The 230,686-nt window shown below is 72.6% G+C and carries 171 protein-coding genes and 2 pseudogenes (1 of these 173 running past the window's edge); 93 read left to right on the top strand and 80 right to left on the bottom strand.

The window, feature by feature from the left end:
• Positions 1-488: 488 nt before the first annotated feature.
• Positions 489-3,788 (top strand): UvrD-helicase domain-containing protein, encoded by a 3,300-nt coding sequence (locus WMF24_RS18490; protein WP_437737748.1) that lies wholly within the window; start codon positions 489-491, stop codon positions 3,786-3,788.
• A gap of 157 nt (positions 3,789-3,945) precedes the next feature.
• On the opposite strand, the gene WMF24_RS18485 is transcribed toward WMF24_RS18490, so the two are convergent.
• Positions 3,946-5,568 (bottom strand): SEL1-like repeat protein, encoded by a 1,623-nt coding sequence (locus tag WMF24_RS18485; RefSeq protein WP_437737747.1) that lies wholly within the window; start codon positions 5,566-5,568, stop codon positions 3,946-3,948.
• A gap of 73 nt (positions 5,569-5,641) precedes the next feature.
• Here WMF24_RS18485 and WMF24_RS18480 point away from each other — a divergent pair, with 73 nt between their 5' ends.
• The 4 genes and pseudogenes from WMF24_RS18480 (at position 5,642) to WMF24_RS18465 (ending at position 6,618) form a co-directional block, all read left to right on the top strand.
• Positions 5,642-5,767, top strand: a complete 126-nt coding sequence (locus tag WMF24_RS18480) for a hypothetical protein (RefSeq protein WP_437737746.1) — start codon at positions 5,642-5,644, stop codon at positions 5,765-5,767.
• A 3-nt stretch (positions 5,768-5,770) separates the two neighbouring features.
• Positions 5,771-5,944 (top strand): hypothetical protein, encoded by a 174-nt coding sequence (locus WMF24_RS18475; protein WP_437737745.1) that lies wholly within the window; start codon positions 5,771-5,773, stop codon positions 5,942-5,944.
• Positions 5,945-6,077: 133 nt separating this feature from the next.
• Positions 6,078-6,275, top strand: a pseudogene (locus WMF24_RS18470) (magnesium transporter); the annotation flags it as partial.
• A 52-nt stretch (positions 6,276-6,327) separates the two neighbouring features.
• Positions 6,328-6,618, top strand: a complete 291-nt coding sequence (locus WMF24_RS18465; RefSeq protein WP_437737744.1) for a SelT/SelW/SelH family protein — start codon at positions 6,328-6,330, stop codon at positions 6,616-6,618.
• Positions 6,619-6,635: 17 nt separating this feature from the next.
• On the opposite strand, the gene WMF24_RS18460 is transcribed toward WMF24_RS18465, so the two are convergent.
• Both WMF24_RS18460 and cysK read right to left on the bottom strand, forming a co-directional pair.
• The gene (locus tag WMF24_RS18460) at positions 6,636-7,628 is read right to left on the bottom strand and encodes a serine O-acetyltransferase (RefSeq protein ID WP_437737743.1); all 993 of its coding nucleotides are present in this window, start codon (positions 7,626-7,628) and stop codon (positions 6,636-6,638) included.
• A 7-nt stretch (positions 7,629-7,635) separates the two neighbouring features.
• On the bottom strand, positions 7,636-8,628 hold the full coding sequence (gene cysK, locus WMF24_RS18455) for a cysteine synthase A (RefSeq protein WP_437737742.1): 993 nt from the start codon (positions 8,626-8,628) through the stop codon (positions 7,636-7,638).
• 934 nt (positions 8,629-9,562) lie between these two features.
• Between cysK and WMF24_RS18450 the strand changes: the two genes are divergently transcribed.
• The 6 genes from WMF24_RS18450 to WMF24_RS18425 all read left to right on the top strand — a co-directional run bounded on the left by WMF24_RS18450 (position 9,563) and on the right by WMF24_RS18425 (position 16,221).
• Positions 9,563-10,801, top strand: a complete 1,239-nt coding sequence (locus WMF24_RS18450) for a hypothetical protein (protein WP_437737741.1) — start codon at positions 9,563-9,565, stop codon at positions 10,799-10,801.
• Positions 10,802-11,346: 545 nt separating this feature from the next.
• On the top strand, positions 11,347-11,478 hold the full coding sequence (locus WMF24_RS18445) for a hypothetical protein (RefSeq protein WP_437737740.1): 132 nt from the start codon (positions 11,347-11,349) through the stop codon (positions 11,476-11,478).
• A 288-nt stretch (positions 11,479-11,766) separates the two neighbouring features.
• Positions 11,767-14,031, top strand: coding sequence for a DNA ligase D (gene ligD, locus WMF24_RS18440; protein WP_437737739.1), 2,265 nt, complete (start codon positions 11,767-11,769; stop codon positions 14,029-14,031).
• Positions 14,032-14,211: 180 nt separating this feature from the next.
• Positions 14,212-14,844 (top strand): hypothetical protein, encoded by a 633-nt coding sequence (locus WMF24_RS18435; RefSeq protein ID WP_437737738.1) that lies wholly within the window; start codon positions 14,212-14,214, stop codon positions 14,842-14,844.
• A 152-nt stretch (positions 14,845-14,996) separates the two neighbouring features.
• A complete protein-coding gene (locus tag WMF24_RS18430; RefSeq protein WP_437737737.1) occupies positions 14,997-15,596 on the top strand; it encodes an RES family NAD+ phosphorylase in 600 nt (199 codons plus the stop codon).
• 199 nt (positions 15,597-15,795) lie between these two features.
• A complete protein-coding gene (locus WMF24_RS18425) occupies positions 15,796-16,221 on the top strand; it encodes a hypothetical protein (RefSeq protein ID WP_437737736.1) in 426 nt (141 codons plus the stop codon).
• A 58-nt stretch (positions 16,222-16,279) separates the two neighbouring features.
• Here WMF24_RS18425 and WMF24_RS18420 read toward each other — a convergent pair whose 3' ends face one another.
• The 4 genes from WMF24_RS18420 to WMF24_RS18405 all read right to left on the bottom strand — a co-directional run bounded on the left by WMF24_RS18420 (position 16,280) and on the right by WMF24_RS18405 (position 22,306).
• Complete coding sequence (locus WMF24_RS18420; RefSeq protein WP_437737735.1) at positions 16,280-17,374, bottom strand: hypothetical protein; 1,095 nt, start codon at positions 17,372-17,374, stop codon at positions 16,280-16,282.
• A gap of 201 nt (positions 17,375-17,575) precedes the next feature.
• Complete coding sequence (locus WMF24_RS18415; RefSeq protein ID WP_437737734.1) at positions 17,576-18,178, bottom strand: DUF4360 domain-containing protein; 603 nt, start codon at positions 18,176-18,178, stop codon at positions 17,576-17,578.
• Positions 18,179-18,510: 332 nt separating this feature from the next.
• Positions 18,511-20,325 carry a hypothetical protein gene (locus WMF24_RS18410; protein WP_437737733.1) on the bottom strand — a complete coding sequence of 605 codons (1,815 nt, stop codon included), beginning with the start codon at positions 20,323-20,325 and terminating at the stop codon, positions 18,511-18,513.
• A gap of 112 nt (positions 20,326-20,437) precedes the next feature.
• The gene (locus tag WMF24_RS18405) at positions 20,438-22,306 is read right to left on the bottom strand and encodes a M14 family zinc carboxypeptidase (RefSeq protein WP_437737732.1); all 1,869 of its coding nucleotides are present in this window, start codon (positions 22,304-22,306) and stop codon (positions 20,438-20,440) included.
• Between the two features lie 76 nt (positions 22,307-22,382).
• Here WMF24_RS18405 and WMF24_RS18400 point away from each other — a divergent pair, with 76 nt between their 5' ends.
• From WMF24_RS18400 to WMF24_RS18370, 7 genes are all read left to right on the top strand, one after another.
• Positions 22,383-23,447, top strand: a complete 1,065-nt coding sequence (locus WMF24_RS18400) for an extensin family protein (protein ID WP_437737731.1) — start codon at positions 22,383-22,385, stop codon at positions 23,445-23,447.
• A 291-nt stretch (positions 23,448-23,738) separates the two neighbouring features.
• A complete protein-coding gene (locus tag WMF24_RS18395; protein ID WP_437737730.1) occupies positions 23,739-24,710 on the top strand; it encodes an alpha/beta fold hydrolase in 972 nt (323 codons plus the stop codon).
• Between the two features lie 85 nt (positions 24,711-24,795).
• A complete protein-coding gene (locus tag WMF24_RS18390) occupies positions 24,796-25,869 on the top strand; it encodes a hypothetical protein (RefSeq protein ID WP_437737729.1) in 1,074 nt (357 codons plus the stop codon).
• Positions 25,866-26,870 carry a zinc ribbon domain-containing protein gene (locus WMF24_RS18385; protein WP_437737728.1) on the top strand — a complete coding sequence of 335 codons (1,005 nt, stop codon included), beginning with the start codon at positions 25,866-25,868 and terminating at the stop codon, positions 26,868-26,870. The genes WMF24_RS18390 and WMF24_RS18385 overlap by 4 nt, the downstream gene beginning before the upstream one ends.
• Before the next feature lie 317 nt (positions 26,871-27,187).
• Entirely contained in the window at positions 27,188-27,709 is a 522-nt protein-coding gene (locus WMF24_RS18380; protein ID WP_437737727.1) for a pyridoxamine 5'-phosphate oxidase family protein, read from the top strand.
• 416 nt (positions 27,710-28,125) lie between these two features.
• Positions 28,126-29,223: an AI-2E family transporter gene (locus WMF24_RS18375; protein WP_437737726.1), complete on the top strand. Its 1,098-nt coding sequence runs from the start codon at positions 28,126-28,128 to the stop codon at positions 29,221-29,223.
• Positions 29,224-30,020: 797 nt separating this feature from the next.
• Complete coding sequence (locus WMF24_RS18370) at positions 30,021-31,241, top strand: lipase family protein (protein WP_437737725.1); 1,221 nt, start codon at positions 30,021-30,023, stop codon at positions 31,239-31,241.
• 204 nt (positions 31,242-31,445) lie between these two features.
• Here the strand turns inward: WMF24_RS18370 and WMF24_RS18365 are convergent, their stop codons facing one another.
• Both WMF24_RS18365 and WMF24_RS18360 read right to left on the bottom strand, forming a co-directional pair.
• Complete coding sequence (locus WMF24_RS18365; protein WP_437737724.1) at positions 31,446-31,910, bottom strand: hypothetical protein; 465 nt, start codon at positions 31,908-31,910, stop codon at positions 31,446-31,448.
• 427 nt (positions 31,911-32,337) lie between these two features.
• Complete coding sequence (locus WMF24_RS18360; protein WP_437737723.1) at positions 32,338-33,216, bottom strand: Fpg/Nei family DNA glycosylase; 879 nt, start codon at positions 33,214-33,216, stop codon at positions 32,338-32,340.
• A gap of 271 nt (positions 33,217-33,487) precedes the next feature.
• On the opposite strand from WMF24_RS18360, the gene WMF24_RS18355 reads away from it, so the two are divergent.
• A complete protein-coding gene (locus WMF24_RS18355) occupies positions 33,488-35,416 on the top strand; it encodes an SIR2 family protein (protein WP_437737722.1) in 1,929 nt (642 codons plus the stop codon).
• 158 nt (positions 35,417-35,574) lie between these two features.
• On the opposite strand, the gene WMF24_RS18350 is transcribed toward WMF24_RS18355, so the two are convergent.
• Complete coding sequence (locus tag WMF24_RS18350; protein ID WP_437737721.1) at positions 35,575-37,029, bottom strand: glucuronyl esterase domain-containing protein; 1,455 nt, start codon at positions 37,027-37,029, stop codon at positions 35,575-35,577.
• Positions 37,030-37,738: 709 nt separating this feature from the next.
• On the opposite strand from WMF24_RS18350, the gene WMF24_RS18345 reads away from it, so the two are divergent.
• The 6 genes from WMF24_RS18345 (at position 37,739) to WMF24_RS18320 (ending at position 44,530) form a co-directional block, all read left to right on the top strand.
• Positions 37,739-38,788 carry an NAD(P)-dependent alcohol dehydrogenase gene (locus WMF24_RS18345; RefSeq protein ID WP_437737720.1) on the top strand — a complete coding sequence of 350 codons (1,050 nt, stop codon included), beginning with the start codon at positions 37,739-37,741 and terminating at the stop codon, positions 38,786-38,788.
• A gap of 253 nt (positions 38,789-39,041) precedes the next feature.
• Positions 39,042-39,470 carry a DUF6184 family natural product biosynthesis lipoprotein gene (locus WMF24_RS18340; RefSeq protein WP_437737719.1) on the top strand — a complete coding sequence of 143 codons (429 nt, stop codon included), beginning with the start codon at positions 39,042-39,044 and terminating at the stop codon, positions 39,468-39,470.
• A 539-nt stretch (positions 39,471-40,009) separates the two neighbouring features.
• Positions 40,010-41,053 carry a c-type cytochrome gene (locus WMF24_RS18335; RefSeq protein WP_437737718.1) on the top strand — a complete coding sequence of 348 codons (1,044 nt, stop codon included), beginning with the start codon at positions 40,010-40,012 and terminating at the stop codon, positions 41,051-41,053.
• A gap of 200 nt (positions 41,054-41,253) precedes the next feature.
• Positions 41,254-42,099, top strand: a complete 846-nt coding sequence (locus WMF24_RS18330; RefSeq protein ID WP_437737717.1) for a hypothetical protein — start codon at positions 41,254-41,256, stop codon at positions 42,097-42,099.
• 227 nt (positions 42,100-42,326) lie between these two features.
• Positions 42,327-44,042, top strand: coding sequence for an amidohydrolase (locus tag WMF24_RS18325; RefSeq protein WP_437737716.1), 1,716 nt, complete (start codon positions 42,327-42,329; stop codon positions 44,040-44,042).
• A 104-nt stretch (positions 44,043-44,146) separates the two neighbouring features.
• The gene (locus WMF24_RS18320) at positions 44,147-44,530 is read left to right on the top strand and encodes a hypothetical protein (RefSeq protein WP_437737715.1); all 384 of its coding nucleotides are present in this window, start codon (positions 44,147-44,149) and stop codon (positions 44,528-44,530) included.
• Between the two features lie 127 nt (positions 44,531-44,657).
• Here WMF24_RS18320 and WMF24_RS18315 read toward each other — a convergent pair whose 3' ends face one another.
• Positions 44,658-45,527, bottom strand: coding sequence for a DUF899 domain-containing protein (locus tag WMF24_RS18315; RefSeq protein ID WP_437737714.1), 870 nt, complete (start codon positions 45,525-45,527; stop codon positions 44,658-44,660).
• 484 nt (positions 45,528-46,011) lie between these two features.
• Between WMF24_RS18315 and WMF24_RS18310 the strand changes: the two genes are divergently transcribed.
• Positions 46,012-46,533 (top strand): OmpA family protein, encoded by a 522-nt coding sequence (locus WMF24_RS18310; protein ID WP_437737713.1) that lies wholly within the window; start codon positions 46,012-46,014, stop codon positions 46,531-46,533.
• Positions 46,534-46,584: 51 nt separating this feature from the next.
• Positions 46,585-46,971 (top strand): AgmX/PglI C-terminal domain-containing protein, encoded by a 387-nt coding sequence (locus tag WMF24_RS18305; RefSeq protein WP_437737712.1) that lies wholly within the window; start codon positions 46,585-46,587, stop codon positions 46,969-46,971.
• 254 nt (positions 46,972-47,225) lie between these two features.
• On the opposite strand, the gene WMF24_RS18300 is transcribed toward WMF24_RS18305, so the two are convergent.
• The 3 genes from WMF24_RS18300 to WMF24_RS18290 form a co-directional block, all read right to left on the bottom strand.
• A complete protein-coding gene (locus tag WMF24_RS18300; protein WP_437737711.1) occupies positions 47,226-47,789 on the bottom strand; it encodes a hypothetical protein in 564 nt (187 codons plus the stop codon).
• Between the two features lie 208 nt (positions 47,790-47,997).
• Positions 47,998-49,506, bottom strand: a complete 1,509-nt coding sequence (locus WMF24_RS18295) for a serine/threonine-protein kinase (RefSeq protein ID WP_437737710.1) — start codon at positions 49,504-49,506, stop codon at positions 47,998-48,000.
• A 224-nt stretch (positions 49,507-49,730) separates the two neighbouring features.
• Positions 49,731-50,075, bottom strand: coding sequence for a molybdopterin oxidoreductase (locus tag WMF24_RS18290; protein ID WP_437737709.1), 345 nt, complete (start codon positions 50,073-50,075; stop codon positions 49,731-49,733).
• Positions 50,076-50,219: 144 nt separating this feature from the next.
• Here WMF24_RS18290 and WMF24_RS18285 point away from each other — a divergent pair, with 144 nt between their 5' ends.
• A complete protein-coding gene (locus tag WMF24_RS18285) occupies positions 50,220-51,788 on the top strand; it encodes a GMC family oxidoreductase (RefSeq protein ID WP_437737708.1) in 1,569 nt (522 codons plus the stop codon).
• A 53-nt stretch (positions 51,789-51,841) separates the two neighbouring features.
• Here the strand turns inward: WMF24_RS18285 and WMF24_RS18280 are convergent, their stop codons facing one another.
• From WMF24_RS18280 to WMF24_RS18270, 3 genes are all read right to left on the bottom strand, one after another.
• Positions 51,842-52,351, bottom strand: a complete 510-nt coding sequence (locus WMF24_RS18280) for an SPW repeat domain-containing protein (protein WP_437737707.1) — start codon at positions 52,349-52,351, stop codon at positions 51,842-51,844.
• A 107-nt stretch (positions 52,352-52,458) separates the two neighbouring features.
• Positions 52,459-54,024: a DUF1552 domain-containing protein gene (locus WMF24_RS18275; protein ID WP_437737706.1), complete on the bottom strand. Its 1,566-nt coding sequence runs from the start codon at positions 54,022-54,024 to the stop codon at positions 52,459-52,461.
• A 61-nt stretch (positions 54,025-54,085) separates the two neighbouring features.
• Positions 54,086-55,678 carry a DUF1592 domain-containing protein gene (locus WMF24_RS18270; RefSeq protein WP_437737705.1) on the bottom strand — a complete coding sequence of 531 codons (1,593 nt, stop codon included), beginning with the start codon at positions 55,676-55,678 and terminating at the stop codon, positions 54,086-54,088.
• 223 nt (positions 55,679-55,901) lie between these two features.
• Between WMF24_RS18270 and WMF24_RS18265 the strand changes: the two genes are divergently transcribed.
• The gene (locus WMF24_RS18265) at positions 55,902-56,555 is read left to right on the top strand and encodes a hypothetical protein (protein ID WP_437737704.1); all 654 of its coding nucleotides are present in this window, start codon (positions 55,902-55,904) and stop codon (positions 56,553-56,555) included.
• Between the two features lie 106 nt (positions 56,556-56,661).
• Here WMF24_RS18265 and WMF24_RS18260 read toward each other — a convergent pair whose 3' ends face one another.
• From WMF24_RS18260 to WMF24_RS18245, 4 genes are all read right to left on the bottom strand, one after another.
• Positions 56,662-57,705 (bottom strand): lipase secretion chaperone, encoded by a 1,044-nt coding sequence (locus WMF24_RS18260; protein ID WP_437737703.1) that lies wholly within the window; start codon positions 57,703-57,705, stop codon positions 56,662-56,664.
• 15 nt (positions 57,706-57,720) lie between these two features.
• The gene (locus WMF24_RS18255; protein WP_437737702.1) at positions 57,721-58,632 is read right to left on the bottom strand and encodes an esterase/lipase family protein; all 912 of its coding nucleotides are present in this window, start codon (positions 58,630-58,632) and stop codon (positions 57,721-57,723) included.
• Between the two features lie 518 nt (positions 58,633-59,150).
• Positions 59,151-63,500, bottom strand: a complete 4,350-nt coding sequence (locus tag WMF24_RS18250; RefSeq protein ID WP_437737701.1) for a serine/threonine-protein kinase — start codon at positions 63,498-63,500, stop codon at positions 59,151-59,153.
• A gap of 1 nt (position 63,501) precedes the next feature.
• Positions 63,502-64,338 carry a hypothetical protein gene (locus tag WMF24_RS18245; protein ID WP_437737700.1) on the bottom strand — a complete coding sequence of 279 codons (837 nt, stop codon included), beginning with the start codon at positions 64,336-64,338 and terminating at the stop codon, positions 63,502-63,504.
• 731 nt (positions 64,339-65,069) lie between these two features.
• Between WMF24_RS18245 and WMF24_RS18240 the strand changes: the two genes are divergently transcribed.
• Both WMF24_RS18240 and WMF24_RS18235 read left to right on the top strand, forming a co-directional pair.
• On the top strand, positions 65,070-65,474 hold the full coding sequence (locus tag WMF24_RS18240; protein ID WP_437737699.1) for a CBS domain-containing protein: 405 nt from the start codon (positions 65,070-65,072) through the stop codon (positions 65,472-65,474).
• A 457-nt stretch (positions 65,475-65,931) separates the two neighbouring features.
• The gene (locus WMF24_RS18235) at positions 65,932-67,011 is read left to right on the top strand and encodes an Rpn family recombination-promoting nuclease/putative transposase (RefSeq protein WP_437737698.1); all 1,080 of its coding nucleotides are present in this window, start codon (positions 65,932-65,934) and stop codon (positions 67,009-67,011) included.
• Positions 67,012-67,387: 376 nt separating this feature from the next.
• Here WMF24_RS18235 and WMF24_RS18230 read toward each other — a convergent pair whose 3' ends face one another.
• Both WMF24_RS18230 and WMF24_RS18225 read right to left on the bottom strand, forming a co-directional pair.
• On the bottom strand, positions 67,388-68,221 hold the full coding sequence (locus WMF24_RS18230; protein ID WP_437737697.1) for a metallophosphoesterase family protein: 834 nt from the start codon (positions 68,219-68,221) through the stop codon (positions 67,388-67,390).
• On the bottom strand, positions 68,221-68,565 hold the full coding sequence (locus WMF24_RS18225) for a BolA family protein (RefSeq protein ID WP_437737696.1): 345 nt from the start codon (positions 68,563-68,565) through the stop codon (positions 68,221-68,223). Before WMF24_RS18225 ends, WMF24_RS18230 begins: the two co-directional genes overlap by 1 nt.
• A gap of 173 nt (positions 68,566-68,738) precedes the next feature.
• On the opposite strand from WMF24_RS18225, the gene WMF24_RS18220 reads away from it, so the two are divergent.
• Positions 68,739-69,440: a hypothetical protein gene (locus WMF24_RS18220; RefSeq protein WP_437737695.1), complete on the top strand. Its 702-nt coding sequence runs from the start codon at positions 68,739-68,741 to the stop codon at positions 69,438-69,440.
• 365 nt (positions 69,441-69,805) lie between these two features.
• Here WMF24_RS18220 and WMF24_RS18215 read toward each other — a convergent pair whose 3' ends face one another.
• From WMF24_RS18215 to WMF24_RS18185, 7 genes and pseudogenes are all read right to left on the bottom strand, one after another.
• On the bottom strand, positions 69,806-71,104 hold the full coding sequence (locus tag WMF24_RS18215) for a hypothetical protein (RefSeq protein WP_437737694.1): 1,299 nt from the start codon (positions 71,102-71,104) through the stop codon (positions 69,806-69,808).
• A 257-nt stretch (positions 71,105-71,361) separates the two neighbouring features.
• A pseudogene (locus WMF24_RS18210) lies at positions 71,362-72,391 on the bottom strand (ABC transporter ATP-binding protein).
• Positions 72,388-73,401, bottom strand: a complete 1,014-nt coding sequence (locus WMF24_RS18205) for an ABC transporter ATP-binding protein (protein WP_437737693.1) — start codon at positions 73,399-73,401, stop codon at positions 72,388-72,390. The pseudogene WMF24_RS18210 and the gene WMF24_RS18205 overlap by 4 nt, the downstream one beginning before the upstream one ends.
• Positions 73,402-73,439: 38 nt before the next feature.
• Positions 73,440-74,525, bottom strand: coding sequence for an ABC transporter permease (locus WMF24_RS18200; protein ID WP_437737692.1), 1,086 nt, complete (start codon positions 74,523-74,525; stop codon positions 73,440-73,442).
• 2 nt (positions 74,526-74,527) lie between these two features.
• Positions 74,528-75,448, bottom strand: a complete 921-nt coding sequence (locus WMF24_RS18195; RefSeq protein WP_437737691.1) for an ABC transporter permease — start codon at positions 75,446-75,448, stop codon at positions 74,528-74,530.
• Positions 75,449-75,671: 223 nt separating this feature from the next.
• Entirely contained in the window at positions 75,672-76,037 is a 366-nt protein-coding gene (locus tag WMF24_RS18190; protein ID WP_437737690.1) for a glutaredoxin domain-containing protein, read from the bottom strand.
• Positions 76,038-76,135: 98 nt separating this feature from the next.
• A complete protein-coding gene (locus WMF24_RS18185) occupies positions 76,136-77,104 on the bottom strand; it encodes a quinone oxidoreductase family protein (RefSeq protein WP_437737689.1) in 969 nt (322 codons plus the stop codon).
• Between the two features lie 115 nt (positions 77,105-77,219).
• On the opposite strand from WMF24_RS18185, the gene WMF24_RS18180 reads away from it, so the two are divergent.
• The 4 genes from WMF24_RS18180 to WMF24_RS18165 all read left to right on the top strand — a co-directional run bounded on the left by WMF24_RS18180 (position 77,220) and on the right by WMF24_RS18165 (position 82,777).
• Positions 77,220-78,752: a GH1 family beta-glucosidase gene (locus tag WMF24_RS18180; RefSeq protein WP_437737688.1), complete on the top strand. Its 1,533-nt coding sequence runs from the start codon at positions 77,220-77,222 to the stop codon at positions 78,750-78,752.
• A 148-nt stretch (positions 78,753-78,900) separates the two neighbouring features.
• On the top strand, positions 78,901-80,334 hold the full coding sequence (locus WMF24_RS18175; RefSeq protein ID WP_437737687.1) for a hypothetical protein: 1,434 nt from the start codon (positions 78,901-78,903) through the stop codon (positions 80,332-80,334).
• Between the two features lie 35 nt (positions 80,335-80,369).
• Positions 80,370-81,221: a ketopantoate reductase family protein gene (locus WMF24_RS18170; RefSeq protein ID WP_437737686.1), complete on the top strand. Its 852-nt coding sequence runs from the start codon at positions 80,370-80,372 to the stop codon at positions 81,219-81,221.
• 383 nt (positions 81,222-81,604) lie between these two features.
• Positions 81,605-82,777, top strand: a complete 1,173-nt coding sequence (locus WMF24_RS18165) for a hypothetical protein (protein ID WP_437737685.1) — start codon at positions 81,605-81,607, stop codon at positions 82,775-82,777.
• A 25-nt stretch (positions 82,778-82,802) separates the two neighbouring features.
• Here the strand turns inward: WMF24_RS18165 and WMF24_RS18160 are convergent, their stop codons facing one another.
• Positions 82,803-83,741, bottom strand: a complete 939-nt coding sequence (locus WMF24_RS18160; RefSeq protein WP_437737684.1) for a fibro-slime domain-containing protein — start codon at positions 83,739-83,741, stop codon at positions 82,803-82,805.
• Positions 83,742-83,942: 201 nt separating this feature from the next.
• Positions 83,943-84,659 (bottom strand): SDR family oxidoreductase, encoded by a 717-nt coding sequence (locus tag WMF24_RS18155; RefSeq protein ID WP_437737683.1) that lies wholly within the window; start codon positions 84,657-84,659, stop codon positions 83,943-83,945.
• Positions 84,660-84,720: 61 nt separating this feature from the next.
• Between WMF24_RS18155 and WMF24_RS18150 the strand changes: the two genes are divergently transcribed.
• Positions 84,721-85,608, top strand: coding sequence for a LysR family transcriptional regulator (locus WMF24_RS18150; RefSeq protein ID WP_437737682.1), 888 nt, complete (start codon positions 84,721-84,723; stop codon positions 85,606-85,608).
• Between the two features lie 27 nt (positions 85,609-85,635).
• Here WMF24_RS18150 and WMF24_RS18145 read toward each other — a convergent pair whose 3' ends face one another.
• The 4 genes from WMF24_RS18145 to WMF24_RS18130 all read right to left on the bottom strand — a co-directional run bounded on the left by WMF24_RS18145 (position 85,636) and on the right by WMF24_RS18130 (position 94,373).
• Complete coding sequence (locus WMF24_RS18145; protein ID WP_437737681.1) at positions 85,636-88,029, bottom strand: glycoside hydrolase family 31 protein; 2,394 nt, start codon at positions 88,027-88,029, stop codon at positions 85,636-85,638.
• A 98-nt stretch (positions 88,030-88,127) separates the two neighbouring features.
• Positions 88,128-90,461, bottom strand: coding sequence for a peptide ABC transporter substrate-binding protein (locus WMF24_RS18140; protein ID WP_437737680.1), 2,334 nt, complete (start codon positions 90,459-90,461; stop codon positions 88,128-88,130).
• Positions 90,462-90,642: 181 nt separating this feature from the next.
• The gene (gene galE, locus WMF24_RS18135; protein ID WP_437737679.1) at positions 90,643-91,659 is read right to left on the bottom strand and encodes a UDP-glucose 4-epimerase GalE; all 1,017 of its coding nucleotides are present in this window, start codon (positions 91,657-91,659) and stop codon (positions 90,643-90,645) included.
• Positions 91,660-91,952: 293 nt separating this feature from the next.
• Complete coding sequence (locus WMF24_RS18130) at positions 91,953-94,373, bottom strand: peptide ABC transporter substrate-binding protein (protein ID WP_437737678.1); 2,421 nt, start codon at positions 94,371-94,373, stop codon at positions 91,953-91,955.
• Between the two features lie 424 nt (positions 94,374-94,797).
• Between WMF24_RS18130 and WMF24_RS18125 the strand changes: the two genes are divergently transcribed.
• Positions 94,798-99,219, top strand: a complete 4,422-nt coding sequence (locus tag WMF24_RS18125) for a hypothetical protein (protein WP_437737677.1) — start codon at positions 94,798-94,800, stop codon at positions 99,217-99,219.
• On the opposite strand, the gene WMF24_RS18120 is transcribed toward WMF24_RS18125, so the two are convergent.
• Together WMF24_RS18120 and WMF24_RS18115 are read right to left on the bottom strand one after the other, a co-directional pair.
• Entirely contained in the window at positions 99,220-100,227 is a 1,008-nt protein-coding gene (locus WMF24_RS18120; RefSeq protein WP_437737676.1) for an OmpA family protein, read from the bottom strand.
• A gap of 198 nt (positions 100,228-100,425) precedes the next feature.
• Entirely contained in the window at positions 100,426-101,580 is a 1,155-nt protein-coding gene (locus WMF24_RS18115) for an RNA polymerase sigma factor (RefSeq protein ID WP_437737675.1), read from the bottom strand.
• 107 nt (positions 101,581-101,687) lie between these two features.
• Here WMF24_RS18115 and WMF24_RS18110 point away from each other — a divergent pair, with 107 nt between their 5' ends.
• The 3 genes from WMF24_RS18110 (at position 101,688) to WMF24_RS18100 (ending at position 103,672) form a co-directional block, all read left to right on the top strand.
• A complete protein-coding gene (locus tag WMF24_RS18110; protein WP_437737674.1) occupies positions 101,688-102,326 on the top strand; it encodes a L,D-transpeptidase family protein in 639 nt (212 codons plus the stop codon).
• 114 nt (positions 102,327-102,440) lie between these two features.
• Complete coding sequence (locus WMF24_RS18105) at positions 102,441-102,866, top strand: EVE domain-containing protein (RefSeq protein ID WP_437737673.1); 426 nt, start codon at positions 102,441-102,443, stop codon at positions 102,864-102,866.
• A gap of 32 nt (positions 102,867-102,898) precedes the next feature.
• Positions 102,899-103,672 (top strand): hypothetical protein, encoded by a 774-nt coding sequence (locus WMF24_RS18100; RefSeq protein WP_437737672.1) that lies wholly within the window; start codon positions 102,899-102,901, stop codon positions 103,670-103,672.
• 146 nt (positions 103,673-103,818) lie between these two features.
• Here WMF24_RS18100 and WMF24_RS18095 read toward each other — a convergent pair whose 3' ends face one another.
• Both WMF24_RS18095 and WMF24_RS18090 read right to left on the bottom strand, forming a co-directional pair.
• Complete coding sequence (locus WMF24_RS18095) at positions 103,819-105,078, bottom strand: glycosyltransferase (protein WP_437737671.1); 1,260 nt, start codon at positions 105,076-105,078, stop codon at positions 103,819-103,821.
• A 172-nt stretch (positions 105,079-105,250) separates the two neighbouring features.
• On the bottom strand, positions 105,251-106,072 hold the full coding sequence (locus WMF24_RS18090) for a fatty acid desaturase (protein ID WP_437737670.1): 822 nt from the start codon (positions 106,070-106,072) through the stop codon (positions 105,251-105,253).
• A 396-nt stretch (positions 106,073-106,468) separates the two neighbouring features.
• On the opposite strand from WMF24_RS18090, the gene WMF24_RS18085 reads away from it, so the two are divergent.
• The 4 genes from WMF24_RS18085 to WMF24_RS18070 all read left to right on the top strand — a co-directional run bounded on the left by WMF24_RS18085 (position 106,469) and on the right by WMF24_RS18070 (position 114,389).
• Positions 106,469-107,431, top strand: coding sequence for a fatty acid desaturase family protein (locus WMF24_RS18085; RefSeq protein WP_437737669.1), 963 nt, complete (start codon positions 106,469-106,471; stop codon positions 107,429-107,431).
• Positions 107,432-107,455: 24 nt separating this feature from the next.
• Entirely contained in the window at positions 107,456-108,304 is an 849-nt protein-coding gene (locus WMF24_RS18080; RefSeq protein ID WP_437737668.1) for a hypothetical protein, read from the top strand.
• A 35-nt stretch (positions 108,305-108,339) separates the two neighbouring features.
• Complete coding sequence (locus WMF24_RS18075) at positions 108,340-109,242, top strand: SIR2 family NAD-dependent protein deacylase (RefSeq protein ID WP_437737667.1); 903 nt, start codon at positions 108,340-108,342, stop codon at positions 109,240-109,242.
• 62 nt (positions 109,243-109,304) lie between these two features.
• Entirely contained in the window at positions 109,305-114,389 is a 5,085-nt protein-coding gene (locus WMF24_RS18070; protein ID WP_437737666.1) for a wHTH domain-containing protein, read from the top strand.
• Here the strand turns inward: WMF24_RS18070 and WMF24_RS18065 are convergent.
• Entirely contained in the window at positions 114,386-115,042 is a 657-nt protein-coding gene (locus WMF24_RS18065) for an HAD family hydrolase (RefSeq protein ID WP_437737665.1), read from the bottom strand. The two genes, WMF24_RS18070 and WMF24_RS18065, sit on opposite strands and share 4 nt — an antisense overlap.
• 290 nt (positions 115,043-115,332) lie before the next feature.
• On the opposite strand from WMF24_RS18065, the gene WMF24_RS18060 reads away from it, so the two are divergent.
• From WMF24_RS18060 to WMF24_RS18050, 3 genes are all read left to right on the top strand, one after another.
• A complete protein-coding gene (locus tag WMF24_RS18060) occupies positions 115,333-117,951 on the top strand; it encodes an efflux RND transporter permease subunit (protein WP_437737664.1) in 2,619 nt (872 codons plus the stop codon).
• Between the two features lie 835 nt (positions 117,952-118,786).
• Positions 118,787-120,064 (top strand): AAA family ATPase, encoded by a 1,278-nt coding sequence (locus WMF24_RS18055; RefSeq protein ID WP_437737663.1) that lies wholly within the window; start codon positions 118,787-118,789, stop codon positions 120,062-120,064.
• Between the two features lie 109 nt (positions 120,065-120,173).
• Positions 120,174-120,638, top strand: a complete 465-nt coding sequence (locus WMF24_RS18050; RefSeq protein WP_437737662.1) for a hypothetical protein — start codon at positions 120,174-120,176, stop codon at positions 120,636-120,638.
• Between the two features lie 46 nt (positions 120,639-120,684).
• Here WMF24_RS18050 and WMF24_RS18045 read toward each other — a convergent pair whose 3' ends face one another.
• Together WMF24_RS18045 and WMF24_RS18040 are read right to left on the bottom strand one after the other, a co-directional pair.
• Positions 120,685-121,668, bottom strand: coding sequence for a hypothetical protein (locus WMF24_RS18045; protein ID WP_437737661.1), 984 nt, complete (start codon positions 121,666-121,668; stop codon positions 120,685-120,687).
• Complete coding sequence (locus WMF24_RS18040) at positions 121,649-122,689, bottom strand: hypothetical protein (protein ID WP_437737660.1); 1,041 nt, start codon at positions 122,687-122,689, stop codon at positions 121,649-121,651. The genes WMF24_RS18045 and WMF24_RS18040 overlap by 20 nt, the downstream gene beginning before the upstream one ends.
• Before the next feature lie 149 nt (positions 122,690-122,838).
• Between WMF24_RS18040 and WMF24_RS18035 the strand changes: the two genes are divergently transcribed.
• The 5 genes from WMF24_RS18035 to WMF24_RS18015 all read left to right on the top strand — a co-directional run bounded on the left by WMF24_RS18035 (position 122,839) and on the right by WMF24_RS18015 (position 126,220).
• Positions 122,839-123,117: a hypothetical protein gene (locus WMF24_RS18035; protein WP_437737659.1), complete on the top strand. Its 279-nt coding sequence runs from the start codon at positions 122,839-122,841 to the stop codon at positions 123,115-123,117.
• Positions 123,118-123,189: 72 nt separating this feature from the next.
• Positions 123,190-124,047 carry an MNIO family bufferin maturase gene (gene bufB / locus WMF24_RS18030; protein ID WP_437737658.1) on the top strand — a complete coding sequence of 286 codons (858 nt, stop codon included), beginning with the start codon at positions 123,190-123,192 and terminating at the stop codon, positions 124,045-124,047.
• Positions 124,031-124,891: an HvfC/BufC family peptide modification chaperone gene (locus WMF24_RS18025; protein WP_437737657.1), complete on the top strand. Its 861-nt coding sequence runs from the start codon at positions 124,031-124,033 to the stop codon at positions 124,889-124,891. Before bufB ends, WMF24_RS18025 begins: the two co-directional genes overlap by 17 nt.
• A gap of 9 nt (positions 124,892-124,900) precedes the next feature.
• On the top strand, positions 124,901-125,332 hold the full coding sequence (locus WMF24_RS18020; RefSeq protein WP_437737656.1) for a secondary thiamine-phosphate synthase enzyme YjbQ: 432 nt from the start codon (positions 124,901-124,903) through the stop codon (positions 125,330-125,332).
• A gap of 135 nt (positions 125,333-125,467) precedes the next feature.
• Positions 125,468-126,220, top strand: a complete 753-nt coding sequence (locus tag WMF24_RS18015) for a lysophospholipid acyltransferase family protein (RefSeq protein WP_437737655.1) — start codon at positions 125,468-125,470, stop codon at positions 126,218-126,220.
• On the opposite strand, the gene WMF24_RS18010 is transcribed toward WMF24_RS18015, so the two are convergent.
• Positions 126,198-127,091 carry an SGNH/GDSL hydrolase family protein gene (locus WMF24_RS18010; RefSeq protein ID WP_437737654.1) on the bottom strand — a complete coding sequence of 298 codons (894 nt, stop codon included), beginning with the start codon at positions 127,089-127,091 and terminating at the stop codon, positions 126,198-126,200. The two genes, WMF24_RS18015 and WMF24_RS18010, sit on opposite strands and share 23 nt — an antisense overlap.
• Positions 127,092-127,238: 147 nt before the next feature.
• Here WMF24_RS18010 and WMF24_RS18005 point away from each other — a divergent pair, with 147 nt between their 5' ends.
• Both WMF24_RS18005 and dut read left to right on the top strand, forming a co-directional pair.
• On the top strand, positions 127,239-128,618 hold the full coding sequence (locus tag WMF24_RS18005; RefSeq protein WP_437737653.1) for a site-2 protease family protein: 1,380 nt from the start codon (positions 127,239-127,241) through the stop codon (positions 128,616-128,618).
• 17 nt (positions 128,619-128,635) lie between these two features.
• Positions 128,636-129,091: a dUTP diphosphatase gene (gene dut / locus WMF24_RS18000; protein ID WP_437737652.1), complete on the top strand. Its 456-nt coding sequence runs from the start codon at positions 128,636-128,638 to the stop codon at positions 129,089-129,091.
• A 280-nt stretch (positions 129,092-129,371) separates the two neighbouring features.
• Here the strand turns inward: dut and WMF24_RS17995 are convergent, their stop codons facing one another.
• Complete coding sequence (locus tag WMF24_RS17995) at positions 129,372-130,916, bottom strand: protein kinase domain-containing protein (protein WP_437737651.1); 1,545 nt, start codon at positions 130,914-130,916, stop codon at positions 129,372-129,374.
• Positions 130,917-131,225: 309 nt separating this feature from the next.
• Between WMF24_RS17995 and WMF24_RS17990 the strand changes: the two genes are divergently transcribed.
• Together WMF24_RS17990 and WMF24_RS17985 are read left to right on the top strand one after the other, a co-directional pair.
• Positions 131,226-133,967, top strand: coding sequence for a phosphoenolpyruvate carboxylase (locus tag WMF24_RS17990; protein ID WP_437737650.1), 2,742 nt, complete (start codon positions 131,226-131,228; stop codon positions 133,965-133,967).
• A gap of 257 nt (positions 133,968-134,224) precedes the next feature.
• The gene (locus WMF24_RS17985) at positions 134,225-135,424 is read left to right on the top strand and encodes a 6-phosphofructokinase (RefSeq protein ID WP_437737649.1); all 1,200 of its coding nucleotides are present in this window, start codon (positions 134,225-134,227) and stop codon (positions 135,422-135,424) included.
• 20 nt (positions 135,425-135,444) lie between these two features.
• Here WMF24_RS17985 and WMF24_RS17980 read toward each other — a convergent pair whose 3' ends face one another.
• From WMF24_RS17980 to WMF24_RS17970, 3 genes are all read right to left on the bottom strand, one after another.
• Positions 135,445-136,314: an NmrA family NAD(P)-binding protein gene (locus tag WMF24_RS17980; RefSeq protein WP_437737648.1), complete on the bottom strand. Its 870-nt coding sequence runs from the start codon at positions 136,312-136,314 to the stop codon at positions 135,445-135,447.
• 166 nt (positions 136,315-136,480) lie between these two features.
• Positions 136,481-137,488: an anion permease gene (locus WMF24_RS17975; protein WP_437737647.1), complete on the bottom strand. Its 1,008-nt coding sequence runs from the start codon at positions 137,486-137,488 to the stop codon at positions 136,481-136,483.
• Complete coding sequence (locus WMF24_RS17970) at positions 137,485-138,102, bottom strand: DUF47 domain-containing protein (protein WP_437737646.1); 618 nt, start codon at positions 138,100-138,102, stop codon at positions 137,485-137,487. Before WMF24_RS17970 ends, WMF24_RS17975 begins: the two co-directional genes overlap by 4 nt.
• A 142-nt stretch (positions 138,103-138,244) precedes the next feature.
• Between WMF24_RS17970 and WMF24_RS17965 the strand changes: the two genes are divergently transcribed.
• Positions 138,245-140,044 (top strand): ATP-binding protein, encoded by a 1,800-nt coding sequence (locus WMF24_RS17965; RefSeq protein WP_437737645.1) that lies wholly within the window; start codon positions 138,245-138,247, stop codon positions 140,042-140,044.
• Between the two features lie 69 nt (positions 140,045-140,113).
• Here WMF24_RS17965 and WMF24_RS17960 read toward each other — a convergent pair whose 3' ends face one another.
• Both WMF24_RS17960 and WMF24_RS17955 read right to left on the bottom strand, forming a co-directional pair.
• Positions 140,114-140,608: a hypothetical protein gene (locus tag WMF24_RS17960; protein WP_437737644.1), complete on the bottom strand. Its 495-nt coding sequence runs from the start codon at positions 140,606-140,608 to the stop codon at positions 140,114-140,116.
• Positions 140,609-140,907: 299 nt separating this feature from the next.
• Entirely contained in the window at positions 140,908-141,429 is a 522-nt protein-coding gene (locus tag WMF24_RS17955) for a peptidylprolyl isomerase (protein WP_437737643.1), read from the bottom strand.
• A gap of 274 nt (positions 141,430-141,703) precedes the next feature.
• Between WMF24_RS17955 and WMF24_RS17950 the strand changes: the two genes are divergently transcribed.
• Positions 141,704-142,360: a hypothetical protein gene (locus WMF24_RS17950; RefSeq protein WP_437737642.1), complete on the top strand. Its 657-nt coding sequence runs from the start codon at positions 141,704-141,706 to the stop codon at positions 142,358-142,360.
• Positions 142,361-142,771: 411 nt separating this feature from the next.
• On the opposite strand, the gene WMF24_RS17945 is transcribed toward WMF24_RS17950, so the two are convergent.
• Both WMF24_RS17945 and traA read right to left on the bottom strand, forming a co-directional pair.
• Positions 142,772-144,655 (bottom strand): OmpA family protein, encoded by a 1,884-nt coding sequence (locus WMF24_RS17945; RefSeq protein WP_437737641.1) that lies wholly within the window; start codon positions 144,653-144,655, stop codon positions 142,772-142,774.
• Positions 144,652-146,781 (bottom strand): outer membrane exchange protein TraA family protein, encoded by a 2,130-nt coding sequence (gene traA / locus WMF24_RS17940; RefSeq protein ID WP_437738819.1) that lies wholly within the window; start codon positions 146,779-146,781, stop codon positions 144,652-144,654. Before traA ends, WMF24_RS17945 begins: the two co-directional genes overlap by 4 nt.
• 450 nt (positions 146,782-147,231) lie before the next feature.
• Between traA and WMF24_RS17935 the strand changes: the two genes are divergently transcribed.
• The 3 genes from WMF24_RS17935 to WMF24_RS17925 all read left to right on the top strand — a co-directional run bounded on the left by WMF24_RS17935 (position 147,232) and on the right by WMF24_RS17925 (position 150,194).
• Positions 147,232-148,050: an SDR family NAD(P)-dependent oxidoreductase gene (locus tag WMF24_RS17935; RefSeq protein ID WP_437737640.1), complete on the top strand. Its 819-nt coding sequence runs from the start codon at positions 147,232-147,234 to the stop codon at positions 148,048-148,050.
• Between the two features lie 134 nt (positions 148,051-148,184).
• Complete coding sequence (locus WMF24_RS17930) at positions 148,185-149,852, top strand: SBBP repeat-containing protein (protein WP_437737639.1); 1,668 nt, start codon at positions 148,185-148,187, stop codon at positions 149,850-149,852.
• A 213-nt stretch (positions 149,853-150,065) separates the two neighbouring features.
• A complete protein-coding gene (locus tag WMF24_RS17925) occupies positions 150,066-150,194 on the top strand; it encodes a hypothetical protein (protein ID WP_020736078.1) in 129 nt (42 codons plus the stop codon).
• 20 nt (positions 150,195-150,214) lie between these two features.
• On the opposite strand, the gene WMF24_RS17920 is transcribed toward WMF24_RS17925, so the two are convergent.
• Positions 150,215-154,462, bottom strand: coding sequence for a DNA topoisomerase 3 (locus WMF24_RS17920; protein ID WP_437737638.1), 4,248 nt, complete (start codon positions 154,460-154,462; stop codon positions 150,215-150,217).
• A gap of 717 nt (positions 154,463-155,179) precedes the next feature.
• Between WMF24_RS17920 and WMF24_RS17915 the strand changes: the two genes are divergently transcribed.
• The 11 genes from WMF24_RS17915 (at position 155,180) to WMF24_RS17865 (ending at position 169,654) form a co-directional block, all read left to right on the top strand.
• Complete coding sequence (locus WMF24_RS17915; protein WP_437737637.1) at positions 155,180-155,617, top strand: chemotaxis protein CheW; 438 nt, start codon at positions 155,180-155,182, stop codon at positions 155,615-155,617.
• A complete protein-coding gene (locus tag WMF24_RS17910; RefSeq protein WP_437737636.1) occupies positions 155,614-157,164 on the top strand; it encodes a CheR family methyltransferase in 1,551 nt (516 codons plus the stop codon). Before WMF24_RS17915 ends, WMF24_RS17910 begins: the two co-directional genes overlap by 4 nt.
• Positions 157,161-157,763, top strand: a complete 603-nt coding sequence (locus WMF24_RS17905) for a chemotaxis protein CheW (RefSeq protein ID WP_437737635.1) — start codon at positions 157,161-157,163, stop codon at positions 157,761-157,763. Before WMF24_RS17910 ends, WMF24_RS17905 begins: the two co-directional genes overlap by 4 nt.
• The gene (locus WMF24_RS17900; protein WP_437737634.1) at positions 157,760-159,238 is read left to right on the top strand and encodes a methyl-accepting chemotaxis protein; all 1,479 of its coding nucleotides are present in this window, start codon (positions 157,760-157,762) and stop codon (positions 159,236-159,238) included. The genes WMF24_RS17905 and WMF24_RS17900 overlap by 4 nt, the downstream gene beginning before the upstream one ends.
• 12 nt (positions 159,239-159,250) lie before the next feature.
• Entirely contained in the window at positions 159,251-161,326 is a 2,076-nt protein-coding gene (locus WMF24_RS17895; protein ID WP_437737633.1) for a hybrid sensor histidine kinase/response regulator, read from the top strand.
• Positions 161,323-162,429, top strand: a complete 1,107-nt coding sequence (gene cheB / locus WMF24_RS17890) for a chemotaxis-specific protein-glutamate methyltransferase CheB (protein ID WP_437737632.1) — start codon at positions 161,323-161,325, stop codon at positions 162,427-162,429. Before WMF24_RS17895 ends, cheB begins: the two co-directional genes overlap by 4 nt.
• A complete protein-coding gene (locus WMF24_RS17885; protein ID WP_437737631.1) occupies positions 162,426-163,565 on the top strand; it encodes a response regulator in 1,140 nt (379 codons plus the stop codon). Before cheB ends, WMF24_RS17885 begins: the two co-directional genes overlap by 4 nt.
• 145 nt (positions 163,566-163,710) lie before the next feature.
• Positions 163,711-164,478, top strand: coding sequence for a hypothetical protein (locus WMF24_RS17880; protein WP_437737630.1), 768 nt, complete (start codon positions 163,711-163,713; stop codon positions 164,476-164,478).
• A 594-nt stretch (positions 164,479-165,072) separates the two neighbouring features.
• Positions 165,073-166,569: a pectate lyase family protein gene (locus tag WMF24_RS17875; protein ID WP_437737629.1), complete on the top strand. Its 1,497-nt coding sequence runs from the start codon at positions 165,073-165,075 to the stop codon at positions 166,567-166,569.
• A gap of 609 nt (positions 166,570-167,178) precedes the next feature.
• Positions 167,179-168,270, top strand: coding sequence for a vWA domain-containing protein (locus WMF24_RS17870; protein ID WP_437737628.1), 1,092 nt, complete (start codon positions 167,179-167,181; stop codon positions 168,268-168,270).
• A gap of 310 nt (positions 168,271-168,580) precedes the next feature.
• Positions 168,581-169,654 (top strand): pectate lyase, encoded by a 1,074-nt coding sequence (locus tag WMF24_RS17865; protein WP_437737627.1) that lies wholly within the window; start codon positions 168,581-168,583, stop codon positions 169,652-169,654.
• A 94-nt stretch (positions 169,655-169,748) separates the two neighbouring features.
• On the opposite strand, the gene WMF24_RS17860 is transcribed toward WMF24_RS17865, so the two are convergent.
• On the bottom strand, positions 169,749-170,396 hold the full coding sequence (locus tag WMF24_RS17860; RefSeq protein ID WP_437737626.1) for an HD domain-containing protein: 648 nt from the start codon (positions 170,394-170,396) through the stop codon (positions 169,749-169,751).
• A 141-nt stretch (positions 170,397-170,537) separates the two neighbouring features.
• On the opposite strand from WMF24_RS17860, the gene WMF24_RS17855 reads away from it, so the two are divergent.
• On the top strand, positions 170,538-171,863 hold the full coding sequence (locus tag WMF24_RS17855) for a sigma 54-interacting transcriptional regulator (RefSeq protein WP_437737625.1): 1,326 nt from the start codon (positions 170,538-170,540) through the stop codon (positions 171,861-171,863).
• 210 nt (positions 171,864-172,073) lie between these two features.
• Here the strand turns inward: WMF24_RS17855 and WMF24_RS17850 are convergent, their stop codons facing one another.
• The 16 genes from WMF24_RS17850 to WMF24_RS17775 form a co-directional block, all read right to left on the bottom strand.
• Entirely contained in the window at positions 172,074-172,910 is an 837-nt protein-coding gene (locus tag WMF24_RS17850) for a hypothetical protein (protein WP_437737624.1), read from the bottom strand.
• A gap of 28 nt (positions 172,911-172,938) precedes the next feature.
• Positions 172,939-174,798, bottom strand: a complete 1,860-nt coding sequence (locus WMF24_RS17845) for a serine/threonine-protein kinase (protein ID WP_437737623.1) — start codon at positions 174,796-174,798, stop codon at positions 172,939-172,941.
• Positions 174,799-175,062: 264 nt separating this feature from the next.
• Positions 175,063-175,956, bottom strand: coding sequence for a vWA domain-containing protein (locus WMF24_RS17840; RefSeq protein WP_437737622.1), 894 nt, complete (start codon positions 175,954-175,956; stop codon positions 175,063-175,065).
• Positions 175,957-176,398: 442 nt separating this feature from the next.
• Complete coding sequence (locus WMF24_RS17835; RefSeq protein WP_437737621.1) at positions 176,399-177,631, bottom strand: pectate lyase family protein; 1,233 nt, start codon at positions 177,629-177,631, stop codon at positions 176,399-176,401.
• Positions 177,632-177,697: 66 nt separating this feature from the next.
• On the bottom strand, positions 177,698-179,182 hold the full coding sequence (locus WMF24_RS17830) for a right-handed parallel beta-helix repeat-containing protein (RefSeq protein WP_437737620.1): 1,485 nt from the start codon (positions 179,180-179,182) through the stop codon (positions 177,698-177,700).
• A gap of 251 nt (positions 179,183-179,433) precedes the next feature.
• Complete coding sequence (locus tag WMF24_RS17825) at positions 179,434-181,146, bottom strand: pectate lyase (RefSeq protein WP_437737619.1); 1,713 nt, start codon at positions 181,144-181,146, stop codon at positions 179,434-179,436.
• 99 nt (positions 181,147-181,245) lie between these two features.
• The gene (locus WMF24_RS17820) at positions 181,246-181,605 is read right to left on the bottom strand and encodes a cupin domain-containing protein (RefSeq protein WP_437737618.1); all 360 of its coding nucleotides are present in this window, start codon (positions 181,603-181,605) and stop codon (positions 181,246-181,248) included.
• A 24-nt stretch (positions 181,606-181,629) separates the two neighbouring features.
• Entirely contained in the window at positions 181,630-182,301 is a 672-nt protein-coding gene (locus WMF24_RS17815; protein WP_437738818.1) for a bifunctional 4-hydroxy-2-oxoglutarate aldolase/2-dehydro-3-deoxy-phosphogluconate aldolase, read from the bottom strand.
• An 8-nt stretch (positions 182,302-182,309) separates the two neighbouring features.
• Positions 182,310-183,398 (bottom strand): PfkB family carbohydrate kinase, encoded by a 1,089-nt coding sequence (locus tag WMF24_RS17810; protein WP_437737617.1) that lies wholly within the window; start codon positions 183,396-183,398, stop codon positions 182,310-182,312.
• A 10-nt stretch (positions 183,399-183,408) separates the two neighbouring features.
• Complete coding sequence (gene kduD, locus WMF24_RS17805) at positions 183,409-184,170, bottom strand: 2-dehydro-3-deoxy-D-gluconate 5-dehydrogenase KduD (RefSeq protein ID WP_437737616.1); 762 nt, start codon at positions 184,168-184,170, stop codon at positions 183,409-183,411.
• 4 nt (positions 184,171-184,174) lie between these two features.
• Entirely contained in the window at positions 184,175-185,515 is a 1,341-nt protein-coding gene (locus WMF24_RS17800; RefSeq protein WP_437738817.1) for an MFS transporter, read from the bottom strand.
• 56 nt (positions 185,516-185,571) lie between these two features.
• Entirely contained in the window at positions 185,572-186,390 is an 819-nt protein-coding gene (locus WMF24_RS17795; RefSeq protein ID WP_437737615.1) for a 5-deoxy-glucuronate isomerase, read from the bottom strand.
• A 76-nt stretch (positions 186,391-186,466) separates the two neighbouring features.
• Complete coding sequence (locus WMF24_RS17790) at positions 186,467-188,200, bottom strand: carbohydrate porin (RefSeq protein WP_437737614.1); 1,734 nt, start codon at positions 188,198-188,200, stop codon at positions 186,467-186,469.
• A gap of 584 nt (positions 188,201-188,784) precedes the next feature.
• Positions 188,785-190,077: a TRAP transporter large permease gene (locus WMF24_RS17785; protein WP_437737613.1), complete on the bottom strand. Its 1,293-nt coding sequence runs from the start codon at positions 190,075-190,077 to the stop codon at positions 188,785-188,787.
• Positions 190,078-190,098: 21 nt separating this feature from the next.
• Positions 190,099-190,764, bottom strand: a complete 666-nt coding sequence (locus WMF24_RS17780) for a TRAP transporter small permease (RefSeq protein WP_437737612.1) — start codon at positions 190,762-190,764, stop codon at positions 190,099-190,101.
• Complete coding sequence (locus WMF24_RS17775; RefSeq protein WP_437737611.1) at positions 190,764-191,816, bottom strand: TRAP transporter substrate-binding protein; 1,053 nt, start codon at positions 191,814-191,816, stop codon at positions 190,764-190,766. Before WMF24_RS17775 ends, WMF24_RS17780 begins: the two co-directional genes overlap by 1 nt.
• 447 nt (positions 191,817-192,263) lie before the next feature.
• Here WMF24_RS17775 and pheS point away from each other — a divergent pair, with 447 nt between their 5' ends.
• From pheS to WMF24_RS17760, 3 genes are all read left to right on the top strand, one after another.
• Positions 192,264-193,313 (top strand): phenylalanine--tRNA ligase subunit alpha, encoded by a 1,050-nt coding sequence (pheS, locus tag WMF24_RS17770; protein WP_437737610.1) that lies wholly within the window; start codon positions 192,264-192,266, stop codon positions 193,311-193,313.
• A gap of 41 nt (positions 193,314-193,354) precedes the next feature.
• Entirely contained in the window at positions 193,355-195,823 is a 2,469-nt protein-coding gene (gene pheT, locus WMF24_RS17765) for a phenylalanine--tRNA ligase subunit beta (RefSeq protein WP_437737609.1), read from the top strand.
• Positions 195,824-195,894: 71 nt separating this feature from the next.
• Positions 195,895-198,294: a glucosyltransferase-I gene (locus WMF24_RS17760; RefSeq protein WP_437737608.1), complete on the top strand. Its 2,400-nt coding sequence runs from the start codon at positions 195,895-195,897 to the stop codon at positions 198,292-198,294.
• A 45-nt stretch (positions 198,295-198,339) separates the two neighbouring features.
• Here the strand turns inward: WMF24_RS17760 and WMF24_RS17755 are convergent, their stop codons facing one another.
• Positions 198,340-201,195, bottom strand: a complete 2,856-nt coding sequence (locus tag WMF24_RS17755; protein ID WP_437737607.1) for an nSTAND1 domain-containing NTPase — start codon at positions 201,193-201,195, stop codon at positions 198,340-198,342.
• 344 nt (positions 201,196-201,539) lie between these two features.
• Complete coding sequence (locus WMF24_RS17750) at positions 201,540-201,866, bottom strand: hypothetical protein (protein ID WP_437737606.1); 327 nt, start codon at positions 201,864-201,866, stop codon at positions 201,540-201,542.
• 112 nt (positions 201,867-201,978) lie between these two features.
• On the opposite strand from WMF24_RS17750, the gene WMF24_RS17745 reads away from it, so the two are divergent.
• Positions 201,979-202,791, top strand: a complete 813-nt coding sequence (locus WMF24_RS17745; protein WP_437737605.1) for a hypothetical protein — start codon at positions 201,979-201,981, stop codon at positions 202,789-202,791.
• Positions 202,792-202,864: 73 nt separating this feature from the next.
• Here the strand turns inward: WMF24_RS17745 and WMF24_RS17740 are convergent, their stop codons facing one another.
• Positions 202,865-203,494: a hypothetical protein gene (locus WMF24_RS17740; protein ID WP_437737604.1), complete on the bottom strand. Its 630-nt coding sequence runs from the start codon at positions 203,492-203,494 to the stop codon at positions 202,865-202,867.
• Between the two features lie 573 nt (positions 203,495-204,067).
• On the opposite strand from WMF24_RS17740, the gene WMF24_RS17735 reads away from it, so the two are divergent.
• A complete protein-coding gene (locus WMF24_RS17735; protein WP_437738816.1) occupies positions 204,068-206,578 on the top strand; it encodes a glucosyltransferase-I in 2,511 nt (836 codons plus the stop codon).
• 164 nt (positions 206,579-206,742) lie between these two features.
• On the opposite strand, the gene WMF24_RS17730 is transcribed toward WMF24_RS17735, so the two are convergent.
• The gene (locus tag WMF24_RS17730) at positions 206,743-209,541 is read right to left on the bottom strand and encodes an nSTAND1 domain-containing NTPase (protein ID WP_437737603.1); all 2,799 of its coding nucleotides are present in this window, start codon (positions 209,539-209,541) and stop codon (positions 206,743-206,745) included.
• Positions 209,542-209,923: 382 nt separating this feature from the next.
• Between WMF24_RS17730 and WMF24_RS17725 the strand changes: the two genes are divergently transcribed.
• Positions 209,924-210,901: a hypothetical protein gene (locus WMF24_RS17725; RefSeq protein ID WP_437737602.1), complete on the top strand. Its 978-nt coding sequence runs from the start codon at positions 209,924-209,926 to the stop codon at positions 210,899-210,901.
• A 217-nt stretch (positions 210,902-211,118) separates the two neighbouring features.
• On the opposite strand, the gene WMF24_RS17720 is transcribed toward WMF24_RS17725, so the two are convergent.
• Positions 211,119-212,891 carry a sigma 54-interacting transcriptional regulator gene (locus tag WMF24_RS17720; RefSeq protein WP_437737601.1) on the bottom strand — a complete coding sequence of 591 codons (1,773 nt, stop codon included), beginning with the start codon at positions 212,889-212,891 and terminating at the stop codon, positions 211,119-211,121.
• A gap of 210 nt (positions 212,892-213,101) precedes the next feature.
• On the opposite strand from WMF24_RS17720, the gene WMF24_RS17715 reads away from it, so the two are divergent.
• From WMF24_RS17715 to WMF24_RS17705, 3 genes are all read left to right on the top strand, one after another.
• Positions 213,102-213,455 carry a hypothetical protein gene (locus WMF24_RS17715; RefSeq protein ID WP_437737600.1) on the top strand — a complete coding sequence of 118 codons (354 nt, stop codon included), beginning with the start codon at positions 213,102-213,104 and terminating at the stop codon, positions 213,453-213,455.
• Between the two features lie 76 nt (positions 213,456-213,531).
• Positions 213,532-214,662, top strand: coding sequence for a pirin family protein (locus WMF24_RS17710; RefSeq protein WP_437737599.1), 1,131 nt, complete (start codon positions 213,532-213,534; stop codon positions 214,660-214,662).
• Positions 214,663-214,778: 116 nt separating this feature from the next.
• Positions 214,779-215,855, top strand: coding sequence for an endonuclease/exonuclease/phosphatase family protein (locus tag WMF24_RS17705; protein ID WP_437737598.1), 1,077 nt, complete (start codon positions 214,779-214,781; stop codon positions 215,853-215,855).
• Here the strand turns inward: WMF24_RS17705 and WMF24_RS17700 are convergent.
• From WMF24_RS17700 to WMF24_RS17690, 3 genes are all read right to left on the bottom strand, one after another.
• Positions 215,810-216,496 carry a DNA-binding protein gene (locus tag WMF24_RS17700; protein ID WP_437737597.1) on the bottom strand — a complete coding sequence of 229 codons (687 nt, stop codon included), beginning with the start codon at positions 216,494-216,496 and terminating at the stop codon, positions 215,810-215,812. The genes WMF24_RS17705 and WMF24_RS17700 overlap by 46 nt on opposite strands.
• Before the next feature lie 113 nt (positions 216,497-216,609).
• A complete protein-coding gene (locus WMF24_RS17695; protein ID WP_437737596.1) occupies positions 216,610-218,187 on the bottom strand; it encodes a hypothetical protein in 1,578 nt (525 codons plus the stop codon).
• A 661-nt stretch (positions 218,188-218,848) separates the two neighbouring features.
• On the bottom strand, positions 218,849-219,616 hold the full coding sequence (locus WMF24_RS17690; RefSeq protein WP_437737595.1) for a hypothetical protein: 768 nt from the start codon (positions 219,614-219,616) through the stop codon (positions 218,849-218,851).
• A 736-nt stretch (positions 219,617-220,352) separates the two neighbouring features.
• Here WMF24_RS17690 and WMF24_RS17685 point away from each other — a divergent pair.
• Genes WMF24_RS17685 through WMF24_RS17665 form a run of 5 tightly spaced genes read left to right on the top strand, consistent with a single transcriptional unit; the run spans position 220,353 to position 223,730 of the window.
• Positions 220,353-221,084 (top strand): TRP-like protein, encoded by a 732-nt coding sequence (locus WMF24_RS17685; protein ID WP_437737594.1) that lies wholly within the window; start codon positions 220,353-220,355, stop codon positions 221,082-221,084.
• A 4-nt stretch (positions 221,085-221,088) separates the two neighbouring features.
• Positions 221,089-221,967: a DUF4388 domain-containing protein gene (locus tag WMF24_RS17680; RefSeq protein WP_437737593.1), complete on the top strand. Its 879-nt coding sequence runs from the start codon at positions 221,089-221,091 to the stop codon at positions 221,965-221,967.
• A complete protein-coding gene (locus WMF24_RS17675) occupies positions 221,964-222,767 on the top strand; it encodes a ParA family protein (protein ID WP_437737592.1) in 804 nt (267 codons plus the stop codon). Before WMF24_RS17680 ends, WMF24_RS17675 begins: the two co-directional genes overlap by 4 nt.
• Positions 222,739-223,302, top strand: coding sequence for a hypothetical protein (locus tag WMF24_RS17670; protein WP_437737591.1), 564 nt, complete (start codon positions 222,739-222,741; stop codon positions 223,300-223,302). The genes WMF24_RS17675 and WMF24_RS17670 overlap by 29 nt, the downstream gene beginning before the upstream one ends.
• 53 nt (positions 223,303-223,355) lie before the next feature.
• Positions 223,356-223,730: a hypothetical protein gene (locus WMF24_RS17665; protein WP_437737590.1), complete on the top strand. Its 375-nt coding sequence runs from the start codon at positions 223,356-223,358 to the stop codon at positions 223,728-223,730.
• A gap of 60 nt (positions 223,731-223,790) precedes the next feature.
• Here the strand turns inward: WMF24_RS17665 and WMF24_RS17660 are convergent, their stop codons facing one another.
• Both WMF24_RS17660 and WMF24_RS17655 read right to left on the bottom strand, forming a co-directional pair.
• Positions 223,791-224,801, bottom strand: coding sequence for a helix-turn-helix domain-containing protein (locus WMF24_RS17660; RefSeq protein ID WP_437737589.1), 1,011 nt, complete (start codon positions 224,799-224,801; stop codon positions 223,791-223,793).
• A gap of 151 nt (positions 224,802-224,952) precedes the next feature.
• Positions 224,953-225,930: an SMP-30/gluconolactonase/LRE family protein gene (locus tag WMF24_RS17655; RefSeq protein ID WP_437737588.1), complete on the bottom strand. Its 978-nt coding sequence runs from the start codon at positions 225,928-225,930 to the stop codon at positions 224,953-224,955.
• Positions 225,931-226,445: 515 nt separating this feature from the next.
• Between WMF24_RS17655 and WMF24_RS17650 the strand changes: the two genes are divergently transcribed.
• The 5 genes from WMF24_RS17650 to WMF24_RS17630 form a co-directional block, all read left to right on the top strand.
• Entirely contained in the window at positions 226,446-227,441 is a 996-nt protein-coding gene (locus WMF24_RS17650) for a PAS domain-containing protein (RefSeq protein ID WP_437737587.1), read from the top strand.
• Between the two features lie 217 nt (positions 227,442-227,658).
• Positions 227,659-228,531: an ABC transporter permease gene (locus tag WMF24_RS17645; RefSeq protein ID WP_437737586.1), complete on the top strand. Its 873-nt coding sequence runs from the start codon at positions 227,659-227,661 to the stop codon at positions 228,529-228,531.
• A complete protein-coding gene (locus WMF24_RS17640; RefSeq protein ID WP_437737585.1) occupies positions 228,528-229,370 on the top strand; it encodes an ABC transporter ATP-binding protein in 843 nt (280 codons plus the stop codon). The genes WMF24_RS17645 and WMF24_RS17640 overlap by 4 nt, the downstream gene beginning before the upstream one ends.
• Entirely contained in the window at positions 229,367-230,416 is a 1,050-nt protein-coding gene (locus WMF24_RS17635) for an ABC transporter substrate-binding protein (protein WP_437737584.1), read from the top strand. The genes WMF24_RS17640 and WMF24_RS17635 overlap by 4 nt, the downstream gene beginning before the upstream one ends.
• On the top strand, positions 230,413-230,686 hold the 5' portion of the coding sequence (locus tag WMF24_RS17630) for a nucleoside deaminase (RefSeq protein WP_437737583.1). Its footprint extends 182 nt past the window's final position; only the first 274 of its 456 coding nucleotides appear in the window; it begins with the start codon at positions 230,413-230,415; the stop codon falls past the right edge of the window. Before WMF24_RS17635 ends, WMF24_RS17630 begins: the two co-directional genes overlap by 4 nt.

Raw genomic sequence — 230,686 nt, 5'->3', positions numbered from 1 at the left:
CGCAGGTGCGCCTGGATGGTTCGCCGGCGCGCGCCGGAGCAGCGGGCCACCGCGCTGTCTCCCGATCTCCCGATCTCGAGGCGGGATATCTCGTGTCTACAACTCTCGAAGGCGCGAGACGGGATATCTCGTATCTACAAGACGAGTTGCGCGGAGCGTGTCCCCCGGCGCGCGCGCCGTCGAGCGACATCGATCCACGGCGGGCGGCGGCCGCGGTCATCGAGCTGCGATGCCCCGCCCCGTGCCCGATCCGCTCGCGCGCGCACGCTCGGCTGAACCCGGGTCCCTCAGGCAGGCGATCCCTTCAGCGCTCATTACGTCGAGGGGCGATGGATTGCCAATCAATCGACGCGATCGCTGACGAATCGAAGCTCTTTACGTCCATGCAATCGAATTTTCCTGCGTGTTTTGGGCCGGATCGTCGAAACCTTCGATTGACAGCGCGAGCAAGCTCTCGAATAGGAACGACACCTCACGACGGCCCCACCATGCGTTTCTATGCCGACCTTCACGTGCACTCGAAATACTCCCGGGCGACGAGCGGCGATTGCGATCTTGCGCACCTGAGCTACTGGGCTCAGCGCAAGGGCATCGCGGTGATCGGCACGGGGGACTTCACCCATCCGGCGTGGATGGCCGAGCTCCGCGAGAGCCTCGTGCCCGCCGAGCCGGGGCTCTATCGCCTGCGCGACGACCTCGAGCGCGTCGTCTCGGAGCGGCTCCCGGGCGCGTGCCGCGGGGCGACCCGCTTCGTCCTCTCGGTGGAGATATCCACGATCTACAAGAAGGAAGATCGGACCCGGAAGATCCATCACCTCCTCTACGCGCCCGACTTCGAGGCGGCGGACCGGATCGTCCGCGCGCTGTCGAAGGTCGGCAACCTGACCGCCGACGGGCGGCCCATCCTCGGGCTCGACTCGCGCCACCTGCTCGAGATCGTGCTGGCGTCGGGCGAGGGCTCCTACCTCGTGCCGGCGCACATCTGGACTCCCTGGTTCTCGGTGCTGGGCTCGAAGGCCGGCTTCGACGCGGTGGAGGCGTGCTACGGAGACCTCGCGCCGCACATCTTCGCGCTCGAGACGGGGCTCTCGTCCGATCCCGCGATGAACTGGCGCATCTCCGGGCTCGACAGGTACCGGCTCGTCTCCAGCTCGGACGCGCACTCGCCCGCGAAGCTCGGCCGCGAGGCGACGGCGTTCGACACGGCGCTCGACTACTTCGCGATCCGGCGCGCCCTGGAGACAGGCCAGGGCTTCGGCGGCACCGTGGAGTTCTTCCCGGAAGAGGGGAAATACCACCTCGACGGCCACCGCAAGTGCAATGTCGTCCTGTCGCCGGCGGAGACGCGGGCGCTCTCGCTGGCGTGTCCCGTGTGCGGGCACCCGGTCACGGTGGGCGTGCTCCACCGGGTCGAGGAGCTCGCCGACCGCGACGAGGGGGCGCGGCCCGAGGGCGCGAGCGAGTTCCGCAACCTGGTTCCCCTGCCCGAGGTGCTGGCCGAGCTCCACGGCGTCGGCGCCTCCAGCAGGGCGGTGCAGCGGAGCTACGACGCCGTGCTGTCGCGGATCGGCCCCGAGCTGTTCCTCCTCGGCGAGGCCCCGCTCGAGGACATCGAGCGCGCGGGGACGCCCCTCCTCTCGGAGGCGATCGCGCGGATGCGGGAAGGTCGCGTGATCCGCGACGCGGGGTACGACGGCGAGTACGGCGCGATCCGGGTCTTCGCGCCGGACGAGCTGAAGCAGCGCCGCGGCGGCGGGCTCCTGTTCCAGCCGGAGCCCGCGGCGCCGGAGCCGCCGTCGAGCCGTGGGCGCCCGGCGTCCGGGTCGCGCCCTCCCGCGGCAGAGCGCCCGCCCGCCCGCCGCGGCCGGGCAGCCGCCGGCGCCGCGCCGCGCCCGACGCCGTCCGGAGAAGCGGCCCGCCCCGAGGCCATCGCAACGGCCTCGGCGGGCGGCCCGGCGCTGCTCGACGCGCTCGATCCGGAGCAGCGGGCCGCGGCGGAGATCGCCGAGGGCGCGGTGCTCCTGCTCGCGGGGCCAGGCACCGGCAAGACGCGGACGCTCACGCACCGGATCGCGCACCTCGTCGTCGACCTGGGCGTGCCGCCGGAGCAGTGCCTCGCGATCACGTTCACCCGCCGCGCCGCCGACGAGATGCGGGAGCGGCTCGTCGCGCTGCTCGGCGAGGCCGGCGGCCGCGTCCCCGCCATGACCTTCCACGCGCTCGGCCTCTCGCTGCTCCGCCAGCGCGCGGAAGGCGGCGCTCCCCCGAAGATCGCCGGCGACAGCGAGCGGACGGCGCTGCTCGCCGCGGCGCTCGGGGTCCCCGAGCGGCGGGCGGCCAGGCTGCTCGCCGACATCGCGGCCCTGAAGCGGACCTACCCGCGCCACGCCGACGCGCACCGGCTGCGGGAGGGCGCCGCGCCGGCCGGCGGCGAGCTCGATCGCCACGTCGATCGCGCATGGAAGGTGTACGAGGACGAGCTCGCGGCGCGCGGGATCGTCGACCTCGACGACCTCATCGGGCACGCGATCCTCCTGCTCGAGGAGCGGAGCGACGCGCTCGCCGCCGCGCGCGCGCAGGCCCGGTACCTCTCGATCGATGAGTACCAGGACATCGACGAGCGCCAGTACCGGCTCGTGCGCGCGCTGGTGCCCCCCGGCGGGAACCTCTGCGCCATCGGGGATCCGGACCAGGCGATCTACGGCTTCCGCGGCGCCGACGTGGGCTTCTTCTTCCGCTTTCAGCAGGATTTTCCGTCCGCGCGCGTCATCCGGCTGAAGCGGAACTACCGCTCCTCGCCGCCGATCGTCGAGGCGGCGCTCCAGGTGATCGCGCCGTCGCCGACGCTGGGGGTGCGGGAGCTCGTGCCGAGCGCCGGGGGCGCGGAGCGGGTCGCGATCCACGAGGCGCCCACGGAGGCCGCGGAGGCGGAGCACGTCGTGCACACGATCGAGCGGATGCTCGGCGGGTCCACGTTCTTCTCGATGGACAGCGGGCGGGTGGCGTCGCCCGAGCGGGGCGGGGAGCACGCCTTCTCGGATTTCGCGGTGCTCTACCGGACCGAGGCGCAGTCCGAAGCGCTCCGGGAGGCGTTCGCCCGCTCGGGCATGCCGTTCCAGCGGCGGTCCGAGCGCCGCGTGGTCGAGCGCGCGGCCGCCGGGGCGCTCGCGCGGGCGCTCGCCGGCACCCCGCCGGGGCCGCTCGCGGCGCGGCTCAAGGGGGCCGCGGCGCGGCTCCGGGAGGAGGTCGCGCAGCCGGGCCCGGCCGAGCCGGCGGAGGGCGCGGCGGACCTCGGGGCGGCCGACGCCGCGCGCCTCGGCGAGGCCGACGTGGACGCGGCGCTGGAGCTCCTGCTGCCGCTCGCGGAGCGCTGCGGCGGGGACCTCGACCGATTCCTCATCGAGCTCGCGGTGAGCTCCGAGGTCGACGCCTGGGACCCCCGGGCCGAGCGCATCTCGCTCCTCACGCTCCACGCGGCCAAGGGGCTCGAGTTCCGGGTGGTCTTCCTCGTCGGGTGCGAGGACGGCCTGCTGCCGCTCCGGTTCCCCGGCAGGGATGACCCGGACATCGCCGAGGAGCGCCGGCTCTTCTATGTCGGCATGACGCGGGCGCGAGAGAGGTTGTTCCTCACGCGCGCCAGGCGGCGCGCGCGGCACGGCAAGGTGGAGGAGACCGAGGTCTCGCCGTTCGTCCGCGAGGTCGAGGAGCGGCTGCTCCAGCGGATCGATCCAGACGAAGCGCAGAAGAGGCCGCGCGCAGGCGGCGACCGGCAGTTGAAGCTGTTCTAACGCAAAAAACGGGTTCAACCCGCCTGAAACGAGCAGAATTTGGAACCGCCAAGACGCCAAGACATTGTCTTCTTCTTGGCGTCCTCGGCGTCTTGGCGGTTCATTGTTCTCGCGCGCTGCTCGGCGGTGACCCTCTCTCCCGCCCGGACGACGGCGACTACTTCGTTGCGCCGCCGAGCCGCTTCTGGCTCGCGCACGCCGCCTTGTCCTGCGTCCGCGCGCACTCTTCGGCGTAGAAGGCGCGCGCCCGCTCCTTGTCCTTGCGCTCGAGCAGCGGACCGAACGCGTCGCACGCCTTCTTCTCCCTCCACTGCACGCAGGCCTGCTCGTACAGCGAGAACGCCCGCTCCGGGTCGGCCTTCACCCCGTCGCCCCGCTGGTAGATCTCCGCGGCGCGCAGGCAGCCGCCCGAGCCGCACACCTTCTCGTAGAGCGCTGCGGCGCGCGCCGTGTCCTTCGGGATGCCGGTCCCCTTCTCGTACATCGCCGCGAGGCTCATGCACGCCTCGGCGCCGAAGCCCTTCTCCGGACACCCCTTCTCGAACAACGCATACGCCTTCGCCACGTCCTTCGGGACGCCGTCGCCCTCGGCGTACACCGAGCCCGCGGCGTTGCAGGCGCGCATGTCCCCCAGGGTGCAGCCGCGCGTGTAGGCCACGATCGCCTTCACCCCGTCCTTCGGGGCGCCCTGCCCCTTGCGCAGGATGTCCCCGAGCTCGAGGCAGTCCTCGGGCTGGCCCGCGTCGCACGCGCGCTGGAGCACGCCAACGGCCACGGCGACGTCCTTCGCCGCGAGCTTCCCCTCGACAAGCATGTTGCCGAGCGCGCTGCAGCTCGGTCCGTACCCGAGGTCGCAGCCGCGGCGGAGGAGCGCGACCGCGCGCGTCGCGTCCCGGGGGAGGACCGCCTGCGGGCCCTCCCGGAGGAACCAGTCGGCCACGCTGAAGCACGCCCAGCCGTCGCCCAGCCCGCACGCCTTGTCGGCGAACTCTCGCACCTTGGCCCGCGCCGCGGCGTCCGGGGGCACCTTGGCGCTCAGGACGTCGCGCATCTGCTGCTTCCCGCGCGCGTAGCAGGCCCGCGCGACGCCGGCGCCGCAGGCCTTCTCGAACAGCTCCGCCGCCCTCGCGTCGTCGCGCGGGAGATCCTTGCCGGTCAGGTAGTGAATCCCGAGGTGATAGCAGCTCCCGGCGTCACCCTTCCCGCACTGATCCGCGCACCCCCTCGTGTCCGACGCATCGCACAGGTGCACGGGCGCGAACGACGGCGGCGAGCACTTCGCCCCGCTCAGCACCGTCCCGGCCGGGCACGGGCTCGACAGCGCCGGGAGCTCCTCCTCGGCCGGCTTCGCCGCCGGCTGCTCGGGCGGCGCCGCCTTCTTCGCGTCGAGCGGGACGAGATCCAGGCGCAGCGGCGCCTGGCAGCGCTCCGTGGGCGCCTGCGCGTCGGGCTTCGCGCTCCGGCACGCCTCGAGCTCCCCATCCTTCGTCGTGGTGCCGCCCTGGTTCGACGCCGCGTCGGCCGCCACCGCCGCGAAGACCTGATCGACGGTCCGCGCCGTGCCGCGGCTGCCCGGCGTCATCGCGAACGCCCCGAGGAGCGCGGCCCGCACGACGTGCGTCGCGCCCTCACAGCTCCCCGAGAGATCCTGCGGCGAGACGGACGCGACCGTGGTCGCCATCTTCCCGGTGGAGACGAGCGCCACGTCGATCGCGTTCGGCCCGCCGCCCTCGATCGCGGTGCTCAACGCCGGCGCGCCGAAGGGCACGTTCGCCCGCATCTCCGCAGGATTTGTTAGCTGTATTACATTCTCCGCGCGCGTCACGCTGGCGTAGGAGTAGGACCCCGCGAGCTTGCACTGCGGGAGGAGCTTCAGCGTCGTGCAGTCGTACGAGACGACGGCGACGCCTTCTTTCATCGCGAGCCCGAGATCGGAGCGGCGGGTCGTCAGCCAGTCGACGATGAGCGGCTCGGTGTGACCGATGGCCGGACACCCGCCGCTGCTCGGGCTGGAGCTGGCCTGCGACGAGCCGATGGGCCGGGGCGAGTGCACGACCACCTCGGGATCCAGGCCGGGTCCGCAGGACGTCGCTGCGAGCGAGAACCCGACCACGCACATGTTGAAGGCGCGCTTCATCGAGGCGACAGAACCATGAGCCGTGGGTCCCGGTCAATAAGGCGAGCGCGGCCGCGCGCGCGCCGCGCTCGTCACGCCGGGCTGTGCGCGCGCGCCCCCTGCCCCGAGCCGCCATGAGCACGTCGAGGTCCCAGGCGTGACTACAAGAGAGCCTGAGCCTGGCAACTCAGCTCCTCGAAAAGCAACGCGTCGTCGAGACCCTGACCCACAAGCAGGAGAGCAAGCACAAGGAGATCGTCGAGTCGCTGGTCCACCGGCAAAATCTCGCCGTGCTGCAGAGGAAGCTCAGAGACCTGCGCCCGGCGGATCTCGCCCACATCATCGAGGCGCTCCCGCAGGCAGATCGCCTGAGGCCGCGCCGCGCGCGCGGCGGCGTCGACGACGCCGCGCTACGATCCGGCCATGGACACCGCCCCCGCGCCGCAGCGGCCGCTCGTCGCCATCCGGTATTGCCCCAAGTGCCGCTGGCTCACGCGCGCCGCCTGGCTCGCCCAGGAGCTGCTCATCACCTTCCCCGACGCGATCGACGTGCTCCTGTCGCCGGGCGAGAGCGGCGTCTTCGACGTCACGCTCGACGGCGCCCTGCTCTTCTCGCGCGCCGCCGCCGAGCGCTTCCCCGAGCCCAAGGAGCTCAAGCAGGCGATCCGCGACCGCATCGATCCGGATCGCTCCCTCGGCCACTCCGATCGCTGACCCACCCGCGGGGCGGTTCAGATATCGAAATCGAGGACGGCGACGTCGAGCTCGGCGCCGCCGACCGCCTGCGGCATCTGCGACGGCGACGCGACGCGCAGGCGCGGCGCCTCGATGGCCACGCGCTGGCCGCCGGCGACGCTCTTCGTCAGGAACACCGAGCCGCCCACGACGCTCCCCTGCCCCAGCACCGTCTTGCCGCCGAGCACCGTGGCGTTCGCGTAGATGGTGACGTCGTCCTCGACCGTCGGGTGGCGCTTCAGCCCGCGCGCGCCGCGCGAGTGCTGGGGCAACGACAGCGCGCCGAGCGTCACGCCCTGGTAGAGCTTGACGTGCGCGCCGATGTCGGTGGTCTCGCCGATGACGACGCCCGTCGCGTGATCGATGAAGAAGCTGTCGCCGATGTTGGCGCCCGGGTGGATGTCGGCGCCCGTCCGCGTGTGCGCCCACTCGCTCATGATCCGGGGCATGAGCGGCACGCCGAGCAGGTAGAGCTCGTGCGCGACCCGGTGGACCGTCACCGCGAGCAGGCCCGGATAGGCCAGGATGATCTCGTCCATCGAGGCCGCCGCGGGGTCGCCATCGTAGGCCGCCTGCACGTCGAGCAGGAGCCGCCGCCGGACCTCCGGGAGCCTGCCGACGAACGCCCGCGCCACGTCGCGCCCCCGCTGCCGGCACCTCGGGATGTCGATGCGGTTCGCGTCGACGGTCTCGTCCTGGAAGCACAGGCAGCGCTCGATCTGCCGCTCGAGCTTGGCCTGCAGCGTCGAGACCAGCGTGCCCACGTGGTAGAGCAGGTCGTCGTCCGACAGGTCCTGCCGGCCGTGGTAGCCGGGGTAGAAGATCTGGAGGAGGAGATCGATGATCTCCGTGATCTCCTGGCGCGACGGGGTGAAGCGCTTGTTGATGTGATGACCGCGCGGGTCCTCCCGGTAGCCCGCGATCAGCGCCTCGACGACGCCGTGCAGGTCGACCGCTGGGACAGGGGCATCACCGCACTTGTTGCTCACATCGACCTCACGAGGCCTTCATGCTCTCGACCTCGGCGAACATGCCTTCGAACAGAGGCCCCGAGAGGTAGCGCTCGCCGGCGTCCGGCAGGACGACCACGATGGTCTTTCCGGCCCACTTCGGATCGCGCGCGAGCCGGCTCGCCGCGACCATCGCCGCGCCGCAGGAGACGCCGCAGAGGATGCCCTCCTCGCGCGCCAGGCGCCGCGACATGGCGATCGACTCGTCGTTGGAGACCGTCTCGACCTGGTCCACGAAGGAGAGGTCGAGGTTCTTCGGGACGAAGCCCGCGCCGAGGCCCTGGATCTTGTGCGGCGCCGGGGTGAGCGGCTGGCCGGCGAGCGTCTGCGAGATGACCGGCGAGTGGACCGGCTCGACGGCGACGGTGTGGAGCTGCCGGCCGCGGACGCGCTCGAAGTAGCGGCTGACGCCGGTGAGCGTGCCGCCGGTGCCCACGCCCGAGACGAAGACGTCGACGTTGCCGCCGGTGTCGTCCCAGATCTCGGGGCCGGTGGTCGTCTCGTGGATGGAGGGGTTCGCCGGGTTCTCGAACTGCCGCATCAGCACGTACCGGCCCGGGTCGGAGGAGGCGAGCGCCTCGGCCTTGGCGATGGCGCCGTTCATCCCCTGGGGGCCCGGCGTCAGGACGAGCTTGGCGCCGAGCGCCACGAGCACCTTGCGCCGCTCCATGCTCATCGTCTCCGGCATGATGAGCACGCACTCGATCCCGCGCGAGGCGGCGGCGAAGGCCAGCGCGATGCCGGTGTTGCCGCTCGTCGCCTCGACGATCGCCTTGCCGGGGCCGAGCAGCCCGCGCTGCTCGGCGTCCCAGACCATGGCCGCGCCGATGCGGCACTTGACGGAATACGCCGGATTCCGCCCCTCGATCTTCGCCAGCACGGTGGCCGGCGCGCCGTCGGTCGCGCGGCGGACGCGGACGAGCGGCGTGCGGCCGATGCTCTGGGTGTTGTCGTCGTAGACGCGGGGGAAGTTGGTCATGGGGGCCGTCGTGGTGAGGGGGAGGAATGAGGAGATCCAGAGGCGCCCCTCGCTGTCAAGGCCGACGTGCGCTGCGCCTCGGTCGCGCCGTATTTCCAGAGCGCGGCGCGGTTCCACGCTGGCCCACGCCGGCCCGGCGCGCGGCGAGCGGCCGGGGACGGCGCCGGCCCGCGCCTCCGCGCCTGCTCGCCCGGCGAGGGCGCGTCGCGCGAAGCGCGCCTGCTCAGCCGCAGCGAGGCCGCGGCGGCGTGAACGTCGGGTTGCGCGCTCGATGTCCTCGACCCTCCGCGCTCGCGCACATCGCGCTCGCCGCGCGCACCAGCGCGACCTTCGATCCCGTTGGAGGCCCGTTGGAGGCCCGTTGGAGGCCCGTTGGAGGCCCGTTGGAGGCCCGTTGGAGGTGCAACGGCCGGAGGCAGGGTGTCGGGGTGCTGGCAGGTGGCGGTCGCTCTGCCGAGGGGCGGAGGCGCTCCGCGGAAGACGCGAAGTCGACTACGCGCGAAGGACACGAATCATCGAGGCCTGTCCCGAGGAGGGCTGGCCTCGAACGATGCATCGATGTCGCGCGCTGCCGCCTCCCCTTCCGAGGCTCTCGCGCCGCGCGATGAGCGCGTCGCGCGCGATGACGCAGTGCGACCAAGATCGCGCCCGCAACCCGGGAAAGCTCTGCCGGTGTGCGTCAAATCCGGCGTGCCGGCGTTCGTTGGAACCCCAAGGACCCGGGCACGCCGCGACGGATCCGCGGGCGTGCGAATGCCTCGTGGGCGCCTGAGCGAGTAAGGTGATTGCCTGAGGAATCCGTGGACCATCACCATGGGACCACGTCAGACCATGTCCACCCTCTTGACGTGTGTGCATGTGAGCTTATCTTGCTGGATCTTGCTTGAATTTGGCACTTGCCCTGCGTGGCATACGCCTCGCATCATGGCCGAGCATGTTCCCCGCTGAGCCCCCCCGCGCGGAGGTCCAACTGCTCGATGACGATGACCAACCCACTTTAATTTTCCGCCGTCCTCCCGCGTCGCTCGCGGGGCTCGCGATGCCGGTCGCCGCGTCGGCCCCTGCCATGGCAGCTCCGACGCGGCGCTCCACATCGCGTCTGATCGCCGTGAGCGCGGCGGCGGGCATGAGCGTCGCCGCGGTGCTGGGTGCGATCGTGTCGACGCAGCTCGGCGCGACCGGCTTCGATCTCCGCGCGGGCTCGGTGCTCCAGCCGGCCGCGGCGGCCGCGGCCGTCCTGCGCAGGACGGGGAACGTCCCGCCGGCGCCGGTGAAGGAAGAAGCCGCGGCGCCCGTCAAGGCCAGGGCGGGAGCGACCGCGCCGGCGATCGCCCCCGAGGACCGCGCCGACGCGACGCTCGATCGCTCGGCCGTGATCCCGATCCCCGACGGCATCGTCACGATCCCCGCTTCCTTCTCGTCGGCCGACGGGGCTTACGATCTCGTTGTCCATTTCCACGGCGTCAACGATGTCGTCCAGGCGGGGTTCGAGCGCGCCGGGCTCAACGCGGTCGTGATGATCATCAACATGGGTATCAGCTCGGCGGCGTACGAGACTCGGTTCGGGATCCGCTCGTATCTGCCGGCGCTCCTCGCCAAGGCGCAGACCGCGCTGGAGGCGCGCGGGCTGCGCGGCGCGCGGCTCCGGCGCGTCGCGCTCTCGGCCTTCAGCGCCGGGTACGGCGCGGTCCGCGGGCTGCTGAACCAGCCTGGGTTCGCCGACAAGGTGGACGCCGTGCTCCTCCTCGACGGCATCCATACGGGCTACATGCCGCTCGACCACAGCCTGGACATGGAGCGCCTCAAGCCGTTCGGTCGATTCGCCGAGATGGCGGCAACCGGCAAGAAGCTCATGTCGATCACGCATTCGGAGATCATCCCGGTGGGCGATTACGCCGGCACGCACGAGAGCACGGACGCGCTGCTCCTGCTGACGGGCGCGCAGCGCACGCCGGGCGCGGGCGCTGACGCGCAGCCGGTGTACGAGCTGACGGGGACGGCGGGCGAGGCGAAGCCGCGGTTCGTTCCGCTCTCCGAGGCGCACAAGGGCGCGTTCCACGTCCGCGGCTACGCGGGCACCCAGAAGCCTGATCACGTGCGGCACCTCACCCGCATGGCGGAGACGGCGTTGCCGGATCTGGTCCGCCGCTGGAGCGAGAACCCCGCGCGGTGAGCGGCGGCGTAGCGTGAGCGCGCGCGCGTCGTCGAGCGGACAGCCCATTGCGGAGACGGCGTCGACTTCGTTCAGAGATCGACGTCGTCTGTTGTTTTGAGGGGTAGATCCCGAGCGCTGCTGTGGGAGGACGGTCAGCGGGCCTCGCGGAAGCATCCTTGATGCTGGCTTCCGCGATCGTCGTCTGCTACCGCGCAGCGCGATGGGTCAACCGGACCTGTTCGCCAAGCGGACCTTCGCCGAAGAGATGGAGCGCCTCACCGGAGGCGCGATCACCTGGCAAGATCCGCCGGAGATCCGGCTCGAGAAGGTGCAGAGCGACGGCTTGCTCGTGATCCACCGCCCGGAGCGCCTGGCGCACCTGACCGCGCCGTGGCCGTGCGCGCGGAGCGCCGAGGAGGTGATGGTCGAGCTGAAGCTCGCCGGCGACCACGTGGACCGGGGCGCGATCGAGAGGGCTCTCTTGCGGCGGCAAGCGAGGCAGTTGCAGCGGGTCGAGGAGGAGCAGCCGACGCCCTCCTGGCTGGGGCACGAGCCGCTCTGGCTTGTCGCGCCGACAGATCGCGTTGCGCCCGGAGGACGACGCCCACATCGAGGCCTGCGCCGAGCTGGCGACGCTGGAGCGATGGCTCGACCAGTCCGTCACCGCGGCGAGCGCCTCCGAGGCGCTGAAGTAGCTCGGTCCAGCGCCTGAACGCCCTCGACGGTTCTCGCGAACCCGTCCTTGGTTCGCGCTGAACCGCCCGCGCAGTGCTGCGCAGAGGTTCATTCCACATCCGTGACAAGCCTGGGAAGCAGGGCACATGCGAGAGCCTGTGCACTCCAGGCCGGAAGGTCCCTGTGGAGAGGCCGCCAGCGTGGCAGCTCGCCCCATCTGGGGCGCCCCTGCCGGACTCAACAGGATTCGCAACCAAGGAGAAAGCGTAGAACGCCGGCCAGGCGAAGAACCCATTCCGGTATCGAACTTGCTCTTCCATCAAAAAAAGGTGGTAAGCGCGACGATGGCCGGACAAGTACAAGCGCGAAGCGCGGCGCGACGCACCCGGGAGCAGCGGCCCGCAGTCCTGACCGCTCGCCGCAGGCGCGGCACGAGCGCGGCGGAGGCGGACAGCCCGCGCTCGTCCGCCGCGAAGGAACAGGCAGACGGCGCCGCGATGCCGCGACGGACGCTGACCTACGCGGATGCGCTCGAGGGGGCCCAGAGAGCCTCGTTCCTGGACGAGGTCGAACCGCAGCTCGCGACGCTCGTCACCGGGCCGCCCCAGGGCGAGGGGTGGCTGTACGAGGTGAAGTTCGACGGCTACCGCATGATCGCCAAGCTCCGCGGCGGCCGCGTGACGCTCCTGACCCGCCGCGGCCAGGACTGGACCGAGCGGTTCCCTGCCGTGCGAGACGACCTCGCCCGGTTGCCAGCGCGCGAGGCCGTGCTGGACGGCGAGATCGTCGTCGTCGGACGGGATGGCGTGACCGATTTCCAGGCGCTGCAGAACGCGCTGAGCGAGGACAGCGACGGGCGCGAGGGGCGCCTGATGTACTTCGCCTTCGACCTGCTCTACCTGGACGGCCGCGATCTCCGCGGGTGCGCGCAGGTCACCCGCAAGCGGGCGCTCCAGGCGCTGCTCGCGGACGCCCCGGAGGACGGGACCCTGCGCTACACGGAGCACCTCGAGGAGGACGGCGCCGCCGTCTACCAGCACGCCTGCAAGCTGGGGATCGAGGGCGTCATCGCGAAGCGACCGGAGGCCCCCTACCGGAGCGGGCGCGGGACGAGCTGGCTCAAGGTGAAGTGCGGCCGGCGCCAGGAGTTCGTCATCGTCGGCTTCACCGAGCCGACCGGGGCCCGCAAGGGGCTCGGGGCGATCCTCGTGGGCGTGAACACGTCGGGCAAGCTCGTCTATGCGGGCAAGGTCGGCACGGGCTTCACGAGCAAGACGCTGACCACCCTGCGGGGCCAGCTCGAGGCGATCGAGCGCGCGAAGCCGGCTTTTCAGGGGGCGCCGCGCATGCGGGGCGTGCACTGGGTCGAGCCAAGGCTCATCGCGGAGGTCCACTTCGCGGCGTGGACCCGCGACGGACGGCTGCGACACCCCTCGTTCGAAGGGCTCCGCGAGGATCGTACCCCGGAGTCGGTCACCGTCGAGCGCGAGCAGCCCCCGCCGCAGCTCGCGCCGAAGAAGACGGCAGGCGCCTCCGGCAATTCAGCGGCCACGGCGCCGGGCAAGTCGACAGGCGCGTCGAGCAAGTCGACAGGCGCGCCGGGCAAGTCGACAGGCGCGTCGAGCAAGTCCGCAGGCGCGGCGCGGGGAAAGACCCCACGCGGGGGCCGGAGCCGCGGCGCGGAGAAGATCGAGATCGCCGGGGCGCGGCTGACGAACCCCGACAAGGTGCTCTATCCGGCGCAGGGGATCACGAAGATCGCCCTCGCCCGCTATTACGCCCAGGTCGCCGATCACATGTTGCCTCATGTAGCAAACCGGCTGCTCACGCTGGTCCGCTGCCCCGAGGGCCAGGGCAAACCGTGCTTCTTTCAACGGCACGAGGCCGAGGGGCTCTCGGAGGCCATCCGTCGCACGACGGTCGAGGAGGACGACGGGAGACGTACCTACCTCTACGTCGAGACGACGGAAGGGCTCGTGTCCCTCGTCCAGATGGGCGCGCTCGAGATGCACATCTGGGGGAGCCACGTCGACCGGATCGAGCAGCCGGACATGATGGTCTTCGACCTCGATCCGGCGCCAGAGCTGCCGTGGGAGCGCGTGGCGGACGCCGCGAGGACGGTGCGGCACCTCCTGGAGACGCTCGGGCTGCGGAGCTTCGTCAAGACGACCGGCGGCAAGGGCCTGCACGTCGTCGTCCCGATCGAGGCGCGCAGAGGCTGGGACGAGGTGAAGCCGTTCACGAAGGCCGTGGCCGACGCGCTCGTGCGCTTCGATCCGGCGCGGTACATCGCGACGCTGTCCAAGGCCAAGCGCACCGGCAAGGTCTTCGTCGACTACCTGCGGAACGGGCGCGGCGCGACCGCCGTCGCGCCCTACTCGACGCGCGCCCGGCCCGGCGCCGCCGTCGCGACCCCGCTCTCGTGGGACGAGCTCGACGCGCCGCTCGATCCCGCCGCGTTCACCATCGAGACCGTGCCGCAGCGCCTCGCGACGATCCCCGACCCCTGGGCGGAGCTCCCCCGCGTGCGCCAGTCCATCAGGAGCGCGATGATGAAGAAGGTCGGGCTCTGACCGCCTCCGAGACCCTCCGGCAAACCCAGGAGCCGGTGACCACACCGAAGAAGAACGACACGAACGAACCAGCGAATGCTCTCACTGACGTTCCGTTCAGCGTGGCCGGAATGTTTCGACAGCGTGGCGAGCGCTTGGTTGACGGGTCTGCGCGCGCGCTGCATCGTCCCCGGTGCGGCCATGGCAAAGGACCGGAACTCCAGCGCACTGGCGGAAATCGCCGAGCGACTCCACCAGTTCGACGGGGAGCCGCTGCGGGTCGCGTTCCTGGCGCGCGGCATCGACGCGCTCACCCAGGTCGCCGAACGGCTCGATCAGAGCGAGCTGGGCGAGGTCGTCGCCTCGCCCAGCAACGCGGACGCCCTGGTCACGGCCCTGACGCAGCCGAGCGCCGTCGGCCTGTTCTCGGCCGCGGATCCGCTCACGCCGGCCCGCCTCCGCGGCCTCCAGGCGAGGGACGCGCTCCTCGCCGCCGAGGGGGGGACGCTCACCGCGGAGGACGTCGGCGAGGTGCTCCACCTCCCGCCCGACGCCGTCGAGACGCGGCGCGCCGCCGGCAAGCTGCTGGCCGTGGCCGTCGGCCGCCGCGGCCACCTCTACCCTGCATGGCAGTTCGCGGACGAGGGCGTGCTGCCGGGGATCGAGGAGATCCTCGCCCTCCTGGCGGAGCACCCTCCGCTGGCGAAGATCCGGTTCTTTCTCTCCGGCAACCTCCGTCTGGGCGGCGACCGGCCGCTCGACCGCGTTCGCCGTGGCGATCTCGACCCCGTGCGGCGCGCCGCCCGCACGTTCGGCGAGCACGGCGCCGCCTGAGAGCGCCGCGCGATGACGATGTCGCCGCGCTCGCCAGGGGTCCCGGCGGACGCGCTGCGCGCAGGGCGGGACGGCGGCAAAGGGTCGGCGCGCAGGCCGGACGTGGAGCGTGCCTGTCCTCCCGTCGAGCGCCTGCGCGGGGCAGGATCGACGTGAAGACGACGCTCGGGCCGCACCCGGATCCGCCGCTCGATCTGGCAGCAAGGCCGCTCCCGGTCACGATCTTCCGGCGCTCCTGGTTCCGGGTTCATCGGCTCGCGCAGGCGCCGCTCTTCTTCGGCCGCTCGGGCGACAACCGCTTCGACGCGCCGGCCGGCGAGTTCGGGGTGCTGTACGCGGGGAAAGACGCGCGCTGCGCCTTCATCGAGGTGTTCGGCCACGCGACCGGCGTGCGGCTCGTGGAGCAGAGCGAGCTCGCCGCGCGCGGGCTCGCGCGCATCGCGCCGAGGCGGCCGCTCCGGCTCGTGAACCTCGCGGGCGAGGGGCTGGCGCGGCTCGGGGCCGACGCCCGCCTGACCTCGGGGGAATCGTACGCGGCCGCCCACCGGTGGGCGCTCGCGATCCACGACCACCCGAGGAGACCCGACGGCATCGTCTACGCCGCGCGCCACGACCCGAGCCGCGTCTGCGCCGCCCTCTTCGAGCGCGCCAGCGCGGCGCTGGAGGTCACGCCGCTCGGCCCCCTCGCGGATCCGGCGCACGCGGCGCTCCTCGCCAGGCTCCTGGATACGTACAAGTTCGGGCTGGTCTGAGGGCTCGACGAGCGCGCGTCCGCGCGGCCCCCGGGCGCGCTGCGATGCGCGATGCGGCGCCGGGCGCGCGGCGGGCGCGGGAGCCCCGGGCGCGGAGAGCGCCGGCACAGCCGGTGCTTCCCCCGAGGGGAGGCGCGCGGCGGCGGCGGCGTCACGGGCCGTGGTCGCGGCGCGCACGGGCCGAGCGGCGGGGGGAGCGATGAAAATCAAGAATCTGCGGCTGGAAACAGGCTATCTCGTGGAGCCCATTCCGCTCCAGAGGGGGATCGGGACGCACCAGATCCAGATCGCGTCGATCGACGCAGAGGAGACGTCCCGCGTCGAGATCTCCCTGGATCCCAACCGCTGCACGGTCGACAGCTTTGGCGAGGCCAAGGCGTGCACGAAGGTGGCGCCGATCCACCTGCAGGCGGACGTGGAGCTTCTCGAGGAGTGCGACGGCAAGCAGCTCCTGGCCCTGAAATTCGAGGGAGGCAACGGACCGGCGGTCCGGATCGCGCTCCTGCCCCTCTGCGGCAAGGGCAACGAGGCCATCGTCGCGCGGCTCCTGATCTTCGGAGAAAGCGGGGAGCTCAAGGCGATCGTGCCGATGCAGGGGACATCGGCGGGCTGCGTGGTGGCGTGAGCGCGGCAGCGCGGCACCGCCGCGCGCCGAGGGCCTGGAGCCCGGCGCCGGACGCCGCTCAGGCGCCCGGAGGGCCGTTGCCGCCTGGGCCGAAAGGACCACCGGCCAACCCTCCTCCGGGGCCGCCGCTCGGGCCAGCGCCATGGGCGCCGGGCGGGGATCCAGCGGGCGCGCCGTGGGCGCCGGGAGCGCCGGGCGGCGCGCCGTGGGCGCCGGCGGGTGCATAGGCGCCGGCAGGGGCGCCGTAGGCCGCGCCAGGCGGGGGCGCACCGGGGGCGCCGGGCGGGGCCCCAGCGGGCATGCCGTAGGCACCGGCGGGCGCACCGTACGCACCGGGGGCGCCGGGCATGCCGTAGGCACCGGCGGGCGCACCGTACGCACCAGGGGCGCCGGGCGGGGCCCCAGCGGGCATGCCGTAAGCACCGGCGGGCGCGCCGTACGCACCGGGGGCGCCCGGCGGGGCCCCAGCGGGCATGCCGTACGCACCGGGGGCACCGGCGGGCGCATAGGCGCCGGCGGCGCCGTAGGCCGCGCCGGGCGGGGCTCCAGCGGGCGCGCCGTAGGCCGCGCCGGGCGGGGCTCCAGCGGGCGCGCCGTAGGCGCCGGGGGGCACGCCGTAGGCGCCAGCGGGGGCGCCGGGCGAGGCCCCCGGGAACGCGCCGTAGGCGCCGGCCTGGGCCCCGGCAGGCGCGCCGTATCCACCAGGAGCGCCCGGGGGCGGGTAGCCTCCGAGCGACCCCGCGCCGGCCGGACCTTGCCCGGGCGGATAGGCCGACTCCATGGCGACGCGCCGCGGATTCGCCGGATCGTAGCGCACCGTGACGATGCACCCCGGCTGGATACGAGGGGCCGCGAGCACCGACACGAGCGCGACCGTCTCCACCTGATACGGCGGCATGCCCGGCGGCATCACCTCGAGGAGCAACTTGAGGCTGTAGGAGTCCTGCGCGCCCATGGACACCTTCATGCCCGTCTCCTGGTACTGCAGCACGCGAGCCGCGCACGGGACGCCGATACGAAGGAGCTGCTGCTGCTCCTGCTGCTGCGCCCTGAGCGGGCCGAGGACCTTCTTCCAGACCCCCCAGAGGACGGCCGCCGTGATGCCGAGCGGCACGACGACGCTGAGCAGAATGACAAGCAGGGTGGATGACATCCCGCCAGCGTACCAGGACGGCCGTCGGGAGCACCAGCGCCTGGACGCTCCGACAACGAGATCACCGCGCGTCGCTCCGGCGCGCGACGCGCGGTGATCTCGGTCCCCGCCTTCCTCAACCCTCCTCGTGAGGCCCGTCCCGCCGCTCAGGACCCCATCTCCGGCGCCGCGCGGACGGGCTCGCGAGGCGCCCAGCGTGCCTCAAGGACAGCGGCGGTACGCGAGGCCGTACTCGATCCGGACCTGGACGTCCGTCGTGTCGTTCGTCAAGACCCCGGAATGCAGCGGCGCCGTGCGGTTCGTCACGAACAGGCTCGTCTTGATGTTGAGCGGCCGCACCGTGCCGCACTCCGACCAGACCGTTGTCGCGAAGTTGTCCGTGCGCGAGAAGTTGTTCGTGAAAGGCCCGATCATGTTCCACGTGACCGGCCCGGAGGTGAGCGGCGACCCCGAGAAATAATACGATGTCTCGTGGAGCGCCTGGACGCTCGGCTCCAGGTCGGCGAAGCCACGGTACGTGGCGTCGAAGAGGGCCACCTGCCACCCTGGATCGAACCGCAGATCCACGGCGAGCTGGCAAAACGAGCGGTTCGCGGTGCGGGCGGTGCCCGGGCCGGCCTGCGCCTCGAACTGGTCGAAGATGACGGTGATCGCCTTCTGATCGGGGGAGATCACCCCCGCGGCGGTGCCGACAGGACATCCGCTGCCGGCATACGTGAACGACTCGATCCGCGCGTTCTGCGCCAGCGCCGGAAACGCGAAGAAGAAAACCGAAGAAAAGACGAACGCCCATCGCAGCAACATGCTCGCCCCCTTTCCCAGACTGACGACCATCGCGTCGCCTTGCGTCGCCGCCCGCGCGCGTGTCGCCACGGTCGCAGGTCAGCCGACATGTCCTGTCGAGGATGCGATAGCTGCGCGCTCCGCGCAACCTGCGCGCGGCGCTCTCACCTCATCGTGGCGTCGCGCGCAGATCGGGATACGACGGCCGACGCGGCGCCCGCGGGACTCACGGACATTCGAACGATCCCGGAGCGCGACGAAACCGGAAGAGACGGCGCGTGGGCTGTCGACACGGTCGCCGCGAACAGCCGCCCTCACGACGGCCTCCCTCACGCGGGCTCAGGTCGGCGAGATCAGCGTGATCTCTCCGGGAGATCGGGCTCGTGCTGCTCCTGCCGCTGCAACGCGGCCTTCAGCGCGGCGCGCAGCGCGGTGATCTCGGCGCGCGCCGCCTCCAGCTCGGCCGGCGAGCCCTGCTCGAGGAGCTCCGGATGGGCGCGCGCGAGGCGCCGCGCCGCCTCCGTGGCCCCCCAGCGCGCATAGCACCGGTGCGCCTCGGTCATGTAGGCGCGCGCGATCGTGATCTTCCCGCGGCCGAGGTGATACCGCGCGCAGAGCTCGTTGCCGAGCGCCTCGTCGTGGAGGAACCGCCCCTCGCTCGCCGCCGCGATGCCGTCGTCGTAGAGGTCCGCCGCGCCCGCGTCGCCCGCGGTCCGCAGGACCTCCGCCGACAGGAGGAGGCGCCGGTGCCGGAGGTTGCCCGGGAACACCTCGGACCACGCGACGAGCGGATCCAGCAGCTCTCGCGCCCTCTCCACATAGCGCCTCGCCGCCGCGGCGGAGGCGGCGCTCGACGCCTGCGTCAGGCAGACGCCCGCATAGAAATGATAGGCGGGCGTGCCCTGCCAGCTCGCGATCCCGAGCGAGCCCGGGACGGCGCGCAGCGCCAGCTCCGCCGCGCGGTCGTACCCGCCCGCGAAGGCGCCAAGGACGATCGCATAGAGCTCGGCGAAGAAGAGCGTCGCGCGGGACTCGGTGCGCAGCGCCCCCGCGATCACGGAGTCCAGATCGAGCCAGTCCCCCCGGAGGCGCGACGGGTCTTCGGTCGGGGTCGTCAGGTTGTGGCCAATCTGGCCGACGGCGCGGATCTGCCAGGCGACGGTGTCGAACCGGTCGAGCTCGCACAGGGGCATGAACGAGCGCGCCTCGGCCAGGATCTCGCCGAGGGGCAGGCCGCGGAGCAGGCTGTTCGTGCAGGCGTTCATCGCGTTGAGGGTGGCCGGCAGGTGCTGCCCCGTGTCCATCCCCCCGCGCACGCCGCGCAGCAGGCTCTCCTTGCACGCGGCATAGCCCTCCTTCCAGTGCTGGATGAGCGCGCCCCAGCGACTATAGAGCAGCGGCGCGGCCCTGCGGTCCGAGAGCCGCTCGCCGAGCTCCACCGCCGCCAGGCCGAAGCGATAGCCGCGCTCGATGTCGCTCGCGGCGCAGAAGAGCATCCCCGCGTACAGGAACGCCGATATCGAGCTCGTCGAGATCCCGTGCTTCAGCGTGTTCTGCACGAGCTTCATCGCGAAGATGCCGCAGTTGTTCGTGACGAGGGCATAGCTCGGCATCAGGAGCTCCTCGAGAAGGCATTGCAGCGCCGCGATCTCCGGGTCGTCGAGCGGCGGGAGGTCGACGAGCGACGCGATAGGCCTGTCGCCGAGGAGCTCCGCCGTCGCGGCGATCTCGCGATCCAGCGCCTCGCGCTCGGGGAAGCGCGGGAGCCGGATGCCGAAGGGCTCCAGGGCGAGCAGCCCCTCGTCGAGCGCGGCGAGCGGGTCGTTCCGCAGGAGCTCCGCGCTCACCTTCCGGCGCCGGAGCGCCGCCCGGTCCGCGCGGGAGCGGGCGTGCACAAGGCCGCGGGAGAGCCGCTCGCCCGCGGCCTCGGGCTCGCCGCAGAGCGACTCGATGGTCGCCGTCTTCAGCGTGAAGGCGAGCGTGAGCTCGTAAGCGGCCTCCCACGGGCGCTCCGGCAGCATCGTGAGCCCGAGCTCGAGGTGCCTCCGCGCCTCGCCGAACGCCGCCGCCTCCTCGGCCTGCTCGGCCGCGCGCAGGTGCTCCCGCGCGAGCGCGAGGCGCTCCTCGGGATCGGCGCTCGTGTCGCCCGTGCGGTTCAGGTGGTCCACGACGGTCCTTTATAAATGGCCGGCACGAGCCGCGCTAACGCTTCGGCTTCGTACGGTGGATGTGGTCAGGCGGGGGGGCTCGTCCTCGGCGCGCGGCGAAGGGAGCGCGCGTTCACGGGAGCGGCGACGCGGCGACCCGGTAGACAGGGACCAGGTTCACGCGCTCGTCCCAGGACGGGTGGCGCCGATAGAAGAAGTCGAGCCGCGCCGCCGGATCCTTCGCGAACGCAGGGTCGCGCAGCCGCGCCTCGAACGCGGCGCGCAGCGCAGGATCCGCGGCCAGCATCCTGCGGGCCTCCTCCTCGGCGACATAGGGCTCCATGTACTCCTTGCGCTCGAAGGCGGCGTTGAAGAAGCCCCAGGCAGCGAGGGAGTCCGGCGCGAGCGGCTCGAGCAGGTGAAGCACGAGCGGCGCACGCGGCTGCGCGATGGGGATGAAGAGCGAGCCGCGCGGCAGATCGAGCCGCTCGGACCGGAAGGCGCCCTGGAGCTTCGCGGGGGTCCGGCCCTCGAAGGACGGCTCGAACGTCACGGCGTCGGCCCGGAACGCCTCGACGGAGAAGCCGGGGCGCGCCTCGGGCAGGCGCTCGTGGCGCACGCCGTGCAGGCGCAGCTTGTCGGCCACCCAGGCCGCGTGCGCCGCGGGGACGACGTAGCCCGCGGCGGGCGCGGTGACGGTCAGGTCCGGCTCGATCCGGTCGAACAGCGGGACGCGCCAGATCTCCGGGCGCGACTCGTCGTAGCGGATCCACGTGCCGCCCGAGATCTCCGAGGCGCTCCGCTCGTAGGCGTACCCGCGGAACGGGAAGACGCGCGGGACCGGCGCCGCGCGGTAGCGGAGGACGAACGGCGCGCCGGCGAGGCGCGCGGCGGCCGCGTCCGCGCGATCGGCCGCCGCGCGCAGGGCGCCCGCGCCGGCGGCGGCGCGCTCGAAGAGCGCCGCGAGCAGGTCGTGGACCGCGCGGACGCGCCGGGGGTGCGTGGCCCAGCTGTGCGTCTCGACGAGCACGCCGATGCGGTTGCGGGCGGCGCCGTAGGACTGCGAGAAGCGCGGCGCCGCCGGCCTGGCGGTGATCCCCGAGGAGGGGTCGTCCTCGGCGCGGAACGACGGGTAGAACGGGAGCGGCAGGTGGCCGAGCGCCGAGAGGCGCGCCTGGAGCGCCTGGGAGAGCTCGCGCGCGGCGGCGTCGAGGCCGCCGGGGTGCGGCGCCGACGGCTCGACGATGACCGCGACGTCGTGCTGGAACTTCGCGCCGTCGGTCGTGTGCAGATCGACGAGGACCACCGGGTCCCAGGCGTCGAGGAGCGCCAGCATCGCTTGCATCTCGGGCGCCTCGGCCTTCATGTAGTCGCGGTTCAGGTTGAGGTTCTGCGCGGTGGTGCGGAAGCCCATCGCCTCGGGGCCGCGCTGGTTGGGGCGCTGGTTCGGGCCGAAGCGCTCGTGGCCGTCGACGTTGAAGACCGGCACGAACACCGCCGTGACCGCGGCGAGGGCGCCGGGCGCCATCGCGCCGTCGAGCAGCTCGCGGAGCGCAAGGAAGCCGCCGTCCTTGCCGTCGATCTCGCCGGCGTGGATGCCGCCCTGGAACAGGATCACCGGGCGCCGCTTCGCCCGCGCCGCGGCGGGGTCGAGCGCGCCGTCGGCGGAGGCGGCGATCGCGAGCATGGGCCTGCCCTCGGGCGTCGTGCCGAAGCGAAAGCAGCGGGCGCGGCCCGGATAGGCCTGCTCGAAGGCGGGGCAGAGGCGCTCGACCTCGGCGTAGCGGCCCGTGCGCCGGAAGCCGGTCCGCTCGGCCTCGGTGACGAGCGAGGGCGGGACGGACGGTGCAGGCGGGACGGGCGCCGGCGCGGGCGCGGATCGAGCGGCGGCCGGATCGGCCGGCGAGCCGGGCGCCGGGGTCTGGCAGGCCGCGATCAGCGAGATCAGCGCGATTCCACCGGAAATGACGCGTCCAGAGAGCGCGGCGCGGGGGCGAGACATCGCGGGAGTCGACCAAATTCCGCGCTCAGCGGCAAGGCGTGCTCCCAGGGTCGGGCGCGGGGTAAGCTCGCCAGGGATGAGCGCGCTCCCTTCCCGCCGTGCGCTGGCCCTCGGAGCGGCCCTTGTCGGCGGCGCGGCGCTCCTCACCCCGCTCGGCGTCGCGTCGCTGCGGCGCGCGGAGGCGGAGCGGACCGAAGCGCAGGCGCCGGCGGCGGGCCCGGCAGCGGCGGGGTCCGCCGGCGCGGCGACGGCGATCGAGGACGGCGGGGCCGGCCTCCTTGACGGCGGCGGGGATGCGGGGAGCGCGCCGGCGGGCGGCGCCGCCGGCCTCCTGGACGGCGGCGGGGACGCGGGCGCCGCGCCGTTCGAGAAGCCCGTGTGGTCCGAGGCGTCGCGCGCGGCCACGTACGGCGGGCTCTCGAGCGACGCGTGCGACCGGGAGATGAAGCGCCGCCGGATCCCGCACGCCGCGGCGGCGCGCGGCGCCCCGCTCGTCGACCGGCCGGTCCGGATCACCGGCCCGCTGCACGGGGTCACGTTCCGCGGCGACGGCGTGGCGAAGCCGCGGTCGACGTCCGTCTTCGACATCGCGGATTGCCGGCTGGTCCTCGCGCTCGACGACCTCGCCGCGTTCCTCGCGACGCGCGGGGTCGCCGAGGTGGTGCACGTGAGCATGCACCGGCCCGCGCCCGCCGGCACGGCCGCGCCGAAGCCGAAGCCGAGGCCGAAGAAGGCGCAGAAGGCGCCCGCGAAGACGCCGGCCGGCAAGAAGACGCCGAAGGGCGCTGCCAGGGCGGCGAAGCCGGGCGCGCGCGCCCCGCAGAAGCCGACGGCGGCGCCGGCGCGGCCCAGCCAGCACGCGCTCGGGCTCGCCATCGACGTGGCCGCCTTCGTGAAGGCCGACGGCGCGCGGCTCGACGTGAAAGCCGACTGGCACGGCGCCATCGGCGCGCCGCCGTGCGGACCCGGATCGGAGCCGAAGGAGCCCACGCCCCAGGCCCTCGAGCTGCGGGAGATCATCTGCGCCGTTCACACGAGCGGGCTGTTCAACGTCGTGCTGACGCCCAACGCGAACGAGGCGCACGCAGACCACTTCCACTTCGATATCAAGCGAGACGCCCGCTACTTCCTGCTGGAGTGAGCCGCTCGCACAAATACCATGACACCGTTATCGGGCTCGCGTCCCAGCATGGCGCACGCTGGCGTCGCTCGACCCACATCGAACGCGAAACGGCCTTCGCGGGGTGGCCTGAGGCCGCCCACAACGAAGAAAGGACGGGTGTGCAATCTGGACAGATGCGGCGCTTCGTGCGAATTCTTGTTGTAGAACATGTCGATCAGGTGTCGCAGCCATGTTCGCAACATCTCCGCAGGCGAGGTCCACTGGGAGGAGTGGATCCCTCCTCGGAATGGCAACGCGGACAGGCGCCCCGTGGTCCTTGTACACGGCCTGTCCGACAGCTGCAGGACCTGGAACCGGCTCGCGCCCGCCCTCGCGGCCGGAGGGCGGCGGGTCGTCGCGCTCGACCTGCCCGGCCACGGACACTCGGCCCGCCCTGACGCTCCGTACACGGTCGCGTGGTATGCGCGCGTGGTCGCGGAATGGATCCGCTCCCTCGGTCTCAGCGATTTCGATCTGGTCGGGCACTCGTTCGGCGGCAGCATTGCGATGTGCGTGGCGATAGAGCGGCCGGGGCGCGTGCACCGCCTCGGGCTCGTCGCCGCGGGCGGCATCGGGAGCGAGGTCGCGCTGCCGCTGCGCTTCGCCGCGGTGACAGGGCTGCTCGAGCTGACGGCCCCGGTGCTCATGGGCGTCGGCACCCACGCGGGGATGCTGGTGCTCGGCGGCAACTTCAATGCAGAAGAGCGCAGGCACCTCGCCCGCGTGAACGCGCGGCCGGGCACGGCGCGGGCCCTTTCGCGCACCCTCCGCCACGCGATCGATCTGCGCGGCCAGCGCGAGCACCTCATGGACATCGCGCATCGGCTCCCGGAGATACCGCCGCTCGCCGTCTACTGGGGCGAGCGCGACCCCGTGATCCCGGTGCGCCACGCGGCGGACATCGACCGCTACCTGGAGGGCGTGACGGTGCGGCGCTTCGCGAAGGCGGGGCACTACCCGCACCGGGAGGCGGTGGCCGACCTCGCCCCGGACCTCGTGCGCTTCCTCGACGCGCCGCAGCCCGCGCCGCGCCTCCGCGCCGGGGCGCGCGCGCCGCGCGCGTCGGCCGCCGCGGCGGCGCGGCAGCCGAGCCCCCGGTGGCAGCCCTGGGCGGAGGCCCCGGTGCGGCAGTGGGCGCAGCGCTCGCTCGCGCCGCTGCTCCGGCAGTCGCCGCAGCAGGAAAGCGACGGCGCCGCATCGCCCGCGGATCTCGGCAGCCGCCCGCCGCCGGTCCCCTGCTGACGCCGCGGCCCGGTGGCCGCTGACGCCGCCAGGCCCTCGCTGACGCGGCGCAGCCCCCTCCCCCCGCGCCGCCGCCCGTTCCCTGTTGACGCGGCGCCCCCCGGTGCGGTTCCCTCGGGCGCCGGTGCAACTCGAGTGCGAGACCTGCGGCGCGTCGCTGCGCGTCGAAGCGGACCAGCGGACCGCTGTGTGCCCCTACTGCGCGTCGCCGTCCGTCGTGGAGCGGCCGCCCTCGCACGACCGGCCGCTGCCGCACTTCGTCCTCGGCTTCACAACGAGCCGGGAGAGCGCCCAGGGCGCTGTCAAGGCGTGGCTGGGCAAGCGGAGCTTCTTCGTTCAGTCGGGCGTCAAGACGGCGACGATCGACGCGATCCGCGGCGTCTACACGCCCGCCTACCTCTACTCGGCGATGGCGCAGACGCGCTACGCCGCGCAGATCGGCGAGAACTACCAGGAAACCGAGACGTACACGACGACCGACGAGAAGGGGAACACCGTCACCCGCACGCGCGTCGTCACGAGGACCGAGCACCGGCACCTCGAGGGCCAGCACGCCACCTACGTCATGGATGTGCTCGTCGTGGCGTCCCGCGCCGTCCCGAACGCCGAGCTCGAGGCGGTCGAGCCGTTCGACCTCCGCACGATGCGGCGCTACACGCCCGCGGTGCTCAGCGGCTGGATCGCCGAGGAGCCGACGATGACCCAGGACGAGTGCTACGCCCTCGCGCGGCGGGAGGCGCTGGAGAAGATCGGCCGCGACCTCGCGGCGTTCATGCCCGGCGACAGCCACCACGGCCTCGCGTACGAGACGCGCCTCGACCGCGAGACGCTCGAGCTACTCTACGTGCCGCTGTGGGTGCTCGCGATCCGGCACGACCCGCAGAAGCCGCCGTTCCGGGTCCTCATCAACGGGCAGACGGGCGCGATCCACGGCAAGGCGCCGCTCTCGTGGGTCAAGATCGCGCTCGCCGTGCTGCTCGTGCTCCTGCTGATCGCGGCGCCGTTCGTCCTGGCCGCGGCGCGCGACCGCGGTCAGGCCGAGCGCGGGGGCGCCGCGCGGCCCCAGGGCGCCGCCGCCGCGCCCGCGCCGGCCGAGCGCCCCCGCCCCGGCGGCAGCCCAGGCGGGAGCAGGCCCGCGCCGACAGGAGGGGCGCGATGAGCCTCAGCATGGGGACCTCCGGGGCGATGGCGCGGTGCTGCGCCCGGTGCCAGGGGCCGCTGGAGCCGGGCGATCTTCGCTGCGCCGTGTGCGGGCTCTCCGCGCCGATGGAGCGCGCGCCGGCCCCGCAGGTCGTCCAGGTGCTGCGGTGCACGGAGTGCGGGGCCGCGGTGTCGTACTCGGCCGAGGCGCAGGCGCCGAAGTGCCGCTTCTGCAGCGCTGTCACGCGGCTGGAGCAGCCGGTGGATCCGGTGGATCAGGCCGACTGGCTGCTGCCGTTCGGGGTGACGCCGGAGCAGGCCGACCAGGCGCTGCGGCAGTGGATGTCGACGCTCGGCTTCTTCCGCCCGTCGGACCTCGGCCGCGCGGCCACGGTGGAGGGGCTGCACCCGCTCTGGTGGGCGGGGTGGGTCGTCAACGTGGACGCCCTCGTGAGCTGGACGGCGGACTCCAACGCGGGCGCCCACCGGAGCCCGTGGGCGCCGCACGCCGGACAGACGGAGCTGCCGTTCCGGGGGCTGCTCGTGTCCGCGTCGCGCGGGCTCTCGCTCGACGAGGCCCGGGAGCTCGCGCCGCACTTCCGGCTCGACCGGATGGCGCCGGCGGCGCACCGGGCGGAACAGCAGCTCGGCCCGCCGGGCGCGGTGCTCGAGCAGTTCGACGCCCAGCGCTCCGCGGCGCGGAAGGTCCTCAGCGAGCGGATCGCGGCCACCGCGGAGGAGGCGCTGAAGCGGGGGGTGATCCCGGGGTCCACGTTCCGCAACGTGCACGTGGCGGTGCTGCTGCGGGCGCTGGAGACGCGCCGGGTGGCCCTGCCGTCGTACGTGCTCGCCTACCGGTACAAGGGGCGGAGCTACCGGGCGGTCGTGCACGGGCAGGACGCGGGGTGCGTCACGGGGGCGGCGCCGATCGCGTGGGGCAAGGTGGCGCTCGTCGTCGCGGGGGGGATCGCGCTCGTCGTCCTCGTGGTGGCGGCGCTGGTGCTCTCGGGCGGCGGCTAGCGGGGCGGCTGCCGGGCTTCCCGGCCCGAGGCGACGGGGTTCGTCGCGCGGCGCGTGGGCCCCGCCGGACTCGCCCGAGACAGAGCTCCTCCGGCGACGATCGGCGCGGGAGCGGTGGCGAGCCCGGGTGACGAGATGGCCAGAACGGGGCGCATCGATGGGGCGATCCGCGCGATCGGCGAGCCCAGATCGTGTGGCGGAATGCCTCGAAAGCACGCCCGGTGCGGCAGAGAAGAGCCATGGATCTCGCCGTGTTGCGCGTGAGCTGGGCGTGGTCCGGATCTCGCAACCACGGGCGGAGCTCGAAGGAGGAGAACATGGAAACCGGGTCACGCGAAAAGCTGATGGAGATCCTCAAGAAGTTCCGCAACGCCATGCTCGTGACGCAGGCCAACCACGGGGTGCTGCGCGCGCGGCCCATGGCGCTCATGAAGGTCGATGATGCGACCGGTGACATCTGGTTCATGACGAGCATCGACTCCGGCAAGATCGACGAGATCGAGTCGAACCCCGAGGTGAACGTGACCCTCCAGGAGGCGCGCCGCTTCCTGTCGCTCTCCGGCCGGGCCTCGATCGTGCGGAGCCGCGCGAAGATCGAGGAGCTGTGGTCCGAGGAGGCGAAGGTCTACTTCCCGAAGGGCAAGGACGACCCCCACCTCGCGCTCATCCATGTGAGCCCGCGCGAGGGCGAGTACTGGGACAACGAAGGAGCCGCCGGGCTCAAGTTCCTCGTCGAGGCGGTCAAGGCCTACGTCACCGGGACGACCCCGAAGACCGACGCCTCCCAGCACGCCACCGTGCCGCTGAACGGCGGGACGTCGGGCGTGTCCGCGCGGTAACGCCACGCCGCTGGCGCGCTGCGCCGCACGCCCTGTGCGGCGCTCCTCGGTCCGTTCCCTTCACCCCAGCAAGGAGCCTGCGCGCGTAGCAGATCGCACCGCACGCGCAGGCTGGCCTCACGTCCCCGCTCACCGATCCGGCGCGCGCAGGTCGAGGAGCCCTCGAGTCCAGCAGGGCGCGTACCCGCGCTCACCGGAGGGTCCACACGAACCGCGGGGAAGTCAGCGGGCGTCCCCGCGGGGACGATCCCATCGGGTCTCCCACGGCCGAACCGGCAGTGTTGCCGCACCGCAGGACCAGCGGGACGGAGCGTGGCGCATCCTTTGCTTTATTCCGGATTGACCCGTGCTCTCTCCTCGAAGGTGGGCGACGCGGGAACCCGGCAGGAGCGAGGTCTGGCATGGGGAGCTTCACGATGTCTCGTCGAGCGCAGATGGTGATGATCGCGGCGGCGACGGTCGTCGTCATCGTTGGACTGCGCTACGCGCAACCGTTCCTGGTGCCCGTGCTGTTCGGCATCGCGCTCGCGGCGCTCTCCTCGCCTGTCGCGAGCTGGGTGACCCGCCGGGGGCTCCCGCCGGCGATCGGGGCGCTGGCCGCGCTCGTCGTCGACCTGGCGATCCTCGCCTTCGTGGGGGCGGTCGTGACCATCGCCGGGGTGGAGCTGGAGGAGAAGGTGCCGGTCTACCTGGCGCGCGCCTCGGACATGACCGTGGCGATCGCCGCGACGCTCACGGAGCGCGGGCTGCCGGTGAACCCGGAGTTCTTGTCGAAGACGCTCCACACGGCCTCCCTGGTGCCGCTGCTCGGCGGGGCCGCGGTGACGGTCGCGAGCGCGGCGTCGAACCTGGGGGTGGTGCTCCTCGTCGTCTTCTTCGCGCTCTGCGAGTTCGCGGGCGCAGGCGCGAAGCTCAGGGCGGTCCTCTCGGACCCGCGGCGCGGGTTCGAGCACGTCGAGCGCATCGTGCGCGAGGTCAAGAAGTACCTGGTCGTCAAGACGCTGACGAGCCTGCTGGTGGCCGTCCTCGCCTACGTGATGCTGCTCCTGCTGGACGTGGACCTGGCGCTCCTGCTGGCCTCGAGCCTGTTCGTCCTGCACTTCATCCCCAACATCGGCGCGGCGGTGGCGACGATCCCGGCCGTGCTCGTGGCGCTCGCCAGCCAGGGGCCGGGCACCGCGGCGGTCGTGGCGATCGGCTACCTGCTGATCAACCTTCTTGTGGGCAACGTCCTCGAGCCGCGCGTGCTCGGGCAGACGCTGGGGCTGTCGCCGCTCGCCGTCCTGCTCGGGATGCTCTTCTGGGGGTGGCTCTGGGGGCCGTCGGGGGCGCTCCTGTCGGTCCCGATCATGATGGTGGCGAAGATCACGCTGGAGAACGTCGAGGGGATGTCGTGGATCGCGCGCCTCCTGGAGCCCGCGCCCGAGGAGCGCGAGGAGGCGGCGCCGGTCAGCGAGGACGCGCCGAGATCGCTCCTGAGGCCGAGCGTCGCGGGGGCGCGGAGATCCGGGTAGCTCAGCTGTCGGCGGAGAGGTTGTGCCGGGGAGCCCGGCCGCAATCGAGGGTGTTCGTCGCGCGGCGTACGCGAGCAGATCGACACGACGGGGCCGGATTACGTAGGTCTCGCGGGGTCAAGGCCAACGCCAAACTGCCGATCGTGGGCGCTGCCCCCGCGATCGCGGGTCGGCCGTGAGCTTCCGGCGGTGCCGTCGACGGCGGTGGAGCAAGTGCAGTTGGCGAGCAGGTCAGCGAGCGTCCCGGCACCTCGGGGTGCCCATCGGGACCACGTTCTCGCGGCTCCGCCGGCGGCGGAACCTCCTTGCGACCATGCTCAAGTAGCGGCGACGGGCTCATTGGACTTCCGTCCGGTGTCTTCTCCCAGCGCGTTACGGCGCGCTGCCGTGCAATTCAAGACGGTGTGTCGCCAGTGCAACGGGAACTCGCCGGCATGAGCATCGATCTGGCGTGCTGCTCGGCGACGATGTGGCGATGAACGGCCAAAGGTTCGACCCGAGCTCAATCGGGGGGCTACGGAGAAGCAGAGCGTTCCATCTCCCAGGGACGGTCGTTTGCGTCCTGACAGACGCTACCATCCGTGCGCAGAGACGCCGGCGTTCCTCATACACCCCGACTCCTGCTCGCCTCGCTCTCGCGGTGTATACTGCGCGAGACGCGCATTTTACACCATCACGCTCGAATGTCGTAGTTAATCCGAGACGTGTGTCAGCGCGCCGGCGCGACAGATCTGTGGGGAGAACGACCTCTGTCTACAACGCCGAGCGCACGCAAGCTCAGACATGACAGGAAACCAATGATTCTGGAAAGCATCAGCAGTGCAGGCTTTGAGCCGAGCAATATCGCATACCGGATGCCTGACGGCAGCATCAGCATCGTGCAGGGCGGGAGGGCGCTGGTCCCAGATGATGTCGCTGAATATTTGACGAGCGTCAGGAGAGGTTTATACGATCACAAGGCCACGGAAATACTTGCATTTGCTTCGTCATGGGCATATTCGGACGTCAGCACATTTGCGTTGGCCATGGCACAGCGCGGGCTGTACGGGAACGATTGCGTTGCCATCACATTTTCGAACGATGCTCTGCTGGTCGACACGTCCGCTTTGCTTCTCCAAAGCGAGTCCAGGCGCCTGGCGATTCTTTGCTTCCGGGGCACAGAGCCGAGGAATGTCATCGACTGGGTCTCTGACACGAGCGGGAAGATGGAGTCCTTTCTCTCTGCCGGGAAGGTGCATGGGGGATTTCATCGCGCAGCTCGGTCGATCTGGCCGGTATTGAGGCCGCTTCTGCGAGCTGCGGCCGAAGAGCGCTCCATCTGTGACGAATTGCAGTCGATGAAGAAAAAATGGATGAAGTCCTGTTCGGCCAGTGGTTACTACGTGGAAGATTGGCTGTTTCCTGGCCGCGCGCCCGGCGAGACAGAGACGCCAGAGGTAAGGGCGACAGGACGTGGGGGCGGCGCGCCGGGCGAACCAGGGACGGTGAAACGAGAGCCTCCTGCGCTCTACATTACGGGCCATAGCCTGGGCGGCGCGTTGGCGGTCTTGACCGCGGCGCTCATCGATTGGGACGATGACTTCAATGACGAATTCCCAGGACTGATTCGCGGAATATATACATACGGGCAGCCAATGGTGGGCGACGCCACGTTTGCCCGCGAATGTCGCGGAAACATCGGAAATTATCTATATCGTCATGTGTACGACAAAGATATCGTGCCGCGTTTGCCGTCGCTGACAATGGGAAATTTTGAGCATTTTGGCCGGGAGTACCGTTCGACGAACGAGGGGTGGACATTGCGAACCAGGCCTGCGCAGAGGGTGCTCACCCTGGGTCTGAGTAACGTCATAGGAGCATTGGCATGGCTCACTCATGATGTGTTGCCTCTGAAGGGACTGAGGCTGCCGCTCTCGTGGGGACACCATTCGCCACTCAATTACATGCGCACGTCGATGATTGCTCGCCCAGGTGCCGAGTTCGATCCATCGGTGCCCGTTCCTCGTCGGGGTCGATAGAGCGATCTGCGAATGGTGGCCGCGCGCATTGTTAGGTGCACAGACAGCACTTGCAGGTAGCGCAGCGGGCGCTTGCCGGCCTGCCCAGCGCGCCGCGCAACAAGGCCGCGGCGGATGGTGCCACCACCTCTCCGCGGCCGTGTCTGCAACTGGAAAGCGGGCCACGGCGCAGGAGTGCTGCTTGGCGATCGGCCCCCGGGCCTGTCATGGCCCCGTCGCTGGTGCGATCCCGATACCGAAGACGCGCTCGTGCCGCGCGCTCTCGTGGCAACCCATGCACGACGCGACGCGCCCGGCGGAGGTCACCTCCCCTTCCGGCGTGACCGTGCCGTAAACCCAGCCCGCGTCGGTGCCGGGCGTCTCCGGCGTCACCTTGAGCACCACGTAGGCGCCGGCGAGGCGCGACGCGCGGTAGACGCGGTCGCCGTCGCGCAGGTAGGGGTCGAAGTGGTCCTCGGGGCCGTGCGGGGCTTCCGGCCGGGAGGCGCCCGGGAACTCCGGCGCCGCGCCCTTCTCCACGAGCTCGGGGTGGTAGCTCTCCTTCACAAGGACCTGCCCGACCGGCTGGGACACAGGCTCCGGGCCCTGCGCGAACGGATAACGATCGCGGTGCCGGGCGAACACCGAGTAGAGCTTGCGGGCGTGGCCGCCGTCCTCGGCGGCGCTCATGCGGGCACGGCCCGGCATCGGCAGACGGCAGAGCCAGGGAGCCCAGCGGAGCTCGTCGTCGACACGCCCCCAGGCCCTGTAATCGCGGTACGCGGCGGCGATCAGCGGGGCGAAACGCGCATCGACCTCGGCAGCATCGCCGGCCGGCGCAGAGGGCGCGGCAGCCGGCGTCGCCGAGGAAGTACCGGAAGGAGGGCGCTGCGCGACCTCCGCGTCCGGGAGAGCTGGCTCATCCAGGGGCTGGCTACATCCAGGCGCGAGCACAAGGAGCAAGAGCAGGGGGACACGCATGAGGCCGATCGTACGATCGGACCGACCGGAAGATCTGCCCGGCGAGCCGCGCGCCGCGCGAGCGTCGGGCACGCTGGCGCCCCGCACACCGCGGCCGAGGCGCCGGCGGCAGAGCTCACCGCGCCGGCCGCCGAGCTCACCGCGCCGGCGGCGCGGGCTCCGGCGACGGCGGGGCGGCGCGGGTCGGCTGGCAGCGGGGGCAGAAGTACGTCGACCGCATCATCGTCCCCTGCCGGCGCATCTGGACCGCGGCGCCGCAGTCGTAGCAGGCGCGCCCCTCGCGACCGTACACGCTGACAGGCCTCCTGACGCGGTCGAAGCCGGTGCGCGTCGTGCGCGTGTGGAGGTAGTGCGCGGTGGGACCGCGGTACGCGCCCGACGCGTCCCGCGGCTCGACGTTGGCCTGCAGCAGGCGGCGGCCGAGGTCGATCATCGCGGAGAGCTCCTCGTCCGAGTACGCGCGGACCGGCGCGAACGGATCGAGCTTCCTCCGGAAGAGGAGCTCGCTCTTGTAGACGTTGCCGATGCCGGCGACGACGCGCTGATCCATGATCGCGACGCCGAGCGGCACGTCGTCGAGCGCGCGGAGCCGGCGGAGCGCCTCCGCGGCGTCGAAGCCGTCGGCGAGCAGGTCCGGGCCGAGGCTGCCGAGGAGCCGATCGCCGCGCACGGCGCTCGCGCGGAGCAGGCGCACGATCGGCGCGCGGAAGCAGACGGCGACGTAACCCGGGACCGCGAGGATCGCCGACGCCGTCGCCTCGGATCGCTTCCAGCGCTCGCCCTCGCGGTACAGGTGCCAGGCGCCGCTCATGCGCAGGTGCGTGTGGAGGACGGTGCCTTCGTCGAAGTAGATCAGGAGGTTCTTGCCGCGCGCCTCCACGCGCTCGACACGGCGCCCCACGAGGTGATCGCACCGCCGGTCGCTCCGGGGCAGCTCCAGCGCGATGACGCGCGCGCCCTCCAGGACAGGGCCGAGGGCAGCAGCGATCCGGAAGAGGGTGTCGCCTTCAGGCATGAGCGGCTCCCGGAGGCTCTGGGTGCGGACCGGCCGGACCGCAAGGGGGCTGGCGCGCTGGCCGGACGGCAAAGGGGGCTCGCGCGCCGGCCGGACCGCAACGAGCTCGCACGCCGGCCGGACCGCAAGCGGCCCGCGCGCCGACAACGGCCGGCGGCGCGCCGCACCGGCGGGGCGCGCCCAGGCCCCGCCGCTTGACCTCCGAGCCGCACCTCGTGAATCCTCGAACGATGCCCGGGCTGCTGCGCGCGCCGTTCGAGGAGCGGGTGTGATGGATCTCGGATTCGACGACGTCCTGCCGTACCTGGCCAGCGCGTACCGGCGGGGCACGCTCGCGCCGTTCATCGGCTCGGGGATGAGCAGGCCGGCCTGCACGGGCTGGCTCGACCTGCTCCGCGGGCTCGCGGACGCGGCCGGCGTGGAGGTGCCCGCGCACCTCAGGAAAGCCAGCCCCGGGGACCGACTCGACACCTCGGAGCTGTACCGGCTCGCCGACAAGGCGGTGCTCGGGCTGGCCGCCATGGACGCGGAGGCGCGCGCGGACGCGTACCGCGGCGCGCTCAACGAGGGCGGCAAGGCCGCGGGCGACTGCGCGGTGCCGCCGCAGACCGAGGCGCTCGCGCGCTGCCCCTGGCCGCTCGTGCTCACCACCAACTACGACGACGTCTACGTCGTCAGCCGGATACGGCAGTCGCGCGCCGCCGAGATCTCCGGCGTGCGCCGCGCCGGCAAGCCGTCCAGCGACGCAAGGCGCGACGAGACCGACGTCCCCGAGGTGCTCGGGCGCAGCGTCGAGGACTGCCACAAGGTCCTTCGCTCCCTGGCGTCGCCGACGCGTCCCATCCTGTGGGCGCTGCAGGGCTTCCTCGGAGGGCAGGCCGCGCGGCTCGACGCGCTCGAGGAGGAGCTCGTCCTCGACCCGCGGCGCCGCGCCGAGCTCGCGAGCCAGGTGGTGGCGGGCCACCAGCAGTACCAGGTCGCCGTGAACGCGCACCCGCACTTCCGGCGGGCGTTCGCGGAGGTCCTCTCCCGGCGCTCGCTGCTCTTCCTCGGCTCCGGCATCCTCGAGGACTACCTCGTCAATCTCTTCGGGGAGATCGCCCACCACCACGGGCCCGGGCCCCACCCTCACTTCGCGCTGTTCCCCGGCGACAGGAAAGACACCCTCGACGTCCGCTTCCTGCAAACGCGGCTCGGCATCGCCCCCGTGTTCTACGGGCATTACTCCGAGCTGGCGGGGCTGCTCGATCGGCTGGCCGATGCGGTCGGGGAGCGCCGGGCCCCTGCCCCGTCCGGCGCCCCGAGGCCGCCGGCGGCGTGGATGCCGGACGAGCTGGGATTCAGCCTGTCCGAGGGGTCGAGATGCCCCGCCGGCGCGGCGAGGAAGGTCCGGCTGCGGTACGCGCCGCTGCCGGTGCCCGCCGCGGGAGACGGCCGCGCCTGCGCCGTCGTCAGCGTGGGCCGGATGCCCTCGGACAACCGCGCCATCCCGGGCACCCAGGCGGCTCGCCTCCTCGCCGAGGCGCAGGAGGCCGGGGTCGTCGCGGACACCGACCCCGGGCGCTGGCGCCCCCTCGACGAGGCGCCGTCCTACGCCTACCGGTTCGACGACGCGCCCCTCTTCGGCGTCGCCGCCCGCGACCGGACGACGGATCTGCCGCCGGGCAGCGGCGACGACGGTCCGGAGGACAGCCGGGATCTCGGCGTCATCGCGGACGCGGTGTGCGCGGCCCTGCGCGCGGCGGGCGCGGCGGGGTTCCGCCGCGTTCACATCGGCCCGGTGGCCTCGGGCAAGCACCGGCTCTGGCACCCGCTCCACCCGTTCGTGCAGACGCTCGCCGGCGTCCGCGCGTTCTTCCGCGAGGCCCCTGCGGAAGGCGTCGAGATCGTCGAGCTCCACGTGCTCTCCCCGGCGATCTGGTCCCCCGTCATCGCCGGCAAGGTCCCTGTAGCGGAGATGCTGTCATCCGGGATGATGAAGGTCTGGGTCGATCTCCGGGACGCGAGCGGCAGCTCGGAGATCTTCGCGGTGACCGTCTGCGGCCCGACGCGCGTCGGCGACATCAAGGAGCTCTGCGGGCTCCCCCCGGCGCGGTGGAGCACGGAGATCCTCCCCCGACCGAGCAAGGTCGAGCCGTCGAGCGCGGACGACCTGCTGGTGACGCCCGCCTCGATCGTCGTCTTCTCGCCGCGGCGGTAGAGCTCCGCGCCAACCTCGAGGCGTCCAGGGATCACCTCCTCGACGCCGCGGGCATCCAGCGCGTGCTCTTCTGAAGCGGCGGCGGCCGCGCTGAAGACCCCTGCGCCGGATGATGGAGGGCAAGGCCAGAGCGGCTTTCATGCCCCCCAGGGGCATCCCTACTGCAGCACCGTATCCATGTTCCAGTCAACCCACATGTCTTTCCATTCGCTGACCGGCTGCTGAACGCCGTTGTCCAGGATGTTCAGCACGTCCGTGTTTGCGCTGGTATTGCCCTCGAACACGCGCTTGAACATCTCGCCTGCGAGGGCGGTTTGTGAGCCCGATGCGCCGCAGTGGTTCGCGCTGTACATCTGGAAGCCCATGCGCTCGGGGATGCCGAGCGCCTTCCATACCGGCTTTGCTGCCCACGCGGAGAGCGCTTCACAGGTTCCACCCAGGTGACACCATGAGTTCCTGCCGTTGGCGTTCGTGAAGTGCACCAGGTGCCGTGGCGCGATGGTCGCCAGGATCAGATGCGTGTCAAACGGGAGGTTGTACACCTTCGAGGGGTCGCTCCGGAGCCAGCGGGCCGCACCGGTCACCCAGGGGCCGCAGATGCCGCTGTCCTCGAGGTTGTCGATGCTCTGAGGCTTGGCATCCGAGCACTGCCAGACAGAACCGCCTTCACCGTGCCTGAACCACTCTGCCTGACGCAGGTTGGCCACGCCGCCACCGCCCGATTCAACGATGACGACCAGCGGTACACGGCTGAAGACACCCGCCAGGTAAGCGCCTTTTCCACACCCGGAGCACCCCGACACCATCATCTTCGTGGGGTCGTGTCCGCTGCCCGGGTTCTGCTCCAGCACGTCCATCACCCGGTCGATCATCCATCCGTTGGCGACGTTGGTGTTGAGCTCGGACAGGCCGAAGAGATTTCTTATCTTGCCCTCGAAGCCGCTTCCAAACGACAGCGATTTGTGGGCCGACGGGAAGATCCCGCCCGACAGCTTGAGGGCGATCACGTTGCCGGATCCGCTGATGTTCGCCGTGAAGCTCTCCGTTTTGTTGCCCACCTTGGCGGTGATCGAAACGGTGCCTCCGGACACGGTTCCGGTCACCTCATCCGGTTCGGAGGGAACGGGACCGTAGAGGTACTTGGCCGCCATCGCCAGGATTTCCTTGCGGCGGCACTCCCACTGTTCCTTGGTGGTGACCTTCGTTCCGTTGAAGAACGTGAACGGATCCGGGAGCTTCTCGTTCACCTCGGTCAGGCCGCTCGGCTCGGGCAAATCGGGCAGGACACACGTGAAGTCGCCGCTGCCACTCCCGCCAGTCCCGCCACCCCCGCCCGTCCCGCCAGCCGGGGAGCCGCCCGTGCCGGAGCCGCCCGTCGGAGCACCGCTGCCCGTGGTGCCGGGCCCGCCGGTCGCGGAAGTACTGCCGGTCGCGAAGCCTCCACCCGTGGTGACTCCCGTGCTCCCGTCCGGCGTCCCGCCGCCTGTGCCAAAAGCACCTCCCTCGGTATCGCCGGATCCCGTCCCTGAAGAGCAGCCAGGGAAGTTCAAGAGGGCGAGGATGGGAATCGCGAGAGCGGTGAATTTGCGCGAGGTACGAGAACGGACAGACATGGAGACCTCCAGTGAGGGACATCGGGCGCGACAGGCCGCATCCGGGCGATCGCGGGCAGGCTGCAGCTGGCGCGCCGCCATGCGTCGAAATCCCCGCTGCGCAGCGCATGCGCCGTGTGCTGATCTCCCCGAGAGGGTACCACAGGAGGGGTCGAGTGATACACGTTTCGCCGCGCGCAGCGCGCGCGGAGGGCCTCGTTCGGCGGCGCCGCGCTACGATCGGTAACGCCCGGACGACGCCGCGCTACGATCGGTAACAGGAGCGGCGCTGGCCTCACCAGGTGGCGGCGCTCAGGCCCTGCGCGGCGTCGATTCAGAGAAGATTGATTCACCCTCGAAGGAACTGGCGCTCGTCACCCATGCTCTCTTCAACTGTACGACAATTCTACGACGAGCACCCGAGTCTTTCAGGGCTCACGGCCCACGCCGCCATCGTGGAGAAGCGGAGGTGCTGCGCAGACGCGCCGCGAGCTCTTGCGGGAAGGGAGCCGGGCTCGTGCGCCGGGGCACCTCCCGGCGCGCCGCATTGTCGAGCACGGCACGAGAGCCCTTTCGCCTCGAGGCGCCTGGTCCGCCGCGGGACCGGAACGGAGGTTGCCTCGTGCATGGCGCGGGGCGGCGCGGCCCGGTCTCGCCTGGCTGGCCGCCCACAGGAGCGGTTTGTCGTTCAACGCCGCGAGCAACGTGTACCAGAGAGGAGCATCAACCCATGTACGAGACGAAGGCTTACGCCGCCGCCAGCGCGACATCGCCGCTGGCCTCCACCCGGATCCCGCGGCGCGATCCGACCGAGCACGACGTGCAGATCGAGATCCTCTTCTGCGGCATCTGCCACTCCGACCTCCACGCGGTCCGCAGCGAGTGGGGCCCGGCGGTCTACCCGATCGTGCCGGGGCACGAGATCGTCGGCCGCGTCACGAGGGTCGGCCCGGCGGTCACCCGGCACAAGACCGGCGACCTCGTCGCGGTCGGCTGCCTCGTGGACTCGGACGGGACCTGCCCGAGCTGCATGGAGGGGCTGGAGCAGTTCTGCCCGAACCAGACCCTCACCTACGGCGCCCCCGACAGGCACCTCGGGGGCGTCACGTACGGCGGCTACGCCGACAGCATCGTCGTCGATGAGCGGTTCGTGCTGCGCGTCCCAAAGAACCTCGACCCCGCCGCCGCCGCGCCGCTCCTCTGCGCCGGGATCACCACGTACTCGCCCCTGCGCCGGTCGGGCATCACGAGGGGCAAGAAGGTCGGCATCGTCGGCCTCGGCGGGCTCGGCCATATGGGCGTGAAGTTCGCTCATGCGTTCGGAGCGCACGTCGTCGTCTTCACCACCTCGCCCGGCAAGGCGGAGGACGCCCTTCGCCTGGGCGCGGATGAGGTCGTCATGTCCCGCAACCCCGACGAGATGCAGAAGCACGCCGGCAGCTTCGACTACATCCTCGACACGGTGTCCGCGGACCACGACGTCAATGCCCTCATCAACCTGCTCCGCCGCGACGGCAACATGACCCTCGTCGGGGCGCCGGCGAAGCCCCTCGCCGTCGCCGCCTTCGGCCTCATCCTGGGGCGCCGCAGCCTCTCCGGCTCGTCGATCGGCGGCATCCCCGAGACCCAGGAGATGCTCGACTTTTGCGGCGCGAACAACGTCACCTCGGACGTCGAGGTCATCCCCATCCAGAAGGTCAACGAGGCGTACGAGAGGCTGCTCAGGTCGGATGTGAAGTACCGCTTCTCGATCGACATGGCCTCTCTCAAGGCGGGGTGAACGGCGACGCCTGTCGCAATCTGCCACGAGCGTGCGCCCGGGCATGGCCGCCTGCCCGCGTGAATGCCCGCGTTCCTCGGCGCAGGGCGTCCGCGAGCGTGCGCGGACGCGGCCCAGAGCGACTGGCATGGACGGTGCCTGAGTACGTGAGCGTGCCGTATTGAGGTGCGAGCCCGCGGCGCACGGCTGCGAAGCGGGCTACGCGTGAAGCCGCCACAAGACATTCTGGCGAGCTGTGAAAGAGGAAACGACGATGCAAAAGTGTCTCTGGGCTTCTTTGGCGACGACGATCTTCCTGGTCGGGGCTGCTGGCTGCGACGACGCTGCGGACACGGTGAACGACGTGCTGCCCGACGAGGCGTCGCGCGAGGCGCGCATAGAGCAGATCGCGGAGGCGGCGTGCGACCGGTACGCGGACACCGAGGCGGGCTGCCCCGGTTATGGCACCGGCGACGACCAGGACTACGAGACGGAAGAGGACTGCCAGCGCGACTTCGAGGCCCGCGCGGGCGACCTCTGGCCCGCGAGCGAGTGCGGCTCCGGGCAGATCAACGACAGCCGCTACGATGTTTGCGAGGAGCGCGCGAAGGCGGCCGCCTGCTCAGGGGGCATCTTCGACGCGATCGCCGCGCTGGACGAGTGCAGCGCCGAGAGCGTGTGCACGGATCCCGCCGAGAATTGATCGCCGCGGCGCCGGGCCGCGGCCGCCGCGACGCGGGGATGCGATCGTCCGAGAACGCCGGGTCGGCTGAGCCCTCCTCGAGACCGTCGCCGGTCCCGGAGGAAAGCTCAGCTACCCGGGCGAGACCGCTCCCGGTCAGCAGGAGGCAGCTCAGCTACCCGGACCAGACCGTGTCCGGTCCCGGGGGAAAGCTCAGCTACCCGGACCAGACCGCTCCCGGTCAGCAGGAGGTAGCTCAGCTACCCGGACCAGCCCGTGTCCGGTCCCGGGGGAAAGCTCAGCTTACCCTGGGGACCGTTTCCGGTCTCCGGGGAAAGCTCAACTACCCCGACAATCGTACACTGGCTTTCAGCGGGAGCATGACTGGGTTGTGGCACACTGCGGTCCAAGCACGAGCCAGACCAACGACCTGCCGGTGAGCCGGGGCGACGCCGCAGGCCGGCGGCGGGAAATCTGTGGCCAGCCTCTCGTTCGCACCTGGATCGACGGCGCTCCGGTCGCCGTTGCGGAGCCGCGCCGGAGATGACTAGAGTGCCCGCGTGAACCCCCCTCCCCAGGAGACTGCCTTGCTCGACCGTGTCCGCTCCCGCGCGCTCGCTGTGGGTCGCGCCACCCTCTCGGCCTCGCTCCCGGCGCTCCTCGCCGGCGCAGCGGCCTGCGGCCCCTCCACGCCGGCACAGGAGCCGCCCCAGCCGCCCGCCGAGGCCGCAAACACGGCGCCCGCCGCTGCCGCCACGCAGCCCGCGCCGGCGGCGCCCGCCGTCGACACGGCGCTCGGCGGACGGCTCTTCGACAGGTTCTACGGGAAGGAGCCCCCATACTCGACCTTCGTCCCGGATAGCTCGAAGACCAAGGGAACCCTGGACGGCCAGGGCGGCCCCTCGGGCAATGGCACCCTGAAGCTCGGATCCGGAGAGGTGATGAGCAACGACGCCGGCCACGATTATCGGCTCAAGAACCTCTTCGGCTGGGATCTCAAGGGCCGCGAGGGCATCTACGGACCGAGCGCGATGGCGAAGGGGTACGCCGTCTCGCGGAACCTCCTCGCGGGGCGCGAGACGCAAGAGGAGCTCGTCGCCCTGTTCACGAAGGGAGATCGCGAGATCCCCGCGTACGGCGACGTGCTCGCGCCCCCGCAGATCGAGGCCATGGCCGCGTTCGTGATCGGCGTCCGCGACGGTGCGCTCCCGCACCCCGACCAGATCTTCACGAACAAGCCGCCCGCCCAGGGGCATTACGCGCTCCTGCCGGGCGGCGACCCTGCCCGCGGGAAGGCGATCATCAAGGAGCGCTGCGCCTCGTGCCACGGCGAGGACGGGACGAAGATGCTCTTCGACGACGGCGCCTACTCGCTCGGCTCGCACGCGCGGCAAAAGGCGTACGAGGACTGGCACAAGATCCTGAATGGACAGCCGGGCTCGCCCATGGATCGTCAGGTCCGCGGGAGCACGGGCAAGGAGATGGCGCAGGAGCTCCTCGATATCCTGGCCGCCCTCTGCGATCGCGGGGCGTTCCCCCCAGGAAAGGCGACGGCGAAGGACGTCGAGAACGGCGACGGGCGCTGCGGCGCTTACCTGAAATAGCCGGCGTGGCCCCCTGATCGGCGCGCGGCGCAGGCCGCCGCGAGGGCGCCACGAGCGCGCCGCCCCAGGCCCGGCGAAGGAACGGCGCGGGCAACAATCGACAGCGTTCGCCGTCGATGCTGGGCACATGTCACCGGATAGTTCCCAGGAGCTACGCCTTCGACGTGGGATTCCTTCCCTGACTCGTGCGACGGCAATCCTTGCTGCTCCTTGCCCGGACCCGGGGCGGCAAACGTTGCCACGACGGCAACGTTTGCCGCGCGCCGGCCCCGCAGGCGAGCTCGTTTGCGCGGACACCGCTCCGTGCGGCGCGATCGGCGCGCCGCGCCACCCGTTCTCCTCGATGGGCCACGCGCTGGGAAGGGATGGACGTCAGTTGCCGTAATCTCTGCCAGCCGGGCTCGCCGGTGATGACAGCGAGAGAACACGCCATGAACAAGATCCAGAACGTCCTCCTCCATGCCTCCTTCCTCGGCCTCGTCGTGATCGCCGTGCCGGGGTGTCCGGGCGAAAGCGAATCCCCGGTGGAGCAAACGCCGGCGGAGCAAGCGCAGGCCATCTGCGCCAAGTTCGATGAGTGCGGGGAGCTGGGCGAGGGCCGGACAGCGCAGCAGTGCGCGACCGATCTCGAGAAAGTCTACGACGCGACGCAGACCGATGACCTCTGCGGTCCTCTGGTCCAGAAGTACCAGACGGCCATGGCCTGCCTTTCGCAGGAGATGTCATGCGAGGATCTCGACGATGGCGCCGGCGAAGAAGGCGGCCCCTCGAAGGGTGAGCCGTGCTTCGAGGAGGTGGAGAGCGCCGAGAAGGCCCTGGATGAGGCGAAGAAGCGGGATCCCGAGCGGGCGGAGAGCTGCGCCTTGGTTTACGCGTTGTCCGTGATGGCCGCCCAGGGGGACTCGTTCTTCGAGACCCCGGAGGGACACGGCGCACAGTGCACGACGGCAGAGGAATGTCCTGCCATCGAGTGCCCGGATCCGGAGCACAGCAGCCAGGTTTGCCTGAACGGTGCGTGTGCCACGGAGGAAGACCTCTGCGAGTGAGCGCGCCCCACCAGCGCGCCGGGGCGGGACGCCTTCCTGCGCGGTAAGCCGCCGGAACGCGTCCGGGGGAGCGCAGCCCGCTGGGGAGCGCAGCCCGCCCGCCAGGGGCTCCCCATTCCTGGCCCGTCAGGAGCTCCCATCCTTTCCTGCAGCGCTGGTTCGGCCGCGGTGAGGGCCGGCGCCCCGGCCGCCGTTGCGCGCCCCGCGCGGGTGCTAGGGTGGCGCTCATGTCGAACGTGCTCCGAGCGACGCTCCTGAGCCTCTTCGGCAGCCTCGCCATCGGCTGTGCCTCACCCGGCCCGCCCGGCGCGGCGCAGGCGCCCTCGACGCCCGCAGAGCCCCCGGCGCCCGCAGATCTCGTGATCACCGCCGGCGTCGTCCGGACGATGGATCCCGGAAGGCCGCGCGCGGAGGCGGTCGCCGTGCGCGGCGAGCGGATCGCCTTCGTGGGCAGCGCGGCCGACGCGAAGGCCCTCGTCGGGCCGGGGACGCGCGTCGTGGAGCTGCCGGGGGGCGCCGTCGTGCCCGGGCTCGTCGACGGGCATTGCCACCTCTACGGGCTCGGGATCGCGCTGGAGACGCTGAGCGTGCGCGGCGCGAGGAGCGCCGAGGCGGCGGCGGCGGTCGTGGCCGAGGCGGCGAAGGACCGGCCGAAGGGCGAGTGGATCACCGGGCGCGGCTGGGACCAGAACCTCTGGCCGGGCGCCGCGTTCCCCACGCACGCGCCGCTCGACGCGGCGGCGCCGGAGCACCCGGTGGCGCTGCGCCGCGTCGACGGGCACACGCTCTGGGCGAACGCGGCGGCGATGCGCGCGGCAGGGGTCGGCAGGGGCACGCAGGATCCGCCGGGCGGGCGCATCCTGCGCGGCGCGGGGGGCGAGCCGACGGGCGTCTTCATCGACAGCGCGATGGGCCTCGTCGAGGCGACGATCCCGGCCGACCCGCCCGACGTGCGCGAGCGGCGCATCCTGCGCGCGGCCGAGGAGGCGCTCTCGGTCGGGCTCACGGGCGTGCACGAGATGGGCATCGACGACGAGACCGCGGCCGTCTACCGCGCCCTCGCCGCCGCCGGGCGGCTGCCGATCCGCGTCCACGCGTACCTCGCCGGCGACGGGAGGCTCGACGGGCTGAAGGGGCGCGCGCCCGACGCGGACGCGGCGGGCACGGCAATGTTCGTGCTGCGCGGGGTCAAGCTCTTCGCCGACGGCGCGCTCGGCTCGCGCGGCGCGGCGCTCCTCGAGCCGTACGCGGACGAGCCCTCGACGAGCGGGCTGCTGCTGATGGATCGCGAGGCGCTCGCCCGGGCGGCGCGGCTCGTCGCGGACGCGGGATTCCAGCTCGCCGTGCACGCGATCGGCGACCGCGCCAACCGCGCCGTGCTCGACGCGTTCGAGGCGCTCGGCCCGGGGCGGGCGGCGGCGCTGCGGTTCCGGGTGGAGCACGCGCAGATCCTCTCGCCCGTCGATCTGCCGCGCTTCGCGGCGCTCGGCGCGATCGCCTCGATGCAGCCGTCGCACGCGACGAGCGACATGGCGTGGGCGCCCGCGCGGCTCGGCGCCCACCGGCTGAAGGGCGCGTACGCCTGGCGGTCGCTGCGCGCGTCGGGCGCGCGCCTGGTGTTCGGCTCGGATTTCCCGGTGGAGGAGGCCTCGCCGCTGCTCGGGCTGCACGCGGCCGTGACCCGGCAGGATCTGTCGGGCCAGCCCCCGGGCGGGTGGATGCCCGAAGAGCGGCTCGACCTCGACGAGGCGCTCCTTGCCTTCACCGCGGCGCCCGCGTACGCGGCCTGGGCCGAGGGCCAGCGGGGCCGGATCGCGCCCGGCTACGTGGCCGATCTGACGGTCCTCGGCCGCGATCTCTCGCCCGATCGCGCGATCGTCGACACGCCCATCGAGATGGTCGTCGTCGGCGGCCGCGTGGCGCGCGCGCCGGCGTCGCGGTGAGCGGCGCGCTTCGCCCGGACCGCCATGAGGTATAACGGCCGATGCGAGCGGACGCGAGCCGACGCAAGCCGCGCCAGCCCCGCAAGCCAAGGAGGAATGAGCGAATGCTCGCACGCTACCAGATCATTCGCGGGCGCCGTCCAGATGGCGATCCGCTGCCGGAAGGCAGACGGTACGACACGCGCAAGCACACGCAACACGTGCTGAGGCCCACCCCGGAGATCGTCGAGGCGTTCCTGTCCGACCCCTCGCAAGCAGGCTTCAAGCGGTTTCGCGCCGCCTACATCGCGGTGCTCGATGAGCGGTTTGCCGAGCAAGCGGCGCGCTTCGACGCGCTGGCGCAGGAGGCCCGGCAAGGTGACGTCTTCCTCGGCTGCAACTGCCCAACGGCTCGCCAGCCCGACGTCCGGCACTGTCACACGTGGCTGGCTCTGGAGTACCTCGCGCGCAAGTACCCGGACCTGGACGTGAGGTTCGGCGCCCGGTGAGAGGTGTTCACGCGTGCCCACGGCGATCGAGGCGGCTCGGCGCCGCGCCGGCGCCGGGCGCGGCGCGAGCCCCGCGGTTCAGCGCCGCATCAGCGCCGCAGCCGTGAGCAACCGGTTCAGCGCCGCATCAGCGCCGCAGCCGTGAGCAACAGTCGTCCGCCTCGGGAGCGGTGCGCGCCGGCCGCGCGCCGCTGGAATCGGACAGGTCCTCCTGCTCGTCGGGGTAGCGGATGCGCACGTCGCCGGCCTTGGCGCCCCGCCCGGTGCTGCGCCCCTTGGGCTCTTCCCAGTCCTCCTGGCGCCCGAGCGCGGTGAGATCGAGGAAGTAGTACGAGCCGCCCGTCGACTCCGTGCCGCGCCCGTAGGTCGAGTAGGTGTGGTACACGCGCTCGCCGTCGCGCAGGAAGCAGCTCAGCCCGTGCAGGTCGAAGGGCTGCTTGCCGCCCAGGTAGTAAGCGGTGCCGGCCTGCTCGTGCTCGGCGGGCGTGCGGTAGTTGTACTCCACGGGCGCGACCGACTCGTCCAGCGTGACGTGGTAGTCGTGGTTGAAGCGGCTGCCCTCCGACGAGTACCAGGGCACGGGCCAGCCCATGCGCGCCTTGAACGGCGCGATCTTCTCCCATGGAGCGCGCGAGATGAACGCGAACGTGGTGTCGACGTCGTGCAAGTGGCGCAGGTGGCCCTTCGATATCTGGTCGGCGAAGCCCGAGCAGCTCGGGCAGCCGCGATCCCTGGGTGTGCCGTCGTCCTCGAACAGCCACATGAAATGATAGACCATGAGCTGCTGCCGGCCCTCGAACAGATCGAGCAGGCGCAGCTTGCCGTGGGCGCCCGAGAACTCGTAGGGTTCGGTCACCTCGACCATCGGCAGGCGCCGGCGATCGGCGTTGAGCTGGTCGCGCGCTCGCGTCAGCTCCTTCTCCCGGGTGAGCAGCGCCTTGCGTGCCTCCAGCCACTCGGCGCGCGAGACGACGCGCGGTAGTTCGATGCGGGTCATGGGTACGTCTCCATTGGCGTCAGGATGGGCATCGCCCGGTGCAGGCGCTGCCGCGGGATGGGTCCGGACGATGGACCGCCGGAGCGCGCGGGACTCATCGGTGTACCCGTCGAAAAAAAGCGCCGCCGGCCGCCGGAGGCCACGGCGAAGGTGACCAGGGGTCAGCGATCGTGGCGCTGGCGCCACGAAGCGGGGCCAGCGTGGCCAAAATCCAGGCTAGCTCATGGCGACCGTTCTGGGCTAGGGTGCGCGGCATGGAGCTCGCCTGCGAGCCGACCCTACCCGGTTCCGGGGTATTCGTCGTGCTCGCACTGCGCGCGGCACCCAGCCACCTGGGTCCGTGACAGCGGCCCATGGAGTCTCGACCATGAAGGATATCTCCGACAACCGAAGCGCGAGGCGCCGTCAGGGCCCTCGCTCCTGGCCCGGCGCCCATCGCGTGTCGCGGCGCCCCGCGGGCCTCGGGCCTCGAATCGCCCTTGTCTTGCTCGCGGGCGTGAGCCTCGGCGCGGCGGCCTGCGGCGGCGTCACCGCGTTCGAAGGGGGACGAGCGTTCACCATCGTGGGCACGCCGCCGCCGCCCCCTCCCCCGCCCCCGCCCGAGAAGAAGCGCGTCGAGGTGACGGAGAAGCAGATCGTCATCAACGAGAAGATCCTCTTCGAGCACGACAAGGCGGTGATCCGGACCGAGTCGCACAGCCTGCTCAACGAGGTCGTCGACACGATCAAGAAGCACCCGCACATCAAGAAGATCGCCATCGAGGGGCACGCGAGCTCCGACGGGGCGGACGAGCACAACCTGAAGCTCTCGGATCGCCGCGCGAAGGCCGTGATGGAGTACCTCGTCCAGCACGGGATCGCTCAGGGCATGCTCACCGCCAAGGGGTTCGGCGAGACGAAGCCCCTCGCGGACAACGACTCGGAGGAGGGGCGCGAGAAGAACCGCCGGGTCGAGTTCAACATCGTCGAGCAGGACACCGCGAAGGCCGCGGCGGGAGGGGAGTAGATGCTGGTCCGGGATCGATCCACGAACGCTGCTCCCGGCAAGGAGGCGCGCATGAAGCAATGGGTCTTCGGTATGGTCCTTCTGGCCTCGTCGGGCGCGACCGCGGGGTGCTCCTTCGCCGTGCGGAGCCCGGCGATGTACCGAGACGACACGGCCGCGCTGCTCGCGACGAGGGAAGAGCAGATCCGGGCGTGCTACGACGCGGAGCTCGCCCGGAACCCCGGCGCCGAGGGCACGGTCACCGTCAGCTTCCTCGTGCTCGAGGACACCGGCCGCCTCGCGGACATCCACGTCGAGGAGGAGGGCACCACCGCCTCGAAGGAGGTGGCGAGCTGCGTCGCGGAGTCGATCGACGGGCTCGTCCTGACGCCGGCGGATCAGAACAAGGGCAAGGGGAAGTTCACCTGGGAGTTCACGCCCCGGGCCCCGAAGGCGTAGCCGAGGGAGCCCAGGGGGGTCCCCCAGCCTGTCGCGATGATGGGGCGGCCGGGGGGCCACCAGAGCGACAAACGGGTTGAACCCGCCTGAAACGAGCAGAGCTTCGAACCGCCAAGGCGCCAAGGACGCCAAGACTTTGTCTTCTTCTTGGCGTCCTGGCGGTTCATCTCTCGCTCGATCAACGTGATTGATCGTTGTTCCAGACACCAGGATCTCTCCTGTCTTCCTGGCGTCTTCGCGGGCGAGAGACCCCGCTACGGGAGCTCCCAGTCCTGCGCGTCCTGCCGGCACCCGGGCCCGCACGCTTCGCCGTTCGGATACGAGCGCTGGTACGCGGGGGTGAAGCCCTGCTCTCCGACGACGGCGCCGTCCCGGCGCACCACGACGACGACGCGCGCTGGCGTGCCGTGAACCGTGATCCGCTGCGTGAACTGCCCGGGGATCGGGTTACAGAACTGCGAGACGGCGCCGCCGTTCGACGTCTCCCTGCACCGTGTCACCGGCTCGATCGAGACAGCGACCGTCGGGCTGCACTGGACGAACACCCCGCCTCCGCCCGCCTGCGGCGTGTTGGTCCAGGTGTAGGCGCACGACACCTGGTTGCCGTCCACCGAGAGATCCAGCGCGTACTCTCCCGCTGCCCAGCGCTTGTCCGCCGTCGCCGCGGTGATGGTGAAGCTGTCGTTGCAGCCCAGCTCCGTGCACTGTTGCTTGATGCAGCCGCTCGCGGCGGCGAGCGTGGCCAGCCCGGCGGCGAGCGAGACGGCTCTGCGCGCGCGGGGGCCGCGTAGAACGAGGCGAGAAAGCGATCGAATCATGGGGCCATCCTCTCTCCGGCGGAAGCGCCGTGGACCGGCGCGCAGAATTGCAATGGGCACGCCACCTGTGTGGACCACGCAAGAGACCACCTCTCCAGGCGTCTTTCGTCACGCGCGCCCGAGCGACACCTGACACGCCTGTCAGGCCGACCTCCGCCGCGCCCCTTCCAGCGCTCCACCGCTCGGGCGAGCCGCCCCCGCGCCGGGCTCATCGCCGCAGCAGCGCCTCGGAGCCCGCCTGCGCGCTGCCCAGCGGGGCCCAGCGCCCCGCGAGCTGCCGGCCCGGGTTCCGCGACGACGTGATGTCGTACGTGCCGGCCAGGTCGGGGGCGGCGCTCGCCGCAGCGCTCGACGGCCCGACCGGCGGCGATGGCGCGCTGCCGGTGGTCGCGCCGGCGCTGCCGTACGACGGCAGCAGCGGCGCTGTCGGGGCGCGCTCGGTCGCACCCTGGCGCTGCAAGAGCACAAGACCGCCGATCACGAGCGCGGCGACGACGAGCAGCCCGCCGACGACGATCGCGAGCAGGAGGCCCACGGGCGCCCTGCGCCGCGCCGGGACCGGGACCGGGACCAGCGCGGCGGTGGCGCCGGCCACGCCGCCGACCTCGGTGCGCGCGAGCGGCGGGTAGGTGGGGCTTCCGTAGGCCGGCGGAGCCGGCGTGGGCTGCGCCGGCAGCGGGGCCGCGGGCCCGTGCGACGCCGCGGGCGCGTGAGACGCCGCGGACCCGTGGGACGCCGCGGGCCCGTGGGACGCCGCGGGCGCGTGAGACGCCGCGGGCCCGTGCGACGCCGCGGGCCCGTGCGACGCCGCGGCGAGCACGGGATCGAGCGCCGCCATGGCCTGCGCGGCGTCGGGAAAGCGGGCGCGGGCGTCGCGGGCGACGCACCGGGCGAACCAGGCGTCGAAGCCGGCCGGGATCAGCTGAGGACACCCGAGCTGCGCGGCCCGGGCGGACGGGGGCTCCAGCGGGTTGAACAGCACCTCGCGCATCAGCGACATGACCGACGCGCTCGGGCCGCGGACCGGCTCGACCCAGTAAAGGCGCCCGGTGAGCAGGTAGAAGGCGAGCAGCCCGATCGCCCACACGTCCGACGCGGGGGTGACCTGCGCGGCCAGCTCTGTCTGCTCGGGCGCCATCCAGAGCGGCGTCCCGACCGACGCGGTCATCGCCGTGCTCGCCCGCGTCTCGGCCACGACCTTCGCGACGCCGAAGTCGAGCACCTTCACCTTGAAGCGGACGTTCTGCTGCCGCGGCCGCGCGATGAAGACGTTCTCGGGCTTGAGATCGCGGTGCACGACGCCCGCGCGGTGCGCCGCCGCGAGCGCGTGGCAGAGCTGCCCCATCAGCTCGCGGATCTCGTCCGGCGGCAGCGGGCCGCGCTGCGCCACGACGGCCGCGAGGTCGGATCCGTCGAGCAGCTCCATGGCGAGCCAGGGCATCTGCGTCGCCGGATCCACGCCCGCGGCGACCACCTCCACGACGTGGTCGCTCTCGATGCGCGCCCCGACCCTCGCCTCCTGCTCGAAGCGCTCGCGGAACCGCGGGTCCTGCGCGATCTGCGCGTGCATCAGCTTCACCGCGCGCGGCTTGCCCGTGGAGATCTGCTCTGCGACGAGCACGGCGCCCATGCCCCCCTGGCTCAGGGGCCGGACGATGCGGAAGTCGCCCCCGAGGACCGTGCCGGGAGCGAGCGGTGCGGCGGTTGTGTGGAGCATGGCGAGAGGGGACCCTCCGGGCGATGCCGCGCATCGCGCCCCGCTAGCCTACCCTCGGACGCGCGCGCGCGGGGCGCCGCGAAGCGCCCCGCGCGGCGGGCCGCAGCGCCGCCGCCGCGCCCCGCGCGGCAGGCCGCACCGCCGTCGCCGAGCCACCCCCCGACGGCGCGGGCGCCGGCCCTCCCGTCGCCGAGCACAGCGCGCCGGCGCCCCTTCCGCAGCGCTCAGATCTCCGCCAGGCCGATGTCGATGGTCGCGAGCCCGCGCACGCCTTCGGGGGCGCCCACGGACAGCTCCAGGACGCTCTCCGGGGGGATGTCCTCGATGATGACGAGCGGCACGTGGATCGCCGCCCTGGCGCCGATGGGGAAATAGCGCATCGGCTGGCCGTCGCGCCGGAGGAGCAGGTAGACGAGCTCGCCGGTGGAGTTGCCCGCGCGCAGGTAGATGAGCTGAGCGCGCCTGTCCCGCGGGACGGTGTACCCGATGGCGGGACGGAGGGGGACCGGCTGCTCCAGGCCCTGCCCCTCGAACGCATAGACCCCCTGTATGAACCTCGGTATCTCCAACGGGACCTCCCGGGCCATCGCCGGACGGGCGCGCAGCGGGCGCACGCGCGCGGCGCTCTGGAAGTGCACGGGAGTCATACGGCGCGGACCGTTTCGACGGCACGTTGCCGGACCGCGCGATCCCGTGTAAGTCGTGTTTCCAAGGTGTTGCGCTCGTCGCCGTCCTCGTCTTCCCGCCCGGGGAGCGCTGCCGATCTCATCGTCGTCGGGGCAGGCTCTTCCGGGGCGGTGATCGCCGCGCGCGTCACGGAGCGCGCGGATCGCGATGTGCTGCTGCTCGAGGCCGGGCCCGACTACCCGGACCCGGCGCGCCTGCCGGCCGACCTGCGCGACGGCACCCGCAACTCGTGGCGCTTGCACGACTGGGGCTATCGCCACCGGCCGACGCCGGGGCAGATCATGTTCCTCTTCCCGCGCGGCAAGGTGGTCGGCGGCTCGTCGGCCGTGAACACGTGCATCGCGATCCGCGGGCAACGTTACGATTACGACGAGTGGGCCGCGCTCGGCCTGCCCGAGTGGGGCTTCGACGCCTGCCTGCCCTACTTCAAGCGCATGGAGGACGACCGCGACTTCGGCGATCCCTGGCACGGCAAGGGCGGCCCGGTGCCGATCCGGCGCGCCCGGCGCGAGGAGCTCGTGCCGTGGCAGGCGGCGTTCGTCGACGGGTGCAGGGCGCTCGGCTACCCCGCGTGCGCTGACACGAACGATCCGGACGCGCCCGCGGGCGTCGGCCCGCACGCGATGAACAAGATCGACGGCCAGCGCATGAGCGCGGCGCACTGCTACCTGACCGCCGACGTGCGCCGGCGGGAGAACCTGCGGCTCCGGCCGCGCACGACCGTGCGGCGGGTGCTCGTGCGCAACCGCCGGGTCGAGGGGGTGGAGATCGAGACGGACGGGCGCGTCGAGGTGGTCGCGACGCGCAAGGTGGTGCTGAGCGCCGGCGCCATCGCGACACCAGGGATCCTCCTGCGCAGCGGGATCGGGCCGCGGGCAGAGCTCGCGCGGCTCGGGGTGGAGCTCGTGGCCGACGTGCCCGCCGTCGGGGCGCGGCTGCTCGATCACCCGGGGGCGGCCATCGGCCTGTGGCCGCGCCGCCGGGGGCTGATCGACGTCCTGCGCCAGCCGCTCGTGCAGACGGTGCTCCGCTACACGTCGCGCGGCAGCCCGTACCCGAACGACATGATGCTCCAGCCGGGCTCGTTCTTCCCGGTGCACCCGCGCGTCACGATACCGGCCTTCGCCATCGCGTGCTGCATCGGCAAGCCGCGCGGGACCGGCCGCATCGAGTACCCGAGCGCGGACCCGCACGCGCGGCCGCGCATCGTCTCGAACCTGCTCGTCGACCGCGACGACCTCGCGCGCGCGGTGGACGCGCTGGAGCTCGCGTACGACGTCGCGCGCACCGCGCCGATGCGCGAGCTCGGCTGGTTCCTCTGGCCCACCGAGCGCACGCTGATGCGCCGCGAGGCGCTGGAGCGGTGGATCTACCGGAGCTGCGGGTCCGGCTATCACCCGTGCGGGACGGTCCCGATGGGGCCCGAGGGCGACCTGGCGGCGGCTGTCGACGGGCGCGGGCACGTCCGCGGCGTCGAGGGGCTGATCGTCGCGGACGCGAGCATCATGCCGACCATCCCGAGCGTGAACACGAACCTGACGGCGCTGATGATCGGCGAGCGGTTCGGCGAGTGGCTCCGCGAGGGGGCGGCGTAGCCGCCGCGCGCCGCGAGGCAGCTCCACCTGGCAGAGGGCGCGACCCGGCGGACCTACGTGGCCGACTGCATGCGTCCGCGGGCAGCGCGGTAGTCGGTGAACATCGACCCAAGGATGGTGGCGGCCCCTGTGGCGATATGGATCATCGCGGCGAGCGGTGCGCGCTTCTTGTACCCGAGCGCGAACGGAGCCGCGATCACGGACGCGCTCCACGCATAATCCAGCACCTCGTGCGCCTCGATCGGGATCAGCTTCGCCAGGCTGAGCCGGTAGTCGGTGAGCAACGACACGGAGATGACCGACGCGCCGAGGAGCACGCCGGCGACCTTTGCCTCGGGCCGTTTCGAGGCGAGCCCGGCCATGGCGACCATGAGGCCGTTCGAGTAGTCGAGCACCGAGTGGACGTCCTGGGGGATGAATCGCCGGACGGGCAGGACGCCGAAGAGCAGCTTCGAGGGGATCGCTGCGTTCTCGTGGACGGCCGGCGCCGCGGCGGCGCCGGCCCGGGTGACCTCGGGGGTCAGCAACTCTTCGGTGCTCGGGTAGATGGCGGATTGCGTCATGAGAAACCTCCCGCCTGGCGCCCTAGCAAGCGGTGGACCGCCGATAGCCGGCGACCGGCGTCAACGCGCCCGGGGCGATCGGAGACAACCGATCACGGCCGAGCCCGTTACCGGAGGATCTCCTCGAGCAGCGCGTTCGGCTCCCCGCGGCGATCGTCGCCGAACGACGCGATTCCGAGGCCGTGGTACTGGTTCATGATCGTGAACCAGAGATCGCGGAGCTGGCGATCGCTCCCGACAGGATCGTAGGCGACGTGCGCGTCGTTCAGGAAGACGCCGTCCCCGCCCAGGAGGACGATGGGCAGGTCGTACGCGTCATGATCGTGGGTGCGCATCTCGCTCATGTACACCATGACGGAATGGTCGAGCACCGTCCCGTCGCCCTCGCGGATCGCGTCGAGCCGCTGCGCGAGCTGCGCCGTCTTCTGGCCGAGCCAGCAGTTGATCGCCGCGAAGTCGAGGTTGCTCTCCTCGATGATCCGGTATCTGCCGTCCTCGGTCGCGCGGTCGATGTTGCCCGGGCCGTGCTGCGACGCGTGGAAGTGCAGGCTGCTCTCTGCCCTGTAGTCGAGTCCCACCTTCGCGCGGACGTCCTCGGGGATGCACCGGTACTCGAACTCGGATCGCGAGTCGTCGAGCATGTGGGTGACGACGCGCGTCACGTCGCACTGGAGCGCCATGACGAGGAGATCGATCATGACGTTCGCGTGGTCGTCGTGCCTGTACTCGCCGGCTTCCGTGCTGTCGTTCTCGTTGAGCCCCACGAGCGGGCCCGGCGGCTCGGGGACGGCGCCGGGCTCGCGGACAGGGCTGCAGCCGGTCATCGTCGCCTGGACGCGGGTCACGTTCTTCTCGGTCTCCCGCAGCGCGTCGAGGTACTGCTGGACGATCCTGCGATCGTCCGCGCCGACCCGGGTCATCAGCGAATTCGCGTCCGCGAGCACGGCGTCGATCACGCTCTTCTCGGCCGCCGCGCGGCGCTCGGCCTCGATCCTCGCCTGCGCGGCGGTCTGGCCGGGCACGGGCGCCGCGTACGCCGCGCCCGCGTTGACGAGCGCGTCGAAGACCGCCTTCGGGTTGACCGAGCGCTTCAGCGGCTCGCGCGGGCTCTTCCAGGAGATCGCCTGGTTGTACGCGTAGCTGCGCTCGTCGAAGAAGCCGGGCTTGACCCCGAGCCCCGTTTGCAGCGACGCGATGCGGGTCGCCTGGAGCGGGCCCGACTCCTGCGCGATGAGCTGATCGACCGAGACGCCGTTGCCCACCCACTCGCCGAGATCCTGGCCTTGCGCCCGCCCCAGCTCGTCGGCGTCGACGCAGGTCGACAGCGCCGCCGTGAGGCGCGAGTGCGACGGCTCGATGTACGGGCTCTGCTCCTTGCTCCACGTGTAGTTGCCGAGGCGGCTTATCATGAGCATCTTCGACTTCACCGGCGCGAAGTGCTCGAGCACCCTCGGCAGCTTGAAGTCGGCGCCCTTCAGCGTCTTGCCGAACGCGGGCGCCGTCTCCCACCAGTGGTGGGGCGCCCCGTTCGGGAACGTGCAGAGGATGAAGCGCTTCGGGGTGCCCGCCTCCCCCGCGCGCGCCCCGCGCGGCTCGAAGCTCTCGAGCCACGGCAGCGCCAGGCAGACGCCCGCGCCGCGCAGCAGGGCCCTGCGTGACAGTCGCCGCTTCATGTGCGCATCGCCCCTTCGCGCCCGGCGCCTCGCGGCGGCGACGCGGCCAGACCGCGCCGCGTCACCGGGCCCTCCCCTCCGCGCGGCGGAGGCGGAACGCGTCGCTCGTCACCACCTGCTTCACCAGCGCGGCGATCGTCCCGGCATCCCAGCGCGCGGCGATGTCCGCGATCTCGGGCCTGTCCCCGCGCGTCGGGCTCCGGCGCAGGGCGTAGGCGAAGAGCTGCTCGGTGGGGCACGTCCCCGTCAAGGCGGCCTCCTGGAGCGTCGGCACGAGGCCGGTGACGTCCTGGAACGCCGTGCCGTCGTAGACGCCGGCCGCGTCGATCGGGTCGCCGTTCGGGTACTCGGTCCGGTAGGCGCCTATCGGGTCGAAGTTCTCCAGGCTCAGCCCGATCGGGTCGAGCAGATCATGGCAGCTCGCGCAGTCGGGCGACTCGCGGTGCTTCTCGAGCTTCTTGCGGACGTTGTCGGCAGGGACCGAGTCGCCGCCCGCGGCGCCGAGCTCCGGAATGACCATGTTGGCGGGCGGCTCCATGGGCACGCAGAAGAGCTGGGCGAGGATCGTCTTCGCGCGGGACGTCGGAGACGTCCTGTCGGCGTGCGACGACAGCGTGAGGAACGCGGGGAGCGTGAGGAACCCGCGGCGCACGCCCTCGGGATCGTTCGTGTACAGCGGCGCGACGAGCGGGCTCTCCGGGTGGGGCGCCGTCAGGAACTCGGCCCATGTCCGCTCGCCGGTCGTGAACGCGGCGAAGTACGCGTTGGCCTGGTCGATCATCGCGGCCTTGAGCTCCTGATTCCACAGGGGGAACAGCGTGGGCTCGACGGTGTGGCTGGGGAGCGTGCGGGTGCCGAGCCACTGCCCGAAGAAGCTCTCGAAGAAGGCGGCGCTCTTCGGGTCGGCCAGCATGCGGTCGACCTGCCGGAGGATCTCGTCCTCGGTGGCGAGCTCGTCGCGCCCCGCCGCCTCGAAGAGCGCCTCGTCCGGGAGCGAGCTCCAGAGCAGGTACGAGAGCCGCGACGCGATCTCGAACCCGTTGAGGGCGCCGGGCGCGCGGGCCGAGTCGGGGCCGAGCTCGATCCTGAGGAGGAAGTGCGGCGACGTCAGCAGCGTCCGGACGACGAGCTGCACCGCCTCGACCGGGGGCATCTCGAGGGCGGTCACGGCGTGGGTGTACTGCGCCACGTAGCGCTCGACCTCCGCGGCCTCGAGCGGCCGCCGGAAGGCGCGCAGCCCGAAGCGCTCGATGATGTCGCGCGCGCACCCGGCATCCGCGGCCTCTGCCGGGTCGCACACGAGGATCTTCGCGCGCTGGGCCTCGCTCGAGAACGCGTCTTCGGCGAGGGCCCTCGCGGCGTCGTAGTACCCCTGGAAGAGGACCTGCGGCAGGGTCGCGAGGGCGCTCGCGTTCGCGTCGAACCCCCTGGCGCCGGAGGCAGGGAAGCCGTCCGCGGGCCGCAGGCTCGTCCCGAGCAGGTGGGCGACGGTGCTATTGTACTCCGCCGCGGTCATGTGGTGCAGCGGCATCCCGCCCGGAGCGGCGACCGGCGCCGGCTCCCGCGCATCATCACAGCCGAGGAGGCCAGCGCTCGAGAGGCTCAGCAGGCCCCCCGCGACGGCGAGCCGGAGATCGGCGGCAACTCGGTTCAAGGTGACCGTCATCGTCGGCTCCCGCGCGGAGCATCCGGGAGAGAAACTCCACAGGTCCCCCCGGAAGTCAAGCTCGTCGCGGCGTCCAGCGCGGCTCGGGTTTCCTCTCGTGGAGCCGCTTTTCACGGCGCTCACTCCGGTCGTTGCGCCGGGCCTCTCCAGAGGGGCCCGGAGCTTGCTCTCTCCAGCGCAGGTGCGCGCGTTGTGGCACCGGGAGGGGCTCATGCGGACTTCGAAGACGGGGAGAAACGGCCGTAGGTCAACAAGGGGGAGAGGCGTCGTCCAGGGGCTCGCCGGGGTCCTCGGGATCGGCCTGTGCCTCGGCACCTCCAGCGCCTCCGCGGGCGACGCGAGACAGGCGATCTCGCGTCAGGCGGCGCCGCAAGGCAGCTTCGCCCCGCAGCAGGCCACGACGACGCAGGCGCCCGCGGCCCCCGCCTACGCCGCGAACCCCCAGAAGCGCCGCTGGATCATCGCGGGCGCGTCGACCCTGGGCGGCTTCTGGACCGCGTCCGCCATCGCCGCCGCCGGCCTCTCCCTGGAGAAGCCGACGTCCCGGCTGGGGACGCAATGCACCCAGTACGCCTGCTCCGTCGCCCCGCGCCGCGACCAGAGCGCGCCGAGCCCCGCCTCGCTGATGATCCCCCTCGCCGGCCCCTGGATCCACCTCGGCACCGCGCAGCCGTCGGCGGCCCGCGCTGTCGGCCTCTCCGTCCTCGGCGTCGGGCAGGCCGTCGGCCTCGGAATGCTGCTCGGCGGCATCGCCATGCCGACGCAGGTGCGCGTGCCGATGCAGCACGGCGGCGTGCTCCAGGTGGGCGCAGCCCCGCTCGTCGGCCCCGACGGACTCGGGCTCTCGATCCACGGCTCGATGTAGCCACGGCGCGATATCGCCGCGCCGCTCCCTCCCGCGCGGCGCGGCGCCGCCGGCCCGCACCGCGGTCGACGCGCTCGCCCGACGCGGGCGCCCGCGCCGCCGCTCGTCACAGCGCGAGGCCCAGGATCGCGCGCACGCGGAGCCGCTCCTCGGGCGTGAACGCGCCGGCGAGCAGCGCCTCCTCGGCCTCGCGCCGCGCCGCCGGATCGGCCACGGTCGCCTCGAGCGCAGCGCGCGCGCCGGCGAAGGCGTCGATCCGCTGCTGCCACGCCGCCCGCTGCCGGTCGAGCTCCGCGAGCCGGTCCGCGGCCTCGGCGCCCACGGTCGCGACCCGGTACGCGTGGAGATCCTCGTCCGACGCGCCCGCATCCCGGAGCGCCTGCTCCTCGGCCTGCTGCGCGAGCGGGCGCACCGCCGCCTCCCGCGCCTCGCGGATGTCGTCGGGGAGCGCCGCCTCGACCTCCGCGATCCGCGCGTCGCGCTCGTCGGGCGAGAGCGTCGCGTCCGCGAGGACGCGGGACTGCTCGATCGCCGCCTCCCCCTCGCGCTCCTCGTCGCCGAAGAGCTGCGTGGCGTCCGGCTCGCCGAAATGCGCGCGGCGGACCTCGCGCAGCGCCGCGAGCCGCGCCGCCGGATCGGCCTCAGGCCCGACGAGCGCCGCGCTGGCTGCCTCGCGGTAGCCGAGGTACCGGTCGAGCAGCGCGACCGCCTGGTCCGCCGCCGGCCCGTCGGCCCGCTCCCGGATCGCCGCGATGATGCGGGCCCTGATCACCGCGGCCGGCTCCTCGCCGGTGGCGGTGAGGAAGTGGTCGAACAGCGCGAGGATCTCGGGGCCGACGACGAGGTCGCCGCGCTCGTCGACGATCACCGCGCCGTCGACGTCAGCGCCCCGGAGCGAGGGCGGCGCGGGCCGCGGCGGCGCCGCGGGGGCCGGCGACACCGACACCGCCCGCTGGACGCGCGTGGGGGCCGGCCACACCGACAGCGCCGGCGCCACGTCGCCCCGCCGGGGCAGCGCGGCCGCCGCGCTCGACCGGGCGGCGGGGGTCGGCCGCTGCCGCCCCCCCGAGGCGAGCCACCCCGCGCCCGCGCCGACGAGCGCGGCCAGCGCCATGACCGCGACGAGACCCGTCTTCCTGCGACGATCCATGAGGCCCCCTGCGGCTCAGAGACCGGCGTTCTTGAGCCGGCTCGCGTGCGACCGGAACACGGACTTCGGGTTCGGGCCAGACAGGTTGATGAACCCGAAGAGCTGATTCACCTCGTCGAGGTGGTTCATCCCGTAATCGTCGCGGACCACCTCGCCGAAATGGGAGCTGCACCTGCCCACCATCCCGTCGTTCTTCTCCGAATACAGCCTGGAGATGAGGCCGAGCGACAGGTCGGTCGGATCGACGACGCTCGTGAGGATCCCTGTCCCCGACCACGAGAAGAAGCGCACGCCGTTCTCCTCGGCGGCTCCCTGGCCGCACCGGTCGGCGGGCAGCCCGGCCGGGTAGCGGGCGTTGAACTCGCGCATCCCCTCGGCGGAGAGCGACCTCACGGCGGCGATCGAGTCCTGAGGCGCCGAGTGCCCGCTGAGCAGGCTGAGCACCGTGCCGAGGCTGTTCGCGAGGAACGAGAGCGCCCCCTGCGCGAGCCCGCCGTCGCGCAGGTTCTCCTGGAGGTAGCTGGCGAGCTCGGCCCCCTGGTGCGGCGAGCCGATGGTGGTGACCGACGCGACGAGGTCCGGCCGCACCGCGGCGACATACCGGACGTCGAGCCCTCCATGGCTGTGCCCGATCAGGTTGACCCTCCCGCTCCCGGTGCGCGCCACGATGTCCTCGATCTGCGCGAGCAGCGCCTCCCCCCGCGCCTCCGTGCTGTCGAACTGGGGCACCGCGGTGACGTACACCTCCGCTCCGCCGGAGCGCAGCGTCGACGCGATCCCGCCGAAGTAGTCGACCACACCGAACATGGCCTTGAACCCCGCCATGCCGTGACAGAGCACGATCGGATATTGCGTCTGCGCATAGCTCTTCAACGCCAGCGCGCCCTCGCCGACGTCGGCGTGCTCCGCGTCCACCGGCTCATCCATCGACGCGACGCATCCTTGCGACAGGAGCGCCGCGAGCGCCCCCGCTGCACAGCGCAACGCGTCAATTCGCAATCGACCTCCGATCGCTCGCTTTCTCTCGACTCTCTGCTGATTTCGAGCGGGTGTGACGGTGGGAGGTAGTACAGCGCGTGAGTTGCTGGAATGAGCTCGTCCGATCACCTGTCACCTCTGATAGAGTATTTTTTTAATCTGAATCAAGCAGAACTCACAGGCTCACAAAACGACAAGCACATCGCGCATCCTGGACAATCGGCAGATCGGTGCCCTCGCTCTCACGTGTCGCGCCCGTCCAGGCGACGCGACAGGCCATCAACGCAGCGGCGCAGACGCGCAATCGATCGGTGTCGCGCGGCGCCCCGCACCGGCGCGCCCTGGCGACGGACGGCGGCGGCGCGCGGACGGGCGAGGCGGCGAGCGACGGGCCTCGATCCGGTCCGCCCGGCCGCGACGAGCGTCGTCCGACCTGCGCTCCCAAGCGGGCGGCGGGCTCCGGCGGCCTAGGAGGCCTGCGCTGCGCGGGGCGGGCTCCCCTCGCCTGCCCCTTCGCCGCCGTCGTCGGTCGCCAGGGCGCCCCGGACGATGCGCGCGTTCTCCGGCACGGCGGTCAGGAACCGCTCGCGCCGCCGCGGGTCGGCGATCCGGTCGGCCCGCGCGCGCAGGCTCTCCCTGGCCTCCGCCAGCACCGCCGCCGCCTCGCCGTGGGCGCCGGACGCCGCGAGCGCCTCGGCGTACGCGAGCCGCACGAGCGACTCGCCTTCTTCCAGGGACCCGAGCGCGGCGAGCTCGCCGAACGCCGCCCGCGCGGCGCCGAGCGCCGCCGCGACCTCGCCGGCGGCGAGCAGCGCGCGCGCGCGCACGGCCACGGCGGGCGCGCGCAGCCGCGGGGCCACGTGGAGCGCCGCCTCGGCCGCGAGCGCCTCCCGCTCGGCCGTCGCGGCGTCGCCCGAGAGCAGCGCGATCTTCGCGAGGTAGGTGCGCGCCACGCCTTCCATGCGGAGGTCGCCCCGCTGCTGGAACGCCTCCACAGCGCGCCGCTCGACGCGCTGCGCCTCGTCGAGCTTGCCGAGCTGCCCGAGCACGTGGCCGAGGTTGTGCATCGCCACGGTGGCGAGCTCGCGCAGCCCCAGCCGGTCGGCGGCCTCCAGCGCGGCGCGCAGGACGGATTCGGCCGCCCCGAGCTCGCCGAGCTCGGCGTAGATGAAGCCGAGGTTCGAGCCGATGACGCACGCGCTGCGCCGATCCCCGGCCTGCTCGAAGGCCGCGAGCGCCGCCTCCAGGCCCTCGAGGCACGCCTCGGGGTCGCCGCCGGCCGAGGCGCGGATCGCGCGGAGCTGCTGCGCCATGGCGACGAGCTCGGCGTCCGGCGGCGGGGGCGCGCGGAGGTCCTCGTCGATGCGCGCGAGCAGCGCGTCGGCCTCGGCGTAGCGGCCGCCGAAGACGAGCTGCGCGCCGCACTCGCAGAGGCACGCGATCCGGGCCCGGCGCAGGCCGGCCGCGCTGGATGGCGGCGCCGCGAAGGCGCTGGATGGCGGCGCCGCGAAGGCGCTGGATGGCGGCGCCGCGAAGGCGCTGGATGGCGGCGGCGCGAAGGCGCTCGACGGCGGCGGCGCGAAGGCGCTCGACGGCACGGCCACGACCCCGCTGGGGGGCGCCGCGGCGGCGCCCTCGCCCTCGCCCGGCGGCGTTCCCATCGGCCGCGCCGCGCCCTCGCCGCGCGCACCGGACAGGCCCTCGGCGACGGCGGCCCACCGCGCCACCCGGTCCACCGCGCCGAGCTTCCCGGCCGCCGCGGCGACCTGGGTGACCGCCCGGAACCACCCGGGGGAACCGGCCGGGAGCAGCGCGGCCGCGGAGGCGCCGAGCTCCTCGGCGGCGGCGAGGTCGCCCTCCCAGATGTTCGCCTCGGCCGCGACGAGCCGGAGCGCGCCGAGATCCTCGCCCGCCGCGCCGCACGCCTCGCCGCACGAAGCGCGCTCGATCGCGGCGCGCAGGTCGTTCGCCTCGAGCGACTGCTCGGCCGCGCGCCGGTACCAGCGCACAGCGCGGTCGGGCTCGCCGCCCCGGCGGAAGTGCTCGGCCACGACCCTCGGGTCGACCGACGCGCCCCGCTCGAGCCACGCGCCCGCGAGCCGGTGGCCGAGGGCGCGATCGCGCTCGGTCAGCATGGAGTAGGCGGCCTCGCGGACGAGCGTGTGGCGGAAGACGTGGTCGGCGGCGTCGCCGAGGCCGGCGGACGGGCCGATCGGCGCGACGAGCTCGCGCTCGGTGAGCGCCGAGAGCCACGCCTCCACGTCGGCGAGGCGCTCCTCGCCGCCGAGCAGCGCCGCGACGCCGCGCTTCGAGAAGCGATCGCCGAAGACGCTGGCCGCCCGGAGCACGCGCTTGCCCTCGTTGCCCTCGGCGTCGAGCCGCGCCTCGACCGTGCCGAGGACCGAGTCGGGCAGGAGCTCCCCGTGGCCGCTCGCGACCGCCCGGATGAGCTCCTCGAGATAGAACGGGTTGCCGCCGGCGCGCTCGACGAGGTGCGTCACGACGCCCTCGGGCACGGCAGCGCCGAGCGCCGCGCGCACGAGCTCCGCGCTCGCGCGGCGCGCCAGCGGGCCGAGCTTGATCGTCTGCACCTCGCGGTCGGCCCACAGGCTCGGGAACTGGCGGTGGACGTCGGGGCGCGCGAGCGCGAGCAGCATGAGCGGCAGCTCGCGCAGGTTCCGCAGGGTCGCGTCGAGCAGGCGCACGGTGGCGGCGTCGCCCCAGTGCAGGTCCTCCAGGGCGACGAGCACCGGGCGCGCGGCGCACTCGGCCGCGAGCCAGTCCTCCCACGCGGCGCGCACGCCGTCGCTCATGCCGGCGGCGCTCTGGCGCGCCGCCCGCAGGAGGCGCGCGTGCTCCGGCGACGGCGCGCCGGCGACCTCGCCGAGGAACGCGGCCGCGCGATCGAGCTCCGGCCCGCCGAGGTGGCGCCCGAGCCGCTGCTTCAGCTTGCGGTGCCGCGCCCGCGTCGGGTCGCGCTCGCGCAGGCCGGCGGCCCGGCGGAGGACGTCCGCGATCATGCCGAACGGCGAGCCGGCCGAGCCCGAGTCGGCGCGGCCCCAGAGGATCTCGATCGGCTCGGCCTGCCGCCGCAGGGCGGCGAACAGCTCCTGGCGGAGCCGGGACTTGCCGGCGCCCGGCGGGCCGAGGACGAGCACCGCGCTGGCGAGCGACTCGGAGATGCAGCCCGAGAGCACGCCCTGGAGCATCGAGAGCTCGCGGGCGCGGCCGACGCACGGCGTGCGCTTGCCGAGCAGCGCGGGGGCGACCTCGTCGACGGCGCGCTCGCCGGAGAGGACGATCGCCTCGTCCGGCGCGCGGGGGTCGCCGTCGCCGCCGTCGCCGCCGTCGTCGCCGCGGGCGCGGCGCGCGATCACGAAGCGCGGCCCGAGCATGTCGGCGGTCGCGCGGTCGAGGCGCACGGCGCGCGCGTCGCGCGCCTCGAGCGCGGCGCGGAGCTCGGCGACGCCGCGGTCGATGACGTCGCCCTCGACGAGGCCCGCGGAGAGGACGCCCCGCCCGGTGATCACGCAGAGCGCCGCGCCCGGCAGCTCGGCCCGGAGGGCCAGCGCGCACTGGGCGGCGCGCTCGGCGCGGTCCACGGCGCTCCCGGGGCCGGACATCATGACGAGCTGCGCGCCCGGGGCGATCTGCGAGAGCCGGCCGCCGTGGAGCTCGACGAGCGCGCGGATCTCCGCGGCGCGCGCGCTCGACGCCGGCGGCCGCGACGCGGGCGCGCTCGGCGGCGGCTCGCGCGGCGTGTCCCCCGGGAGCTCCGCGGCCCGCGCGGCGGCGCGCGGCGACGACAGCGGCGCCCCGCCCTGGTCGGCCTCGCCGACGAAGATCAGGCTGACGAGGCGCTGCTCGCCCAGCGTGAGGGCGACGCGCTCGCGCGGGGCGGCGCCGCGGGCCGAGCCGTCCGGGAGCGCGGGCGCGCCCGGGGGCGTGCTCCCGGAGAGCGTCGGCGCGTCCGGCGGCGCGGTCCAAGCGCCGCACAGCGCGGCGATTCGATCGAGCTCGGCCGCGACCTCGGCGCCGTCGCGCGGGCGCTCGCCGGGCAGCCTGGACAGCATGCGCGCGACGAGATCATCGAGCGGCGCGGGCGCGTCCGCGCGGAAGTCGCGGAGGCGGGGCGGCTCCTTGAGGAGCAGGTCGCCGAGCGCGGCCATGGGGCTCGCGCCGGCGAAGGCGGGCTGGCCGGTGAGGCACTCGAACAGCACGCACCCGAGGGAGAACACGTCGCTGCGCGGATCCGGGGCGGTCCTGGCCTCGACCTGCTCCGGGGCCATGTACCCGGGCGTGCCGAGGACGCCGCCGGTGACGGTGACGCGCCCTGCCTCGGCGCTCGGCCGCGCGATGCCGAAGTCGACGAGCTTGACCCGCGCGGCGTCTCCGCCGGGGAGGAACAGGTTGCCCGGCTTGATGTCGCGGTGGACGATGCCGCGCGCGTGCGCGAACGCGAGGGCGTCGGCGGCGCGGCGCACGAGCGAGAGCCCCTCGCCCGCCGGCAGGAAGCGGCGCGCGAGGCGCGCGGCGAGGTCCTCGCCGTCGAGCCACTCCATCGCGAGGTAGCGGTCCCCTGCCGGCGTGCTCCCGTGCGCGACGTAGCGCACGATGCCCGGGTGGACGAGCGCGGCGAGGAGCGCGGCCTCGCGCTCGAAGCGCTCGATCTGGATCGCGCTCCTCAGGCGGACGATCTTGAGGGCGACGGCCGCGCCGCCGACGCGGTCGTGCGCCCTGTAGATGGTGCCCATCCCTCCGGAGGCGGCCTCCCCTTCGACGACGAAGCGCCCCGCGATGATCTCCGCGTAGCCCACGTCAGCGCAGGAAGACGGTGACCGAGCCGGCGTGCGGCTTCTTCCCGACGGCGAGCTTGCCCGAGGGGTGGCGGATCGCGCCGCGGCAGTTCGGGAAGCTGCCGTCGTCGGTCGGCTCGTCGCACAGGGCGTCGCACGGGCCGGCGATCTCGACGGCGCACGCGTCGAGCGAGGGCCCGCAGACGCGCGGGATGGCGGAGGCCCCGGGCGGCAGGCAGGCCTGGTAGACCGGCTGCGCCGCGAAGATGTCGCCGAAGTAGGTCGCCTCCCGCCTGGGGAACGCGGCGCGTTCGGCCTTGTCGGCCTGGAGCTCCTCGCGATCTCCGCGGACGGAGATGTTCACCTTCTGGCCCAGGTAGTTGAGGCGGGCGATGACGCAGCCGCTGACCCAGCTCCGGCACGCGCGGTCGCACGCGCCGCCCTCCTGTCCCCAGCGCTCGGCGAGGCCGAGCTCCCCCGGGAAGGAGAGCCTGGCGCCGTCGACCGTCACGGTGAGGCGCTCGCCTTGGGGCAACGCGCAGCCCGCGATGTACTTCAGCAGCGTGCGCGCCGCCGGGTCGCGGAGCGCCTCGACCGTGAGCGCGCTCGCCGAGAGCGCCTCGGCGGTGAGCGCGTTCGACGTCAGCGCGCTCGACGTCATCACGTCGGCGGTGAGCGCGTTCGACGTCAGCGCGTTCGACGTCAGCGCGTTGTGCGCCCGGATGGCCTGGGACGCGGCGTCCTCGGCCTCCTCGGCTTCCTCGGCCGGGGCTTCCGGGTCGAGCGAGGCTGCGCACGCGCTCGCGGGGAGCGCGGCGACAGCCAGGACGAATGCGGCGAGCTTCGGCGAATGCTCCATGAACGACGTTTCCCCCTGGGATGCCCGCGGGCTGTTGCCCGATGAGCTCCCGAACGACCGGCGCCGAGGCGCGCGCCACGGGTGCGCGCCTCGACGGCCGGTGCGTACATCTTGGTTCAACTGCACGGTCTGCGAGAACGCCTGCGGGCCGGTGCGGCAGTGCAGGCCATCTTCGCTACAGCGACAAATGGTAAGATGTCACTGATAACCCGACTGGCAAAGACCGACGCGCACGCAACAGGTTCTTTTTTTTGTGTCGAGGGACGATCGCGCTGTCGTTGCGACACCCCCGCTCTGTCCACGGCACCATGGCCGGCGACGCCCGCAGCGCGGACGGAGAAGCGATGTGGGCGAGGCGATGTCCTGTCACGGATACGCACCTTCCTGGAGGGAGGCGCCCGGGGGTCGCCCGTCGTGATGGGGTTGCCGGAGCGGACCACGCCGCCGTCCACCGGGCTACCTCCTGCTTTCTGTTGCTTGCCGGGATCGGTGTCCTCGGTGAACGGGATGGCCAGGGGTGAGGAGAGGAGATGAGTCTGTCTGCTCGGGCGCGGAGCCTTGCTGCGGCACGGCGAGGCGGCCAGCGGCGGGTGGGGTAAGCCCTGACGGTTGTCTGCGTCTTCTCGTGTACGGCCGCTGAGCGCCGAGCCTGATGGCGGACGGACTGCTCGGCGCGTCGCGTCTGTGTGCCCTTGACGCCGCTGTGGCTCGATCATTAGATGGGCCACACGATGAAGGGGCATGCGCGCAATCTGATGACCGAGCGCGTGATCGCGCTGGAGCAGGGCACGCCGGTCACGGACATGTTGCAGCTCTTCGCCAACGAGAACCTGAGCGGAGCGCCCGTCATCGACGCGGGCCACCACGTCGTCGGGTTCGTGAGCGAGACAGATCTCCTGGGCGCGCTCCTGCGCAAGGAATACGAGGGCATGACGGCCGCGGACGTGATGAGCACCCCGCCCCTCTGCGTGGACGAGTTCATGCCCACCGACGACGTGATGACGTTGCTGCGCGAGAACCGGATTCACCATCTGCCGGTCGTGCGCAATGGCCGCCTCGTCGGGATCATCACGCCCCAGGACATCCTGCGCTACCTCGTCGAGCGCGTGCTGCCGCTTCCGCCGGATCCGGCCTGAGCGAAGGCGCGGGACGGACGATCCCGCCCAGAGGACGAGGCTGCGCGAGAGGGGCGGCCGCGGGTGGGGCGCGCGTGCGCGAGAAGGCCGCACGTGGGGCGCCCGGCGCGCGTGGGTCGCGCGCGAGGCTGCGCGGTGCGCGCCCCGATGGCCGCCGTGGGCTCATCGGGACACGACCCATGGCAGCGGTCCGTCTCTTTGTGTGACGTCGCGAGGGACTCGTTCGTGATAAAGAGATAACGAGATGACGAGAGGTGCCTGTCTGACGCCACGAGGGACCTGGTCGTATTGATGAGGCGCATGACCGAATCCGCTCGATGAGCCCAGCGACCCACGATTTTGAAACGAGATCATGGGCTATCGCGTAATGCCTCGCTGAGCGGATCAGTCGCTCCATGCGCATCAATTTCCCTGCGATCGACTTGCATTTTACGACTCGGTCAACGAGGGTTGCTTCATGCCGAAGCCGCCGCGCCGGCGTCCGCTGGCCTCCCCTCACGATGCGCTGTTTCAGTGGACCTTCTCTCAGCGCGAGCACGCCATGGGCCTTTTGAAGGCAGCGCTTCCGCAGCCGGTGGTCGCGGCCGTGCGCTGGAGCTCGCTGCGCATCGAGAAGGGCAGCTTCGTCGACCGCGCGCTGCGCAGCCGCCACAGCGACCTCGTGCTCTCCGCCCGCATGGGCGCGGGTCGCATCTATTTCCATACGATCGTCGAGCACCAGCGCGATGTCGAGGCGCTGATGGTCTTCCGTATGGGCCTGTACATGATGCGCCTGTGGGAGCGGATCACCCGCGACCAGCCGGCGCTGACGGAGCTGCCGCCGATCATGCCGGTGCTGATCCACCACAGCCACACCGGGTGGACGGCGGCCACGGCCTTCCAGGACATCATCGCGGCCAGCGGGCCGGTGCGGGCGGCGCTCTTGCCGCACATTCCGTGCTTCGAACTGCGCGTCGTCGATGTCAGCGGGGGGCGGGCTGGCGACGTGGTGGAAGAGGCGCTCACGGCGCTGGGCAAGGTGGTGCTGTGGTGCCTGTCCGTGTCCGGCGACGACGCGCGGCTGGAGCGAGAGATCGGTCGCGTCGCGGCGGCGCTTGACGAGGTGCTGCGGGCGCCGAGCGGCCTCGCTGCGCTGGAGGCGCTCCTGCGCTACCTTCTGACCACGCACGAGCGCTTGAGCGTGCGGAAGATCGGCGGGATCCTGGAGAAGGCGGTGGGCCCACTGGCCCAGGAGGCCATCGTGACGGAGCTGGACGAGATCGAGCGTAGGGGTCGAGCGCAGGGACGAGCGCAGGGACGAGCGCAGGGACGAGCGCAGGGACGAGCGCAGACGTTGCTGGAAGTGCTCACGGCCCGGTTCGGCGCGCTGCCGGCCGAGGTGAGCACCCGCATCCTTGCCGCGGACGAGGCGACCCTCGTCACGTGGACCGCGCGGGTGCTCACGGCGCCGACGCCGGAGGACGTGCTCGGCGACGACGGACCGCGTGCCTCCCCGGCGCGGCGCCCCACGGCACGCAAGCGCGCCCGGCGTACCTGACAGCGAGGCGACGCCCACCGGCGCATGGGAACCTCTCCACCCCGTCGGCACCAACGAGCCAGGACACGAACTGCCGCGTCAACCGGCTCCCCGGGGAGCACGGACTGGACGCACGCGCTTTCGGCGCGAGCACGCTGCGCGCGCGTGGCGAGCGGTCGAGGCTCGCCGGGAACCTGCCCGGCACGCAGCTGGGCACACGTAGTGTCACTTCGTAGGCCCTCCTGTAAACGGCGGGACACACGTAGTGTCACTTCGCAGGCCCTCCTGTAAACGGCGGGACACACGTAGTGTCACCCTTGGATGCCGCCCGGCACGGGGCAAAGTGCGCCTCGTGCCCCCCGGAGCGACGGCGCCTCGGTCCCTACGCGTCCGCCGCCTACCTCCGTTCGAACTGGTACCGCGCCCGCTCGGCGCCCTCGATCTCCACCACGATGCGCTTCGGGCCGAGCCGCGCGATGGCGTGCGCTGCGGCGGGGCGGCCCGGCGCGTCGTCGTCGAGGTTCTCGATCAGGCTCTGGACCGTCACGTACGGGATGCCGCGGATCACGTCGAGGTGGTTCCAGTGCAGGTGGCCGTTGAAGACGGCGAGCACGCCGTGCTCCTCGAAGAGCTTCCGCATCGCGCGCCGCTCGCGCACGAGACAGATGTGCGGGCTCCCCTCGAACCAGCGGTTGCCCCGGAGGTCCTGATCCGCCGCGCTGTGGTGCATCAACACGATCTTCGGCAGCGGCGACGCCGCCAGATCCTCGGCGAGCCAGGCGAGCTGCTCCTGCCCGATCGAGACGTCGTGATCCTTCCGCTCGCGCGTGTGGAGGACCGTGAAGTGGAAGCCGCCGCGGTCGAACGAATAGTGGAGCCGCGTGACATCGGGCCTGCCCCAGGCGGACAGGAGCTCGGCCTCGCTCAGGTGGACAACGTCGTGGTTGCCGGCGACGTGGAACAGCTCGGCCTTCACGCCGCGGAGCGCGGCCATGCACTCGCCGTAGCGCGCCCGGTCGGCCTCGGGCCCCTCGTCCTCGATGTCGTCGCCCAGGTTCACGACGAGATCGGGCCGCGTGACCTCGTTCATCCGCTCCACGAAGGCGCGCGTCAGCGCGGGCGCCTCGCCCGTGAGCTTGCGCAGCTTGCCCCCGAACGACGCCTGCGGGCCGAAGTGCAGGTCCGAGACGAACGCGACGACGAGCTCCGTGCGCGCCCCGCCGCTCGGCATCACTTCGCGCCGGGCTCCGGCGCCGTCTTGGAGCCGCCGAGGCACGCGGGGGAGCGGAATTCCGCGCCGCCCTGCCGCTCCCACTCGTCCGGCGTCAACGCGCGGATCGTCAGGGCGTGCAGCCCGGAGCGGAACTCCTCGCGAACGATGTCGTTGACGCGCCTGTGGCGGTCGAGCGGGCTCAGGCCGCGGAACGCCTCGCTCACCACGAGCACCTTGAAGTGGGTCTCCGAGCCCGCCGGCACGCTGTGCATGCGGCTCTCGTTCTCCACATCGAGGTGCACGGGATCGAGCGCTTGAACGAGCTTGCTCTGGATCGACTCCTGCTTCGTCGCTGTCGTCATGGCCGCGCGAAGCTTAGCCTCCGCCGCGCCGCCGGTCACTCGCGCGCGCCTCCTGGGCGCGCAGGCGCGCGGCGGCGGCCCGCCCGCGGGGGAGCAGGCGCGGGGGGCCTTCCCCGACGAAGAGATTGCCCGGCGCCACGCCAACGGATAAACCGCGCGGCATGGCATCCCCGATGGTTGCGCGCCTCGCGCTCCTCCTCGTCGCCGGGCTCGCCGGCGCTGCCGGCTGCAGCGACGAGGGGACCGAGAGCGCCCCCGGCCCGACCGGAAAGCCCGAGATCGCGATCGTGAGCCCGAAGGACGGTGCCTGCGTCGCCATCGGCGCGCCCCCGGACGACCCTTCTGCCGACGCACCGACGATCCCGATCCAGGTCGGCATCTCGCAGCTCCTCCTCCGCCCTCCGGGCACCTGCGGGACCTACACGCAGTGCGGGCACCTGGTGCTCAGCCTGGACGGCGAGAAGAACAGCGCCGCATCGGGCCGCGTGATCGACGTGCGCCTCGGCGCGCTCGATCCCGAGGAGCGCTACGGCGAGCACACGATCACCGTCGCCGTCGTGAGCGACACCGGCGCGCCGGTCCTCGGCGGCGAGAGCCGGCAGGAGCCGCTCACCCGGAGCCTGTCGCTGACGGTCGCGGCGTCGTGTGACGAGGGCAGCGGAGGAGGAGGCGGCGGCTCGGGCGGCGCCGGTGGCTCGGGCGGCGCCGGCGGCTCGGGCGGCGCCGGCGGCTCGGACGGCACTGGAGGCTCGGGCGGCGCTGGCGGCTCGGGCGGTACTGGAGGCTCGGGCGGCGCTGGCGGTTCGGACGGCACTGGAGGCTCGGGCGGCGCTGGCGGCTCGGACGGCAGCGGCGCGGGCGGCTCCGGCGGCTGATCCGCGCGCGTCCTGGAGCAACAAACGGGTTGAGCGCGCCTGAAACGAGCAGAACATCGAACCGCCAAGGCGCGGAGGACGCCAAGGCGCGGAGGACGCCAAGGCGCGGAGGACGCCAAGGCGCGGAGGACGCCAGGGCGCGGAGGACGCCAGGGCGCGGAGGACGCCAGGGCGCGGAGGACGCCAGGGCGCGGAGGACGCCAGGATATCATCTTCGTCTTGGCGTCCTTGGCGGTTCCTTCCTCGCTCGGTCGGCGTGATCGTTCGTTGTTCTAGACGCCCTCGGCGGGCGCCCTTCACGCCTCGGCAGGTTTTCTCGCCCTCGTCCGAGCACCGCTCCAGACCGGAGCATGCTCGTCCGAACGTCACTTCTCCTGCGGGTCGGGGCGCGGAAGGCCGCGCTCGTCGAACAGGAGCGCGATGTCGACATGGAACTGGGCCCTGCGAGAGGACGGCGGCCCGCGATGCGAGGGCGGCGGCGGCGTGGGGTAGCGCCCGCTCGCCTCCTCTCCCGGCGCCCCGGACGCCAGCGCCTCGTGCGGCGAGCACACCGCGGCCGGCTCGACGCCCGCCACCTCGCGCCGTGAGTCAGTCGCCGCCCCCTGCGACACCGGCACCGTCGTCGCCCGCCGCGCCCCCGGTACCGCCGCCTGCGACGGCGGCGCCAGCGTTTCCCTCCGAGGCGGCTCCACGATCGCCTGCGCGTCTCGCCGCGAGCTCGGCGCTGCTGGCCACGACGGCGGCGCTGCCGGCCACGACGACCGCATTGCCGGCCGCGAGCTCGGCGTCAACGGCCGCGAGCTCGGCGCCGACGGCCGCGAGCTCGGCGCCGACGGCCGCGAGCTCGGCGCCGACGGCCGCGACGACGGCGCGAGCGCCTCCCGCCGCGCGCTCGCCACCGCTGCCTGCGCCTCCCGCGCCGCATACCCGCCGGCCCGCTGCGTGACCGGCGCCGGCGTGTCCCGCCGCGCGTAGGGCGCGGCAGGCGGCACCTCCCGCGCCGCATACCCGCCCGGCTGCGAGCCCACCACCGGCGTGTCCCGCCGCGGGTACGCGTGCGCCGGCGGCGCCGGCGGCACCGACGTCTCCCGCCGCGCGTACACGACGCCGCCCGGCGCCGGCGGGTCGCGCCGCGGCCGCGACGACGCCGGCCCCGCCCTGAACCCCGCCATCACCCCGAGCCGCTCCGATCGCGGCCCAGCCGCCTCGACGGGCCGCTGCGCCGCCACGGCGGCCGCCACGCGCTCGCGGTACCCGTGCTCCTCGGCGCCCGCGCTCCGCGGCCCCGAGCGCGGCAGCGGCGTCGCCTCCGCGTCGCGCCGCGGGTCCGCCGTCATCACGCCGATGCTCCACCGCTCGGAGCGCGGCCCGGACGACCCCTCGTCCCCGGGCATCAACGAGTAGCGCCCCGGCGTGAGCTGCCTCGTGCGCTGCTTGCGGCTCTCGCGCGCCGCCGTCGTCAGCATCGCCCCGAGCTCGTCGTCCGTCAGCGCCTCGTCGACGCGGACGAGCGTGCTGAGCACATCGCGCGCGATGTCCTCGAACCCCTCCGGCGCGAGCGCGTAGGTCGACGATGTCACAACGATCGCCACCGGCCGGCGCTCCTCCGCGAGCGCCGCGGCCATCGAGACCGGACACGCCTTGACAATGATGCCGACATCCATCGCCGCCGCCTGGCAGCGCTCTAACAGCGCCTGGTCGCCGCCGATGAGAAGGGCCGTCGGGATCTGGGCGCGAAGCGTGGCGTCAGAAATGCGCGGCATCGGTCCAAGGATCCTAACCTCCCTGCCCCAAACAGAGGTCAGGAAAATCCTGTCATCGGACATTCCCCGTCATGTCTGGATAGCGGGCTCAGCCGCTATCGGGCATCACGCGCCCTCGCTGTCGACAGATGTCGGGCATCACGCGCCACCGGATCACCCTACGGATGCGTAGGTACAGTGGGTAACTCGGTGAGGTGGCAAGCGGCCCAGTGCCCCGGACGACGCTCTTCCAGCAGGGGTGCTTCCACGCTGCACCGCTCCATCGCATAAGGACAGCGGGTGTGAAAATGGCACCCCGAGGGCGGGTTCAGCGGACTCGGCACTTCCCCGACGAGCGTCAGGCGGCGCCGCTTGCGCTCCACGTCGGGATCCGGGACGGGCACCGCCGAGAGCAGCGCCTGCGTGTACGGATGCTGCGGCGAGCGGAACAGCGCGTCCGGGCGGGCGCGCTCGACGATCCGGCCGAGGTACATCACCGCGATCTCGCTTGACAGGTGGCGGACCACCGCGAGGTCGTGCGCGACGAACACGTACGTGAGCGACAGCTCGCGCTGGAGCGAGGCGAGGAGGTTGACGATCTGCGCCTGGATGCTCACGTCGAGCGCGCTGACCGGCTCGTCCGCGATCACGAGCTTCGGCTTCAGCGCGAGCGCGCGGGCGATGCCGATCCGCTGCCGCTGGCCGCCGGAGAACTCGTGCGGGTAGCGCCGCATGTACGACGGCGAGAGCCCCACCAGTTCCATGAGGCGCGCCACCTCGCGGAGCGCCTCGTCCCGCGATCCCACGAGCTCGTGGGTGAAGAGCGGCTCGGCGATGAGGTCGTGGACCGTCATGCGCGGGTTCAGGCTCGCGTACGGGTCCTGGAAGATCATCTGCATCTCGCGGCGCGCCTTGCGCAGCGCGCGCGTCGAGCGTCAGGATCTCCCGGCCGTCGATCTTCACGCTCCCCGACGTGGGCGGCACGAGGCGGAGGATCCCCCGCCCCGTCGTCGACTTGCCGCAGCCGGACTCGCCGACGAGGCCCAGCGTCGCGCCGCGCTCGACGTCGAACGAGACGCCGTCGACGGCGCGCACGGTGCCGACCTGCCGCTGGAGGAGGCCGCGCCGCACCGGGAAGTGGATCTTCAGGTCGCGCACCGACAGGAGCGGCGCGCCCTGCGGCAGAGGGGTTGCGGCGGCGGCGGTCATCGCGCTCCTCCAGAGACGTCCTCGACGTGGCACCGCACGACGTGGAGCGCCTTCCTGTCGCCCTCTCCCGAGACGACGCGCGGCGGCGGCGCCTCCTCGCGGCACGCGGCGACGGCGTGCGCGCAGCGCGGGTGGAACGGGCAGCCCGGCGGCAGCTTCGCGAGCGACGGCGGCATCCCGGGGATCGGGACGAGGTCCGCGCCGCGCGCGTCGTCGAGCCGCGGGATCGAGCGCGCAAGGCCGATCGTGTACGGGTGGCGCGGGGCGTGGAAGATCGCGCCGACCGGCCCCTCCTCGACGATGCGCCCGGCGTACATGACCGCCACGCGGTCGGCCATCTTCGCGACGACGCCGAGGTCGTGCGTGATGAGGAGCACGGCCGCCCCGACCGCCTCCTTGCGCTCGCGGATGAGGTCGAGGATCTGCGCCTGGATCGTGACGTCGAGCGCCGTCGTCGGCTCGTCCGCGATGAGCAGGTCGGGGTCGCAGAGCAGCGCCATCGCGATCATCACGCGCTGCCGCATCCCGCCCGAGAGCTGGTGCGGGTAGTCGTCGATGCGCGACGCAGCCGCCGGGATGCCCACCGCCTGCAGGATCTCGACGCTGCGCCGGCGGGCCTCGGCGCGCGCCATGCCGCGGTGGAGCTCCAGCACCTCGATGAGCTGCTCGCTCACCCGCAGGTAGGGGTTCAGCGACGTCATCGGGTCCTGGAAGATCATCGCGATGCGGTCGCCCCGGATGCGCTCCATCCGCGCCTCGCTCGCCTCCACGAGGTCCTCGACGACGCCCCGCTCGGACTCGAGGAGGATCTGGCCGCCGACGATCCGGCCCGGCGGATCGGGGATGAGCCGCAGGAGCGACAGGCTCGTCACGCTCTTTCCCGAGCCCGACTCGCCGACGATCCCGAGCACCTCGCCGCGGTCGACGCTGAAGGAGATGCCGTCGACCGCGCGGACAACCCCCTCCTCGGTGAAGAAGTGGGTCTTCAGGTTCTTGACCTCGATCAGCATGGTTCGTCTGGGCGCGCGCGGCGTGGGGACGCGGCCCTTCAGTCCTTTCGGATGCGTGGATCGAGGGCGTCGCGGAGCCCGTCGCCGAGGAAGTTGAAGCAGATCAGCGTGAGCGCCAGCATGAGCGCCGGGAAGATGAGCTGCCAGGGGTAGAGGTCCATCGCGTCGGCGCCCGTGGACGCGAGCAGGCCCCAGCTCGAGAGCGGCTCCTGCGTGCCGAGGCCGAGGAAGCTGAGGAACGCCTCGGTCATCATCACCTCGGGGATGGTCAGCGTCGTGTAGACGATGATCGGGCCGAGCGCGTTCGGCACGAGGTGCCGGAAGATCAGCGCCGCGTGGCCGACGCCGATCGAGCGCGCCGACTCGATGAACGGCTGGCTGCGCAGCGCGATCACCTGGCCGCGGACGATGCGGGCCATCGTGAGCCACGAGATGCCGCCGAGCGCCCCGAAGACGACGACGATCTGGAAGATGGGGAAATAGCTCGGGTCGGACGGGTCCTTCACGACGAGGCCGAGCACGGCCTGCCAGGCGCGGTAGAGGACGGTCTGGTCGTTCGCGAAGAAGACCATCAGCAGGATGACGAGGATGAGGAACGGGAACGTGTAGAGCACGTCCACGATGCGCATCATGATCGCGTCGACCTTGCCGCCGAAGTAGCCGGCGATGCCGCCCCAGCTCACGCCGATGACGAAGCTCACGAGCGTGGCGACGACGCCGACGGCGAACGAGATGCGCCCGCCGAAGAAGACGCGCGCCATCAGGTCGCGGCCGAAGTAGTCGGTGCCCATCCAGTGCTCGAGCGACGGCGGCTGCGCGCCGAGCTTGAGGTCGGCCTTGTCGTACCGGTAGCTCGAGAGCTCGGGGACGAGGACGCAGGCGACGACCATCGCGACGAGCACGGCGCCGCAGACGACCGCCGCGCGGTTCTTGCGGAGCCGCCGCCACGCGTCGCGCCCGAGGCTCGACCCCTGCTCGAGCTCGTCGAGCCGCAGCGGGCCTGCCGGGCGCGGGGCGGCGCCGCCGGGCACGGCGGGCAGATCGCCGGGGGCCGCGGGCGAGGCGCCCGGCGGTCGAGGGCCGACGGGCGCGGCGGCGGGCGGCGGGGGGGCGGCGGGCGCCATGGTCAGCGCAGCTCCACGCGCGGGTCGATGAAGGCGTACGCCACGTCGACGAGCGCGTTGAAGAGCATGAGCAGGAAGCCGTAGACGAGCATGACCCCCATCACGAGGTTGTAGTCGCGGTTCGTGGCCGCCTCGACGAAGTAGCGGCCCATGCCGGGGATGTTGAAGATCTTCTCGACGACGAGGGAGCCGACGAGCAGGCCGCTGAAGCCGGGGCCGAGGAAGCTCACGACCGGGAGCAGCCCGCCCCGGAGCGCGTGCTTCAGGACGACCTTGCGCTCCGAGAGCCCCTTGGCGCGCGCGGTGCGGATGAAGTCGGAGCGGATCACCTCGAGCATCCCGCCGCGCGTCAGCCGGGCGATGTAGGCGGCCACGGGGAGCCCGGCGCAGATGATCGGGAGCACCATGTGCCGCCACGTCTCCCACCGCGCCACCGGGAACCAGTAGAGCTTGAGCGAGAAGACGAGCATGAGCAGCGGCGCGAGCACGTACCGCGGCACGCTGAGGCCGATCATGGCGACCGCCATGGCTGCGGTGTCCTTCCAGGTGTTCTGGCGGATCGCCCCGATGATGCCGAGGGGGATGCCCATGGCGAGGGCGAACAGCATCGCCCAGAACCCGAGCTGCATGGACACCGGCAGGCTGAGCGCGATGATCTCGTTGACGGTGCGGTTCGGGTACTTGAACGTCGGGCCCAGGTCGCCTTTCGTGACGAGCGCAAGCAGCCAGTCGCCATACTGCTTCAGCACCGGATCGTTCAGGTGGTACTTGGCGTCGAGCTGCCGCTGGACCTCGACGGGCACGGCCCGCTCCTGGTCGAACGGCCCGCCCGGCACGATGCGCACCAGGACGAAGACGAGCGTGGCGACGAGGAAGAGGGTGGGAATGATGGAAAGCAGCCGCTTGATGGCGTAGGTGCTCACAGGGCGCGACCTCCCGGCCCTCGGGCCGCGCCGCTCCCCCCGTCATCCGGCCGTCTTCCGTGGATCCCGAGCGATGTCACGAGGTGCCTCCGTGCTGCCGTCCTTCAGCGGGGCGACGGCCGCGAGGGCGCGCCGCGACTTCCCGCATATCACGGAATCGCCGGCCAGCGCGGCGTTTCGCGCGTCGCCCTCGAGCCGCGCGGCGGCGCGCCTCCGCGCCCGTTCACGGCTGCGGCTTGAGCTTGCCCTGATCGCGGAGCTTCACGAGATCGGCGTACCCGCCCTCGAGGACGCCGCCGATGAACACCATGGGGAACGTCGGGAAGCCGGCCCAGAGCTTGATGGCGAGCCGCTCTTTCCACTTCGATAGGTAACTGCCGTACTCCAGGTAGGTGTATTTCACGCCCTCTTGTTCGAGCAGCGACCGCACCTTCTTCACGAACGGATTCTGGGCCATCCCGACGACGACCACCTGGTCGCGGCTCACCGCCGCCGCGACCTCGTCGATGATCGCGCGGTGGAAGCCGGCGACCTGAGACTTCACCGCCTCGGATACCTTCTCGGGAGCAAGCGTGGGACGTTCAGCCATGGCGAGTGCACCTCCGCGCCGGCAGGCTAGCGGCGCGGAGGTCGCGCGGTCAACGGCGGGATCCGCGCGGCGCCGGCGCGGAATGGGGGCAGTCCGCGCTACGGGATGAGCAGCACCTTCCCCGTCGTCGCCCGCCCGGCGAGCGCGCGGTGCGCCTCGGCGGCCTCGGCGAGGGGGTACGTGGCGCCGATCGAGATCGTGAGGTCTCCGCGGGCGATCGCGCCGAGCACGTCGGCGGCGCGCTCGATCAGCTCATCGCGCGTGGCGGTGTAGTGCTGGAGGCTCGGGCGCGTGAGGTAGAGCGACCCCTTCTGGTTCAGGATCTGCGGGTCGAACGAGGACACCGGCCCGCTCGACTGGCCGAAGAGCACCAGCATGCCGCGCGGGCGCAGCGCGCCCAGGCTCTTCGCGAACGTGTCGTGCCCGACGCCGTCGTAGACGACATCGACGCCGGCGCCGCCCGTGAGCCGGCGCGCCTCGGCCTCGAAGTCGGCCTGCGTGTACAGGATCACCTCGTCGGCGCCGGCCCCGCGCGCGAGCCGCGCCTTCTCCTCGGTGGAGACGGTGCCGAACACGCGCGCGCCGAGCCGCTTCGCCATCTGGCAGAGGAGCAGGCCGACCCCGCCCGCGGCGGCGTGGACGAGGCACGTGTGGCCGGGCCCGAGCGGGAACGTGGAGCGCACGAGGTACTGCGCGGTGATGCCCTGGAGCATCGCGGCCGCCGCCTGCTTGGCGCCGACGCCCGGGGGCACCGGCACGAGCTTCGCGACAGGGACGCGGACGTGCGTGGCGTACGAGCCGGGGCCGCCGGTCCACGCGACCTCGTCCCCCACCCTCACCTCGGTGACGCCGGGCCCCACGGCCTCGACGCGCCCCGCGCCCTCGAGCCCGAGCGGTATGGGCGGCTCGATCTTGTACTGGCCGCTCCGCTGGTAGATGTCGATGAAGTTCACCCCCGCGGCCTCGACGCGGACCACGGCCTCACCAGGGCCGGGCGCGGGCGTCGGGTGCTCCTCGAGCGTCATCACCTCGGGGCCGCCGGCGGATTTCGGTCGGATCGCGCGCATGCCGACCATGTGGGCGAGCCGGCGCGGGCCGTCAAGCGACGGGCGCGCGCGTCGACGCGCGTCGAACCCGTTGCTGTCCACTTGCTGTCCACCGGGCGCCGTGGATGATGCGCCCATGTCCGCTCCCAATCCTTCCGAGTCGCTCACCCAGCACAACGCCTCTGGAGCCTCGCCCGCCGCGGCAGCCTCGTCGGCCGCCGCGCCCGCGGCCCCGCCGGCCGCCTCGGCCGGCGCCGGCCGAGAAGGCGCCACGGCCGCGCCGTTTCCCGCGGACTTCCTGTGGGGCACCGCCACCGCGGCCTACCAGATCGAGGGCGCCGCCGCCGAGGACGGCCGCGGCCCGTCGGTGTGGGACGTCTTCTCGAACACCCCCGGGAAGGTCTTCGAGGGCCACACCGGCAACGTCGCGTGCGACCACTACCACCGTTACAAGGAGGACTGCGCGCTGCTCGCGGAGCTCGGGGTCAAGAGCTACCGCTTCAGCGTCTCGTGGACGCGGATCCTCCCGGAGGGCACGGGCAAGGTCAATGCGAAGGGGCTCGACTTCTACGATCGCCTCGTCGACGAGCTGCTCCGCCTCGGCATCGTGCCGATGTGCACGCTGTTCCACTGGGACTTCCCCCAGGCGCTCCAGGATCGCGGCGGGTTCCTCCAGCGCGACGTCGCCGACTGGTTCGCCGATTACACGACCATCGTCGCGAAGCGGCTCGGCGATCGCGTGCCGTGGTGGGTGACGCAGAACGAGCCGCAGGCCTTCATCGGCAACGCGCTCCTCAACGGGGTCTTCGCGCCCGGGCTCAAGCTGCCGTACCGCGAGTACCTGACCGCGGCCCACAACCAGATGCGCGCCCACGGCAAGCAGGTGGACGCCCTGCGCGCCGCCGCCGGCCGCGCCAAGGTCGGCTACGTGCTCGCGACGCAGGTGCAGCGCCCGGCGACGGAGGACCCGGGCGACGTCGAGGCCGCGCGGGAGGCCATCTTCTCGGTCTACGACAGGCACCCGTGGAACAACGCCTGGTGGATCGCCCCGGTGCTCGAGGGCCGGTATCCGGAGAGCGGCCTCGAGGTCTTCGGCAGCGACATGCCCGAGTTCCCCGCCAGCGACTTCGACCAGATCAAGCGGCCGCTCGACTACCTCGGCCTCAACATGTACACGTCGGGCACGTGGCGGCGGGGCAAGGACGGCAGGCCCGAGCGCGTGGCCTCCCCGCCCGGCTACCCGCGCGCGACGCTCGACTGGCTGCAGGTGGTGCCGAGCACCCTGTACTGGGGATCCAGGTTCTTCTGGGAGCGCTACAAGCTGCCCATCGGGATCACCGAGCACGGCACCGCCACGCGCGATCAGGTCTTCCTCGACGGCAAGGTGCACGACCCGCAGCGCATCGACCTCATGCACCGCTACCTCCTCGGCCTCTCGCGGGCGGTGAAGGAGGGAGTCCCGGTGCTCGGGTACTGGGCCTGGTCGCTGCTCGACAACTTCGAGTGGGCCGAGGGCTACAAGGACCGCTTCGGGCTCGTCTACGTCGACTACGAGACCCAGCGCCGCATCCCGAAGGACTCGTACTCCTGGTACAAGCAGGTCATCGCGACGAACGGCCGATCGCTCCTCGGGCCGACCGCCGTCGCCTGGGACAACGTGACCGGTTGAGCCGCAAAGGCCGCGCGGCCCGCTCGCGACACCTGGCCGCGCGGCCTCATCGCGCGCCGCGCCGGGCGCGCCGGGAGCTCGTTTCCGTCTCCTGCCCTCCCCCTGCGCCGCCTTCGCCGGTGGTACCCTGCGGGGCCGGGAGACAGGGATGAACAGAAGAGGTTCCGAACCGAGGTGTGTTTCTCTGCTCGTCGCGCTGGTCCTCTCCGGCTGCGGCGCGAGGAGCAGCCTCGACATCGAGGCGTCGACCCCCGGCGAGCGCGGCAGCGCCGGGACCGGCGGCGCTCGCGCGTGCGCGCCTGGCTGCCTCGCGCTCGGTTTCGCCCGTCAATTCGGTCACGCCGAGCCGCTGGGCCTCGCCGTCGACGCCCACGGCAACATCCTCGTGACGGGGTACTTCGAGGGCGCTGTCGACTTCGGAGGCGGCCCTCTCCTGAGCTCGGGCATGAGCGACGTGTTCGTCCTCAAGCTCGATCCGCTCGGCAACCACCTCTGGAGCCGGCGGTTCGGCGATGCCCCCTCTGCCATACCCGACATCCAGAGCGGCCAGTCGATCTCGACCGACGCGTCCGGGCAAATCATCGTCGGGGGCCGCTTCGGTCGGTCGATCGATATCGACGGGGCTCCCGTGACGAGCGAGGGGGGATCGAGCGGCTTCGTCGTCGCGCTCGACGCCGCGGGCGGCCACGTCTGGAGCAGGTACATCCACGCGCGGTCCGCAGGCGTCGGCGGCGTCGCCGTCCATCCGGCGGGCGGCGTCGTGATCACGGGCGACTACGCGGGGACGATGGATCTCGGCGGCGGCCCCCTCACCGGCGCGCAGAGCGTCTTCGCTGCCAGGCTCGACGCCTCGGGCGGCCACGTCTGGAGCAGGAGCTTCGGCCGGCAGGCCGCGCACGAACCCACCGTGGCCCTGGACGCGGCGGGGAACGTCGCGCTCGGCGGCAACTTCGACGATGTCATCGATTTCGGCGGCGGTCCGCTCACGTCCGCGGGGTTTCTGGAAAACGGCCCGTCGACCGATGTCTACGTCGCCTCGCTCGGCCCGGACGGCGCGCACCGGTGGAGCCGGAACCTCGGCGGCGTGGAGGGCGAGATGCACCTCGGGACGGCCGTGGATGGCGCGGGCAACGTGGCCTCGCTCGGCTTCTTCACGGGGACGCTCGAGTTCGACGGCGCCACGCTGACGAGCGACGGGTACGACGTGTTCGTCACAAAGGCCTCTGTGGACGGCGCGCCGCTGTTCGCGAGGCGCTTCGCGGCGGCGAGCGCGCTCGCCGCCGACGCCGCCGGCAACACCTGGCTGACCGGCACCTTCACGTCGGACGCGGACTATGGCTGCGGTCCGCTGACCCCGCGCCAGGTGGGGCTCTTCGTCGCCGGCCTCGACCCGCGCGGCGACGGCCTGTGCAGCGCCTCGTTCGAGCCTTCGGAGTTCGGAGGTCTGTCCGCCATCGCCGTCGACCCCGCGGGATCCCTGGTTGTCGCGGGGACCTTTCAGGGCACGATCGATCTTGGCGACGGGCCGATCTCCAGCCCTCCGATGCAGCAGTCGATGCTCGTCGTGAAGCTCATCCCGTGAACGCGCCGGGCCCGGCATGAGCTATCTTGCGCCCCATGAAGATTGCCATCGTTGGAACTGGCGGGATCGGGAGCACGTTCGCGTTGCAGCTCGCGCGAGCGGGGCACGAGGTCACGGTGGTTGCCCGCGGAAAGCGGCTCGAGCAGCTGCAGCGGGACCAGGCCATCGTGACCGCCGCGGGGGAGCGCGCTGCTGTGCGCGTGAGCGCTGCGCTCGACGCGACGACGGCGTGGGACCTGGCGCTCGTGACGGTGCTCGCGCCGCAGGTGGACGCGGTGCTGCCCGCGCTGGCCGGCAGCTCGGCGAAGACGGTCATGTTCATGTTCAACACCTTCGAGCCGCTGGCTCGTCTCCGGGACGCGGTGGGCCCGGCGCGCTTCGCCTTCGGCTTCCCTGCGATCCTGGCGAGCCTCGATGAAGGCAAGCTGACCTCCAAGATCGTCACCCGAGGCCTGCTCACGACGGTGACGGACGCGGCGTGGGCGAAGGTCTTCACGGAAGCGGGCATCCCCGCGGTCGTGCATCCCGACATGGAGAGCTGGCTGCGCGCGCATGCGGCGGCCGTCGTGCCGGTGATGGTCGCCACCGTCACGGCGCACACGCGCCAGGCAGGCGTGTCGTGGACCGAAGCGATGGGCCTGGCGCGCGCCATGGAGGAAGGATTCCGTCTCGTGCGCCAGCTCGGAAACACCATCACACCGGAGCCGGTCGCGGCGCTGAGCCGCCTGCCCACGCCGGTGCTCGCCACACTCCTGTGGACCTCCACCAGGATCGAGGCCATGCGCAAGCTGGGCGCCGCGGGGCCCGGCGAGCCGCGCGCGCTGATCGACGCGATGGCCGCCGCGGCCCCCGGCCAGACGCCGGCGCTGCTCGCCATCCGCCCCTGAAGCGGCCAGTCCGATCGGCCGTCGAGGCGAGGGACCGGGCTCCTGCGCAGGAACGCTCCGCGGCTCCCGTGCGAATGGGTTAGTCTCTGCCTCTTTGCGCGAGCGCGCGCCCGCGCACAGGCGCTCACAAAGGACAACAGGATATGGCCCTACGCAACGTTGTAGCTCCCCTCACCGCGACAACCGTGATGTTCCTCGCCGCGTGCGATCCCGGCGATCCCCCGCCCGCCGCGGGCTCGGGTGGGGCCGGCGGCTCGGGTGGGGCCGGCGGTACGGGCGGTGTGGCCGAGCCGCAGTGTGGCGCGCCGTCCGGCGGACCGACCGTCCACGAGGGCGACGTGAATGAGAGCGAGACCTGGACCGCGGAGGGCAGCCCACATATCGTGAGCTTCCCTGTCCGCCTCCGGCCCGGCGTGACGCTCACGATCGAGCCCTGCGCCGAGGTCCTGCTCGAGGAGGACACCGGCATCGCCGTGATGGACGAGGGCGCCGAGCTGAAGGCCGAGGGCACGGAGGCGCGGCCCATCGTGTTCCGCGGCAGCGAGGGCGCCCGCTGGAACGACGTCCACGTCGCCTGGCCGGGCAAGGCGACCCTGCGGCACGTGCTCCTGGAGGGCGGCGGCGGCGACCGCTTCCACGCGAACGCGACGCTCTCCGCCTACGGCGGCTCCGTGACCCCCGCGGTGCCGGCCCTGCTCGTCGACAACGTGACGGTGCGCGGGTCGCTCGGCGCCGGGGTGCTCCTCTCGCGGGCGTCGTCGTTCGCCGAGGGCTCGACGGATCTCGTGATCACCGAGAGCGGCAGCGAGGAGCACCCGTATCCGCTCGAGCTCGGCGAGCAGGCGCTCGGCTCGATCCCGACCGGCGTGTACACCGGCAACCGCAAGGACGAGATCCTGATCCAGGACGAGGGTGCCAATCAGACCTCGGGCCTGCAACAGGACACGACCCTTCGCGACCGAGGCGTCCCCTACCACTTCGGGGACTGGAGGGACGCCCGCTTCAACATCGGCGGCGGCGGCGAGGGAGCGCCCCTGACGACGCTCACCATCGAGCCCGGCGTCACCATCCGCTTCGAGCCCGGCAACTTCATGCAGATCGAGCGGTTCACCGGCGAGTTCGCGGCGAGCGGCGCCCTCCGCGCCGTGGGCACGCCGGAGAGGCCCATCGTCTTCACCTCGGCGGCGGAGAGCCCCGCGCCCGGCGACTGGGGAGGCCTCTGGTACGGCGGCATCCCGCGCGACGGGAACGTCCTCGAGAACGTCATCGTCGAGTATGCGGGTTACGACTGCGGCTGCAGCCTTCTCTCGTGCAACGACATCTCGGAGTTCGAGGGCGCGGTCATCTTCACCCAGCCGCCGAGCAGCGCGTTCATCAAGGGATCGACGTTCCGCCACATCGCCGGCCACGGCGTCACCCGCGGCTGGAACGGCACCGCGGGGCCCGATTTCGTCACCGGAAACACCTTCGAGGACGTGAGCGGCTGCGAGCAGACGCGGCCCTGGGTCGAGGGTCAATCGTGCCCTGACCCGGAGCCCCCCTGCCCGGAGGGCTGATCGCGGGCCGAGCGGGCCCCGGGCGTCAGCGCGGGACCTCGACGGGCACGAAGCAGGAGATGTTCGTCTCGATGTGGAAGTTCGACCCGTCGGTGTGGCGCTCCGCGTGGAAGATATCCATCGCGTAGGTGTTGCCCGGGTAGATGCCGAGCGCCTGGGCCTGGGCGTCGAAGTCGATGACGCCCGACTCGGGCCCGTGCATGCTGCCGAGGTCGAGGGCGAGCTTGCCGTTGATGAAGATCCACATGTCGTCGTCGCCCCGGAAGCTGAACTTCTGGCCGGCGACGTAGCCGAACTTCAGGTGGATCTCGGTGGTGAAGAGGAAGTTCTGGTTCTTGTGGTTGGGCGGGGTGATCCCGAACCCCTCCTCGGGGGCCAGCGGGAAGAAGTCCGTGCTGTCGAAGATGTACTGACCCGATCCAGGCGGAGACTCCTGGAGAGCGAGCTCCTTCTCGAAGCTCATGTTCACGCCCGGCACGTCACGGTACCACTGGTCGAACGTGTCCTTGCTGGTGATGACGACCTCGTTCCGGGTCCCATCGCAGTCGAGCGGGGTCGCGAGGTTCGGAGGGCAGCCGACCGAGTCGAGGAACTGCGGCTTCATCTCGCTGTCGAGCTCCGGCTTCACGAGCTTGCGGCGCACCCCGTCGCCCCGGAAGTCCATCTCGAAGTCGGGGTGTGACTCCTTGAAGTCGCGGTAGAGCACGGTGAGGACGCTCTTGCACTCCTCGCCGCCGCCCGCGCCGCCGACGCCGACGGTCACGTTCCCGCCCGCGATGGATCCGATGTCGTCACTGCCCCCGCTGCCGTTTCCCCCTGTCGGCGTCCCGGACGCCCCGCTGCTGCTGCCGGGACCGGCTGTCGTGTTGCCGTTCCCGCCGGTGTCGCCGGGCTCGACCGGCTCGGAGGAGCACGCCAGTGCGGCGACCGCGAAGGTAACAAGAAAGACAGATCGAGGGGACATGGGAGCACTCCTGGTAAAGGGTAGGACAATCATAACCCCTTGATTTTGTCAACGTTATCTCGTGCCGTGAATTTGCTTCCATCGAGGCGCACCTCTGCGCCCACGGGCTCACGGACGCGGATCCGACGGCGCTGCGCGCGCGGCTGCTCGACGAGCCCGCGTCGCGACAGCGGGGCAGCAACATGGCAGACGGCCCCGGGCTCAGACGAGCCGGTGGCCCCCGTCGACGTGCAGCACCTCGCCGGTGGTGAACCCGTTGCCCATCAGGAAGAGCGCGGCGTCGGCGATGTCCGCGGGCGCGCCGATGCGCCCGACCGGGAGGCGGCGCGCGTGCTGCGCGAAGCGTTGCTCCTTGGCAGCGCCCGCGATGGAGTCCCAGACCGGCGTGTCGATCCAGCCGGGCGACAGCGCGTTCACGCGCACCGGCGCGAGCTCGATGGCCAGGGCGCGCACGAGCGACGCGAGCGCCCCGTTCACCGCAGCGACGACCGCCCCGCCCGGCCCGGGCCGCACCGCCGCGATCCCGGTCGTGAGGACGATCGAGCCCTCGGGCTCGATCCGCGCGTGCTTGGCGACGTGCAGCGCGGCGACGAGCTTCGAGTCGATCGTCCGGCGCGCCGCGGCGATATCCATCTCTCGGATTGGCTGATAGTGGCCCTGCACCGCCGTCACGACCACGTGGCGCGCCGGCGGGTGCTCGTCGAACAGACGCCGCACGTCGGCCTCCTGCGTGACGTCGGCGGCGAACGCGCGCACGCGGCGCGCCTCCCCGAGCTCGGCCGCAGCGCCGGCGAGCTTGGCGGGCGAGCGGCTCACCAGCGTCAGAGACGCGCCGCGCGCGAGACACGCCCTGGCCACGCCGAGACCGATCCCCGACGAGCCCCCGATGACGACGACATGCTGTTGTTCAAGGTTCATGACGAAGGCGTAACGCGCGCGCCCCCGCCAGACCATGGGACGCTGTGGCATGATTCATCCCATGAATGGGATGATCTCCCTCGAGGACGTACGGCTCTTTGCGGCGGTCGCTCACCACCTGAGCTTCGTGGAGGCGGCGCGGCGCACGGGGGTGCCCACCAGCACGGTGAGCCGCCGCGTGGCGCAGCTGGAGGAGGCGCTGGGAATGCGGCTGCTCCAGCGCACGTCGCGCCGCGTGGGCCTCACCGCCGAGGGCGCGCGGCTGATCGAGCGCGCCGGGCCGCTGCTCGACGAGCTCGCGTCGGCGCTCGACAGGGCCGCCGACCGCGAGGACGAGCCCGCGGGCAGGCTCCGGGTGACGGCGCCCGTGATGACGGGCGCGCAGCGCATCGCGCCGGCGCTGTTCTCCTTCGCCGCCCGGCACCCACGCGTGACGGTGGAGCTCACGCTCACCAACGCGGTCGTCCCCCTGGTCGAGGAGGGCATCGACCTCGCCTTCCGCGCGGGGCCCGTTCAGGACGCCGAGCTCGTGGCGCGGCGCCTGTGGTCGCTCCCGTACGCGCTGGCGGCGTCGCCGCGCTTCGTGCGCCAGGCGCTCCAGGGCCGCACGCGGCTCGCGCGCGCGTCGCTCGGGGCCGTGCCCGCCGTCCTGAGCCGCCCGGGCGGCGCGTGGCGCCTGCGCCGGCGGGACGGCTCGATCGAGGAGGTCCGCCCGCGCGCGCACGTCTGCGTGAACGATCCGCGCGTGGCCATCGCCGCGGCGGCGGAGGGGCTCGGCGTCGTGTGCGCGCCCCGCGAGGTGATCGCGCAGCAGGGCAAGGCGCTCGTCGAGCTCACCGTGACGGGGCGCACGGTCGAGCCGCGCGAGCTCTTCGCGGTCTATCCGTCGCGGCGGCAGCTGCCCACGCGGGTGCGCCTGGCCCTCGACTGGGTGATGAAGCACGGCTGACCGCGCCGCGGCGCGCGGCCCCGGCCGTCAGCGCGCCCGCAGCTCGATCCGCTGCCAGTCGGCAGCGACCTCGACCTCGACGGCGCCGTCCACCACGCGGTGCGACAGCGCCCCGTCCACGGAGCGCGGCGCCGGAACCCCGTGGATGCGGAGCGTCTCCACGTCGCGCGCGGGCGGCAGCTCGCCCTTCACGCTGCGCTCGAGCGCGAGCGCGTCGCCGTCGAGCCCGCCCGAGATCTGCGTGAGGCGCCACGCGCCGTGGCCGTCGCCCTCGTCCTCGTACAGGCGGCCGCTCACCACGCTTGCCGCGTGGATGTGCCAGGTGATCTCCTCCCAGCGCGCGCTCGTCGTGTGCATCCGCGGCGCCGTGAGCGCCACCGCGCCCCCGGCGCGCAGCCACACGGGGACGACCCCGAGCGGCGCGTCGGCGATCACGTGCCGCCCGCCCTCCTCGACCTTGCCGGCGCGATCGAGGTTCGCGAAGTCGAGCCACGCGCCGGCGGGCAGGTACGCGAGCCGCTTCGACTGGCCCGGCCGGACGACCGGCGCGACGAGCAGGTCGTCGCCGAAGAGGAGCTGATCGTACGCGTGGAGCGCCTCGGCGTCGTCGGGCGCCGCGAAGGAGAGCGGCCGCAGGACCGGGAGGCCCGTCTGCGCCGCCTCGTGCATCAGCGTGTACAGCGTCGGCAAGAGCCGGTAGCGCCGCTCGAGCACCGCGCGCGCGAGGCCGAGGAACGGCTCGCCGAAGCGCCACGGCTCCTGCGCCGGCCTGCCCCGGGCCGCGTGGTTGCGCATCAGCGGGTAGAACAGCCCGGCCTGCATCCAGCGCACGAGCAGCTCGCCGTTCGCGCGGCCGACGAAGCCCGGGATGTCCGCGCCGACGAACGGCACGCCCGAGAGGCCGAAGCCGAGGAGCATCGGGATCGACGCCTCCAGGTGCGTGAAATTGCTGGCGAAATCGCCGGTCCACACGGCGGCGTAGCGCTGGATGCCGGCGAAGGCGGCGCGCGTGAGCACGAACGGGCGCCTTTCGGGCGCGTGGCGCGCGAGCCCCTCGTGGGCGGCGCGCGACATGCCGAGGCCGTAGACGTTGTGGACCTCGAGGTGGCGCCGGGCGCCGTGGCGCGCGTCGTACGGGAGCGTGCTGCCCTCGATCGTGCCGAGCCCCGAGGTGCGCCCGCCGTTCGGCGCCGGCAGGCCCCGGTCGGGCTGGACGGAGAAGCACGCCGGCTCGTTCATGTCGTTCCAGATGCCGGCGACGCCCGCGTCGAGGAACGGTTTCTGCAGATCGCCCCACCAGCGCTGCACCTCCTCGCGCGTCAGGTCCGGGAACACCGCCGGATCGGGCCACACCTCGCCGACGAGCGTGCCGCCGCGCGACAGCCGGACGAGGTAGTCCTTCGCGCGCGCCTCCTCGAAGACGGCATAGCCCTCGTCGGCCTTGATGCCGGGGTCGACGATCGTCACCAGCCGGACGCCCTCGGCCGCGAGCTCGCGCGCGAGCCCCGCGGGATCCGGGAAGCGCGAGCGGTCCCAGGTCCACACGCGGTAAGCGTCCATGTAATCGATGTCGAGGTGGACGACGTCGAGGGGGAGGCCGCGCGAGCGGTAGCCGCGGACGACGCCGCGCACGTCGTCCGCTGTCTCGTAGCCCCAGCGCGACTGGTGCGCGCCGAGGCTCCAGAGGGGCGGCATCGCCGGGTGCCCGGTGAGCGCGGCGTAGCGGCGCAGGACGTCGGCCGGGTGCGGGCCGGTTATCAGGTAGACGTCGAGCTCGGGCCCGCGCGACTCCCAGGTGACGCGGCCCGGGTCGGAGAGGGCGATGTCGACCTCCGATCGCCACGGCTCGTCGAGGAAGAAGCCCCAGGCGACCCCGCCGCGCAGCGCAACGAAGAAGGGAATCGAGGCGTAGAGCGGGTCGGACTCGACGTGCGGCGGGAAAGCGTCCGTGTTCCAGAAGGTGAAGCGCAGGCCGCGCTTGTCGAGCGGGCCGACCTTCTCACCGAAGCCGAGGTAGGCCTCGTCCGGCGGCGCCGCGAGCGCGATGCGGGCGCGGTGCTCGTCCACGGGGAAGGCGGGCCGCACCTCGCCGGAGACCCCCTCGCAGCGCGCGAGGGCGCGGCCCTCAGCGTCGCTGAAGGCCCATGTGCCCGAGGCGAGCGAGATATCGAGCGAGGCGCCCTCGGCGCTCACGTGGAGCGCGTCGCCCTCGCGGCGCGCGGAGAGCGGCAGCGCGCCCTCGGCGACCACGGCGAAGGAGCGCTTCGGGGGCAGCTCGGGGTGCGTGAAGCCCGTCGCGGCGGACGAGGGGGCGTGGCGCACGCGCAGAACGCCGGGGCCGGGACAGCGGATCTCGACGGCGGCGCGGGCGCCGGAGAGGAGCACGTGCGTCGCGCCGATCGAGGCGTCGGAGAGGTGCATGCCGCGACTCTAGTCGGGCGCCGGTGCCGCGGCCATGAATCGGCCCGGACGCTCGTCGCGGCGCCATGGCGTCGAGTGCGCCGCCCCCATCGTGCTGCTCAGTACCCCTCTCCGAGCCTCCCCGGCGGCGGCAGCTCCAGCGCAGCCGGCGGCTCCCCGGCGGGCCGGTGCTGCCAGTCGGGGTCGATCCAGAGCCATTTGACGAGCTGCGTGTTGCGCGCGTTCGGGAGGAACCCCCTCACCCACGGCTTCACGAGGGTCGGCTTCTCCTCGAAGTAGAGCGGGATCCGGCACATCCCGTCGAGCGCGCGCCGCTCGGCCGCCCGGTAGAGCCGGATGCTCTCCCTCGGATCGGCGATGGCGGCCGCCCTGCGCACCATCTCGTCGAACCCGGCGTCGGCCCAACCGCACCGGTTGTTCGGGCTGTACGAGAGGAACATCCCGAGCCACGTCTGCGGATGGTTGTAGTCGGCGTACCAGGCCAGGCGGATCACCTGGAAATTCCCGTCGCGAAGGTCGTTCAGCATCACCCGCCACTCCGCGTTCCGCAGCGTCACGGAGATGCCGAGGTGGCGCTTCCACATGTCCTGGATGGCGACGGCGACCTGCGTGTGCCCCTCCCCCGTGTTGTAGAGGATCTCGAGCGGCGGAAAGCCCTTCGCGCGGAGCTCGTCTCCCTCGGGGACGACCTCGAAGCCGGCCTCCGCGAGCAGCGCGCGGGCGCGCGCCGGATCGTGGCCGACCTCGGGGCTCGAGAACGGATCCGCGCCGCGCGCCCTGTCCTCGGCCACCTGCTCGGCGTAGCCGGATCCGGTGATGTCGGGCACGTAGTGGGTCGCGGGCTTGCCGAGGCGCGTGATCTTCTCGACGAGCTGCCGCTTGTCGATCGCGAGGTTCAGCGCCCACCGGACGCGCGCGTCGTCGAGCGGCGGCTTCGTCGTGTTGAGCTCGTAATAGACGGTGGAGAGGTACTCGGTCCGCCGGAGATCCTTCTTGCCCGACAGCCACCCGATGTGCTCGTAGGGAAGCTCGGAGTTGTCGCCCAGGTAATCGAGATCTCCTGCCCTGTAGAGCTGCAATGTAGCGTTGTACTGGGCGATCTCCATCCAGACGATCCGGTGGATCCTGAGCGCGTCGCGGGCCCAGTACGCGGGATTCCGCTTCATCGTGATCTCGTAGCGGAACTTCCACTCGTCGAGCGCGTACGGCCCGTTGACGACGATGTTCTCGGGGCGAAACCAGAGATCCGGCTCGCCGCGCGCCTCGAACGGCTCGATGATGTCGCGGCGCACCGGGAACAGGGTGACGAAGCTCGTGAGGTCGGTGAAGTACGGCGTCGGCTGCTCGAGCTCGACGTCGAGCGTCCGGTCGTCGCGGGCCCGCACGCCCACGGCGGTGTCGTCCTCCACGAGCTCGGAGGCGGCGACGAACCCGGCCGCCGCGCCGGACGGCGGCGCCGCCTGCGGCGCGGCGGGGTCGTACGTGGGGAGGCTCGCGTGCGGCGCGACGAGCGCGTAGGCGGCGTCCGGGGACGCGGGCGGCGCGAGGAGGCAGCCCGGGAGGAAGCCGCGGCCCTGGGGGCCCTCGAGCTCGAACCACCGATCGGCCGCGCCGTTGCAGGCGACGGGCGGACCGGCCGCGAGCACGGCGACCTCGGCGCCCCGCCACCCGCCGCCCGGGTCGGCGTCGCGCGGCGCGGGCGGCGGGGTCGCGCCGGCCGCCTCGAAGGCGAGCCGCTCGCCGGCGCCCGTCTTCTCGTCGGGCTCGCTGGTGGTCACGGACGCGACCCCGGGCGGCGGCGCCGCGAGGGGCGTCACCGCCGAGGTCACGCGGGCGGGCGACTGGCCGAGCACGACGACGAACGCGCCCTTCGGCAGGGACAGCGCGGCCGGCGCGTCGGGCCGCGGCGCGCTGCGCAGGGTCGCGGCCTCGCGCAGCGCCTTGAGCTTGCCGAGGTTGAACAGCTCCCCGTTCTTGAGGACGTGCAGGTTCGTCGCGGCGAGCGAGGCCGTGGACGGCCGCAGCACGCGCTTCCACGCGTACTCGAAGTCGTGCGCCGTCACCGGCTTGCCGTCCGACCAGCGCGCCTCGGGGCGCAGGTGGAACCGGAAGATCCGGTTGTCGTCGCTCTGCTCCCACCGCGTCGCGACGCCCTGCACCGGGTGGAGATCGCCCGCGGCGTAGCTCGTCAGCCCCTCGAACATCTGCTGGAGCAGCGTGATGCCCACGGAGTCGACGGCCTTGCCTGGATCGAGGTACTCCGGCTCGTCACCGTTGTTCACGTAGAAGGTGGTGACGTCCTTGCCGGTGCGCGCCGTCGTGCCGACGTAGTCCTCGCGCTCGCCGGAGCAGGCCGCGAGCGCGAGCAGCGCACCGAGGAGGGCGGCGCTGGAGCGCAGGGGGCGCTGGCGATCGAGGGCGAGCGACGTCATCTCCGTTCCTCGCGCCCCGGCGATTCCTTGCATCATGAGAGGAGGAACCACAGAGGCACAGAGGCGAGAGAAGAAACAAACAATCTCTTTCTTCTCTCTTCTCTCTCCTCTGTGCCCTCTGTGCCTCTGTGGTTCAAATTCCCCCATCACGGAGCCAGGAGTGCGCCCGGCAGACGCGGTGTCAGTCCGCGAATCCCTTCGGATTCTGCTCCTGCCAGCGCCAGCTATCGAGGCACATGGTCTCGAGGTCGCGCTCGGCGCGCCAGCCGAGGAGCTCGGCCGCGCGCGACGGGTCCGCATACACCGAGGCGACGTCCCCGGGGCGCCGGGCGACGATCTCGCGGGGGACCCGCTTGCCGCTGACCTTCTCGAACGCGGCCACCACCTCCAGCACGGAGTAGCCGCGGCCGGTGCCGAGGTTGACCGTGAAGCTGTCCCCCACCGAGAAGATGCGGTTCAGCGCGGCCAGGTGCCCGAGCGCCAGGTCGACGACGTGGATGTAGTCGCGCACGCCCGTGCCGTCCGGCGTCGGCCAGTCGCCCCCGAACACCCGGAGCTTGTCGCGCCGCCCCACGAGCACCTGCGTGATGAACGGCGTCAGGTTGTTCGGGATGCCGCTCGGATCCTCGCCGATGAGCCCGCTCTCGTGCGCGCCCACCGGGTTGAAATAACGCAGCGACGCGAGCGACCAGCCCCCGGTCGCCGCGACGTCGCGCAGGATGTGCTCGACCATGAGCTTGGATTGGCCGTACGGGTTCGCCGGCCCGAGGCGGCACCCCTCGTCGATCGGCACGCGCTCCGGATCGCCGTACACCGTGGCCGACGAGCTGAACACGAGCTTCCGCGAGCCATGGGCGCCGAGCGCCTTGAGCAGGCACACCGTCCCGGCGACGTTGTTCTCGTAGTACGCGAGCGGCTGCTCGACCGACTCGCCGACGGCCTTCAGCCCCGCGAAGTGGATCGTCGCGTCGACGGGGTGCTCGGTGAGCAGCCGGTCGAGCAGCGCCGCGTCGCGGATGTCTCCCTGGACGAACGTCACCTGCTCGCCGGCGATCCGCTCCACCCGGTCGACGGCCGCCTTGCGGCTGTTGCAGAGGTTGTCGAGGATGACCACCTGGTAGCCCGCGCGGAGCAGCTCCACGCAGGTGTGCGAGCCGATGTAGCCCGCGCCTCCGGTGACAAGGATCGTCTTGCTCATGTCGTTCTCCCGAGAGGGTCCATGCTGCGAGGGTCCATGCTGCGCTCCCGTGGAGTTGGCCATGGCGCGGGCCAGCGCGTCAATGGGGACGGCTCCTCACGACGCGCGGCCGAGCGGCCTGGAAATCCGCGGTTTCTGCGCGCAACCGACCTGCCGACGGCGGCGTGGCGAAGGGCATATGTGCGCGGCGTACGTGAACGGGCCGGCACCCCCTCGGGGCTCGCCCGAGGGGGATACGGGGAGACCATCGAGGCGCGAGGAGCGCGAGGAGCGCCGCGCCCGGATGCCGCTCCTCAGGGCGCGATCGCCCCGCCCGGGGTCGGGCCGAGCCGGCCTGGCGCCGGGAACTCGAGCGGCGGGAAGGCGATGTCGTTCGACGGGTTGTCGCGCCAGCTCGGGTCGATCCAGAGCCACTTCACGAGCTGCACGCTGCGCGCGTTGCCGATGAACCCCTTGACCCACGGCTTCACCAGCGTCGACTTCGTGTAGAAGTAGAGCGGCAGCTTGGGCATGCTGTCGACCGCCCGCTTCTCCGCCTTGCGGAACATCCGGATGCTCTCCTTCGGATCGGTGGTCGCGGCGGCGACGCGCATCAGGTCGTCGAACTCCTTGTCGGCCCAGCCGGTCCGGTTCTGCGGGCTGTACGAGAGGAGCGTGCCGAGCCACGTCGCCGGATGGTTGAACTCGCCGATCCAGCCGAACCGCACGACCTGGAAATGCCCGTCGCGCACGTTCTTGAGCATCACCTTCCACTCCTCGTTCCGCAGCGTGGCGGAGATCCCGAGGTGACGCCTCCACATGTCCTGGACCGCGACGGCGACCTGCTTGTGCCCCTCGCTCGTGTTGTAGAGGATCTCGAGCGCCGGGAAGTTCTTCGCCCGGTATCCGTCGCCCTCGCGGACGACCTCGTAGCCGGCCTCGGCGAGCAGCGCGCGGGCCCGCTCGGGGTTGAACACGACGTCCGGCGACGAGAACGGATCGACGCCGCGCTTCCTGTCCTCGGCCACCGCCTCGTCGTAGCCCGAACCGGTGTAGTCGGGGACGTAGTGCGTGGCCGGCATCTGCCCCCCCCGCGAGACCTTGTCGACGAGCTGCTGCTTGTCGACGGCGAGGTTCAGCGCCCGGCGGACGCGGACGTCATCGACCGGCGGCTTCCTCGTGTTGAACTCGAACCAGTACGTGGAGAGGTAGTGGAACCGCTCGAAATCCTTCTTCGTCGACAGCCACGTCAGGTGCTCGGCGGGGAGCGAGGCGTTGTCGCCCATGTAGTCGAGATCTCCCGCCTTGTAGATGTTCATCGCGGCGTTGTACTGCTCGATCTCCAGCCAGACGACGCGGTGGATCTTCAGCCGGTCGCGGTCCCAGTAGTGGGGGTTCCGCTTCATCGTGATCTCGTAGCGGAACTTCCACTCATCGAGCGTGTAGGGGCCGTTGACCACGATGTTCTCTGGGCGGAACCAGAGCTCGGGCTCGCCGCGCTTCTCGAACGCCTCGATGACGTCCTTGCGCACGGGGAAGAGCGTCACGTAGCTCGTGAGATCGGTGAAGTAGGGCGTGGGCTGCTCGAGCTCCACGTCGAGGGTGAGATCGTCCCTGGCCCGGACGCCGACGGCGCTGTCGTCCTCCACGAGGAGCGCGTCGGGCACGAAGCCCACCGGCGGCTCGCCCTGCGGGGCCGGGGCGGCCGCGGCGTCGTACGTCGGCAGGCTCGCGTGCGGCGTGACGAGCGCGTACGTCTCGGGCCGGGGCGCGGCGCCCGCGCGCGCGCCGTCCGCGGCCGGCGTGAGCAGGCAGCCCGGGAGGAAGCCGCGCGCGCCGCCCCGGTCGAGCTCGAACCAGCGGTCGGCGGCGCCGTTGCACTGGCACGGCGGGCCGGCGCGGACGATGTCGACGACGGCGCCCTGCCAGCCGCCGCCGGGCGCGGGGCCGAGCGGCGGCGCGCCGCCGTCGGCCGCGCCGAGCACGAGCCGGTCCTCGGCGCCGCCCTTCGCGTCGCCCTTCGTGAACGTCACCGTCGCGGCGCCCTCGGGCAGCGTCGCGAGCGGCGCGATCGCGGTGTCCACCTGGATCGGCGAGCGCGCCAGCACGACGACGAACGACCCCCTGGGCAGCTCGATCGACGACGGCGCGTCGGGCCGCGGGGCGGCGCGGAGCGGCGCGGCCTCGCGCAGCGCCTTGAGCTTGCCGAGGCCGAAGAGCTCGCCGTTCTTGAGCACGTACAGGTTCGTCGCGGCGAGCGAGGCCGTGGACGGCCGCAGCACGCGCTTCCACGCGTACTCGAAGTCGTGCGCCGTCACCGGCTTGCCGTCCGACCAGCGCGCCTCGGGGCGCAGGTGGAACCGGAAGATCCGGTTGTCGTCGCTCTGCTCCCACCGCGTCGCGACGCCCTGCACCGGGCGGAGGTCGCCGGCGCCGTAGGAGGTCAGCCCCTCGAAGAGCTGCTGAATCAGCGTCGAGCTCGCCGAGTCGTTCGATTTTCCCGGATCGACGTACTCCGGCTCCGAGCCGTTGTTGATGTAGATGGTGTTCGCGTCCTTGCCGACGCGCGATGTCGTCCCGGCATACCCGCCCTCGTCGCCCTGGCTGCACGCCGCGAGCGAGAGGGACACGAGGCCGAGCGCCGCAACCGCGCCGCGCGCCACGCAACCGGCGCTCCCGCCGCCCTCGCCGCCCCCCGTGCCGCCGGCACCTCGTCCTACCGGAGCCCGTCGCATACGGCGGAGGTAGCACGGCGCCGGAGGGGCAGGAAGACCGTGGCCGCCCGGTTCGAGCGCGCGGGACTCCTCATCACGTCGATGTCCCCCGCAACGACGATTCGGGGTCGCGACGGCGCAGGAGCGCCTGGATTCGTGCGCTTCGACCCAGGCGGACCGCGGCGCCCGCGCCGGTATGTCGGGCCGCTCGGGATCACGTCATGAAGACAGGATCCATCGGACGATGGAAGCGGAAGACGGCCCCGCCTCCGCCGCGGTCCCATCGCGTCTCGTTCAGATACGCTCGAAGCTCTCGGTGCCCCGAGCGGTCGCGCAACGATCGGATCGCCTGCGCGCTCGCAACCCTTCGGGCCGGCCGACCTCATCCTGCGCGCGAGACGATCGCAGCCAGCCCGCCGTCTTCGTGGTAGGTCGCGCGCCGGTCATGCTGCACGATCGCGTGGTCTCCTCGTCGCGCGCGCGCTCGGTCTTCTCGGCGCTCGTCCTCGGGCTCCTCGCCGCCGGCTGCGGCGGCGCCGGCACCCCGGGCGCCGCGCCCTCGGCCGCGGCGCGCTGCGACCCGGCGCACCTCGAGCCGTGCGAGCGCGCCCTCGCCGCGGCCGTCGCGGAGGGCCGCGCGGCGCGCGAGCTCGCCGTCGGCTACGTCGAGGCCCGCGCCGCCCGGAACGCCGGCGACCCGTGGGCGCTCCTGCTCCGCGACCTCGACCGGCGCGGCCGGCCCAGGCCCAGCGCCGCGGTCGTCGTGGAGGCCGGCGCAGCGGCCGCAGGCGGCGCGCGGGGCGGCGGCGCGGCGGACGCCGTCTGGATCCGCGCCGCGCCGCTGCCCGCCCCGGGCGCCCTCGAGGCAGAGGCGCTGCTGCTCGCGCTCGGCGAGGCCCTCGGCTACGAGCACATCGTCCTCGCGCGCGCCCGCGGCGGCGCGGTCCAGCTCTTTCCGCGCGACCCGCTCGCGCCGTTCATGGCCGGCGTCGCGCCCATCGCGCGCGCCGACGCGTCGCTCGCGCGCGCCGCGGACGACATCGCGCTCGCGGCGCTCGTGCGCCGCGCCTTCGGCGCCGCCGGAGCGTTCCGCTACGTCGAGGCCGCGCGCGCGGCCGACGACCTCGCGGCCGCCGTGGAGGGGCGCGATCCGGACGACGAGCCGGCGCTGCGCGGCCGCTACGCGCTGCAGCTCCTCGCGACGGCCGGGATCGCGCTCGACGACGAGGGCGAGCGCGGCGCGACCGGCGCGCCCGCAGCAGCCCGGCAGGGCGCTCCGCCCGCCCGTGAAACCACGCCGTACGGCGATCTGCTCCGCGTGCGCACGGCCCGGGACGGCCGCGCGGCGTGGCGCGCCCGCGGCGCCTCGGTGCTGCGGGGCGCGCCCGCGGACCGGCGCGCGGCGCTCGACGACCTGCTGGGCAAGGCCCGCGGCTGCGGCCGGGGCCTCGCGCCGCCCATGGAGGGCCCGCGCGACCTCGTCTTCGCCGCCGAGCTCGCCGCAGCCCTCGACCCCGGCGACCGCGCCGCCGCGCCCGCGGCCGGGAGCGCCGCGCCCGGCGCCACGGCGGCGCCGGGCGGTCGGCTGCCGCTCGAGGCGTGGCTGCCGCGGTACGAGGCGCTCGTCCGCGCGGTCGACAGGACGAGCACCGCGTGGGCCCACGCGCCGAGCCTGCTCCACGAGCGCGGCCCCGCGCCCGCCGCGGGGCGCGGCGGCAGCGCCGTCCACGCGCGCGTCACCGAGCTCGGCCTCGCGCACCTCGCCGCGCTGCGCGCCCTCGCCGAGGCCGAGCCGCGCCGCTACCGCGCGCTCGCGCAGATCCCCCTCGCCTACAGCCCCGGGGTGCTCACGGACGAGCGCCTCCGCGACGCCATCGTCGACCTCACGCAGGTCGCCGTGCAGCGCCGCATGGCCGAGGCGCGCGATCCGGAGGACGTCCTCGGCGCGGCGCTCGCCGGCGTGTTCGCGGGCATGTCGTACCCCCCCGAGGTGCAGGCCGCGCACTTCCTGGCCCTGCAGGGCGCGCTCACCGCCAAGCTGCGCGGCGACCTGACCGCGCAGACCGGCTGGGGCGTCGCCGGCCTCTACGCCGCCGACGCGCTGTACCGGATCGCCTCGGATCAGGCCCCCGACCTCGCGTTCTCGTCGGCGCAGATCGGGCGCGCGCTCTCGCCCGACCCGGCGCTCCCCCACCCCGGCCTCGCGGCGCTCGCCGCGAGCCTCTCGCGCTACGCCGCGCTCGGCGCCGCCGGCGCGCTGGATCCGCGCGCGACCGACCCGGCCCGCTTCCCTCCGGAGCGCCGCGCGGCGCGCGACGCGCTCCGGCGCGCCGTCGCAGGGCTCGCGACCCCCGAGGGCGGCGCCGGGCCGGCCGACGCCGCCGCGCGCCACGACGCGCCGCCGCCCGGCCTCGTCGAGGACGTCGCCGCGCTGGCCGACGGCGTGCTCGCCGTGCTCCTCACCGAGCGCTCGCGCAAGCCGCCGCCCGCGCCGCCCGCAAGGGATGCCTGCGCCGCCGCCGGGCGCGGGCCGAGCCCCGAGGCGCGCCGCGCCCTCGCGCGGCTCGGCGACGTCCGCGGGCGGATCCTGCGCGCGCCGCGGTTCGAGCAGGACGACGGCGCGTGGGCGCGGCGGGCGCGGCTGCTCGTGACGCTCCTCTCCGACGCGATGGACCTGCTCGCGGCGCCGGCCCGCGCGCCGTCGCGGAGCGCGCCGGAGCCCCGCGTGCGCTTCACCCTCCCGACGGCGGACGCCGAGGCCGCCGTCGCCGCGGGCCTCGCCGGGTGGGCCGACGCCGATCTCGCGGACGCGCTCGCCGGCGGCTACGCGCTCGCCCGCGCGCTCCTCGAGTCCGCCACCGCGGAGCGCTTCGCGCAGGAGAGCGGCGCCCCGCTCGGGCGCGTGCTCCGCGGGCTCTCCGCCGCGCTCCGCGACGGCGCGGCGCGCCCCGGCGCCCCGCAGGGCCCGCCCGGCGCCGCCCTCCTCGACGCGCTCGCGTCGATGCCCGCCGCCGGGGCAGGCGCCGACCTCCGCGGCCTGTTCGTCGGCTACGCCAGGGCGCTCTCCGCCCTCGGGCTCCGCGACCAGGCCGACCTCGCGCTGCTCACCTCGCTGCTCGGCGCGGCCGTGCTCGGCGCGCCGCCGTCGCCGGAGGCCGTCGCGCTCGCGAACGAGCGCGGCAGCCGCGTCGCGTGGGCGCTCTCGTACCTCGGCGAGATCGCCAGGGCCCGCCACGAGATCGCCCCCGATCCGTCGGCCTACGCGGACGCGATGCGCAGCGCGCCGGACGACGCGTGCCAGACGGCGGACGCGGGCGACGTGCTCGCGATCGTCGGCGCGGCGCGCGACTTCGCCGCCGGCCGCCGCGCCGAGGCCCGCGACGCGCTCGATCGCGTCCTCTCCGACGCCGACGCGCGCGGCCTGCGCGTGCCGCGCATGACCTACCGCTACGAGGAGAAGACCGCGACGCGCGTCTTCTCGCTCAGCTTCGACGTCTCGTACGGCGCGGGCATCCTCGAGGGGGCGACCGGCTTCCAGCTCGGCCTCGGCCTCCGCACCCGCGGCGAGCCCGAGGGCGCGCTCACCGCGGCGCTCGCGCCCGAGGGCTCGCCCCGGAGCGACGAGGACGCGGCGCGCGCCTACGTCAGCGCCGCGGCGCTCGCGGCCGCCTACCACTTCCTCGACGGCGACGCCGAGCGCGGCGCCGCGGCGGCGCGCCGGGCCATCGCGGCGCTCTCGTTCGGCCTGCGGCTCGGGCCGCGGGCGCTGCGCTCGGACCAGCCGCTCGCCTGGGGAAAGGACGCGCGCGCGCTGCTCGCGATCGACGCCCAGCTCGCGGCCGAGGCCGGGCACCCCTTCCTCGCCGGCGACCTCTGGACGCTCGTCCGCGGCCTCCTGCCGCCGGACGCCGACGACGCGGCGGTCGCGGCGCTGCTCGATCCGCTCCCGATGGGGCTCGCCGCGGCCCCGGGCCTCGGGCCGCTCGTCGCGCGGACCGCGCGCTCGCTCGCCGTCGTCGCCGCCCCGCTCGCGTGCACCGCGGCGAAGGTCGAGCTCGGCGGGTACGAGGAGCCCGCGTGCGACGCCTACCCGCTCGCGCTCTCGCTGCGCATCGCGGACGTGCTCGGCAAGCTCCCGCACCTCCGGCGCGCCGGCAGCGCGGCGGCGTGCCCTGTCCTGCGCAGCCTCGACGGCTTCCTCACGGCGGCGGAGCGGGGGACGTACGACCCCGACGCGTTCACGGCCGCCGTCGACGCGCTGCGCCGGAGCGGCCGGCTCTACGACGCCGGCGTGATGCTCGCGCGGCAGCGGCGCGAGGGGCACTGCGGCCCGCTGGTGCTCGAGGCGGCGCGCGCGCTCGGCCGGGCGCCGTCGCTCGGCCCGGCGCTGCGCGCCGACCTGCTCAGCGTCGCGGTGCGCTGCGCGGCCGCGGCGCTCGACGCGAGCGTCGTCGACGACGTGATGGCGCTCGACGGCGAGACGCGCGTCCTCCCGGACCTCGGCCGCAACCGCAAGGTCGTGCTCTTCGCGACGGAGCTCTCGGCGCGCGCGCAGCGCTGGGACATCCTCGCGAGGCTCGCGCGGCAGCCGGATTTCGTCGCCCGCTGGCTCGGCGAGAGCGACGACACGGCCGCGGCGGCGCTCCTCATCGAGGCCGCCGCGGCCGCGCTCGCGGGCGAGCCGGCGCCGCGCGACGCGCGCGCCCGCGGCGCGCACGAGCGGCTCTGCGGGCAGCCCCCGGGCGGCGATCGCGCCGCGCTGTGCGCCGACATCGAGCGCCTGCGCGCCGGCGCGCTGCCCGAGGCGCAGCGCCGGCAGCGCGCGAAGGAGGCGCTGGAGCGCCTGCTCGCCGCCGAGCGGGGGTAGCTACTTCACGCTGGCGGGCTTCGTCTCGGCCGGCTTCGTGTCCGCGGGCTTCGCGTCGGCCGGCTTCGTGGCGGCGTCGGCGGGCTTCGCCTCCGCGGGCTTCGCGGCGGCGGGCTTCGCCTCCGCGGGCTTCGCGGCGGCGGGCTTGGCGTCCGCCGCCTTCTGATCCACCGGCTTCGCGTCGGACGCCTTCGCGGTGGTGCCCTTCGGCGCGGTGGCGGGCACGCCGGCCGGCTTGAGGCCCTTGGTGATGGCCGCGGCGCACGCGAGCTCGACGCCGGTGTCCTTGCCCTCGAGCCGCATGATCTTGATCTCGACCCGGCGGTTCTTCTCCTTCGCCTCCTCGGTCTCGCCCGCGTCGAGCGCGCAGTGCGCCCCGTAGCCGGCGGGCCGCACCCGGTTCTTCTCGACGCCGAGCGCCACGAGCGCCTTCACCACCGCGTCCGCGCGCTTCTTCGTGAGCGTCACGGTGGCGTAATCGGTGCCGACCTTCTCGGAGTAGGCCGCGACCTCGACGAAATCGATCTGCGGATTCTCCTTGATGAGCCGGGCGATGTCGGCGAGGAGCTCCTGCGAGGCGGGCTCGATATCCGGCTTCCCGGCGGCGAAGGAGATCTTCTCGTTGAGCTTCAGCTCGTTGCCTTCGAGAGCGACCCTGGGGACGTCGGGACACCCGTCATCGTCCTTGTAGTCGTTCTTGACCTCAGGCTCGTTCGGGCACTTGTCCGCTTCGGCCACGATGCCGTCGCCGTCCGGGTCGTTCGACTTGCAGCCGTCCTTCGCGTCGGGCGGCAGGCCGTCTTCCTTCTCGGCGACGCACTTGTCCGTGCCGTCGTCGATCACGCCGTCCGCGTCCGCGTCGGGGGGCGGCGGCGGCGGCGCGGGGGGCGGCGGCGGCGCGGGGGGCGGCGGCGCCGCGACCTGCACCTGGGGCTCTCTCGCGCAGCCGGCGTTCGCGACGAGCAGCGATGCAGCGAATGCCAGTCCAAGCCATCTCGTGGTTCGCATCTCCTGGGCTCCTCTCCTTGGCGTCCTTGATTGCGCCGAGCGCCCGCGTGTTTAGACGACTGCGCCGGAAACTGCGAGATGTAATCGCACCGCCATCCGCCGGGAGCGGGTCAGATCTCGCACACGCGCTGACAGCCCCGCTGGTGAGCCATCGAGATCGGCCCGCTCGGGCGCGTCGCTTGCTTTCCCTGCGCGGTCCTAGCGTTTCTCGGGCGGGAGCTCGATCTTTTCGGGCGCACCACGCTTCTTCAGGTCCAGGCCAGACGGCCTCGACTTCAGGCCAGACGGCATTGGCTTCTTCGGCTGGAACCGCGTCTCGGCGGGCCCGATCGCGCTGGAGGTGGGGACCGGCGAGAGCGGCGGAGCGCTCTTCGTGGTGGGCATCGGCGCGGGTGGCGGGGTCGTCTCCTTGCGCGGCGGGGTCGTCTCCTTGCGCGGCGGGCGGGCGTTGCGCGGCTCGGGCGAGGGGCTCACGTCGGTCCTGTCGCTCTCGTGCGTCTTCCCGTCGAGCACGGGCCCCGGGCCCCTGCTGTCCATCGGCGCGCGGAGCGCGTCGAGCGCCCGCTCGCGCGCCGCGGCGACGTCGGGCGCCCCGCGGCCCGCCGGGTCGAGCCGGTCCGCCTCGTCGAGCTGGTCGAGGCACCGGCGCCACGCCGCCTCCTCGCAGGCGCGCAGCGCCTCGGCCCGGAGGGAGCGCGCGCGCTCCAGCGGATCCATCGGCGCCTCGGGCAGCGCGCGCGGCGGCGGCTCGGGCAGGGGCGCGACCTCCGGCAGGTCCTTCGCCGACCGCAGGAGCCGGACGACGACGATCGCGAGCAGCGCCAGCGCGGCGACCGCGGCGAGCTCCGCGAGCCAGCGCTCGCGCATCCACCGCCGCATGCGCGACACGCGCTGCCGCACCCGGGCGGCGGGCACCTGCTCCTCGGCGGCGATGCTCTCGAGCTTCTCGCCTTCCCCTTCGCGGGCCATCCACGAGAGCGTCTGCCGGGCGTCGCGGGTGGCGGCGGCCTGCTCTTCTGCCCAGCGCGCGAGCTCGCGCGCCTCGACGGGCGGCGGGCCGACCGGCAGGTCGGGCAGCTCGGCGGCGGCCTCCCGCGACGAGCGGCGGTGGTGATCGGCCACCTTGTGGCGCGCGATCCCGAGCAGCCAGCGCCGGAGCTCCGTCGGGTCGGCCGGGCGCGCCGGCGAGGCGAGCGCGTCGCAGAGGACGGTCTGCACCACGTCGTCGACCTCCCCGCCGGGCACGCGCCGCCGCACGAACTCCTCGAGGGCCCGGCGGGTGCCCGGGTCTGCGAGGGGGTGCGTGGCGGGGGTGCGGTGCTCGGTCGTCATGGGCGTCAGCGGCGTGCTCATCGACCTCTGCATCGCGCGGCCGCCGCGGAGTGTGACGCGCCCGATCGAGAATACGGCAGCCCCCGGTCGGGCGTCACACTCCGCGGCGGCGCGCCGACCGGCCGGGCATGGTCCTCTGGCTCCCCGCAGTCCTCGCCGCGGCGTCGTTCGCCGCTTCCTTCGCCCTCGCGGCCCCCTCCCTCACCGTCGGCCCGGAAGGCGCCCCGACCGCCGCCGCGCCCACGCCGGGCGCCCCTGTGGCCGTCGCGTCCACGTCCAGCGCGGCCGCCCTCGCTTCCAGGCCCGGCGCCCCCTTGCCGCGGGTCACCGAGATCCGGATCGACAAGAGCGAGCACACCCTCGAGCTCGTCGCGGGCGGCGAGGTCGTACGGTCCTATCGGGTCGCGATCGGGCCGGGCGGGCCGGGGCCGAAGCGCCACGAGGGCGACCTCCGGACGCCGGTCGGCACGTACCGCGTCGCGGGCCGCATCAAGGGCCTGTTTCATCAGTTCCTGATCGTGAGCTACCCGAACGAGGAGGACCGGCGGCGCTTCGCCGAGCTCAAGCGCCGCGGCGAGGTCCCGCCGGGCCGCGGCATCGGCCACAGCATCGGCATCCACGGCGTCGGCGGCGGCGCTCTACGTGCACGCGCCGGTGCGCACAAGGAGACCGACTGGACCCTCGGCTGCATCGCGCTCGATGACGACGAGATCGACGAGGTCGCGCGGCGAACGCCGGACGGCGCCAAGATCGTGATCACCGACTGAACGGGCGGTGCTAGGGTAGCCGGTCCAATCGGCGGGCTGTCCGTCGAGTCCGTCGAGGAGGAGAGCGCGGCGGCCCGACCGGCGCCGCCCTCGTGCCTTCCCGGGAGATCGTGCATGTCTCGCCGTTACTGGCTGATGAAGAGCGAGCCTCAGAAATATTCGTTCGCGCAGCTCATGCGCGACGGCCAGACGATGTGGGACGGCGTCCGGAACTTCGAGGCCCGCAACAACATGCGGGCGATGAAGGCCGGCGACCTCGTGCTCTTCTATCACTCGAACGAGGGCCTGGCGGTCGCGGGCGTGGCGCGCGTCAAGCGCGAGGCGTACCCGGATCCGACCGCCGACGCGGAGGAGGACTGGAGCGTCGTGGACATCGAGCCGGTCGCGCCGCTGAAGGTGCAGGTGACGCTCGACACGATCCGGGGCGACGAGGCGCTCGTCGAGATCGCGCTCTTGAAGCGGTCCCGCCTGAGCGTCGTGCCGGTCTCGAAGGAGCACTTCGACCGCGTGCTGAAGCTGGGCAAGACCAAGATCGCTTGACGCGGGGACCCGGGGTAACGACTAATCCCGGCGTGAACCTCCGCCCTCGGGCCCGAGCCCTCGCTCTCTCCTTCCTCTTCACCGCCGCGTGCGGCGGCCCGCCGACGCCGTCGCCGATCGAAGGCGAGCCGGTCTGCCCTGACTTCGAGATCGGCGCGACGCGCGCGCCCATGCGCGGGAGCCTCCGCTTCCCCGTCACGCTGACGGTGCTGGACGACGGCGACCCGCTCACCCGCGCGACGATCACCGGGCGCCGGTCGAGCGACGCCCCGGCGACCCGCATCCTGCTCGCCGACGAGGACGCCGAGTACGAGATCCAGTGGGCGCAGTGCGAGAACCAGCGCGCGCCTCGGGCGCGCACGCTGGCGCACGAGACGAAGGACACCGCCGAGTACGCCTGCGGCAACGCGACGGTGTACAAGACGGACAAGCTCGTCACCCGGAAGGGCGACGCCGCGTCGCGCACGCTCCGCTTCGCGGCGCCCCCGAAGCCGGAGTGCTGGGAGAGCGAGGTCCCCCCGGCGGAGCCGCCGCCCGCGCCCCCCGCGGCGCCCGACCAGCCGCCGCCGGACGCGGGCGCCGACGCCGATGCTGGCGCCGCAGAAGCGGGCGCCGCCGGTGCGTCCGCCGCGCCGGTGGACGCCGGCGCGCCCCGCGATGCGGGCGCCGCCACCGCGCCGGTGGACGCCGGCGCGCCCCGCGATGCGGGCGCAGGCGGCGCTGCGAAGCCTCCCCGCGCGGGGTCCACGGACGCCGGCGCGACCCCGCAGGGCACGACCCCGCAGGGCACCCCGCAGGGCAGCTAGGCTAGAGCGACGAGCGGGTTGAACCCGCCTGAAACGAGCAGAACTTGGAACCGCCAAGGCGCCAAGAACGCCAAGAAATTGTCTTCTTCTTGGCGCCGTTGGCGTCTTGGCGGTTCATTTCTCGCTCGCTCGACGTGCTCGGCGTTCTAGCCAGAGCGCGAGAGGTAAGCCTCGATCCAGCGCCGGCCGGGTTGCTCTCGCTCGAGCGTGACGAGCTCCTCTCGCACGAGCGCGACGTTCGCCTGGACGGCGGCGTCGGAGGGCAGCCTGCGGATCGCCTCCTCCACATCCGCAGCGGTGACCGAGCTGGCGTCGAACGCCGCGCCGAGACCGTGATGGCGGACCCGCGCCGCGTTGCCCGGTTGATCGAAACGGCCAGGGATCACGACGACCGGCTTGCCGTGGTAGAAGCACTCCTTGAGCGATCCGAGCCCGCCGTGCCCGAGGACGACGCAGCTCCGCTCGATGAGCGCGAGCTGGGGCGCGAACCGGACCTCGATCAGATTGGACGGTCGCGCTGCCTCCCCGGGGCCGCCCTCCGGCATGGCCATCACGAACTGGTGCTCCGGCATCGCGGCCGCCACCTCCGCGGCGAGCCCGCGGAGCGCGAGGGTCTCTCGGCGACGGTGCGCCTGGCTGCCTCCGCTGATGTAGACGAGCGGCCGCCCATCGAGCACCTCCCAGGGGAACGGGACCTCCGGACGCTCGAGCCAGAGCGATTCGGCATGGATGCGCCGGTCGGACGGAGGTCGCGGGAAATCGAGCCGCGATGGCCCGAGCACGATCTCGGGGAACTCGGGCAACTCCATCTCGAACGACCCGCGACGATCGATCCGTTCGAGCGGATACCCGTAGCGGTGGACAAGGCTGGCGAGCTTGATCGCGTGATAGCCGCCCTGGTCCGCGCGCGACCGGAGCAAGGCTTCCCAGGCCTCCTCCGATCGCGCGAGGCCCTCGGCCGAGGCGTCGTAGGGGAGCGGGCTCGACAGCGGAGGCACGCCGGGCGCCCATCCTTGAGGCAACGACGTCGAGAGCCGCAGGCACGGGAGGCCGAGCGACCACGCGCTCAGCATGAGAAAATCGTTGAGCGCGTCGGCGAGGACGAGGTCGGGCCTCGCCTCCCGCAGGCGTGACTCGAGCGCTCCGCTCTGCAGGTACTGGCCATAAGCGGCGAACCGCGCGGCCAGGGTCTCGGCGGTCTCGGGCCGGCTCTCGGTCAGGGCCCCGCGAGGGAAGACGGTCTCGAAGACGGGGACGAACCCGAACCCGCGCTCGCGGACCCACCCCTCGAAGTCCGCGACCCCGAGGTAGACGACCTCGTGCCCCGCGCCGCGCAAGTTCCTTGCCAGCGACAACGTCGGAGCGAGGTGGCCGAGCTCGGGGAGCATGCCCAACGCGATCTTCATCTTCGTCCTCCTGCTCGGCACCGAGTGCCCATGGAGCGCTTCGATCCAGACTCCGTACCTCACCCCCGGCTCGATTGTCAACGCACGCGCCGTGTTCCGATATCCGCCGTATCGGGCGATGGGTGATCGACGCCGTGATCGGCGAGTGCTCCCCCGGGCGGCGCGGCGCGCGTCAGGAGCGGCCCGGCCTCGTGATCGGCAGCCCCGGCTCCAGCTTGGCCGGGTTGAACATGCCGGCGCGCTTGTGGTGGTTCGCGTGCATGTAGATGCCGTGCCAGAGCAGGTTGCCGAGCCAGTAGAACCCGTGGTTCAGGTTCACGGGCCTGAAGTCGCCGTCCGGCGAGGCCGCGTTGTGCGTCGACCAGTTGAAGTGCACGAGGTGCAGGAAGCCGACGATCGAGGCGGGCACGAAGAGGAAGAAGAACCCTATCGGGCCGAGGAACACGTACCAGCACGCGATGAGCAGCAGGTTCGTCGCGTAGCTCACGTACGCGCGCGCCCGCTCGTAGCGGCGGTTCTCGGGGGTGTCGCCGTAGAGATCGAAGTAGATCTGCTGGAGCTGGCGCTCCACGTTCACCACCGTCTTCACCAGGAACACCCAGTAGCTCGACACGACCGGGTGCGGATCCTTGTCGACATCGTCCGAGTAACGGTGGTGCCGCTGGTGGATGACCTCCCATGACGCGAAGCGCGTGAGGACCACGAGCCCGCAGAGCTCGCCGACCAGCCGGTTGATCGGCCGGGGAAAGTTGTTGTGTGTCGCGTTGTGGATGAACACGCTGCAAAGGATCTGCGCGTGGCACATGAGCGGCAGGAGCAGCCACAGCCGGTCGTCCCATCGCGCGATGAGCGGCTCGTGCCCGCCGAGGAGCATCGCCGGGAGGAGGGTCGCGCAGACGAGCGCATAGAACCCGTCGTAGTAGAGATAGAAGTACCGGTTTCGCCGGAGCTGCGTGAACGGCAGCGATGTCAGCGTGGAGACGATGACAGACATGTGCTTGTGCCCCCTCGCGCCCGAGGCGGCGCTCCCCGGCGCGGCTCCGGTCGCGCAGCGCCCCCCGCGCCCCGGGCTGCTGTCGCCTGGACCCGATCATCCACGGTCCACGGTCCAGGGGTACACCGCTTCCGCGTGCCCGTCCATGCGCCCGTCACCCATGGCTGGATTCCAACACCTCAGCAAACGAACGCCCGCTTCGCATGCGGCGCGTCGCGCGTCGCGCGTCGCGCTCCCCGCGACGTTCCGCGTGCGAAGGCGAGTTCGCGGGCGAACGGGACTCCCTGGAACGTGCGCCGCGGCGCGATCGGCGGGCGCGGCGCGATCGTGCGGGGCGCGCCCGCGCGGCGCCCCTCAACATTGTTGGCGCCGAGCAAGGATGATACTCACGGTGACGTGACCGAGAGCCCCGCGCGAGCCGCAGCGTCCAGCGAGCCCTGGCTGGTGAAGCACCCGGCCGAGTGGCGCCAGATCGGCATCGTCGCCGCCTACCTCGGCGCGCTCGCGTCGATGTACCTCGTGCCCGCGTGCCGCAACGCGCTCGTCTTCGCCGCGGCGTGTTGCCTGAGCTTCCTCAACGCGGTGGTCATCCACAATCACCTCCACCAGGGCATCTTCCGCAGCCGCCGGCTGAACATGCTCTTCCGCTGCGTGCTCAGCTTCGGCGCGCTCTACCCGGCGTCCGCCAACATCCCCTCGCACAACCTGGTCCACCACCATTTCGACGACGAGGGCCAGCCCGACTGGGCAGCACCGGAGCACGTCTCGTTTCGCTGGAACCTCCTCAACCTCATCCATTTCCCCAACGTGGCCGGGCCGAACACCTTCGCCGGCGTCGCGCGCTGGAAGGCGCTCGCGGGCCGGCGCGAGTTCGTGCGGCAGTACCGGGCCGAGATGGTCTTCGCGTTCGGGCTCACCGCGGCGCTCCTCGTCGCCGACCTCTGGGCGGCGCTCTTCTTCGTCGTGCTCCCGCAGCTCTACGGCGCGCGCTGCATCCTCCGGATCAACCTCATCCAGCACGACGGGTGCGACACCCGGAGCGAGTGGAATCACTCGCGCAACTTCGTCGGGCGCGCCTTCAACTGGATCATGTGCAACAACGGCTACCACACGATCCACCACAACCGGGCCGGCCTGCACTGGTCGGTGCTCGCCGAGGCGCACCGGCGGGAGGTCGCGCCGCGGATCGATCCGGCGCTGAACGAGCCGAGCATGCTCGGCTACCTGGCCCGCACGTACGTGCTCCGCTTCCGCCGGCCCGCTCCCCGCGACGTCGCGCGGGCCGAGCTGGCCGCCCCGCCGATCGATCTGTCGCCCCGCGATCTCCGCCGCGCGGAGGCCGAGGCGGCGGGCGTGTAAGCCTGCGTGTAGGCTGGCCGAGCGATGCTGTCCAAAGAGCTCATGGGCGTCCTCGCCCTGATCATCCTCTGGGTGAACACGCTGCTCATCGTCGCGGCCACGCTCAAGCAGCTCGCCGCCGTCGCCGCGACGCTCCGGCGGCTGAGCCCGCCGCCCGGCGCGGGCGACGCGCTGCTCCAGGCGCGCGTCCTCTGCGGCGACGGGCGCGGCGGCGCCCTCGCCGGGCACCGGATCGATCAGGTGGGCCGGGCGGGCGCCGAGCGCGGCGCGCGCGAGGAGATCGTCTTCGCCGACCGCGGCGCCGGCGGCGAGATCTACGGCGGCGTCGTCGTCGCGGGCGGGCGGGAGATCGCGATCGCGCCCGCCGTGGAAGGCGAGGTCTGGGTGTCGCGGGCCGAGCTGCGCGCGGCGTCCGCGTGCCCCTCGGAGGCGCGGTTCGACGAGGCCTACCAGCACGCGCGCAAGGCGCGCGGCTTCTCCAGGACCGTCGAGGCCATGGTCTGCGCGGGCGCGCCGGTATGGCTGCTCGGCGCGGTGGATCGGGACGCGGGCGTCGTCGCGCGGATGCGCCCGGTCCTCGTGTCCAGCGTGGAGCCGCGGGCCCTCTGCCGGTCGAAGATCGCGCTGCTCGCGCTCGGCGCGGCCGGCGTCCTCGGCGCGCTCGTCGGGTGCACCGCGCTCGCGCTGTGGCGGCCGCGCTTCGGGCCGGTGAGCACCGCGGGCGCCGCGCTCTGCCTCGCCTTCTTCCTGCTCGTCCAGCCGCTCGGGACCGCCCTGCGCGACGCCGCGCGGCCCCCGAGCGCCGCGCCCGCGCGCGGCCGCTGGGTGCGGAGGCGCGCGCGCGGCGCGACGCAGGCGATCGTCTCTGGCTGACGGCGAACCGTGGTACGTTGACCACCGACCCATCGATGAACTTCCCGCGCAGCCTGGTCGAGGCGCTCCGCCGCAAGCAGCTCGTCCCGTTCGTGGGAGCGGGCGTCTCGATGGCGGTACGGCGGGCCTCCGATGGGAGCTCCCTCTTCCCGAGCTGGCCTGCGCTGATCGCTCGCGCGGCCACGCGCCTCGAAGAGGAGGGCCGCGCCAGGGACGCGGCGCTCGTGAACGCGCTGCTCGCGCTCGATACGCCGCGGCTGCTCGAGGCAGCGCACGAGGCGAGGCGCGCGCTCGGGCCGAACTGGAGCCGCTTCCTCGTCGAGCAGCTCAGCCCGGACGCAAAGGACGTGCAGCCGGCGTCTCTCGATCTCGCGCGGCTCGTGTGGGGGCTGGGTAGCCAGCTCGTCATCACCACGAACTACGACGCCGTGCTGCGCTGGGCGTGCCCCGATCCCGGCAACTTGCGCGAGTGGAACATCGAGACCCCATCCGGGCTCGTCGAGCTCCTCCAGGGCGCGGTGCAGCGGCCCACGGTGTGGCACCTGCACGGCAGCATCCACCACGTGGACGACATCATCCTCACGCCCGACGGGTACACGGCGCTCTACCCGCCGAGCCCCACGGTCGAGGTGCGCTACAGGGCCGCGCTGGAGTCGCTGCGCACGCAGATGGCGGGGCGGACGCTGCTCTTCGTCGGCGTCAGCCTGGAGGATCGGGTGTTCGGCGATCAGCTCCGCTGGGTCTCGGAGGCCTTCCGGGGCGCGGCCGGGCCGCACTTCGCGCTCGTCCGGAGCGAGGATCGGAAGGCGTTCGAGCGGCGCGCCGCCGAGCTGCCGGTCGAGGTCGTCGAGTTCGACGCGTTCGGCGAGCCGCTGCACGCGCGGCTCCGCGCGCTCGCGGCGGCGGCGCCGCCGGAGGGCAGACCGGACCCTCGCTAGCCCCTCGCCATGCAGGCACCGCTGGCGAGGGGGCCCTCCTCCACGTGCCGCACGTGCCGCACGTGCCGCGAGGGCGCGATCCCGACGAAGGCGCCCCGCGCCCCGCGCCCCGGGACGTGACGGGCTGGGCCGAGCAGATCCGCGCCTCGCGGCTCTGGGAGCTCGCCGCGGCCGACGCGGATTCGGCCCGCACCCGGGAAGAGACAGCGGCGCTGGCCGCGGCGTGCGCGGGCGTCGCCGCCGAGTCGACCGCTTCCGCCGCGGAGGCGCTCGGGTTCGAGGACCCGTGGCGCGACGACGGGCTTCCCGGCCGGACGATCGCGTGCCTCGAGGTCCTGCTCGGCGCGGCGCGGCTCGACCCACCGCTCGACGCGGTCGAGGCCGCGCTGTTGATGATCGCTCCCGTCGCCCGCGAGACGCTCCTGCGCGGCGCCCTCCTCGATCTCGCCCGCCACCACCCGGCGTCCTTCGCTCAGCGACCTGGCGCGACGGGCCTCCGCCTCGAGCTCGAGGCACAGCACCGCATGAGCCGCGGGCTCGTCGCGATCGTCGAGGCCGCGCCGGACGCGGACGGGCCGGCGGCCCGGGCGATCGCGACGGCGCTGGCGCACCGCGCCGCGCTCGCCTCGCCGGAGACCTGGGGCCGCCTCCCGCCAGCGCTGCGCCACGCGCACGGCGAGGCCGCCCGGGCGCTCGCCGCGCTGGAGCTCGTGGCGCCCCTCCCCGAGCTCGCGCAGGTCGCGGGCGCCCCGCTCGATCGGCGCGGCCCCCGCGCGGCCGCGGGCTTCGGCGCGCGCGAGCTGTCGCTGCTCACGCTCGACGACCGGGAGATCCGCGTCCGCGAGACGCTCGTCCTGCACCTCTCGCAGATCGCCGGCGCCATGGCGCTCGACGCCCGCGCGCTGCCGGACTGGGTGCTCGCGACGCTCGGCACCTCGGATCCGGCGGGCCCCGTGCTCTGGACGACGACGCGGGACGGGCTGGCCTGGAGCGCGCGGGCCGACCAGCTGAGCGTCGCTGGACCGTGCCCGCACCCGGCGTTCGACCTGCACCTCGACGCTCTCCTCGGGCGGCTCCGGTCGCTGCTCGATCACGCGGCGGCTTGCTGGACCTCTCGCCGCGGGGCATCGCGGGGGGCGGCCCCGTTCCCGAGCCGCGTCGATCGACGGCAGCTCCGCCCGACGCAGCTCGCTGACGGCCGGCCCTGCTACGAGCAGCCGCCGCCGCAGCTCGCGATCCCGCAGGACCGCCTCGTCGACATCGCCCCGCGGCTCGTCGCGCCCGGCTCCCCGTCGGACGTCGCGCTGGAGCTCTACCGGAACGCCGTCGACGCGTGCCGCTACCGGCAGACGCGGCAGGCGTACGCCGAGCGCGCCCTCGGCGCCCCCCCGCGCCCCTTCACCGGCGAGATCCGCATCGAGCACGGGCAGGACGATCGCGGCGTCTTCGTCGCCTGCCGCGACGCTGGCGCCGGGATGGACGTCGCGACCTTCCAGGCGTGCTTCGCCGCCGCCGGCGCGCCCCTCTGGCGGCAGCCGGGCTTCCTCGTCGAGCGCGCGCGCTGGGCGGCGGCGGGCCCGTCGTCCCCGGGCTTCACGCCCATGGGGCGCGACGGCCACGGCGTCGCCGCGCTCGTCGCCACGGCGACCGAGCTGGAGATCGAATCGCAGGCGATCGACGCGGATGGCCGCCCCGGCGAGCGCTTCGCCGCGCGCATCACCTCCGCGGGGCGCGTGATCCGCCTGACCCGCCTGCCCCCAGGCGGCGACGGGGGGACCCAGGTGCGCGTGTACTGTCGGGGAGCCGCGCTGCAGGACGACTTCCTCGATCGGCTCGCGGCTCACCTCTGGGTCGCGCCGTTCCCCACCGTCGCCGCGACCCGGTCCGGCTCGATGACGTGGCCCGCGGGCGCGCTCGCCGCCCACGCCGGCGACGCGAGCGTGGCCACCCGCAACCCCGCCTTCTGGTGGGTCGAAGGCACCGGGGCGCTCCTCGCGAACGGGCTGCGCGTCGGGCGCGCGCTGCCCGGCATGGTCCTCGATGTCGCGCCGCAGGAGCCCGCCAGCTTCGACGACCGCCAGATCGGCGCGATCGCCGGCCGCGAGATCGACGCGCTCGCCGGCGCCGGGATCGTCTCCACGGCGTGGCTCTGGCGGCTTGAAGACACCCACCCGAAGCTCTGCGGGACGATCGTGGCCGCGCTCCGGGACGGGGACGCGCGGGTCCGGCACAGGCTCCCCGGCCCGTCGACCGACGAGCCACGGACGTACGAGGTCCCCATCGCCGCGCTCGGGGTGTCTCGCCTGGATGTGGGGATCTTCGTCGGGATGGGCACACCGCCTCACGCGGCTACTGGTGCTCCGGATCCGCGAGCCCGGCGGCACCTGGTGTACTCCAGCACGGAGCCCACGGACGTGTCGTACGGCCCTTCGGGGCCGCTGGCCGCCCCGCAGCCGCAGGTCTTCTCGGAGCACCTCCGCGCCGCGTTGCCCGCGTGGCTCCTCCCGGCGCGGCTCGCGGCCTGGGCGTCGGTCGGGGTCGAGGAGCGCGACTGGGCGTTTCATCCCGAGCACCTCGGCGCTCCCCTGCCCGCCTGCCCTCCCCTCCTGCCCGGGGACGCCATCGCGCTCTCGAGAGACCTCGACGGATGCTCTCCCTGGGTGACGACCGAGATCTCTCCCGAGCACGTCGTGCAGGCGGCGATGCGGCTCGACGAGCCCGTCGGCGACGTGCTGGCGCGATTTCAGCGGTTCGCCGGCCTCGGTGTGCGCCTGTCCGACGTGGACTGGTCGCTGCTCGTGAACGCGGAGCTGAGCGCCGATGAGGCGCGCCTCGTGTTCTTCCGCGGCGCGCCCGAGTGGCAGCAGGTGCTCGTGGCCGCGGAGCGCGGGTGTACGTACGGCGAGGCGTACGCGTGGCTGCGCCGGTTCGAGCCGCTCGGCATCGCCGCCGTGCCGCCCCCCGGGGGCGCCGCGGCGCTCCGGTTCTCCCCGCAGGAGGTCGCCGCGCTGACGCAGCAGGTCGACCACGCCAGGGCGCGCATCGGGGCGGCCGACCTGATCGACGCGGCGCTGTCGGCCGGGATGACTGCAGACGCCCTGCACGACCTCGCGCGGCGGCTCGGCGCGGTGGGGGTCGAGGTGCCGACGATCGACATCGAGCAGCTCCGGCGCTGGATCGAGGACCCCGCCGATTTCACCCTGTTGAGCGAGTTCCTCGACAGGGACCGGCGGCTCTCGCGCGTCTCGCTCGTGTGCCTGTCGGCCGAGAAGGGCCTGCCGCTCGCGGCCGTCCGCGACCTCACGGACGCGTGCGCCGCGCTGGGACTTCCGTGCGACCCGCTCCCCGAGGCGCCGCCCGACCTCCGGCTCGACGCCTCGCACCTGCGGCTCCTGTCGCGCGATCTCGACGGGCGCGCCCCCTGGAAGGAGCGGCCGCTCGACGTGTGGGACGTCGTCGCTGCCCACGACGTCGTGGGCGCGGAGGCGCTCGCCGGCCTCGGGACGCTGGCGCAGCTCGGGTTGGTCGAGCCGCGCGTCGCGTGTCAGCTCCGCGCGGTGTGGGAGCGGCTCGGCCTCGTCTCTTGCGCGGTGCTGCACCGGGAGCGATGCCTCAGCGCCGCCCATCTCCTGTGGATCTCGGCGAGGACGGCGACGCCGCTGGGCCGTCTGGCCGACGACCTCCGCCCACTGCTCGCCGCCGACGTGCCGTGTCCCGCGGCGGCCGCCCTCGAGGGCGCGCACGATGCCCAGGCGTACGTCGCCGGCCCCGCGGACCTCGCTGTCGTCACGAGCCGCGGGGGCCACGACACGGTGCTCCCGGAGGAGGCCCTCACGCTCCTGCAACTGCTCGGCGCGCACAATGCCGTGGGTGATGAGGTGCTCAGGACCGTCGCGCTGCTCCGCCGCCTGGGCAGCGCGGTGCCGGACCTGAGCCAGCTCGCCCTGGCCTGCCTCTCGGCGGCAGGCGACGGCATGGCGCCCTGGATCACGGGCCCGCTTCCGATTCCATCCACGCACCTGCTCCGCGTCGCGGCGGACGCCGGCGTGACCGTCGGTGAGGTGGCGACCGCGCTGCTGCGCGCCACCGAGGGCGCGCGCGTGTACAGCCTGCAAAACCTGCACGCACGCCGCTGGGCCGCGCTCACGGACACGCGTGTTTCCACGTCGCAGGTCGCGCTCCTGGCGAACCTCGATCTCCCCGACGACATCGGCGACGAGGGCGCCGTTGCGTTCCCGTCGCTCCTCTTCGCTGCCATCCGCACCGGCACCCCGGTGGACAAGCTGCGGGAGAGCCTGTCGTGGCTGACCTCCCTCGGCGTGCGCCTCCCGCCGTCGACAGGGATCTCGGAGTGGGTCGCGGAGGACGTGATGCTCCTCTCCAAGCACCTCGACGGACGACCGCCCTGGATCGGGCCGGTGATCGGCGCCGGGCACCTGCTGCGGGCGGCGCATCGGCTCGCGCTCCCCCTGGGCTCGACGCTCGACCGGGCGGCGCGGCTCGCCCGCGCGGGGTACCGCATCGACGTGCCTGCCTTGAACGCCGATCCGGGCGCGATCACGCAGGAAGATCTCGTGGCGGCGTCCTCGCGCCTCGATGGCGAGGCCCCGTGGCTGCAGGGCCGGGTCGACGCCGCGCACGTCGAGGCCGCCGCGGCCGCCAACCGGGAGACCACGGACGTCACGTGGCGCCGGTTGCAGCGGCTCGCGCCGGTGCTCGCGCTGGAGCTGCCGCCCGACGCGCCCGCGGCACCGTCGCTGCGCGAGGCGCCCTCGGCGGCGAAGGCCGACGCGGCGACCTCGGAGCGCCGCGCGGTGCTCTTCGTCGTCGGCCGTAAGGGCCCCCCCAGGCGCTTCCTGCTGAGCAGCCCCGAGGTGATCATCGGGCGCGACCAGCACTGCGACGTGTCGCTCGACGACACCCAGGCCTCGCGCCGGCACTGCCGGCTCGCTCGCCGCGCCGACGGCGGCTTCCTCCTCGTCGACGAGTGCAGCCGCAACGGCGTCTACGTGGGAGGCAAGCGCGTCTTCACCCAGCGGCTGACGGAGGACGCCGACATCCACGTCGGCACGACGCGCCTCCAGCTCCGGTTCACGTCGGGCGCTGCGAGCGAAGCTGGCGGTGAAGGGTCGGACGGCCCCGGCTAGCCGAGCAGACGCTCGAACGCGCCCTCGGCGAGCTCATCGAGCCGCTCGACCGAGAGGTCGGCCCCGAGCTGCGCGTGCCGCGGCCCCACGCCGATCACCTTCATGCCGCCGCGCTTGCCCGCGAGGACGCCCGCGGGGGCGTCCTCGACGACGACGCACCGGTCCGGCGGGGCGCCGACCCGCTCGGCCGCCCGGAGGAAGACCGCGGGGTGCGGCTTGCCGTGGGACACCTCCTCGCTGCTGATCACCGCGTCGAACACGCCCGCGAGCCCGGTCGCCGCGAGGATCGCGTCGAGGTTCTCGCGCGGCGCGGAGGACGCGATCGCCATCCGGAAGCCGCTCCGGGGGAGCGCGTTCAGCCACGTGCGCACGCCGGGCAGCGGCTCGATCCCGGTTTCGGCCATGAGCTCCCGGTAGTGCCGTTCCTTCGCGCCCGCGATGCGGGCGATCTCGGCCTCCGGGATCTCGGGGCCGATCAGGCGGCGGAGGAGATCGTCGTTGCGCATCCCGAACACCGCATCATGGTCATCGCGATCGTAGGAGCGCCCCTCGGCCGCGAGCGCCTCGCGCCAGGCGATGAAATGGATCTCGCTGGAGTCGACCAGCGTCCCGTCCATGTCCCAGAGAACGGCCTTCGTATGCGGTAGCGACATGGGGAGAGACTATCACCTGCTGTTCCGCGAAACCTGACGGCAACATCACCGCAACGGCGACGCCGGCAGCAACCATCGGTCGCTCCACCCCCTGTTTCTTGCTATCGCTCCCCCGCGGTCCTCGGGCCTCTGCCCGGGCCTCGGCCGCGCCCTGCCGCCGCGCTGCGCGCGCTCCGCTGTTCCGCGGGGAAGCCGTTCCCTGACGAGGACGTAGAGCACGACGGCGCCCACGCGCCCTTGCGCCCTCGCGCCTTCACAAACTGCCACAGCCTCGGATCCCTGACCTCCTCATGCCCTCTCCGCAGATGCCACCTACGGCGCCTCGCCCGCCGACCTCCCCTTCCCAGGCCCCTTCCCCTCAGGCCCCGCCGCCCTCCTCGAACGGCGGCGGGCTCGCGTCGCGCCTCGCCGCGCTCCAGGTGAACCGGCCGGCGCTCCCGCTGCTCTTCACCGGGCTCCTCACGGCCCTCGCCATCTTCCTGGCGACGCGGCTCACGGTGATGACCGGGTTCGAGTCGCTCCTGCCGGCGTCGCGGCCCAGCGTGCAGGAGCTCGACCGGGTCGCGGCAAAGACGGCGGGCGTGTCCACGCTCTTCGTCGTGCTGCAGGGCGGCGAGGGCACGCCGACGGCCGCGCTCCAGCGCGCCGCCGACGCGCTGGTGCCGGAGATCGAGCGGCTCGGCCCGCCGTGGGTCGGCAGCGTCGAGGCCGGCGTGCACGAGGCGACCCGCTACCTCGCGCCGCGCGCCGGGCTCTACGTCGATCGCGACAAGCTCACGAAGCTGCGGGACGACATCGAGGCCCGCTACGCCTACGAGGTCAACAAGGCGACCGGCGCGCTGCTCGACGACGACGAGCCGCCGCCCGAGCTGAGCGCGCGCTCGATCGAGCAGAGCCTCGGCCTGAACGGGATCGACGCCGGGCGCTACCCCGACGGCTACTACCAGTCGAAGGACGGCAAGACCGTCGTCGTCGCGATCCGCTCGAAGGTGCTCGGGAGCGATTTCGCCGCCGGCAGCGAGGCGCTCCGGCGCGTGCGCGAGGTCGTCGAGCGCGTGCGCCCGGCCTCGTTCGACCCCGGGATCACCTACGGCCTCTCCGGCGATCTGGCGACCGGCATCGCCGAATACGCGGCGATCAACGAGGACCTGACCGACGTCGGCGTCGCGGGCGCCGTGCTCATCGCGGCGGTCGTGTTCCTCTACTACCTGCGCGTGCGCACGCTCGTCGCGATGGTGATCACGATCGGCGTCGGCGTCGCCTGGACGTTCGGGGTGACGCAGCTCGCGATCGGCCACCTCAACATGGCGACCGGGTTCCTCTTCTCGATCGTCGCCGGCAACGGGATCAACTTCGGCATCATCTACATGGCGCGCTACATGGAGGCGCGCCGCGGCGGGGCGAGCCTGCTCGAGGGCGTGCGCGTCGCGCACCGCGAGACGTGGCTCCCGACGCTCACGGCCGGCTGCGCCGCCGCGGCGGCGTACGCCTCGCTGATCGTCACCGAGTTCCGGGGGTTCCGCGACTTCGGCCTCATCGGCGGCGCCGGCATGGTCCTCTGCTGGGTCGCCACGTTCGTCGCGCTGCCGAGCCTCCTCGCGCTCATGGAGCGGCTCGTCCCGCAAGAGCGCGGCTCGGGGGGCCTGCTCGGCCGGCTCCGGCAGCGCACGCAGGGCGGCCTCGCGTTCGGCGCGCCGTTCGCGCGGCTCGCGTCGCGCGGCCCGGTCGGGATCACGCTCGCGGGCCTCGCCCTCGCCGCGGCCGGCGTCGTCGCCACGGTGTCCTACGTGCGCGCCGACCCGATGGAGTACGACCTCCGGCAGCTGCGCAACGACGAGCGCGCGCGCGCCGAGCAGATCCGCCTCGGCGAGCTCGCCGAGGAGATCACGGGCTACGTGGGCTCCGACGGCATGGCGATCCTCGTGGATCGGCCCGAGCAGATCGAGCCGCTCAGGGCGGCGCTCTACGCGCGGCGCGACGCCGCGCCCGAGGGCGCGAAGCCGTTCAAGGAGATCTACGCGCTCCAGGATTTCGTCCCGAAGGACCAGGAGGCGAAGATCCCGCTGCTCCAGGAGATCAAGGATCGCGTCGTCCGGGCGAGGAAGCGCGGCCTCATCGGCGACGACGACTGGCGCCGGATCGAGGCGATCATCCCGCCCGACGATCTCGCGCCGTTCGGGATCGCTGATCTGCCGGCGGGGGTGGCGCGCGCGTTCACCGAGACGGACGGCACGCGCGGGCGCATCGTCTACATCAGCCCGATCTCGCCCGAGAGCGTGCACGACGCGCACTACCTGTTCCGGTGGGCCGACGCGTACCGCGAGACGCGGCTCCCGGACGGCAGCGTCGTGCGCGGCTCCGGGCGCGCGGTGATCTACGCCGACATGTGGGCGGCGGTCATCGACGACGTGCCGCCGGCGGTGCTCTTCTCGCTGGCCGCGACGGTGCTCGTCGTGCTCGTCGCCTTCCGCGGCGGCCGTCCGGCGTTCGCGGTGCTGGGCGCGCTGCTCGTCGGCGTCTCGTGGATGGCTGGGCTCCTCGTGCTGATGGACGTGAAGCTCAACTTCCTGAACTTCATCGCCTTGCCGCTGACGTTCGGCATCGGCGTCGACTACGCCGTGAACATCGTCCAGCGGTACGCGCGCGAGGGCGCCGGCGGCGCGCTGACCGCCGTGCGCGAGACGGGCGGCGCGGTGATCCTCTGCAGCCTCACGACGGCGCTCGGCTACCTCGCCCTGATCCGCTCGCAGAACCACGCGGTGCGCAGCCTCGGCGTCGCGGCCGTGATCGGCGAGCTCGCCTGCCTCTTCGCCGCGGTGCTCGTGCTGCCCGCCGCGCTGCTCTGGATCGACAGGCGTCGCCCCAAGGGCGCGGAGAGCTTCCTCGCCGTCGGCCGCCCGACGACCTGAGCGCGGCTCCCGGGGCGCGCGCGGGGCGTGCATCTCTGTGCTCCCTCGGCGCGCCCTGTCGATGAAGGCCGACCTCCCGGCGTCGGCCCTCCCCGACCGACTCGAACCGTTGCGGCTCCCCTGGCGTCGGCCCTCCCTGACCGACCCGAACCGTTGCGGCTCCCCTGGCGTCGGCCCTCCCTGACCGACTCGAACCGTTGCGGCTCCCCTGGCGTCGGCCCTCCCTGACCGACTCGAACCGTTGCGGCCCCCTGGCGTTGCCCCTTCCTGGCCGACTCGAACCGTTGCGGCCCCCCTGGCGGCAGCCCCCACGCGACGGATCCGATCCGTTGCCACCCCCTGGCGGCAGCCCCTCGCGACGGATCCGATCCGTTGCGGCCCCCCGGCCGCAGCCCCTCGCGACGGATCCGATCCGTTGCGGCCCCCCGGCCGCAGCCCCTCGCGACGGATCCGATCCGTTGCGGCCCCCCGGCCGCAGCCCCTCGCGACGGATCCGATCCGTCGCTGTGGCCGGCGGGGGTGGCGCCCGCGCCGAGCTCACGGCCACGCCTGGGTCCCCGACCCTACCGCCGGCAGTCTCGCCCCCGTCGGAGCTCCGTTCCGCTCCAGCGCTCCGGCGGCCGGCCCCTGCGGCGCCGCACGACCGGGCGGAGCCCGTGGGGGCGCCTTTTCTTGCCTTCTGCCACGCGACCCAGCAGATCACGGGCTGCCATGGTCAAGACGCAGCCGATGATGTCCGTCTGCAGGGAGGCCAGGCACGCCTTCCGCGCTCCTCCGCGTGCGACCATCGTCGACGCCGGGCCGGACGACACGCGGTCGATCAGGAAGGGCGGCGATGCTTGAGCGGCTGGAGCTCCACGACACCGGCCCCGCGCCCTTGATGGTATTCGAGCTCGCGCCGCGGCTGAACCTCTTCGCGGGCGACAACGGACTGGGCAAGACCTTCGTGCTGGACGTCAGCTGGTTTGCGCTGACGGGCACGTGGCCGGGCTACCCCGCGGCGCCGCGACGTGGGCCATCGGTCAAGCCCGAGATCGTCCGGCAGACGCGCGACGGGGAGGCCGTGCATCGGATCTCGTCGTCGTTCGATTTCGAGGAGCAGCACTGGCATACCGTCTACCCAGCCGGTTTCTTCGGCCGCTCCGGCCTCGTCTTCTACGCTCGCGTCGATGGCAGCTTTTCCGTGTGGGATCCGCTTCGGCCCGCTGGGCACCTGCAGTTCCCCCTCGGCGTGAAGTCGTCAGGCCCGGTGCCGGGCTTTCATTTCACGCCCAGCGAGATCTGGAACGGGCTCACCGCGGACGACCGCGATGGCTCGGTGCTCTGCAACGGCCTGATCCGCGACTGGACGACATGGCAGCTCCGGCGAGACAGCACGTTCGATCTGCTGACGCGCGTGCTGAAGGTCCTGTCGCCGAGACCTGGAGAGACGCTCCGCCCCGGCGCGATCACGACCCGCGTCTCGCTGCATGATGTGCGCGACATCCCCACCCTCGACATGCCGTACGGCAATGTCCCGGTGGTGCTCGCGTCCGCCGGGATGAAGCGCATCCTCTCGTTCGCCTACCTTCTCGTCTGGATGTGGCGCGAGCACGTCGAGGCGGCGAAGCTCCGGAACGTCGCGCCGGAGCGGAGCCTTGTCGTGCTCGTCGACGAGCTGGAGGCGCACCTGCACCCGCAGTGGCAACGCGTGATCCTGCCCGCCCTGCTCCGGGTCTCGCGCGAGCTCGAAGCATCCATCGAGACGCAGCTCCTCATCACGACGCACGCGCCGCTCGTCCTCGCCTCGGCGGAGCCACACTTCGACGAGGCGCGCGACGCGCTCTTCCTGTTCGATCTGGACGGGGCCGAGGTCACCGTGTCGAAGCCCGCGTGGAAGCCGCGCGGGGACGCCTCTGCGTGGCTCACCTCCGACGTGTTCGACCTCGCGCAGGCGCGGTCCGTCGAGGCGGAGAGGGCGATCCTCGACGCGATGGCCGCGATGCGGCGGCCGGACCTGCCGATCGAGGACGCGAAGCGAATCCACGAGGAGCTGCACGACGTGCTGAAGGACACCGATCCGTTCTGGGCGCGCTGGCTCGTCAGGGCGCGGCAGGCCGGGCTCACGCCGTGATCCGCGTCCCCCTTCAGCCGGAGCCGGAGCGCTTCGACGCGCTCGTCCGGCAGCCCGGCCTGCGCGCCGTCGCCGCGAACGTGGAGCCCCTGCCCCCGTACTGGCGGGAGTGCCTGAACGACTGCGGGATAGCTACCGCAGCATCTGCGCGTACCTGTGCGTGCTCGTGCCGCGAGGCACGGGGGCGCGGTCGGTCGATCACGTCGCGCCGAGATCGAAGCGCCGCGAGCTCGCGTACGAGTGGAGCAACTACCGCTTCGTGTGCTCGCTCATGAACGCGCGCAAGCGCGACTTCGAGGACGTGCTCGATCCGATGGAGATCCCCGACGGCTGGTTCGTCCTCGAGCTGTCGTTCCTCCAGGTGCTTCCGGCGGAGGGCCTCGACGGCGAGACGCGCGCGCGTGTCCAGGCGACGATCGAACGCCTGAAGCTCAACGACAAGGAGTGCATCGCCGCGCGGGAGATGTACTACACGGCGTACCTGGAAGGAGGGCTGAAGCTGGAGTGGCTACAGGAATGGAGCCCGTTCGTCGCCAGGGAGGTCGTCCGGCAGGGGCTGGTCAGGCGAGCGTGATTCAGGAGGAGCCACGCTCAGCGCGCGCCGCCTCTGCGCGCGTACTTCACGGCGGCGCGCGCAGATCCGCGCAGCAACGCACGCCGGTCGAGTAGTCGTAGTACGTGAAGTCGTGCGACGTCACGCGCGCCATGCACCCCTCCCGGGTCGCGCGCGCATAGAAGCCCCCGACGAACGTCCCCTCCGGGTCGTCGATCCACTCGTCGAGGTTGCCGACCATGTCGGCGATCGCGTCGTCCTCCCACGCGCTCGCGCACGTCGCCGTCTCGCCGGTCCGCCGCAGGAGCGGCGCGCCGGCGACGCGCACCAGGTTGAGCCGGGGATCGCTGTGCCCGAGCGTCACGTCGCGGTGGAGCACGGCGGCCGGGTGGCCCTCGCGGAACACGTTGCACTTCCCGTCCGCGTAGGTCGGCCCGTACGGGAACTGCTCGTCGCGCTCGCCGCGGCACGCCGTCCGCCACTCGTCGAGCGTGCAGAGCCGCTTGCCGGCGTTCCGGCACGCGAGCTCCGCCTGCGCGCCGCTCGTGTAGCCCTGCGGGAGCACGCCCCGGCGCGACACGGCGCGCGGCTCGAACTCGCGCTGCTTTTGCCAGCCGGGCAGGAGCGGCAGCTCCATCTGCCGCGCCTCCGCGTCGCCGAGCTGGAGCCGCATCTTCGACCAGATCCGCTCGACGGACGCGGCCGCCTGCCGCGACGGCGGATAGAACGCCGAGATCTCGAGCCCGGTCTCCCTGTCGAGCAGCACCGCCTCGTAGCGGTCGACACAGTACCGGCGCGCCACCCGCACCATCTCCGGCGGGCAGCGCGGCTCGGCCGGCGGCGCGGGCGGCCTCGGCCCCGCAGGCCCTCCGACGAGCGGCGGCGCCGCCTCCGGTCCGCCCGCGTCCGCCGTGCCCGCGCTGACCGCGCCCGCCCCCCCATCCGCCGCGCCCGCGTCCGCGGCGCCGCGATCCCGCTCCGAGCGGCAGCCCGCGAGCACCGCGACCGCGAGCGCGAGCGCCGCGAGACGCTCAGCGGATCGCGCCGGCATAGGGGTCGATCGACGCGGGCTCGCGGCAGAAGAAGCGGCGGAGCACGAGGTAGTGGTGGACCGGCAGGAGCTTCGTCTGCTCCCGCATCGACAGCCCCATCCGGCTGATCTCGGCGCCCGGGAACGGCGTCTTCGGGTAGCAGCGGACGATCCCGGAGAGCGCCTCGTACTCGTCGAGCAGGCCGAGCACGTGGCCCACCTCGTGCGCGAGCACGGGCAGCGACCAGCCGGCCCGCATCGCGCTGAAGTACGGCGTCCTGCCGCACGTCGGCGAGAGCGGCACCGAGAGGTCGACCCGCAGCGACCGCCCGCGCGCCTCGTCCGCGAGCACGAAGTCGAAGTCGTACCGGACCGGCAGCCCGAAGGCGCGCGCGTCGCGGTTCCAGTAGCCCTCCACCTCGGCCGACCAGCGCGCGAGCAGCGCGCGGATCGCGGCCGGCGTCGCCCTGGCCGAGAACTCGCCCGAGCCCGGGCACGCGTCCGTCGAGCCGGAGCGCGCGTACGGCGTCCCGCGGCACACCATCTCGCCCCCGAGCGCGGCGTGGAGCCCGCAGTCGGGCAGCTCGAGCCGGGCACCAGCGTCTGCCGGCGGATCGACGGCGATGCGCGCCTCGACCTCCCAGGCGCCGCCGCGCCGCCGCACGAGGTAGCTCATGGGGCCGAAGAACAGGCCGTAGTGGGGCATCATCCCGGCGATCCGCCGCTCCCCTTCCGGCGCGCCCCCGTGGAAGACGCCGCGCGCGGACGGCAGGCACAGGTACGCGTCCTTCGCGACGGTGTCCGCGAGGACGTCCCGGAACGTCGCCTCGCGCCCCTCCAGCAGCGGCCCGCTCATCGCCTCGAGCTCCGCCGCGACCGCGTCGATCGTGAGCCCTCGCCCCGGGGCCGCGCCCCCCGCCGCGCCGGCGCCCTCGCGCGACGCGCCGCCGCAGCCCGCTGCCCCCAGCGACGCGAGCCCCGCCGCTGCGAGGAGCGCCGCGCCACGGCGGACACTTTGTCTTGCACCCGCCGTCCGATGCACGTTACGTCGTCCGTGAAACGCGGCACGCGGGCGGCGTGTCCACACTGCACGGGACACGCCGCCGGACGCCGTGCGCGCAGGGGGAAGTCGCGGAGGCGTGGAGGTCAACGCCGCTCCCTTACAACGTGGAGGTTCAGATGGCGATGGACATGGGCAAGACGTTGGCGTTGACGGCGGTGTCGGGCATGGTGGCGGGCCTCGCGGGCTGTGCCTCGTCGCCGCCGCCGGACCCGGAGACGCCGGCCCCCGCGGGCGAGCCCGCTGCGGCGGAGGCGACCGAGGCGGGCGCCAAGGCGTGCTGCGCCGGCAAGAACGAGTGCAAGGGCAAGGGCGGCTGCAAGACCGACTCCCACGGGTGCGCGGGCCAGAACGAGTGCAAGGGCAAGGGCGGCTGCAAGCCCGCCGAGTGCGGCGGCCACGCCCACTGAGCCGCCGATCCGCGCGAACGCCTGGCCCGCGGCGCGCCCGCGGCGCCGGGCGGCGCGCGCCGCGGTGACCCCATGGCGAGCCCCGAGCGCATGCGGCTGGGCCTGCCCGACCTCGGCGTCGGCGTCGGGCTGCGCATCCCGCACTACCGCCACGTCTTCGAGCACCGGCCCCGCGTCGACTGGTTCGAGATCATCAGCGAGAACTTCATGGTCGACGGCGGCATGCCGATCGCCAACCTGGAGCGCGCCCTCGCGAGCTACCGCCTCGTCCAGCACGGCGTCTCGCTCTCGATCGGCAGCGCGGATCCGCTCGACTTCGACTACCTCCGCCGGCTCAAGGCGCTGCTCGGCAAGGTGCGATCCCCCTGGGTGAGCGATCACCTCTGCTGGACCGGCGCGCACGGGGTCAACCTGCACGACCTGCTCCCGCTGCCGTACACCGAGGAGGCCGTGCGGTACGTCGCGGCGCGGGCCCGCGCGGTGCAGGACTTCCTCGAGGTCCGGCTCGCCCTGGAGAACGTGTCGAGCTACCTGACCTTCACCGCGAGCCGGATGACCGAGTGGGAGTTCCTGGCGGCGGTCGCGGAGGAGGCCGACTGCGGCATCCTGCTCGACGTCAACAACGTGGTCGTCTCCTCGTTCAACCACGGCTTCGACCCGGACGCCTACATCGACGGGGTGCCGCACCACCGGATCGTGCAGTTTCACCTCGCCGGCCACACGCACCACGGCAAGTACATCCTCGACACGCACAGCGCCCACGTGGACGACGCCGTGTGGGCGCTGTACCGGCGCGCCGTCGCCCGCACCGGCGACGTCTCGACGCTGATCGAGTGGGACGACGACATCCCGGCGTTCGAGGTGCTCGCCGCCGAGGCGGAGAAGGCGCGCGCGATCCGGGAGGAGGTCGCGCGTGCGCGCGCCGCCTGAGCCCGAGCCTCCGGCCGAGCTGGCCGCGCTGATGCGCGAGCTCACCCGCCTGGTCACGGCCGCCTCGCCGCTGCCGGACGACGCCGCGCTCGCCGGCCGGTGCGGCGAGCTCGTCGCGGCGAGCGCGCGGCTCACGCCCGCAGAGCAGGCCGACATCTACCGCCGGCAGTTCTGGCTGCGCCACGTCGACGCGCTCCGCGAGGACTACCCCGCGCTCGCGTACGTCCTCGGCGACGGCGGCTTCGACACGTTCGCCCGGGCGTACCTCGCGGCGCACCCGCCCACGAGCTTCACGCTGCGCGATCTCGGGCGCGACGTCGTCGATTTCTCCAGCGTCTACGACGGGTTCCCCCCTGCCCTCCGGGAGCTCGCGCGCGACGTCGCGCGGTACGAGCGCGCGCTCGTCGACCTGTTCGACGGCGCCGCGCCCCCGCCGCTCGATCCCGCGAAGGTGACCGGCATGCCCGCGGAGGGCTGGTCCACGGCCCGGATCGTCCTGCACCCGCTGCTCACGCTGGTGCGGCTCCGCTACCCGGCGCACCTCCTCCGCCGCGAGCTGCGGGAGGGACGATCGCCCGCGCTGCCCGCGCCGCGCCCGGTCCACCTCGCCGTCTTCCGCAGCGCCGCCGATCTCACCATCCGCTACGAGGAGCTCGCTCCGCCGGCGTTCGCGCTCCTCGAGGCGCTCGGGCGGGGCGTGCCGCTCGTCGCGGCGTGCGAGGAGGTCGCCGCGGGGCCCGACGAGGCGGCGCTTGCTGCGCGCGTCGGGGGCTGGTTCCAGCAGTGGACGAGCTGGGGGCTGATCGTCGACGTCGCGCGGGGCGCCCGCGCCGAAGGCGGCTAAGATGGCGGGGTGACCACCATCGTCCAGCGCACGCTCGAGGTCCGCACGAGCGGCCGAAGTTTCGTGGACATCACGCGCGAGGTCGCGCGCGTCGTCGCCGCCGCCGGCGTCGACGTCGGGCTCTGCGCCGTGTTCCTCCAGCACACCTCCGCGAGCCTCGTCATCCAGGAAAACGCCGATCCCGCCGTCCTCCGCGATCTGGAGCGCTGGATGTCGCGCCTCGCCCCGGAGGCCCGCGACTACGAGCACGACGACGAGGGCCCCGACGACATGCCGGGCCACCTCCGGAGCGCCGTCACCCGCTCGAGCGAGGTGATCCCGATCACCGGCGGCCGCCTCGCGCTCGGGACATGGCAGGCCCTGTACGTCTGGGAGCATCGTAGTTCCCCCCACGTCCGCCGCGTGGTAGTGACCGTGACCGGCACCACAGCAGGGGGTTGAGTGGTATACTCCAGGCGTTCCTGACCTGGATGAGCCCGGCGCTCCCCGGAGGGCTGCTCGTCCGCCGTGCCCGGCATGCTCTGCGCGCGGCGCGAGCGCACAACGCGACTCCTCACCTCAAGCGGAGCAAGAGCGATGAGCCTTCAGACGACGTTCCTGGGAATCTTCGACACGGCGCGGATCTGCGTTCCGACCGTGGTGGACGCGCTCATGAGGCGCGTGACCCTCGAGCGCTGCGACGAGCGGCTGGACTGGTGGGCGCGCAAGGTCCTCGAGGACGCCGACGTCGACCTGGTGGTGCGCGGGCGCGAGCACGCCGCGGGCACGCGGCCGTTCGTCGTGATGTCGAACCACCAGAGCCTGTTCGACATCCCGGTCGTGTTCCGCGCGATCCCTGGGCGCCTGCGGATGATCGCCAAGAAGGAGCTGTTCCACGTGCCGATCTTCGGCCAGGCGATGAAGGCGGCCGGGTTCATCCGGATCAACCGGGGCAATCACGTCCAGGCGAGCGCCAGCCTCCAGGTCGGCGCCTCGATGCTGCAGGACGGCACCCGGGTGTGGATCGCCCCGGAGGGCACGCGCAGCAAGACCGGCGCGCTCCTGCCGTTCAAGAGCGGCGGCTTCCGGATGGCGATCGAGACGAACACGCCGATCCTCCCGGTCGCGATCGACGGGACGCGCCACGTGCTGAGGGCGAAGGATTTCGTCGTGCAGGAGCACCACCGCGTGGTGGTCACGATCATGCCGCCGATCGATCCGGCCCCCTACGGCGCCAACGGCCGCAACCGCCTCATGCGCGACGTGCGCGCCGCCATCGCCGGCGCGCTCGGCCACGACCCGGGGCTTGTCCACCGCGGCGTCGGCGTCACGGCCCCGCCAGCGGCGTAGCGGCCGAGGCGCTCGCCGGCTCGCCACGCTGGATCGCGCCCTCCGCCGCCTCCCCCCTCGACCGATGCTCCTCCGGCGGCGCCGGCCTGAGCGCCCACGGGCTGCGCTTCAGCGCGGGATCCCCCGCCTCCTCGCCCGGCGGCAAGCGCTCGGCCGTGAGCCAGCTCCAGAACGCGTCGGCCCAGCGCGCGCCGCCCTCCTCGTTCGGGTGGATCCTGTCCTTCTTGCGCGCGATGGGGCCGGGCACGAGCGCGTCCGAGTCGAAGAAGCGGCACGGCGCCGAGTTCGTCCGGATCACGTCGATGATGCCGGTGTCCTTGCGCCAGAGCGGAGGCGAGACCCACACGCACGGCCGGCCCCCGATCGCCTTCACGATGCGCCGGACCGCGCCCGCGTGCGCCGGCGGGTTCACGTTCTCCACCTCGTTCGCGCCCAGGCTGATGATCACGAGATCCGGCTGGTAGTTCGCGACCAAGAGCTCCATCCGCGAGGCCCACGTCACCGTGTAGGAGCTCGTCTCCGCCTTCACCGCGTAGCGCACCCGCAGCGCGTCCATCCGCGGGCGGAGCGCCTGCGCGAACCCCGCGAGCGCGAACGAGTCGCCGATGTGAAGCACCGCCGTGTTGGGGGGCACCGTGAGCTCCGGCGGCGCGGCAGGCTCGGGAGGCGGCGCCGCGGCGGCAGCCCCGGACGGCGCGGGCGGCGGCGCGACCTCCGGACCGCCGGCCGCAGCAGGCTCGGCCCCGGGGGGCGGCGGGCCCGCGGACGCCGGCCCGGCCGACGGCCCGGGCGGCGGCGCCGCGCCGCACGCGATGCCCGCCGCGGCCACCCCGGCAAGCGCCCATCTCCTGACCCGGATCTCCCTGCCCATGCTCGCTCCGCCGACCCCGCCCGACGCGCCGCGGCGGACGCCGGTCAGGCGCGCGGCCGCGGGGAGATCGCGCGGCGCACTCTAGGGCAGGCTGCGTCCGCACGGCAATCATTGAGCAGGCGGCCCGCAGGCCTTATGAACATGCCCATGAGCTTCCGTCTGTTTGGGGTCTCGGTCGATGTCCAGCTCGGCTTCTGGCTGTCCGCCGCGCTGCTCGGGTACGGGATCCTGGCCGGAGGACAGTACCAGCTCTTCCTGGTCTGGATCCTCGTGGTCTTCCTGTCGGTCCTGATGCACGAGTTCGGTCACGCGTTCGCCATCAAGCGCCACCGGATCGAGCCAGAGATCACGCTGCACTTCATGGGCGGGGCGACGACGTGGCGATCGCTCCTTCCGCTCGGGCGGCTCCAGCACGTGGTGATCAGCCTGGCCGGCCCCTTCGCCGGCTTCCTGGTCGCCGGCGTCCTGCACCTCCTGCTCCGCTACGTGCCGGGGCTCCACGCCCTCCCGCCCATGCTGCTCCGCGGGATCGACATGCTCATCCAGGTCAACGTGGTCTGGGGCATCCTCAACCTCATCCCCGTGCTCCCGTTCGACGGCGGCCACGTCCTCGAGCACGCGCTCGGCCCGCGGCGCGCCCGGCTCACGGCCGCGATCTCGGGCGTCTCCGCCGTGATCCTCGCCATCCTCTTCCTGCGCGCGGGGTTCTTCTTCTTCTCCTTCATCCTCGTCATGTCCGCCTTCCAGAGCCTGCAGCGGTTCCGCAGCGAGCCGGAGGCGCCGTCGCCCGCCATGAACCGCCGTCGCGCCGCGCTCCACGAGGAGCCGCTGCCGCCCGAGACGGCGTTGCTGCTCCAGCGGGCGCGCCGCGCCGTGGAGGACGAGCGGACGAGCGACGCGGTGGCCCTGGCGAACGAGGTGCTCGCGCAGTCCCCGGCGCCGCCGAAGCGCGCGCTCCGGGAGGCGCACGAGCTCGTCGGCTGGTCGCACCTGCTCCTCGGCGACACGAAGGGCGCGGGGGAGGCGCTCGCGCAGGCGCGCAAGCACGGCGATCCGGACCCGGCGCTCGTCGGCGCGGTGCACCTCGCGCTCGGGGAGCTGAAGCAGGCGCGCAAGGCGCTCGAGGCGGCGCGCGCGTCCGGGGACGACCGGAAGGAGGTCGCGGGCCCGCTGATCCGGGTGCTCGTCGAGCAGGGCGAGGTGGCGCGGGCCGCGGCCGTGGCCCTCGACATCGTCGAGCAGCTCTCGGAGGACGACGCGAGGAAGATGGCCGAGATCGCCTTCGAGCACGGCGCGTTCGACTGGTCGGCGCGGCTCTACGAGGCGATCTTCCGCCGCGCCGGCCTGAGCGAGGACGCCTACGGCGCCGCGCGAGCGAGCGCCAAGGACGGAAACTCGGAGCGGGCGATCGAGCTGCTGCGGCACGCGGTGGAGGCGGGCTTCACCGACAGGGCGCGGGCGTGGTCGGACTCGGCGTTCGAGGCGCTCCGGGGCGCGCCGCTCGAGGCGGTGCTGCCGCGCCCGTGACCGGCTAGGCTCGGCGCGTGCGCATCCAGGTGCCTTTCCTTCGCGTCGGGCCGATCGAGGTCCCTCCCCCCGCCTACAAATCCGAGGGAGCCGTCGGGCTCGACCTCTGCGCCGCCGTCGACGCGCCGGTGACGATCGCGCCCGGCGAGCGGAAGCTCGTGCCCACGGGCTACGCGGTCGCCCTCCCCGACGGGTACGAGGGGCAGGTGCGCCCGCGCTCGGGGCTCGCGCTCCACGACGGGGTCACGGTGCTGAACAGCCCGGGGACGATTGACCCGGACTACCGCGGGGAGATCAAGGTGGTCCTGATCAACCTCGGCGCGGAGCCGTTCACCGTGCGCCGGGGCGACCGGATCGCGCAGCTCGTGATCTGCCCTGTCGCGCTCGCCGACGTGGTCATCGTCCCCGCGCTCGAGCCGACTGCGCGGGGCGCGGGCGGTTACGGTTCGACCGGCGTGCGCAAGGAGCCGTAGCGCCGCGCCTCTCCGGGGCCGCCGCTGGGTTCACGAGCGAAGGAACCAGAGAGAAGGAACCACAGAGGGCACAGAGGGCACAGAGGAGAGAATGGGAGAAGGAGAGAACGAGCTCCCTCTCTTCCCTCTCTCTCCCCTCTGTGCCCTCTGTGCCCTCTGTGGTTCCAATTCTTCTTCCCCGCAGCCGGCGCCCCCGCGAGGCGCCGGGCTCCCAGCGACCCCACGGCGCCGTCCCGCCGCGCGTCGCCGAGGTCGTGCGAGATCGCCGCTATGCGCCGCGCTAGCGATCCGACGCGAACAGCCGGAACACCGCGATCCCGATCCCGAGGACCACGAGCGCCACCGCGAGGTAGAGGAGCTTGAACGGCCCCACCTCGACGCGCTGCCCCTCGAAGAGCAGCGACGCGGCCCCGAGATCGAGGAGCGTGATGACGACGCCCGCGCCCGCGAGCCGCACCGGCAAGGCGAACATCGCCATGAGCTCCGCCGTGCTCATGGGGTGGCGCGCCGGCGCGCGTTCCATGAGCGGCGGCGGCATCCTCGACGGCGCGTGGGACGGCCTCACGAAGGGCGCAGGCGCCGGCGGAGACCAGTCGAGCGCGAGCGGCACGACCGGCTCGGTGGGCAGGCTGTGCGACGGGAGGCCGCGCGAGACGCCGTGCGGCGAGACGCCGTGCGGCGAGGCGCGGCCCGCGCCGCGCTCCGGCAGATCGATCTCCTGCGTCGCCATGTCCGCGAGCGCCGCCGGCGCGGTCAGGCCCGGGCCCGCGAGATCCTGCGCGCGCGTGGATCGCGGCGCCGCGGGCGACACCGAGGGGCGGCGGGCGCCGGGCGGCGCGCCGGCCCGGCCGGGCACCGCGATCGGCGGCGCGCTCTGCGGCAGCCCGAGCGCCTGCTCGACCTCGTCCCAGAACGCCCCGACGTCGCGGTAACGATCGCGCGGATCGACGGCGAGCGCGCGCCGGAAGACGCCCTCGAGCGCGTCGGGCACGAGCACGCCCTCGCTCCTCGGCGTGGGGCGGCGCTTCTCGTCGAGCACCGTGCCCATCATCGCCACGTGATCGCCGGCGATGATCTCGCGGCCGGCGAGCGCCTCGACAACGGTGACGGCGAGCCCCCAGACGTCCGTCCAGGGGCCCGTCTTGCCGAAGCGCTTCGGCGCCCACTGCTCGGGCGCGCCGTACGCGGGCGTGAACGCCGTCGACAGGCCGCCCGACGTCGTCGCGGTCTGGCCGGCCATGACCGTCGCGGCGTCGCGGGCGCGCGCGATCCCGAAGTCGAGGATCTTCATGACCTCGACGCCGTGGATCCGGGCGAGGAAGATGTTCGCCGGCTTGAGATCGCGATGCACGACGCACACAGGGCCGCCCGGCCCGGGGAAGTTGTGCGCCGCGTCGAGCGCGCGGGCCACCGGCGTGAGCAGCCGGATCGCCTCGCCCGGCGAGAGCGGCGGCAGCCCCAGCCCGGCGCGGGCGGCGATGTAGCTCGCGAGCGTGCCGCCCTCGAGCCACTCCAGCGCGATGAACGGCACGAAGACGCCGGTCGCCGTCGAGATCAGGTCGTGGTGCAGCGGCCGGACAACGGCCGGGATCGCGGCCGAGAGCCGGAACAGGAGCTCCGCCTCCTCGCGAAACTGTTCGAGGAACCGCGCGCGGAGCTGCTCGGGCAGCGCCGCAGGGACCTTGAGGCACTTCAGCGCGACCGGCGCCCGGAACGCCTCGTGGTGAGCCCGGTACACGACGCCGAACCCCCCCTCGGCGACGACCCGCTCCACCTTGAACGCCCCCTGGGTCGTGCCGACGATCCCGAAGACGTCCTCGGCCATCCGCTCGAGGCTACACGAGCTCGAAGTCGCTTCGAAAGGGCCGCCGGTGCGCCGGGCCGGCGCAGACCCACGCCCACCCGCGACCACCAGGACGCCGCCGGGAGCCCCGGCAAACCAGGAAGGCGAGCGCGAAGAGTCAAACGAAATCAGCCGGTTACACCTTCACGTGAAATCTCTCGGGTCAGGGTCGCTGGCGACCGCCACCCCGCCCGCACCCCTCCCCCGGGACGGCCCCGGGGGCCGCCAGACCGTCCGCCCGGGCCACACTCGGTGGTCCGTTTCACGCCGCGTCGCGCTAGGCTCGCCTCCATGCCGCCGCGTCGACGTGAGGTCGATCGACCTCTTCGCAAAGAAGTCCGCCTGCTTGGCCGCCTGCTCGGTGAAGTGCTGATCGAGCTGGAGGGAGAAGAGCTCTTCGCGCTCGAGGAGCGCATCCGCACGCTGGCCATCCGCCGCCGTCGCGGCCCCAGCGACGGGCGCGCGCACGCAGCCGCGGAGCTCAGCAAGCTGCTCGCGAGCCTGCCGCAGGATCGCATCGAGCCCGTCATCCGCGCGTTCACCGTCTACTTCCGCCTCGTCAACCTCGCGGAGCAGCACCACCGCATCCGCCGCGCGCGCGCGTACCTGACCGACCCCGGCGCGCGCCCGCAGCGCGGGTCGCTCGAGGCCGCGATGCGCACGCTCAAGGACGCCGGGGTGCCCGCCGAGCGCGTGCGCGCCGCGCTCCGGTCGCTCGACGTGACGCTCACCCTCACCGCGCACCCGACCGAGGCCGCGCGGCGCACCGTCCTCGAGAAGCTCTACCGCATCGCGAAGAACCTCGAGGAGCGCGACCGCTGCAACCTCACGCCGGACGAGGCCGCGCTCAAGCTCACCGAGATCCGCGAGGAGATCACCGCGCTCTGGCAGACCGACGAGGTGCGGCGCGATCGCCCGACCGTCGGCGACGAGGTGAAGAACGTCGCCTGGTACATCGAGGAGATCCTCTGGGACCTGCTCCCCGAGCTGCCCGCCGCGATCGGGCGCGCGTTCGAGGCCGCGTACGGCGAGCCGCTCGACGCCGAGTTCGTGCCGCTCCGCATCCACTCGTGGGTCGGCGCCGACATGGACGGCAACCCGCTCGTCGTGCCCGCCGTCCTCGAGGACGCGCTGTTCGCCTACCGCATCCGCGGCCTGCGCCGGCTCATCCGCGCGGCGCGCGAGCTCGGCGGCGCGCTCTCGCAGTCGCTGCGGCACGTCACGCCGCCGCCGTGGCTGCTCGCCTCGATCGAGGAGGACGCCGCCGCGATGCCCGAGGTGTCCGCGCACTTCGGCCCGCGCACCGAGGGCGAGCCGTGGCGCCGCAAGCTGCGCTTCATCGAGGCGCGCCTCACCGCGACGCTCGAGCACGCGGAGCACGGCCGCGCCGAGTCCCGCGCGCGCTCCGGGCAGGGCCCCGCGCGCGAGGGGCGCGCCTTCGTGCGGCCCGAGGAGCCGACGCTCGCCGTCCCGTACCGCGAGCCCGCGGAGCTCGAGCGCGACCTCACGCTCGTGGCCGACAGTCTCCGCGCCGCGGGCTGCGCGCGCTCGGGCGAGCGGCGGGCCCGCGCGCTGCTCTCGCAGGTGCGCGCGCTCGGGTTCGCGCTCGCGGAGCTCGAGATGCGCGCGCCCGCCGAGGACGCGCGCGCCGCGGCGGCCGAGGTCGCCGAGGGCCGCGTCGAGCCGGCGCAGATGGGGCCGGAGGCGCGCCGCGTGTTCGAGGCGCTCCAGCGCATCGCCGCCGCGCAGCGCGACAGCGGCGAGTCGGCGTGCCGCACGCTGGTCCTGTCGATGACGCAGAGCGAGAACGACATCCTCGCGGCGCTCGAGTGCGCGAAGGCGGCCGGGCTCTGGGACGAGGCGAAGTCGTGCGCGCGCATCGACGTCGTGCCGCTGTTCGAGTCGCTCGGCGCGCTGAACGACAGCGCGCGGATCCTGCGCGCGCTGCTCGCGCACCCGCAGTACCGGCCGCACGTGCTCGCGCGCGGCGTGCAGGAGGTGATGATCGGCTACAGCGACTCCGGCAAGGAGGTCGGCCTGCTCGCGGCGAGCGCGGCGCTCCGGCGCGTGCAGGAGACGCTGCCGAAGATCGCGGCCGAGGCGGAGCTGCCGCTGCGCGTCTTCCACGGGCGCGGCGAGTCGGTGGCGCGCGGCGGCGGCCCGGCGCACCAGGCGCTGCTCGCGCTGCCGGCCGGCAGCGTCGGCGGCCGCTACAAGGCGACGGAGCAGGGCGAGGCGCTCGACCACAAGTACGCGCGCCCGGAGCTCGCGATGCGCACGCTGGAGCTCATGCTGAGCGGCGTCCTGATCCACACGCTCGGCGCGCAGCCGCGGCCGCCGGCCGCGTCCGAGCTGCGCTACGCCGCGGCGTTCGACGAGCTCGCGGAGACGGGGCGGCGCGTGTACCGGGAGCTCGTCTGGGAGGAGCCGAAGTTCGTGGAGTTCTTCACGGCGGTGACCCCGATCGACGAGATCGCGCGGCTGCCGCTCGGCTCGCGCCCGAGCAAGCGGCGCGCGGGCGGCCTGGAGTCGCTGCGCGCGATCCCGTGGGTCTTCGCGTGGACGCAGAACCGGGCGATCCTGCCGGGGTGGTACGGCGTGGGCAGCGGGCTCGAGGCGATGGGCCAGCGCCCCGAGGGCGCGGAGCTCTTGAAGGAGATGATGGCGTCGTGGCCGTTCTTCCGGGCGGTCATCGATAACGTGGAGATGGTGCTCGCGAAGGCCGACATGGCGATCTTCGCGGGCTACGCGGAGCTCGCGCCGGCCGCGGCGCGCAAGGTGGTCGCGCCGCGGATCATCGCGGAATACAAGCGGACGCGCTCGTGGCTCCAGCGGCTCACGGGCAACCGGCGGCTGCTCGAGGGCAATCCGACGCTCCAGCGGTCCATCTCGCTGCGCAATCCCTACGTGGACCCCCTTTCATTCCTGCAAGTCGAGCTCCTGCGGGCGAGCCGCGGCGGCGACTCCGGGTGCGATCGATCGCTGTTGCTCACGCTGAACGGCATCGCCGCCGGGATGCGGAACACCGGCTGATCGACGCCGAGAGGCGCCTTGGCTCGACGCCGAGAGGCGCCTCCGTTCAACGGCGAAAGGCGCCTTCGTTCAGCCGCGAAAGGCGCCGTCATCCAACACCGCACAACACCGTCGTTCAACGCCGCGCGACGCGGCAACCGCGCTCGACACCACGCGGCGCGGCACGGTCGCTCAACGCCCGGCGTCGTCCGGCGAGCGCTTCGAATCGTGACAATCGCTCGGCCACCCGAGGCGTCGCGTGGTAGAAGGCCGACGCCATGACCAGCATCGTCGAGTTCGGACGTCCCGACACCCTCCCGGCATCGGACAAGCGCCTGCTGCTCGTCTTCGACGGCGGCAATGCCCCCGGCTACTCCTCGGTCGCTGTCGCGCTGACCGAGGAGGCGGCGCGACGAGGCTACGAGGTGTGGGCCGCGACCGAGGGCTTCCGCTCACTGACCGCGGACGCGCGCGCCCAGCCCCAGTTCGAGCGCCTCATCATGAGCCGCCGCCAGCGCTACGCGCTGCTCGCGCAAGGCATCCCGGCGCGCTCGATGGGGCGCCGCGTGCTCGACGCCGGCAGCGACTTCCGGACCGAGCGATACACCGGGTTCCTCGAGCGCGAGAAGCGCAAGCAGGCCGCCGCGAAGTTCAAGGAGCAGGGGTTCACGCACCTCATCTGCGTCGGCGGCAACGGCACGTTCGAGGGCATCAAGGCGTGGCTCCAGGAGTTCGACGTGCGCCCGCAGGCCGGCTTCGTCAACGTCTCCATCGACAACGACCTGGAGGGCGATCGCGCGATCGGCTTTTTGTCCGGCGTGGAGACGGGCGCCAACATCGCGCGCGGGCTCTACGAGGACGCGTACACGCACAAGCGCATCTACATCCTCGAGATGATGGGCAACCGCAGCGGGCGGCACGCGCTGCACTGCGCGGTGGCGGCGCGGGCGCACCTCATCGTGCTCCCCTTCTTCCGCTTCCCCCAGGACGTGCTGGCCGAGCTCGCCGACGGGCTCGGGCGCGCCGACTACGCGCTCGTGATCGTGGCCGAGGGCTACGAGGCCGAGCGCCGCCGCAAGGAGCACCCCGGCATGTCGGCGAGCGAGTTCCTGAAGCACCAGCTCGAGGGCGCCGGGCTCCGCGACACGCCGGACAAGCGCGTCATCGCCGAGCCGTTCAGCCGGTACATCCGCGGCATCCGCCCCGCGTTCCTCGACGTGTCGGCCGCCTTCCTGAAGGGGTCGCTGCTCCTGTCGGCGTTCGACGAGGGGCGCACCGAGGTGATGCCGTACGTGCTCGCGGCGAACGACGTCGGCGTGCTGGACTTCGCCTCGATCCGCCGCGAGGACGGCGTCGAGCGCGCGTTCCTGCCGCTGCTCGACCGGCTCGACCTGCAGCGCTTCAAGACCTGGATCCTCGACCACTTCATCAGCCTCGGGGGCACCCGGCCGAGCCGCGCGCCCGCGCCGGCGGGCTGAGCCGCGCGGCCCGCGCCGGCTCAGGCGACAGCGCGGGTCAGCGCGCCGCCGAGGTGCTCGCGCGCCCAGCCCTCGAACCGCCGCCACCCGACCTCCGGGTAGGCGGCGTGGAGCGCCTCGATGTCGACGCGGTGGCCGCCGCGCGCGAGCCAGCGGAACATCGCGGCGAGGCCCTCGCCGCGCGCGCGCACCTCGGAGAGCGGCACCTCGGCATAGCGGATCTCGCGGCCGGCGACGCGGGAGAGCGCCGCCGCGGCCTCGGCGCCGGTGAGCTCGTCCGAGGCGAGCTCGACGCGGCGGCCGAGGAAGTCGCGCCGGCGCTCGATCACGAGGGCCGCGAAGCGCGCCATGTCGTCCGTCGCGAGCTGCTGGAACGGGCAGCGCTCCGGGAGCGGGACGGCGAGCACGCCGCGGCGGAGGGCGTGGAGCGACGCGGGCGAGAGGAGGCTCTCCATGAGGTGGACGGGCCCGAGGATCGTGCACGGGACGCCGAGGGCGGCGATGTGCCGCTCGACGGCCGCCTTGCCCTCGAGGTGGGGAACCCCCGTGCCCCTGTCGGCGCTCGCGGCCGACGTGTAGACGAGGTGCGCGCCGCCGGCCGCCTTGACCGCCTCGGCGACGATGATCCCGCGCCGCACCTCGGCGGGGGCCGCGCCCTCGAGCGGCGCGCCGGCGACGACGACAGCGTCGACGCCGGCCGCCGCCCGCACGACCGATCGGGGCTCGTCGAGGCTGCCCTGCGCGACCTCGGCCCCGAGATCGATGAGCCTCGCCGCGGCGGGGTCGCCGGGCCGCGGGATCAGGGCGCGCACGCGGTGCCCGCGCGCGAGCAGAGATCGCGCGATCGCCCCGCCCTGCGCCCCCGTCGCCCCCGTCACGAGCACCCGCATGGGCGCGCTCCATGGAGCCCGCCCTGCGCTCCGTAAGCCCTGGCCGCGGGGCGGCGCGCGCTTGCCGGGCTCGCCCGCGGCCGCGCGGCGCCGCGACGCTCGCCGCCGCGCCGCGCTCGGCCGCGCGGCGAGGGCGGCGAGGGCTGACGGAGCGCCGGGCCTCGAATCAGGGCTCGCCGCTGATGAGCCGCGCGAGGGTGTAGATGGTCGCGGAGAGGATGGCCGAGGCGGGGATCGTGAAGATCCAGGCCCACACGATGCGGCCGGCGACGCCCCAGCGGACCGTGGAGAGGCGCCCGCTCGCGCCGCCGACCCCGACGATGGCCCCCGTGATCGTGTGCGTCGTGCTCACCGGGATGCCGAGCGCCGTGGCGCTGAACAGCGTCGCCGCGCCGGCCGTCTCGGCCGCGAAGCCGCCGACCGGCTTCAGCTTCGTGATCTTCATGCCCATCGTCTTCACGATGCGCCAGCCGCCGGAGAGCGTGCCGAGGCCCATCGCGGCGTGGCAGACGAGCACGACCCAGAGCATCGGCTTCGGGTCGTCGCCGCCCTGCTGGAGCCCCGCGGCGATGAGCAGCGCCGTGATGATGCCCATCGTCTTCTGCGCGTCGTTGCCGCCGTGCCCGAGCGAGTAGGCGGCCGCGGAGAGGAGCTGGAGCCGGCGGAACCGGGAGCTCACCTTCCCCGGCGTCCAGCCCCGCGCGAACAGGTGGATCGCGCGCATGAGCGCGTACCCGATGATCGCGCCGAGCAGGGGCGACACGAGGATGAACGCCGCGGTCTTGCCGAAGACGGTCGCGTCGAGCACGGACAGCCGCCCCGCGCTCTTGACCGCGGCCCCGGCGAACCCGCCCATCAGCGCGTGCGACGAGGACGACGGCAGCCCCCACCACCACGTGAGCAGGTTCCAGACGATGGCGCCGAGCAGGCCGCCCAGGATGACGTTCGGGGTGATGAACGCCGGCTCGACGCCCTTCGCGATGTTGCGCGCGACCGTGGGCTCGAACAGGGCGAACGCGATGAAGTTGAAGACCGCCGCCCAGAGCACCGCGGTGCGCGGCGACAGGACGCGCGTCGAGACGACGGTAGCGATCGAGTTCGCGGCGTCGTGAAAGCCGTTGATGTAATCAAACACCAACGCGATCGCGATGATGATGAGGATGTAGGTGGTCATGCGTGCTCGAGCACGATGCCTTCGATGATGTTCGCGACGTCCTCGCAGCGGTCCGTCGCGTTCTCCAGAAGGTCATAGATGTCGCGCCACTTCATCACGAGGAGCGGGTCGTTCCCCTTCCGGAAGAGCGCCGCAAGCGCCGCGCGGTAGTGCCCGTCCGCGACGTTCTCGAGCTTGTTGATCTCGACGCAGAGCTCGAGGAGGTTCGGCTGCCGCTTGAGATCCCGGAGCGACTGGACGGCCGAGCTCATCGCGGTGCACGACGCGACGACCGCCTGCGCGAGCTGACGCGCCTCCGGGAGCGGGCTGTCGATCTCGAACAGCACGAGCCGCACGCTCGCCGCCTCGATGCAGTCGAGCACGTCGTCGAGCCGGGTGATGAGGGCGTGGATCTCTTCCCGGTCGAGCGGGGTGATCCAGGTCTGGTGCAGCGCCGCCAGGCAGCCGTGGGTGATCTTGTCGGCCTCGTCCTCGAGGTCGGAGATCTTCTTCGCGAACGCCGGCGCGTCGTCGAGCCGGTCGAGCATCGTCAGCAGGAGCTCGCTCGCAGCGACGCTGCGCTGCGCATGGTCGGCCAGCGCGTCGAAGAAGACCGCGTCACGGGTCAGTCCCATGGGGGGTGGCGTTTAGCCGTCTCCCCGCATCACGTCAACGAATCGTCACGTTGCGGACGAAACCAGGTAACATCACGGATTCTGGCGCGCACCGCGAGCGCGGCTCACGTGGCGCGCGGCTCACGTGGCGCGCGTGGACGATATGGGGATTCGAAGCAAGCTCATCGCGTTCGCCGTTGGGATCGCGGTCCTCGCGGCGGTGGTGTTCGACGGCTACGTCGTGAAGACGCTCGGGACAGAGCTCGGGCAGCACACGGAGGCCGATCTGGCGGTGCGGACGGCGCTCGTCACCGAATCGGTGGCGAGGGCGGGCGATCTCGCGTCGGAGGCGGCCGCGCTCGCCGCGACGCTGTCGGACCGCGCGGGCGCGCGCGTCACGCTCATCGATCCGGCGGGCGTGGTGCGGGGCGACTCGTCGGTGGCGCCGGAGCGGCTCGGGGATCTCGACAGGCACGCGACGCGCGACGAGGTCGCCGACGCGCGGCACCACGGCGTCGGGCGCAGCGAGCGGGTGAGCAGGACGACGCAGATGCGGATGCTCTACGCCGCGCAACGGCTCGACCGGCCGGACGGCCCGTGGATCGTGCGGCTCGCGTTCGAGCCGGTCGCGATCGATCGAAGCCTGTCCGCCGCCCACGCGCGCGTCGTGCAGGGCACGCTGCTCGCCCTCGCGCTCGCCGTGGGCGCGGCGCTCGTCGGGGCGCGGGCGCTCTCCGGGCGGCTCGTGTACCTGACCGGCGTGGCGCGGGAGATGCGCGGCGACCTCAGCCGGCGCGCGCGCGTCCAGGGGAGCGACGAGATCGCCGCGCTCGGCGGCGCGCTGGACGACCTCGCCGAGAGCCTCGAGCACTCGCGGCGCGAGCTCGGGGGCGAGGGCGAGCGCTTCGGCGCGGTGCTCGAGTCGATGCGCGAGGGCGTGCTGGTGACGGACGAGCAGGGCGACATCTCGCTGGTGAACCCGGCGCTGTCGCAGCTCCTCGGCATCCGCGGGGACGCGGTCGGCCGCCCGCCGATCGAGGTGCTCCGCTCGGCGAGCCTGCACGAGCTCATCGAGGAGGTCGCGCTCGCGCGCGCGGCGGCGACGCGCGAGATCGAGATCGCGCCCGCGGCGCCGGGCGCGTCGGGGCCCCCGGGGCGGAGGACCCTCGTCGTGAACGCGGCGCCGCTCACGCTGCCGGCGCAGGGCCGCGGCGCGGCGGGGGTGGTCGCGGTCTTCTTCGACGTGACGGAGCTGCGGCGCATCGAGGGGCTGCAGCGCAACTTCATCGCCAACGCGTCGCACGAGCTCCGCACGCCGGTCGCGTCGATCCGCGCGAGCAGCGAGACGCTGCTGGACGGCGCGCTCGACGACCCCGAGGCCGCGCGGGATTTCGTCGAGGTGATCGACCGCAACGCGGCCCGGCTGCACCGGCTCGTGAACGACCTGCTCGATCTGTCGCGCATCGAGGGGCGCGAGCGGACGCTGTCGCAGGGCCCGCTGGATCTCGCGGCGCAGGCCGAGGCGGCGGTGGCGCTCCTGCGCGGGCGCGCGCTGGAGAAGAAGACGGCGGTGGAGGTCGACGTCGCGCCCGGCACGCTCGTCGCGGCCGATCCGCGCGCGCTGGACCAGATCCTGACCAACCTCGTCGACAACGCGATCCAGCACACGCCGGAGGGCTCGCGCGTGGTCGTGCGCGCGCGGGGCGGGAACGGGCGCGTCGTCCTGGAGGTGGAGGACGACGGCCCCGGCATCCCCGCGGCGCATCAGGCGCGCGTGTTCGAGCGGTTCTACCGCGTGGATCCGGGGCGCTCCCGCGCGTCGGGCGGCACGGGGCTCGGCCTGTCGATCGCGAAGCACCTCGTCGAGGCGATGCGGGGCGACATCAGCGTGACGACCGGGGCGGCCGGCGGCGCGCTCTTCCGGGTGACGCTGCCGGCCGCGACGGCGGGCGCGCCGCGCTAGGATCGCGCGGGGCCGGCGCGCTGCGCGCGAGGCGATGGGCGCGCTGCGGCGCGCCGGGCGTGGCGGGCGCTACGGCGCGCACGCGGTGCGGCACGCGTCGAACGACTCCTGGCACGCCGTCGGGTTCTCGATCCTGGGCAGGCCGCCGTCCGCGGGGAACTTCGGCGTGAGGCAGGTCTGGAGGATCGACTGGCACTTGGCGGCGCACGCCGCGAGCTTGCCCGAGAGCGCGCCCGCGTCGGGCGTCGCCGGCGCGCCGGCGTCCGTCTGCGCGCCGGCGTCGGTGGCCGCGCCCGCGCCCGCGTCCACCTTCGCTCCCGCGGCCGCAGGCTGCGCAGGCGACGCCTTCGCCGTCGCGGGGGGCGCGGCCGGGGTCGGCGTCGCGGCCGGCACGGTCCCGGTCGCCGCGGGCAACGGCGCCGTCGCCGTCGCGGTCGGCGCGGTGACGTCGGCCGGCGCGGGGGCGACCTCCGCGGGCTCGTCGCTGGACTTGCACGCCGCGATCAACAGCACCGGTGAGGCGATCATCACAGCAAAGGCAGCGAGGAGCTTGTGGGCGCGCATGGGAGCTTCATGCTGCGCCTCCGCCGGGAACGCAACCCTCCCGCGGAGGACGAGCCGCGCGCGCCCTGCGCGACGCGCGCACCTTGCTTTGCGCGCGCGCCCTGCGCGACGCGCGCACCTTGCTTTGCGCGCGCGCCCTGCGCGACGCGCGCACCTTGCTTTGCGCGCGCGCCCTGCGCGACGCGCGCACCTTGCTCCACGCGCGCGCACACGGCGTCACGCCGAGAGCGGCGGTATGCGGAAGTCGAGCGCGCCGTGTCGACGCGCGGAGCGCAGGAGAGGTCCTGTCGGCAGGAGCGCTATTCCGTCCTGAAGATCACGTGGAATCCATAGCGGGTCTCCACGACGTCGCTGAGCTGATGGAGGTCGAGCTCGAACGCCGCGTCGGCGAACGGCGGCAGGACGTCGGCGCGCTCGATGGTGCCGAGGGAGCCGCCGCGCGACGCGGCGCCCGCCTCCTCGCTGTACGCCGCGACCACCTCGTCGAAGTCGGCGCCGCCGCGGATCTTGTCGCGCGCCTCCATCGCGCGCAGGCACGCCTGCTCGCGCGTGCGGGTCGCGCCGTCGGCGCGCTCGGCGCCGGCGTGGCGGACGAGGATGTGTTTCACGCCGACGCGCTGCGGCTCGTCGGCCCGGGCCTCCCGCTTCGCGGTGGCGGCCGCTAGGCACGCGGCGGCGTTCGGGGCGCTCGCCTCGGCGGGGGCCGCGCTGTCCGGCGCCGCGGCGGGCGGCGTCCGGGGCGCGCCGCACGCGGTCGCGAGCGTCGTGGCGAGCGCCGCGCCGAGCAGGACGAGCGGAGAGGGGCGTGCGGGCTGGCGCATCGCCCGCGAGCATAGCCAGGCGGCCACGAGATCGGAACATCCGGAGCGGAGGTGCGCCTGGATGTCAGGACGGTGGCGGCCATCGGAACATCCGGAGCGGAGGTGCGCCTGGATGTCAGGACGGTGGCGGCCATCGGAACATCCGGAGCGGAGGTGCGCCTGGATGACAGGACGGTGGCGGCCGTTGCACCGGGAGACGCCTGCGCTGCGCGTCAGCGTCGCCGGAGGCGCGCGGGGTTTGCATCGTGCGTCGCATCGCTGGTAAGAAGGCAGCATGCAGCGCCTCCTCCTCTCGGCGGCACTGGGTGCCGCGCTGATCGCCGGTTGCAGCACCCCCTTCCGGGACAAACGCACGCCTTCCGGTGAGTTCTGCAGCGACATGCACGTCGTGCCGGCGGGCCAGCTCCCCGATCGCGAGTACCATCGCCTTCAGCCCATCGCGAGCGATCCCGAGGCGAGGACGGAGGCCGAGCGCCTCGAGTCGCTCCGCAAGGCCGCCTGCGCCGTGGGCGGCGATGCTGTCATCGAGGCGGTCAACGAGGAGATCCGCACCGAGGACGGCCGCTATGCGAGCGTCGCGAGCGGCACCGCGGTGATCTGGGTCCGCCGCACGGATGGAGAGGCGCGGCCGCTGACGTTGCATCCGGCGACGAAGCCCGCGGAGTCGGCGCCTCCCGCCGAGCCCGAGGCTCCTGCGGAGGAGCAGCCTGCGCCTGCGTCCGACGAGCCCTACGAGGACACCCCTGCGCCTGCCGCCTCGGCCCCTCCGGCGAAGCCTGGAAAGCCCGGGGCGAAGCCCTCGCCGGCGTCGTCGGCCAAGCCGTCTTCCGCCACCCCGCCGTCTTCCGCCACCCCGCCCTCCTCCCCCACCCCGCCGTCGTCGGCCAAGCCCTCGACCCCCGCGGCGCCCGGCAAGCCCGCGAAGAAGTAAGCGCGCTGTTCCCGCAGCGGGGAGATGGCGAATCGACGGCCATCCGGCCCGCGTCTCTTTCGACTCACAGCGACGCCTCGAAGCCCTCTCGGATGCTCGCCGATTGCGCGCAGGCCTCATGCACCTCGAGGGCCGAGGGAGACACGCAATCACGGAGAAACAGCGGGCCACGGTAGGCTCCTGGAGAGGGAGTCCGCCGCGCGGCTCGGGGAGGGCCGATGTTTGAGCCCGGATGACGTCCTGTCTCTGGCGTGCGCAGCGCGCCGGAGACAGGACGTCCCAAGGCGAGTCCGGCGGGGTCCCCGCGCCGCGCGGCGGACTCCCTCTCCAGGAGCCGGGCGACTCGGCACCCCCGATCCCTCCCCCCGCGCTCAGCGACGGAAGCGCCCGCGAGCGCGGTCTGCTGTCTTGCTACTTCTGCGGAGCAGTCGGCGCGGGCTGGCCCGGCGAGGTGGGCGCCGGCGCCGGTGCTGGCGTGCCGGATCTCGGCAGAACCCCCTTGCCGGTCGGCAGCCCCCCCGCATCGCGCCGGTTCGGCAGCGGAGCCGCCTCGCCCGGCACACCGCCGGCCGGCGGAAGGCTGGATCCCCCGCTCGGCAGCACGTTCGGCTTGAGGACCCCCTGCCCCGGCAGCGTCCCCTGGTTCGGCAGCACGCCCTGCGTCTTCTGCGGCAGCACCCCGCCAGACGGCAGGAGCTGCTCGGATCCTTCGGGCGCCCCGGTGAGCGGCTTCGCCCCCGCGGGGCCGTAGCGCAGGATTCGGAAGACGACGCGCCGGTTCTTCGACGTCATGAACTGACAGTCGGGCGAGAGCTGCTCGTCCGGCCCGGTGCAGCCGGTGTCGTCGTAGATGGGCTGCGTGTGCCCGTAGCCGACCGCCTGGAGCCGCGAGGGCTCCACGCCCTTCGCGATCAGGTACGCCATGACGCTCGCCACGCGGCGCTGGGACAGCGCCATGTTGTAGATGTCGGTGGCGCGCACGTCGGTGTGGCCCTCGATCCGCACCTCGCGGATGTCGGGGTTGTCGATCAGCACCTGAGCGACGGCCTCGAGCGTCGGGTTCGAGTCCTCGAGGATGATGTCCTTGTCGGTCGCGAAGTGGACCTGCTCGGTGATCACGATCTCGTCGCCCTTGACGAAGGCGAGCGGGCAGCCGTTCTTCCCGTGCGGACCGGCCGGCTTGTCCGGGCACTGGTCGTCGCGATCGAAGAAGCCGTCGCCGTCGGTGTCCAGATCCGGACAGCCGAAGTTCTCGGGGCTGCCCGGCACGTCGGGGCAGCGATCCGCCGCGCCGATGAGCCCGTCGCGGTCCGGGTCGTCGTTGTCGCGCTGCTGCAGGCGGTTGATCTCCTCCTGCTCCGCCGACGTCTTCGGCTGCCACGTGATGACGTTGAAGAAGCGGATCGAGGGCGCGCCGAAGCCGCACGCCGCGCCGAAGCTGCCGCCGAAGGTGATCGTGACGCCGTGCTTCGTCTGCCAGCGCAGCCCGAGGAGCGCCTCCGCGGGGATCTGCCCGGGATCGTCGGGGTAGCCGGTGAGCGAGGGGTAGCCGTACACCTCGCCGATGACCGAGAGGCCCCAGCGCTGGACGACGTACTGCTCGGCCGCCACGCCGAACTGCGCCATGTCGCCGACGCGCACGCCCGCGAACTGGTTGTCGGGCCTGAGCCAGATGCCGGCGTTCGCGGCGAGGAGCAGCCCGAAGTTGAAGCGGTAGTCGCCGATGAGCGTCACGCCGCCGCTCAGGGCGCCGTCGCTGGCGAACGCGTTCTGATCGCCCGTGGGGAAGTTGAGGTTGCCCGCGATCGCCATCCCGAACCCCTCCTTCACCTGCTCCTTCCGGTTCAGGTACGGGAGCGAGATCTTCGTGGAGAGGCGGAGATCGCCGACCGTGCTGCTCTTGACCGACCCCTCGGTGCCGAAGCGCCGGAGGTTGCCGCCCTCCTGGAAGAGGATGAGCGGCATGGCCATGGTGACGTCGAAGACGTCGAAGAATCCGATGCCGGCGAGGAAGGCGAGCTCGAGCCGCCCGGTGATCGCGTTGACCGCCTGCTTCGTGTCGTCGCCGGCGAGGAAGAGCACGAGCGGGTCGGCCGCGATGTCGCTGTAGAGGCCGACGGTCGGCGAGAGGTTGCCGATGACCTCGGACTTCTGGACCATCACGAGGTCGCGCGGCGCGGCCGCCGGGCGGAAGACCTGCGCGTCGAAGCGCCCCTCCACGGCGAGCGCGGGGCTCCCGGCGAGCAGCGCGGAGAGCGCGAGGAGCGGCGCGAGGAGCGGCGAGCGCCTTCTCACGAGGCACCTCCTGCGCGCCGCCGGCGCTGGCGTTCGAGCAGGGCCAGCCCGGCGACGGCGAGCAGCCCGGCGAGCCGCGAATCGCTGCCCTCCTCGCCGACGACCGAGACGCTGCAGATGTCGGCGAGGGTGCCGCCGCACGCGACGTTGTCCGGCATCGGGCCGAGCGCGCACTCCTTGGCGTCCGCCTCGTCGGTCCAGCGGCAGTGCTCGTTGCCGAGGCAGTCCACGTTCGACTTGCAGGAGACGTCGCACGTGTTGGTCTCGAGATCGCAGGTGTTGCCGCAGGGACACTGGGTGTCGGCGTAGCACTCGACGCACCGCTCGCCGTCGCAGTACGGGGTGTCCTCGCCGCACGTCGCCATGCACCCCGGCGGGTCGCATTCGTGCGTCTCGGGGTTGCACGTCGTGCCGGCGCACTGCTCATCCGAGGTGCAGCGGACGCACATCGCGGTCTCGGCGAACTGGCCGAAGCAGAACGGCGTGTCGCCGCCGCAGCTCTCGCAGCGGAGCCCGCAGCGCCGGTCCTTGACGCACTCCTTGCACTCGCCGCTCAGGCAGTACTGCCCCTCGGCGCAGTCCATGTCGTTGCGGCACGCGGCGCACGCCGTACCGACGGGCCCGGGGAGGCAGAACGGCACCGGGGGCGTCTGCGGATCGTTCGGGTCCTCGGGGCGCATGCAGTCGACGCAGCCCTCGCCGCAGCAGTCGGGCTGCGCGTTCTCCGGGATGGCGTCGACGCAGTGGCCCGTCGGGGTGTGGCACCGCTTGCCGGCGGGGCACTGCGCGTCCTCGAGGCACTCGACGCACATCGGGTCGCCGCCCGGCTCGACGGCCGCGCAGTCCATCTGCGTGCCGTTGATGCCGTTCGGACAGCAGTTGCACGAGTTGCCGGCGCACCGGTCGGCCGTGTCGCACACGACGCAGGTGTGATCGACGCAGATCCAGCCGCGCTGGCAGTCCTCATCGACCTCGCACTCGTACTCCTCCTTGCACTCGTGCGTCTCGGGGTCGCAGACGAAGCCGTCCTGGCAGTCCTCGCTGGTGCGGCACTGGGCGCACTGGCGATTGCCGTTCACGTCGATGCAGAACTGCGCCTCCCCCTCGCAGCGCGAGCAGGACTCCCCGCAGTAGTACGCGGTGTCGCAGGGGGCGCAGAGGGCGGCCTCGTTGCAGTAATAGCCCGTATCGCACTGGGCGTTGCCGGGCTGGCCGGCGAAGGCGCGGCTGCACTGCTGGCACTGGTCGATATCGGGGAACGACGGCGAGCCGCTCAACGTCTGGTAGAACTGGGCGGGCTGGAAGAGGGTGAAGCCGGCGTCCTTGAGGTTCACGCTGCCCATCTCGCGCGCGCCGAGCTCGAAGTCATCGAACTCTCCGACGAGGAAGGACATCTCGAGCGCCGCGTGCTCCCAGAGCTCCGCGTAGAGGATCTCGAGCGGGTACAGGCCCGGCTTCTCGAACGTGACCGTGTTCGTGACGCGATACGTCGGGAGACCGAGCCTCGGCGGGCGGACGACGACCGGCTTCATGCCAGAGACCCTGTCGAAGAAAGCGAGGCTGACCGCGTCGTCGGCATAGAAACCGATATGGACCGGCCTGCCGGCGAGCTCCGCGGGGACACGCAGGAACCCGCGGAGCCGGGAGCCGAACGGCTGGTCGGTGCCGTGGCTGTTCCACGGGAAGTCGCACCCGCCCTCCTCCTCGCACGGGGGCGCCATCGGCTCGGTGAAGGTGAAGTCGCCGAAGCTCAGCGGGCCTGCGGTGTTCGGCGCGGCAGTGGTATTGTTGTTGCTAAAATCCAGAACGGTCCGGATGACGTATTCGATACGTGTGGGCTTGTAGTCGTCGTCCTCCAGGAAGGCGTTGACCTTTTCGATGTAGGCCACGCGCGTGTCCAACTTCCTGGGATCGTCACTAGCGTTGGACACGTAGAACCACGTCTCCACTTCACCGGGAGGCGATAGAGCCGACGCCGCGCAGAGGCCGGTCCCCTCGACCTCCGGCAACTCCGTGATGGCGGGCGCCGAGAGGGTGACCGGATCTGGCCTCGGCTGCGCGCGGAGCTGCGCCGGCAGCCCGACGCACAGGGCTGCGGCGGCCAGAGCAAGTCCTCGAACGCGCATGGCTCGCTCGCGGCTCAGCATCGCTCACGGCTTTCTGGCGCCGACCGCGGCATCCTACCACCTGACGTCAAGAGCACGGTTCCTAGGCTACCCGGGGCGCGCAGGCGTCTGCAAGCTCCGAACGGCTCGCCAGCCGCTCGACCAGATGTAGGGCGCGGCCCTTCAGCTCCTCATGCCACGAGGCCACGGACGCGGTGCGCCCGCCCAGGGACCGCCTCGATGGAATCGATGCGCCGCGGGCGGCACGCGCTCGTACGCACGAGCCGACACGGTGCGATGCCGACATCACGACGGCGTCTGTTCGCACCGGATGACGCATCCGTGGCATCTCCGCGTGCATTACGCGACGCGGCGAACCACGCTCGGCTCGGGCGCGCCCGCGGAGCGTCCATGCACGGGGGCAACGGCCCCCTCGCGATCCAGGGCGGCGCGGCGTAAAGGATGGCGCCCATGACCATGACCTCGGGTCTCGCCATCGTCACAGGCGCCTCGTCCGGCATCGGCGCGGCGCTCGCACGGCAGCTCTCGGCGCGCGGGCAGCCGGTGCTCGCCATCGGCCGGCGGGCGCAGCGCCTCGAGGAGCTCTCCGCGCAGGCGCGCGCCGCCGGGCACGCGCCCATCCACCCGCTCGATCTCGACGTGACCTCGGAGGGCGCAGCCCTCCGCGTGCGGGATCGGGCGCGCGCGCTGGGCGGCGCGGCCTGGCTCGTCAACAACGCGGGAACGACGCGGCTCGGGCCCTTTCTGGACGGCGACCCGGCAGCGCAGGCGATGCTCGTGCGGCTCAACTGCGAGAGCGTCGTCTCGCTCTGCGCGGCGATCGTCCCCGACCTGGTGGCCCGCGGCGGCGGGCGCGTGCTCAACGTCGCGTCGCTCGCCGCGTTCCAGCCGACCCCGGGACAGGCGGTGTATGGAGCCACAAAGGCGTTCGTGCTCTCGATCTCCGAGAGCCTGTCCGTGGAGCTCGGCGGGACCGGCGTCACGGTGACGGCGCTGTGTCCTGGGCCGGTGACCACGGAGATCTTCGACACAGGCGCGCCTGGCGTGCCGCGCAGGAAGGTGCCGTTCGAGCTCACAGCCGAGAGCTGCGCGGCCTACGGCATCGCGGCGGCGGATCGGGGCGATGTGGTCGCCGTCCCGACCGCGCTGAGCAAGGCGACGGCCCAGCTCTCCCGCCTGCTTCCTCGCGCGGCGATCCGCCGGCTCTCATCGCGGATAGGCCTATCCTTCCTCGGCTATGGCGCGCCACGTCGACGAGCCCGAGACTAGCGCGAAGGCTCGCGCGATGCCCCGTGGCGCTCGATTGGGAGACTCGGCGCCGGCGGCTCTGCTGCTGTGATAGCCTCCGCTCTGCGGTCCGCACAACCGATCCTGCGGCCGATCGCGAGCGCGTAGAACATCTCATGCAAGCACGAGCGTACGTCCTTGGTTCTGTCGTCACCCTGACCCTGTGCGCCAGCGGGTGCGCGGCGCTGCTCGGCCTCGACGAGTTCGCCGATCGGTCGCCGGGCGGCACGGGCGCTGGCGGCGCTGGAAGCGCCGGCGGTGCCGGCGGTGCCGGCGGTGCCGGCGGTGCCGGCGGTGCCGGCGGTGAAGATGAGGCCCCCCCTTGCACGCCGGACACGTCGGAGGCGTGCTACAGCGGCCCGCCGGCCACCAGGGACGAGGGGATGTGCCTGGGAGGGACACGCAGTTGCAGCGCCGACGGGACCTGGGGCGCATGCGAGGGAGAGATCGTGCCGGCGGTGGAACGCTGCGACGCGGCGGACGACGAGAACTGCGACGGCCTGGAGTGCGTCGTCTGGACGACCGCGTACGAGCAGACGGGCGACGTCCACTTCATGGACATCGCGAGCGATGCCGACGGCAACATGTTCGTGAGCGGCGCCTTCTTCGACACCATCACGTTCGGCGACCATACACTCTCGTCTGCCAGCACCACCGATATACTGCTCCTGAAGCTGAGCCCGACCGGAGAGCCCCTGTGGTCCAAGAAGTTTGGTGACTCTTACCCGGACGAACCGTGGGCTTTCACCGTCGACTCCAAGGGTAACCAGCTTCTGAGCGGCATCAGCGACAGCGGCATTGACTTCGGCGATGGGCCGCTACCGGCGGGGTCATTCATCGCGAAGCTCGATGCATCGGGCAAGGCCATCTGGACCAAGGGCCCGGAGGGCGGCGGGATCAATGCCGTCGCGTTCGGCGCAAACGATCGTGTCATCGTCTCGGGACGTTTCAGCAAGCCGATCGACTTCGGCGGCGGACCGATGCAGCCGGACGACGGTGACTCGGCCATCTTCGTAGCAAAGCTCGACGGTGCGACAGGCCTCGCGACCGCAGGGGGCTGCTGGGTGCGCACGTTCGGCGACAGCAACGCGACCGTCCGCGTCGTCAACATCGCGGTCGACCGTTCGGACAACATCTTCGTCGCCGGCTCGACGCGCGAAACCACTCAGCTGGATCGGTTCACGATCGACAGAGGCAGCTTCGTGATGAAGCTGACGCCGTCCGGAGTACCGGACTGGATCCGGACGATGCGCGCGATCGGGCCGAGCCCGGCGGCCGTCGACGTGATGGGTATTGCGATAGATTCCCGGGGAAGACCTGTATTGGCCGGATATCACAGCGGCGAGCTACAGATAGGTCCACACACGATGACGTCGGTCGGCGATGACGTCTTCGTTGTGCAGTTCGAGGCCAACGGCACCGTGGGATGGGTGCGTACGCTTGGCGGGACGGGTACTCAGTGGGCCAGAGGCATGGCGCTCGACCCCTTCGACAACGTCGTCGTCATCGGAAGGGCCGACAAGCAGATCGACTTCGGCGACGGCCCGCTGACTCTGGCGGACTACTCCGGCTTCGTCGTCAAGCTCAGCCCCGACGCGGAGCTCGTCTGGCATCGTTTCCTTGGCAAGGACGCCGTCCCCTACGCCGTCGCCAGCTCGCCGGACGGCGAGGCGCTCATCGCGGGCTGGACGAGAGCACCGGAGGCTGATTGGGGCGCGGGCCCTCTCCCCAACCTCGGAGCCGACGGCCGCCAGCAGCTCGTCGTCGCCAAGCTCGGCCGATAAGCCCTCCGCCGATCCGGCTGCCTCGGCTCAGCGAGGCGCCTGCGGCCTCGCGCCTCCAGCGTAGCGAAACGCCTCACTGTGGCGCGCGCGCCGACATCCCCACCATCAAGCGAGCGAGATCATCGGCTTCCACCCTGAAATTCCGCCCCCCTCAGCTGGCACCCCCGTTGCTTTGCTCCTCGGGCACCCCGACACGGGGCCGGAGGTCGTTCGATGAGCAAGATTTTGCGTGGGATTGCGGCAGGTTACGGCGCGAAGAAGCTCGGCGGCGGGTGCTTCAGCACCATCCTCATCTTCGTCCTGCTCTGGTGGGTGCTCGGCCACTTCGGCATCTTCCGCTGAGCGCCGCGCGAGCGCGAACGTCAGCGCGATCGGCCCTTCTTCCGCTGCGCCTTGCGGGCGAAGAACGCCCTCCGCGCATCCGACGACGACGTCGCCCCCTGCCGCTTCTTCACCTTCGGCGGGGCCTTCGCGAGCGGGATGTCGCTCACGCCGGGCGCCTCGCCCAGGCGGCCCCGCGGCGTGAGCGACGCGCGCTGGTAGGCGATCGTCTCGCCCGCCTTCTCGAACGACTCCTCGCGCACCTCGACGAGCCCCGCGCGCACGAGGCCGCCGAGGAGGTGCTCGAAGTCGCGCCGCTCCAGCGACCCATCGGCGAACGCCTCGCGGTAGAGCCGCCCGGTCGGCTGCTCCCCGTCGCGCAGCGCCGCGAGGATCCGCGCGATCGACTTCTCCTCGTCGCGGCTCGGCGCCCGGAACTCCCGCGCCGCGCACGCGGCCGGCGCGCAGACGTCGCACAGGCCGCAGGCCTCGCCGGTGTCCTCCTGGTCGCCGAAATGGCGGACCAGGTGGAGCATCCGGCAGCCGTGGCTCTCCGTGAACCGCGCCATCTGCAAGAGCTCGGCGAGCTTGTGGCGCCGCTGCGCCTCGTAGGGCGCGCGCCACCCCGGCTCCCCCAGCGCGACGCCCCCGTCCGCGTCCACCCGCGCGCCGCCGTGGATCCAGAGCTTCTCCAGCGCCTTGTCCGCGACCTCGGGCTCCATGCCGAGATCGCCAAGGATCTCCTCGCGCGGGCGAGGCGCCTCGGAGAGCTCCCGCTCGATGCGCTGGAGGATCGCCGGATCAGGGTAGTCGCGCTCGTGGAAGAACTCGTGCATTCGCCGGTCGACATACGAGTGCATCAGCACGGCCCGCGACGGGAGCCCGTCGCGGCCGGCGCGGCCGATCTCCTGGTAATAGCCCTCGACGCTCCCGGGCAGCCCGGCGTGGATGACCGTGCGCACGTCGGGCTTGTCGATGCCCATGCCGAACGCGATCGTGGCGACGATGACCTCGGTGCTGCCGTCCAGGAACGCCGCCTGGATCCGGTCCCGCACCGGAGGGGCCAGGCCCGCGTGGTACGCCTCGGCGGGAAGGTCCTCGGCCAGGCCGGCGGCGAGCGACTCGGCCTCTTTCCGGGTCGGCGCGTAGACGATGGCGGGCGTCCGGCCCTCCTGCCCGAGCAGCGCGCGCACCCGGGCGAGGCGCTCCCCCGGGCTCACCTCGAGGAGCTCGATCCCCAGGTTGCTTCGCCGGAAGCCGTGGATGAAGCGCGCCGCGGACGCGAGCCCGAGCTGCTCGACGATGTCGTCCTGCACGACCGGGGTGGCCGTCGCGGTGAGCGCGATGACCGGCGCCGGACGGAGCGCCGGGAGGCGCTGGCCGAGCATGCGGTAATCGGGGCGGAAGTCGTGCCCCCACTTGGAGATGCAATGGGCCTCGTCGACAGCGACGAGCACCGGCCTCCTGCGCGCGAGCAGCTCGGGGAAGCCGGGCACGCGGAGCCGCTCGGGGGCGATGAACAGGAAGTCGAGCGCGCCGGCGAGGTAATCGATGCACGCCTGCCGGGACTCGGCGCGGCTCCGGCCGGAGTGGATGCGCTCGGCGGCGAAGCCGCACGCCCGGAGCTTCGAGGCCTGATCCTCCATGAGGGCGATGAGCGGGCTCACGACGAGCGTCGTGCCGCCGCGGGCGATGCCGGGGAGCTGGTAACAGAGCGATTTGCCGGCGCCGGTGGGCATGACGAGCAGCACGTCCTGCCCCGAGGCCGCCGTCCGGCAGACGGCCTCCTGGTAGGGGCGGAAGGCGCGGAATCCGAAGCACTGCTGGAGCAGCTCGAGCAGATCCGACGGCCGGCGCTCGCGGGAGGGGGCGACCGCCGCGGCGGGCGCGGCGCGAGACGGCGCGAGGGGCGCGGCGCGCAACGGCGATGACGCGGTGTCCCCCCCTCGCGCCGGCGCCGAGGCGACGGCCGCCGCACGCGTTCGCGGGGGCGCCGCCGCCGCGGGTCGCTCCGGCAACGGCGTCGAGGCTGCCGGGCGAGCACGAGCCTGCGCCCGCGCCGGCGACGACGCCGCGGCCGCGACGGACTGAAGCGCGCCGCGCGGCGCCGCGACCGCCGCGCTGCTGCCCGGCGCGCGGCGCGGCGCCTCGCGCTCCCTCGGCGCCTCGGGCTCCCGCGGCGCGGCCGGCGCAACGGCCCCGCCGCCGCGCCCGTCCCCGGGGCGCCTTGCCTCCCCGTCTCCCCGCGCCAGCGACGCCCCGGCGTCCTGCCCTGGCGCAGCGCCCGCGGCCGGCCGGCGCCCCGCGCTCACCTCCGCCACGACATGGCGCACGTACGACTCGATGTCCGCCATGAACGAGGGCAGATCGCCGACGCCGCGGGCCATGCGGGCGAGCTTCGCCTCCCAGGCGCCCGTCATCGCGGGGCTCTTCACATCCGCGTGGACGACCTCGATCAGCCCGACGCCCTTGTCGGTCGCGTGCAGCAGCTTGCCCTTGCGCACGAGGTACTCGCGCCGCAAGAGCGTCTCGATGATCGCGGCCCGCGTGGCCGGGGTGCCGAGGCCCGAGTCCTTCATCGCCTCGGAGAGCTCCTTCTCGTCGAGGCTGCTGCCCGCCGTCTCCATCGCGGTGAGCAGCGTGGCCTCGGTGAAGCGCGGCGGCGGGCGCGTCTTCTTCGACTGCGCCTGCGCGTCGAGCACGAGCTGCACCTGCCCCTTCGCGAGGCCCGCCGGGAGCTGCTGATCCGCGGTCTCGCGCTCGCGGTCGCCCTCGTCCCCCTCGCGCCCCTCCCCGGCGTCCCCCGCCTCCCCCTTCGCTTCCCCCTTCTTGCGCTGCCTCGCGGGCGGCTTGCCGAAGCCGATGTCGAGCACCTTCCACCCGACCTTCTCCACGACGCTGCCCGCGCTGTGATAGCGGTCCACGATCGGCCCGCCGGCCCCCTCGCCGCGGCCGCGCGTCGTGATCGCCGTGATGACCGTCGTGATCGACGTGACGTGATCCTCGTGCCACGCCGAGAGCAGGCGCCGGCAGATGAGATCGAAGATCTTCTGCTCATCGGCCGACAGCTCCGCGCGCGACGACCGCGACCCCGTGGGGATGATCGCGTGGTGATCGCCGACCCTGGCGTCGTCGACGAAGCGCTTGCCGAGCGGGCGGGTCCCCGTCCCCGGGGCGAGCATGCCTCGGTATGAGCCCTCGACCGCCTGCACCACCGCGCCAAGCGTCGCGGCGACGTCGGTCGAGAGGTGCCGGCTGTCGGTGCGCGGGTAGCTGATGAGCTTCCTGCGCTCGTAGAGCGCCTGGGCCACCTCGAGCGTCCGCTGCGCGGAGAAGCCGTACAGGCGGTTTGCGTGCCGCTGGAGCTCGGTCAGATCGTAGAGCAGCGGCGGCGGGAGGCGGCGGGTCTCGGACCGGATCGCCTCGATGCGCGCCTCGCCGCGCCGGGCCCGCTCGACGATGCGCTTCGCCTCCTCGCCGTCCGGCGGCAGGCGCCTCCGCTGCGGCGCCGTCTCGCGCGCCTCGCCGCCGCCCGCCGGGCCGGGCTGCTCGCCGGGGAGATCCTTGTCGCGGAAATACGTGCCCTTGTACGACGACTCCGCCGCGCCCGCGCCGTCCTCCCGGTACGGGGAGAAGGTCGCCACCACCTCGAGGTACGGCTCCGGGACGAACCGCCGGATCGCGAGCTCGCGCTCGACGACCATGGACAGCGTGGGCGTCTGCACGCGGCCGACCGAGAGATCCTTGTCGAACGCGAGGCTGTAGGCGCGCGACAGGTTCATGCCGACGAGCCAGTCCGCCCGGCTGCGCCCGCGCGCGGCGTCGGCGAGGCCGTCGTAGCCGCGCGCGTCGCGCAGCCGGCGGAGCCCGTCGCGGATGGCGTCGGGGGTGAGCGACGATATCCAGAGCCGATCGACGGGCTTCGTGCAGCCGGCCGCCTCGTAGATGTAGCGGAAGATGAGCTCGCCCTCGCGGCCCGCGTCCGTCGCGCAGACGACGCGCTGGACGTCGCGCCGGCCAAGGACCTTCCGGACGATCTCGAACTGCGCCCGCGTCCCGGGCAGGACGACGAGCGGAAACCGCGCCGGCAGCATCGGGAGGAGGTCGAGGCGCCAGCGCTTCCAGGCAGGGTCGATCTGGTGAGGCTCGGCGATCGCGACGAGGTGCCCCACCGCCCACGTGACGACGTAGCCGCCCCCCTCGAGGAAGCCCTCGCCGCGCCGCGAGGCCCCGAGCACCGCGGCGATGTCGCGGGCGACGGCGGGCTTCTCTGCGACGACAGCGATCATGCGGGCAACCCGGGAGGACCGGGCGCCGCCCGCGCCTCCCGCGGGGGCGTTGATAGCGCGTGGCGCCCCCGGGCGGTATGGAGAAGCGCGCCGGCCCGGAGTCCCGCGCCCGCGCCGCGCCCGGCGGTCGGAGCGCCGCCGCGGCGCCGAGGCGGCGCGTTCCTCGCCTGCCCCGTCGGAAGGCCGAGACCGGCAGCTCCCCTGCGCGCCCGCGCCGCCAGCGCACGTCCGACGGGCGCTCCGCGGGATCCGGGCATGACGAACCCGGACGACGCCCGATGCGCTCGATGAGCTCGATGAGCTCGCGAAAGCTGAAGAGGTCAGTCCGAAGCGCGATGTCCTCCTCTTGAGCACACGTGTCCCACGCAGCGTCGTCTGCGCCTTGAAACACGACGGACATCCACGTCGTGAACTCGACATGACGTCGACATCGATCGAGGATGAGCCGTAGCCGGGTGACGCAAATACGAACCGCGCACGAGGGGCGAGCGAGCTCGTCATCGCACCTCACCCCAGAGCCCGCGCGCCGGGTCGGTACAGGCCTGTCCGCGCCGCCTGCGTCTTCAAAACGATTCGAGAAGTGCGTAGCATGACGCGAGGGTCGCGCCCGCGCGCGGCCGATCCCCGCATGATGCACGACGCAGGAGCCCGCACCGCGCCGCCGAGACCCGCGCGTCGCCCTGCGCGTCGCCCTGTACGTCGAAGGAGAGGAGACGGTTGAGAGCCCTGGTCGTCCGCGTGCGCTCGTGGCGCTGCGCGCTGCCGCTCGCCGCGGTGGCCGAGACCATGCGCGCCCTCGACGTCCGGAGCATCCCGGGCGCGCCGCGGTTCGTTCGCGGGCTCGCCATCATCCGGGGCGCCCACGTGCCCGTCGTCGACGTCGCTGCGCTGCTCGGCGTCGCGGACGGCCAGCGCGCGGCGCGCCTCGTCGCGGTCCGCGCCGGGGAGCGGCCGCTGGCGCTCGAGGTCGACGAGGTGCTCGGCATCGAGCGCCTCGACCCGGCCGCCCTCCAGGCGACGCCGCCGCTGCTCTCCGGGGCGCTGCCCGCGTGCGTGGACAGCCTCGGCACGCTCGACGGGCAGGCGCTGGCGCTGCTCGAGACGGCGCGGCTCCTGCCGGAGGCCGCGTGGTCGTCGCTCCGGGGCACCGCGTGAGCCCCACCCCCGACGACCTCGGCCCGGTCGAGGCGTTCCTGGAAGAGCGCCTCGGGCTGTCCCGCGCGTCCCTGCACCTCGGCGCGGACCTCGAGGCCGTGCTGCGCGAGCGGGCCCGCGCGCGGGGCTTCGCCGATCTGGGCGGCTACCGGCGCGCGCTGGACGATCGCGAGCTCGCGCGCGACGAGCTCCAGGTCCTCGCCGGCCGGCTCACGGTCGGCGAGACGTACTTCTTCCGGGAATGGCAGCAGTTCGAGGCGTGCGCCGAGATCGCCGTGCCCGAGCGCCTCACCGCGCGCCCCGACGGCGCCCCCGTCACCGTGCTCTCCGCCGGCTGCGCCTCGGGCGAGGAGGCGTACACGCTCGCGATCGCGCTCCAGGCCGCCCACCCGGGGCTCTTGCCGCGCCGGATCAGGATCGTCGGCGTCGACGTCAACCCGGGCGCCGTCGAGAAGGCGCGGCGGGCGCGGTACTCGGAGTGGACCCTGCGCGCGGTCCCAAACGACATCCGGAGCCGCTTCTTCGTGCGCGCGGGGGGCGGCGTCGCGCTGCGCAAGGAGATCGCCGGCCTCGTCGAGTTCCAGGTGAGGAACCTCCTCGAGGACGACCCCGCGTTCTGGAGGCCGGGCGCCTTCGACGCGATCTTCTGCCGCAACGTCCTCATGTACTTCGCGCCGCACAAGATGGCCGAGGTGCTCGACCGCTTCGCCTCTGCGCTCGCGCCGCGCGGCTTCCTGTTCCTCTCCTCGAGCGAGTCGCTCCGCGCCGCGAGCGGCTCGTTCGACGTGGCGCACACCCACGGCATCTTCTACTACCGGCGCAGCGGCGCGCCCCCCCGCCGGCCGCCCGCGGACGCCGCCCGCGCGGGCGCGTGGTTCGCGAGCATCCACGCGTCGTCCGCGCGCGTCGCCGAGGTGGTCCAGCGCGCGTCGCCGCCCCCGCAGCGCGACGGGCCCGCCCCGCAGCGCGGCGCGCCCCCCCGGCAGCGCGACGCGGGCGCGGCGCGCGAGCGCCCCTCGACGAGGCCCCTGGCGGCGGCCGAGCTCGCGGCGATCGACAGGGCGCTCCAGCTCATCGGGGCCGAGCGGTTCGCCGACGCGATGGCGGCGCTCGCGGCGCTGCCCGAGCGGACCGCGTCGAGCGCGCGGGTCGAGCTGCTGCGCGCCGTGATCCACTGCCAGGAGGGCGACCTCGCCGGCGCCGCGCGCGCCTGCCAGCGCGCGCTCGACGCGGGCGACAGCGGCGCCGCCCACTACGTGCTCGGCCTGTGCCAGGAGCAGGCCGGCGACGCAGCGCGCGCGGCGCAGCACTACCGGGCCGCGGCGACGAGCGATCCGAGCTTCGCCATGCCGCACCTCCGGCTCGGGCTGCTCGCGAAGCGCGCCGGCGACCTCGCGACCGCGCGCGACGAGCTCGGGCGCGCGGCGGCGCTCCTGGTCTCGGAGCAGCAGGAGCGGCTCGTGCTGTTCGGCGGCGGCTTCCCGCGGTCGACGCTGATCGGCCTCTGCAACGCCGAGCTCGAGGCCCGCGGAGGGCGCCCGGGATGACGTCCCTCGCCGATCGCCTCGCCGCGCTGCGCGACGTGTTCGACGCGTCCTTCGCCGCGCCGGCGCGGCCCTGCGCCGAGGAGCCCGCGCGCGCGCTCGCGATCCGCGCGGGCGACCGCCGGCTCGTCGCGCGCATCGACGAGCTCGCCGCCGTCGAGCCCTGCCGCCGGCTCGTGCCGCTCGCGGGCGGCCCGCCGGACCTGCTCGGGCTCGCCGGGCTGCGCGGCCGGCTCGTCGCGGTGTACGACCTCGCCGCGCTCGTCGGCGGCCGGCCGCGCGCCGGCGTCGCCGACGCGGCCGCGGGGCCGGCGCCGCGCTGGCTCCTCGTCTGCGCCGGGAGCCCCGAGATCGCGCTCGCGATCGACGAGGTCGAGGGCCACGCCAGCCTGCCGCGCGCGAGCCCGGGCGCCGGCGCGGGCCCCCGGGCTCGCGCGCGGGATGGTGATGACGACGAACACGACGACGAGCGCGGCGAGCACGTGAAGGAGGTCGTCGACGTCGGGGGCACCCCGCGGGGCCTGCTCCGCGTCCCCGCCGTCGCGGCCACCGTCCTGCGCAGGGCCCAGCGCGGCGCAGAGCGTCCCAGGGGAGATCGATGAAGACCACGTGGACCATCCCGCAGCAGATCGCCGCCAGCCTGCTCTTCCCCCTCCTCGTGCTGATCACGCTCGCGGTCGTCTCCGTCCACAACGCGGCGCGCCTGCTCGAGATAAGCCAGGAGCTGAAGCAGACCTACCGCGTGCTCACCGAGCTCGACGAGCTCCACACCCACTTCCTCGACGCGGAGACGGGGCAGCGCGGGTTCATCCTCACCGGGGACGACGCGTTCCTCGAGCCGTATGAGGCCGCGCTTCGCTCGATCGACGCCGACTACGAGGAGCTGCGCAGGCTCACCGTGGAGAGCCCGCGCGATCAGGAGCGGCTCGACAGGCTCCGGCCGCTCATGCGCGACAAGCTCGAGGAGATGCGCCTCACCATCGAGCAGCGCCGCAGCGAGAGCGCCGAGGTCGCCGCGAGGACGGTCGCGAGCGGCCGCGGCCGGCGCGCCATGGACGACATCCGCGCCGTCGCCGGCGAGCTCCGCGCCGACGCCGTGCGCGTCCTCGAGGCCCAGGAGAACCGGGCGGCCGAGGGCGAGCGGCGCCTGCTGGTCACGCTCACCCTGGGCTCCACGTTCACCATCCTCGTCGTCGCCGCGTTCGGCTTCCTGATCATCCGCGGCATCAACCGCCGCATCCAGTCGGCGACCCGCCGCATCGAGAGCTCCGCGACCGAGCTCCAGGCCGCCGCCACGCAGCAGGCGCAGGGCGCGAAGGAGCAGGCGACCACCTCGAGCGAGGTCTCGACGACCATGCGGGAGCTGCTCTCGACGTCCCACCAGATCGCCGAGAGCACGCAGCGGGTGACGCAGATCGCCGCCGACACCGCCGCGGCCGCGCGCGCCGGCGACGAGACGGTGAGGCGGGCGCGCGAGGGCATCGACGGCGTGCAGCGCCAGGTCGAGCAGATCGTCCTTCACATGCTCGATTTTGGCAAGAAATCCCAGGAGATAGGCGGGATCCTCCAGATCATCAACGAGCTCGCCGAGCAGACGAACATCCTCGCGATCAACGCGACCATCGAGGCGGCCGGCGCCGGCGACGCGGGCAGGCGCTTCGGGGTGGTCGCCGACGAGATCCGCAAGCTCGCCGACCGCGTGGGCGGCTCGACCAAGGAGATCCGCGCCCTCATCGAGGAGATCCGCGCGGCCGCGAACACGACCGTCATCGCGACCGAGAGCGGCTCGAAGGCGGTCGACGCGAGCGCGCGCCAGTTCGGCGAGGTCGCCACGAGCTTCCGGCAGATCTCGGAGCTCGTCGGCAGCACGGCCGAGGCGTCGCGCGAGATCGAGCTCAGCACGAAGCAGCAGGCCACCGCGGTCGAGCAGGTCAACACGGCGCTGCTCGACGTCGCGCGCACCGCCCGCGAGACCGAGGCGAGCTCGTCGGTGACGCTCAAGACGTCGTCGGAGCTGGCGGCGCTCTCGAAGGACCTCGTCCGCCTGATCCAGCACCATCGACAGGCCGGGGCGTAGGAGCGGCCCGCGGTGAGCGACCTCTTCAAGTACTTCCGCATGGAGGCCCAGGAGCTCGCGGACGGGCTCGCGTGGGGGTTGCTCGACCTCAAGGAGCGCGGCGGCCAGGGGGAGTCGCTCGACCAGTGCTTCCGCCTGGCGCACACGCTCAAGGGGGCCGCCGGCGCGGCCAGGCAGCTCAAGATCGCCGAGCTCGCGCACACGGTCGAGGACGTGCTCACGCCGTTCCGCAAGGATCGCCAGCCGATCCCGGCCGCGCACCTGGGCGAGCTCCTGCGGCTCATCGGGCTCATCCGCGAGGAGGTGACGCGGCTCGACGAGGTGGCCGAGCCCGGCGAGGTCGGGGGAGGCGCCCGCCCCGTCCGGCGCAGCGCGCACGACGAGGTGGCGCGCGTCGACCTCGCCCACGTGGGCGAGCTCGCCGACGCGATCGGCGAGGCGATCGTGCAGCTCGAGTCGCTGCGGAGCAGCGCGGAGGCGCTCGATCGGGCCGAGCGCCTCGCGGCCGCGCTCGGGGCCGTCGGGTCGCCCGACGAGGCCGCGCGCGGCCTCGGGGAGCTCGGCGCAAGGCGCGCGGGGACGCTGTACCGCGAGCTGCGCGCCGCGCTCTCGGTCGCCCGCGCCGAGCTGGCGGGCGGCATCGACAGGCTCTCGGGCGAGCTCCGGCAGGCGCAGGCGCGCACGCGCGAGCTGCAGCTCCTGCCGTGCGCCGGCGTGCTCGAGGCGGTCGAGCTCGCGGTCCGCGAGGCGGCGGAGTCGCTCGGCAAGCGCGTCGATTTCGAGGCGAGCGGCGGCGACATCCGGCTCGACGGCGCGGTGATCGCCGCGCTGCGGGACGCGGCGCTGCACATGGCGAGGAACGCGGTCGACCACGGGATCGAGCCCGGGGCCGCGCGGCTCGCCGCGGGGAAGCCGGCCGCCGGCAAGATCCGGCTCCGGGTCGAGCAGCGGGGCAGCCGGGTCGCGCTGATCTGCAGCGACGACGGCCGCGGCGTCGACGTGGCGGCCGTCCGGAGGGCGGTCGTCCGCGCCGGGCTCTGCCGCGACGAGGAGGCGCGCGATCTCACCGAGGCCGACGCGCTGGAGCTCATCTTCGGGCCGGGCGTGAGCACGTGCGAGGCGATCACCTCGCTCTCGGGCCGCGGCGTCGGGCTCGACGTGGTGCGCGAGACCGCGGCGAAGCTCGGCGGCACGGCCAGCGCGCAGAGCGAGCCCGGGCGCGGGGCGACGATCGAGCTCGTCGTGCCGATCTCGCTGTCGTCGGTCGTCGCGCTGCGGCTCGAGGACGGCGGCCGCACGGCGCTCCTTCCGCTCGACGCGGTGCGGTTCGCGCTGCGGCTCGAGGCGGACGCCATCGTGCGCGCGACGGAGCGCGACGCGATCGTCGTCGAGGACCGCCTCGTCCCGTTCGCGCGGCTCGCCGCCGTCCTCGGCGCGCCCGCGCCCGCCGGCGAGCCGCGCTGCGCCGTCGTCGTGGGCGCGGGCCCGTCGCAGGCGGTCCTCGGCGCCGAGCGCCTCCTCGGCGCCGTGCCGGTCATCGTGAAGCCGCTGCCCGCGGCGGCCGGGGCGCCGCCCGCGGTGGCGGGGGCGAGCTTCGACGTGCGCGGCGACCCGGTGCTCGTCCTCGATCCGCGCGGCGTGACGGAGCTCGTGCGCGCCGCCGGCCCGGGCGCCTCCGGGCGCCGGGAGCGGCGCGCGCCGCCGCCGATCCTCGTCGTGGACGACTCGCTCACGACGCGGATGCTCGAGCAGAGCATCCTGGAGTCCGGCGGGTACGAGGTCGATCTCGCGTCCTCGGGCGAGGAGGGCCTGAGGAAGGCGGCCGAGCGGCGTTACGGCCTCTTCCTCGTGGACGTGGAGATGCCGGGCATGAACGGCTTCCAGTTCGCCGCGCAGATCCGCGCCGACCCGGTCCTGCGCGAGACGCCGCTCGTCATCGTGACGTCGCTGTCGTCGGCGGCCGACCGCCGCCGCGCCACGGAGGCGGGCGCGGACGACTACATCGTGAAGGGCGAGTTCGACCAGCGCCGGCTGCTCGACACCGTGGCCGGGCTCCTCTGGAGGGCGCAGGGGTCGCCGCCGTCATGAGCCGCGCGCCCGGCGCCGAGCCCCGCGCCCCCGCGCGGAAGATCCGCGTGCTCGTCGCCGACGACTCGCGGACGGTCCGCCGGCGCATCGTCGCCGCGCTCGAGGTCGACCCCGAGATCGAGGTGGTCGGCGAGGCCGCCGACGGGGAGGCCGCGATCGCGCTGTGCGAGCAGCTCCGGCCCGACGCGATCACGCTCGACATGATGATGCCGAGGCGGAGCGGGCTCGCGGTGACCGAGCACGTGATGGCCTACTGCCCGACGCCGATCCTCATCGTGTCGTCGTCGGTCGAGCGCGGCGAGGCGCTCGGCACGTTCGACGCGCTCTCGGCGGGCGCCGTCGACGTGCTCGACAAGCCGTCGGCGGCCGACGAGGGCGGCGCCTGGGATCGGCGCCTCGTGACCGCGGTGAAGCTCGTCGCCCGCATCAAGGTGATCACGCACCTGCGCAGGAAGCTCCGTCCCGCGCCGCCCCTGCCCCCCGCGGAGCCCGCGCGCGCGGCGCCCGCCGGCGAGGCCTGGTACAGGGCGATCGCGATGGGCGCGTCGACCGGCGGGCCGACCGCCGTCGCGGACGCGCTGGGGCCGCTGCCCGCGTCGTTCCCGGTGCCCATCCTGCTCGTCCTGCACATCGGCGCGCCGTTCGCGCCCGCGTTCGCGGCGTGGCTCGCCGGGCGGATCTCGCTCCCGGTCTCGATCGCGGCCGACGGCGAGCCGCTCCCGCGCCCCGGCCAGCCCGGCGTGCGGCTGGCGATGCCCGACCGGCACCTCGTCGTCCGGCAGGGGCAGCTCCGGCTCACGGCCGGCCCGGAGCGGCACTCCTGCCGCCCCTCGGTCGACGTGCTCTTCGAGTCGGTGGCCGGCGAGCTCGGCGACCGCGCGATCGGCTGCCTGCTCACGGGCATGGGCCGCGACGGCGCCGAGGGGCTGCTCGCCATGAAGCGCGCGGGCGCCATGACGCTCGCGCAGGACGAGTCGTCCTCCGTCGTCTTCGGGATGCCGAGGGAGGCCATCGCGCGCGGCGCGGCTCACCAGATCTTATCCGTGGGCGCCATCGGCCCTACGTTGCTCGCGCTGTCCAGGAGCAGAGGGGAATCGCCATGAAGCCGCACGTCCTGATTGTCGACGACAGCCTCACGATCCGCATGGACCTGCGGAGCCTCCTCAGCAACGCCGGCTTCGTCGTGACGGCGTGCGAGACGAAGGCGCTCGCGCACAAGGTCCTCCGGTCGAAGGACTTCTCGCTCGTCATCCTCGACCTGCTGCTGCCGGACGGCGACGGGCTCGACCTCCTCCGGGAGATCCGCTCCTCGGCCGACCTCGTGCAGATCCCCGTGATCCTGCTGTCCACCGAGGTCGAGGTGCGGCACCGGATCCAGGGCCTGAGCATGGGCGCCGACGAGTACGTCGGGAAGCCGTACGACGGCAGCTACCTCGTGCTCCGGGCGACGGAGCTCGTGAGCCAGCGCAGCAGCGCGCGCCGCGCGGCGGAGGGCAGCGGGCCGGCGCTCGTCGGCAAGAAGATCCTCGTCGTGGACGACAGCCCCACGTACCGCGCCTCGCTGGCGCAGCTCCTCCGCCAGGACGGCTGCGACGTCATCCCGGCGCAGTCGGGCGAGGAGGCGCTGAGCCTGCTCGCGGTCGAGGCGGTGGACTGCGTGATCATGGATCTCCTGATGCCCGGGATGGGCGGCCTGGAGGCGGCGCGGCGGATCAAGCAATCGGGCGCGCTGCGCCACATCCCCGTCGTCATCCTGACGGGGCACGACGACGTCGCGACGCGCGCGGAGGGCGCGCGCATCGGCGTGGAGGACTTCGTGCTGAAGGCGCCCGAGCTGACGATGCTGCGGGTGCGGCTGCGCGCCCTGCTCCGGAGCCGGCCCGCGCCCGGCGCCGGCGGCGGCGCGTCACAGCGGCGCGCGGGGAGCAGCCCGGATCAGGCGCCCCCGAGCACGCGCGCCGGCGGCACGGGCTCGCTCAGCGCGATCCCGCCGAGCGGCTCGCTGTTCGAGCGGGTGGTCGCTGTGAGCGGGCTCTCGAGCGTGATCGGGCCGAGCACCATCGTCCGGGCGTGCCGGCGGGCCGGCATCGAGCCGCGGTCGATGTCGCCCGAGGATCTGCACCGCGCGCTGCCGGCGATCCGCGAGACGCTCAAGATGTTCCTGACCGAGGAGGACTCCGCGCGCGGCATCGCGGCCATCAGCCTGCTCGCGCGGGAGGCGGCGTCCGCCGCGAGCTGAATCGAGCGGGGCGCCGGGCGCGCCGGCGGGGGCCCGATCGATTCCTGTCGTCGCCTTGACGCGGGGGCGCCGCGCGGGTTCACGTATTTGCTGGACGCTTGCCGTCGCGCCGCGGAGGCGGGCGACGCGGGAGAGGGGAACTCGCATGCGGGATCTGAAGGGGATCGTCGATGTGGAGCTGCTCGTCGAGGAGGGCGGCGCGCTCACGCCGGCGCGGGAGTACGTTCACCGCGACACGACGTACGTCGAGGGGCGGTCGGGCCAGCGGTACGCGCTGCGCGTGCGGAACCTGACCGGCGGGCGCGTGGAGGTCGTGCCCTCGGTCGACGGGCTCGACGTGCAGAGCGGCAAGGACGCCTCCTTCGACCTGCGCGGCATCGTGATCCTGCCGCACGATTCGTTCGATTTCACCGGGTTCCGCATCAGCAACACCGATGTCGCGACGTTCCGGTTCGGGAGCATCGAGCAGTCGTATGCCGCGCAGATCGGCAAGCCGCGCAACGTGGGTGTGATCGGCGTTGCGGTGTTCGAGGAGCTGGCGCCCCCACCCCCGCCGCCTCCGCCGGCGTTCGGCGGGCCGCCGCCCGGCGCCGTGCGCGCGCCGCCGGCGCCTCAGGCGTTCGGTCCGCCGGCGCCCGCGGCTCCCCCGCCCGTGCCGGGCTTCGTACCGGCCCCCGCGGCGCCGAAGGGGCTCGGCACGACGTTCGGCGAGCGGCGCGAGTCGCGCATCGGCTCGACGCGGTTCGACAGGGCGACGCCGAAGCCCGCGGCCGTGCTCGTGATCCGCTACGAACAGCGCGACGGGCTGCGGGCGCTCGGGATCGATGTGGACGGGCTCTCCCAGCGCGAGACGGCCAGTCCCTTCCCCGCCGAGACCGGCTTCGCGAAGCCGCCGCCCGGCTGGAAAGGGTGAGCGCCGGGCACGTCGTTGTCGTGACCGGTCGCCGCCGGCTCGGCTCTCCGTGATGCTGCGCGCCGACGTCGTCCGCCGCACGCCGGGCCGCTCATCCTTCTGAAATCTTCCGTGGGAGTGGCCGCGGTGGGCTCCCGCTGGCCCGGTGGCGCGCAGCGATGGCGTCACGGGCTGTCCACGAGGCGCCCGGCGAGCTCCCGCCGATGGCCGCTGAGCAATGTGCGGTTGACACGTGGAGCGTCGGTGCCGTCAAGCACGTCAACCCGTGGTTGACTCGGCGGCGTCACGGCGCGCCGCGACAAGGGCTGTCACGACGCGAGCGCAACGCGGGTTCCTGCGGACCGGATGGCCCGCCGCCGGAGGATTCGAGAAGGCGGCATCGCGATTGCTTGCCTCGCAGCGTCGTGGACGACGCGCCGCCCTGGCCCGGTGCGGCGGCCAGCACCTCACGCGTGGCCCGGAGCGGTCGATGCGCAAGGTGCCACGCCGGGCGCGCGCGATGGCCGGAGCGGGCGTCGGCAAGATCGACCCATGAAGCTCCGCTCCACAGGCGAACCTCTCGGAACCGGGGCTGACCCCGCGATGGAAAGTTCAATGCACGATCTGTCTGCACGCGCTCGCAGGGCGTTCAAACCGGCCGCCCTCGCGATGCTCATGATCCTCGCCGGATGTTCGACCGACCCCGATGAAGGGGCGGCGACCAGCGGCTCGGCCACCACCGGCCCGGCCGGCGGCAACGGCGGCGGCTCGGCCACCACCGGCTCGGCCGGCGGCGGCGGCGGCGGCTCGGCCACCACCGGCCCGGCCGGCGGCAACGGCGGCGGCTCGGCCACCACCGGCTCGGCCGGCGGCGTCGGCTCGGCCACCACCGGCTCCGCCGGCGGCGGCGGTGACGGCGGCTCGGCCACCACCGGCGGCGGCGACGGCGGCTCGGGGCCGGTCGACGGCGTGGACACGGTCCTCAAGGTGACGACCCTCGCCGCGGACGGCCCGGGCTCGCTGCGCGAGGCAGTCGAGACGCGAGGGCCGCGTATCATCGTGTTCGAGGTCGGCGGTGTCATCGATCTGAACAGGGCGCGCCTCGACATCACCGAGCCGTTCGTCACGATCGCCGGCCAGACAGCGCCCTCGCCGGGCATCACCCTGATCCGCGGCGGCATGAGGATCCGCACGCACGACGTGCGCATCCAGCACCTCCGCTTCCGGATGGGCGACGCCGGCGCCGCGCCGGCGTCCGGGTTCGAGCCCGACGTCACGACGGACGGCGCCTCGGCCTACAACATCGCCATCGACCACTGCTCGGTGGCGTGGGGCGTCGACGAGAACCTGTCCGTCTCGGGCCCCCGCTTCGACGGCCCCGACGGCACATCACACCGCGTCACCCTCAGCAACAACATCATCGCCGAAGGGCTCCTCGAATCGGTCCACGAGAAGGGCTCTCACTCCATGGGCACCCTCGTGCACGATCACTGCACCGACGTCACGGTGGTCGGCAACCTCTACGCCCACAACAACGAGCGGAACCCCTGGTATAAAGGGTTCGCGACCGGGGTGATCGTGAACAACGTCATCTACAACCCCGGCAAATGGGCGATGCGGCTGGGCCCCGTCAACAAGGAGTGGCAGAGCTCGGGCATCACGCCGGAGCCGCCCAGGGTCAGCATCGTCGGCAACTACATGCGGTACGGCGTGAACACGATGCCAGGGCTCCCGATGGTGGGCACGAACTCGGCGGGGTCGGCCTACCTCGAGGACAACATCGCCGTGGATGCCCTCGGCGCGGCCGTGCCGGTCGCCTCCCCGGACATCGTCGTCCTCCCCGAGAAGCCGGTGTGGCCCGACGGCCTCGTCGCGCTGCCCGCCGCGTCGGTCGTCGACTCGGTCCTCGCGCACGCCGGCGCCCGCCCCAGAGACCGCGACGAGGTGGACCTGCGCATCGTCGCTGACTTCATGTCCGGCGGCGGCATGTTCGTGAACAGCCAGGAAGAGGTGGGCGGCTATCCCGTCGAAGAGCCGACCTCGCGCCCGCTGGTCGTCCCCGCCGAGGACATCGAGGGCTGGCTGAAGAGCTTCGCGGATGATCTCGAGTAACGGCCGCTGACCATCCGGCGGGGCTCCGGCGGCCGGCCTCGACACGCCATCCACGCAGTCAACTCCAGGCGCGCCGTTCTGCGGCGAGAACGACGCGACGTTCACCCCCACGACGAACAGCCGGATCCTGGTGTCGATCGCCCAGGCGTTCGGCGTGGAGCTCGAGTCGTTCGGCTCCCAGCCCGACCCGAAGCTCACCACGGGCGCCCTCAGCGAGCTCACGTAAGCACACCCGGTCGCCGGGGCACCGGCGAGCGTCCACCGCGTCAACCCGCGGTGGACAGTCTCTGGCGACGACGCCAGGCGCCCCGCCGCGTGAGGCAAGGCGCCTGGGGGCTTTGCGCGGAAGTTGCCAGTCAGCACGGGACGAGGGCGGCCTCGGTCCACCCCGCGCATCCGGGCATGCTCGTTGCTGTGAGCTCCGGCCAGCAGCGCACGGGCGCCCTGAGCCGGCCGCGCGCGTCATGGGGATCCAGCAAGACGTTTCGGTGACGCACGACAATCGCTGACGCGCCTGCCGGCCCTCCCAGGGAGCGCAGGCGCCGGCAGGGCGACCGTGAGGGCGTCACCCCGAGTCCGCTCACGGGAGGCAACATGCGGAGAGCATCCTTGATTTGTTCCGTCGTCGTGCTCGCAGCGCTATCGGGCTGTGCGGCGAGCAGCGACAGCGACATCGACAGCGAGAGCAGCAGTGGCGATCCGGGCACCGGCGCCGGCCCCGGAATCGACGACATCGGCGGCGCGACGGGCGGCGAGCTCGGAGGAGACTTCACCCCCGGCGCCACGCCCGGCGGAGAGGAAGTCGACTGCGGCCGGCAGAACTTCGACGTCGAGCGCAAGCCGGCCAGCATCCTGCTGGTCCTCGATCGCTCGGCGTCGATGCTGGACGACCCGAGCGGAGACGACGGGACGCCGTCGAAATGGGACATCGTCGTGCCCGCCTTGCAGGAGGTGATCACGGCGACCAACGCGTCGGCCTCCTGGGGCCTGAAGGTGTTCCCGCAGGGACACAGGACGGGGAGCTGCAGCGCGGAGAGCTTCCCGAGCGACATCCTGATCCCGATCGCGATGAACAACGCATCCACGGTGAACGCGGCGATCTCCAGCACGGAGGCCGAGGGCGACGGCACACCGACCGGAGACGCCATCGACACGGCGGTCGAGTACCTGAAGACGATCCAGAACGACGATCCCAAGTACATCCTGCTCGCGACGGACGGAGACCCGTCCTGCCCCAAGAGCGACGCGGACGAGTTCGCGGTGCAGGCGATAACGAACGCGGCCGCCGCCGGCTTCCATACGTTCGTGGTCGGGATCGCCTCGTCGGCGAGCAAGATCGAGGCGCTCAACGACCTCGCCGTCGCGGGGCTCGAGCCACGCCAGGATCCGGATCCGCTCGCGCCCAGGTTCTATCTCGCGTCCACGAAGGACCAGCTCGTGACGTCGCTGCAGACGATCGCGGGGCAGGTCTCGACCTGCCTCTTCCCGCTGAGCGCGCCGCCGCCGAACCCGGACCACGTCGGCGTGTTCGTCGGGGAACAGGCGGTGAAGAAGGACACAACGGGCGCGGACGGCTGGAACTACACCGGGCCCGACATGAGGACGATCAAGCTGTATGGCTCGGCGTGCGATCAGGTGGCGAGCAGCGGCGCCGGCTCCGTCAAGGTGATCTTCGGCTGCAAGGACGATCCGATCTACTGAGCCACGGAGCGCAGGTCCGGGCGCCGTGCAAGGCGTCCGCGTGGACCGCGACCGTCAACCGGTGTCGACCTCGAGTTGACAGCTCCACCGCAGCAGAGATCTGCCGAAGCCTCTCGGCCCCCTGCCGCGCGCCCTGGACCGCTCCTTGCACCCAGGGGCTCGCTGAACGGCGTGGGACGTCGGTTCGGGCTTGCCCCATCGACGGCGAACCAGCGAGTCGGCCGGCCTTGGCCGGCGTCAACCAGGCGCCTCCGGGGCGCGGGTCGTCCATCGTGCATCCAGAACGAGAGGTAGCGAGATGAGATCCGGGATGAAGTCAGCTTTCACTTTGTTGCTCTTGATCGGCGCCGCCGGGGCGCTGCAGATCGGCTGCTCGGACGACGCCGCCACGCCGGACGACGGCGGCCAGGGGGGCAGCGACGCCGCCAGCAGCACGACCAGCGGCGGCACGATCAACCCTGGCAGCACCACGAGCGGCGCCGGCGGCGGCAGCACGACCGGGGGCAGCGTGAGCAGCACGACCGGCGGCGGCAGCGTGAGCAGCACGACCGGCGGCGGCGGGGAGGCCGGCACGACGGCCAGCAGCTCGACCAGCGGCGGCGGCACGGGCGGAGAGGAGCCGCTCGGCAACGACCTCCCGATGGAGATCCCGACGCCATCGAACGGCGACGGGGAGATCAGGAGCCAGACGACGGTGCTGAAGAACGCCGCGAACGGCGGCCAGGACGTCTACGACTTCAACAACCAGAAGATCGGCGTCAACAACACCGAGGACTGCGAGGACGGCGAGGGCCAGAAGACGGTCTTCGAGGTCGAGGACGGCGTCACGGTGAAGAACCTCATCATCGCGGGCGGCCTCCCCGGCGGCAACGGCATCGTCTGCAAGGGCGACTGCACGCTCGATCACGTCTACTGGGAGGACGTCTGCGAGGACGCGGCGACCAACAGCGTCGACGGCGCGACGATGCGCATCAACAGCTCGATCGCGCTGCACGCGAGCGACAAGGTGTTCCAGCACAACGCCAAGGGCGGCTCCACGACGATCGTCACGAACTCGTACATCGCCGACTTCGGGAAGCTCTGGCGCTCCTGCGGCGATTGCACCGCCAACGGCGGCCCGCGCAACCTGGTCATCGACAACGTCAGGGTGGAGGGCGTCAAGACGACGGTCGCCGGAGCGAACCAGAACTACGGGGACACGGTCACGATCACGAACCTCTACGTCAAGGGGGGCTACGACGAGGACGACGACAAGCCGAAGATCTGTCAGGAGTACCGGGCCGTCACCGACCACATGGGCGAGTCGGAGAAGCTCCACGGCGGCGCGAGCCAGTGGAACACCGCCACGTGCCACGTGAGCAAGAGCGACATCAAGCGCTGGTGATGGCGCGCGCGGCGGCGTCGCGCCGCGCCTCGACGCGATCCCTCCGCGGCGGCTCACGACCCGTGACGGCCGCCCCTCCCCGCCGCGCGCCCGCCTACGAGCCAGCCCCGCCCGGCGCCGCCCCGAGCTTGCGCCGCAGGTTGTCGCGCGCGCGCCCCTCGAGGCGGGCCCGGAAGTACGGCGACAGGAAGATGTGCTCGGCGGCGAGCAGCCGCTCGAAGAAGCGCCGCCGGCCCGCGGCGTAGAGCTCGGGCGGCACGGCGCTGTACTCCGCGGCGATCCCGCGATCGTACGCGTCGAACGCCGCCGGATCGCTGCCAAGGATGGCCATGTCGCAGTCGAGGAACAGCGCCTCTTCCTCGTCGACGTCCGCCGGCCCGAGCGCGCCGTGGCGCGCCGTGAGCAGGATGAGCCGCTCGATCAGGGCCTCGTCGAGCCCCTCGGCGGGCAGCCAGCGCGAGACCGCCTCGCGCGCGAGCGCCGCGCTGCGCGCCTCGCTGTCGTGGCGGCCAGGCTCGTACACGGCGTCGTGAAAGAGCGCGGCGAGGAACACCTCGCGCGGCCTCCGCCAGCCGACGTCGCGCGCGACCTCGCCCACCCGGCAGAGCACCTCGCGCACATGGACCAGATCGTGGTACGCGCGCCCCGGCTCGCCGTACGCGGCGCACACCGTGCGCCACAGCGGCTCCGGCAGGGCGAGACCCAGAGGCGCGTCGGGCGGCATGAGCTCGGGCGTCGTCATGAAAGACAGGATACCGGAGCGGCCGCACCGTCGCAGAGCGACGAGCGCCGGGCAGCACCGCGCGCTGGAAATCCGGCCGCGATTCGGAGATGCTGGCTGTCTCTCCGGTCCCACCGGCTCCCCCGGCTCCCCGCCCGCTCAATGCACGACGCCACCCGGACGATCACGACCCTCGGCAGCGACGCTATCGAGCTCCCGGACCTGCGCGTCGTCGTGACGCCGCAGAAGAGCCCCCCGATCGAGGCCACCCTCGGCGTCGCCCCGCTCGTGCTCGGCACCAGCGCCGAGTGCGACGTCGTCATCCCCGACACGCGCGTGTCCCGCCGCCACTGCCAGCTCCGGCTCACGCCCCGCGGCGTCGTCGTCACCGACCTCGGCAGCAAGAACGGCACGTTCATCAACGACGTCCTGATCCACGAGGGCTTCCTCACGCCGAGCGCCGTCGCCTCGCTGGGCGGCGTGTCGCTCACGGTCCGCGTCGGCGGCTCGCCCGTCCTCGTCCCGCTCTCCACGTCGGCCAGCTTCGGCGAGGCCCTCGGCGGCAGCGTCCCCATGCGCGCGCTCTTCGCCCGCCTGGAGCGCGCCGCGGCCACCGCGGAGACGATCCTCCTGCTCGGCGAGTCCGGCACCGGCAAGGAGGTCCTCGCCCGCGCCATCCACGCGGCGAGCCCGCGCAGCGGCGGCCCCTTCGTCGTGTTCGACTGCAGCGCCGTCGCCCCCAACCTCATCGAGGCCGAGCTCTTCGGCTACACGAAGGGCGCCTTCACGGGCGCGCAGGCCGCGCGCGCCGGCCTCCTCGAGGAGGCGAGCGGCGGCACGCTCTTCCTCGACGAGATCGGCGAGCTCCCGCTCGATCTTCAGCCGAAGCTGCTGCGCGCCCTCGAGGCGCGCCAGGTCCGCCGCATCGGCGCCGCGGCGTACACGTCGTTCGACGCGCGCGTCGTCGCCGCCACGCACCGCGACCTCCAGGGCCGCGTCGCCTCGGGCAGCTTCCGCGAGGATCTCTACTACCGGCTCGCCGTCGTCGAGGCGATCGTGCCCCCGCTGCGCGAGCGCAAGGAGGACATCCCGCTGCTCGTCGAGCGCTTCCTCGCGGCGCAGGTGCCGCCGCGCACGCTCGCCGACCTGCCCCCGAACGCGCTGGAGCTGCTGCGCGGGCACCACTGGCCGGGCAACGTGCGCGAGCTCCGCAACACGGTCGCGCGGCTCGTGCTCTTCCCGCACCTCGCCGAGGAGGCGATCGTCAAGGTGTCGCCGCGGCCCGCCGACATGGGCGTCGCCCAGTTCGCCGCGCTGCCGCTCCGCGAGGCGCGCGACATGGTCGTCGAGCAGTTCGAGCGGACGTACATCGCCATGAAGCTCCGCGATCACGGCGGCAACGTCGCCCGGGCCGCCGCGTCGATGGGCGTCTCGCGGCAGCTCGTCCACCGGCTGATGGAGCGCTACGGCATCCGCAGCAAGGGGTGAGCGGCGGCGCGGCGCTCGAGACGGGGCGCGGGCCTGCGCTCAGCACGGCGCGGGGAGAGCGATCAGCACGGCGCGGGGAGAGCGCTCAGCGCGGCGCGCGGGGCGAGCGCTCAGCGCGGCGCGCGGGGCGAGCGCTCAGCGCGGCGCGCGGGGCGAGCGCTCAGCGCGGCGCGCGGGGCGAGCGCTCAGCGCGGCGCGCGGGGCGAGCGCTCAGAACGCGCCGCGCAGCGAGAGCGCGGCGCCGTCCGGCAGCAGGGCGGAGCCCGGGGCCGGCGCCGCGGGGACGACCGGCTCGAGCTGGAAGTAGAGCAGCGCGCCCACGCCGGCCGCGACGAAACCCACGCCGGCCGAGATCGCGCCGGCCGTCCACGCGACGTCGATCGCCTCGACCTCGCCCGCCGAGCACCCGGGCGCGCACCTGCTGCGGAGCTCGCCGCGATCGACGTGCCCCTTGACGCCGAGGAACGCGCCGACGCCGAGCGCGACGGCGCCGGCGCCGACGAGCACGAGCGGCCAGCGCTTCCGCGCCGGCGCGGCGGCGTCCGCGGCGCGCGGCAGCGGCGGCGGCGGCGGCGGCGGCGCGGCCGGGAAGCGCACGGCGATCGGCAGCGCCTTGTCGCCCGGCGACAGCGTGACGACGGCGACGACGCGCGTCCCCGCGGCGTCCTCGAACGTCAGCGTGTGGCGCCCGGGATCGACCTCGACCGGGGCGCTGGGGAGGGCGTCGACGAGCGGCGCGCCGTCGAGCAGCACCCGCACCCGGCCGGGCGCGCGTCCGTCCGCGGACGTGGCCGACAGCGCGACGCTCGGCATGTCGCGCTCGACCACCTCGCTCCAGCTCTTGCAGTCGCGGGCGAGCGTCTCCGGGCACGAGCTCGCGCACAGCCGGAGCTCCGCCCGCGCGCGCAGCAGCGCCCTGTCGCGGACGAGCTGCTGCGCCTGCTCGTACGCGCCAGCGCACGTCTCGCCCACGCCCTGCGCCCTGGCGCGCGAGCCAACGAGGAGGACGACGGCCGCGCCCACGGCGACGAGGAGGCCCCGCTGCATGGCGGCGCAGGCTACACGCTTCGGCTGCTCAGAGGCACTCACGCTTGATCCGCCGGATGCCGTCGCCGTCCACGTAGTAGGGCGGCTCGCAGCGCGATCGCGGCCGCGCCGACGGCGCGGCGCGCGCAGGCCTCGCGGCGCGCGCTCCCGCGGTGCGCTCCTGCGCGGCCGCGCGCGCGACAGGCGCCGGCTGCGCGGCGGCGGGCGCGGAGGCGGTAGCCGGGCTTGTGGAGGCCGCGCGGGCCGGCGCAGGCGCCGCCGGGCCGCCCGTGGCGGCTCGCGCCGGTGTGGAGCGCCCCGTCGCGGGCTCGGGGTTCCCCGCCGCGGGCGCGACGGCTGCCGCCGCGCGCGCAGAAGCCCCCGCCGCAGGCTCCTGGACCCCCGCCGCAGGCTCCTGGACCGGCGCCGCAGGCTCCTGGACCGGCGCCGCAGGCTCCTGGACGCCCGCCGCGGCTTCCTGGACGCCCGCCGCGGCCTCCTGGACGCCCGGCGCGGCCTCCTGGACGCCCGCCGCGGCTTCCTGGGCACCCGCCGCGCGCGCGCTCGCGGCGGGCGCCGCGGAGGCGCCGGCGCTGGCCTCCTCGGCCGGCGACGCCGCGATCCCCGGGCTCCCGTCGCAGCGCCCGGCGATCACCGCCAGCAGGAGCGCGGCGGCCCCGAGCGCGAGCGAGGTGCCGCGGGCGACCCACCCGCTCGGCTGCCGCGCCGCCGCCGCGGCGGCGATCGGCGTCGCGAGCGCGGAGGCCGCCGGCCGCGCCATGTCCTCGACCGTCCTCGTCATCGTCGCGACCGTCACCGAGGGCCGCGCCGCGCGCGCGCGGTTGCCGGGGGGCCGCGCCGGGCTCGTGTCGAGCTCCCGGAGCGCCGCCGGCTCCGCGGCGGCGGGGCTCGCCGGCGGCGGCGCCTGGGCGGCGCTGCGCTGCGACGTCTCGATCTCGGCGAGGCTCTTCGCCCGCGCCTCGAGCAGCGGCCCCGCCGTCGCCTCGACCCACGCCCCGACCGCGCGCGGGCTCGCCGGCGGCAGCGCGTCCTCCAGCGCCGCCGCCATCTCCAGCGCGGTCGCGTAGCGCCGCTCCGGGTCCCGATCGAGGCCCCGGAGCACCACCTCGTCGAGCGCCCTGGGCACGTCGCCGAACGCGCTCGGCGGCTGGACGACGCCCTCGAGGATGCGCCCGAAGATCTCCGCGTCGCACTCCCCCGTGAACAGCCGACGCCCGGTGAGCGCCTCCCACAGGACCACGGACGCGGCGTAGATGTCCGCGCGGCGGGTGAGCGGCGCCCCGCGGAGCTGCTCCGGCGCCATGTAGCTGAGCTTGCCCTTGAGCTGCCCGACGCGGCTCACCTGGCTCCGCACCGCCGCGCGCGCGATGCCGAAGTCGAGGACGCGCGCGATGCCGTCCTCGCCGACGAGGATGTTCTGCGGCGACACGTCGCGGTGGACGATCTGGAGCGGGGCGCCGTCCTCGGCGGTCGCCTCGTGCGCCGCGTGAAGGCCCGCGAGCGCGCCGGCGACGATGGCCGAGACGACCGGCTGCGGCACCCGGGTCCCGCGCGCGCCGGCCTCGCGCAGCAGGCTCGAGAGCGCCTCGCCCGCGATGTACTCCATGACGAGGAAGAGCTCGCCGTCGGCCTGCACGCTGTCGAGCGTGGCGACGACGTTCGGGTGGCGGATGCGCACCGCGAGCCGCGCCTCGTCGAGGAGCATCGACGAGAACTCCGGGTCCCGGGCGAACTGCGGGTGCAGGCGCTTGATCGCGACCGTGCGGGCGAACCCGTGCGCGCCGACGAGCCGCCCGAAGTGGACGGACGCCATCCCCCCCGAGGCGATCACGCCGTGGAGCGTGTACCGATCGAGGGTCCTCCGCTCGCGCTCCTGCGCCGTTGCCATCGTCGCCCTGTTCTACAACATCTCGGCGGTGTTGCCGGACTGTAACACGCGCCCCCGCGCTCGCGGGAAATGACGGTGGACGACGCCGCGCGGCGGACGAAGGGCGTCCCGTCGCCGCTGTGGTGGTCCGATGTCACATCGGTCGATGTGCAACCGCACGTGTCCACCGTGTCAACCCGCGGTTGACACGGGCCGGCGACGGCGGCGCGCTGCCATGGCGGGCGTGCGCCGGGCGCGCCGCGCGACAGCGGCGGCGCGCGCCGGTCAGAGCGGGACCTCGATCACGCTCTCGCAGGTGAAGTCGACGCTCAGGACCGCCTGCGTATCCGCCTGGATCGTGTCGCACGAGCTGACGCAGAGCACGATCTCGGTCGGGCTCGCGGGATCGTCGTAACGCCAGGCGCCCTCGGTCGCGCAGCCCTGGTCGTAGGAGAGCTCCGTGGGCGCGTTCGAGCCGCCCGCCGTGTAGAGCACGCGGACCTTCTCCTTGTCGAAGGACCTGCCGTCGGGAGCGGGCGGGATCGCCATCGTGCACGACACCGAGGCGCTGCGGATCTCCTCGAGGGCCGCAGCGAACGTGGCCACGGTCTGCGAGGGGTCGCCCGTGTCGATGAGGACGGCCTGCTCCGTGCCGCCCGCCGCGGCGATCTTGTGCAGGTCGGAGACGGTATCCGGCGCGTCCGGGAGCGGCGGGTTCGCGACCCCGATGACGTACGTCGGGATGTTCTTGGCGAGCGCCGCCTCTGCGTCCGTCATGACGGCCTGGATCGTGTCGTCGGCCTCGTCGCAGCCCTGCGGGTAGCCGTCCGTCACGAGCACGATCGCGTATTTCCCGGGAGCTGCCTGTCGCTGGGCCTCGATGAACGAGACCGTGCCCCGCATCACCCACGCCGTCGGCGTCCCGCCGCGCCAGTCGCTCGATGTCATCGGCTCGATGACGTCGATCGCCGCGCCGAAGGCCTCGGAAGGGAGCGGCGTCAGCGCGACGTCCGGCGTCGTGTAGGACGCGAGCTCGCACCTGTCCTCCTCGTCGGGGAAGAACGAGAGCGAGGCCGTCAGCCCTTCGGACGCAGGATCCGCGAAGAACTGCCTGGTCGCCGCGACCACCGGGTCCCACTTGAGCGACTTGTCGTGCCAGTCCTTGTCGCCCTTGCCCATGCTGCCCGACACGTCGAACGCGAAGGCGAGGTATACGGGCTGGAGGCCGGCAGCCGCCGTCTGCGTGGCGCATGCGCCGTCGCCGCCCGTCGGGCTGCCGCTGCCCGCGCCGTTCGCTCCGGCCCCGCCGCCGATGTCCAGCGAGCCCCCCGCGCCGAAGGAGCCACCGGAGCTCGCCCCTTCCCCTTCACGCTCGCCTCCGTCGCTCGGGCTACTACCGCACCCGAGCCCGACCGCAGCCATGCTCAGCACCGACATGGCAACCGTAAGCAATCTCATCCTTCGACTCCTTGCACGACCGCGTGCCGGTGCCCTGCTGTCGACATCGAATCACAGGGATCGCGCGTGGTCTCGGGCCTCCCAAGCACGTGAAGTGCCAGGGCCCGGAAGCGCCCGGACCACGCCGCCCTCGTCGTCGATGGGTGTCGGGGAGCTGGAGCAGCTATCTCGGGCCAGCGCACCGCGTCACGGCATCTTTCAACGTGGCGTCGGCCGTATCGAGCGTCACCGTGTACGGCGGGGTGAACGCGCTCCCCTGCCCTGTCTCCTTCCGGGTGGTGTCCGACATGCCGAGGTAGGCGTTCCCGCTCGCCACGATCTGCGCGGTCGGCTCGCCGTCGTAGAAGATGTGCGGGTCCTTCACCCCGTCGAAGGTGTTGTTCTCGACCCGGAGCCTGGCCTGGAGGCCGCCCCCGATCGCGTAGTTGTTGCCGGCCGCCGAGTAGTAGTTGTTGAAGACGTGGACCTGGCCGAAGCGGACGCGCGGCATGCGCTCCGTCACGCCGTCGGCCCACCAGTTGTGATGATAGGTGACGCGCAGCCGGCCCGTGTCCTCGTCCGCGTTGTTGTCGCTGTGGCCCACCAGGTTCGAGAAGCGGTGAGCGGGATCCGGCGCGTCGCTCGTGTAGTGGAACTTGCACCACGAGATGGTCACGAGATCCGAGCCGTGGACGACGTCGAGGTTGCCGTCCAGCGCGTCCCAGACCTCCACGTGGTCGACCCAGACGTGGTGGGCGAAGTGGATCTGGATCCCGTCATCCATGGTCGAACGGGCGTTGATCTTGAGGTTCTGGATGACGACGTTCTGGATCGGCGCGTCGATCGACTTTCCCCGGACCTGGAGTCGGCCGAGGAGGGTCGCGCCCGGGCCCATCCCGATCAACGTCTTGTTGGACGCCACGTCGATGTCCACGCCGCTGATGTCGATCTCGCCGGAGAGCTGGATGATCAGGGGCTCGGCGCTCTCGGCGTATTCGACGAGCTGTTCGGCCGTGGTCGCGGTGACCGTCCTCCCGCCGAGGCCGCCCGTCGTGCTCGCCACGCCGTGGCCGCTCTCGCCCGCCCATCCGACCAGCGCGCCGGCCGGGCAGCCGTCGGTGGCGCCGCCGCCGGCGCCCGAGCCCGCGCTCTGCCCGCCGCTCCCTCCCGCGCCCTCGCCGCCCGCGCCGCTGCTCGCGCCTCCGCCGCTGCCCGGCGTCCCGGCGCCGCTCGTCCCGGCGCCGCTCACCGTCGTCGACGGCCCGCTCGCCCCGGCGCCAGACGCGGTCGCGCCGTCCCCGCCGCCCGCGCCGACGGCCTCGGCGTCGTCTCCGGACGATCCGCAGCCGCCTGCGCCGCAGAGCACGACGAGGGCTACCGCCCAGGGGGTGAAACGATTCGACCGCTCATGCCACATGGTTGCCTCCTGATAGCGTGAAGAAACACCGTCGCGCGGCTGCGCCCGGCGGGGCCGCCGGAGCCGTCACTGGACCTCGAAGGCGCCGAGGTCGGGCGCGGCGCCGGAGTACGGGAGCGCTGGGCCCTCGGCCGAGCCCGCGTTGACGAACTGGCTCGTCGGGGCGAGCCGCAGGAAATCGGTCTCCGGCAGGCTGCCGTCGGGGTTGCGCGGCGCCTTCGCCAGCGCGCGATCGAGGCTGAGGAAGTCGGCGTCGGTGGCGCCCTCGAACGCGTTCGAGACCTGCGTGCCGACCGGCTCGTCGCCGGACTTCCTCGCGTGTGAGATGTTGTTGATGAACGTGTGGCACCCGCCCTCGCCGAAGGCGAAGTTCATGGATCCGTTCAGCCACCCCGTGCAGTTCTTCACGGTGATGTTGCCGATGTTGTTGTTCTCGTCGAAGCCGCGGACCTTGTTGCCGAACGCGACGGAGCGCGTGATCACGTGATCGGAAGCGAGGCCGTTGCTCCCGCCCATCTTGAAGCCGTTCCCGTTCCCCATGTACGGGACCGGAGGCGGCGTGCTCATGTACCCCCCTTCCTCGTACCCGTTGTCGAACGCCCAGCACTGGTCCAGGAGGACGGGCTTCAGCGGCTTGCCGTTGCGGTTGAACATGTCCCAGCCGTCGTCGGAGTTGTTCCAGGCGCGGCAGCCGTGGAACTCGTTCCCCTCCCCGACGTTCAGCTTCGGGGCGAAGCCGTCGGCGTCGCCGCCGTCGGGGGGATCGTAGTTGCTGTACGAGTCGCAGTTGACGATCGCGTTGAACGAGGGCCACTCCTCCTCCGGGGTCTCCAGCTCGCCCAGCCGGCCGCCGAGCTGGAGGCCCGAGTCCCGGTTGTGGTGGAACACGCAGTTCTCGATGACGTTGTGGTGCCCCGAGATGAAGAGGCCGTTGTCCCCCGCGTTGGCGATCTCGATCCCCTTGATGTGCCAGTAGCTGCCGTGGAGCTCGACGCCGCGCGGGCTGGCCGGGTCCCCCTTCTTGTAGTACTGGTCCTTGAACTCGAGCACGGGCTCCTCGCCGGGATAGGCGTACACGCGCTTCCTCTGCTCCGGCGTCCCGTCGTTCCCGTGGGCGATCTCCACCGTCGGAACGTAGAGGTACTCGCCGCCGCGCAGGTAGATGGTCTGACCTGGCTGCACCAGGGTGACGGCCTTGTACAGCGTGGTGGGCGCGTCGAGGGTGCCGGGGTTGTCCTCTGCGCCGTCGGGGGCGACGTAGAGGTCGTCCTCCGACGGAGGCGGATCCATGCCGCCGGCGCCCGCTGACCCGCCGGCGCCGGACGAGACGGCCGCCTGGCCGCCCTGCGCTGCGGAGCTGGCCGTCGAGCCGCCCTGTCCTGCGGAGCTGGTCGTCTGGCCGCCTCCTGTGCCCACCGCGCCGGCGCCCGCGCCCCCGGCTCCGCTGGCGGATCCATCAGGCTCGGCGACGGAACCGCCGGCGTCGCTGCAAGCGGCCATCGATGCGAGCAAGAAGCCGGCGCCGAGCGCCGCAAGGGTACGAAAACGCATTTCGATGTCTCCATGGCCAGGACAATGCCGCGTCGCCAGACCCGCTCCTGGTTCCGCGGTAACAAAAAAATCGAACCACAGAGGCGCCGAGGGCACAGAGGAAGAGAAAGAGAGAGAACGAGAGGGGCTTTTATCCTTCTTTCCTCTGTGCCCTCTGCGCCTCTGTGGTTCCTTGTCTCTTCAAATCAGGGACAGCCGCGTGCGACGCGGCACGCGCGGATCCGAGGTGATGGCGGCCGTCGCGGTGGTGCTCACTGCACGGGCGCAACGTAGGCGATCAGGGTGCCCATGTTCTTGATGAAGCTCTCCACCGAGATCCCGGTCGGCGCCTCCTCGGCCGGGTAGGTCGCAGGCGCCTTGGCCGGGTCGTAGGGCGATGTGTCGTTGCGGTCGCCGACGTGCGTCGTGGCGTAGGTGTCCTCCAGGTAAGGCTCGGCGCTGCCAGGCCCTATGTAGGGGTTTGTCATCGTCTTGATCTTCGTCGGCCAGTAGCCCTCTCCAGTGAGCTCGTCGACGAGCTTCTGCGCCTCTTCCTCGGTCACCGGCGGGGTCGTCATCGTGCTGCCGGCGTAGAGGTCGTCGAGCTTCACCTCGCGCAGCGAGAAGTACTTCGGCAGCGCCACGGGCCCCGTGATCTCGAGGGGCGAGCCCGCCGTGAGCTCCTCGGGCGACATGGCCTTCAGCTCCTCGTAGCGCGCGCGAATGGCGGCCACGTCGAGCTTGCGCGCCTGCCCGTAATGGCCGATGGGCTTCTCGGGGCTCTTGTCGAAATAATATTCGCCGTTGACGACGTTCGAGCCGCGCCGGTGGACGAAGAGCGGATCGCCGGTCCCGATCTCGATGTACGTGGGGTGCGTGAAGTCGGGAAAGATCTGCGCGTGCTCCGGCGACAGCGCGACGCTGTCCAGCCAGTCCAGCGCCTCCGGCACGCGGGCGATGTACTTCTCGTCCCCGGTCAGGTTGTAGAAGTTGAGGAGCTGCTGGATGTTGTTCGCCGTCGTGTGCGTGGTCAGCGCCTTCGGCTCGTAGGTGCGCGCGCCGGAGGGCTCGCCCTCGAGCGTGAACTGCAGGCCCCAGGCGGGCTGCGGCGCGGGCTGCTGCAGCGCCACGAAGCTGCCCATGGCGCGCTCGACGTTCTCGAGCAGCCGCGACTCGCCGAGCGCCAGGTGGCACATGATCAGGAACTTGATGTTCTCTCCCGCCACGTCGTCGTTGAACGTGATGAGGCTCGTGTAGTCGGGCATGCCGTCCTTGCCCATCAGCGGGAAGCGCTGCGGCCAGCCGCCCTGGGGGTACTGGCTCTCGGTGACGAAGCGGATCGCCTTGGTGAGCGGGTCGCGGAACCGCTCGTCCTGCCGCTCGACGTACATGCGCAGGAGGAGCTGCGAGGCCACGGCGGTGCCGGCGTCGTCGAACGTCGCGTTGCCGTAGTAGTGCTGGAACTCCTCGAGCCGCCAGCCGTTCTTGCCGATCGTGTCGTACCAGTCCTTGAGCGACTCCTCGCCCGCGAAGTCATGGATGTAGTTCCAGCCGCCGGCCTCGTGCTGGGCCTCGATCAGCGCGAGCGTCACCTGCTCGGCGGCCTTGTAATAGAGCTCGTCGCCCGTCGCGTGGTAGGCGTCCAGGTAAAGGTGGCCCATCGACGGCGTGCCGGGCGGCTGCACCCAGAGCATCGTGCGCTTCGCCTCCATCTCGCCCCAGCTCCGCGAGAGATCGGGGAGGTAGCTCCACACGTAACCGCCCTTGTAAGCGACCTCCTCGCTCATGAAGGTGGCCGCGCGCTTCATCGCATCGAAATACGGCTCCATCCCGGGCGGCACGTTCGGCCCGCCGCCGGACCCGCCGGAGCCGCCGGAGCCGCCGGAGCCGCCGGAGCCGGCGCTGGAACCCGGGTCGTCGCCCCCGCCGCAGGCGGCCAGCATGACGGGCAAGAGAATCGACTTCGTGAACATTCTGCGTTTCATACGCACCTCGATCGCACCGGGCCGCTGCGTCGGTCACAGGACCCGTCGAAAAGACACGGTGACAAGGGTGAATCGGAGAGGCTGACCGGCTCGCTGCGCTCAGGGCATGTAATCTTCGCGAGCTGGCGTGAAGACATCGAGCACGACGGACGGCTCGAACGCCCAGGCCTGGTGCTCGACGCCCCCGCGGACGACGAAGCTGTCCCCGGCGCGCGCCTCGAACGCCTCGTCTCCGCACGAGAACCTGAGGTGCCCGGAGATGACGTAGACCATCTGGTCGTGCGGATGGCTGTGGCGCGCCCCGGCCCAGCCGTCCTCCATGTGGTGCTCGACGAGCATCATGTTCGGGTTGTGGGCCAGGATGCGCCGCCTGAGCCCCGGCTCCGGCGTGAAGAACTCGACCTCACCGCCGGACACGCGCACGAGGCGCGGGACATCTCTCTTCTGAACGTGGATCATCCTTCTTCTTGCTCCTCGAGGCGACTACGCCTGCGCGCCCTGCCTGAGCTCGGCCCGCGCGGACCTGACCGCGGAGACGAACTCACGCGCGCGCTCCGAGAGGACCTCGTCCTTGCCCGCCGTGAGCGCCGCGGCGTCGACGAGCTCGCCGCCGACCCCGAGCGCCACGGCGCCGGCCGCGATGAAGTCCTTCACCGTCGACAGGTTCACCCCGCCGGTCGGCATCACCTTCACGTGCGGGAGCGGCCCGCGCAGGGCGCGCAGGTACTTCGCGCCCCCCATCGCGGAGCACGGGAACACCTTCACCGTGTCCGCGCCGGCGTTCCAGGCGGTGATCACCTCGGTCGGCGTGAGCGCCCCGGGGAAGACCGGCTTCCCGAGGTCGTGCGCCGCGCGGATGACCTCCAGATCGAGCCCCGGGCTCACGATGAACTGAGCCCCGGCCTCGATGCACCCGCGGGCGGCGTCCGCGCTGAGCACGGTGCCCGCGCCGACGAGGACGTGGCTGCCCATGCGCGAGGCGATCTCGTGCATGACGGCGAGCGCGTCCGGGACCGTCATCGTGATCTCGATGACGTCGATGCCGCCCTCGCGCAGCGCGCGCGCGGCGCGCACCGCGAGCGCTCCGGACGGCGCCCGCACCACGGGGACGACGCCGGTCTCCTCGATACGGCGGACGATCTGCTCTCTGGTCATCTTCTCGTTCATCGCTCGATCCTCGCGCTCGCCCCGCTCATCGCCCGCCGCACCTCGCCCAGCGTCGCCATCGAGGTGTCCCCCGGCGTCGACATCGCCAGCGCGCCGTGCGCGACGCCGCACTCGAGCGCCCACTGCGGGCTCTGCTCGGTCAAGAGGCCGTAGATGATCCCCGAGGCGAACGAGTCCCCGCCCCCGACGCGGTCGAGGATCTCGATGTCACGCTGCGGGACCTCGTAGAACTCCCCGTCGCAGTACAGGATGCCGCCCCAGCCGTTGACGCTCGCGCTCCTCGCCGTCCGGAGGCTCGTGGCCACGACCGAGATGTTGGGGTACGCCGCGACGACATCGGAGATCATCCGGCGGAACCCCTGGGTGTCGAGCTTGCTGTAGCTGCTGTCCACGCCGGACACCTCGAAGCCGAGCGCCGCGACGAAGTCCTCCTCGTTGCCGAACAGGCAGTCGACGTACGGCATGAGGGCGCGATTGACCTCGCGCGCCCGCTGCTGCCCGCCGAAATTCTTCCACAGCGAGGGCCGGTAGTTCAGGTCGTACGAGATCCGCACGTCGTGCTCGCGCGCGACCTCCATGGCCTCGCGCGCCACGCCCGCGGTGGTCTCGGACAGGGCGCAGAAGATGCCGCCCGTGTGGAACCAGCGCGCCCCGCGTTCGCCGAAGACGGCCTTCCACGGGAGATCCCCGGACCTGAGCCGCGACGCCGCGCTGTGGCCGCGGTCCGAGCACCCGACGGCGGCGCGCGGCCCGAAGCCGCGCTCGGTGAAGTTGAGGCCGTTGCGCACCTCCCGGCCCACGCCGTCGTAGGGGACCCAGCGCACGTACGACGTGTCGACCCCGCCCTGGAGCATCAGGTCTTCGATCAACCGCCCGACCGGGTTGTCCGCCAGCGCGGTGGCGATCGAGGTCCGCAGGCCGAAGCAGCGCCGCAGCCCCCGCGCCACGTTGTACTCTCCCCCGCCCTCTCCGACGTCGAACGTCCGGGCGGTGTGGATCCGTCGCTCCCCCGGATCGAGGCGCAGCATCACCTCGCCGAGGCTCACCAGATCCCATTCACAGCTCTTTGCATCGCGGATCTTCATCTTCAGCTCCTCAACGGCTCATCCAGCCGCCATCGACGACCAGCACGTGGCCGTGAATGTATTTGCTCGCCTCCGAGCACAGGAACAGCGCGGCTCCCGCGATGTCGCTCGGATCTCCCCACCGCCCGGCCGGGATGCGCTCCAGGATCTGGCGGCTCCGCCCCTCGTCGGCCCGGAGCGCGGCCGTGTTGTCCGTCGCGATGTAGCCAGGCGCGATCGCGTTCACGTTGACCCCCTTCACCGCCCACTCGTTCGCCAGCGCCTTGGTGAGCTGAGCGATACCGCCCTTGGACGCCGCGTAGGCAGGCACCAGGATCCCGCCCTGGAACGAGAGCAGCGAGGCGATGTTGACGATCCTGCCCGACCCCTGATCGAGCATCTCCTTGCCGGCCAGCTTGGACAGGCGGAACGCGGACGTCAGGTTGACCTCGATCAGGAGATCCCAGTCCTCGTCGGCGTACTCGACCGCCGGCGACCGCTTGATCAGCCCCGCGTTGTTCACGAGGATGTCGAGGCGCCCGAGCTCGGCCCTGGTCCTCCGGACGAGCTCCGCGTGGGCCGCGCGATCGGCCAGATCCGCGGCCATCCCGATGGCGCGCCGGCCGAGCCTGTGGATCGCGGCCATGGTGGCCTCGCCCGGCTCGTCCTTGCCGTGGCAGGCGACGTCCGCCCCGGCGCCCGCGAGCGCGGTCGCGATCGCCGCGCCGATCCCTGTGGCCGAGCCCGTCACGAGCGCGACCTTGCCGTCCAAACGAAACGGATCGCTTGTCATTGTCCTATCCTTGTCGAAGTCGCGCGGCCTCGAGCCGCGGCACGAGCGCATGAATGATGGCGAGCGCCATGAGGTAGGCAGACGCCGCCATGATGAAGAGCGTCGAGTAGCTCCCGGTGACCTGCAGGACGCGGCCGGCGATCTGCGCGATGAGCATCCCGCCGATCGCCCCGGCCATGCCGCCGAATCCGACGGCCGAGCCCACGGCCTGCGACGGGAACATGTCCGTTGTCAGCGTGAACAGGTTCGCCGAGAACCCCTGGTGCGCGGCCGTGGCCAGGCCCAGGAGGAGCACGGCGACCCAGAGCGAGTCGGTGCGCGTGGCGAGGAACACGGGCGCGACGCCGAGCGCGCAAACGAACATCGCGGTCTTGCGCGCCGCGTTCGCGGTCCAGCCGCGGCGCATCAGCGTCGAGGAGAACCAGCCGCCGGCGATGCTTCCCACGTCGGAGAGCAGGTAAATCGTCACGAGGGGCGGGCCGATCTGGAGCAGGTTCAAGCCGTGCTTGCGGTTCAGGAAGTCGGGGACCCAGAACAGGTAGAGCCACCAGAACGGGTCCGTCATGAACTTGCCGATCGCGAACGCCCACGTCTGGGGGTGCGGGAGGAGCTCGAGCCAGCCGACCTTGCCCGGCGGCGGGGACGGCTCGCTCGTGATGTACGCGCGCTCCGCCTCCGAGACGCGCGGGTTCTCCGCGAGGGGGCGGTAGAAGATGATCCAGGCGATGATCCACAGCGCGCCGAGCGCGCCGGTCAGCGCGAACGCCGCGCGCCACCCCCACGCCACCGCGATCCACGGCACCACGAGGGGGCACACGATCGCGCCGATGTTGGTCCCGGAGTTGAACAGGCCTGTCGCGAGCGCGCGCTCCTTCTTCGGGAACCACTCCGCGATCGTCTTGATGGCGCCCGGGAACAGGCCGGCCTCGCCGATGCCGAGGGCGAAGCGGGCCGCGGAGAGCCCCCCGGCGCTGCCCACGAGCGCGTGCGCCGTCGCCGCCAGGCTCCAGAACCCGACGGCGAACGAGAACCCGCGCCGCGTCCCGATGCGATCCATGAGGCGGCCCATCGTCACCATGCCGATCGCGTAGGCGGCCTGGAACGACGTGACGATGTTGCCGTAATCGATATCGTTGTAGCCGAGGTCCTTCTGCAGCGTCGTCTTGAGGACGCCGAGCACCTGCCGGTCGACGTAGTTGATCGTCGCGGCCGTGAACAAGAGGGCGCAGATCACCCAGCGATAGCGCCCCACGCCGGCGGCGACCTGCGGCGCGACGCCGGCGCCTGAGCCCCGCGGCGCCTCCGCGGGCACATCGGCGAGGCCCGTCGTGGGCTCCGATTTCATGACCATGAAGCACTCCTCCCTGGAGCCCGCGCGGCGCCGGCTCGCCCCCGCGGTGGCTACTTGAGGCTCGCCTCGAGGCCAGAGCCGCGCTGGCTGAACTCCGGCTGCACGTTGACCACGCCGAACACCCGATCTTCCCGCTCGCGGTGCGCGGCCATGAGCCAGATGAAGTTGATCGCGTGCCCGGGCGCCGCGACGTTCGGGTGATAGCCGGCCGGCATCAGGACGGCGTCGCCGTCGCGGACCACGGTGACCACCTCGGGCGACTCCGGGGTCGTGTAGACGAGCTGCACGCCGAACGCCGGAGGCGGCATGTCGAAGTACACGTACATCTCCTCGAGGATCTCGGTGTGCTCGTGCGGCGGCCAGCTCGTCCAGTTCCCCGGGGCCGAGCGCGTGAACCCGGCGACGATGCGACCCGCGTCCACGTTCTTGCCGATCAGGATGCTGAGCTCGCGCTTCGTGGCGTCGCCGCCCGCCGTGAACTTGAGCGCCGGGTCCTGCTCGATATCCCTGTAGCGCACGACCTGGAGCGGGTAATCCCCCTCCACCTCGGCGCCGCACTCGACGAGATCGACCGACGATCCCGTGCTGACCTCCACCGTCGATCCGCGAGGCACGTAAACGGCGTCGTACCGGCCGAGCCCGATCGTGTCCCCGCCGTTCACCTGCACGACGCACTGGCCGGCCATGCAGAGGAGCCCGACCTCGCGCCCGTTGGTCTCGAAGCGCGCCTTCGGGACGGCCTGATCGAGCAGGATGCGGCCGTAATGCAGGCGCTTCATGGGGCTGTCGGCCGGCGTCACGGAGAGCATCCGCCCCTTGTGGGACGCCGTTGCGCGGACCACGACCTGCTGAGGATTCACTGGCTTCATGGAAAGAGACCTTCCGCTGTATTGGTTAAGTGCGTTTACGAAGTCGCGCGGCGGAGCCCCGACGCTCCGTCGCGCGTCAGAAAGCCGGGCTCGCCTTGATGTTCCACTCGACGTTGAGGCCGATGAAGTGCTCCCACGAGCGCTGGCTGAACACGTCGTCCCGCGCGTAGAGCGCCTTCGCGCCGTCGTCGCGCCGGGTGACGAGCCAGATGAAGCGGAGCTGCGGGCGCTTGAAGTCGCCCTTGCCCGCCACGTTCAGGAACGGCACGAGCCCGAAGCGCACGACGCTCGCGCTGTGGTGGCTCGCGCCGGCCGGCGCGCCGGGCGCCGCGGGATCGGCCGGCGGCGGGACCCTGCCGCGCCGCTGCGCCTGGTACGACCCCTCGACCGCGATACCGCCCCAGTCGCGCAGGTAGACGTGCGGCCGCACGACGAAGATGCCCTCGTCCAGATCGCTGAAATCGAAGTCCGCGCTGGCGTTGCGGAACGAGCGCACGTACCCCGAGGCCATGAGGCCGAGCGGCCCCGTCTCATAATTGCCGCTCAGGGTGACCATGAGCTCGTGCGCGCCGGACGCGGTGCCGTCCGGCGCGGGCTGGAAGGGGCTGCCGAACTCGCCGTACGCCGCGAGGTCGCCCGCATACCGGAGGAACAGGTGCAGGTGCCCGTTGTCCACGCCGGTGAACGGGCTGACCTGGGCGCCGATGACGTACCCCGAGTCGCTCGGCAGGTCCTCGAAGACGCCGGCCTCCGCCGTCTCGCGCCTGCCGGAGGGCGTCGTGTGCAGCTCGCCGTACAGGACGCCCTTGACGCCCGCCTTCTCCCCGACGGGGACGGTGTGGCTCGCCTTGAAGCTCGAGATGAGCCGCTGGCGATCGAGGACGTTGACGTTCGCCACGCCGGGCTGGTTGAGCGCCGGCGGGCGCTCCACCGCCTGCGTGTAATACGGCGTGAGCGGCCGGTTGACGCCGGCGTGGACGGCGAAGTACGTGCGCTTCGAGGGCAGGTCGTAACGCGCGCCGCCGCCCAGCGTGTTCAGCCAGTCGAGCGGCCAGAAATCGAGCAGCTCGCTGTTGTCACCGCGGTAGAGGCGCGAGCCGATCCACACGGACAGGCCCTTGAGGCCGAGATCGCGCTCCTCCACGAAGGCGTTGCGGAGCGACATGTTGATGTTCCACGGCCGCGCGTTGTTGTAATGGAGCGTCGGGGCGTCCACGACCAGGCGGACGGCGACGCGCGTGGTGGCGCCCGTGGATTGCCAGTAGTCCTGCCGCTCCAGGTCGAGCTGGACGAACGTGGACTCGTCGAGGCGCGAGCCCCTCAGGACGATGTCGGCGTCGCGCGGCGCGTTCCCCTCGCCGTCCATGGCCGCGACGGCCCGGCCGACGCCGCCGAAGAAGAACCCGCTCTCCGGCACCTTCTCCTGCGGCGGCATGCTGGGCTCTTCCTTCGTCACCGGCTGCTGGGACGGGGCCACGGGCTGCGCGGGCTCGGCGCTCCTGGCCGCGACGGCCTGCGACGCGTCCTCCCCGGGCTGCTGCGCGTCCGGCGCCTCGGGCGGCGCGTCCGGCGCCTCGGGCGCCTGGCCGGGCGAGGGCGCCGGCGTCGCGGGAGGGGGCAGCGGCTGCGCGTGCGCGACCGCGGGGGGCGCGCAGAGGGCCGCGCCGAGGAGCGCGCAGGCCAGGCTGCGCGCGCTCGCGAGGCGGGTAGATGACGCGGCCGCGCCTCGGTCGGATGAGCGCGCGCTGCATCGCGAGCTGCGGTGAACATCATGCCCAGGGTGGCAACAGCGATTGACGATGGAGTTCAAGGGGGCGCCGATCTCGTGGGGGGTTGGAGCTTCGCCAGCGCGAGCAGCGGGGCTGTCGTCGAGGCGCGCGAGGCCCGACAGCACGTCCTGTGGCTCGCTCCGCGTGGGGTGCGCTTGCAGCGTCCACGCTTGACTGCAGACGTTTGCACACCACGAGTGCAAACCACGAGCCAAGGGCACACACCGCGTTCGCGGCGCCGTGACGCGCGCGACGCCCCGGGTTGGAGCGATGAGCCGAGGCCCGTCCGCAGCGGCTCTGGGCCGGATCCGACCCGAGCGCAGGACGTGCCCCGAGGCGCCCTGGCGACGACCTGGCGCGCTCCGCCTGGACGAGAGGCAGTTTCCCTCGCAACGCCGTAAACCCCGAGTTGACATGTGCGACAGCCGTGGTTGACGCGCGCAATGGCCGGCGCCGTCGCGCGTTCGCGCCTGCGGGCGCGGCGGGCGCTCGATGAGCCTGTGAGTCGAGGGTGGGTTTGGAGGAGCGCCGGAGCGGAGCTCCTCCGGCGGCGCGCGGGGCGAGAGCGGCGTTGCCACGCTTCCGGCGCGGCGCGCGGTGCGCCCCGCGCCCGCGGGGCCGCGCCTCAGAGGTTGAACTGTGCCGGCAACCAGAGCGAGAGCTGGGGCACGTAGCTGATGAGCATGAGCGCGACGATCATGGCGGCGAACATCGGCATCATCGGCCGGACCACCCTGGCGATCGTGGTCTTGCCGACCCCGCAGCCCACGAAGAGGCAGGTGCCCACCGGCGGGGTGCACAGGCCGATGCACAGGTTCGTGACCATCAGGACGCCGAAGTGCACAGGGTCAATGCCCATCCCCGTGACGACCGGGAGGAAGATGGGCGTGAAGATCAGGACCGCAGGCGTCATGTCCATGAAGGTGCCCACGACGAGCAGGAGCACGTTGATGATGAGCAGCGTCGCGAACGGGCTCTGGGAGATCCCCAGCATCACCTGGCTGACGCTCTGGGGCACCTGCTCGAAGGCGAGGACCCAGCTCATGGCCTGGCTGGCCCCCACCAGGATCATCACCACCGCCGTGGTCTTCGCGGACTTGAGCAGGATGCGCGGCATGTCCTTGAGCTTGACCTCACGATAGAACAGCGTCCCCAGCAGGAACGCGTAGGCCACGGAGACCGCGCTGGCCTCGGTCGCCGTGAACACCCCGGCGAGGATGCCGCCCATGACGATCAGGATCAGGAGCAAGCTGGGGATCGCCTGGGCGAAGCTCCGCAGGACCTCGCGGAGCGGGACCTTCTCGCTAACGCCCACCGGCTGCTTGCGGTTGGCCAGGAACGCCACGACCATGATGGCCAGGCCCACGACCATGCCCGGGACGACGCCGGCCAGGAACAGCGCGGCCACGGACACGTTCCCGGCCACCACGGCATAGACGATCATGATGTTGCTCGGGGGGATGAGCAGCCCGGTGGTGGCCGAGGTCGTGGTCAGCGCGACGCTGAACTCCCGGCCGTAGTTCTTTCGCTCCATCTCCGGGATCATGAAGCCCCCGATGGAGGAGACGGCAGCCGCCGCCGAGCCCGAGACGGCCCCGAAGAGCATGCACGTCAGCGTGTTGACGTACGAGAGGCCGCCGTGGAAGCGACCGACCACGGCGCTCGCGAAGTCCATGAGCCTGCGGGCCATGCCGCCTTCGCCCATGAGCAGGCCGGAGAGGACGAAGAAGGGAATGGCGAGCAGCGGGAAGCTGGCGATGCCGGTCGAGATGCGCTGCGCCACGATGTAGCCCGTGGGCACGTCGCCCAGCGAGGCGACCGTCAGCACCGTGGACAGGCCGATGCAGACGGCGACCGGGACGTTGAGGAGGAGCAGCGCGAAGAAGCTGAACACCAGGATGAGGACTTGGATTTCCATGGCAGGTCCGGTTCTGGAAGGTCATGTGTCGGTGACAGGCTCGCCTCTCCTAGGCGACGCCCGCCCGGTGAACAGCTCCACCAGGTTCTCGATGCAGAACATGAGGAAGAAGGCGCCGCTGATGGGCACGGCCAGGTAGGCGTAGCCCACCTGGATGTCGAGCGCGGGCGACACCTGCCCGGACTCCAGCGTCTTGATGACGAGCGTCCATCCGCCGTAGATCAGCGCGAACGCGGCGAAGGCCGCCACGAGGAGCTCGATGGCGATCGCCGCGACGCGCTGGGCCGCCGGATCCAGCTTGCCGACGAAGTAGTCGACGCCGAGGTGCGCTCTCTCGCCGTAGGCGAGCCCGGCGCCGAGGAGCGAGATCCAGACCAGGAGATAGACGGCGAGCTCCTCGGTCCATCGGCTCTGGTTGCCGAGCACGTAGCGGGAGAAGACGCCCCAGAGGGTGTCGAGCGTGAGCGCCGCGAACGCGGCGACGAGCACGACCTCCAGCACCCTGATCAGCCCCGCGTGCAGCCTGTGCAGCGGCCCGACGACGGCCGGCGCTCGAGGGGCCCGAGCGGCGCCGGCCGGGCCGTCGCGGCCCGCGCCCGGCGCCGGCGCGGGCGACCGGGGCTCCCGGGGGGCGCTCGTCTCCTCGTCGTCGAGCAGACGCCCTACCGCGCGCTCCTGGATGTCCATCACTTGACCTCCTGGACGCGCTTCACGAGCTTGCCGAGCTCCGCGCCCTCGAGGCGGTCGTACATGGGCTGGACCTGCTCGCGGAACGCCTCCTTGTCGGGCCTGTGGATGGTCACCCCAGCCTTGGTCAGCGCGTCGAGGGACGCCTGCGTGCTCTTCTTCCACGCCTCGCGCTGGAAGACGGCCGACTCGTCGGCCGCCTCCTGGATCCACCCCTGGACCTCGGGGCTCAGCGACTCCCAGATCTTCTGGCTGAACAGGATGATGTCAGGGATGCTCGTGTGCTCGTCGAGCGAGTAGTGCTTGGCGACCTCGAAGTGGCGGCTCGTGAGGAGGCTGGGCGGGTTGTTCTCGGCCCCGTCGACCATCCCCTGCTGCAGCGCGGAATACAGCTCGCCGAACGCGATCGGCGTCGGCGCGGCGCCCATCTGCGAGACGAGGTCCATCGCGGTCTTGCTCTTCATGACGCGGATCTTCTTGCCCTTGAGATCCGCCGGGCTCATGACGGGCGCGTCGATCGTGTAGAAGCTGCGGCTCCCGGAGTCGTAGTAGCAGAGCCCCCTCACGCCCACCTTCGTCCCGGCCGCGGCGAGCTCCTTGCCCACGTCGCCGAGGAGCACCTTCCAGAAGTGCTCCTCGTCGCGGAAGAGGTACGGCAGCCCGAAGAGCGCCATCTCCGGGATGAAGCTCTCGAGCGGCGCCGTCGAGGTCTTGACCATCGCCAGGGCGCCTCGCTGCACCTGCTCGATGCTCTCGGTCTCGCTGCCGAGCTGCCCGTTCGGGAAGATCTGCAGTTGCACGGCGCCGCCCGACTTCTTGTCGAGCTGCTTCGCCATGTACTCCATGGCGACGTGCACCGGATGCGCCTGATCGAGCGCGTGCGACAGCTTCAGGACCACTCGCTTCGTGCCGGCGCTCGTCGCGCCGGCAGCTCGCCTTTCGCCGGCGCCCTCCGCGGACGCGGGGCGGGCCAGCACCGAGAAGGCGCCGGAGGTGATGACGGTCCCCAGCAGGCAACCGAGCACGAGGAAGGAAAAGGCTTTCTTGTCCATATCGATGCACGCCGGAATCGGGGTTGTCGTGAAAGGTTGAACGGCACGGCGCAGCGCGGCGGCCCGGAGGGCCGATGGCAGCCCGCGGCGGGCAGGCCTCGACGGCGGCCCCGCGCGGCGCAGAGGGGCGCTCGCCAAATGGACCGCGGTTTTGCAATCGCTGCGCCAGGCGGAGATCCCGAGACGGGCCGCGCCGTCGCCGGCGGAGCGATGTCAACCTCGAGTTGACTCGGTGGACATCCGACGTTGCGCGTGGGGCGACGTTGGGCGTGGGGCGGCGCGGCGTCGGCGGATCCGGCTGGACGACGGGGCGCGCGCTGGCGGCCCGCCCCTCGCGGCGAGGCGCGCTCCGCCGCCGGCGCTCGCGCCCGGACGTCCTGCACGCGCCGGACCAGCGCGGGACCTCACGTCTTGCGTTGCCATGGTCCCTGGGGTAAGGGGGCGGCAATGAGTGGTCCCGAACTCGGCCGCCTCATCGACGAGGTCGATCGCACGGTGGACGTCCAGTTCGCCGCCGTCGGCGATCTCGATGAGCTGAACCGCCTGTATGCCAGCCTGCTTGGGCGCCGCGGCTCGCTCAATGCGCTGATGAAGCAGCTCCCGGGGGCGGCGCCCGAGGAGCGCAAGCAGCTCGGCCAGCGGCTCAACGCCGTCAAGGGCCGCGTCGAGCGCGCCCGCGAGCTGGCCACCGCGCGGATCAAGCGGACAGCGCGCGACCAGGAGCTCGCCGCGCCGCCGATCGATATCACCCTGCCCGGCCGCTGGCGCGCGCCGGGGCGCCCGCACCCGATCATGCGGACGCTCGACGAGATCGTCGATATCTTCGTCGGGCTCGGCTTCGACGTGGCCGAGGGGCCGCAGATCGAGCTCGCGCGCTACAACTTCGATCTCCTCGGCTTCCCGGCGGATCACCCGGCCATGGACATGCACGACACGTTCTACGTGGCGGGCGATCCGGGGCAGAACGTCCTCCTCCGCACGCACACGAGCCCGGTGCAGGTGCGCGAGATGCTCTCCCACCCTCCCCCGGTGATGATCGTCGCGCCCGGCGTCGTCTATCGCCGCGACGACGACGCGAGCCACAGCCCCATGTTCGTGCAGATCGAGGGGCTCGTCGTCGATCGCGACGTGTCGCTCGCCGACCTCAAGGGCCTGCTCGAGGTCTACAGCCGCCGGATGTTCGGTGAGAACACGAGGACGCGCTTCCGGCCGAGCTACTTCCCCTTCACCGAGCCGAGCGCGGAGCTCGACGTGTCCTGCCTCGTCTGCTTCGGCGCGAACCGCGCTTGCCCGCAGTGCAAGGGGACTGGCTGGCTGGAGGTGCTCGGGTGCGGCATGGTCCACCCGACCGTCCTCCGGAACGTCGGAATCGACCCGGAGGTCTACACGGGCCTGGCGTTCGGCATCGGCGTGGATCGCACGGCCAACATGAAGTTCGCCGTCGACGACATCCGCGCCTTCTACGAGAACGACGTCCGCTTCCTCGGAAGCCTCTAGCCCCCTGGCCGAGCCACCGCGCGCCGCAGCCCCGACTCCCCATGTTGATATCCTACAAGTGGCTTCAAGAGATCCTCGGCGCCGATCCCGGCGTCGACGCGGTGACGTCGGCGCTCGGCCGCGGCGGCCTCGAGGTGGACCGCGTGACGCACGTCGGCGCCGCGCTGCGCCCGGTCGTGCTCGCGAGCGTCGTCGGGACGCGGCCGCACCCGAGCAAGAAGGGCCTCACGCTCGTCCGCGTGGACGCCGGCGGCGCCGGCGAGGGCGTCGAGGTCGTGTGCGGCGCGCAGAACGTCCCGGAGCCGGGCGGCCGGTCGCTCGTCTGTTATGCGCCCGTGGGGGCGCAGGTCGTGGACCGCACCGGCGCGCTCGTCACGCTGACCGAGAAGGCGGTCGCCGGCGTCAGCTCGGCCGGCATGCTCTGCGCCGAGGACGAGCTCGGCCTCGGGTCGAGCCACGAGGGGCTGCTCCTCGTCGAGGGCGGGCGCCCCGGGCAATCGCTGCTCGACTGGGAGCCGCGCCTCGAGGACTGGATCATCGAGCTCAGCGTCACGCCGAACCGGCCCGACGCGCTGGGCCACCTCGGCGTGGCGCGCGACGTGGCCGCGGTGCTCGGCATCGCGTTCCAGCCGCCGGCCGTCGTCGCGGCCCCGCCGCGGGCGAGCGGCGCCGGGGCGCGCGCGAGCGTGGAGGTGCGCGACGGGGCGCGCTGCCCGCGGTACACCGGCCAGGTCATCGAGGGCGTGCGCGTGGGCCCGTCGCCGCTCTGGGCGCGGGTGCGCCTCGGCCGGCTCGGGGTCCGGCCGATCACGAACGTCGTCGACGCGACGAACCTCGTGATGCTCGAGCGGGGGCAGCCGCTCCACGCGTTCGATCTCGACACGCTGCGCCTCCCGATCGAGATCCGGATGGCCCGGCCGGGCGAGACGTTCGCGGCGCTCGACGGGAAGAAGCTGTCCCTGAACGAGGACGACCTGGTGATCGCCGACGCGGAGCGCGTCGTCGCGCTGGCCGGCGTCATCGGCGGCGCGGACAGCGGGGTCACGGCGACGACGCAGCGGGTGTTCCTCGAGTCGGCGTACTTCGAGCCGCGCGGGATCCGCAGGTCGGCGCGCCGGTACGGCTTCCACACGGAGGCGTCGCACCGCTTCGAGCGGGAGGTCGACCTCTCGGGGGTGCCGCTGTCGCGCGACCGCGGCAGCGCGCTGCTCTGCGAGCTCGCCGGCGGCGAGGCCGCGGGCGAGGCGATCGACGCGTACGTCGCGCCGCGCGCGCCGCGCCGGCTGACGCTGCGGCTGCCGCGGTACCAGCGCATCATCGGCGCCGAGGCCCCGGCGCACACGCGCGAGATCCTGGAGACGCTCGGGATCCGGATCGTGGAGCGGCAGGCGGATGGGCTGCTCGTCGAGGTGCCGGCGCACCGGCCGGACATCGTCGAGGAGATCGATCTCATCGAGGAGGTCGCGCGCGTCGCCGGCTACGACAAGATCCCGAGCCGGCTGCCGCGCGTCTCGGCGGCGCCGGCGGGGGCGAAGGGCGATTACCGGCTGCGGCGGCGGGTGCGGCAGATCTGCACCGGGATCGGGCTGCACGAGGCGGTGACGTACTCGTTCCTGTCGCCGCAGGAGCTGAAGGCGGCGCGCTACGACAGCGCGTCGCTGCTGCGGCTGGTCAACCCGCTCTCCGAGGAGAAGTCGGTGATGCGGCCGTCGCTCGTGCCGGGGCTGCTCACGGTGGCGCAGCGGTCGCAGCGGTACAACGTGCCGCGGGTGCGGCTGTTCGAGGTGAGCCAGGTGTTCCTGGCGCGCCAGGGCGAGGCGGCCGGCGCGGGCGGGGCGGGCGATGCGGGCGAGCAGCCGCGGGTCGAGCGGCCGCCGGTCGACGAGCCGACCCGGCTCACGGTGCTGCTCGTGGGGTCGCGCGACAGCTACCTGACGCGGCCCGAGGACGTCGATTTCTACGACGGCAAGGGCGTCGTCGAGGCGGTGCTGGCGGAGCTCGCGGGCAGCGTGGCCCCGGCGTTCGATCTGGAGGGCGAGCCGCCGCCGTGGGCGCACCCGCGCAAGGGCGCGCGCGTCACGCTCGACGGCCGGGAGGTCGGGTACGTGGCCGAGCTGCACCCGGACGTGCGCGACGCGCTGGAGCTCACGAGCGGGGCCGTGGCGGCGGAGCTCGACCTGGCGGCGGTGGCGGCGGCGTACAGGGCGCCGGTGGCCGCGAAGCCGAGCCGGTTCCCGGCGATGCGGCACGACGTGGCGCTGCTGCTGCCGCTGGATGTGCCGGCGGGTCAGGTCATCGAGGTGCTGCGGACGACGGCCGGCGAGCGGTGCGAGAAGGTCGAGCTGTTCGACAGGTACCGCGGGAGCGAGCTGCCGGCCGGGACGCACTCGCTGGGGTTCGCGCTGTGGTTCCGGTCGGCGGAGCGGACGCTGACGGACGACGAGGTCGACCGGTGGACGAAGGCGGCGGTGGACGCGGCGAAGGCGCGGTTCGGAGCGCAGCAGCGCTGAGGCCGCCGAGGGCGGCGGGGAGCGCGGGGGCCCCGCCGGGCTCGCCTGGGACCTCTTCTCTCCGGCGGTGCATGCAGCCGAACGGAAACGCCGCGGGCAGCCGGCGAGGCGGCTGGGCGCTTCGTCACGCGGCCGCGACAGCGTTCGTCTCGGCGCTGCTCGCCGCCATGGGCGCGTGCCTCCAGGGCGGCCTACGGTGCGGCGAGGGCTTCTGTCCGATCGACCATGCCTGCGTCGAGGACAGGCAGGGCAGACCTGCGTGCGTCGTCCCTGCCAGGCTGAACACCTGCGGCAACGGGGTCGTGGAGAGCGACGAGGACTGCGACGACGGCAACCAGCGCGGCGGCGACGGCTGCGGCGCCGACTGCCGCATCAGCTGCGGCAACGGGCAGGTCGACGAGGGCGAGGCCTGCGACGACGGCAACCAGCGCGGCGGCGACGGCTGCAGCGCCGACTGCCTGTCGGACGAGCGCTGCGGCAACGGCATCGTCGACGCCGTGCGCGGGGAGGACTGCGACTGCGGGGACAGCGAGCACCCGCCCGCGGACCTGCAGTGCCTCGTGCAATCGAGCGTGGCGCCGAGGGGCTATTGCCGCGACGACTGCAAGCGCCGCTGCGGCGACGGGGAGATCGCGGAGGGCGAGACCTGCGATCCCGACGCGCCTGTCCCCCTGTCCTGCACGGCGCTGCGCTTCGATTTTGGCCGGCCGGGTTGCACGAGCGCGTGCGACGGCTTCTCGACGGACCCGTGCGGAGACTGGAACTGGAGCGTCCAGGAGAGCGGCGTATCGGAGGACCTGCTCGGCATATGGGGGAGCGGGCCGCGCGACGTCTTCGCCGTCGGCGACCACGGCACGATCGCGCACTACGACGGCCGACTCTGGCAGCCCATGGAGTCGCCAACGAGCGAACGACTGAACGGCGTATGGGGGAGCGGGCCGCACGACGTCTTCGCCGTCGGCAACTACGGCACGATCGTGCACTACGACGGCGAGCGCTGGCAGCCCATGGAATCGCCCACAGATGAACAATTGCAGCATGTGTGGGGGAGCGGGTCACACGATGTCTTCGCCGTCGGCAGCAACGGCACGATCCTGCACCACGACGGCCTGCGGTGGCGGCTGATGGATTCTCCGAGCTCGAGACGGCTGGACGGCATCTGGGGGAGCGGGCCGCACGATGTCTTCGCCGTCGGCGCGAACACGGTCTTGCGGTACGACGGCGAGCGGTGGCGCATCGAAGAATTGCCCGAGGACGTGGAGCGGGAGTTCTTCGGCGTCTGGGGGAGCGGACCGAACAACGTCTTCGTCGCAGGAGAAGACGCCATCGTACACTACGACGGCGAGCGCTGGAGCCTCGAGGATCTGTACAGCCTGGGCTTCTGGCCCCAGGGGGTGTGGGGGAGCGGTCCAGAGGACATCATCACCGTCGGCTGGCCCGGCATCGTTCACCAGCACGGGCGGGCTCTCCACATCATGGAGTCGCCGACGCTGGCAGAGATGTTCGACGTCTGGGGGAGCGGGCCGCAGGATGTCTTTGCCGTCGGCGACGCAGGCACGATCTTGCACCATGACGGCCAGATCTGGCAGGCGATGGACGCGCCGGAGCCACCTGATCACGAGGGGACGTTCAGCCTCGAGCTGCACGGTGTCTGGGGGAGCGGACCACAAGACGTCTTTGCCGTCGGCGCCGCTCGCGAGGATGTCACCCAGCTGGAGGGCGCGATCGTGCATCACGACGGCCAGGCATGGCAGCTGATGGACTGGCGACCGACGGGTTCAACGCGATATTTCCTGCATGGCGTGTGGGGGAGCGGGCCGCACGACGTCTTTGCTGTCGGCGACACAGGCACGATCGTGCACTATGATGGTCGCGGCTGGCAGGACATGGCTTCGACCACAGAGGAATCTCTGAGCGGCGTGTGGGGGAGCGGCCCGCTGGACGTCTTCGCCGTCGGCACGAGCGGCACCCTCTTGCACTACGACGGCCGGGGCTGGCAAGCGATGGAATCACCCACGCGAGCCCACTTGCAAGACGTGTGGGGGAGCGGACCAGACGACATCTTCGCGGTCGGCATCGACAGCACGATCCTGCGCTACGACGGCCGAAGCTGGCAGCTCATGGATGTGTCCATCGAGACCCAGTTAACCGGCGTCTGGGGGAGCGGGCCACGGGATTTGTTCGCCGTCAGCGGCAATGGTGTCATCTTGCATTATGATGGCCATGCCTGGCAGGCGATGGAGTCCCCTGCGTCAGCCTTCCTGTCCGGCGTGTGGGGGCGCGGGCCACGGGACGTCTATGTCGTCGGTGCGCAAGGCACGCTCCTGCACCATGACGGCATTTCCTGGCTGAAGCTCGACTCCGGGACGAACCTCGGTCTGCACCGCATGTGGGGCGCAGGCCATCACGCCTTCGTCGTGGGCTACGAGGACGCGATCTTCCGTCACGTTCGGACGGCGCCGCCGCAGTAGCGGCGGAGCCTCCCCTCCCGCTGAAGCGCCGGCGTCGCGCGCCGGCTAATCGAGCTGCTCGCCGATCGTCCCCACCGTCCGCTCGATGAGCTGCTCCTGCTCGCGCTTGCTCCGCAGCGCCGCCTCGGCCGCCGCCCTGGCCCTCTGCTCCTCCTGGGTGGCCTTCACCTCGGCCCTCCGCGCCCCGGCCTCGGACCGCTGCGCCTCGTCCCGCGCCGTGCGCGCCAGGCCGGCCGCGACGCGGGCCCGCTCGGCCTCTGCCTCGGCGCGGTCCCGCGCCTCCTCGGCTTCCCGCTGCATCTGCTCGGCCCGCCGCCGCTCCGCCTCGCTGTCCTGCCGCGCCCGCTCCGCCGCGCTCCGCTGCGCCGCCTCGCTCGCGAGCGCCCTCGTCAGCGTGTCCTCCTTCCGCCGGATCTCGTCGAGCTGCGCCGTGATCACCCGGTTCTGGCCGGTCACCTTCACGATCCCCATCCCGGCGGCGACGACGAGGAGCGACATGCCCGCGAAGATCCCGGAGGCGATGCGCCGGCGCCGGCGCTGCATCTGATCGGCGAGCCGCAGCACCTCGTCCAGATAGAGCCGCTCCCGCTCCGGCAGCTCCCCCCGGTGGCGCTCCCGAAAGCCGCGCGCCTCCTCGGCGACCTTGCCGCGCCAGAGCGTGTCCGCCGCGCGACCGCTCGAGTCCCAGAGCCGCGCCGCCGCGCGCAGCCGGTCCAGGAACACCGCGTCTTCCTGGCTCTCGTCGAGCCAGCGCCTGAGCGTCGGCCACCGCTCGATGAGCGACTCGTGCACGAGCTCCACCGCGCTGCCCGCGCGGTCGCTCCCCTTCTCGATCGCAAGGAGCCGCCCGTCGGCGAGCAGGCCCACCACCCGCTCGATCTCGCCCGGGTCCCCGGGCAGCTCGCACAGCTCGCCAAGGCTGGCCACCGCCCGCGTCCGCTCCGGCGTCACGAGCCGCTCCAGCACCGCCCGCGCGAGCCTCGCCTGCCGCTCGCTCATCCCCGCGAGCACCGTGTCCGCGTGGCTCGCCAGCGCGCCCGCCACGCCGCCGAGCGCCTCGTAGCTCGCCCGCGTCAGCAGCCGGCGCCCCCGGTCGCGCATCTCCCACAGCCTCGCCGCGGTGAATTGCAACAGCGGCAGCGCGCCCCGCGTCGTCTCCAGCGCGTCGAGGACGCCCTCGACCATCGCCAGGTCCTCGATCTCGTGCCGCGCCGCCTCCACCGGCTTCACGAGCGCCTCGCGCAGCCCCTCGCGCCCCATCGGCCGCAGGAACACGAGGCCGCGGAGCATCGCCGCCATGAAGCGCTCGTGCTCCGCCATCCGCTCGAGGAAATCCGACCGCACCGACAGGACGACCCGGAGCGGCGACGAGGCGTCGTCGGCGATGCCTTCAAGGCAGGCGAGGAACGCCTCGCGCTCGCCGGCCGGGGCGCCGAGCGTGAAGAGCTCCTCGAACTGATCGATGAACAGCAAGAGGCGCCGCTGCCCGCCGTCGGCCCACGCGCGCAGCGCGGCGCCGAGGAGGCCGGGCTCGGCCCGCAGCCGCTCGGCCGAGACGGCGCCCGTCGCGGCGCCGCCCTGCGGGGTGAGCGCGGCTGCGCCCGGCGCCACCGCGGGGTGGCCGAGGAGCTGCGCGAGCGCCCCCAGCGGCTCGCGCCCGGGCCGCAGCACCATCGCCTCCCACCCCTCGCCCGAGCGCTTGAGCGCCGGGATCACCCCCGCCCGCACGAGCGACGACTTCCCCACCCCCGACGCCCCCGCGATCGCGAGCAGCGGCTGGCTCCGCAGGCGCGCGACCACGCCCGCGAGGTCCTGCGCGCGGCCGAAGAAGCGGTCGGCGTCGCCCTCCTGGAACGACGACAGGCCAGCAAAAGGGCTCTCGTCGGCGCCGAGGTGGATCTCCCGGCGCCCCGGCAAGAGGGGCAACAGCTCGCTCAGGAGCTCCTCGGCGGACGCGAAGCGCTCCGCCTTTCGCTTGCACAGGCAGCGATCGATGATCGCCGCGAGCGCGCCGAGCTCCGGGTGGCGCGCGCCGACCTCGGGCATCTCCTCGTCGGGGATCACCACGCGGAGCAGGCTCTCCATGCTGACCGGCGCGAGCGGGTGCGCCCCGAGCACGAGCTCGTGGAGCATGATGCCCACAGCCCAGATATCGCTGGACTGGTCGATCCCCCTCCCCCTCCACTGCTCGGGGGACATGTACGGCAGCGTTCCCATCACCGCGCCGTCGCGCGTCAGGCGCGTGTCCCCGGCGTCGGGGCGCTCGGCCGCGAGCGCGAGGCTCACCTCGTCCTCGCGCAGCTTGGCGATGCCGAAATCGACGACTTTGATCGCGCCCGACGCCTCCAGCATGATGTTCTCGGGCTTCAGATCGCGGTGGATGATGCCGGACGCGTGCGCGCGAGAGAGCGCGCGCACGACCGGGACCATCAGGTCGACCGCGAGGCTGGGCGGCAGGGGCGCCGTCCCCAGCTCCTCGTCGTCGTCTGCGGCCTTGCGCTGCTTCATCCAGGCGCGGAGGCTCTGACCCTCGATGTACTCGAGCACCATGTACGGATACCCGTCGTGCTCGTTCACCTCGTGGATCGTCACGATGTGCTCGTGCTTGCAGCGCGCTGTCGCCTGCGCCTCGATCAGGAACCGCTGCACCCCGGTGCTGTTCAGCTTCGTCAGCAGCTTGATCGCGACCAGTCGGGCCAGCCGCGTGTCGCGCGCCAGGAACACGACGCCCATGCCGCCCCGCCCGAGCTCGCGCAGCAGCTCGTAGTGCCCGATCCGGGCGCCGGCCGACGGCGGCGGCGTGGCCTGCGAACGCGACGACGCGGAGCGCTCCCGCGGATCCCCCTCGCCCGCGTCGGACGGTCGACTGCCCGGCTCCTTGACGGTCAGCTCGGTGGACATCTTCCATCACCCCTACAAAGCTACGTTGCTGCTGATATCGAGACCGCCGTGGCGAGGCCGGCGAGAGCGAGGACGAGAGCATAGGCGTTTCACCGCGCCCGCGCATACGCCGCGCGCGTCGAGGCCCCCGTCGGCGGCCGGCGCGCCGTCGCGCGAGGGGCCATCGCTCCTGGCGGCCTCGCCGTCGCGCATCGAGGACAGCGGACGCGAGCGGGCTTCCCACGACGACATGCGCGGGCGTACCTTGAGGCGCGCCGCGCGCCCGTCGGCCTCGCGAGCGGGGGCGATCGCTCGACGATGCGAGGTGGAGCATCGTTCATCATCCAGGTCGGCCTGGAGGAGAGTCACGTGGCTGCCATGGCGACGACAAGCGAGCACTCCGTTCCCATCGTCCGCTCGACGGCGACGTTCCTTCTGGCGGTCGCGCTCGTCGCCCTGCACGCCGCGCCCGCTCGATCCCAGACGCCGCCGGCGCCGCCAGCGGCGGAGTCGTCGTCCTCCGCCCCGACGCTGGCGCCTCCAGCATCCTCCGCCCCGCCGCCGGCGTCGGCGCCTCCAGCGTCCTCGGCCCCGCCGCCGGCGTCGGCGCCTCCAGCATCCTCCGCCCCGACGCCGGCGCCGCCGTCATTGCCCGAGGCGACGGAGGCGCCATGGTCCTCGCCCTCGCTCACCGAACCTTCGTCCCCCGCACCAGCGCCGCGGCCGTGGCACCAGGGCATCTCCGAGGAGCGGAAGCAGCGAGCGCAGGCGACCTTCGCCGAAGCGCGGGCGCTGCACCGGAGCGTGAGGCTCGCGGAGGCGCGGGCGAAGTACGAAGAGGCGCTCGCCATCTGGGAGCACCCGAAGCTCCGACTCTACCTGGGACGGGTGTTGAAGAGCATCGGGCTGCCGCTCCTGGCCCACGAGAGTCTGCGCCTCGCGCTTCGATGGGGGCCGGGGTCGCTGAAGCCCGAGGAGGAACAGGAGGCGCGCGCCGCTCTGCGGGCGATCGAGGCGCAGGAGATCGCCCTCGTCGAGGTGCGCTGCGGCGAACCCGGCGCCGCCGTGCTGCTCGATGGCACGCCGTGGTTCGTCGGCCCCGGCGCCGAGCGCCGGTGGGTCCTGCCGGGAGAGCACGTCGTCACGGCGCGAAAGGACGGCTATTTCACGGTCGTCAAACCCATCCTCGTCGTGGCCGGCAAGGAGGCCTCGGCCGAGGTCGCGCTGAGCGCCGACGCGGTCGTCACCGAGCGCCGGTGGCCGGCGTGGATCCCGTGGGCGACGCTCGGGGCAGGCGCGGCCCTGGGCGCCGTGGGCGGCGGGCTGCTGTGGCACGCCGGCGCGGCGCACGGGGACGCAGACCGACGCTTCCAGAGCGCCTGTGACCCGTCGTGCGCGCCATCCACCCGCGGCGAGTACGACGGGAGCGTCCTCGAGAACCGGGCGGCGGTCGGCGCCCTGCTCGCCGGCGGAGCGACCGTGATCACCGGGACGGTCCTTCTCTTCATGAACAGACCACAGTCGTACCGCACCGAGGATCGCGGCGGCGTGAAGGTCGAGCTCCGGCCCGCCGCGTCGTTCGACGCGGCGAGCCTGTCGGCTCACGTCGTCTTCTGATCCACCGGTCCGGGCGCCCGGAGCCCAGGGGCCCCGGCGGGCCCCGCTCCGCGGGAGCTCCCCACCCTCCTCGTCACATGGGAGGGCTTCCGGCGCCCACAGGCGCGGCCGGCGCGCCCACATCGCAGAGGTCGATCGCCGTCTTGCACGTGCCGTACTGGCAATAACCGCCCCTCCCGAGCGCCGGGTCCGGACATTCGACGTCCGGACAATCGGCGTTCCTCTTGCACGCCTGGCCGGTCGCGGGTGTCGTCACCAGGCCCATGGCCCTTTCATGATGGAAGGCGCACAGGGTCCCTGCATCGGGCTGGTTGCTCCCCGCCCCTACCTCCTGCAAGGCCTGCTTGTAGCTCTCGTTCTCGTCGAAGCACGGATGGCCCTGCGGGAGGTCGGCAGCCACCGTACCGAGGGTGTCGTCGCAGGCCTCCTGCTGCGCCACACAGGCCATGAGGCTCTGGAGTTGCTCGAAGACGGGCTTGCAGACCCCCAGCTCCTTGACCGCCTGGGTGTGGACAAGGCGGGCGTTGGCCGCGCACCGATCGGCTGTCACGCCCTCGCTCAGCTTCCCGCACTCGGCCAGCTTGTCGCAAAGGATGTCCTCGGGCCCCACCGGCCCTCCGGCGTCGCTCCAGCAGCCCGGCAGGGCCACGGCGACGAGGCCGAAGAAGGAAGCGCAGCGCATGAGGGTCTTGATCGTTTTCATGGAGATGTTCCCCACCTTTCTCGTCATCGCCGGCGAGCCCGGCTGGCAGAGCGCCTTGGCAGCCGGCGTGCCGACCGTCCGCGCGAGCGGCCGCGCGACCCAGCGCGGGCTGCGCCGGGCGCCGATCCCGCCGCGCCGAGCGGTCGCCCCACGGCCGCTCTCGCGCCCCGGGCCGCCCCGCGCGTGGCAAGCGTTGCCTTCATGGCAAAGATTGCCATCGTTGCGGGGCGCGGTGAGGCAAGGATTGCCAGCGCCCGATGCCGCCGCGCGCCGCCTCGAGGCACGCGGGCTGCGGCGCAGGACGGCGCCGCAGCACGATTCCGGCCGCACCGACGGCGTCAGGGTGGTATGCGGCTTGCCGTGTCGTGCTCCCCGGGAAGAGGTATCGAGGCGTACAGTGGCGTGTCGCGTACGGCCGGCGGATCGGCGACCCCGGAGCGAGTCATCGGGCCGGGGAGAGGAAGCAGCGAGGGGCAGATGAGGGCATGGAGGCGGAGACGGGGCATGCGGAGAAACGGGAACGTCAAGGGACCAGCGCGGGGCGGCTGGGCGCCTCGTCACGTCGTGGCGAGCATGTTCGTGATGGCGCTGGTTGCCCTCACGGGGGCGTGCCTCCAAAGCGGGAAACTATGCGGCGACAGATATTGCCCGATCGGCTATGGATGCCACGAGGAGGGCGACACATACAAGTGTGTTGCCCCCGGCTACGGCGATGAGTGTGGCAACGGGCTCAAAGAGGGAGGCGAGGCATGCGACGACGGCAACCATGACGACGGCGACGGGTGCAGCGCCGACTGCATGTCCAACGAGCGTTGCGGTAACCGCGTCGTCGACGCCGTGCGGAACGAGATGTGCGACGACGGCAACCATGACGACGGCGACGGGTGCAGCGCAAACTGCTCGTCCAACGAGCGCTGCGGCAACGGCGTCGTCGACCCCGTGCGGAACGAGGTGTGCGACGACGGCAACAACCTAGAGGGCGACGGGTGCAGCGCCAACTGCATGTCCAACGAGCGCTGCGGCAACGGCGTCGTCGACCCCGTGCGGAACGAGGTGTGCGACGACGGCAACGACCGAGGCGGCGACGGGTGCAGCGCCAACTGCATGTCCGACGAGCGCTGCGGCAACGGCATCGTCGATGAGATACGCGGGGAGACATGCGACTGCGGCGCCGGCGACGTCGATGCAACCAACCCGCGGTGCGGCGGCGAGCAGAATGCGGAGTTCAGCGGGTACTGCAGGCACGACTGCGAGGAGCATTGCGGCGATGGGAAGCTGGCGCAGGACGAGCTCTGCGACACCAAGATACCAGTCACGACATCCTGCGCGTACCTGAGGTACGACTTCGGCCGCCCGGGGTGCACCAACTCCTGCGACGGCCTGTCCAGCACGACGTGCGGAAGCTGGAACTGGCGTCAGCAGGAGCCCGTTACATCGGAGTGGTTGTCCGGCGTGTGGGGCAGCGGGCCGCACGATGTCTTCGCCGTGGGCTACGACACGATCCTGCACTACAACGGCCGAAACTGGCACGCCATGACCCCGCCGGTACCGGAAACGTTCTCTGGGGTGTGGGGCAGCGGGCCGCACGATGTCTTCATCGTGGGCACTGCGGGCACGATCCTGCGCTACGACGGTCAGGACTGGCACACCATGTTCTCGCCCACATCGAAGACGTTATCTGGTGTATGGGGCAGCGGGCCGCACGATGTCTTTGCCGTGGGTGATGACGGCACGGTCCTGCGCTACGACGGCGACGACTGGCAGGACATCGGTCCGCCCATATCGGCAGATTTGCGGGCCGTGTGGGGCAGCGGGCCGCACGATGTCTTTGCCGTAGGGGACGGCGGCACGGTCCTGCGCTACGACGGCGACGACTGGCAGGACATCAGCCCGCCCACATCGGCAGATTTGCGGGCCGTGTGGGGCAGCGGGCCGCACGATGTCTTTGCCGTGGGGTATGGCGGCACGGTCCTGCGCTACGACGGCGACGACTGGGAGGCCATGATCTTGCCCATCGGGGTGTCAAGGCTGTCCGGCGTGTGGGGCAGCGGACCGGAGAATGTCTTTACAATGGGGGATCCGGGCACGATGCTGCACTACGACGGCCAGGGCTGGCAGGCCATGGCCTTGCCCACGCCGGACGCAGGGTTGTATGGCGTGTGGGGCAGCGGGCCTCAGGACGTCTTTGCCGTGGGTGACAGCGGCACGGTCCTGCACTACGACGGCCAGGACTTCCAGGCCATGACCTCGCCCGCATCCGAGGCATGGCTGCACGGCGTGTGGGGGAGCGGGCCGCAGGATGTCTTTGCCGTGGGTCGTGGTGCCGTGGGTGACAAGGGCACGGTCCTGCACTACGATGGCCAGGACTGGCGCGCTATAACCTCCGAGGCATGGCTGTATGGCGTGTGGGGGAGCGGGCCGCACGATGTCTTTGCCGTGGGCTCCGGCGGAGCGATGCTGCACTACAACGGCCAGGACTGGCAGGCCATGGCCCCGATCACAGGCCAAGAGCTCTATGGCGTGTGGGGGAGCGGGCCGCAGGACGTCTTTGCCGTGGGGTATACTGGGACGATACTGCACTACGACGGCCGGAACTGGCAGGCCATGGTCTCGACCACGTTGGCCAAGTTGAACGGCGTGTGGGGGAGCGGGCCGCACGATGTCTTCGCCGTCGGTGACGACTTGCGTGACGCCGGCACGATGCTGCACTACGACGGCCAGGACTGGCAGGCCAAGCCCGTGCCCACATCGAAACGTTTGAACGGCGTGTGGGGGAGCGGGCCGCACGATGTCTTCGCCGTGGGCAGCGACGGCACGGTGCTGCACTACGACGGCCAGGACTGGCAGGTCATGGACTCGACCACCTTGGCAGATCTGTATAGCGTGTGGGGAAGCGGGCCGCGGGATGTCTTCGCGGTTGGAGAGTTCGGTACGCTCCTGCACTACGACGGGATCTCCTGGCTCAAGCTCAACTCCACGACAGATCGCCGTCTTCTCGCGGTGTGGGGCGCCGGGAGATCGTCCCTTCTCGTCGGCGAAGCCGGATCCATCTACCGTCACACGCGAACGGCGCTGCCGCGGTAGCCGCACAGCCTCAGGCCTCGGGCTCAGGAACGCTCCCGCGCAGCGCGCCGCACCTCGGTACGCTGCAGGGAGCGCTCCCCTCGCGGCAACGCCTGCGCCGGCCTCGCCGCGTGGCGACGCCCGTCGTCACCCACCTGCCCGCGGCGCGCCCCCGCTGCGGCCCGCTACTTCAACCTCTCCCTGATCTTCCCCGCGGTCCGCTCGATGAGCTGCTCCTGCTCGCGCTTGCTCCGAAGCACCGCCTCGGCCGCCTCCCTCGCCTTCCGCTCCTCCTCGGTGGCCTTCGCCTCGGCCTCGCGCGCCTCGGCCTCGGACCGCTGCGCCGTGTCGCGCGCCGCCCGCGCCACGCCCGCCGCCACGCGGGCCCGCTCGGCCTCGGCCTCGGCGCGCTCCCGGGCCTCCTCCGCCTCGCGCTGCACCTGCTCGGCCCGCCGCCGCTCCGCCTCGCTCTCCTGCCGCGCCCGCTCCGCCGCGCTCCGCTGCGCCGCCTCGCTCGCGAGCGCCCTCGTCAGCGTGTCCTCCTTCCGCCGGATCTCGTCGAGCTGCGCCGTGATCACCCCGTTCTGGCGGGTCAGCGTCACGACCCCCGCCCCCGCCACGCCGACGAGGATCGACAGCGCCGCGATCACCCCGGTGACCAGCCGGCGCCTCCTGCGCCGCGTGTGGTCGGCCAGCCGGAGCACCGCCTCCAGGAAGAGCCGCTCCCGCTCCGGCAGCTCCCCCCGGTAGCGCTCCCGAAAGCCGCGCGCCTCCCTGGCGGCGTTGCCGCTCCAGAGCGCGTCCGCGGCGCGGCCGCTCGCATCCCAGAGCCGCGCCGCCGCGCGCAGCCGGTCCAGGAACACCGCGTCTCCCTGGCTCTCGTCGAGCCACCGCTTCAGCGTCGGCCACCGCTCGATGAGCGACTCGTGCACGAGCTCCACCGTGCTGCCCGCGCGGTCGCTCCCCTTCTCGATCGCAAGGAGCCGCCCGTCGGCGAGCAGGCCCACCACCCGCTCGATCTCGCCCGGGTCTCCGGGCAGCTCGCAGAGCTCGCCCAGGCTGGCCACCGCCCGCGTCCGCTCCGGCGTCACGAGCCGCTCCAGCACCGCCCGCGCGAGCCTCGCCTGCCGCTCGCCCATCCCGGCCAGCACCGTGTCCGCGTGGCTCGCCAGCGCGCCCGCCACGCCGCCGAGCGCCTCGTAGCTCGCCCGCGTCAGCAGCCGGCGCCCCCGGTCGCGCATCTCCCACAGCCTCGCCGCGGTGAATTGCAACAGCGGCAGCGCGCCCCGCGTCGTCTCCAGCGCGTCGAGGATGCCCTCGACCATCGCCGGGTCCTCGATCTCGTGCCGCGCCGCCTCGACCGGCCTCACGAGCGCCTCGCGAAGCCCGTCGCGCCCCATCGGCCGCAGGAACACGAGGCCGCGGGTCATCGCCGCCATGAAGTGCTCGTGCTCCGCCATGCGGTCGAGGAAATCCGACCGCACCGACAGGACGACCCGGAGCGGCGACGAGGCGTCGTCGGCGAGCCCCTCGAGGCACGCGAGGAACGCAGCGCGCGCCTCGGCCGGGGCGCCGAGCGTGATGAGCTCCTCGAACTGGTCGATGAACAGCAAGAGGCGCTTCTGCGCGCGGCCCGCCCACGCGCGCAGCGCGGCGCCGAGCAGGCCGGGCTCGGCCCGCAGCCGCGCGATCAGGGCCGCGCGCGCCGCCGCGCCGCCCTGCGGGGCGAAGTCCTGCGTGCTCGTGCTCGTCGCCACGACGGGGTGGCTGACGAGCTCCGCGAGCGCCGCCAGCGGCTCGCGCCCGGGCCGCACGACGATCGCCTCCCACCCCTCCCCGGAGCGCTTGAGCGCCGGGATCACCCCCGCCCGCACGAGCGACGACTTCCCCACCCCCGACGCCCCCGCGATCGCGAGCAGCGGCTGGCTCCGCAGGCGCGCGACCACGCCCGCGAGGTCCTGCGCGCGGCCGAAGAAGCGGTCGGCGTCGCCCTCCTGGAACGACGACAGGCCGGCGAACGGGCTCTCGTCGGCGCCGAGGTGGATCTCCCGGCGTCCGGGCAAGAGGGGCAAGAGCTCGGCCAGGAGCTCCTCGGCGGAGGCGAACCGCTCCGCCTTTCGCTTGCGCAGGCAGCGATCGATGATCGCCCCGAGCGCGCCGAGCTCCGGGTGGCGCGCGCCGACCTCGGGCATCGGCTCGTCGAGGCGCGGCACCGCGATGAGGTCCGGCATCCTGGCCGGCGCGAGCGGGTGCGCCCCGAGCACGAGCTCGTGGAGCATGATGCCCACCGCCCAGACGTCGCTGGACGCGTCGATCTCCTTCGCCGCCCACTGCTCGGGCGACATGTAAGGCAGCGTGCCGACCAGCGCTCCCGTGCGGGTCAGGCGCGCGTCGTCGGCGTCCGGGCGCTCGGCCACGAGGCTCGTTTGCTCGTCGCGCAGCGAGGCGACGCCGAAATCGACCACCTTGATGGCGCCCGACGCGTCGAGCATGACGTTCTCGGGCTTGAGATCGCGATGGACGATGCCGGACGCGTGCGCGCTCGCGAGCGCGCGCACGACCGGGACCATCATCTCGACGGCCAGGCCGGGCGGGACCGGCGCCGCCCGCGCCCGGCCTGGGGCGTCGGCGGGCCTGCGCTGCTTCATCCAGGCGCGGAGGCTCTGCCCCTCGATGTACTCGAGCACCATGTACGGGAAGCCGTCGTGCTCGTTCACCTCGTGGATGGTCACGATGTGCTCGTGCTTGCAGCGCGCGGTCGCCTGCGCTTCGACGAGGAAGCGCTGGACCCGGACGCTGCTCAGCTTCGTGAGGAGCTTGATGGCGACGAGGCGCGCGAGCCGGAGGTCGCGCGCCAGGAACACAACGCCCATGCCCCCGCGGCCGAGCTCGCGCAGGAGCTCGTAGTGGCCGACGCGGTCGCCCGCCGACGGCGCCGGCCTCTCCTGCTCCGGGGACGACGGCGGGGCGGCCGTCACCGGCATTGTCTGGGTCCTTATCATCTCGCGAGCGACCGCGGCCACGACGGCAGCATATACGTTGGCTCGCGCGCGTGTATCCCCTTCACTTCACCCGGCAAAGCCCATCCGCTCCCCTGCCACACGGCCTCCGTTCGGATCACCCGGATCCGCGCTGCCCAGGCGTCGGCGGCACACCTGGTCTCCGGCTTGCTTGGCCGGAGCCCCCGTGCGAACATCGCCTTGTCACACCCTTGCGCTCGACGCGTCGATTGCGGTATTCGCGCGGCGAGCGCTGCGAGCCTGGACGCGCGCTGGACGGGCGCGCGAGCGGAGGTCCCACGGACGCCCCGGAGGAGAGAGGCGCTCGGCTCTCATGACGTCGATCCGCAAAGACCCCGCTCGCATCGTGCGCTCGACAGCGCGGCTCCTCCTGCCCATCGCCCTCGTGGCCCTGTGCGCTGCGCCCGCGCGAGCCCAGACGCCGGTGCCACCATGGCACCACGGGGTCTCCGAGGAGCGGAAGCAGAGGGCACAGGTGCTCTTCGAGGAGGCGCGGGAGCTGCACCGGCGCATGATGCTCGCGGAGGCGCGGGCGAAGTACGAAGAAGCGCTGGCGTCCTGGGAGCACCCCGAGCTACGGCTGTACCTGGGGCGGGCGCTCAGGAACATCGGGCTGCCGCTCCTCGCGTACGAGAGCCTGCGCTCCGCCCTGCGCTGGGGGCCCGGCTCGCTCGACGCCGAGCAGGAGCAGGAGGCGCGCGCGGCGCTGCGAGCGCTCGTCGAGCAGGAGCTCGCCACCATCGAGATCCGCTGTGACGAGCCGGGCGCCACCGTGCTGCTCGACGGCCAGCCCTGGTTCGTCGGCCCCGGCGCCGAGCGCCGGATGGTCCTGCCGGGAGAGCACGTCGTCACGGCGAGAAAGAGCGGCTATTTCACCGTCGTCAAACCCATCTTCGTGTTCGCCGGCAAGGAGGCCTCGGGCCAGCTCGCCCTGAGCGTCGATGCCGTCGTCACAAGGCAACGGTGGGCCACGTGGGTCCCGTGGGCCACGCTCGCGGCGGGCACGGCCCTGGGCCTCGCGGGCGGCGGGCTGATGTGGCAGGCCCACACGGAACACGGAGATACAGACAAGCGCCTCCGGAATGGCTGCATCCGGTCGTGCGAAACGTCCGACAGCGACGCGTACGATCCCAGCGTGCTCGAGAACCAGCTGGGGATCGGCGCCCTCGTCGCCGGCGGAGCGACCGCGATCACGGGGACGGTCCTGCTCTTCATGAACAGGCCACAGTCCTACCGCAGCGAGGATCGCGGCGGCGTGAAGGTCGAGCTCCGGCCCGCCGCGTCGTTCGACGCAGCGAGCCTGTCGGCGCGGCTCGTGTTCTGATCCCGCGGAGTCGCCGCGACGGCAATCCTTGCCGCACCGTGGCCCCGAGGAGCTGGCAAACATTGCCAGAGCGGCAAACCTTGCCATCGCAACCCGGGCCGCGGGCGCGCTCGACCTGGAATCGAGAGCTATGGAACGTGCGTTGCTATGACGCCCGTGCCGTGAAACGAGGCGCGTCTCCGTGGTCCGTGGCAGCGCGGGCGGCCCGCCCGGGCGCTCACGGGCTCCGCTTCCCCTCCCGCGCGGAGATGCCGTATTGCTTGAGCTTGAACGTGAAGGTGCGGACCGGCATCCCGAGGAGCGCCGCCGCCCGTTTCTGCACCCCGTCCGCGGCGTCGAGCGCCTGACGCATGCGCGCGCACTCGATCTCTCGAAGCTCCTCCGCGATGGGCTTGAAGCGGACGGGCGCCGCGGCTGACGGCGCCGAGCTGCTCGCCGCGGGCTGCGGTGGGCTGTCGAGCCCGGCGATGCGCTCCGGCAGGCTCCACGGCTCGATCACCGCGCCGTCCGTCGTGGCGACGGCGTATTCCATGGCGTTCTTCAGCTCGCGCACGTTGCCGGGGAACGGGTGCGCGAAGAGCGCGGCGAGCGCGGCCTCCGAGAGATCGAGCGCAGGCCGCCCGGCCCGCGCGCACGCCTCGGCGAGGAACAGGCGGGCCAGGATCGGCAGCTCGCGCCGCCGGTGCCGGAGCGGGGGGAGCTCGACGACGGCGGCGCTCAGACGGAAGAGCAGATCTTGACGGAAGCGGCCGGCGTCGACCTCGGCCTCCAGATCGCGGTTCGTGGCGGCGACGATGCGGATGTCCACCTCGCGATCGCGCACGTCGCCGAGCCGCGTGATCCGCTTCGCCTCGAGCGCGCGGAGCAGCTTGGCCTGGACGCCGAGGGGCAGCTCGCCGATCTCGTCGAGGAAGACGGTGCCGCCGTGCGCCCGCTCCAGCAGGCCGGGCTTGGGCGCCCGCGCGTCCGAGAACGCGCCCTTCTCGTAGCCGAACAGCTCGCTCTCCACGAGCGTCTCGGGGAGCGCGGCGCAGTTGAGCGTGATCAGCGGCTTCTGCGCCCGCGCAGACCAGTGGTGCACGGCGGCGGCGGCGTTCTCCTTGCCCGCCCCCGTCTCGCCGAGGACGAGCACGGGCAGATCGCTCGCCGCGAGGCGCCGGATCAGCTCGAACAGCCGGATCATCGCCGCGTCGGCCACCACGATGGTGCGCTCGCCGATGACGTGCCGGACGGCCGTCTCCGACGCGGAGGCGATCGCCCCCGGCGCGGCGATCGAGGCGGCGGTCCGCGCGCCGGCGAGGAGCGTCTCGGTGTCGCCGCCGTCGAACGGGTACGAGGCCAGCCCGGCGCGCGCCTCGGGCGCCAGCGGCCTGATCGCCTCGAGCAGGTGGAGCGCCGCGGCGCGCGCCGCCTCTCCGCCGAGCTCGGGGAACCCGATGGCCAGGTGAGAGCCGCCGTCCCAGGCGACGATGTCCATGAGCCGGAGCGTCGAGAGCGCCCGCTGCTCGAGCGCCGTGCGCATCTGCACGGCCCCGAGGCACACGACCGCCAGGCCGAACGGCCGCGCCGAGTCGGCGGCGCGCTCGATCTCCTCCTCGACGCGCCGGCGCAGCCGGCCCATGTCGATCATCGCGCCGCCCGTGGACGGCAGCTCGCGCCGGACGATCAGCGTCGTGTCGCCGATGGTGACGACGTCGCCGGAGCCGAGCGCGCGCGAGCCCTCGATGCGCTCGCCGTTGACGAGCGTCCCGTTGTGGCTGCCGAGATCGGTGATCCGGACCTCCCCTCCGGAGAGGACCAGCTTGGCGTGCCGCCGGGAGACCGCGGCGGTGTCGAGACGCACGTCGGCGTCGTCGCTGCGCCCGACGACGAGCGCGCCGTCGTCGGGGAGCGCGCGCCGGTACGACGAAGAAGCACCGATGACGAGGAGGTATGAGTTGACTCCACGGCTGTCCGGGGACTCCCGCAGATCGAAGGTCTGAGTCGTCAACGGCGAGCTTGATGGGCCGCTCATGCGCCCGAAGCTAACCTCGAAGCCGTCGCGCATGCAAGCAGCGCGCCTCACAGGCCTGCGCCGGGCCCTGGCGCCTTCAGCAGCTCCAGCGTCGACGGCGCGCCCGCCGCGATGAAGCTGGCTCCTCTGCCCCGGAACCTTTTCCCTCACCGCATGTCAGCACCGTCAACCAAGGAGGTCCTCGTCATGGCTGAAGCGTTTCACCTGGGCGGCTGGGGCATGTACCCGACGCTCGTCTTCGGGCTCCTTCTGCTCGCCGCATCCGTCCGCTATGCGATCTCGCCCGAGCGGCGCTTCGTGCCGCTCCAGATAAGCCTCGGTATCCTGACGCTGATGGCCGGCGGCTTCGGCTTCGTCGCCGGCGCCATCAAATCGCTCACGTTCATGGGCGCGGTGCCGCCCGACGCGCGCTGGCTCTGGATCGTCGGCCTCGGCGAGTCGCTCAACAACATCGCGCTGGCGCTCGCGCTGCTCGTCCTCTCGTCCCTCGCCGCCACCGTGGGCGCTTATCGCCTCGCGCGGATGGATCCCGCCCGCTGACGCCACGAGGGTTGCCCCCGGCGCAACGCCGCGTTGCGCGGCGGCGCCGTTGTCCCCCTCCGGGGCGCGGCTTACGATGGTCGCCATGGATCGCCGCACCGCCCTCGGCACCCTCGCCGCCGCGCCCGTCGTGGCCGCGTGCGCCCGCACCGAGCCCTCGCCCACAGGCGCCGACGACGCCGCGCTCGCCGCGCAGGACGTCGTCCGCGACGTCGCCCCGCTCGGGTCTCCCTGGGAGACGCTCGACCCGTTCCTCTTCTGCGTCCACCACGACGACGCGTACCCGGCGGGCAACGACCGGATGGGGCCGGCCGCATCGCTCGCCGGCCGCGCCATCGGGCGCGACTTCGCGGGCAAGGACGGGTGGCGCATGTACCACGGCGATGTCGTCCCCGGCTTCCCGCAGCACCCGCACCGCGGCTTCGAGACCGTGACCGTCGTGCGGCGCGGGCTCGTCGACCACTCGGACTCCCTCGGCGCGACGGCGCGCTACGGCCGCGGCGACGTCCAGTGGCTCACCGCGGGCAGCGGCATCGTGCACGCCGAGATGTTCCCGCTCGTCGAGCGCGGCGGCCCCAACCCGCTCGAGCTCTTCCAGATCTGGCTCAACCTCCCGCGCGCGGACAAGCTCGCCGACCCGCACTTCGTGATGATGTGGGGCGACACGATCCCGAAGCAGGTCGTGCGCGACGCCGCGGGTCGAGCGACCGAGCTCACCGTCGTCGCGGGCCGCTTCGGCGAGCTCCGCCCGCCGGCGCCGCCGCCGAGATCGTGGGCGTCGCGCGCGGACGCCGACGTGGCGATCTGGACGCTGAAGCTCTCGCCGGGCGCGCGGTTCACGCTGCCAGCCGCCTCGCCTGGCGCCGGCCGCGCGCTCTACTTCTTCCGCGGCAGCGAGCTCCGCGTCGGCGCTCGCCGCGTACCCGCGGGTCAGCGGATCACGCTCCGCGACGGCGCCGCCGCGCTGCTCGAGAACGGCCCCGACGAGGCCGAGATCCTGCTGCTCCAGGGCAGGCCCATCGGCGAGCCCGTCGCGCAGCAAGGCCCGTTCGTGATGACGTCGATGACCGAGGTCCAGCAGGCGTTCCTCGATTACCGGCGCACCGGCTTCGGCGGGTGGCCGTGGCCGAGCGACGACCCGGTGCACGCGCGCGCGGAGGGCCGCTTCGCGCGGTACCCCGACGGGCGCACCGAGACCGCGGGCTAGCGGCGCAGGCGACGCACCTCGCGCCGCCGCGCACGAAAAAGCGCAGCGGATCGGGGCGCCGCGCGCTCGAAGCGACCCCGGCGCGGCCGGGCACACCGCGTGCATCGCCGCGCGCCATGCCCTTTCATGTCGCCACCTACAACGCGGGGCTCGCGGTGGGGGTGCTGCCGTACGCGACGGAGCGGGTGCCGCGCGTCGTCGAGGCGCTGGCCGCGCTCGACGTGGATCTCCTGTTCGTGCAGGAGTTCTGGCTCGACGCGCACTGGGACCTGCTCCGCCGCGCGGTGGAGCCGCGCCTGCCGCACGCGCTCCGGCCGGAGCCCGCGCACCCGGCGGCGCACGCGGCGTGCAGCGCGTCGCAGGTGAGGCCGCTCGTCGCGTGCGCTGAGGCGAAATGCAGCGAGCTCACCGACGAGGCGCTCGCGCGCTGCGTCGTCCAGAGCTGCGCGACGACCGCCCTCGCCCTCCCCACCCCGTGCCTCAACTGCATCGCGAGCCGCCCTGTCGGCACGATCCACGAGATCGTCGACCGCTGCGTCGGGGAGCCGACGGCCTCGCAGGCCTCGTCGCCGGGGCGGTCATCGCGCTACGGCGGGCTCATCGCCTACGGCGGCTCGTTCGGCACGGGGCTCCTCGCGCGCGCGCCGCTCGAGGATCGCGACATCCTCGTGTTCGAGTCGACCGTGAACGCGCGCGGCGCCCTGTACGCGCGCGTCGCGGCGCCAGAAATCGGCGATCTCCACGTCTTCGCGGCGCACCTGTCGCCGGGCGGCGCGGAGCAGCCGCCGCAGCTCGAGCGCCTCGTCGCCTGGGTCGACGAGAAGGCGGGCCGCGCGCCGGCGCTGCTCCTCGGCGATCTCAACACGACGCCCGGCTCCTCGCTGTTCCGCCGCCTGGAGGGCGCCGGGTTCCGCGACGCGGACGAGCCCGATCGTCGCGCGACGTTCTCGCACGACGGGCTCGGCACGGGCGACGTGGACGACTCGGGCTGGCGGCTCGATCACGTGCTCGTGCGCGGCCTCGACGCGGCGCTGCGCGCGGGCCGCATCCTCGACGAGCCGATCACGATCAGCGCCGCCGGGCGGCCGATCCGGACGACCCTGTCGGATCACTTCGGCGTCCTGGCCGCGATCGAGCGGCGCTGCGATCACTGCACCACGAGGTCTCCTGCCCGGCGCGGCGCGACCTCGTAGGTCTCCTCGTACTGCGCGGCGAGGCCGGTCACCTCGATGACCTGATCGACAGCGAGCGACGCCAGCTCGATGACCGGTTGGCCGTCCACGAGGTGCACGTAGACCTGGGTCTCGCCCGAGCCGTCGTCGATGTACACCTCGACGCCGTAGGGCTGCTCGTCCACGGTCCTTGTGACGCTGCCGCTCACGCGTACGAGCAGCCCCTCGACGGCCTCTCCGACCTCGCCGGTCGTCACGTCCGTCGGCTCGACGGATCCCGTTCCGTCGAGCACCGCGACCGAGGCTGCATCGGCGTTGAGCACCGTCTGCTCGGCCGTCTGACCGAGCCGCCCCGTGACGCGCACGCGGTCATCGAGGTCGAGATCGAGCGCGTCGGGCAGGCTCACGTAGATGCCCGCGGTCGTGTCCTGCAGGGCGAAGCCCTGCTCTCCGGTCGCCGAGTTGAACGTGCCGGGCGCGACGGTCACGACCCCCTCGACCGTCGCCGTGGAGCCCTCGGCCAGGCCGCGGGCCTCGGTGACGGTGACAACAGCCTGGTCCGGAGAGGGAGACTTTCCGCTGGAGTCGCAGCCTGTGCTCGCGAGGATGCAGCTGGTGGCAGCGATCGAGACGAGCTTGCAGGTCGAGAGGAATCTACGCATCCCTGTTGTCTACCGCCGCTGCACGCACGGCACAACGTGCCAGGAGGCGAGCGCGAGCGCTCCTCCTCGAACGTTGGAGAGCGCACGCCACGGCCGGTCCACGCCGCGATGGATCAGTACATCAGGGTGCCCTGGCCGAGCTGGAAGTTGATGTTCGCGCCGAACTGGTCTCGCGCGTTCGTCACACGCGAGATGGCGTTCGAGATCCGGCTCTGGCGCTGCGACCAGCTGGAGGCCGCGAGCCCTGCCGCGATCTCCCCCTTGGCCGTCTGCAGGTGATTCTGGGAGATCGCGTGCAGCGGGACGTTGCCAGGGGGCACGGCGAGGACCTCCAGCGCGTCGTCGATCTCGACCTCCGCGAGCTCCATCAGGCGGAGCTGGATGTCCGACCGGGTGTCGTGGAACTGGTTGACGAGCGTCTGCGACGCCTGCAGGCGCTGCTTCGCGATGTCGAGGTTGAACGCGGCGTTGAGGACGCGGAGGAACCGCCCGATGTTCACGACGTCCACGGCCGAGAAGACGATCGGGGTGCCGAACCGCGCCTCCAGCTCCTGGCCCGCGGGCGAGTTGGGGAAGAAGCCCGGGAACGTGTAGAAGGAAATCCCGTCCTCGATGGTGTTCCCGAAGGCGTTCGTGTGGAAGAACGGCGGCGTGTCCGCGGCCTCGATGAGGGGCGGCGTGTTGAAGGTGCCGTCGCCGTACCCGTGGGGGAACCCGAGGTCCAGGACGTCGATGTTGGGCGCGGACTGCCCCAGCCCGCCGAACCCGCCGTCGAACACCCCGACGGTGCTGCCCGCAGGGGCCTTTCGGGTCCCGGTATCCAGGTTGCGGTTCAACCCGGAGTCCTGGTGGTTCGCGCCCGCGTTGCCGTGGCACACGTTGCAACGGCCCCGCTGCGGGTCGAGGAACGCCTGCCGCCCGTCGCTCGCCAGGGGGTCGAAGAGGTTTACCTGCGTGAGGTCGAGCTCGTTGGTCCGGCCGACGCTCATCTGGAACGCCAGCGCGAGATCGAGCTCGTCCGCGGTCGGGAGCCGGAACGACACCCCCGGCTGGCGGCTGAGATCCTTCGGGAGATGCTGGATGATGGCGCCGGTGAGGAACGAGCGGAGCGAGCCGTCGCCGGGCGCGCCGTCGCCCGACCAGCCGGTGCGGTGGACCGGCGGGACCGCCGTCCCATCCACCGGGTCGGGGTCGATGGTCGTCGCCAGGGAGAAGATGTGGGGGACCGACCGCGTCGCGAACTTGTTGGCGAGGTCCTCGAACCCGTCGAGGTTCTCGAGGATCAGCCCCTGCGTCCTCAGATCGGCGGTCTCGAGCCCGGCGAGGTCGGGGTCGTGCTCGAAGACGAACAGCGGATCGAGCGGGTCGCTCTGGTCGAGCGCATTGATGAAGGGGACGTCGATCGTGTAGTTGTTCTCGACGGGGTGGCAGGTGCCGCACTTGCGGCCGTTTCCGTCGAACGTCTCGCGGAAGAAGATGTCGGCCCCCGCGCAGACCTCGGCGGACACGAGCCCGGCGATCACGCGAGGGTCCTGGTTGCAGGCGGCGAGCCGGTCCTGCGCGGTGAGCGCGCTCGACGCGGCCAGAGCGCTCTCGGACGCGCCCTCGGGCTCGTGAGGCGCGCAGGAGGCCATCGAGGCAACCGCGATTGCCGAGCCGAGGATCAGGAGCCCGGGTCTTGGAAATGACATGTCAATCTCTCTCCCTGTTGCCGTTGTTCTGTGCTTGTCGACGTGGCTGCTCCGGGAGCCCCGCCGGACGCGCGCGGGAGCGCACGTGCGCCCGCCGCGCATCGCCGCGCGCCCGCGCGCGGCCCGGCGCATGGCCTCGTGCCGCGGAGGCTGCGCGCGCCGCCGGCCGAGGGGGGCGCAGGTCGCGCCCGTCAGCGCCGCGTGCGGCGGTGGATGACGATGGCTCCCAGGACGAGCGACGGTGCCCCGCGCGGGCCTCCTACCGCAGAGCTCGTTTGCCCCATGTCATGGACCACCGGAGCACATGCTTCCAATGAATAGGCGTCATGCCCCCCGTGCAACAGATTCATCCCGCCGCGTCGCGAGCCGAGCTCCGCGTTCGCTGGATGTCCGGCTCCGAAGACGGGCGCCGCGCGGGCCGCAGGTCGGCACCGGCGACCTGACGTAGGCGCCCGAAGCCACCCGAGCATGCGAGGTTCGCCGTGCTCGCTCCCTCTCCTGGGGCACGGGCGTGTGGAGCGACGGTGATCCTTGAGCCCCTCACGAAAGGGAGAGAGCGCGGCGCGCGGCGAGCGCCGCGACGGGTGGGTGCTGGGGGTGCTGGGGGTGCTTGAGGAGGAGGGCGCGCGGGCGCAGCCGGGGAGGCCTCAACCGCGCTGCATCACGCGGCGATCACCCTCGGCATCGCCGACCGCGCCATCACCTGGCTCACGCCGTCGTTCTCGTGGTCGTCCATGGGGGCGCCCACGGGGTGCGCGATGGCGTAGCGCAGGAGCTCGTGCGTCCACGGCTCGAACAGCGCGAACACCTGGTCCGCGAGCGCCTTGTACCGCGCGCGCGTCTCCGCGTCGAGCGAGATGCCCGCGAGCGCGGCGTGATCCGCGTCCACCGTGTGGCCCGATTCGCGCTCGAAATGATGCGGGCCGCAATAGCGGAGCTGCGTGTCAAGGCGCTCCTCCAGCGCCTTGGCCAGCGGGAGCATCGCTGAGAAAAGGACGTTGCCGGTCTCCTCGATCGCCTCGATGATGACGAGCCGCTCGAGACCCGACGTGCCCTTGATGAGCTCCGTGAGCCGGGCTGCGAGGATTCGATTCTGAATCGTCTCTTCCCCCCACAGGAAGTTCATCCAGTCCGAGCCCCGCGCCTCGATGTCGAAGCCGAGCTTCGCCAGATCCTCCAGGTACCACGGCCAGTGGTGATCGTCCTCCCGGGTGTGGACGTTCACCATGTCCTGGTACATGTCCGGGTCGCGCTCGTCACGGAGCACGAACCGGTTCAGGTCGCCGAAGCTCAGGATGAAGTAAGCCATGCATGGATAGAAGCCGAGCCGCTCGAGAGGATCGAGCCGCTCGTCCCGCATGCGCTCGAACAGGGGTAGACGAGCGTACGCCTGCTTCTTCTGGAAAATGTGCCGCAAGACCTGCCGCATAAGCGATCTCCTTTCGGCTGCGTGTATCAGTTGGTCGAGTTATCCCTCTGTTTGCTGCTCCAAGCACCGCCGGCGCTTCGTGAAGCCCCAAGATAAGTTTACAATGTCACCAGAATGGGCGCGGCTGGATCCCACCCGGGTTGAAATCCTGCACGAACCCCCCTTGCTGCATTCCGAGCTTGATTTTCGATTTTCGCTTCGAACCACCTCAGACGTTGGTCAACGTTTGGGGGGTGCTCCCACTCGGTGAACACAATCTAGCGCAAGTATGGCGTAAGCTGAATCCAATATCTTCAGGGTTCTCGATATCGACGTCGGACCTGGACTCTGCAGGTAGGAAAACGAGCGCCGATGTGCGACGCCTATTCCCATGTTACGATCGTGTGACAATCGATCCGCCGGGCGCCCGGCGGCGCAATCGATCCGCCGGGCGCCCGGCGGCGCAATCGATCCGCCGGGCGCCCGGCGGCGCAGCGGCTGATCAGATAAGGAGTGGGGCGACGCGCTCGCCCAGCCCAAGGCTCCCTCGCTGTCACGTGGGCCGATGTCGCATCACGCATCGTGTCGAGTGTGGCTCTGGCCGACCCCACACGCTCGCACCTGGCACGATGTCGATCCCGCTGGAGCGCGCCGACGACCGCAGGCGCGAGCTCGCAATCAAACAGCTTGAAGGCCGGCGGGCAGGGCATGTAGCTTGCCGAGTTGTGCCGTGAAAGACCAAAACGACTCAGCTTTGGTGACGGAACCCGAGAGCCGCGCGATCCCGAAGGGCGTACCCGTCCGGGAGGAGGTCGTGCGGCTGGTCCGTGAGAAGCGCTACGAGGAAGCGCTCGCGGTGCTCTACCGCGCGCGCTCGGAGTCGCCCAACGATCGCGAGCTGCAGACGAGCATCGAGCGCATCAAGGAGTTCCTCGCGGGCGCCTACGCCAAGCGGCTCGGCGGCCTCGATCAGGTGGCGGGGCCCATCCCGGTCGCGGCGGGCCGCTCGCCCGACGCGCTGATGGTGGCGCGCTACATCGATGGCTCCTCGACGTTCGATGACATCGTGCAGATGTGCCCGCTCGGGAAGCTCCGCACGCTGCAGGTGCTCGTCGGCCTCTACACGGGGAGAGAGGTCGCGTCGCCGTTCAGCGAGACGACGCCGGTGTCCCGGCGGGCGCCGGCGCCGTCGTCGCCCGACCTCGCGTCGGAAGCGGGGCCGCCGACCCTGCCGACGCGCGGGCTGGAGCGGCGAGCGCCGGAGCCTCCCCCCGAGAGCGCGCCATTCACGCTGCGGGTGGTCGAGACGGAGGAAGATCGGCGCTACCGCGAGGCGTTCTCGCGCGGCACCGCCGCCTTCGTGCAGCGCCGCTTCGCCGAGGCCGTCGACGCCTTCGAAGCCTGCGTGAAGATGCGCCCGGGCGACAACGCGGCGGCGGTCATGCTGCGCCGGGCGCAGCGCGACCGCGACCTCGACCTCGGAGGCTGACGGGATGCCGATCGTCGTGATCGCGGATCCCGATCTGCGCGAGCGCATGCGATGCATCCGGGTCATCGCCGGACAGGCGCCGGTGAGCGCGCTCGGCGCCGCCACCTGGGAGGAGCTCGAGCAGGCCCTCGACGGCGCGCAGCACGTGGAGCTCATCATCTACTCACCGTCGCTCCCGGGCGGGCCGGAGGACGCCATGGCGCGGCTCCTCCGCCGCACGGAGCGGCTGGTGCTCGCCGTGAACGAGGGCGAGGAGATCCCGGCGGCGGTGAGCGCCATCACGCGCGTGACGCGGCCCATCGCCGAGGAGACGCTCGTCCTCATGGCGCACGCCGCGGGCGCGCAATCGGCGCCGATCGGCATGAACTTCGTGCCCGTCGATTTCTTGCAGATGATCTGCATGTCCGGCGACTCTCACGTCCTCGTGGTCAGCAGCGAGAGCGCGGACGTGGGTCTCATCGAGGTGCGGCGCGGCCAGGTGTGGACCGCGTTCGACGGCCTCGGCGTGGGCGAGGAGGCGTTCGCGCGGCTCATCCGCCCGGGGATGCGGGTGCGCGTCACGCCGTCCGTCGGCTCGACGAAGGAGCGCACCATCTTCAAGGATCTCCAGGAGCTCGTGCTCGACTCGCTGCGCCGCATCGACGAGGGCAGCGTCGACGTGCCCCCGCCGATCTCGTCGAGGCGCCTCCAGGTCGCGCTCGCCTCGCCGGAGCAGATCGCGACCCGCATCAAGCAGCTCAACGCCGACGCGCGGCGCCTCCTGATGGAACGCAGCTACAGCGAGGCGGCCCGCGTCCTCATCGACCTCTCCGCGCTCGACCCCGCGTCCACCCTCGTGCGCGCAAACCTGGAACAGCTACGCAAGCTCGGATACCCCAAATGACCCGATCGATCGCATTCGCCAGCCTGAAGGGCGGAGTCGGAAAGACAACCGTGGCGCTCAACTGCGCCTTCGCCTTCGCGCGCCGGGGCGCGCGGACCCTCCTCGTCGACACGGATCTGCAGGGCGCCATCGGCATGTCGCTCGACGGCGTGAGCGACCGCCCCGGCCTGGCCGCGAGCCTCGCGCGCGGCGCTCCACCGCTGGAGGGCGTGGTGAAGACCCGCCTCCCGGAGCTCTGTCTGCTGCCCATGGGCCCCGTCGACGCGCTCGACGAGGATCGCTTCTCCGTGAACGCGCGCGAGGCCAACCTCGTTGGGCGCATCCTGGAGCAGGGCCAGCGCGACTTCGACCTCGTCCTGTTCGACACGCCGGCCGGGCTCGGCGGGATGTCGCGCCTCGCGATGGAAGAGGTGGACAGCGTCATCGCCGTGGCGCAGTGCGAGCCGCTCGCGCTGCGGGCCCTGCCGCGGCTGCTCGAGATGCTCGCGCGGCTCCGCGAGATCGGCGCCGCCTGCTCGCTCCTCGGCGTGGTCGGCACCATGAGCTCGTTCCGCGATCCGGTGATGCTGGCGTCCCTGGAGGAGCTGTGGTCGCTCTACCGCGATCAGGTGTTCGACACAGCGGTCCCGCGCGACAGCACGTTCCTCCAGGCGAGCCGCGCCGGCGTGCCGCTCGGGCTGCTCAGCCGCCGTCCGCCGGCGGTCTCTGCGGTGTTCGACAAACTGGTGGCCGAGATCGAGGAGCGCCTCGGCACCACGGCAGGAGGCGAGGATGACGGCCCGATCCGTCTCGTGGACTGACGCGCAGCGGGTGAGCTCGCTTCTGGCGCAGGTGACCGCGCCGCGCTCGCAGGAGCGCACGACGCTCGTGAGCCCCATGGCGCCGCCGCGCCCGGCCGCGCCGGCGGGCAAGGCCGCGCCCGCGCCGGTCAAGGTCGCGCAGAGGCCGCCGAAGGAGGTGCCGCGCCTCGTGCAGACCTCCGACAACCCGGCCGACCGGCTCGACGCGCTCGTCGCCTGGACGCTCGCGCACCACGCGTGCGCGGGCGCGTTCGTCGCCGACGACAACGGCCTCACGCTGGCGGCGCACGGCATCTCCGAGGCGCACGTGTCCCTCGTGGGCCCGCTGCTCTCGGCGCTCGTCGGCGTGCGCACGATCCCCGGCGTCGACGCCACGGCGGGCGCGCTCTGGCTCGGCGCGCAGATGATGTCCTGGGTCGAGGCGCGCACGCCCCGCGGCGGCTTCTGCCTCGGGACCGTGGGCGACGAGGCTCTCTCCACGCGGGCGTTCGAGCAGCTCAAGGAAGCGCTCGAGACGACCCTGCGCGGGCTGTAACAGATTCGTTTTTTTCAAGGCGGGCGCGGGCGCCCAGGAGCAACGGAAGCACGATGATCGATACCAAAGTCCTCGAGGCCGCAGTCCACGATCTCCGCAGCATCCTCCGCGATGGGCTGCTCGCCACCGACATCTGGGATCGCACGGCGGGCCTGTCGCTCGCTGGCTTCAACGCGCAGCCGGTGGCGGTGGCCCTCTTCACGCGCATCACCGAGGAGCTGGACAGCTCGCTTCGCGACTCGAACTTCCCGCCGCTCGGGCGGTATTACCTGCTCGACATGGCGGGCCACCACACCGTGGTGGTGGTCAACCACGGCAAGCTGCTCCAGGGCATGCTCGTGGACAACAAGCGGGCGAACCTCGGGATCCTCATCTCCGTGGCCATCCCGCGGATGATCGAGACGGTCGCGCAGGCCATCGAACGTTGACCGAACGTTGAGCGAACGTTGAGCGAACGTTGAGCGAACGTCGACGGAGCGCTGCGCGGCTCAGCCCCCCGCCCCGAGCTCCCTCTCGTCGCCAAAGCAGCCGTCGTCCGTACCCGTCCGGTGCCGCGCGCGGTACTCCGAGGGGCTCAGCCCCTCGGAGCGCCGGAACTGCTCGGCGAAGCGCGACGCCGACTCGTAGCCGCACGACGTCGCGACCTCCAGCACGCCGTGGCGCCCCGAGCGCAGCAGCGTCTTCGCCAGCTCGAGCCGCTCCTTCCACAGCAGCGCCCGGAACGAGACGCCCTTCGCGCCGAGCCGGCGGCGCAGCGTCGCGTTGCTCACCCCGAGCGCGCGCGCGACGTCCTGGGCGGCCCAGGCGCGCGCCGGATCGCGGCGCACGAGCGTCCGCACCGCGAGGGTGGGATCGAGCGACAGCGTCGACGACGCGGCGCGCGCCTCCTCGAGCTGCTCGCGGTGCTGGAGCAGCAAGGTCAGGATGAGGTCCTCCAGCCGGTGCTGGAGGAGCAGCGCGTGCGCGCCGGGCAGGAGCAGCGTGTTCACGAGGTGGATGAGCGCCTGGATCGACGGCATCGCGGAGCGCAGGAGGTGCGGCCGGTCCGCCTCGAAGCCGCCGAGCCCCCGCTGGACGCAGAGCGTCGGGTAGCGGCGCTGGAGCCGCTCGTCGACCTCGCTCAGGAGCTCGATGGTGAACGAGCGGTAGACGCCGCGCTCCGGGTCGGGCTCGTTCACGAGCTCGAGCGGGATGCCCTGCGGCACGAGCAGGATCTGCCCCTCCCGCGCGACGAGGCGCGTGTTGCCGTCCGGACCGTCGAGGAAGATCCGCTTCGCGCCGTCGAGGATGAGCACGACCAGCGGCCGCGAGAGCCGCTGGATCTGGATCCGCTCGCGCGCGCGGGTGAAGACGCCGATCCATCGGGCGAGGCCCGCGCCGGCCGCGCCGTACGCCGCGGACGCGCTCTCCAGCCGGGAGATGGCCTCCCGGAGCGCGCCCCAGGCCTGGGCCTGATCCGTCGGCTCGAGAAGTCGGGTGAGCTGGATGTTCGGCTTCATCGTCTCGTTCCTGATCCTTGATTCCTGATCCAAGCGTCCGGAGGCCTGGTCATCGACGGGCGCATCGCTCGCCGCGGGGGCGGGCTGGAGGCCGACCGGGGCGGATCAGCCTAACCGCGCCGCCCCGGCGGCCAAAGCGCCGCGCCGCGGCTCACTCCACGTCGAGCAGGACGATCGCGTCGTCGTTGAAGAGCGGCACGAGCAGGCGGCTCCTCGCGCGATCCCAGCCGAGATCGGCGGGGCTCGGGAGATCCTCGGCGAGGGTCGAGACGCGCGGCGCCGCGTCGCCGGTGGGATCGATCTCGAAGACGGCGCTCGCGTCCCAGCTCGACACGAGGAGCCGGCCGTCGTCGAGGCGCACGAGGCCGTCCAGCGTGCCCGCGGGCAGCGCGATCTCGCGCCGCCGCGCCCCCGAGGCGTCGCCCGAGGCGTCGCCCGAAACGTCGCCCGAAACGTCGCCCGAAACGTCGCCCGAAACGTCGACGGCGTCGACGCGCGCGGCCCCGAGGTAAGCGACCCAGACCTCGTCGTCCGCGCACGCGACGCCGTTCGGGTGCGGCAGCGCGGGGTCGGCGAGCAGCCGCGACACCTGCCCGGCCGGATCGACGACGACGAGCGCGTCCGTGCCGGTCCCGGTGATCGCGCCGTCCTCGACGGTCACGCCCGAGTCGGAGACGACGAGCGATCCGTCGGGCATGACCGCGATGTCGTTGAGCAGGCCGGCGCCGGGCACCTCGATGTCCTGGATCGGCGCGCCGTCGCTCGCGTCGAAGACGCGGATCGCGTCGATGTCGGCCACGTAGAGCCTGCCGTCCACCACGGCCATGCCCTTGGGCGCGCTCAGGGTCACGGCCTCGGACGCGCCGTCGATCCAGGTCGGGTCGAGGACCTCGCCGTCCGGCGAGACGCGCGAGATGAACCCGCGGTCGTCCTTGTCGACGGGCGAGCCGACGATGTTCGAGACGAGGTACACGTCGCGCTCCGTGTCGTGGAGCACGGACTCGGGGGTCGTGAAGCCGCCGACGATGCGGCGCTCCGGCGCGGCCGGGGCCGGGCTCTCGGCGCACGCCTGGAGGGCGGCGGAGAGGCAGACGAGGACGGCGGCGAGGCGCTTCGGCGAGGTGTTCATGGGGGAATGCCCTCTCGGTTGGACGGGCCCGGCGACGCGCCGGACCGTGGGCCTACCGTGCGCCCGGCCGCCGCGCGGCGCGCGCCCGCGGCGCTCATTGACGCGCCCGAAACGCTCACGCGGCGGATGGACAAGGGTCTTTACTTGTCTGGCCCGTCCAGGATCGCCTGCTCCCGCGCCCCGTCCGGGCCCGGGATCCGCTCGAGGTCCGCCGCCGTGAGACTCCGGATCTCGCGAAGCTTTCGCGGTGATACGCCACCTCGCGCCCGGTCCACTCCCGCCACATCGGTCGACCGCGCGCCCCGCGCGGCGCCCCTCGCGCCGAGGGGACGAGCTCGAGTGTTCCGCCGGCAGCCGAGGCCCGTGTGCGCGGGTGCGGCGTGTGAGGGGATATGCTCTATTCCTGTGCAGGGCCGATGCGCGGAACCGCAGCGTCGACCACGCCGGTCTCGCAGACGACGTTGCGCCCCGGACAGTCTTCGGATATGCGATCACGCTGACACCTGGTACCCCGAATGCACTCCGATCCTGAAAACGAGATGTCGCTCGGTGAACAGGTCGTGGCGCTGCGCGGCCGCGTGGCGGAGCTGGAGCAGGAGCTCGCCGAGGCGCGGCGGGCCGGCGCGGCGCGGCGCGACGACGCCGAGGACCAGGGAGAAGGGCTGCTCGCCAGGTTCTTCTCGGTGGAGGCCGCCGGCCACGCCGCGCTGCTCGACGCGATCCCGGCGATGGTGTTCTTCAAGGATCGAGATCACCGGTACCTCGCCGTCAACAAGGCCTACACAGATCATTATCGCCTCTCGGCCGACAAGATCATCGGCAAGCGCGATGAGGACATCTTCATCCCGGAGGTCGCGCGCAGCTACCACGACAACGACGAGGCCATCATGGTCGACGGGATCCCCCGGCTGAACGTCGAGCTCCAGTGGAAGCTCGAGGACGGGACCGACGGGTGGACCCTGGAGAACATCGTCCCCTTCCGCGACGCGCACGGATGCGTGATCGGGATGGTGGGCGTGGTCGTCGACGTGACCGCGCGAAAGCGCACGGAAGAGGCGTTGCGGCACACCGAGGCCGAGCTCCTCGCCAGCCAGGCGCGCCTCCTCGAGACGATCGCGGCGCTGTCGACGCCGGTCCTGCCGATCGAGCACGGGATCCTCGTCCTGCCGCTCGTGGGCCACCTCGACGAGACCCGGAGCAGCCAGCTCATGGCGGCGCTCCTGCAAGGCGTGGAGCGCCACGACGCCGAGTTCGTGATCATCGATCTCACCGGCGTCCCGTTCATCGACAGCACCGTCGCGCGCCACCTCCTGCGCGCTGTGCAGGCCGCTGTCCTGCTCGGCGCGCAGTGCGTCCTCGTCGGCATGTCCGCGGGCACCGCGGCGTCCCTGGCGAGCACCGGCGAGGCGCTGGAGGAGCTCGTCCTGCTGAGAGACCTCCGGGCCGGCGTGCGTTACGCGATGGCGCGGCGAAAGGCCATGGCCCGCGCCTTCCCCGTGGCGCTCCCGTGAGGCGAGATGCTGCGGTGAGCGCCCTCCGCACACCTCGTTGACGCCCCTCTCGCGCGCCAGATCGCGCTTGACGGGTCGGCGCCGGACTGATGACATCCAGTCAGGCCAATCCTGATGAAGGTTGCTTGACCGCCTGCTTCCCGGGCGCCGACATGAGCCCACATCGGGGCCGGATCACCCTCTGTCCCGACTCGGTCTGTCTCGAGAGAACGTCACGATGGGAGGCTCGGAGGCCTTCACGAGGATGCTTGTCGACTCGAAGCCGCTCGCGCCGTCGCGCCAGTGCGGGCGGGCGCCGCCGCGCTGGCTCGCGCTCGGCCGCGCCGTCCCGGGCCGGGCGCGCCTCGCGCTCGGCGCGGCGAGCCTGCTGCTGCTCGCGGCGGCCTACGCGTGGATCCCGGACCGCAGCGGATCCAGCGCCGCGATCGTCCCGACGCTCGCGAGCATCGGGGTCGCCACGGCCGAGGCGCTCGCGTCGCGGGAGCTGTGGATCGATGTCCAGCACAGCTTCCTCCGCGTCACAGCGGGGTTCGCGGCCGCCGCGATCCTCGCCGTCCCGCTCGGCGTGCTCGCGGGCGCGTTCCGCGCGATCGCCGCGCTGCTCGAGCCGCCGACCGAGTTCCTCCGCTACGTCCCGGTGCCGGCGCTGATCCCGCTGGTCATGATAGCGTCCGGCATCGGCGAGGGCGCGAAGGTCCTCGTCGTGTTCCTTGGCACCTTCTTTCAACTCCTGATCATGACCGCGGACGAGGTGCGGCGCGTCCCGGCGCCGCTCGTCCAGATAAGCCAGAGCCTCGGGGCCTCGCGGCGCGAGATCGTGTTGCGCGTCCTCACCCCGGCCGCCCTCCCCGGCGTCTGGAGCGCGCTGCGCATGTGCAACGGCTGGGCGTGGAGCTACGTCGTCGTCGCGGAGCTCGTGGCCGCGACCGAGGGGCTCGGCTTTCGCATCCTGCGCTTCTATCGCTTCCTCCAGACGCCGAGCATCTACGCCTACCTGCTCGTGCTGGGGCTGCTCGGCCTCGGGCTCGACTGGGTGTTCCGCGCGGCCTCCCGCCGGCTCTTCCCCTGGGCGCGCGGGGGCGCGGCATGAAGCTGTCGCTGCGCGGCGTCGGCAAGTCGTACCCTGGTCGCCGCGGCGAGACGAGCGCCCTGCTCCCGTTCGACATGGATGTCCGCGAGGGCGAGTTCATCAGCCTTGTCGGCCCCTCCGGGTGCGGCAAATCGACGCTCCTCCACATCGTCGCCGGGCTCGCGCCGGCGACCACCGGGACGGTCGATCTCGACGGCGAGCGCGTCCTCGGCCCCGGCGCCGAGATCGGCCTCATGTTCCAGCAACAGACGCTGTTCCCCTGGCTCAGCGTGCGCGAGAACGTCCGCTTCCCGCTGACCCTCGCCCGCGCCCGCGCGCGCGGGGGCGAGCGCGACGGGCAGGCGGCGGCCCGGGTCGACGACCTGCTGCGCCTCGTCGGGCTCTGGGACTTCCGCGACAGCCTCCCCGCGGAGCTGAGCGGCGGCATGCAGCAGCGCGCCGCCCTCGCGCGGGCGCTCGTCGGGCGGCCCGAGGTGCTGCTGATGGACGAGCCGTTCGGCGCGCTCGACGCGCAGACGCGCGAGGACATGCAGGAGCTCCTGCTCCACCTCATCCAGCATCACCGCATCACGACGCTGTTCGTCACGCACGATGTGGACGAGGCCCTTCTCCTGTCCGATCGCGTCGTCGTCTTCTCGGAGCGGCCGGGCCGCGTCCTGGCCAGCCTCGACGTGACGTTCGCGCGCCAGGCGCGGTCGTCGGAGCTCAAGCTCGACGAGGCCTTCCTGCACCAGAAGCGGGAGATCCTGGCGCTCCTCCGCGGCCGCGCGCGCACGGCGGCGCAGCGCGACCGCCTGCTGTTCGGGCTCACCAACACGCCATCGAAAGGGGGATCATGAAACGAAGGACCGTCTTGCAAGAGCTCGGGGCAGCGCTCGCGTGCCTCGTCCTGTCCGCGGGCTGCTCCAACAAGGAGGCCGCGCCGGACCAGGCGCCCTCCGCCGCGCCCGCGGCGGGCGAGCGCCCCGGCGCCGCGGCCCCGCCCGCCGAGCCCGTGAAGCTCACCGTGGGCCACGACCTGTGGATCGGCTACTCGGGCGTCTTCCTCGCGAACGAGCTCGGGTATTTCAAGCAGGCCGGCCTCGACGTCGCGCTCAAGCCGTTCTCGAACCCCGGGGACACGCTCGCGGCCCTGGCCTCGAACCAGCTCGACGTCGGGCTCACCACCCTGCAGAACCTGGCCGTGCTGAACGGCAACAGCGAGACGGACGTCGTCGCCATCGCGCTCGTCGACAGCTCGAACGGCGCGGACGCCGTCGTGGCGAAGGAGAGCATCAAGACGATGGCCGACCTCAAGGGCAAGACGGTCGCCCTCACGCTCGGCGAGGTCAACCACATGCTCTTCCTGTTCGGCCTGGAGAAGAGCGGCGTCAGCCCGGGCGACGTGAAGATCACGAGCATGAGCGCCGACGACGCCGGGGCCGCGTTCGTCGCCGGGAAGGTCGACGCCGCGGTCACCTGGGAGCCGTGGATCACGAAGGCGACGAAGAACGGCGGCCACGTGATCTTCACGAGCGCCAGCATGCCGGACACGATCACGAACTCGGTGGCCGTGCACAAGGCGAAGATCGAGGCGGGGGGCGACGCCTACAAGAGGCTCCTCGGCGCGATCGACCGCGGGGTCCAGACGTTGCGCAGCGAGCCCGACAAGGCGCACCCCATCATCGGCAAGTACCTGAGCGCCTCGCCCGAGGACGTGAAGGGCATGCTGGCCGGCGACAAGATCTACGATCTGGCCGACAACAAGCGGCTCTTCGGCACGGCGGAGCAGGCGGGCCCCGCGGTGGCGTCGATGAAGTCGGTGATCGACTTCGCCGCGCAGTCCAAGCTCGTCAAGAAGGCGCCGGCGCCGGAGTCGCTGCTCGACGGGAGGCTCGTCCGATGAGCCGCGACGAGGCCTTGATGGCGCGGGCGCTCGAGGTCGCGCGCGGCGCGCTGGAGGCGGGCGAGCCGCCGTTCGGCGCGCTCGTCGCGGCCCCGGACGGCACGATCGTGGCCGAGGCGACCGACGAGGTGAACGCCCAGCGCGACTTCACGTGGCACGCCGAGGTCGGCGCCGTCCGCCGCGCCTGCGCGGCCGTCGGGCCCGATCTGGAGGGATACACGCTGTACACGACCGTGGAGCCGTGCCCGATGTGCTTCACCGCGGCCTGGC

Source organism: Sorangium sp. So ce1335, assembly GCF_051521615.1.
Classification (GTDB): Bacteria; Myxococcota_A; Polyangia; order Polyangiales; family Polyangiaceae; genus Sorangium.
Note: the sequence above shows the minus strand (reverse complement) of the source record. Positions and strands in the feature narration are given on the sequence as shown.

What these genes read in the sequence shown, in the direction of transcription:
- WMF24_RS18490 (WP_437737748.1), top strand. Translation starts at nt 489, where the DNA reads ATGCGTTTCTATGCCGACCTTCACGTGCACTCGAAATACTCCCGGGCG.
- WMF24_RS18485 (WP_437737747.1), bottom strand. Translation starts at nt 5,568, where the DNA reads ATGCGGGCGAACGTGCCCTTCGGCGCGCCGGCGTTGAGCACCGCGATC.
- WMF24_RS18475 (WP_437737745.1), top strand. Translation starts at nt 5,771, where the DNA reads ATGGCCGGACACCCGCCGCTGCTCGGGCTGGAGCTGGCCTGCGACGAG.
- WMF24_RS18465 (WP_437737744.1), top strand. Translation starts at nt 6,328, where the DNA reads ATGGACACCGCCCCCGCGCCGCAGCGGCCGCTCGTCGCCATCCGGTAT.
- cysK (WP_437737742.1), bottom strand. Translation starts at nt 8,628, where the DNA reads ATGACCAACTTCCCCCGCGTCTACGACGACAACACCCAGAGCATCGGC.
- WMF24_RS18450 (WP_437737741.1), top strand. Translation starts at nt 9,563, where the DNA reads ATGTTCCCCGCTGAGCCCCCCCGCGCGGAGGTCCAACTGCTCGATGAC.
- WMF24_RS18435 (WP_437737738.1), top strand. Translation starts at nt 14,212, where the DNA reads ATGGCAAAGGACCGGAACTCCAGCGCACTGGCGGAAATCGCCGAGCGA.
- WMF24_RS18425 (WP_437737736.1), top strand. Translation starts at nt 15,796, where the DNA reads ATGAAAATCAAGAATCTGCGGCTGGAAACAGGCTATCTCGTGGAGCCC.
- WMF24_RS18420 (WP_437737735.1), bottom strand. Translation starts at nt 17,374, where the DNA reads ATGTCATCCACCCTGCTTGTCATTCTGCTCAGCGTCGTCGTGCCGCTC.
- WMF24_RS18415 (WP_437737734.1), bottom strand. Translation starts at nt 18,178, where the DNA reads ATGTTGCTGCGATGGGCGTTCGTCTTTTCTTCGGTTTTCTTCTTCGCG.
- WMF24_RS18405 (WP_437737732.1), bottom strand. Translation starts at nt 22,306, where the DNA reads ATGTCTCGCCCCCGCGCCGCGCTCTCTGGACGCGTCATTTCCGGTGGA.
- WMF24_RS18400 (WP_437737731.1), top strand. Translation starts at nt 22,383, where the DNA reads ATGAGCGCGCTCCCTTCCCGCCGTGCGCTGGCCCTCGGAGCGGCCCTT.
- WMF24_RS18385 (WP_437737728.1), top strand. Translation starts at nt 25,866, where the DNA reads ATGAGCCTCAGCATGGGGACCTCCGGGGCGATGGCGCGGTGCTGCGCC.
- WMF24_RS18380 (WP_437737727.1), top strand. Translation starts at nt 27,188, where the DNA reads ATGGAAACCGGGTCACGCGAAAAGCTGATGGAGATCCTCAAGAAGTTC.
- WMF24_RS18375 (WP_437737726.1), top strand. Translation starts at nt 28,126, where the DNA reads ATGTCTCGTCGAGCGCAGATGGTGATGATCGCGGCGGCGACGGTCGTC.
- WMF24_RS18370 (WP_437737725.1), top strand. Translation starts at nt 30,021, where the DNA reads ATGATTCTGGAAAGCATCAGCAGTGCAGGCTTTGAGCCGAGCAATATC.
- WMF24_RS18365 (WP_437737724.1), bottom strand. Translation starts at nt 31,910, where the DNA reads ATGAGCGCCGCCGAGGACGGCGGCCACGCCCGCAAGCTCTACTCGGTG.
- WMF24_RS18360 (WP_437737723.1), bottom strand. Translation starts at nt 33,216, where the DNA reads ATGCCTGAAGGCGACACCCTCTTCCGGATCGCTGCTGCCCTCGGCCCT.
- WMF24_RS18355 (WP_437737722.1), top strand. Translation starts at nt 33,488, where the DNA reads ATGGATCTCGGATTCGACGACGTCCTGCCGTACCTGGCCAGCGCGTAC.
- WMF24_RS18350 (WP_437737721.1), bottom strand. Translation starts at nt 37,029, where the DNA reads ATGTCTGTCCGTTCTCGTACCTCGCGCAAATTCACCGCTCTCGCGATT.
- WMF24_RS18345 (WP_437737720.1), top strand. Translation starts at nt 37,739, where the DNA reads ATGTACGAGACGAAGGCTTACGCCGCCGCCAGCGCGACATCGCCGCTG.
- WMF24_RS18340 (WP_437737719.1), top strand. Translation starts at nt 39,042, where the DNA reads ATGCAAAAGTGTCTCTGGGCTTCTTTGGCGACGACGATCTTCCTGGTC.
- WMF24_RS18325 (WP_437737716.1), top strand. Translation starts at nt 42,327, where the DNA reads ATGTCGAACGTGCTCCGAGCGACGCTCCTGAGCCTCTTCGGCAGCCTC.
- WMF24_RS18320 (WP_437737715.1), top strand. Translation starts at nt 44,147, where the DNA reads ATGCTCGCACGCTACCAGATCATTCGCGGGCGCCGTCCAGATGGCGAT.
- WMF24_RS18315 (WP_437737714.1), bottom strand. Translation starts at nt 45,527, where the DNA reads ATGACCCGCATCGAACTACCGCGCGTCGTCTCGCGCGCCGAGTGGCTG.
- WMF24_RS18305 (WP_437737712.1), top strand. Translation starts at nt 46,585, where the DNA reads ATGAAGCAATGGGTCTTCGGTATGGTCCTTCTGGCCTCGTCGGGCGCG.
- WMF24_RS18300 (WP_437737711.1), bottom strand. Translation starts at nt 47,789, where the DNA reads ATGATTCGATCGCTTTCTCGCCTCGTTCTACGCGGCCCCCGCGCGCGC.
- WMF24_RS18295 (WP_437737710.1), bottom strand. Translation starts at nt 49,506, where the DNA reads ATGCTCCACACAACCGCCGCACCGCTCGCTCCCGGCACGGTCCTCGGG.
- WMF24_RS18280 (WP_437737707.1), bottom strand. Translation starts at nt 52,351, where the DNA reads ATGACGCAATCCGCCATCTACCCGAGCACCGAAGAGTTGCTGACCCCC.
- WMF24_RS18275 (WP_437737706.1), bottom strand. Translation starts at nt 54,024, where the DNA reads ATGAAGCGGCGACTGTCACGCAGGGCCCTGCTGCGCGGCGCGGGCGTC.
- WMF24_RS18265 (WP_437737704.1), top strand. Translation starts at nt 55,902, where the DNA reads ATGCGGACTTCGAAGACGGGGAGAAACGGCCGTAGGTCAACAAGGGGG.
- WMF24_RS18260 (WP_437737703.1), bottom strand. Translation starts at nt 57,705, where the DNA reads ATGGATCGTCGCAGGAAGACGGGTCTCGTCGCGGTCATGGCGCTGGCC.
- WMF24_RS18255 (WP_437737702.1), bottom strand. Translation starts at nt 58,632, where the DNA reads ATGGATGAGCCGGTGGACGCGGAGCACGCCGACGTCGGCGAGGGCGCG.
- WMF24_RS18245 (WP_437737700.1), bottom strand. Translation starts at nt 64,338, where the DNA reads ATGGAGCATTCGCCGAAGCTCGCCGCATTCGTCCTGGCTGTCGCCGCG.
- WMF24_RS18240 (WP_437737699.1), top strand. Translation starts at nt 65,070, where the DNA reads ATGAAGGGGCATGCGCGCAATCTGATGACCGAGCGCGTGATCGCGCTG.
- WMF24_RS18235 (WP_437737698.1), top strand. Translation starts at nt 65,932, where the DNA reads ATGCCGAAGCCGCCGCGCCGGCGTCCGCTGGCCTCCCCTCACGATGCG.
- WMF24_RS18230 (WP_437737697.1), bottom strand. Translation starts at nt 68,221, where the DNA reads ATGCCGAGCGGCGGGGCGCGCACGGAGCTCGTCGTCGCGTTCGTCTCG.
- WMF24_RS18225 (WP_437737696.1), bottom strand. Translation starts at nt 68,565, where the DNA reads ATGACGACAGCGACGAAGCAGGAGTCGATCCAGAGCAAGCTCGTTCAA.
- WMF24_RS18220 (WP_437737695.1), top strand. Translation starts at nt 68,739, where the DNA reads ATGGTTGCGCGCCTCGCGCTCCTCCTCGTCGCCGGGCTCGCCGGCGCT.
- WMF24_RS18215 (WP_437737694.1), bottom strand. Translation starts at nt 71,104, where the DNA reads ATGGATGTCGGCATCATTGTCAAGGCGTGTCCGGTCTCGATGGCCGCG.
- WMF24_RS18205 (WP_437737693.1), bottom strand. Translation starts at nt 73,401, where the DNA reads ATGCTGATCGAGGTCAAGAACCTGAAGACCCACTTCTTCACCGAGGAG.
- WMF24_RS18200 (WP_437737692.1), bottom strand. Translation starts at nt 74,525, where the DNA reads ATGGCGCCCGCCGCCCCCCCGCCGCCCGCCGCCGCGCCCGTCGGCCCT.
- WMF24_RS18190 (WP_437737690.1), bottom strand. Translation starts at nt 76,037, where the DNA reads ATGGCTGAACGTCCCACGCTTGCTCCCGAGAAGGTATCCGAGGCGGTG.
- WMF24_RS18185 (WP_437737689.1), bottom strand. Translation starts at nt 77,104, where the DNA reads ATGCGCGCGATCCGACCGAAATCCGCCGGCGGCCCCGAGGTGATGACG.
- WMF24_RS18180 (WP_437737688.1), top strand. Translation starts at nt 77,220, where the DNA reads ATGTCCGCTCCCAATCCTTCCGAGTCGCTCACCCAGCACAACGCCTCT.
- WMF24_RS18175 (WP_437737687.1), top strand. Translation starts at nt 78,901, where the DNA reads ATGAACAGAAGAGGTTCCGAACCGAGGTGTGTTTCTCTGCTCGTCGCG.
- WMF24_RS18170 (WP_437737686.1), top strand. Translation starts at nt 80,370, where the DNA reads ATGAAGATTGCCATCGTTGGAACTGGCGGGATCGGGAGCACGTTCGCG.
- WMF24_RS18160 (WP_437737684.1), bottom strand. Translation starts at nt 83,741, where the DNA reads ATGTCCCCTCGATCTGTCTTTCTTGTTACCTTCGCGGTCGCCGCACTG.
- WMF24_RS18155 (WP_437737683.1), bottom strand. Translation starts at nt 84,659, where the DNA reads ATGAACCTTGAACAACAGCATGTCGTCGTCATCGGGGGCTCGTCGGGG.
- WMF24_RS18150 (WP_437737682.1), top strand. Translation starts at nt 84,721, where the DNA reads ATGAATGGGATGATCTCCCTCGAGGACGTACGGCTCTTTGCGGCGGTC.
- WMF24_RS18145 (WP_437737681.1), bottom strand. Translation starts at nt 88,029, where the DNA reads ATGCACCTCTCCGACGCCTCGATCGGCGCGACGCACGTGCTCCTCTCC.
- WMF24_RS18140 (WP_437737680.1), bottom strand. Translation starts at nt 90,461, where the DNA reads ATGACGTCGCTCGCCCTCGATCGCCAGCGCCCCCTGCGCTCCAGCGCC.
- galE (WP_437737679.1), bottom strand. Translation starts at nt 91,659, where the DNA reads ATGAGCAAGACGATCCTTGTCACCGGAGGCGCGGGCTACATCGGCTCG.
- WMF24_RS18130 (WP_437737678.1), bottom strand. Translation starts at nt 94,373, where the DNA reads ATGCGACGGGCTCCGGTAGGACGAGGTGCCGGCGGCACGGGGGGCGGC.
- WMF24_RS18125 (WP_437737677.1), top strand. Translation starts at nt 94,798, where the DNA reads ATGCTGCACGATCGCGTGGTCTCCTCGTCGCGCGCGCGCTCGGTCTTC.
- WMF24_RS18120 (WP_437737676.1), bottom strand. Translation starts at nt 100,227, where the DNA reads ATGCGAACCACGAGATGGCTTGGACTGGCATTCGCTGCATCGCTGCTC.
- WMF24_RS18115 (WP_437737675.1), bottom strand. Translation starts at nt 101,580, where the DNA reads ATGAGCACGCCGCTGACGCCCATGACGACCGAGCACCGCACCCCCGCC.
- WMF24_RS18110 (WP_437737674.1), top strand. Translation starts at nt 101,688, where the DNA reads ATGGTCCTCTGGCTCCCCGCAGTCCTCGCCGCGGCGTCGTTCGCCGCT.
- WMF24_RS18105 (WP_437737673.1), top strand. Translation starts at nt 102,441, where the DNA reads ATGTCTCGCCGTTACTGGCTGATGAAGAGCGAGCCTCAGAAATATTCG.
- WMF24_RS18095 (WP_437737671.1), bottom strand. Translation starts at nt 105,078, where the DNA reads ATGAAGATCGCGTTGGGCATGCTCCCCGAGCTCGGCCACCTCGCTCCG.
- WMF24_RS18090 (WP_437737670.1), bottom strand. Translation starts at nt 106,072, where the DNA reads ATGTCTGTCATCGTCTCCACGCTGACATCGCTGCCGTTCACGCAGCTC.
- WMF24_RS18080 (WP_437737668.1), top strand. Translation starts at nt 107,456, where the DNA reads ATGCTGTCCAAAGAGCTCATGGGCGTCCTCGCCCTGATCATCCTCTGG.
- WMF24_RS18075 (WP_437737667.1), top strand. Translation starts at nt 108,340, where the DNA reads ATGAACTTCCCGCGCAGCCTGGTCGAGGCGCTCCGCCGCAAGCAGCTC.
- WMF24_RS18065 (WP_437737665.1), bottom strand. Translation starts at nt 115,042, where the DNA reads ATGTCGCTACCGCATACGAAGGCCGTTCTCTGGGACATGGACGGGACG.
- WMF24_RS18060 (WP_437737664.1), top strand. Translation starts at nt 115,333, where the DNA reads ATGCCCTCTCCGCAGATGCCACCTACGGCGCCTCGCCCGCCGACCTCC.
- WMF24_RS18055 (WP_437737663.1), top strand. Translation starts at nt 118,787, where the DNA reads ATGCTTGAGCGGCTGGAGCTCCACGACACCGGCCCCGCGCCCTTGATG.
- WMF24_RS18045 (WP_437737661.1), bottom strand. Translation starts at nt 121,668, where the DNA reads ATGCCGGCGCGATCCGCTGAGCGTCTCGCGGCGCTCGCGCTCGCGGTC.
- WMF24_RS18035 (WP_437737659.1), top strand. Translation starts at nt 122,839, where the DNA reads ATGGGCAAGACGTTGGCGTTGACGGCGGTGTCGGGCATGGTGGCGGGC.
- bufB (WP_437737658.1), top strand. Translation starts at nt 123,190, where the DNA reads ATGGCGAGCCCCGAGCGCATGCGGCTGGGCCTGCCCGACCTCGGCGTC.
- WMF24_RS18015 (WP_437737655.1), top strand. Translation starts at nt 125,468, where the DNA reads ATGAGCCTTCAGACGACGTTCCTGGGAATCTTCGACACGGCGCGGATC.
- WMF24_RS18010 (WP_437737654.1), bottom strand. Translation starts at nt 127,091, where the DNA reads ATGGGCAGGGAGATCCGGGTCAGGAGATGGGCGCTTGCCGGGGTGGCC.
- WMF24_RS18005 (WP_437737653.1), top strand. Translation starts at nt 127,239, where the DNA reads ATGAGCTTCCGTCTGTTTGGGGTCTCGGTCGATGTCCAGCTCGGCTTC.
- WMF24_RS17995 (WP_437737651.1), bottom strand. Translation starts at nt 130,916, where the DNA reads ATGGCCGAGGACGTCTTCGGGATCGTCGGCACGACCCAGGGGGCGTTC.
- WMF24_RS17990 (WP_437737650.1), top strand. Translation starts at nt 131,226, where the DNA reads ATGCCGCCGCGTCGACGTGAGGTCGATCGACCTCTTCGCAAAGAAGTC.
- WMF24_RS17985 (WP_437737649.1), top strand. Translation starts at nt 134,225, where the DNA reads ATGACCAGCATCGTCGAGTTCGGACGTCCCGACACCCTCCCGGCATCG.
- WMF24_RS17980 (WP_437737648.1), bottom strand. Translation starts at nt 136,314, where the DNA reads ATGCGGGTGCTCGTGACGGGGGCGACGGGGGCGCAGGGCGGGGCGATC.
- WMF24_RS17975 (WP_437737647.1), bottom strand. Translation starts at nt 137,488, where the DNA reads ATGACCACCTACATCCTCATCATCATCGCGATCGCGTTGGTGTTTGAT.
- WMF24_RS17970 (WP_437737646.1), bottom strand. Translation starts at nt 138,102, where the DNA reads ATGGGACTGACCCGTGACGCGGTCTTCTTCGACGCGCTGGCCGACCAT.
- WMF24_RS17965 (WP_437737645.1), top strand. Translation starts at nt 138,245, where the DNA reads ATGGGGATTCGAAGCAAGCTCATCGCGTTCGCCGTTGGGATCGCGGTC.
- WMF24_RS17960 (WP_437737644.1), bottom strand. Translation starts at nt 140,608, where the DNA reads ATGCGCGCCCACAAGCTCCTCGCTGCCTTTGCTGTGATGATCGCCTCA.
- WMF24_RS17955 (WP_437737643.1), bottom strand. Translation starts at nt 141,429, where the DNA reads ATGCGCCAGCCCGCACGCCCCTCTCCGCTCGTCCTGCTCGGCGCGGCG.
- WMF24_RS17950 (WP_437737642.1), top strand. Translation starts at nt 141,704, where the DNA reads ATGCAGCGCCTCCTCCTCTCGGCGGCACTGGGTGCCGCGCTGATCGCC.
- traA (WP_437738819.1), bottom strand. Translation starts at nt 146,781, where the DNA reads ATGCGCGTTCGAGGACTTGCTCTGGCCGCCGCAGCCCTGTGCGTCGGG.
- WMF24_RS17935 (WP_437737640.1), top strand. Translation starts at nt 147,232, where the DNA reads ATGACCATGACCTCGGGTCTCGCCATCGTCACAGGCGCCTCGTCCGGC.
- WMF24_RS17930 (WP_437737639.1), top strand. Translation starts at nt 148,185, where the DNA reads ATGCAAGCACGAGCGTACGTCCTTGGTTCTGTCGTCACCCTGACCCTG.
- WMF24_RS17925 (WP_020736078.1), top strand. Translation starts at nt 150,066, where the DNA reads ATGAGCAAGATTTTGCGTGGGATTGCGGCAGGTTACGGCGCGAAGAAG.
- WMF24_RS17920 (WP_437737638.1), bottom strand. Translation starts at nt 154,462, where the DNA reads ATGATCGCTGTCGTCGCAGAGAAGCCCGCCGTCGCCCGCGACATCGCC.
- WMF24_RS17905 (WP_437737635.1), top strand. Translation starts at nt 157,161, where the DNA reads ATGACGTCCCTCGCCGATCGCCTCGCCGCGCTGCGCGACGTGTTCGAC.
- WMF24_RS17900 (WP_437737634.1), top strand. Translation starts at nt 157,760, where the DNA reads ATGAAGACCACGTGGACCATCCCGCAGCAGATCGCCGCCAGCCTGCTC.
- cheB (WP_437737632.1), top strand. Translation starts at nt 161,323, where the DNA reads ATGAGCCGCGCGCCCGGCGCCGAGCCCCGCGCCCCCGCGCGGAAGATC.
- WMF24_RS17885 (WP_437737631.1), top strand. Translation starts at nt 162,426, where the DNA reads ATGAAGCCGCACGTCCTGATTGTCGACGACAGCCTCACGATCCGCATG.
- WMF24_RS17880 (WP_437737630.1), top strand. Translation starts at nt 163,711, where the DNA reads ATGCGGGATCTGAAGGGGATCGTCGATGTGGAGCTGCTCGTCGAGGAG.
- WMF24_RS17875 (WP_437737629.1), top strand. Translation starts at nt 165,073, where the DNA reads ATGCACGATCTGTCTGCACGCGCTCGCAGGGCGTTCAAACCGGCCGCC.
- WMF24_RS17865 (WP_437737627.1), top strand. Translation starts at nt 168,581, where the DNA reads ATGAAGTCAGCTTTCACTTTGTTGCTCTTGATCGGCGCCGCCGGGGCG.
- WMF24_RS17860 (WP_437737626.1), bottom strand. Translation starts at nt 170,396, where the DNA reads ATGACGACGCCCGAGCTCATGCCGCCCGACGCGCCTCTGGGTCTCGCC.
- WMF24_RS17855 (WP_437737625.1), top strand. Translation starts at nt 170,538, where the DNA reads ATGCACGACGCCACCCGGACGATCACGACCCTCGGCAGCGACGCTATC.
- WMF24_RS17850 (WP_437737624.1), bottom strand. Translation starts at nt 172,910, where the DNA reads ATGCAGCGGGGCCTCCTCGTCGCCGTGGGCGCGGCCGTCGTCCTCCTC.
- WMF24_RS17845 (WP_437737623.1), bottom strand. Translation starts at nt 174,798, where the DNA reads ATGGCAACGGCGCAGGAGCGCGAGCGGAGGACCCTCGATCGGTACACG.
- WMF24_RS17840 (WP_437737622.1), bottom strand. Translation starts at nt 175,956, where the DNA reads ATGGGCAAGGGCGACAAGGACTGGCACGACAAGTCGCTCAAGTGGGAC.
- WMF24_RS17835 (WP_437737621.1), bottom strand. Translation starts at nt 177,631, where the DNA reads ATGTGGCATGAGCGGTCGAATCGTTTCACCCCCTGGGCGGTAGCCCTC.
- WMF24_RS17830 (WP_437737620.1), bottom strand. Translation starts at nt 179,182, where the DNA reads ATGCGTTTTCGTACCCTTGCGGCGCTCGGCGCCGGCTTCTTGCTCGCA.
- WMF24_RS17825 (WP_437737619.1), bottom strand. Translation starts at nt 181,146, where the DNA reads ATGAAACGCAGAATGTTCACGAAGTCGATTCTCTTGCCCGTCATGCTG.
- WMF24_RS17820 (WP_437737618.1), bottom strand. Translation starts at nt 181,605, where the DNA reads ATGATCCACGTTCAGAAGAGAGATGTCCCGCGCCTCGTGCGCGTGTCC.
- WMF24_RS17815 (WP_437738818.1), bottom strand. Translation starts at nt 182,301, where the DNA reads ATGACCAGAGAGCAGATCGTCCGCCGTATCGAGGAGACCGGCGTCGTC.
- WMF24_RS17810 (WP_437737617.1), bottom strand. Translation starts at nt 183,398, where the DNA reads ATGAAGATCCGCGATGCAAAGAGCTGTGAATGGGATCTGGTGAGCCTC.
- kduD (WP_437737616.1), bottom strand. Translation starts at nt 184,170, where the DNA reads ATGACAAGCGATCCGTTTCGTTTGGACGGCAAGGTCGCGCTCGTGACG.
- WMF24_RS17800 (WP_437738817.1), bottom strand. Translation starts at nt 185,515, where the DNA reads ATGAAATCGGAGCCCACGACGGGCCTCGCCGATGTGCCCGCGGAGGCG.
- WMF24_RS17795 (WP_437737615.1), bottom strand. Translation starts at nt 186,390, where the DNA reads ATGAAGCCAGTGAATCCTCAGCAGGTCGTGGTCCGCGCAACGGCGTCC.
- WMF24_RS17785 (WP_437737613.1), bottom strand. Translation starts at nt 190,077, where the DNA reads ATGGAAATCCAAGTCCTCATCCTGGTGTTCAGCTTCTTCGCGCTGCTC.
- WMF24_RS17780 (WP_437737612.1), bottom strand. Translation starts at nt 190,764, where the DNA reads ATGGACATCCAGGAGCGCGCGGTAGGGCGTCTGCTCGACGACGAGGAG.
- WMF24_RS17775 (WP_437737611.1), bottom strand. Translation starts at nt 191,816, where the DNA reads ATGGACAAGAAAGCCTTTTCCTTCCTCGTGCTCGGTTGCCTGCTGGGG.
- pheS (WP_437737610.1), top strand. Translation starts at nt 192,264, where the DNA reads ATGAGTGGTCCCGAACTCGGCCGCCTCATCGACGAGGTCGATCGCACG.
- pheT (WP_437737609.1), top strand. Translation starts at nt 193,355, where the DNA reads ATGTTGATATCCTACAAGTGGCTTCAAGAGATCCTCGGCGCCGATCCC.
- WMF24_RS17760 (WP_437737608.1), top strand. Translation starts at nt 195,895, where the DNA reads ATGCAGCCGAACGGAAACGCCGCGGGCAGCCGGCGAGGCGGCTGGGCG.
- WMF24_RS17755 (WP_437737607.1), bottom strand. Translation starts at nt 201,195, where the DNA reads ATGTCCACCGAGCTGACCGTCAAGGAGCCGGGCAGTCGACCGTCCGAC.
- WMF24_RS17740 (WP_437737604.1), bottom strand. Translation starts at nt 203,494, where the DNA reads ATGAAAACGATCAAGACCCTCATGCGCTGCGCTTCCTTCTTCGGCCTC.
- WMF24_RS17735 (WP_437738816.1), top strand. Translation starts at nt 204,068, where the DNA reads ATGTTCGTGATGGCGCTGGTTGCCCTCACGGGGGCGTGCCTCCAAAGC.
- WMF24_RS17730 (WP_437737603.1), bottom strand. Translation starts at nt 209,541, where the DNA reads ATGCCGGTGACGGCCGCCCCGCCGTCGTCCCCGGAGCAGGAGAGGCCG.
- WMF24_RS17715 (WP_437737600.1), top strand. Translation starts at nt 213,102, where the DNA reads ATGGCTGAAGCGTTTCACCTGGGCGGCTGGGGCATGTACCCGACGCTC.
- WMF24_RS17710 (WP_437737599.1), top strand. Translation starts at nt 213,532, where the DNA reads ATGGTCGCCATGGATCGCCGCACCGCCCTCGGCACCCTCGCCGCCGCG.
- WMF24_RS17705 (WP_437737598.1), top strand. Translation starts at nt 214,779, where the DNA reads ATGCCCTTTCATGTCGCCACCTACAACGCGGGGCTCGCGGTGGGGGTG.
- WMF24_RS17700 (WP_437737597.1), bottom strand. Translation starts at nt 216,496, where the DNA reads ATGCGTAGATTCCTCTCGACCTGCAAGCTCGTCTCGATCGCTGCCACC.
- WMF24_RS17695 (WP_437737596.1), bottom strand. Translation starts at nt 218,187, where the DNA reads ATGTCATTTCCAAGACCCGGGCTCCTGATCCTCGGCTCGGCAATCGCG.
- WMF24_RS17690 (WP_437737595.1), bottom strand. Translation starts at nt 219,616, where the DNA reads ATGCGGCAGGTCTTGCGGCACATTTTCCAGAAGAAGCAGGCGTACGCT.
- WMF24_RS17680 (WP_437737593.1), top strand. Translation starts at nt 221,089, where the DNA reads ATGCCGATCGTCGTGATCGCGGATCCCGATCTGCGCGAGCGCATGCGA.
- WMF24_RS17675 (WP_437737592.1), top strand. Translation starts at nt 221,964, where the DNA reads ATGACCCGATCGATCGCATTCGCCAGCCTGAAGGGCGGAGTCGGAAAG.
- WMF24_RS17670 (WP_437737591.1), top strand. Translation starts at nt 222,739, where the DNA reads ATGACGGCCCGATCCGTCTCGTGGACTGACGCGCAGCGGGTGAGCTCG.
- WMF24_RS17665 (WP_437737590.1), top strand. Translation starts at nt 223,356, where the DNA reads ATGATCGATACCAAAGTCCTCGAGGCCGCAGTCCACGATCTCCGCAGC.
- WMF24_RS17660 (WP_437737589.1), bottom strand. Translation starts at nt 224,801, where the DNA reads ATGAAGCCGAACATCCAGCTCACCCGACTTCTCGAGCCGACGGATCAG.
- WMF24_RS17655 (WP_437737588.1), bottom strand. Translation starts at nt 225,930, where the DNA reads ATGAACACCTCGCCGAAGCGCCTCGCCGCCGTCCTCGTCTGCCTCTCC.
- WMF24_RS17650 (WP_437737587.1), top strand. Translation starts at nt 226,446, where the DNA reads ATGCACTCCGATCCTGAAAACGAGATGTCGCTCGGTGAACAGGTCGTG.
- WMF24_RS17645 (WP_437737586.1), top strand. Translation starts at nt 227,659, where the DNA reads ATGGGAGGCTCGGAGGCCTTCACGAGGATGCTTGTCGACTCGAAGCCG.
- WMF24_RS17640 (WP_437737585.1), top strand. Translation starts at nt 228,528, where the DNA reads ATGAAGCTGTCGCTGCGCGGCGTCGGCAAGTCGTACCCTGGTCGCCGC.
- WMF24_RS17635 (WP_437737584.1), top strand. Translation starts at nt 229,367, where the DNA reads ATGAAACGAAGGACCGTCTTGCAAGAGCTCGGGGCAGCGCTCGCGTGC.